Source organism: Mesorhizobium sp. P170090 (assembly GCF_057786115.1).
This window is the reverse complement of record NZ_JBYNWH010000001.1, coordinates 3,840,854-4,065,465: the sequence shown is the minus strand read 5'-3', so window position 1 is coordinate 4,065,465 and position 224,612 is coordinate 3,840,854. Positions and strand designations below refer to the sequence as shown.

The window sequence follows — 224,612 nt, the reverse complement described above, 5'->3', positions numbered from 1 at the left end:
GACGAATGGGCAGCGCGGGTGAAGACCTGGGCGCAAGGCAAGCAGCCGGCCGATCTGCGGCGCGCCGATCCGACTTTCGACGCGCCGGTGAAACCGCGCGATGTGTTCGTCTACTTCATCACCGAGGGCAAGGTGCGCGCGCCGTTCGGCGCCATGGCGCTGATGAAGCGGGTGAGCTGATCGGTTAAAGCGCGTCGCGCTGAAACGGATTCATACGACGCGATTTAAGTCTTTGTCTTGATGCATGCCGTTGTCCCAGAACCGCGGCACACTTCTGGGCGACATGCATTAGGAGCAATTCCAGGAAAAGTGTGGAACGGTTTTCCCGGGAAAGCGGTCAGCGCTTTCCCTTGAAAAGGGTTTCAACCCAGAATTGCTACGATGAACCGAAGCGTGATAGCTTATGCGCATCGTAACCTTATCGATACCTCCATCCTGCATAAATCCGGTGCGGGTCCTTTCTAGAGGCCGGCCGCCGCGCGCAAGGACGAGGGCATGTCGCTCGACTACAGTTCCCTTCTGTTGGCTGTCGGGTTTTCCGCCGCTTGCCTCGGCCTGACGCTGTTCGGCATTTGGCTTACCGCGCGCTCGGAAAAATTCCTGCTGACCTGGGCGGTCAGCGTGCTTCTGATCGTCGCCGACGTCTTCGCCTACCAGGCCTATATCGACGCGCCCGGACGCCTGCTCGGCCTCGCCAGCTTCACGTTCCTGCTGCTCGGCTTCGCGACCATGCTGGGCGCGGCCCATCAGTTCACGACCGGCCGCTCGCCATTGCCGCGCATCGCTGTCGGCGCCGGCGTCTCGCTGGCAGTCGCCTTGCCGCCGATGGCGCTTGGCTATGACGGGCTGGGCTTCATGCTGGAGAATGCCTTCGCCGCGCTGCTTTTGTTTGCGACGGCCTATGAATACTGGAAGGGTCGTACGGAATTCCCGGCCCCGATCCTCGGCATTGCAGGGCTCTACACCGCCACCGCAATTTCCTTCGTGCTGTGCTCCGGTGCACTTGTCTGGGATGGCAGGCTGGTGCTTGGCCATGCGCCGAGCAACTGGGCCGAGGATTTCAGCCTCATCGTCGTCATCGCGTGCATGACCGGCATCGGCGCGCTGTCGCTGGCGCTCAACCAGGGACGCCTGGCGCAGCATCATCGCCGCGAAGCGCTGACCGATCCGCTGACCGGACTGCTCAACCGGCGCGCTTTGTTCGACCTGCACGGCAAAACACCGGTCCGGTCCTTCACCGCCGTGATCGTGTTCGATCTCGACGGCTTCAAGGCCATAAATGACGAGTTCGGCCATGCCACCGGCGACGAGGTCCTGAAACTGTTCGCCAAGGATTTGACCGCCAATCTCCAGCCGGGCGATGTCGCCGCGCGCATGGGCGGAGAGGAATTTGCATTGGTGCTCGATCGCACCTTGCCTGAAAAGGTGGAATTCATAGCCGAGCGGATCCGGGCCAGTTTTGCCATGCGCCGGATCGATACCGAGACCCGCCTGCTGTCCTGCACCGTCAGCGCCGGCTACGCCTTCGGCAGCGAGGGCGGCACCAAATTCGACAAGGTGCTCAGCGCCGCCGACAAGGCGCTTTACGGCGCCAAGCGCGGCGGCCGCAATCGTGTGCTCGCCTTCCGGCGCGCCGGGTAGGCTGGCTGATATTCAGCGGGCCTGAACCTCACCACACGTAAAACAACAACCCAAAGCGCGTCGCATGAGGCCGTTCAGGCGCGAGGCGTTTTTAGGCCGCTATGACGATCTCGTTGTAAGTGTCGAGGTCGACGTAGAAAACCTTGGTGATTTCGCCGATCAGCTCATCCTGCTGGTAGCCTTGCGAGCGCAGAATGTTGATGGCGGTAATGATGTCGACACGCTCTGTCAGCCGTCGTTTCTGGTGGTCCTCGACGAACCGTTCCATAGCCCTATTCTCCTGGCAAGATTATCTGAACGCATTGACCGACAATCAGAACTGCGAGGGAAGCTAGGGCGGCTTGCTTGCGTGGAACTTGCAGGCTGAGCCAGCATATTCCCTCGATCTGCTACAGAACCAGACTGATACGGAAGCGGCCGACTCACCGAGGCCTAGGAAAGACTAGCATGCAGTATTCGGCGTGCCAGAGTGTGGCGGCCTCGGACGAAAGTCCGACGCAACGGGTGCGGACCTTCGCGACTTCATCATCCTTGGGCGTAGCGACGCGAAGCGGAGCGAAGACCCAGGGATCCATGCCGGGATGAAGAAGCGTCATTAACGGTGCAGAATGTGGAATGCCAATGTGCCGCAGAAGCGATCTTGTTCTGCATCGCGGCACTCTTTGGCTGATGTCGCGGCATGGATTCTAGGGTCTGCGCGCGTCGCTCCGCTCCTTGGCTCCGCCCTAGAATGACGAAGTGATTGTGGGCATTTCAGCCAATCTTCGACGTGTACGATCCGTGCAGCCGTCGACCTGCGTTAAACCGTCAGAAACTTCCTGACGTCCGCCCGGTCGAGATCTTCGGCCGGGCCGGTGTGGACGATCTGGCCGCGGTCCATGATGTTGACCTCGTCGGCGAGCTCGCGGCAGAAATCGAGATATTGCTCGACCAGAAGCACCGCAATGCCGGCCTGATCGCGCAAATAGCGGATGGCGCGGCCGATGTCCTTGATGATCGAGGGCTGGATGCCTTCGGTCGGCTCGTCGAGCACCAGCAGTTTCGGCCGCATGACGAGCGCCCGGCCGATGGCGAGCTGCTGCTGCTGGCCGCCTGAGAGATCGCCGCCGCGCCGCCCCAGCATCTGCTTCAGCACCGGAAACAGTTCGAAGACATGCGCCGGCACGTTGCGGTCGGCGCGCTTCAACGGCGCAAAGCCGGACTCCAGGTTTTCGCGCACCGTCAGCAGCGGAAATATCTCCCTGCCCTGCGGTACGAATGCGATGCCCGACCGGGCGCGATCATACGCCGCGCTCCGGTCGAGCGCCTTCCCCTCGAAGGCAACGCTTCCGCTCGTCAGCCGGTGGTGGCCGACGATCGATCTCATCAAACTGGTCTTGCCGACGCCGTTGCGGCCGAGCACGCAGGTGATCTTGCCGGCACCCGCCGTCAGCGACACACCGCGCAACGCCTGAGCAGCGCCGTAATGGAGCGTGGCGTTGGAAACTTCGAGCATGTCAGCGCCTTCTCCAGAAGCGGAGGAACGAAAAGTCGAAGCGATGGAATTGCACCCGCCAGACCATGCTCATCTCCCGAGATAAACTTCGACGACCCGCTCGTCGGCCGAGACGAAATCGAGCGAGCCTTCCGACAGCACCGAGCCCTCATGCAGGCAGGTGACCTTGACGCCGAGTTCGCGCACGAAATGCATGTCGTGCTCGACGACGATGACCGAATGGTCGCGCGCTATGTCCTTGAGCAGCCGCGCGGTTTCCTCGGTCTCGGCATCGGTCATCCCTGCGACCGGCTCGTCAACCAAAAGCAGCTTCGGGTCCTGCGCCAGCAGCATGCCGATCTCCAGCCACTGTTTCTGGCCATGGCTGAGATTGGCTGCCAGATCGTGGCGCTTGTCGCCCAGCCGGATGATGCCGAGGATGTCGTCGATCTGTCTGGCTTCGGCGGCCGAGCGGCGATGGAACAGCGCCGGAAAGATCGAGCGCGGGCCCTTCAGCGCCAGCATCAGATTGTCTTCGACGCTGTGGCTTTCGAAGACGGTCGGCTTCTGGAATTTGCGGCCGATGCCCATCATGGCGATCTCCGCCTCGTCGTGCCGGGTCAGATCGACCTGGCCGTCGAAGAACACTTCGCCCTCGTCGGGCCGGGTCTTGCCGGTGACGATGTCCATCATCGTCGTCTTGCCGGCGCCGTTGGGACCGATGATGGCGCGCATCTCGCCCTTGTCGAGCACCAGCGACAGATTGTTGATGGCGCGGAAACCGTCGAAGGAGACCGAGACGCCGTCGAGATAGAGGATGGTGTTGGACTTCGACATCGCTCTATTCTGCCGGCTGCGGTTCAGGCCCGGACGCGGACCAGGCACCGGGCGTTGTTGCTGCGCTGCGCACGATCTTCAATGGCGGCGCGGCATCAGGGTCTGTGCCCGCTTCCTCTGCAATCGCTGCAGCCCGCATCGCCCGAGCGTTACCGCGCCAGGAATCCCACATGCCGACGATGCCCTTGGGCAGGAACAGGGTTACGGCGACGAACAGGCCGCCGAGCGCAAACAGCCAGAACTCCGGCAGCAGGCCGGTGAACCAGGATTTGCCGGCGTTGACCAGCAGCGCGCCGACGATCGGGCCGACAATGGTGCCGCGCCCACCGACGGCTGCCCAGATCACGACTTCGATGGAATTGGACGGCTCGAATTCGCCGGGATTGATGATACCGACCTGCGGCACATAGAGCGCGCCGGCGATGCCGGCCATGACAGCCGAGACGCTGAAGGCAAACAGCTTCACGTTCTCCGCCCGCCAGCCGAGGAAGCGGGTGCGGCTCTCGGCGTCGCGCACCGCCATCAGCAGCTTGCCGTATTTGGAGCCGACGATCGCCCAGGTGATGAAGACGGCGAGCGCGAGTATGATGGCGCTGGCGGCAAACAGGGCCGAGCGGGTGGCGTCGGCCTGCACGTTGAAGCCCAGAATATCCTTGAAATCGGTCAAGCCGTTGTTGCCGCCGAAACCCATGTCGTTGCGGAAGAAGGCGAGCAGCAGCGCGTAGGTCATCGCCTGGGTGATGATGGAGAGATAGACGCCGGTGACGCGGCTGCGGAAGGCGAACCAGCCGAAGACGAAGGCGAGCAGGCCGGGCACCGCCAGCACCATGATGGCGGCGAACCAGAAGTGGTCGAAACCGGTCCAGAACCAGGGCAATTCCTTGTAGTTCAGGAACACCATGAAATCGGGCAGGATCGGATTGCCGTAAACGCCGCGCGAGCCGATCTGGCGCATGAGGTACATGCCCATCGCATAGCCGCCGAGGGCGAAGAAGGCGCCATGGCCGAGCGAGAGGATGCCGCAATAGCCCCAGACGAGATCGAGCGCCAAGGCAAGCAATGCATAGCAGAGGTACTTGCCCGTCAACGCGACGATGTAGGACGGAATATAGAACGCGCTTTGCGGCGACACTGCGAGGTTGAGCAGCGGCACGATAATGGCGGCCGTCAGCAGGATGAAAATAGTGATGGCGATGCGACGGTCGGCACCCGCGGCGAAGAAGCGTCCCGTGATCATGTTTCCACCGCCCTGCCCTTGAGCGCGAACAGGCCGCGCGGGCGCTTCTGGATGAACAGGATGATCAGCACCAGCACGACGATCTTGCCGAGCACCGCGCCAGCATAGGGTTCGAGAACCTTGTTGACGATGCCGAGCGAGAAGGCGCCGACCAGCGTGCCCCAGAGATTGCCGACGCCGCCGAAGACCACGACCATGAAGCTGTCGATGATGTAGCCGCGGCCGAGATTGGGCGAGACATTGTCGATCTGGCTGAGCGCGACGCCGGCAATGCCGGCAATGCCGGAGCCGAGCGCAAAGGTCAGCGCATCGACCCAAGGCGTCCTGATGCCCATCGAGGCGGCCATGCGGCGGTTGGCGGTGACGGCGCGCATCTGAAGGCCCCAGGGCGTGCGCTTCATAACAAAGAGCAGCACGCCGAAGACGGTGAGCGCGAAGACCAGGATCCAGAGGCGGTTCCAGGTGACGGCGAGTTGGCCGACATCGAACGATCCCGACATCCAGGAGGGGTTGCCGACCTCCTGGTTGGTCGGTCCGAAGATCGAGCGCACCGCCTGCTGCAGGACAAGCGAGACGCCCCAGGTTGCGAGCAGCGTTTCCAGCGGCCGGCCGTAGAGGAAACGGATGACGCCGCGCTCGATGATCAGGCCGACGGAAGCGGCAACCAGGAAGGCGAGCGGCAGCGCGATCACCAGCGACCAGTCGAACAGGCCGGGGAATGAGGTTCGGATCACCTGCTGGACGACGAAGGTGGTGTAGGCGCCGAGCATCACCATCTCGCCATGCGCCATGTTGATGACGCCCATGACGCCGAAGGTGATGGCGAGGCCGATGGCGGCCAGCAGCAGCACCGAGCCAAGCGAGATGCCGTACCATATGTTCTGGCCGGCATCCCACAGCGCCAGGCTCGAATTGATGCTGGCGATTGCCGCCGTCGCGGCATCCTTGACCGCGCCTTGCGCATTGGCCTCGACCGCGGTGAGCAGCGAGACCGCGTCGCGGTCGCCGCGCGCGCCGATCAGGGCAATGGCGGCAAGCTTGTCGGCCTCCGGCTTGTCGGAGACCAGCACCGATGCCGCGCGCGCCTGTTCGAACAATGCCTTGACCTTGGCGTCGGTCTCGGCGGCGATGGCTGCATCGAGCGGCTCGATATTGGCGGCATCGGGGGTCTTGAACATGGTGTCGGCGGCGGCGATGCGGACAGAAGGATCTTTCGCGCGCAACGTCAGCGTTCCCAGTGCATCTCGGATGACACGACGCAGCGTGTTGTTGACCTTGATCTTCGTGATGTCGGCCTTGGGGGCGTCGCCGGCTTTCTCGCCACTCAGCGGGTCGAGCAGCGTGACGCTGTCGGCGGCCTCACTGCCGACGAAGACGGCTGAATCGGCTTTACGGATGTAAAGGTTGCCTTCGGCGAGCGCTGCAAGCGGGCGCTCGACCAGCGGATCGCCGGTGGCGGCAAGTTCGCGCACGACGGCCTCAGTGGCGGCAAAGCCCGTGCCCGTGGCGAATTTGGCGACGATGGCGCGCAGATCGGCTTCGGCTGCGTTCGACGGCAATAGGCTTGCCACCAGGAACACCAGCATGAGGCCGAGAGTGCGCAACAGGATCATCCGTTCAGATACTCTTCTGTGGGGAAATTCCGCGTCCGGGCGGGCTGAAGCGCCCGGACGCTTGGCGGTACCGATCGTGGACGCGTCCACGATCGGTCGGTCCCGGGAGGGATCAGTTCGTGCCCTTGCCGCCGCATTTGCCGGTGGCAACGTTGAAGTTGCCGCAGGACAGAGGCGCGCGCCAATCCGAAATCAGGTCCTTGGAATCGGGCAGATAGTCGGACCATTCGTCGCCCATCACGAGGCCGGGCGTCTGCGACACGGTCTCGAACTGGCCGTCGGCCTGGATCTCGCCGATCAGCACCGGCTTGGTGATGTGATGGTTCGGCATCATGGTCGAATAGCCGCCGGTGAGGTTCGGCACGGACACGCCGACCATGGCGTCGATGACCTTGTCGGGATCGGTGGTGCCGGCCTTTTCGACCGCCTTCACCCACATGTTGAAGCCGATATAGTGAGCTTCCATCGGGTCGTTGGTGGTGCGCTTGTCATTCTTGATGAACTTGTGCCAGTCGGCGATGAACTTCTTGTTTTCGGGTGTGTCGACGCTCTCGAAATAGTTCCAGGCAGCGAGATGGCCGACCAGCGGCGCGGTATCGAGACCGGCCAGTTCTTCCTCACCGACCGAAAAGGCCATGACCGGGATGTCCTCGGCCTTGATGCCCTGGTTGCCGAGTTCCTTGTAGAACGGAACGTTGGCGTCGCCATTGACGGTCGAGACGACGGCGGTCTTCTTGCCGGCCGAGCCGAATTTCTTGATTGCGGAGACTTCGGTCTGCCAGTCGGAGAAGCCGAACGGCGTGTAGTTGACCATGATGTCTTCGGCGGCGACGCCCTTGGCCTTCAGATAGGCCTCGAGGATTTTGTTGGTGGTTCGGGGATAGACGTAGTCGGTGCCTTCCAGCACCCAGCGCTTCACCGAGCCACCGTCCTCGCTCATGAGATAATCGACGGCAGGAATCGCCTGCTGGTTCGGGGCGGCGCCGGTGTAGAACACGTTGCGCTCGCTTTCCTCGCCCTCATACTGGACGGGGTAGAACAGGATGTTGTCGAGTTCCGAGAACACCGGCAACACCGATTTGCGCGACACCGAGGTCCAGCAGCCGAACACGGCGGCGACCTTGTCCTTCGAGATCAGCTCGCGCGCCTTTTCGGCAAAGAGCGGCCAGTTGGAGGCCGGATCGACAACGACCGCCTCGAGCTTCTTGCCGAGCAGACCGCCCTTGGCATTCTGCTCTTCGATGAGCATCAGCATGGCGTCTTTCAGCGTCGTCTCCGAAATCGCCATGGTCCCCGACAGCGAATGCAGAATGCCGACCTTGATCGTGTCTTCGGCGGCCTGGGCCGGAGACGACATCGACAGGCCGGCGGCGACCACGCCGGCCGAAAACATTTTTGTTATTGTGGAGAAATTACCCCTCATACCGAAGACTCCCAAGCTGTTTGATTGCACCGCGATAATGCAATGCAACTGCCGTGCCAAACGCAAAGGCGCCGCTCACGAAGATGGAATAGCCGAGCGTTATCAGCCGGTTGGTATATTAGCCTCGAGAAAACAGTGGTAGCCGGCGAAAATTGATTGAGGCAAATTTGCGCAGCGCACATGGCTTTTGCCTAATTTTTGCCCAATTGAGACAAATGCCTAGTTTTTGATCTCCGGCCGTGTGTTCCGGGCTAACAATGTTGCGGTACCGCGCAAAAATAGGGCAAGCTCGCCCTTCAAAAGAGTGACGTCATGACATCTCGCACCTCATGCATTTCCGGCATCCTGCTGCTGATGGCAACGAGCGGCGCCGCGCGCGCCGATTTCAGCGAGGGCAAGCTTCCGGACGGCACCTATCATTGCGAGGTCTATTTGCTCGGCGCCTTCCTCAACCTCGGCGACATCACTATCAAGGGCAATGTCTATAGTGGTCCGGTGACATTCGGCACCGCGACGCAAGGCTACAACTATCAGATGAATGCCAATGGCGAGATCACCTGGCTCGGGCCGCTGGGCGGCTATACCACCGGTGGCAACTCCGTCTCCATGACACAGGCAACACTGGACGGCGAGACCGCCCCGTCATTCGACATCATTCTGAAGCAGCCCGACGGCGCCTTCACCGCCTCGACCTGCACCAAGGGCTGAGCGATGCGTAGTGCCGCGCCCAGTTGCGGCAAAACCTTCCTCTTATGTCATGTGAATGTTGCCTAGGCAGACTAGGGCAACGGTGCGCCGTAACATCCACCCTGAGAGGCAGACACCATGGCCAATGCACCGTCTTCATCCTCCCCCGTCATCCGCGAAATCATTGCCGAGCGCGTCTCGCGCCGGTCTCTTTTGAAAGGCAGCCTCGCCTCCGGCGCGCTGATTGCCGGCGGCAGCTTTGTCGGCTCCTTGTTTGCCGGCGAAACGCATGCCGCCACAGCGCAGTCGACGCTCGGCTTTCCCGAGCTGAAACGGGTCTACGGCAAGACCCATGCCGCCGCCGAAGGCTATGAGACGACCATCGTCGCGCGCTGGGGCGACCCGCTTGCAGCCGGCCTCGCCGAATTCGACGGCAACAAGGTCGCGGCGGAGGAACAGGAAAAGCGCTTCGGCTACAATTGCGACTACATCGCCTTCATGCCGCTGCCCAAGGGCACGGTGAATTCCGATCATGGCCTGCTCTGCGTCAACAACGAATACATCTCGCCCAATGTGATGTTTCCGGGGATGACCGAGGGCGATGCCGGCAAGACGATGACCAGGGAACAGGTCGATCTCGGCATGGCCGCGATGGGCCATTCGATCGTCGAGGTGCAATTGAAGGACGGCAAGTGGGCAAGCGTGGCGGACAGCCCGCTCAACCGCCGCATCACCGCCAACACCGAAATGACCGTTTCCGGACCGGTTGCCGGCCATGCGCTGATGAAAACTTCGGCCGACCCGACTGGCACGAAAGTGCTCGGCACCAGCTATAATTGCAGCGGCGGTTTCACCCCCTGGGGTACGGTGCTGACCTGCGAGGAAGGCGTGTCCGACATTTTCGGCGGCGACCCGAAAAAGGCGCCGACTGCCGACCTGCTCGACCGTTACGGCTTCGACGGCTCCGACATCTATGGCCGCGGCCGCTTCCATGACCGCTTCAACCTCGACAAGGAACCGAACGAGGCCAACCGCTTCGACTGGGTGGTCGAGATCGACCCTTACGATCCTCAGTCCAGGCCGGTGAAGCGCACGGCACTTGGCCGCATGTCGCATGAGGCCTCGACCGTGGTCCTCAACAAGGACGGCCGCGTTGTCGTCTATATGGGTGACGACGACTATTTCGAATATATGTACCGCTTCGTCTCGGCCAAGGCCTATGACAAGGCCAATCCGGCCTCCGGCGCCGATCTGCTCGACGATGGCGTGCTGTCGGTCGCCCGCTTCGATGCCGATGGCTCGATGACGTGGCTGCCGTTGGTGCACGGCCAGGGCAAGCTTACCGTCGAGAACGGTTTTGCCGACCAGGCCGAGGTGCTGTTGAAGACGCGGTTTGCGGCAGATGCGCTCGGCGCCACGCCGATGGACCGGCCCGAGGACATCGAGACCAATCCGGTGACCGGCCGCGTCTATGCGGTGATGACCAAGAACAAGAAGCGCGACCAGTCAAAGGTCAATCCGGCCAACACGCGGCCGGAAAATCTCTGGGGCCATATTGTCGAACTGATCCCGCCCGGCCGCCGCGGCGCGGACGCCGACCACACGGCCGAAAACTATGCCTGGGACCTGTTCGTGCTCTGCGGCAATCCCAGGGATGCCAAGGTCGGCGCCACCTTCCATCCGGATACGTCGGACAATGGCTGGTTCGTCTGCCCCGACAACATCACCTTCGATCCGGCCGGGCGGCTGTGGGTGGCGACGGACGGCGCCAATGATTTCGACCTGCCGGACGGCGTCTATGGCGTCGACACCGAAGGTGCGGCGCGCGGCCTGCCGAAGCTGCTGTTCACCTGCCCGCACGGCGCCGAAGCGACCGGCCCGTGCTTCACGCCGGACGGCTCGACTTTGTTCCTGTCGGTGCAGCACCCTGCGGAAGATGCAGAGACGCTCGACAAGGCGCAGACGCTGTGGCCCGACTTCAGGGATGGCCAATTGCCGCGGCCGTCCGTCGTCGCCATCCGCCGCAAGGACGGACAGCCGGTCGGCGCATAGTGTCCTAGGGAAAAGGGCGGAACGCGCCATGCGCGTTCCGCGTAGCGATCCGGGAGGACGGCTCAGATCGTCTTGGCCGACATTTGCGAAGCGATGTATTCGGCCTGGCGGATAGCCAGCGACACGATCGTCAGCGTCGGATTTTCAGCCGCACCGGTGGTGAACTGGCTGCCGTCCGACACGAACAGGTTTTTGATGTCGTGCGCCTGGCCGTGCTTGTTGACGACGCCGTCTTCCGCCTTTTCACTCATCCGGTTGGTGCCGAGATTGTGGGTTGAGGGATAGGGCGGCGTCGGGAAGGAGCGCGTCGCGCCGACCGCATCATAAAGCGCTGTGGCCTGCTTGTAGGCATGGTTGCGCATCGCCGTGTCGTTGGGATGATCATCGAAATGCACGTCGGCGATCGGCATGCCGTGCGCGTCCTTCTCGTCCTTGTGCAGCGTGACGCGGTTTTCCGCGCGCGGCATGTCCTCGCCGACGATCCACAGGCCAGCCATGTGATCATAGTGGTCGAGCGCGGTGGTGAAGGAACGGCCCCAGCCGCCGGGATTGAGGAAGGCGGCCATGAAGGGCAAGCCGAGCGACAGCGTCTCGAATTCATAGCCGCCGACAAAGCCGCGTGAGGGATCGTGCCGCGCCTCGTCGCGGATAATGCCGGCCATGGTGGTGCCGCGATACATATGCACCGGTTGGTCGAAGATGGCGTAGACCGAACCGGTGGTGTGGCGCATGTAGTTCTTGCCGACCTGCCCCGACGAATTGGCAAGCCCTTGCGGAAACTTCGCTGACTCGGAGTTTAGCAGCAGGCGCGGGCTTTCGATCGAGTTGCCGGCGACGGCGACAATGCGGGCCTTCTGTTCCTGCAGCTTGCCGTCCTTGTCGGCATAGACGACGCCGGTCACCTTGCCTGAGGCGTCGTGGTTGATCTTGATCGCCATGGCATTCGGCCGGACTTCGAGATGGCCGGAGGCCTCGCCCTTGGGGATCTCGGTATAGAGCGTCGACCATTTGGCGCCCCATTTGCAGCCCTGGAAGCAGAAGCCGGTCTGTTGGCAGGAGTTCCGGTCATCACGCTCGACCGAATTGATTGCCATGTTGCCGGTATGACATTCCTTGTAGCCGAGCTTGTCGGCGCCGGCCTTGAGCACCTTGAAATTGTTGTTGCCGGGCAGCCGCGGCCAGCCATTGGTGCCGGTGACGCCCATCTTGGCTTCCGCCTTGGCGTAGTACGGCTCCATCTCGGCCAATGTGACCGGCCAGTCCAGCAGGTTGGCGCCTTCCAGCTTGCCGTAGGTCGAGAGCGTCTTGAACTCATGCTCCTGGAAGCGCAGCGAGGCGCCGGCCCAGTGCGTGGTCGAGCCGCCGACCGATTTGACTATCCAGGCCGGCAAATTGGGGAAATCCTTCGACACCCGCCAGTCGCCGGACGTCGTGCGCTTGTCCGTCCAGGCGAGTTGGCTGAAGGAACCCCACTCATCATTGATGAAATCCTCGTATTCGTGGCGCGCGCCGGCCTCGAGGATGACGACATCGACGCCTTTCTGGGCGAGTTCGTTGCCGAGCGTGCCGCCGCCGGCGCCGGAGCCGATGATCACGACCACGCCATCGTTGTTGAGATCAAATGAAGCTGCCATGGTTTCCTCCCATGAATTCCTGTTTGCCGGGTTTCAGAACGACGGAAGGGCTCAGAGCCACTCTATGTCGTCGAAACCGCGCGCGATGTAGCCGCCCTTGGAGTAGGATTCGCCCTCGTAGCCGAAGATCGGCCACACCTCCTGCTGGTTGTAGAGGCTGACGACGAGGCCGCCGCGGATGGACTGGAAGAACGGCGTCGCGTCGATCTGCTGCAGCACGGCGACGCGCTGCTCCTCCCAGCCGAGGCCGCGATAGCCGCCCTCGCCCGACTTCTTGTCGAGGTCGGCGATGCCGTCTTCGATCATCGTCTTGTAGGCAGCGTCCTTGCCGGCCTGCTCGTCATGGCCTTTTACGGCGATGGCGTAGTATTTGTCGGGCACCTGATCGTGCGGATAGATGTCGCGCGCCATCTGGATCAGCGTCGCCATGGTTTCGGGCTTGAGCGCTGATGTCTCGAGCCCCCAGGCATTTTCAGGGCTGATGACGGCGCTGCCGGAAATGACGAGCAACGCGCCGATGCCGCCGCGTTTGAGAAGTTCACGACGTGAGAGCCTCGCGTCATAGATCGTGACCATTTGTTCCTCCCTGCTTGCTGTTTGCGCCCTTGAACAGCGCCGTTGCTGGCGCCGCGCGGCTGAATGCGGCTGATAATCCCCTACTGGAAGCGCCCTCCACGCTGCAGAACCTCGATCTTGTAGCCGTCGGGGTCCTCGATGAAGAAAAAGCGGGCGATCAGCGATCCGTCGCGGTTGAATTCGACGATCTTCTTGGGGTTGAGGCCGAGCGCGCCGATCCGGTCGTGTTCGCTGTCGAGATCGGACACCGAGACCGCCAGATGGCCGTAACCGTCGCCAAGCCCATAAGGCTCGGTGCGGCCCTTGTTCACGGTGAGTTCGAGCTCGAACCCCGTTTCGGCGTTGGCAAGGTAAATCAGCGTGAATGTCTCGAAATCCAGCCTGTCGGCGACGTCGAGCCCGAAAGCGTTTCTGTAGAAATCGACGGATCTGGCCTCTTGGAGAACCCGGATCATGGAATGGATTGCCTTCGCCAAATCAGTCTCCGCCGCTGCATGTTGGAGGCGATTATGGGCGGCACGCGCGAAAGGTGGTGGCAGCCGGTTACCACGGCTAAATTTGCAATCGCTGCTATGCCAGCGCCTAAAGACGAAAGTCCGATTGCCGATTCGGCCCACAAGGCCGAACATGCAGGGACAACCACAACTTGAAGGCGCGACACGCTGCGCCCAAAACCAACAATATCGGGAGGTAAGGATGTGCAGGGTTTTTGCCGGGCAGGATCCGGAAGGCTATCGACAGATCAACCGGTCGATCCGCATCGACGGTCACTCTACGAGTATCCAGCTTGAAGGAACGTTCTGGGCGCTGCTTGACGAAATTGCCGACAGCCAGGGCCTGACGACGCCGAAGTTCATCTCAAAACTCTATGACGAGGCGATCGAGATCAACGGCGCCATTCCCAACTTCGCGTCGATGCTGCGTACCACCTGCGCGCTCTATCTGCGCGGTCACCGGCCAGACATGGATGAGCTGACGCCGAAGCGCGAAGCGGCCTGAGGAAGCTAGCCTTCCGCCGCAACGTCGAGCCCGAGCCGCGCCATATCGGTGAACAGCGCCTGACGTTCGGAATAGGCAGTCTGTTCGCCGGTCACGATGTTGTCGACGACGGTCAGCAGCGACAGCGCGCGGGCGCCGAAATGCGCCGCGATTCGGTAGAGTGCGCTGGTTTCCATATCGACAGCGAGAGCGCCAAGCGCCTGCGCTTCGGCAAAGCGGTCGCGCCCTACAGGGTGGTAGAAGACGTCGCTGCAGATGGTCAGCCCGGCCTGGTGGTCGATGCCGAGCTGGGCGGCGCAGGCCAAAGCGTGGGCGAACAGGCCGGGATCGGGCCCGGCGGCAGCATCGTAGAGGCCGAAGACCTGGCCGCTTTGGTCGCTTTCGGCGCGCACCGACTGCGAGATCACCAAGGAGCGCAGCGGCACGCGGGGTGTCAGGCCGCCGCAGGTACCTGTGCGGATCAGCGTTTTGACGCCGTGAACATCCAGGAGTTCATGCACATAGACCAGGAAGGACGGGACACCGATGCCGGTGGCCTGGATGCTGATGGGACGGCCGCGATAGAGACCAGTGAAGCCGAGTGCGCCCCGGCGGCGGTTGACGCAGCGCGGTGCCTCAAGAAATGTCTTTGCCATCCACTCGGCGCGTTGCGGATCGCCCGGCAACAGCACCGTTGCGGCATAGTCGCCCCTGGCAGCCTCGTTGTGCGGCGTCACGACATGCTCCCCAATACCCGCCGCCCGTTTCGCCTGCAATCATGGCAGCGTCACGTCATTGCGCAAGCTTTGAATTAGGGCGCCCTAAGACTCCAACACATCCTTGACCACGGTGGCCAGCTGCTTGAGGGAGAACGGCTTCGGCAGGAAGCCGAATTGCGCGTCCGGCGGCAGGTTTCTGGCGAAAGCGTCTTCGGCATAGCCGGACACGAAGACGAACTTGATGTCGGGCTGGCGCTTGCGCAGTTCGCCGAGCAGCGTCGGTCCGTCCATTTCCGGCATCACCACGTCGGACACGACGATATCGACCTTGCCGCCGAGCGCTTCGAAGACTTCCAGCGCCTCGACGCCCGAGGAGGCCTCATGGACGGTATAGCCGCGCGAGGTCAGCGCCCGCGAGCCGCCCATGCGCACGGCGTCTTCGTCCTCGACGAGGAGCACAGTGGCCGAGCCCGACAGGTCCTTGGCGCTGTCGGCGGCTTTCACCGGCGCAGCCGGCGCCTCGCTGACGTCGCCGGGCTTCTTCGCCTCCACGATATGGCGCGGCAAGAAGATGCGGAAGGTCGAGCCCTTGCCGACTTCGGAATCGCAGAAGATGAAACCGCCGGTCTGCTTGATGATGCCATAGACCATCGACAGGCCAAGGCCGGTGCCTTTGCCGACTTCCTTGGTGGTGAAGAACGGCTCAAAAATCTTCTTCAGCACGTCCGGGGCAATGCCCGAGCCGCTATCCTCGACCTCGACCACGACATAGTCGGCAGGCGTGAGCTCGCGGTAGGAGAAGCTCTTGCATTGTTCGGCGGTGACGTTGCGGGTGCGCACGGTGAGGTCGCCGCCGGCCGGCATGGCGTCGCGCGCGTTGACGGCGAGGTTGACCACCACCTGCTCGAACTGGCCGATATCGACCTTGACCGGCCACAAATCGCGGCCGTGGTCGACCTTCAGCTTGATCTCGTTGCCGACCAGGCGGGCAAGCAGCATCCGGAGATCGGCAAGCACGTCGGTCAGGTTCAGCACTTCCGGCCGCAAAGTCTGCTTGCGCGAGAAGGCGAGCAACTGCCGCACCAGCGAGGCCGCCCGGTTGGCATTCTGCTTGATGTTCATGATGTCGGGGAAGGATGGGTCCGACGGACGGTGATTGGTCAGCAAAAGATCCGACGCCATGATGATGGCGGTCAGCACATTGTTGAAGTCGTGGGCGATGCCGCCGGCAAGCTGTCCGACAGCCTGCATCTTCTGGCTCTGCGCCATCTGGCCCTCGAGCGCCTTCTGCTCGGTGGTCTCGACGGCATAGACGATGGCCGATTCCTCGGCGCCCTCGCCGGTGCCGTCGGCGACGGCGTTGACGTAGAAGCGGATGTGACGCTCCTCATTGCCGGGCAGCAGCGTGTCGATCGGCTCGATGTCGGCCTGCCTCAGCCGCGCCTTTTCGAACGCGGCGGCAAAGGCCGGCCGGTCGCGCTCATGGATCACAGTGTCCAGCCGCACGCGGCGGTCGACCGCGTCGCCGTCGACGACGGAGGAAAACAGCGACAGGAACGGCGCGTTGGTGCGCAGGATGCGGCCGCCATTGTCGACGGCGGCAATGGCCATCGGCGTCGAATTGAAGAAGCGGGTGAAGCGCACCTCGGATGCGCGAAGGTCGGCCGACGCGTCCTCGCCCTGGGTGCGGTTGAGTACGATGGTGCGGGTCGGACCGTTGGTCCCCTCGCGGCTGGCCGAGACCCGATGCATGAAGCGCACCGGCAGCGCCTCGCCAGTCGTCGTCGTCAGATCGAGATCGATTACCGCGTTGCGGGTGGTGCCCGGATCGGCCTTGACCGAGCGCACCAGCGCCATGCCGTCGCCGGCGACGATTTCCGGGAGTGTCACGGCGCCAGGGGTGAAGCTCGCCAGATCGATGCCCAGCCATTCGGCGAGCGTGGCGTTGATGTAGGTGACACGGCCTTCCTGGTCGGCCGAGAAGAAACCGGCCGGCGCATGGTCGAGATGGTCGATGGCCTTCTGCAAGTCGAGGAAGAAACGCTCCTGCTCGGCCCGTTCCTGCGAGATATCGGCAAGCTGCCAGGCAAGCATCGGCAGGCGCTGACCGGGAACGCTGAAGGTCCGGGCCCGCGCCCGGTACCAGCGCGCGCCGGGTTCGGCGCCCGGCCGGATCGACTGTGCTAGCCGGAACTCACCGTCGCCGGCCTGGCCATCGCGCAAGCCCGAGGCCAGCCGGTATATGGTCACCGAAGCTTCGGGGACATCGGAAAGCAGGCCTTCGACCGTCTTCAGATCGGCGGCCGACGCAGCACCGGTCATCTCGGCGTAGGCCCGGTTGGCGTAGACGACGCGGCCCTTGGTGTCGGTGACGATCAGGCCCTGCGACATCGAATCGACGAAGGCCTTCGACAGTTCGTCCCCGGTCGAACGCGGCGCGATCTGCACGAAGCCGATGGCCGTGGCGAACAGGAAGCCGACGCCGATCATGGCAAGCACGCCCAGCATGCCGAGCAGGAACGGATCGCCAAGACGCTCGCGGAAAATGCCGAAAACGATCGCGGCCCCAGTCAGGACGATGATGAACACGATGAGCCGGGTAACCGCGCCTGGCCGCGTGTTCTGATCGACGATCGGTACCGGATAGAAATCGCCGCGCGTTTCCCTGGCCATATGCCCCCTGCTCGTGAGTTGTCCGACACCGCCCCCGGCCGGTTGAATCACATTCTCCTAATCCGGAAAAGGCCTTGGCGGCAAATGTCGGATAAAAATGACGCGTCGGTGTTTTCAAGCTGTTCACGAAGCGTGAAGGCAACTTGCGGTGGCTGGCCGCAACGGTCTAGTGTCCCTCCACTTCAAAAGCCGATTGGGGGCACCGATGCAGTGGCTGGATAATGTGGCGGGTCCCGGATATGCCGCAGCGCTGCTGTGGACGTTTGCTGCCCTTGTCCTGCTGGTCATCGTGCTCATCATCATCAGGCTGATCCGCAACCTGACCTTCGGCACCTTCGTTGCCGGCGGCAGGAACCGCAAGACACGGCTGGCGGTCATGGACGCCACGGCAGTCGACAGCCACCGCCGGCTGGTGCTCATCCGTCGCGACGACATCGAACACCTGCTTTTGATCGGCGGCCCAACCGACGTTGTCGTCGAGCGCGATATCAGACTTGCAGCGCCACGCCGTCCGGCATTGACCGGCGATGGCGGTGTTGGCCAGCAGCAACAGGCGCCGCGGCCGCGCGCAGCACAACCCGCTCCCACCGCGCCCGCAAGGCAGGCGCCACCGCCGCAACCGGTAAGGGCTGCTCCAGCCGCCGTTCCGCCGCGCCAGGCCGCACCGGCGCCGAAACCGGCTCAAATCTACCAGGCGAGCAATGTGACACCGCTGCCGGCCTATGGCTCCGCCGCCAATACTGCCCGGCAGGCCCCGCCACCGAAGCATGAGTCCATCGACGATACCCTGATGCGGGAGCTCGAGGTCTCGCTCGACGATTCGCACCCCAAACCGGCAAGCAAGCCGGCTGCGAAGGCACCGCAGTCTCTCGACGACGAGATGACCAAGCTACTCGGCGAACTCGCCAGCCAGAAACGATAAAGCCCGGCGAACCGTCACATCTTGCCGCTTCCCGATCGGAACGGCGCTTAAAGCGCGTCGCACAAATCCGTTTCAGCGCAACGCGCTTTAACTTCGTGCGACTAAACCCTTCGGCCAAAAACACAAATGGCCGGGAAACCCGGCCATTTCTGATGAAACAGTCCTGCCTGACGGCAGCGGCTCAATCGTCGCGATAGACCTTCTCGCGGCGTTCGTGGCGCTCCTGCGCTTCGATCGACAAGGTCGCGATCGGACGCGCGTCGAGACGCTTCAGCGCGATCGGCTCGCCGGTTTCCTCGCAATAGCCGTAAGTGCCTTCATCGATGCGCTGCAGCGCCGAATCGATCTTTGAAATGAGCTTGCGCTGGCGGTCGCGGGCGCGAAGCTCGATGGCGCGGTCGGTTTCCGAGGAAGCGCGATCGGCGAGATCGGGGTGGTTGGCGTTTTCCTGCTGCAGGATTTCGAGTGTTTCGCGCGCTTCGCGCAGTATGTCGGTCTTCCAGGTGACGAGCTTCAGGCGAAAGTAGGATTTCTGCCGTTCGTTCATGAACGGCTCGTCTTCGGAGGGTACGTAATTGGCTGTAACGATATCGTTCATTCGACTCACCCAACAACCCCAAATTTGGCGCCTATATATTCGCGCAGAGAAGGCTGCACAAGCGTAATCCGCGCGCGTTTCACGCAATTGTTAATGCCGTGCGGGCGATCCGTAGCAAAGCCTTCCACAGCAAGGGCGCGGGCGAATTCGCACATGATTCGCTGCGCTTGGGCGTCGCCGCCCATTGTGCCTCAGGCCTTTCTCGTGGCTAATCCAGTTGTGTCATTGGTGGGCAGCACACCATTGGGGGTCCGGTGAGCAGACTGTATCTGTTGAGGCATGCGAAGGCTGGCTGGGCCCTGCCCGGCGTGCGCGACTTCGATCGCCCGCTCGACGCATCCGGCATTGCCGATGCCGAAATGATGGGGACGGCGATGCGTGCCCGCAACTACATCCCCGATATCACGCTCTGCTCCAACGCCAAGCGGGCGCGCCAGACGCTGGAAGGCATCGCCGGCCACACCGATACCGGCCGGGTGCTGTTCTTCGACACGCTCTACAGCGAGGATGCCGCCGGCTACCTCGCCATCATCCGCAGCAATGGCGGCCCCGGCTCGCTGCTGGTCATCGGCCACAATCCGATGACGGAAGACCTTGCCATGGCGGTCTCGGGCGACGGCGACGAGGCTGCTCGGGCCATCATGAACCATGGTTTCCCGACCTCCGGCCTTGCGGTCGTGCGCTTCGACGGCACCCTCACCGAGGCTGCGCAAGGCGCGGGCTACCTCGAAGCCTTCCTGACGCCCGTCGATCTCTGAGCCGAGCCGGCCGAGGCCGGGCGCCATTTCAAACTTGAACCGCAAAGCCTATATCGGCGCAAGAGAGCACGCCTGAGAGAACAGATTTTGGCATCATCGCTGACCACTTTCACCGACGAAGCGAGAATTGCCCTGGATACGCTGTCGGGGCGTGCGAGCGGGCTTTTTTCGCCGTCGCTTCGGCTGGGCGTTACCGGCCTGTCCCGGGCCGGTAAGACGGTGTTCATCTCGGCTCTCGTCCACAATCTCATCCATGGTGGGCGCCTGCCGCTGTTCGAGGCGCAGAAGTCGGGACGGATCGCTCGCGCCTTCCTCGAGGAACAGCCGGACGATGCCGTGCCGCGTTTTCAGTACGAGGACCATATCTCCGCCCTGGTCAACGACCGTGTCTGGCCGGACTCGACGCGCGCCATTTCGGAACTCAGGCTCACCATCGAATATGAGTCTGCCTCCGGTTGGAACCGGATGTTTTCCAGCGGCCGATTGTCGGTCGACATCGTCGACTACCCCGGCGAATGGCTGCTCGACCTGCCGCTGCTCGGCAAATCCTTCGCCGATTTTTCGCGCGATGCGTTCGAGATGGCGATGCTGCCGGTGCGGGCCGACCTGTCGCAGGACTGGCGGGCGCTGTCGGCGAGGATCGAACCCAATGCCGAAGCCGACGAGATGACGGCGCGGCGCCTCGCCGAGAGTTTTGCCGCCTACCTCAAGGCCTGCAAGCTCGACGAGCGGGCGCTTTCGACCTTGCCGCCCGGCCGTTTCCTGATGCCTGGCGACCTCGAGGGATCGCCGGCGCTGACCTTCGCGCCCTTGCTGCTCAAGGGTGAGAAACGGCCGCGCTCCGGCTCGCTGCAAGCGATGATGGAGCGCCGCTACGAGGCCTACAAGACGCATGTGGTGAAACCGTTCTTCCGCGAACACATCACCCGCCTCGACCGCCAGATCGTGGTGATCGACGCCATGCAGGCGTTGAACGCCGGCCCCGGCGCGATGGCCGACCTGGAACGCGCGGTGACCGAAATCCTCTCCTGTTTCCGTCCTGGCCGAGGCAATTTCCTCACCGACCTGTTTTCACGCCGCATCGACCGCATCCTGGTTGCCGCGACCAAGGCCGACCATTTGCATCACGAAAGCCATGACCGGCTGCAGGCAATCGTGCGGCGGCTTGCCGACCGCGCCGTGGCGCGGGCAAATTTCACCGGCGCCGATGTCGACGTGGTCGCCATGGCGGCGGTGCGCGCGACGCGCGAAGGCACGGTCAAGCAAGGCCGCGAAACCCTGCCGGTGATCATCGGCACGCCGCTGAAGGGCGAGAAGATCAACGGCGAAACCTTTGATGGTAAAGCCGAAACCGCCATATTTCCCGGGGACTTGCCGGAGAAAATTGACGCGGTTTTCGACGTTTCGGAAGCCGACCACCGGCAGAGCAGCGACGATCCGGCGATCCGTTTCGTGCGCTTTCGCCCGCCAAAGCTCGAACGCACCGCTGAAGGCGTCACGCTGTCGCTGCCGCATATCAGGCTAGACCGCGCCTTGCAGTTCCTGATCGGAGACCATCTGGCATGACCGCGCCCCGCAGACCGGCAGCTTTCCGCATCGAGCCGGAGGCCGAACCGAAGCAGGAAACGCGCCGCCCCCATGCCGAGCCGCCGCGCAAGCCGCGCACCGTCGTCGTGCCGGCCGAGATCGATGTCTTCGATGAGCCGGACATTGTCGCCGCCGAACCGCCGCCGGCGACCGCGCCGCGCAGGCGCTCGCTGTTTGCCAGCCTGTTTTTCGGCGCGGTCGGCGTGCTGGTTTCGCTCGCCGTCGGCCTGTGGACCGACCAGCTCATCCGCGACCTGTTCGAGCGCGCAGAGTGGTTGGGGTGGCTGGCAGCGGGAATGGCCGCAATTGCCGTGTTGGCCCTCGCAGTCGTGCTGGTGCGCGAATTCCTGGCTATCGCCCGGCTGGCCCAGGTCGAAAAACTGCAAAAGCGGGCGCTCGATGCCGTGGCGCGCGACGATCCGAAGGCTGCAAGGGCCGTCGTCGAAGAGCTTTCGGCCTTTGTCGCTGCGAAACCCGAAACCGCGGCCGGCAGGCGCTCCCTGGCCGAATTGCGCGGCGAGATCATTGATGGCGGCAATCTGGTGCGACTGGCCGAAGCCGAGATTCTCGGGCCGCTCGATGCGAGAGCCAAGGTGATGATCCTCGAAGCAGCCAAACGCGTGTCGCTAGTCACCGCCGTCAGCCCCCGCGCACTCGTAGACGTTGCCTATGTCGTGTTCGAGGCCGGGCGCCTGATCCGCCGCTTGTCCGAACTCTACGGCGGCAGGCCGGGCACGCTGGGCTTTTTCCGGCTGGCGCGCAGCGTTCTTGCCCATCTGGCGGTGACCGGCTCGATCGCCGTCGGCGACAGCTTCGTCCAGCAGATCGTCGGCCATGGCCTTGCCGCACGGCTTTCGGCGAAACTCGGCGAAGGCGTGGTCAACGGCATGATGACGGCGCGTATCGGCATTGCTGCCATGGAGACGGCGCGGCCCCTGCCCTTCATTGCCGGCAGGCGGCCGGGTATGGGCGATTTCCTGTCGGCGCTGACCTCGTTTGCGGCCAGAAAAGAGAATGAAGCACCCGCCTCGACCAAGTGAACGCCCTCTCGCGGTCACCAAGCATTAACCAATCTTGTTCATGGTCGTCCGACAACAGCCTCCTTGTTGCCGGGTGTCGTCTATGAAAAGCGTAATCTTGTCCTGCGTCCTGCCCCTGGTCGCGCTTGCAGCACCTCTGGGCCCGACCGGGAAAGCCTTTGCAGCCGAGCCCGACAAACAGTTCTTCCGCACCGTCGAAGGCAAATGGGTCGGCCCGGGCGAAATCATCGCCGGCAAATACAAGGGCACGAAGTTCACCTGCAGCTTCGACGGCTCGACGCCGGACAACAAGACCGGCATGACGCTCGATGGCGACTGCCGCGTCGGTGTCTTCACCCAGAAAATGTCGGCGACCGTCGAGCGCAAGGGCCGCGACTACAAGGGAAATTTCATGGGCGGCGCCGCGGGGTCGGGCCTGGACATCATCGGCGGCAACGTGGTCGATGCCCGCAAAGTCGTCTTCACCATCAACCGCAACCAGCTGCGCGGCGTCATGCAGGCCCGCATTCCCGACGACAATTCGATGACGGTGACCATCGCCGTGCGCGTCGACCAGCAGCTGGTGCCGGTCATCGGCATGAGCCTCAAGCGCGTCGATGCCGTCGAAGTTGGCTCCATCGCCAAAAACTGACTCTCAAGCGGTTCCCCCAAAAAGCGCGGAACGGGGTTGCACTGCGCGATAGCTGAGCGATTCCGCTCAGCTCGATGTCGGGAAATGACAGGCCACCTTGCGGCCGGCTCGGCGCTCCTCAAGCACGGGCCGCTCGGTGCGGCACCTTTCTGCCGCGATCGGACATGTGGCGCGCAACCGACGATGTCAGCGTCTCCGACGGCCCAAGCCACAGCAAGGCCAACGTGTCAGGGTCCTGTGCGTGCCGGCCGTCCTTCGTGTCAGCGCGATGCGCTTTAAGAACACCAGCAAAAAAGGCGGCGGCTACTCGAGCCACCGCCTTTCTCAATTTCCGAACGAAGAATCAGCCCTTGATGGCGGCCGTCAGCTCGTCATAGGCCTTGCAGGCGTCGGCCGGCGTGGTGGCGCCCTGATATTTGGTCGTCACAGCCTGCACCTTGGCGGTCAGGTCGGCGGCCTTGGACGGATCCTTCGTGATCGCTTGCTGCAGCGCGGCGGTCATTTCCTGCGCCTTCTTGGCCGCGATTTCCTGCGTGCATTCAGGCGCCTTCGAACAGGCCGATGCGGCGAGCATGGCGACACCCACGCCGACGAGCAAAAACTTCTTCATGTCAGTCATTCTCCTCACGAAGGCAGAACTTGATCGTCGCTGCCTTCCAACGGCCGAAGCCTGGCGTCCCATAGCCGCCGATTGCGGCAAAACGCAACGTGTGCGGCGCATAAACTTGTGCAGCGCTGCTGCAACGGCGCGGACGGCCTGATTGAGGCCGCCCGTGTCAGACGAAGCAAGGTTTCAGCCACGAGGCTGCAGCAGCGCCAGTGCGGCCGTCGCCGCGGCAAGGACGGCGGTTAGGGTCAAAGGTCCCGTAGCGCCATAGGTGTCCACGACATAGCCGCCGACAACCGCACCGACGGTGATGGCAACCTGGAAGGAAGTGACCATCAGGCTGCCTGCTGCTTCCAGCGCATCAGGTGCCGCGCGAGACATATTGGTCGGCAGCACCACCGGCGCCATGCCGAAGGCGAAGCCCCACAGCGTAACAAAGCCGAAGGCAACGCCGGTTTGCGCGCCCCAAAGCACCAAAGCGAGTGCCGCAAACGCCATCAACGCGGCGGTTACTGCGAGGGCCATGTGGATGTTGGTGTCGGCCAGGCGGCCACCGGCAATATTGCCGATCACAGCGGCGATGCCGAACCCGAGCAGCGCCAGGGCAATCGGCCCGGTTGTGAGGAGCGTCACCTGTTCGAGGAACGGGCGCACATAGACCGAGCCGGCAAAATGCCCGGTCATCAGCAGAACAATGGCAAGCATACCGAGTTGGATGCCACGCCGCCGTGTCAGCCGAAAGACGTCTGCAAGGCTGTTGCTTGCCGCCGCAGGCAAGGTCGGCAGGCTGAGAAGCTGCAGCAGCATGGCAAGCGCGGCCAGCCCCGCCGTCATGGCCATGGCGCTGCGCCATCCCAGCCAGTCACTGATCAACGCACCCATCGACGGCGCGGCAATGGTGGCGAGCGAGACGCCGAGGGTCACGATCGCCATGCCGCGACCTGTCGCATTGGCGCCAACCAGCCGCGCCACGACGGCAACGGAAAGTGCCCAGAAAGCGCTAAGAGCGATCCCCAACCCGGCCCGGCCCAGCAACAGCAGCCAGAAATTGGGCGCCAGCGCCGCAAGAATATTGGAACCGACCGCCAGGGCCATGAGGCCAACCAGCACCGCCTTGCGGTTCAATCGGCCGATGAGAACATTGCTCAACATGGCCGTCACGGCGCCAACGGAAGCGGTGGCGGTGACGACCTGTCCGGCCGTTCCCTCGCTGATGCCGAGATCGCGCGCCATCGGCGTCAACAGACCTGCCGGCAAGAACTCGGCTGACACCAGGGCAAAGCTGGTTGCCGCCAATGATAGGACCGCGAACCAGGTGGCCGCGCTCCACGCGGCTGGTGCATCGGCATCAAGGCCGATGGCGGCGTCTTCAAGCTGTAATGTTGTGTCAGTCACGGGAAGATCTCCAAAGTTTGGAGATCTTAGATAGGCGAGTCCGTCCGGATGTTATGTACCTTAAAATCCGAAATTCATATCCATTCGTCCGGGAATTGTGCGACGAACAACGCCTGGCGAGACATTGGTGATGCGCTTGAACGCGCGGGCGAAGGACGCCTCGGAATCATAGCCCAAACGGGTAGCGACTTCGGCAACAGACAAGCCGTTTTGGCCCAGCAATTCGCGGGCAAGCTGCATGCGCAGGCGGGCGAGATAATGTGCGGCACCCTCCCCCAATACCGCGCTGAAGCGCTCGGCGAAAATCGAACGCGATTGGCCTGCCACACCGGCGAGGCTTCCCAGCGTCCAGTTGTGGCCGGGGTCGCGGTGCATGGCCGCCAGAGCGCGCCCTATATGGGGGTCTCGGATGGCTGCGAGCCAACCGGTGGTCGAGGCGCCGTTGCAATTGACCCAGCACCGGATGAGCCTGGCTGTCAGCAAATCCGCCATACGCGACAGGATGGTGGCGCTGCCCATCTGCGGTTGCGCGGCCTCCACCGTCATGGCCGCCAGCAAAGGGCCGACCATCGGGTCATTGCCGGCTACGTCGCAACCCTTGATGAGAGGCGGCATCAACGTGATCAACGGATTGAGCGCACAGGAGCCGAGAGACATGGAGCCGCAGAAAAGGGTGCTTGTCGCGCCCGTTCCCTGCCGTATCACTTCGCAAACGTTGCCGCCCAACTTGATCACCTGGCAGCCCTCGAGCGAATCGCCCACCACGTCCGGCGCACTCGCCAGCCGATGGGCGATGCCTTGCGGCAGCAGCACCAGATCGCCATCGCGCAACTCCTGCCAGCCTTGCGCTTCGGTGTGAATCCAGCATGGACCCTGGCCGACAAAGTGAAAACGAAGCAGTTGTTGTTGCGGAAAGTCTATGCTCCATGGGTGCCGGAGTTCGCAGCGGCCATAGTTGACACCACTCAAGCGAAAGTCTTGCAGAACTTCGCTGAGCGCATCCATCGGGATATGTGGCAGCGGCGACGGCCGGGACGAATAATCAGGCATTTGTCAGATATAGATACCGGCCGTCCGACAGGCAAGCGCAGACTGTTGTTCCACCGGGGAATCGCTGCCGCGGCACCCTACCCATCCTGGCAGGCTTCCCGCCCTTGCCTCCCGCTCCCAGTGCATGCAAGGAGTGCTGTCGGACACAGGGACAAGAGGCATGGCAGCGGAAGCATCGGGCAGCGATCTCATTCAGGTGGTGGCGCTGCTTGCCGCAGGCGTCGTCGCCGTTCCGATCTTCAAACGCATGGGGCTGGGCTCGATCCTCGGCTATCTCGCCGCGGGCGTGGTCATCGGCCCGTTCGGTATTGGCATTTTTTCCGAATCGGAAGCCATCCTGCATGTCGCCGAACTCGGCGTGGTCATGTTCCTGTTCATCATCGGGCTGGAGATGCAGCCGTCGCGGCTATGGGGCCTGCGCCGCGAGATTTTCGGCCTCGGCGCGCTGCAGGTCGGCGTCTGCGCCTTGCTGCTCACCGGTGTTGGTCTCGCCGGCGGCTTTCCGATCGCGCAATCCTTCGTTGCCGGCGCCGGCTTTGTCCTGACCTCGACGGCGATCGTCATGCAGCTTCTGGAAGAGCGTGGCGAGATGGCCAGCCCCAAGGGCCAGCGCATCGTGTCCATCCTGCTGCTCGAGGATCTGGCAATCGTGCCGCTTCTGGCGCTGGTCGCCTTCCTGGCGCCGGGCGGCAGCGAGATGACCCTGCAGCAAAGGCTGACCGAAATCGGCATCGGTCTTGGCGCCATCGTCGGGCTGGTGGTGGCCGGCCGCTATCTGCTCAACCCGTTCTTCCGCATCCTGGCCGACGCCAAGGCGCGCGAGGTGATGACGGCGGCAGCACTTCTGGTCGTGCTGGGGTCGGCGCTGGTCATGCAGCTTTCCGGCCTGTCGATGGCGATGGGCGCGTTCCTGGCCGGCGTGCTGTTGTCGGAATCGACTTTCCGCCACCAGCTGGAGGCCGACGTCGAGCCATTCCGCGGCATCCTGCTTGGCCTGTTCTTCCTCGCCGTCGGCATGTCGCTCGACCTGCATGTGGTGGCCGACAACTGGCGGCTGATCGCCGTCTATGTCGTCGCCTACATGGCGATGAATGCGCTCGGCATCTACCTCGTCGCCCGCATGCTGAAGAGCGGTCATCGTGAAGCGCTGGAACGCGCCGTGATCATGGCGCAAGGCGGCGAATTCGCCTTCGTCCTCTATTCGGCCGCAGCGGCGGTTGGCATCATCGACAGCCGGGCCAACGCAACGCTGACCGCTATCATCATCATCTCCATGGTGCTGACGCCGCTGGCGATCATTGCGCTCAAATATGTGACGCCGCGCGACGAGCAGTCGCTTGAAGGCGTCGACATCGCCGACGGCCTTACCGGCAGTGTGCTGGTCATCGGCTTCGGCCGTTTCGGCCAGATCGCCAGCCAGCCGCTTTTGTTGCGCGGCATCGATGTGTCGATCATCGACAATGATGTCGAAATGATCCAGGCGGCCGCCGATTTCGGCTTCAAGGTCTATTATGGCGACGGCACGCGGCTCGACATTCTGCGCGCCGCAGGTGCAGGCCGCGCCCGCGCCGTGCTGATCTGCGTCGACAAGCCGGACGCCACGGTGCGCATGGCGGAACTGATCAAGGCGGAGTTCCCGTTGCTGACTGTCCTGGCGCGTGCCTTCGATCGCGGCACCGCCCTGTCGCTCATCCGCGCCGGGGTCGACTTCCAGCTGCGCGAGACCTTCGAATCGGCCCTCGTCTTCGGCGGTTCCGCGCTCGAGGTTTTGGGCGTCGAGCCGGAAGATGTCGCCGATGTCATCGAGGATGTGCGACGGCGCGACAATGCCCGACTGGAGACGCAGTTGGCCGAAGGCGTCCGCGCCGGGCAACGTTTCCTCAGGGGCAATACCGGCACGCCGATCCCGACGCCGCTGACGCAACCGCGCCGGCCCGGCCAGGCGCTGAACGAAGAGACGGCCGGCGTGCTGCACAAGCCCGAGCCCGCCGATCAGGGGGAAAGCTGATGGCCGCATTGGATGAGCGCGCGCTCGCCGTCACAAAATTCTGGCGCGAGGCCGGCGAAGACGCGTGGTTCGAGAAGAACGACGCCTTCGACGCGAATTTCCGCAGCAGGTTTCTCGACCTGCACTTTGCCGCCGCGCGGCGCGAGTGCGACGCATGGTCGGAGCATGCCGAGGGTTCGCTGGCGCTGATGATCCTGCTCGACCAGTTTCCACGCAACTGCTTTCGCGGCTCAGGCCATATGTACGCCACCGATCCGCTGGCAAGGCATTTTGCCGCCAAGGCAATCGCCGCCGGCCATGACCTTTCGCTGGAAGAAAACCTGCGCGTCTTCCTGTACCTGCCCTACGAACATTCGGAACTGCCCGCCGACCAGGACAGATCGGTCGAGCTCACCACCGCCAGGGCGCCGGAGTATGTGAAATACGCCATCGAGCACCGCGACATCATCCAGCGCTTCGGCCGCTTTCCGCACAGGAACAAGATGCTTGGCCGCGAGACGACGGCGGACGAACAGGCATTTCTCGATGGCGGCGGCTTCTCCGGTTAACCCAGCCACCAATCGCGGCCGGAAGCCAGCCGCTCTATGCCTGACGTATCGACGGCGCTGAGCCGCTCGGTCACGCTCCTGCCGCCCACCGCCAGATCCGGCGCGATCTCTGCCAAGGGCGCCAGCACGAAGGCGCGCTCCACCATTCGGGGATGCGGCACCTCCAGCCCGGTTTCGTGGATTGTGCGGTCGCCGAACACCAATATGTCGATGTCGATCAGGCGCGGACCCCAGCGCTCCTCGCGCACCCGCTTCAGCTTGCGCTCGGCCTCGAGGCAGAGGTCGAGCAGCGCCCTTGGCGCCAGCGAGGTCGAGATTTCGGCAGCGGCGTTGAGGAAATCCGGCTGGTCGAGCTTGCCCCAGGGCGGCGTGCGATAGAGCGAGGAGACGGCGATGACACGCGTGTTCTCGTCGGCGTCCAGCAGGCGCAGCGCCGTGGCCATCGAGGCCGAGGGATCGCCGAGATTGCCGCCAAGGCTGAGATAGACCGTGTTATTGTTACTCTGGCCAGACAACGGTCACCTCGACATAATCGAGCACGCCGGGCACCGGTGCGTTGGGCTTGCGCACGGTGATCTCGGCCTTCCTGATCTGCGGAAACCGTGAAGTCAGCGCCTTCGCCACTTCGAGCGCCAGCGCCTCGATCAGGAAACGGCGATGTCCAGTGACGATCTTTTCAATCACCGTGAAGGCGATGCCGTAATTGACGGTATCCTCGATGGAATCATCCTCCAGCGGGCGGCTGGGCTCGACCGTCAACTCGGCATCGACATAAAAACGCTGGCCAAGCGCCTCTTCCTCATCCAGCACGCCGTGCCGGGCAAAGAAGGCGCAGTTCTTCATGCGGATGACGTACATTTCTTAGTGTCCTGGGCTCAGCGTCCTGGCTTTTCGCGCGCCAGCATAGCATCGGCGACGGCCAGTGCGTCCATGTTGATTGCGACATCGTGAACGCGAAACAGATCGGCGCCCTTCAGCCTCAGGATGACACTGGTGGCTGCCGTCCCGGCGGCGCGCGCGCCGGCTTCGCGGCCGGTGACGGTGCCGATGAAGCGTTTTCTGGAGGTGCCGGCCATCAAGGGAAAACCGAGCTCCTTAAGCTCGGAAAACCGCGCCATCAGGTCGAGGTTTTCCTCAGCCGTCTCCTTGGCGAAGCCGAAGCCGGCATCGAGTACGATATGATCGTCCGCAACGCCGCTGCGCCTGGCGATTTCCAGCGAAGCCTTGAGGAACAAAAACTGGTCGGCGATGACGTCGGGCAGTTTTTGCCGCTCGCGCCCGGTATGCATGATGACCAGTCCGGCGCCGGTCTCGGCGGCGACGCGGGCGATGCCGGGTTCACGCTGCAAGCCCCAGACATCGTTGACGATATGCGCGCCGGCGGCGACGGCGAGGCGCGCGGTTTCCTCGCGATAGGTGTCGACCGAAATCAGGGCTTCGCCTGAACCGGCGAGTGCTGCGATCACCGGCAGGATGCGGGTCTGCTCTTCTTCAGGCGTCACGGGCGAGGCGCCGGGGCGCGTCGATTCCCCGCCGATATCGACGACGGCGGCGCCTTCTTCCACCATGCGGTGCGCCTGCGCCACCGCCTGGTCAGGCGTGATGAACAGTCCGCCATCCGAAAAACTGTCCGGCGTGACGTTGAGAATGCCGACCACAATGGCTTTCTCGCCAAGGTCGAGATGGCACTTATGCGCCAGTTGCCATCGCCTTGTCGTCATTGTCCTTCAACCATGTGTCTCATTGGCATGTGGCTCATTGGCATGTGGCTCATCGAGCGCTTGCAATCCATCAACGATGCGTGATCGGTGGAAGATCAATTCCGTTGCGCCGGCAACGGCCGTAAAGCAAGGTGAGTGAAGAGGCAACATGATGAAACGACCCCTGCTCTGCGCCCTGATGCTGGCTTTGACCGTCCTGCCGGCGAATGCTGCCAATCTGGTGAAGACTTACAGTTATTTTGCCATCGGCGGCAGCACGCTCGATGACATCGAGACGCAATTGTCGAAGCATGGACCCGAGGTGAAAAGCACCGGGATGCGGCATCCAGGCGCCACCCAGATGGCGTTCACCACCCGCATCAGCTACGCGCAAACCGCAGACACCTGCCGCATCGCCAAGGCCGCCGTTACCGTCAAGGTCAAGGTCATCCTTCCGGAGTGGCGCAGGCCGCGCAAGGCCGATCCCGATGTCAGGCTGTTCTGGGACACCCTGTCGGCCGACATCAAGCGCCATGAGGAGCGTCATGTCGAGATCGCCAAGAACCACGGCCGTCTGCTCGAAGACGCGCTGAACGCGAGCTTTGCGCAAAAGACCTGCGCCGGGGCAAAGGCGAAGGCGGCGCAGATCACCGCGGCCGAACTCGCCAGGCATGACCAGGACCAATTGCGCTTCGACCGCGTGGAAGGCGTGAATTTCGAAAGCCGCATCCTGCGGCTGCTGCGCTACCGCATGCAGCGCGTCGAGAAGGGCCAGCTTCCGCCCGGCTGAAACACGGACTGATACCAAGCCAATTCTGCCGAAACATGAGGCCAGCCCCAGAAAATTTTCGGGCATAGGTCGAAATCGGCCTATACGGGACGACATATGTCAGGCTCGCAAGATATGTCAGGCTGGCAAGGCGCGAGCTTCGAAACACCAGATCAAGACCAATTGAGGCGGCGCGTAGCGGAGCGGCCATTTGGCGCCGCGCAATCGCTCTCAAACTTTATGGATGAAATGATATGGACCAAGCTGTCGACAAGCCGGCTAGGCTGCCTCCCGCCGCACCGCTGACGGAAAGCGAGAAGAACGTCATCATCGCCGGCATCCTTTTGTCGATGCTGTTGGCGGCGCTCGACCAGACAATCGTCGCGCCGGCCATGCCGACCATCGGGCGTTCGCTCGGCCATGCCGACTACCTGCCGTGGATCGTGACCGGCTATCTCCTGACGGCGACGGCCATGGCGCCGCTCTACGGCAAGATTTCCGACGTCTATGGCCGCCGGCCGACCGTCTATGCGGCGATCCTGATCTTCCTTCTGGGATCGCTGGTCAGCGCCATGGCCCCCAACATGTTCGTGTTGGTTGTCGGCCGGGCGATCCAGGGTGCGGGCGGCGGCGGCCTGTTCGCCCTGGCGCAGATCGTCATCGGCGACCTCGTGCCGCCGCGTGAACGCGCGCGTTATGCCGCCTGGATTTCGGGCACCTGGGCTGTCGCCAGCATCGCCGGGCCTTTGCTCGGCGGCGGATTTGCCGAACATCTGCATTGGTCGCTGATCTTCTGGATCAATATCCCGCTCGGCATCTTGGCCATGGCCATCATCAACAAGCCGCTGCGCAAACTGCCGGTCGCCGCAAAGCGGCATCGCATCGACGCGCTGGGCGCGCTGCTTCTGGTGGTGGCGACGGCATTGCTGCTTTTGGCCCTCAATTGGGGCGGCAGCGCCTATCCATGGGTCTCCCGCGAGATCGTCGGCCTGCTCGCCTGTTCGGCGGTCTTCTGGGGTGCGTTCGCGCTCAGGCTGATGCGTGCGGCCGAGCCGCTGATTTCGCTTGAAGTGCTGAGCAATCCGATCGTGCTTGCCGGCACGGCGTCGATGTTTCTGCTGCAGGCGGCCAATATCGGCCTGTCGGTGTACCTGCCGGTCTATCTGCAGTCGATCATCGGCCTGTCGGTCAGCCAGTCGGGCCTTGCCATGCTCGGCCTGCTGCTCGGAACGGTCGCCGGCGCGACGTTCAGCGGCCGCACGATACCGCGCTTCTTCCACTACAAGCGTATCGCCATGGTCGGCGTTCTCTTCGCCATTATCTGTCTTGGCGTGCTCAGCCTGGTCGCCGGCCGCGCCTCGCTGCTGGTGGTCGAGCTCTTGACCATCTGCATCGGCCTTGGAAGCGGCACCACCTTCCCGGTCGCCACCGTATCGGTGCAGAACGCCGTCGACCGCGCGCATCTCGGCGTTGCCACCGGCGCGCTGACCTTCCTGCGTTCGCTGGGCAGCGCGCTCGGCGTCGCCATGCTTGGCGCCGTCGCGCTCGGCTATGGCCTGCCGCTTGCCGGCGAAGGCGCGCCGGCTGCCGGACAGATCGTCTCGGCGACGCCCTTCATGATGATCTTCCTTGCCGCGGCCGTCACGCTCGTGCTGGCGCTGATGACGCTGGCGCTGATGCCGGAGAAGTCACTGCGCGGCCGCGACGAGGCCGAGGCGCCGGTCGTTCTGGTGGAGTGATCCGGAAAGCGCTGTAGGACCTACTCCACGACGCCGAGCTTCTTCTGCAGGCTGGTCGACGACGTCGTGTACTGGAAGACGATGCGCTCACCGGGGCTGATGATGCGCTTGGCGGCCTGCGCCATCAGCGCCACCTCGTGAAAACCCGACAGGATCAGCTTCAGCTTGCCTGGGTACCAGTTGATGTCGCCGACGGCAAAGATGCCTGGCACCGAAGTCTGGAATTTCTCGGTATCGACCGGGATGAGGTTCTCATGAAGGTTGAGCCCCCATTCGGCGATCGGGCCGAGCTTCATGGTCAGGCCGAAGAACGGCAGCATGCGCGTGCACGGCACCTCGATGTCGCCGTCAGGCCCGCCCTTGATGATAGCAGAGGCCAGCTCGCCGTCGGCGCCGGTCAGGCCGCTCACCTGGCCGACCCGGAACTCCAGCTGCTTCATCTCCTGCATGGCATACATCTTGTTGACGCTGTCGGGCGCCGCCCTGAATTCCGCGCGCCGGTGGACCAGTGTCACGCTTTTTGCCACCGGCTGCAGGTTCAGCGTCCAGTCGAGTGCGGAATCGCCGCCGCCGACGATGACGAGGTCGTGGCCGCGGAATTCCTCCATACGGCGCACCGAATAGAAGACGCTCCTGCCCTCATAGGCCTCGATGCCGGGAATGGGCGGCCGTTTGGGCTGGAACGAGCCGCCACCGGCGGCGATCACCACCACCTTGGCTTCGAACACCTCGTTCTCGTCGGTGGTGACCCGAAATGAGCCGTCGTCAAGCTTTTCCAGGCTGGAGACCATGCGGTTGAAGGTAAAATCCGGCTTGAACGGGTGAATCTGCTCGAGCAGTCTGTCGACCAGGCCTTGCGCCGAGATCGATGGCCAGCCTGGAATGTCGTAGATCGGCTTTTCCGGATAGAGTTCGGCGCATTGGCCGCCCGGTCGGTCGAGGATGTCGATCAGATGGCACTTCATGTCGAAGAGGCCAAGTTCGAACACGGCGAACAGGCCGACCGGACCCGCCCCGACGATGAGTGCGTCCGTCTTGATTACATCGGTCATGCCAGGCGAGCCTCATTGTCAGACTGGGGCGAAACTGGCGCGAGACTGCATGAGCATTGGCCCGCTGCCAAGCGGCGGCGGGAAAAATCAGATGGTACGGGAGATCAACCCTGGCGAGCCGGCACGCGCACGACCAGGCCGTCAAGCGCGTCGCGCACCTTGATTTGGCAGGACAGCCGCGAGTTCGGCTGGACGTCATAGGCGAAGTCCAGCATGTCCTCTTCCATCGCCTCCGGCTCGCCGACCTCGGCCGTCCAGGCTTCGTCGACATAGACATGGCAGGTCGCGCAGGCGCAGGCGCCGCCGCATTCTGCCTCGATGCCCGGCACCGCGCTACGGATCGCATTCTCCATGACGGTCGAGCCGTTTTCGGCCTCGACATCGAAAGGAGTGCCGTCATGGGCAATGAAGGTCAGCTTGGTCATTTATCACCTGAAGGGAGTCCCAGCCGAGATAATCACTCCACCGGACAAGTCAACTGCGGCGCGAAAGCGCCGCTTTGTGACGTTTTTTCGGAAAGCTGGCCAAAGCACGCCCTGGCCCCGTCGATTCATCCCGGTGGCCGCTGCCGAGCGGCAGCCATTACCGGCTGATGGCGGCGATGAAATCGCGCACTTCCTCGATCAGGGTGCCGAGGCGCTTGAGGATGCGCGCATCTTCCGGCTGCTGTTCGATCGAGGTGGCGCAGTCGGCGATGGCAAAGGCGCCGACCCCGCGCGCCGAACCTTTCAGCCCATGCGCCAGAAGCAGTCGCTCCCTGACATCGGCATCGACTATTCTGTCGCGGACGGAAAGCGCCTGCTGTACGAACAGCGCCAATACCTCCTGTTCGAGGGCGCGATCGCCCATAGTCTGACGGGCCAGATGGGCCAGATCCACTGGGCGCGAACGGGCCGGTCCCGACGCATCGCCGCCCGGCATTGAGAAGGCAATGCCGCTTTCACCGCGTACCAATTTGAAACTCCTTGTGCCGATCGCCGAAAAAACTAGGCGATTTCCGTCGCCAACGCGTTAATGAATGGGCTGGAAAATTGTTGCCGTTGAGGCGGTTAGATCACGTTGTCGTTAACCTTATATTTAAAGTTTTACGTATCTCGCGGAATGCATGTTTTCTTTACCCCTGTGTGTCATTACGATACGAAGGTCCATTTTCAGCCTCCTGCGTGGGATAAGACGAGCCAGAATCAGGCAAAAATAAGAAGTCCCTCGGCAGCTAGTACAGGGTAGCGAAGGCATGGCGAAGAAACCAACGACGACCAGAACTCTCGACAGCGACGTAGCCAGGGAACTCGAAAAGGCACTAGACCTCGATCTCAGCGGAGACGGCAGCGGCGATCTCGATATCGCGGCGTCGATGGAAGATCTGGAAGCGCAGATATCGCAGGCCGCGGACGAACTGGCGCGCGAAGGCCGCCCCCAGAAGCCCGCCCCCGCTCAAAACGCGCCCGTCCAACAAAACCAGAGTGCGAAGCCGGCAGCCAAGCCCGCCGAGCTGCGCCCGGTCGAATCGCGCAACAGCGCGCAGCCAGCCGGCTTCAAGCCGGCAAACGATGACCGCCAGAAAGATTACAAGACGCTGCTGCACAGCCTCAACCGGCGCGCGTCTAGCACGATCTATTGGGTCGTGGCGTTCGTGTCGCTGGCCTGGATCGCCGGCGCCGGCGGCCTCGCCAATCTGCTGTTTGGCCCCAGCATCTGGAAAATTCGTACGTTCGATCAAATCCTGGCCCGCCCTGAACTGATCGGCCTGGCGATCGCGGCAATCATACCGGTCGTCCTGTTTTGGGCCTTCGCGGCGATGATCCGCCGCGCGCAGGAAATGCGCATTGCCGCGCAATCGATGACGGAGGTGGCTTTCCGCTTGGCGGAGCCGGAAAACCTCGCCCAAGACCGCGTGATGATGATCGGCCAGGCCGTTCGCCGTGAAGTGGCGGCGATGGGCGAAGGCATCGAGCGCACGCTGGCGCGCGCCGTCGAGCTCGAAACTCTGGTCCACAGCGAGGTCAACCAGATCGAACGCTCCTATTCGGAGAATAAATCGCGCATCCGGTCGCTGGTCGACGGGCTGGGCAGCGAGCGCGAAGCCGTCGTCACTCATGCCGAGCGCGTGCGCGCCTCGATCACCGGCGCGCATGAAACGCTGAAGGACGAGATCGGCGCCGCCTCCGACATTATTCGCGACTCTATCCTCAACGCGTCGACCAAGCTGTCGATGACGATCACGAATTCCGGCGACACACTGATCGACCGCATCAATGAAAGCTCGATGTCGATCTTCGATTCCGTCGAAACCCGGCTGGATTCAATCACCGACAGGCTGTCGACGTCGGGCGAAGCCTTTGCTTCGCTGCTCGACACCCGCATCGCCAAGCTGACGGACACCACAGACGGCCTGACCCGGTCGCTGACCGACCTGCTCGACGACCGCACCACCGGTATGGTGTCGCTGCTCGGCGGCGCCGCCCGCACCCTGAGCTCGGAATTCGAGTCCAGCCTGAACGGCATCGAGCGGACGCTGGCCGAGCGCGGCCAGGCGCTGATCAGCGAATTTCAGACCCGCGCCGAAGCACTCGATACCGGCACGCAGAAGCTCAACGCCGCGCTCGAGGCGCGCGCCCGCCAGATCAACGAAACGCTGGTCGAGCGCGCCCGCGAGATCGCCCACACCTTTGCCGAGAGCAAGGATCATTTGTCGGCCATGATCGATCAGGGCAAGACCCAGATCGGCGCCGACATGGCCGACATCGTCTCGTCGACCTCGTCGATGCTCGAAGCCCGCGCCAGCGATTTCGCCGGCCGGATGGAAGCCGCCCGCCATGTCGTGTCGCGCTCATTCGACACCGACATCCAGCGTCTTGCCGATGCCCGTGTCGGCATCGAGGACGCCGTCGAAAACCACAGCCGCAAGCTGTCCGAAAGCCGCGAACGCATGGCGGCTGCCATGCAGGCGGACCTGGCGAAGTTCGCCGAGGGCCGCGCCGGCATCGATGCGGCCGTAACGAACCAGGTGCAGAAGCTGGCCGAAGGCCGCAACCTGATCTCGCGCGCCCTGGAAGAGGATCTGCGCAAGGTCAACGAGTCGCGCGCCGCCATCGACGCGTCGCTGGGCAGCCATCTCGAGCGGCTTGAAGAAGGCCGCAACCGGCTCAACCAGGCTTTGCATGAAGACTCCGGAAAACTTGTGCAAGCCCGTACGATCATTGACGAAATGGTCGCCGGGCATGTCGGTAAGCTGGCCGAAGGCCGCAACATTCTGTCGCGCGCCCTGGAAGCCGATCTCGGCAAGCTCGCCGACAGCCGCGCCTCGATTGACGGGCTGGTCGCCGGCCAGGTTGAAAAGATCGCCGAAGGCCGCGCCATCCTGACCAAGGCGCTCGAAAACGACATTATCGGCATCAAGGGCGTGATCGAGAGCCACTCTGCGAAACTGGCCGAGGATCGCACCGAACTCAGCAAGGCGCTGGAGAACGACCTGTCCGGCATCAGAGGCCTGCTCTCCGACCATTCGAGCCGGCTTGCCGACGATCGTGGCCTGTTGTCACAGACGCTCGAGGCCGACCTCGCCAAGCTCGCCGAGAGCCGGTCGAGCATCGACGGGCTGGTCGCCGGCCAGGTCGAGAAGCTGGCCGAGGGCCGCGATATCCTCAAGCGCGCGCTCGAAGCCGACCTCAACACCATCAAGGGCGCCATCGCGGGTCATTCCGACAAGGTGGCGGAAGAGCGCGGTCAGCTTTCCAGGGCACTGGAGGCCGATCTGCAGAATGTGAACAGCCTGATCGCCGACCACTCGAACCGGCTTGTTCAGGATCGTTCGACGCTATCCCAGGCGCTTAAGGATGACCTTCAGAATGTGAACAGCCTGATCACCGACCACTCGAGCCGGCTTGTCCAGGATCGTTCGACGCTATCCCAGGCGCTTCAGGACGATTTGCACAATGTCAGCGGCATCATGGCCGATCATCAAAACAGGCTCGTCCAGGACCGTTCGGCGCTCTCAAAGGCACTGGAAGACGACATCGCCAAGCTGGCGGAGAGCCGCTCCAACATCGATGGGCTGGTCGCCGGACAGGTCGAGAAGCTCGCCGAGGGCCGAGACATCCTCACACGGGCGCTCGAAGCCGATCTCAATGCGATCAGGAGCGCCATTGCCGACCAGTCGCAGAAGCTGAGCGAAAACCGTGGCGAGTTCGCACGGGTGTTGGAAGCGGATTTGGAAAATGTCAACAGCCTGATCGAGGGTCACAGCGACAAGCTCGTCCGGGATCGCGCGACGCTGTCGAAGGCTCTCGAGGACGACCTCGCCAAGCTGGCCGAGAGCCGGTCGAGCATCGACGGACTGGTCGCAGGCCAGGTCGAGAAGCTGGCCGAGGGCCGAGACATCCTGAAACGTGCGCTGGAAGCCGACCTGCAGAAGCTGTCGGCAAGCCGCGGTGAGGTTGACGACATCATCGCCGGCCATGTCGGCAAGCTGGCCGAAGGCCGCAACATGTTGACCCAGGCGCTGGAAGACGATCTGGCAAAGCTCGCCGACATACGCAAGGACGTCGACCGCTCTCTGTCGGGCCATATCGACCAGATTGCCGGCAGAAGCACCGATATCTCGGCGGCAATCGCTGCCGATGTCGAGAAAATCGAGCAGGCCTTCAGCAAGCAGACCGGCATCATCGAAGAGCGCGCCGGAACCATGGAGCGCGCGTTGTCGGTGGGTGTCGACAATGTCCGCAGCGTGCTTGAAAAGAGCGCCGTCTTCGTTGCCGGCGCGCTCCGTGAGAAGGTGATGGAAGTCACCAGCGCGCTGCACGAACAGGCCGGTGCTGCCTTCAGTGATGCCGACCGCAAGATCGCCGAGCGTGCCGAGCAGACCTCGGCCGCCCTTTTGGCCCGGGCCGAGGACATCGCCCGGACCTTCGAGGACGCGGATCGCCGTCTGCACGCCCGTGCCGAGGACACATCGAGCGCCCTGCTTGCTCGCGCCGAGGATACGACGAATGCCTTGCTTGCTCGCGCCGAAGACACGACGAGCGTGCTGCTTGCCCGGCATGACGAGACGTCGAACTCGCTGCTCGCCCGCGCCGAAGAAACGGCCGGACGGCTGGCTGCCCGCGCCGGCGAGATCGCCGGCACGTTCGACGCCGCCGACCAGAAGCTGGTCGCCCGCGCGGTCGAGACGGCGCAGTCGCTGGCCGACCGCGCCGGCGACATCCTGCGTAACTTCGAGGGTGCCGACCAGCGGCTGAGCATGCGCATCGGCGAATCCGCCGAAGCGCTGGCCGCCCGCGCCTCGGACCTTGGCCGCATCTTCGACGCCGCCGACCAACAGCTGATCTCGCGCATCGCCGAGGGTTCGGACGCGCTGTCAGCCCGCGCCACCGAGATCAGCCGCATCTTCGACGAGGCCGATCACCGCCTGGTGTCGCGCATCGCCGACTCCACTTCGACGATCGGCGAGCATGCCGACAACATCGTCGGCGCCTTCGCCAGCACCGAGCAGCGTGTTGCCGAACGTGCACGCCAGACCGGCCAGGAACTTGCCGTCCACGCCCGCGAGATGGAGCAGGCTCTTGCCGGGGCCGATGAGCGGCTGGCCGCGAGCGTTGCGTCCGCAGCTTCGCGCGTCGAGGAACAGGTCGCCAACGTCGAGAACCGCCTTCTTTATACGACGGAGACGATGGGCCAGAAGCTCAACGAGCAGGTTTCCAGCGCAGAAGCTCAGCTGATCTCGCGCGCCAACACGATTGCGGAGACTTTTACCGCGGTCGGCCAGCACATCGGCCAAAGCACCAACGACGCTGCCAAGACAATCGGCACCAATACCCGCGAGCTCAACACGATGCTGGCGGCGCGTTCGGCCGAGATGGCGAAGATCCTGGACGAAACCGCGCGGCCGCTGGTCGAGCGCTTCGCCCAGGGCGGCTCGGAACTGCAAAAGAGCATGGAAGAGGTCACCGAACGCGCGACCGAGAAGCTGCGCAGCGAAAATGCCGCCCTCGTCAACGCGCTCGCCAGCCGCACCGCCGAAACGCTGTCGGCCGTCGAAGGCGCGCGCTCGTCGCTCGCCGATAGCGTCGCCGACCTCATCGGCCGCATGAGCGTCTCCAGCTCGCAGCTTGGTGAGCTGATCGAACAGGCGGCGATCAACCTCGGCCAGGTTGACGAACGTCTGAGCGGCAGCACGCAAAGCTTCGCGGCAACCACCGAAAAGGCCGCGCAGACCTTCGCCAGCTCGGCACGCCTGGTCAATTCGAACACGACGCGGCTTACCGAACTGTCGTCGTCGACCCTGCGCGAAGTGGCCTCGATCGCCACCAAGTTCGACGAGCACAGCCGCTTGCTGTCCTCGGCTTCGGATCTGTTGAGCTCGGCGCAGAGCAATCTGGAGCACACGCTTGAGCGGCAATCGTCGCTCGAAGATCTCGCCGTCGGCCTGGTCAAGAAGTCGGAAGACCTCGAGAAGGTGATGCGTTCGTTCGAAAACCTTGTCGGCCAGACGATGCAGAATGCCGAAGGCAAGACGCTGGCATCAGCCGACAAGATCCGCATCGCCATAACGGAAGTGGTCAATTCGGCAACCAGCCGGTTCGCCGATGCGACCGAGGAGATGCGGCGCACCGCAAGCTCGATCAAGAGCGAGCTCGACCTCACCCGCGCCGAGCTCAAGAAGGGCGTCATCGAGATGCCGGAAGAGGCCAAGGAATCGACCTCGGCGATCCGCCGTGCCGTTGCCGAGCAGATCAACGCGCTCAAGGAACTTTCGGATATCGTTGCGAAATCGGGACGCGGCGGCGACAATGCCGAACCACGCGCCCTGCGCCCGGCGCCGCAGGCGCCAGTGCAGCGCCCGGCCGAGCCGGTACGCCGCCCGCCGCCGGCGCCACAGCTGGAGCGCCCTGCTCCGCAGGCGCCGCTGGGCGGCCTGCGCGGCACGCTCGATATCGAACGTCCTGCCGAAGCACCGCGCCAGCGCGACGCCAACGCCCGTACGCCGCAAGGCGGCTGGGTGCGCGATCTCCTGACCGGGGCATCCCGCGAGGAGGAAGTCGCCAGGCCGGCAGCGCCCGCGGAAGCACCGCGCGCAACTCCCGCCCAGCGCTCGCCGCTGCATGTCATGGAGTCGCTCAACTCGCTCTCGGTCGATATTGCCCGGGCGATCGACCACGACGCCTCTATCGAGCTGTGGAACCGCTACCGGCGCGGCGAGCGTGACGTGTTCACGCGCCGCCTCTACACGCTCAAGGGCCAGCAGACCTTTGACGAAATCCGCCGCAAATATCAGGCCGAGGCGGAGTTCCGCGCCGCCGTCGACCGCTACTGCGACGATTTCGAGAAGCTGCTCAAGGACGTCTCGCGCAACGACCGCGACAACATCATGGCGCAGACCTACCTGACGTCGGACACCGGCAAGGTCTACACCATGCTGGCCCATGCGAGCGGCCGTTTGCACTGATTGAGGCGACACCACAGACACAGAAAAGGCGGGAAGTTCCCGCCTTTTTCTTTGTGCAAAATCGTCGGTCTGCGCTGCCCCTCATCCGCCTGCCGGCACCTTCTCCCGTATAGCGACGGGGTGAAGGGAGATGGCATCAGCCTCGCCGCCCATACTGCGACGGTGACAATTGGCGAAATCAATGGCGATGGCGTTCTTTCTCACTATACGGGGAGAAATGCCCGGCAGCGCAATGAGGGGCAGCGCGAACCTGCGATATTTGGTCGAGTGCTGGTTTAACGCGACGAACGATCGTTCGAAGCCTCGACCGGCTCAGATCACCGAATCCGTCCAGCCCACGATATCCTTCGCCGCCTCGCCGAAGGCGCTGTCGAGCGCGTTGACATAGGCCGGATTGCCGCCGCCGGAGACGGGAGCGGATGCGGTGAAGCTCTTCGAGGCGCGCACCTCGCCGTTGCGGTCGTTCAGGATGCGCACGAAGAGATTGACCTCGGCATGCTCGCCACCATTGACGCGGACTTCGAAGGAGCGGATCTCGACGATCACCTGGTAGTCGATCGCCAGCCCCTCGCCCGGCTTGCCGACGCCGGCAAAGCTTCCGGAGCGCTGGAAGGTTTCGGCGAGCCTCGCCTGCACGATCAGCGGCAGCCGGTCGGCCCATTGCGCGCCCTTGAGATACTGGATCGAGCGATCTGACGGCTTGATGACGATGTTCTGGCTGTCCAGCGCCTTGAGCGCGGAGGGCTGGGCGATCAGGATCTGGCGGCGGCTGTGGCCATGCGCGTCGATCGACGGGGCGGACAGCTCGAACGTATCGAGCGGCGCCGGCTTGCCTCCCAATGCCGCGCAACCAGCCAGCGTCAAGCCAAGCAAAACGACTGCCGATCTATACCCACCCAACCCGAACGTCACGCGTGATCCCCACTGTCCCCGGATCGTATGATGAATCCGCATCCGCGGTCCATGTAATTGCTGCGGGCGGGCACGGAAGTCAACGCCGTGCCCTGCCATCGAACTGCCGGACCTCGCCGTCGCCGCCCGACAGGATGCGCTGCGGGTTGCGGCTGAGATCGGTCACCGCCTCTTCGATGCGACTGATCGAACGCCGGCTGTCCTGGACCAGCGCCTCGACATTCGACAGGCCCTGGCCCGAGAAGCGCGCGATGTTGTCGGTGATCGTGCCAAGCCGGGCGTTCAGCGTGTCGGCGACCTGCTTGAACGACTTCAGCGTGTCCCTGGCATCGGCCATGACGCCGTCGGCCTGGCCCGAACCGAGCAGCGTATCGACCCTTTTCAGGATGCCGTCGACGCGCACCGAGGCATCGTTGAGGCGCGACGCAAGCTGTTTGGCGTCCTTGATCGTCTCGTCGATGTCGTCGGCCCGGTCGGCGAACTTGTCGGTCACCTTGGCGATGTCGGCGGCGGCCTTGTTGGCATTTTCGCTGGCCTTCTGAATGTTGGCGAGCGCCACGCGCACCTGCGCCGGATCGATGCCGTCGAGCACATTGTCGACCTTTGCCAGCGTGCCTTGCGTGCGCGTGGCGAAATCGTTGACCGAGCCGACCGCGGTATCGACGTTCTTGATCACTCCGTCGAGCTGTCCGCTGGTCTCCTTCAGATTGGCGGTGACGGCGTCCACATTGGCGACGATGCTCTTGATCTTGTCCTTGTCGACGGCATTGAGCAGGCCTTCGGCAGCCTTCAGCGTGCCGTCGAGCTTGCCGGAAACACCCTTCAGCTCATCCGACAGCGCGCTGACGGCGGTCAGGAACTTGTCGATGCCGTCGGCATTCCTGGCCAGCGCATCGGAAAATGTCTGGGCGTTCTTGACGGTCTGGGTCAGCGGCCCGCGCACATCCCTGGTGAAACCTTCTAGGTCGGAAAGCACCTTGTCGGCGCGGGTGAAGATGTTCTGCGCCGTCTGCAGCAGGTTGGTGACCGCTGACGGATTGGCGATGATCTCGGCCGTCCTGCCTTCCTTTGCCGCCTCTTCCAGCAGGTTCGGTTCCTTGGGATCGGCGCCCTTCAATTCGATGTTGACCTGGCCGGCAAGGCTGGCGATGCCGATATCGGCCTGCGTCGATTTGGTGAGCGGCGTTGTCTGGTCGATCTCGGTCGTAGCAATGGCGGCATTGGGGTCATTGCGGTCGAAATAGACGCGCTTGACCACCCCGACCTTGACGCCGTTGAACAGCACCAGACTGCCGGGGCCGAGGCCGGAGGCCGAACCCTGAATGCGCACGCGCAGCTCCGCCGTCTCGCCGCGATCACCGATCTGGGCGGTCCAATAGACGAACCCGAACGCCGCCAGGATCGCAGCCAGGGTGAAAATGCCGACAATTACGTAGTTGGCTCTGGTTTCCATTGCCCCACTTATGTCTATGCGCGCGCGGCAAGATCAAGTTGCCGAGCGCGTTTTCCGCGGAAATAGGATTTGACCCACGGTTCTTCGCTTTTCAGCATGTCGTCGATCGTGCCTTCGACCAGGATTTTCTTGTTGCCGAGCACCGCCACGCGGTCGCAAGCGGTAAACAGCGTGTCGAGATCGTGCGTCACCATATAGACCGTCAGATCCATCGTATCGCGCAACTTCACCACCAATTCGTCGAATTCGGACGCGCTGATCGGGTCGAGGCCGGACGTCGGCTCGTCGAGGAAGACGATGTCGGGGTCGAGCGCCAGCGCCCGCGCCAGGGCGGCGCGCTTGATCATGCCGCCCGAAAGCTCCGAGGGAAATTTTTGCGCGGCGTCCGGCGGCAGGCCGACCAGTTCGATCTTGAGCAAGGCCAGCTCGTCCATCAGTTTCTTCGGCAGATCGAGATATTCGCGCATCGGCACCTGCACGTTTTCCTGCACGGTCAACGCCGAAAACAGGGCGCCGTGCTGGAAAAGCACGCCAAGGCGCATGTCGATGCGCAACCGCTCGATGTCGCTGGCCTTTTCGAGGTCGAGACCAAACAGCTTGATCGTGCCGGACTGCTTGTGCAGCAGGCCGAGAATCGTGCGCAGCAGCACCGATTTGCCGGCGCCCGAGGCGCCGACGAAACCGAGGATTTCGCCGCGCTTGATGTCGAGCGCCAGTTTGTCGAGGATCAGCTTGTCGTCCAGGGCAACGGTGATATCGCGCACCGACAGCACGATATCGTCTTCTTCCATTCCCTGCACAGCCTTGGTCGCCTTTGAGTTTCTGCGCATCATGTCAGAACTCGATCGATGCGTAGAAGATGGCAAAAAGGCCATCGAGGATGATGACGACGAAGATCGATTTCACAACCGAGGCGGTGACGTGCAGACCCAGCGATTCGGCGCTGCCGCCGACCTTCATGCCTTCTACGGAAGCAATGGTGCCGATGATCATGGCCATGAACGGCGCCTTGATCAGCCCGGCGAAGATGGTGCTGATATCGATTGCCCCGCGCAGCCGGTCGATGAAGGCCGTCGGCGCAATACCGGAATAAAGCCAGGCGGCTAGGATGCCGCCGCCAAGAGCGGCAAAATTGGCGACGATGGTGAGACAGGGCAGCGCGATCACCAGCGCCACCAGGCGCGGAAACACCAGCACGCCGATCGGGTTGAGGCCGATGACCTTCAGCGCGTCGACCTCCTCGCGCATCTTCATCGAGCCGATCTCGGCGGTGATGGCGCTGCCGGAGCGGCCGGCGATCATGATGGCGGTCATCAGCACGCCGAGTTCGCGCAGGATCAGCACGCCGACCAGATCGACAACGAAAATGTTGGCGCCGAAATAATTGAGCTGGTAGGCGCCCTGCTGGGCGACGATGGCGCCGACGATCGCCGACATCAGCACCACCACGGGGATGGCGCCGACCCCCATGCGATCGATCTGGTTGAAGATCGCCGCCGGATTGATGGCATGGCCGCGCCCGAGCTTCATCTGGGCGCCGCCGATGGTGGCGCCGAGGATGTTCATCGAGGCGAGGAAGTCGTCGCGCATCTCATAGATGCGGCGGCCGACCGCCTCCAGCCCGCGGAGGATGATGTTGGGGCGCCGGACGCCGCGCGATTCGGGCTCGCGCCGGACAGCTTCGCCAACGGCGCCGAGCAGGATCGAGGCGACATCGCTTTGCCCCTGCATCTTGATCTCGACACCCTTCTTTTCGAAGACACTGACCAGGCGATCGATCAGCCAGGCGCCGGCGGTGTCCATCTTCTCGATGTGGGAAAGATCCAAAGCGAGCGTCTGGAAGCCTTTGCGCTGCTCGATCTTGCGCATCTCGGCGTCGATCAGCGCCACTGTCGTCGTCGTCCAGATGCCGGAGAAAGCGCAGCGGAGGACGCCGCCCTCCTCGCCGACCGCAACGCGGGGCTGGTGGTCGGCCTCCTTGGCGGCGTTGCCGCTTGCGTCGCGTTTGCCGATGGTCAACATGGCGTCCTGTTTAGCCTGACGGGTCGTACCTGTCGATTTGCCGACGACGCGTTGTCGCATAGCCGGAGCAGAAAATTATGGCGCGTGTCATTTCGGTTGAGGCCGAGCGTTTTCCCATTGCCGGCACCTTCACCATCTCGCGCGGGTCGAAGACCGAAGCCGAAGTCATTACCTGCACGATCAGTGATGGGGACAATCGCGGATGGGGCGAATGCGTCCCCTACAAGCGCTATGGCGAGACCATGGAGGGGGTGCGCGACGCCATCGAGGCCATGCGCCGGCAGATAGAAGGCGGCATCAGCCGCAAGGAACTGCTCGATGCGATGCCGGCGGGTGCTGCCCGCAACGCCATCGATTGCGCCTTGTGGGACCTGGAGGCCAAGATCAGCGGCGTTGCGGTCGCGGACGCCATCCACGTTGTGCCCTTGTCGGCGCTGGAGACGGCCTACACGCTGTCGCTGGGCGAGCCGGAGGCAATGGCGGCGCAAGCCCGCGCCAATGCCGGGCGGCCGCTGCTCAAGGTCAAGATTGGCGGCGACAACGACATGGCCCGCATCCGCGCCGTGACCGAAGCGGCGCCCGACAGCCGCATCATCCTCGACGCCAATGAAGGCTGGATCGATGCCAACATCATCGAGAATCTCGCTTTCGCCGCCGAACATGGCATAGCCCTGATCGAACAGCCGCTTCCCGCCGGCCATGATGCCATCCTGCGCCACATCGCGCATCCGGTGCCGATCTGCGCAGACGAAAGCGTCCACGAGGCGAAGGACCTCGAAACGCTTGTCGGCCTCTATGACGCCGTCAACATCAAGCTCGACAAATCCGGCGGCCTGACCGCCGCCCTTACCCTTCGCAACCGCGCCCGGGAGCTGGGATTCGGCGTGATGGTCGGCTGCATGGTCGGCACGTCGCTGGCGATGGCGCCGGCAGTGCTTTTGGCGCAAGGCGCCGACTTCGTCGACCTCGACGGTCCGCTGCTGCTTGCCCGCGACCGCCAGCCCGGCCTCGTGTACCAGGGGTCGCTGGTGTCACCGCCTGACAGGATGCTGTGGGGCTGAACGCGCGGCGAGCCCGATCAGCGCCAGGCCGACGATGGCGATCGGGATCATCGCCAGGAAGCCGTCGACGCCGTAGCGCTCGTAAAGCGGGCCGGACGCCAGCGTCACCGCCGCCATGAAGAAGCCGTTGAAGAAATAGGCAATGCCTTGCGCCGCACCCGTGCGTTCTTCCGAAACCGTTTCGCCGATCATCTTCTGCAGGCCGATCAACACCATCGCCACCGACACCGAATGCAGGGTCTGGACGCCGAAGAAACCGGCAACGCCAAGCCCGAGTGGCCAGATCAACGGAAAGGCGATCCAGCGCACGATGGAGCCGACGCCGGCGATCAGCATCACCTTGACGACTGAGACGGAGGCAAAAATACGGTTGAAAAACACGAACATGCAGACCTCGGCCACCACGCCCCAGGCCCACAGCAGGCCAACGACGGAATCGCTGATGCCGACCGATTTCCAGTAGATTGAGACAAAGCCGTAGAGGAAGGCATGGCTGGCGGTGATGATGCCGACGCCGAGGGTGAAATACAGGAAATACGGATTGAGAAGGCTCGGCGCCTGATGCTGGATGTCGGCGGCCGAAAGCGGCGAAGCCCGGCGCGGGCGGCCAAGCCGCGGCGCCAGCAATCCGGCGACGAGCGCGGCAGACAATGCCGCAAAGATGATTACCGGCACGGCCTGCGGGCTCGTCCAGGCCAGGATAAAGCCGCCTGCGACGTTGGCGCAGAGATAGGAGATCGAGCCCCATTTGCGCATCGCGGTGTAGTTCGAGCCGAAGCGGCGCACGCCCGACAGCGCGAGCGAATCGGCGATCGGCGAATGCGGCGTCCACACCACCGTCAGCGCCAGCGATACGGCAAGCACCGCCGCATAGGTGGGAGTGAGGAAATAGCCGGCGGAAAGCACCATCGTCGCGGCCACCAGCGCAATATAGACATCGGCCCTGTCCTTCGCCCGGTCCGCCAGCGCGGTCAGCAGCGGCGTCGTCACCACGCGCAGGAACATCGGCGCCGCCAGGATGATGGCGATCTGCTCGGCGTGGAAACCCTGGGCATGCAGCCACAGCGGGAAATAAGGCACATGCGTTCCCAGCGACACGAATAATGTCGCGAAGATCAAACTCATGCGCAGTTCGAAATGGCGCGGCTTGACGAGTTGTTCGGGCGAGAGCGGCGGTAGCGACATGAATCGATCCAATTACGCTGCACAAAGGGCTGCAACGCAGATCGATCCCTTAACATGCGCGAAAGCGGTCCGAAACTGCCTGGGCCAGTCGATTAACAGGAGGGTTATGCCGCTTCGACGACCCTGTCTTCGATCAGCAAGGGGATGAGCGGCTCGTCCGGTGCTTCGGGCAGCACCAGCGCCCAGTGGATGATCTCCATCTTGCCGTCGAAATGTTCGACCACCGCCGTGCAGCTCTCCACCCAGTCGCCAGTGTTGATGTACTGCACATCCTCATAAGTCTCGATCGCGGCGTGATGGATGTGGCCGCAGATGACGCCGTCAACATGCGAGCGGCGGGCCTCCTCGGTCAGCACCGTCTGGAACGAGCCGATGAAGTTCACCGCCTTCTTGACCTTGACCTTGGCCCAGGACGAGAACGACCAGTAGGGAAGGCCGAGCATATGGCGGAGCCTCGTCACCACGCGGTTGACCACCATCGCGGCGTCATAGGCGTAGTCGCCGAGATAGGCCAGCCAGCGTGCATTGTGGACGACGGTGTCGAACTGGTCGCCGTGGATGACCAGCAGGCGCCTGCCATCGGCGGTTTCGTGGATGGCGCGGTCGGCAACGACGATGCCGCCGAAATGCACGCCTTGGAACTGGCGCGCGAATTCGTCGTGATTGCCGGCGATATAGGTGATCGAGGTGCCCTTGCGCGCCTTGCGAAGCAGTTTCTGGACGACGTCATTGTGGCTCTGCGGCCAATGCCAGCTGCGCCGCAGCCGCCAGCCGTCGACGATGTCTCCGACGAGATAGATGATATCGGCGTCGTGATACCGCAGGAAATCGATCAGGAACTCGGCCTTGGCCGCCTTCGATCCGAGATGCAGGTCGGATATGAACATGCTGCGGAAAGTGCGGGTTTCTGTACCGGACATCAGATCGTCACCGTTGCTTTCGCGCAGGCTATGCCCCGATTCATGCAACAACCGTATGACGGTTGCGATTGGGCCAGCCAAAGGGCTAGCGTGCCGCGCCATTCACAGGAGAAAATCGTCATGGATCTTGGCATCAAGGGCAAGAAAGCCATCGTCTGCGCATCGAGCAAAGGGCTGGGCCGCGGCTGCGCCATGGCGCTGGCCGAGGCCGGCTGCGATCTCGTCGTCAACGGCCGCAATGCCGAGCTGCTGGCAAAAACCGCAGCCGAACTGCGCGAACGCTACGGCGTGAAGGTGACCGAGATCGTCGGCGACGTCTCGAAACCCGACGTGCAGAACGCGCTCCTTGCCGCCTGCCCCGACCCGGATATCCTGGTCAACAACAATGGCGGCCCGCCCTTGCGCGATTTCCGCGAACTCGACCGCGCAAAGATCCTCGAAGGCGTGACGCAGAACATGGTGACGCCGATCGAACTGGTGCAGGCCGTCATCGACGGCATGGCCAAGCGCGGCTTCGGCCGCATCGTCAACATCACCTCGCTGTCGGTCTACGTCCCGATTCCCGGCCTCGATCTGTCGTCCGGCGCGCGAGCCGGGCTGACCTCGTTCCTGGCCGGCGTGGCGCGCACGGTGATCGACCGCAACGTCACCATCAACAGCCTGCTGCCGGGCAAGCTCGACACCGACCGGCTGCGCGGCCCGCATGAGGCCGGCACGATGGAAGACCCGGCAGCGGCCGCAGCGCGCAAGACCCGCATCAGCGCCGACGTTCCGGCCAAGCGGCTCGGCACGCCGGAAGAGTTCGGCCAGATCTGCGCCTTTCTGTGCTCGGTCCATGCCGGTTATCTCACCGGCCAGAACATCCCGGTCGATGGCGGCCTCTATGTCAGCGCGTTCTGAAGGGCTCAGTGCATCCTCAGCAGGATTTCCGCGCAACCGTTTGAAATAATTCGGTCTTTTCGGCCCCGGTTGTTTTAGCCGCCCTTGCGTTATTTGGCGTCGCGAAAAACCATTTTTGCGTGCTAAAAGGCTGCAAAGCAGGTTTGAGGGAGCGGCCGCATGGAAGGCGAGAACAAGAAAACGGCACGTTCGGACCTCGACGAAGCCGCCCTCTACTTCCACAAGCATCCAAGGCCGGGAAAGCTCGAGATTCAGGCAACCAAGCCGCTCGGCAACCAGCGCGATCTGGCGCTGGCCTATTCGCCTGGTGTTGCCGCCCCCTGCCTCGAAATCCGCGACAATCCGGCGACCGCCGCCGACTACACGGCGCGCGCCAATCTGGTCGGCGTCGTCTCCAACGGCTCGGCCGTTCTCGGCCTCGGCAATATCGGCCCGCTCGCCTCCAAGCCGGTGATGGAAGGCAAGGCGGTGCTGTTCAAGAAATTCGCCGGCATCGACGTCTTCGACATCGAGATCGATGCGCCGGGCATAGAGCGCATGGTCGAGACGATCTCGGCGCTGGAGCCAACTTTCGGCGGCATCAATCTCGAGGACATCAAGGCGCCCGAATGCTTCGAGGTCGAGGCGCAGTTGAAGGCCCGCATGGGCATTCCCGTCTTCCATGACGACCAGCATGGCACCGCCATCATCGTCGCCGCCGCCGTGCTCAACGGGCTGGAATTCGCCGGCAAGACCATTTCCGACATCAAGATCGTCACCTCAGGCGCCGGTGCGGCAGCGCTCGCCTGCCTCAACCTGTTGGTCTCGCTTGGCGCCAAGGTAGAGAATATCTGGGTCACCGACCGCTTCGGCGTCGCCTACAAGGGCCGCACCGACGAGATGGATCGCTGGAAAGACCCCTATGTGAAGGACACCGAGGCGCGCACGCTGGCCGATGTGATCCCTGGCGCCGACGTTTTTCTCGGCCTGTCGGCCGCCGGCGTGCTGAAGCCGGAATTGCTTGATCATATGGCGCCTAAGCCGTTGATCCTGGCGCTGGCCAACCCCAATCCCGAGATCATGCCGGAGGTCGCGCGCGCCGCCCGTCCCGACGCGATGATCTGCACCGGCCGTTCCGATTTTCCCAATCAGGTCAACAACGTGCTTTGTTTTCCTTACATCTTCCGCGGTGCGCTGGACTGCGGCGCCAGCGCCATCAACGAGGAGATGAAGATGGCCGCGGTCAGGGCAATTGCTGCCCTTGCCCGCGAGGAACCATCCGACGTCGCCGCCCGCGCCTATTCCGGCGAGACGCCGATCTTCGGACCCGACTTCCTTATCCCCTCGCCCTTCGATCCCCGCCTGATCCTGCGCATCGCGCCGGCGGTGGCCAAGGCTGCCTGCGACACCGGCGTCGCGACCCGGCCGATCACCGACTTCGCCGCCTATATCGACCAGCTCAACCGCTTCGTCTTCCGCTCCGGCCTGGTGATGAAGCCGGTGTTTTCGTCGGCCAAGGCGTCGACCGCCAAGCGCGTCATCTATGCCGACGGCGAGGACGAGCGCGTGCTGCGCGCAGCCCAGGTGGTGCTGGAGGAAGGCATTGCCGAGCCGATCCTGATCGGCCGCCCGCATGTCATCGAGGTCAGGCTGAAGCGCTACGGCCTGCGTATCAAGCCGGGCGTCGATTTCGGCCTGATCAACCCTGAGGACGATCCGCGCTACCGCCATTATGTCGACCTGTTGATCGAGCTTGCCGGCCGGCGCGGCGTGACGACGGAGGCCGCGCGCACCATGGTGCGCACCGACAATACGGTGATTGCGGCACTGGCGCTGAAGCGCGGCGATGCCGACGCCATGATCTGCGGCCTCGAGGGTCGTTTCGAGCGGCATCTGCGCAATGTGACGCTGGTCATCGGACCACGCGCAGGCGTCAAGGACCGCGACCTGTCGACGCTGTCGATGCTGATCTCGCAACGCGGCATCATCTTCCTCACCGACACCCATGTCTCGGTCGACCCGACGGCCGAGGAGATCGCCGAAATGACCATTCTGGCGGCCGAGGAAATCCAGCGCTTCGGCATCGAGCCGAAGGCAGCGCTGCTGTCGCATTCGGATTTCGGCTCGCGCGATTCACCCAGCGCGCTGAAGATGCGGCAGGCGGCGGCGATCCTGGCGCGCGTTGCGCCCGACCTGCAATGCGATGGCGAGATGCATGCCGATTCAGCCCTGTCGGAGCATCTGCGCCAGCGCGTCTATCCGCATTCGCGGCTGAAGGGCGAAGCCAATCTCCTGGTGTTCCCCAACCTCGACTCCGCCAACATCACGCTGACCGCGCTGCGCACGATGATGGATGCGCTGCATGTGGGCCCGATCCTGCTTGGCACCGACAAGCCGGCGCATATTTTGACGCCGTCGGTGACCTCGCGCGGCGTCGTCAATATGACGGCGCTCGCGGTGGTCGAGGCGGCGCACAAGGCGCAGGCGGTGGTTCATTTCGGCTGAGTTTCTCACGCAGGCGCGAAGCGGTAATGCCCGGTCTGCTTGAAGGCGAACAGCGTGTCCTCCTCGCGGGCGCCCGCCCCGATATTGTGGATGACCAGCGCTCGTTCCGGCACGTCCGCCGAGCGTTCGGCTGAGACGATGACGATGTGCGGCAGGTTGCCGGGCAGCATCTGGGTGACGATATCGCCCGGCTGAAAGTCGGGAGGATACTCGCTGGCGGGCAAGGAAACTCCCTTGCGCCCGAAAAATGCGGCAAGATTGCCGACCCGTCGGTGGTCGATGTTGCGGTCGGTCGCTTTCAGGCCCCAGGTCTTGGGATAGGCGGCGAAATTGGCGGCCATATCCTCATGCACCAGTTTCTGCAGGTCGAGATTGAAGGCGCGGCGATAGGCGCGGACAATGACGTCCGTGCACACGCCTCGATCCGGCGCGACATCGCCGCCGGGATAGTCGAGGCGGACATAGGCCGGGTCGTAGAATGTGGTGACGCCGATCTGCTCACGCGCGGCTTCGACCAATTTGCTGCGCCAGTCCGGAGCGGCTGGATTTTCCTGCGCCCGGGCGGCGGGCGCCGCCAGGCACAACAGACCGAACTGCAGCGCGGTTCGACGGGTAATCGCGATCATGCCAGCTCCCCGGGGCATTGCTGGATCGTGGGATAATTCCGGGGCGATTGCGCCTTTTTCATGCAGCGGTGAGATCGCACAGTTGCCGCTCTATCCAAACGCCTCCTGCAACGCGTCTATGGGCTAAGACCATCTTTGGTTGTAGATTGAGGGAACGGTTAACCGCGAATCCGGTAGACAGGCAGGCAAGCGGGGTTTCGGCCAATGACGGGCGGACGATGGAGGCTGAAGCATCTGGCTGCGCTGCTCGGCGCGCTTGTGCTTTCGGCCGTCGCCACCACTGAACCGCAGGCCGCCTCCCGCGTTTGCCGTCAACTGGAAGCCGAGCTTGCTTCTTCATCGAATGGCGGCGGCAATTCCAGCATGGTGCGGAAGTATGACAAGGCCATCTCCCGCCAGTTCGAACAGCTATCAAAGGTGCGCGGTCGTGCGAGCGATGCGAATTGCGGGTTTTCGCTGTTTTCGCGCAATGTCAGCCAATGTGCCGCGCTGAACAGCAGCATCGATCGCATGAACGCCAATCTCGATGCGTTGCAAGCCAAGCGCGCGCAGCTTGCCGGCGGCGGCTCGCGGCGCGACCGCGGCCGCATCCTGGCCGCGCTCGACGCCAATGGCTGCCGTGACGAGCCCGCGCCGCGCCGGGAGCCGCTGCAGGAAGCCAGCCGCGAACCCGACGACGGCAATCTGTTCGACCAGCTTTTCGGCGGCAACCGGCAGATCGACACGCTCGATCAGCCCGATGATCCCGGCGAGGAGCGCAATGTGCGCCGGGTGCTCAATCAGCCCGGCGTGCCGGATTTCCCGACGGTCGGCGGCGAGTTCCATACGAGCTGCGTGCGCACCTGCGACGGCTATTTCTTCCCGATGTCGAACTCGGCTTCGCTCGGCGATTTCGAGCGCGATCAGAAGAATTGCGAATCGAGCTGCCCCGGCACCGAAATGCAGGTGTTCTATTCGCGCGGCATGGAAGACGATTCGGCCAACATGACGTCGTCGGTGACCGGCAGGCCCTACAGCGAGTTGCCGACCGCCTATCTCTACAAACAGCCCAACATGTCGCGGCCGCTGGCTTGTGGCTGCAATGCGCAGGCCGGAAATTTCGAGATCATCGGCGGCAACCCGCCACCGCCCGAGCAATCGCAGCCTGATACCGAGACAACGCCATTCATTCCGGTGCCGGCGGCCAAACCCGATCCGGGCGCGGATCCGGAGACGCTGGCGAACGTACAAGGCGGGCTCGACCGCGCCGCCATCAAGCGCCTTGCCGTCAAGCCGGTGGTGTCGCCGGTGTCGCTGATCCCGCCGGACCAGCGCAAGGTCAGGGTCGTCGGGCCAGCGTTCCTTCCCGACCCAGCAGCGGCAATAGATCTGCAAGCTCCGGCCCGGAAGCAAGTCCGGTAAGCGCCAGCCTGAGCGGCATGAACAGCGCCTTGCCCTTGCGGCCGCTGGCTTCCCTGATCCTGGCCGTCCAGTCTTTCCAGACCGTACCGGTCCACGGCTCTTCCGGCAACAGGTCGAAGGCCTGCTGCAGGAAGTCGCGATCCTCGTCGGAAAATTCCGGCGCGGGCTGCGGGCCGTCGGCAAGGATGCGCCACCAGCCGACCGCGTCGCTCAGCCGGTCGAGATTGCCGCGCACCGCCAGCCAGAACGGCTCGGCCTTGTCGCCGGAGATGCCGAGCACGATCAGCCGATCCCGCGCCTCGGAAAACGGCATGTGGTGCATGAGCGCACGATTGAGCACGAACAGCTCGTCCGGGTCGAATTTGGCCGCCGATTTCGACGTGGCGGCGGGATCGAAGCGCGCGGCCAGTGCCGGCATGTCATGCACCGCCGCGACATTTTCCGAGGTGCCGACAAGGACGGCCAGCGAAGCCACAGCCATCGGCTCGATGCCCTCCTCGCGCAGGCTTTCGATCGACAGCGCACCGCTGCGCTTCGACAGGCCCTCGCCCGAGGCCGTGGTCAAGAGATTGTGGTGGCCGAAGACAGGCGGCTCGGCGCCCAATGCCTTGAACAGCGCGATCTGCACGCCGGTGTTGGTGACGTGGTCGTCGCCGCGGATGACATGGCTGACGCCCATCTCGATGTCGTCGACGACCGAAGGCAGCGTGTAGAGATAAGTGCCGTCCTCGCGCCGCAGCACCGGATCGGACAGTGAGGCCAGATCGACGGTTTCCTCGCCGCGCACCAGATCGTTCCAGTGCACTTCGGTGCGCTCGGGCTGCAGCGGATCGCTGGTGAAATTCGGCAGCAGAAAGCGCCAGTGCGGCCGGCGGCCATCGGAGCGGTATTCGGCGATCTGCTGCTGCGAAAGCGCCAGCGCCTCGCGGCCATAGACCGGCGGCAGGCCGCGCGTGCGGCGCACCTTGCGGCGCAGGTCGAGTTCTTCGGGGGTCTCGTAGCAGGGATAGACAACGCCGGCTCTCTGCAGCCGCTCCACCGCCGCGTCGTAAGTTTCGAAGCGCCGCGACTGGTATTCGGTGGCGTCGGGAAAAATCCCCAGCCAGTGCAGGTCGTAGAGGATGGCGTCGGAAAATTCCTGCCTCGAGCGGGCAATGTCTGTGTCGTCGAAGCGCTGGATGAAACGGCCCTTGTTGTTCATGGCAAACAGCCAGTTGAACAAGGCGGTGCGGGCATTGCCGATATGAATGCGGCCGGTTGGTGAGGGGGCAAAACGGACGGTAACTGTCATGGGCGGGGCGTAACGGATGCTCTTGGAATTGACAAGACGCGCCCCCGCGCGACGCCAAAGACATAATGCACGCCAGCTAAAATGAAAAGGCTGTGAGCCAGAATCCGGCCGGGCCTGTCTCGGGTGAACCGCTCACCAGCGGTCCACGCCGGCAGAATCGGGCTTTCCTCAGCCGCTTTTTGTCCCCGTTATCCACATATGTGACACACAAGATGTTGCGGTCACAAAAGCTACGCAAACGAATCCTTGACGACGCAAACCGAGTCGCCTTTTATGTGCCATGTGCTCTTGTTGAGGGCGCGACCGGAGAGTTTCGAGCCCGGTCATTTCCCCGGATTTTGTGCGTTTTGGCCATGATTTCCGCCTGTTTACGAGGCTGGCGGAAGCGTTGGATCGTGGGGGCTTCGGGAGCGAAAAGGGAGATTTGTCGGACTGGAATAAATTGTCTGTTAACACTATATTTAGTGTTTGCAGGCAGGTTCGACGCTAGATAGTGTGAATTTCCCTCGGTCGAGGGAATCGAGGAAAAATTCAGTTTTGAGGGACCCGCAGGGTTCGGCGCAGAGTTGGAACAGCGGCTTCGTAAGAAGCTCGACCAGCAAGGCGACGAAGACTGCCACAAGGAGAGCCGGTGTTTTCGAACGCCGGCAGACGGCGGACATGCGCGTTTCGCATTGGGGGCAGAAATCCCCGGGGAAAAGCGCTATATATAGACAAAAGGGACCGGACCAATGCGCATCGAGCGTCGTTTCACCAAGCCAGGCCAATCAGCTTACGCGGAGATCGAATTCCGCAAGGCGCTTTCGGAGATCAAGAATCCGGACGGCTCGGTGGTGTTCCGCTTGGACAATATCGATGTGCCGGCGCAGTTCTCGCAGGTTGCCGCCGACATCCTGGCGCAGAAGTATTTCCGCAAGGCCGGCGTGCCCGCGCGCCTGAAGAAGGTCGAGGAGAACGACGTCCCCTCCTTCCTGTGGCGCTCCGTCGCCGACGAGGCCGAGCTTGCCAAGCTGCCGGAAGCCGAGCGCTACGGTTCCGAAATCGACGCCCGCCAGGTCTTCGACCGGCTGGCCGGCACCTGGACCTATTGGGGCTACAAGGGCGGCTACTTCAAGTCGGAAGAAGACGCGAGCGCCTTCCGCGACGAACTCGCCTATATGCTCGCCACCCAGCGCGTTGCGCCGAACTCGCCGCAATGGTTCAACACCGGCCTGCACTGGGCCTACGGCATCGATGGTCCGAGCCAGGGCCACTATTATGTCGACCCGTTTACCGGCAAGCTGACCAAGTCGAAGTCCTCCTACGAGCATCCGCAGCCGCATGCCTGTTTCATCCAGGGCGTGCAGGACGATCTCGTCAACGAAGGCGGCATCATGGACCTGTGGGTGCGTGAAGCGCGCCTGTTCAAATACGGCTCGGGCACCGGCTCCAATTTCTCCATGCTGCGCGGCGAAGGCGAAAAGCTGTCGGGCGGCGGCCGTTCGTCCGGCCTGATGAGCTTCCTCAAGATCGGCGACCGCGCGGCGGGCGCCATCAAGTCGGGCGGCACCACGCGTCGTGCGGCCAAGATGGTCATTGTCGACGCCGACCATCCCGATATCGAGGAATTCATCGACTGGAAGGTCAATGAAGAGCAGAAGGTGGCGTCGCTGGTCACCGGCTCCAAGATCGTGAAAAAACATCTCGAAGCGATCATGAAGGCCTGCATCAATTGCGAAGGCCATGATGACGATTGCTTCGACCCGTCGATGAACACCGCGCTGAAGCGCGAGATCAAGGCGGCCAAGAAGTCGGCGGTGCCAGAGAACTACATCTACCGCGTCATCCAGTTCGCCAAGCAGGGCTACACCTCGATGTCGTTCAAGACCTACGACACCGACTGGGATTCCGATGCCTACCTCACTGTGTCCGGCCAGAACTCCAACAATTCGGTGTCGCTGAAGGACAATTTCCTGCGCGCCGTCGAGGAGGATGCCGACTGGCACCTGACCGCCCGCAAGGACGGCAAGGTGCTGAAGACGCTGAAGGCACGCGACCTCTGGGAAAAGATCGGCTACGCCGCCTGGGCTTCGGCCGATCCGGGCCTGCATTTCAACACGACGATGAACGACTGGCACACCTGCGCTTCGGCCGGTGCGATCCGGGCCTCCAATCCGTGCTCGGAATACATGTTCCTCGACGACACGGCCTGCAACCTGGCCTCGATCAACCTGCTCCCCTACCGCAACGCCGACGGCACGATCGACATCGCCGCCTATGAGCACACGGTGCGGCTGTGGACAGTCGTCCTCGAAATCTCGGTGATGATGGCGCAGTTCCCGTCGAAGGAGATCGCCAAGCAGTCCTACGAATACCGCACGCTCGGCCTCGGCTATGCCAACATTGGCGGCCTGCTGATGACGTCCGGCATTCCCTATGATTCCGACGAGGGCCGCGCCATCTGCGCAGCACTCACCGCCATCATGACCGGCGTCGCCTATGCAACCTCGGCCGAGATGGCCGGCGAGCTCGGCGCCTTCGCCGACTACGACCGTAACGCGCAGAACATGCTGCGCGTCATGCGCAACCATCGCCGTGCCGCCTATGGCGAGAAACAGGGCTACGAGAAGCTCGCCGTCAATCCGGTGCCGCTGGTCGCGTCCGACCTGAAGCAGCAGGAATTGGCCACGCACGCCAAGGCTGCCTGGGACCGCGCCATCGAACTCGGCGAAGAGCATGGCTACCGCAATGCGCAGGCGACCGTGATTGCGCCGACCGGCACGATCGGCCTGGTCATGGATTGCGATACCACCGGCATCGAGCCCGACTTCGCGCTGGTGAAGTTCAAGAAGCTTGCCGGCGGCGGCTATTTCAAGATCATCAATCGCGCCGTGCCGGAAGCGCTGCGCACGCTGGGTTACTCAGAAAGCCAGATCGCCGAGATCGAGGCCTATGCGGTCGGTCACGGCAACATGAACCAGGCGCCGGCGGTCAACCCCGGCTCGCTCAAGGCGAAGGGCTTTACCGATGACAAGATCGCGGCGCTTAACGCAGCACTGAAGTCGGCCTTCGACATCAAGTTCGTCTTCAACCAGTGGACGCTCGGCGCCGACTGGGTGAAGGAGACGTTCGGCTTCACCGATGAGCAGCTCAACGACTTCTCGTTCGAGATGCTGCCGGCGCTCGGCTTCTCCAGGAAGGACATCGAAGCCGCCAACATCCATGTCTGCGGTGCGATGACGCTGGAAGGCGCGCCCTTCCTCAAGGCCGAGCATCTCGCGGTGTTCGACTGCGCCAGCCCGTGCGGCAAGATCGGCAAGCGCTCGCTGTCCATCAACAGCCACATCCAGATGATGGCGGCGGCACAGCCCTTCATCTCCGGCGCCATCTCCAAGACCATCAACATGCCCAACGATGCGACGGTGGAAGACGCCAAGGGCGCTTACATGCTGTCGTGGAAGCTGGCGCTGAAGGCCAACGCGCTCTATCGCGACGGCTCGAAGCTGTCGCAGCCGCTCAATTCGTCGCTGCTCGCCGACAGCGAGGATGACGAGGACGACGCGGTCGAGCAGTTGATCGCTGCGCCCGCTTCACAGCGCGCCGTGCAAGTGACCGAGAAGATCGTCGAACGCGTCATCGAACGGCTCTACCGCGATCGTGAAAAACTGCCGAACCGCCGCAAGGGATACACCCAGAAGGCAGTCGTCGGCGGCCACAAGGTCTACCTACGCACCGGCGAATTCGATGACGGCCGCATCGGCGAGATCTTCATCGACATGCACAAGGAAGGCGCTGCTTTCCGGGCGATGATGAACAACTTCGCCATCGCCATTTCGCTCGGCTTGCAATACGGCGTGCCGCTCGAGGAATTCGTCGAGGCCTTCACCTTCACCAAATTCGAGCCGGCCGGCATGGTGCAGGGCAACGACGCGATCAAGAATGCGACGTCGATCCTCGACTACGTGTTCCGCGAACTCGCCGTGTCCTACCTCGGCCGCCACGACCTCGCCCATGTCGACCAGTCGGATTTCGACAAGACGGCGCTCGGACGCGGCATCAACGAAGGCAAGGCGACGCCGTTCTCGAAGGGCCTTACCCGCGGCGCCTCGCCGGTCAAGTTGGTGTCTGGCTTAGGTGGCGAACCCAAGGGTTTTGCCGGATCACCTGCCGGAGCCCCTGCCCGGGTCACTCCAACTGCGTTCTCAGGCTCCAACGTGCTGGCGCTTAAACCAGCAAGCGACGAAGCCATCGCCTACAAGCGCGACTATGAGGAGCGAGCCAAGGAATTGGTCGAAGATATTGTTTCCGAGGAGGCAGCCGATCCCACCGGGTTGTTCACCGACGAAGCAGCGAAAGAAGCGGCCGAGGCAAAGGCGCTTGCCTCTACGCGGCGTCAGCAATCCTTGATGCAAGGCTACACCGGCAACGAATGCTCGGAATGCCACAACTTCACCATGGTGCGGAACGGCACCTGCGAGAAGTGCGATACTTGTGGTTCGACGAGCGGGTGCAGTTGACACGAACGAACCTCTCTGCCGCCAACGCGGCAGAGAGGTTTTTTTTGAGGGAGAGTTTCACCTACAGGTGAAAAAGACAGGGAAACATAAAGATGGTCGAAAAAACTCTGACGGCATTTGGGTCCGCATGCCGGGAAATCAGAATGGCACGAAGGTTGCGGATGATTGATCAAGCAAAGGAGTTCAAGTGTTCGCCGTCATTTATCTCCGCTGTCGAGACTGGGGGAAAACAAGTTCCAGAGGGGTACGTAGAAAACTTTGGAAACTGGTTGAAATTGGACATCGTTACGAGAAAGCACCTACAGGCCCTCGCAGATGCCCGCATTAACGTTATTCGCTTTACGCCAATAAACAAAGAACGCGCAGCTCTTGCTAGAAGGTTATTTAGGAAGATCAACAAGATGTCCCCAGACGAGATACGAAAACTGGACGCAGAACTCCCAGGAGATGACAGATGAGTCATGACTATTGCGTATCCGCCAAGAGTCGCGCTGAGATCGAGATATTAGCAGCGGCATGGCGCCAAGCACTTCGCATAGGCACTACTTGCCAAGCACCTGATATGGTTAGTGTCCTTGAAAATGAAATGCCCCGGCTTTTTGGCGATTTCGCACTAGTTGTCAAAGATGACCACCTGATGGACGGAGCGGAAGGGTATACCGAATTTGATCCGCCTTGCGTTGTCTTGTCAGGCACAACGTATCAATCCGCCGCGAACTTTGAAGGCCGCGGCAGGTGGACTGTGGCCCATGAGCTAGGGCATTTGGTTCTTCACAAATCGGCCGTTCCCCTTGATCGAGCCCCTAGGCGATATTCTCAGATGAAAGAGTTACCTGCGTACGCGAGCGCAGAATGGCAAGCTAACGCGTTTGCCGCCGGTTTTCTTATGCCGGAGACTCTAATTCGTGACTTCACCGACGTTCTGGAAATCATGCCGTTCTTTGCTGTGAGTAGGACAGCCGCCGAGAAACGCCTCCAAAATCTTGGCATCTCAGAGCCACATATAATTCCGCATCAGGTCAAGACGGCAATTACAGGAATGCAAAGCAAAGCCGCAGAAATACCAAAGCCGGCTCGTTAGAGCCGGCTTTGGATACCGCGAACAGGCCGGAGCCTACGCGGGGCGACGAGATCGAAATCCCATCTCCTCTAGCAAGGTTATCATATGGGGAGTCGGTTCTCGGAGTCGAGGTAGCTCTGGCAACACAGAGGAAAGATACCCAAATGCCCACCAATGAACGTAAGACTTTCGACATTGGACGAAGCTCAAAGAGCGGCCAATTCATTTCTGTGAAAGAAGCCGAGCGCCGCCCGAACACGACCACAGTCGAGCGTGTCCCCAAGCCCGGCTACGGGGACACCAAGAACGAACCGCCGCGCAAGAAGTAACATTGATAGGCGAAGTTTGCCGGGCGCGTCACCGCGGCCGGCAAGCCGTTTGAGGAAATTGCGCCAGGCGCCTCAAGCAGTCCGGTTTGAAGGAGTGACTATATGCGTTACGCGGTGGTGATTGAAAAAGCAGGCAACAATTTCTCTGCCTATGTGCCGGACCTACCCGGCTGCATCGCAACTGGTGCTACCGTGCCAGAAGTAGAAATCGAAATTCGCGACGCTATACGCTTTCACATCGAGGGCTTGCGTGCCGATGGGCTGGAGGTGCCCAAAGGAATCAGTCTCGCGGAATACGTAGAGGCATAAGCGGTAGCCTTCAGGACAACATCCTATCCCGGCACCCGCAGCGTCTGATCGTCGAACAGCGGCTCGTCCTGCCCCGCCCGAACGAACAGCACCCTCCGCCCCTCACCCGCCGGCGCCTCGAAATACTGAATACCATCCGGCATTTCGCCCCAGTCGCCGCAGGGCGGTTCGGGAACTTCGTCATTGGCTAGCGCCTTTAGCTCTTTCGCATAGGCAGCATCGGGGCTGAATGTGTAGCGTTTGACGCCCGCGGGCACGGTGCCCTCGGTGTAGGGCGTCAGCACGCAGCGGGCGCTGACTGATTTGTCGGTCTTTTCCAGCAACAGGCGCAACACCGCGGCCTCGGCAGTTTCGCCTGATTTGATGTCGAACACCTCGACCAGCGGATCGGGCGCGCCGCCATCGCTGTATTTGATGGCGAGCGCGTTGCCGACGAATTCGAAGTGGATCTGGCGAAAACCGAAATCGCAGCGCTGCACCCAGGCGGCCAAACCGACCGTCTTGTCGGCCAGTTTCTCCCAGACGCATTTGTCGATCGGCGGGCGCGATGGCGCCAGCTCGTCCGCCCGCGCTGCGGCTGATATCGTCGCCGAGGCAAACAGCGTGCAGATCCAGACAATCAGTCTCATGGCGTTATTCATCGCTGCATCCTGTCAATGTGAAGGCGTCCCACGCCGAGCCGTCCGGATTGGCATTGGCGAAATCGGCAAATTCGGTGAAGCCCGCGCCGAAATCGGGCAGCAACAGCCCTTTCGGCGCCGGTGTCGCTTCGCGCGAATTCAGCTGCTCGGCGCCGCCTCCGGTCAAGGCATAGACCTGGCCCATCCATATCCGGCAGAGACCGCTGCCATCCTCCAGCCCCGCTTCGCGGTCGTCGTCGGTGCAGGCATGGCGGATGGTGCCGAGCGGAAACGAATTTTTGCCATTGGTCCAGGTGATGTCGGCCGGCAAGCGCGTATCGGTGTTGGGCACGGTCACCGAAAACACTTCGGCCGTCAGTGCCGCCGGCTCATTGTTCAGCGGCCGGAATTGCATCACCGCGCCCGAACGCGGCTCGCGGTAGGTGGCATGGCTGAGCAGACATTCTTTTGCGCTCGCTGCCTGCACGGCGCCGAGCAGAGCCAGGCAAACGATGGCCAGCCTGCGGACGATCATTGGATGTCTTGTCATGAAAGTGGGCGCCTCAGATAAAACCGACCAGCCGAGCCGCGCCGCCCAGAAACGCGGCCGAACAGACCCACAGCAGCCAAAGCCCGCGCACCCTGCATTCGAGCACTGCCGAGGCGGGGTTGGCTGGGTCGTAATGCACGTCGACCTTGCCGCCCTCGGCATAGCTGCGCCCTTGGCCGCTGACGAGGCCGGGCATTGAAGCGGTGACCGTGGCGCCGAAGGTGACGCGGTCTGAGGTGTAGTGCTGGCCTGCGACGCCGTAGCTGTACACGATGCGGGATTTGAAAACGGTGCTCCAGCGTCGATGGCCGCTGTAGTTTCGTAGCGCCTGCAGACCGGAGGAATTGATGCGGCCGGGCGCGACCGGCCATTTTGCCGCCTGCTCGGCAAGCGACTTCTGGACGAAGGCCATGCGCAGGATCATCAGGCCCATGAACAGCAGCAGCGCTCCGGCGCCGAGGTTCTGCGGCTTGGGCAGGTGCGGCCGGATCGCCTCCAGCACGCCACCGAGCGAAAACACCAGCACCACCGTGCCGATCACCAGCCCGGCCGAGAGCTTGACCATGAACTTGAAGGCGCCGTCCGGCAGGGTGCGTTCGATCACGGCCTTGCCCGGATCGGCCGGATTGTAGAAGACGGTCACTTCAGCGCCGGTGGGAAACTGCGCCAGGGTTTCGGTGACTTCGAAATTCCCCAGATTCTCCTTCACGCTGTAGCGCGAGCTTTGAAATTTCTTTTTACCGACCTTGTATTCGAAGGTGATCGCCGGAAAATTGCGCATCTCGGTGGTGTCGCTGCTGTCCGAGCCGACGCCCGACCTTCTGACTTCACGCGCCTCGACGCGCGACGAGATGATCTTGCCCGGCGCCGGCAGCCAGTGGCTCATCGCCTGCACCTCGCGCCATTTGACGAAAGTGATGAACGACAGACCGCCCGCGATCGCGCAGGCAAATCCGACAATCAGAAATTTGAGCTCTACGTCCACCGCGTCCCCCAGGAGTGTCGGAAGCTGCGAATAGATAGCACGGCGAAGGCAATGTCTTGATTATTCGCGAAGGACGAACCGCCCTTCCTCGGGTATCGAAGCCCCCTCAACTTTGTTAAGAGTCGCCCAAACTGTTAGGAGCCATGAGACCAGGATGACAGCACTGCGCGTTCTCTCGGATGCCTTCATTCCGGAACTCCCGAACCACTACAAAGGCAAGGTCCGCGAGAATTACGATCTGCCGGATGGCCGCCGCATCATCATCGCCACCGACCGGCTGAGCGCCTTCGATGTGATCCTGACCGCAATACCTCTCAAGGGAGAGCTGCTGACGCAGACGGCGCGCTACTGGTTCGAGGAAACGGCGGACATCTGCCAAAACCATGTGCTCGATTATCCCGACCCCAATGTCGTTGTCGGCACCAGGCTCGACATTCTGCCGGTGGAAATCGTTGTTCGCGACTATCTCGCCGGCACCACCAGCACTTCGGTGCTGACGAAATACAAGAACGGCGAACGCGATATGTACGGCATCCGCCTGCCGGACGGGCTGCGCGACAATGAGAAGCTGCCGCAGGCCATCATCACGCCGACCAGCAAGGCGCTCGATGGCGGTCATGACGAGCCCTTGACGCGCGACGAGATCCTGACGCGCGGCCTGTTATCGGAAGAGCAATGGGACACAGTCTCGCGCTATGCGCTGGCGCTGTTTGCGCGCGGCAAAGCGTTGGCCGCGAAGCGCGGCCTGATCCTGGTCGACACCAAATATGAGTTCGGCACGAACAAGGATGGCACCATCATCCTTGCCGATGAAATCCATACGCCCGACTCAAGCCGCTACTGGCTTGCGGCAAGCTATGAAGAGCGTTTCAAGGCAGGCGAGCGGCCGCAAAGTTTCGACAAGGACTTTATTCGCGCCTGGGTGACCGCGCGCTGCGATCCCTACAAGGATCGTATTCCGAAAATCCCCGCCGAGCTCATCGAGCAGACATCGCGGGTTTACACGCAGGCCTTTGAGACCATCACCGGCAAGACCTTCACCGCCGATATCTCGGGAAAGACGGTGCTGGACCGCATTCGCGAGAACCTGCGACCTTATTTCTGACGGCGGCTGGCGGCCGCCGGTCAACTTGCCGAGGTCGCGGACGCGGACGGTTCTGGCGGAGCGCGCCACGTGCCGAGATATGATCCGCACAGGATGAGCGCGAAAGCCGCTACAATGCCGATATCGAGCGGCTCTGAAAGGACGAGCACGCCGGCTGCCACGGAGACGGCGGGCGCCACATAGGTTATGACGACCGCCCGTTCGGGGCCGATCTCCCGCACCAGCAGAAAATAGGTGGCGAAGGCGATCGCCGTGCAAAACACGCCAAGACCGAGGATTGCGCCAACCACCGTTGTCGACGGCATGGCCGCCGGCCAGGCCAACGCCGCCGGCACGGCGTAGATCAGCGCGGCCCCTGCCAGACAGACTGCCGTCAGCGAGGTTGCCGGCACATCGTTCAGCCAGCGCGACGCGATGATCGAACCCGAGGCATAGCAGGCCGCGGCCATGAGAATCTCGACGACCGCGAGAAATCCGCCACCCAAGGTCGGCAGCGCCAGCACGAAGACACCGGCAAAACCGAGGAAAAGACCGGTCCAGCGGCGTATCCCCAGCCGCTCATCCGAGCCCATCAGCTTTGAGAGCGCGACGGTTACCGCCGGCGTCATGGCAATCAGCAGTCCGGCGGTGGAACTGTCGATGCTGACTTCGCCATGGGTGATCAGCCCCCATGGCAGGATCATCTCGACCAGACAGAATGCGGCGACCGCCGGCCAATGTGTCTTCAGCCATCCGAAACTGCGCTGGACAAGGACGAAGGGCAGCAGCGCCAGGGCGCCGACGGCTGTTCGGGCAAAGACCAGGAAGGGCACCGACACCTCGGCAACCGCCAGCTTGATCAACAAATAGGGAATGCCCCACAGGAGGCTGAGCAGCACGAACAAAAACAGTCCGCGGCGCGTCATGACGGCCTCACAGCCAGAAAGGTGGTCCACTCTTCGCGATCGCGGCCGACGTTGAATTCGTCTCCGACAAGAACCAGCCCGGCGTTTTCAAGGCGGGCCGCGAAGTCGTCCCTGCGCCAGTAGACCGTATGATATTCGCCGCTCTTCTCGCCATCGCCAATGCGCATCGAGACGAGGAAGGCGCCGCCCGGCCGCAACGACCCGGCAATCTTGGCAAGCACCTGGTCGGCCTGCTCGCGCGGCACGTGGATCAGGACGCACAATGCGAGCACCGCGTCGTAGGGGCCGCCGAGATCGTCGGTGATGAGATCGAGAAACTCACCATGCTTGCCGCGTGCGGCCTGCAACTCGAGAAACCGCTTCGTTGCGTCTGTGCGCCGAACCTGGACACCGAGCCCTTCGACGAAGTCCGCATCGTATCCGGGCCCCGAACCGACTTCCAGAATCCGGCCACCTTTGCCGGCGATCTTCACCAGGCGCTTCAGCCATTTCTGTTCTCTTTGGTTCGGAACGTGCCGCACCAGAGCGTCGTAGCGTTCGGCATAGTCCTCATAGGCGTTGATCGTTTGGCGGCTCTTCGCCAGATCCTCGGATGGCACAGTCATCTTTCCCTCCCCTGGTCAAAGAGCTTGCTTAGCCAATGGTGCCGGGAGGCACGCGTCCGTCAAGCATACCGATATCCCTGAGGAAATGATCCGACAGCGAGCGGCGGTCGAGCAAGCCGCGCTTGCGAGGCCTGAACGGCGCGGTGAAGAGGTCGAGCACCGGGCGGCGAAGCGTGTTGTAGAGAGCGATGGTGGTGGTCATTGCCGTATCCTCAGGGTTTGATCCGATGAATGCAGCATGCCGTTTTCCGGGCTTGGTTTCCAATCGAACGTCGCGTAGTATGCATCAGCGGGATTGATGCGTCATGAGCTGGGAACTACCACCATTAGGAGCCATCAGGGTCTTTGAAGCCGCGGCCCGGCTGGGCAGTTTCACCAAGGCAGCCGAAGAACTCGGCATGACCCAATCAGCTGCCAGCTATCAGATAAAGGTGCTGGAAGAACGTGCCGGAACGCCGCTTTTCATAAGAAAAACAAGGCAGATCGCGCTGACCGAGGCCGGACAGCAGCTGGCGCCGCACGCAACAGGCGCGTTCTCGACCCTGGCCGACGCATGGGTCGCCACCAAGGGTGGAGCGACCGGCGTGCTGTCGGTGACGACCATGGAAACCTTCGCATCGAACTGGCTGGCCGTATGGCTTGGAACATTCCAGCTGATGCATCCCGATCTTGCCGTGAAGGTGAATACATCGCACGGGCTGGTCGATTTCACGCGCGGCGACATGGATGTCGGCATTCGCACCGGCAGTGGAAAATGGCCGGGCCTGACGGCTCACTATCTGTTCAAGGCGGACTATACGCCGATGCTCAGCCCGAGACTCGCCGAAAGCGTCGGCGGCATCCACCGCCCCGAGGATCTCTACCAAGTGCCGCTATGCTGTGCCGACGATCCCTGGTGGGAAATCTGGTTCAAGGCTGCCGGCGTGCCGTTCGAGCCCGATCGCGTCATCGCTGGCCCGAAGCTGGGTACGCAGGCCTATGATGCGATGGCGGCGCTGACCGACAAGGGCGCCGCGATCCTCACCAGAAACCTTTACAGCGCCCTGTTGGAAAAGGGCCAGTTGATACAGCCATTCGGCGTGCTTGGATCGGACGGCGACGGCTATTGGCTGGTGCATCTGGAGAGCCGCCGCAACGCGCCCAAAATCAAGGTGTTTCGCGACTGGGTGCTGGCGCAGACGGCAGAGATACGCGAACGCGAAAAGCGCGACAGCCCTCTAGGCACCGCGATAAAACTCGCCCCCGCCTCAACCCTCAGTCCTTGAAGGTCAACCCGTATCTTGCAACCTGTTCCTTCGGCATATCCGCAAGCGCCTGGCGCGTGGTGTAGCCGCCATAGATCACCTTGCCGTTCTTGATCATCCAGTCCTCGACGTCGGCCTCGGTCACCGTCATCCTGTCGCCCATCTTGTACTTGTTGCCATTGACCGGGACGTCGGCGAGCAGGCCGATATAGGAGCCGTCGCTGTAGCCGACCAGCTGCAGCCAGATATGCTCGGTGGCGCCGTTCTGGGTCAGCGGGAATTTTACCGTGTAGGTGCCGGGTGTGCCGGCGTCCATCAATTCGTGGAAGCGCTTGAGGGTCGAGCGGCCGCTGTCCTTGGCGGCCTGCATCGCCTTGTCCTCGGTGGAATAGGACACGACGTTCTGCTTCGACTCGGCCAGCGAAGTGCCACTTCCGCCCGGCATGTGGCCGAGCGAGCTGAAAAACCCGTAGCCGACAGCGGCGGCAAGAGCGACAGCCACAACTGGATTGCGCATGGACCCCTCCGAAACCCGATCACGGGCACGTTACCGGAAGGCTGTTGCGATACCGCTAAAGGACACAGTGAGCGGATCGTTAGCGAGACGCTGAAATTCAACCCAAGGCGCAGCGGCAGGCAGCGCAGGCGCACCGGCACCGGCCTGACGTTCAGTCGGCGTCGGCGACGGTCGTCTGCCCGCCTGCCCATGCCCGCCAGGCGCGCTCGTCGCCATGGAAGACGTTGAGGTCGATGCGGCCGGTCACGCCGTGCGACAGGCCGGAGCCGGAGTACTGCCAGAACAGCCATTTGCGGCCGGGATAGACTTTTGAGGGATGCCGCGCCACGGCGCGCAGCCAGAACGGATAATCGAGAAACGCACCCTTGAGATTGTCGCGATAGAAATCCGGTGCGGTGTAGATGATGGGCCGCTGGCCGTAATGGCGCTCCAGCTTGTCCATGAACACCTTCATCTTTTCCAGCACGGTGGCCCGCGACGGCCGCCGCTTGCAGGAAGATTCGCCGTTCCACTCGACATCGATTACCGGTGGCAGCGCGCCTTCGACCCTCGGCACATTGCGGATGAACCAGTCGGCCTGCTCGCCCGCGGTGCGGCACCAGTAGAAGAAATGATAGGCGCCGCGCTTCAGCCCGGCGGCGTCGGCATTGCGCCAGTTCTTCATGAACAGCGGATCGAGATGGTCGCCGCCATCGGTCGCCTTGATGTAGGCGAAGTTGGCGCCCTGGGCGCGCAGCTTGCCCCAGTTGACATTGCCCTGCCAGCGCGAGACGTCGACGCCGTGGACGGCAAGGTAGCGTGGCGAAGCCTTGCCGAAATTGATCGGCTTGGCGTCGCGAAAACCGTAGCGGGTGACTGGCGAGGCCAGCATGGCCGGCGCAGCGCGCGTCAACCGCTTCGGCGCAGACATCAGAGCGGCGGGCTCGAGCTGTGGTCTGGTGCTCCCCTGCGGCGTGCCCGCGACGATGGCCTCTTCTTCCTCGACCATGGAAAAGGGCGGCGCATTGTCGGCCACAGCGTTGTCGGCCACCATTTCGGACCGCATCGGCGCGAGGTCGGCGGTCTCCGCCGGAGCCGCTGTGACCGGCGCGCTCGGACGCACAACCGAACTGGTCGTCTCGTTCGACGGCTGCAAGCCATCGACGCCCGCTGTGGACGAACAGCCGGCAAGCCACAGCGATGCCAACATGAAACTGACGACGCCTGAAATCCGCATCTGGACCTGTACGCAAAACACAACAGACCGAAGGCAAACAGACGCCGCCGGACAAACCGGCCTCGATTACTAACGAGAAATTACCAACAAAGTTTGAATCAAGTTGTTAGGAATTGGCCCTCTTGTCTTCTCCCCCTGTGGGAGAAGGGGAAGCCCTTACCTTCCCAGCCATTGCTGCATGCAGCTTTTGGCCACCACATGCGCCGGTGGCACGGCGTCGGCGGCCGGGCGGCGGGCACGTTCGAGCAGCAGGCGAACCTGTTCGGGGCGCACGCGGTCACGCTCCATCACGAGGAGGACCATCGGATCGCTCAAAAGCTCGTCCAGGGTGCTGATTCTGTCGCTCATCGGTCGTCTCCTCGATACCGGCCCGCAGACGATAGATAGGCAGGCAATCATGGCCCGCCAATGACGCTTTGCCGGCTATGTCGTGGTTTCGGGATTAATTTCCGGTAAGGCCGGCGTCAGTTCGGAGGCGGCGCGCCTTCATGGTGCGGCAGGCCGTCATCGAGTTGCAGCCAGGGCTGCTTCGAGGCGGTCCACATATGCATTTCCGGCTTGAACAGCGAGGGATCGTCGAGCGAGCCGGTGGTGATGCCGACGATGCCGGCGGAGTCGCGTCGGGAAAACAGCGTGGTGCCGCAAGCGGCGCAAAAGCCGCGCTTGAGGTCCGGAGAGGTGTTGACCGTCGCCACCTCTCCCTCGACGGTGACATCGTCGATGCGAAACAAAAGGCGGGCATTGAAAGCCGCGCCGATCACCTTCTGGCAGCGCCGGCAATGGCAGACGCGCTGGTTGAGCGGCGCCGCCTCGGTGCCGTAGCGCACTGCCCCGCAATGGCATCCGCCCTGGTATTTCGTCATCATTCGAACCCATCGCACTGAAGGTCTCTTGATGATATCGACAGGTACCTTCCGGTCAATTGAAAAGTCCTGATGGCGCCATCGATTGCGCCGATAGGACCAATGGCTGCGCCAAGGCTCCGTAGCCTCGCAGGCACAAAAAAGCCGACCGCCTCTTCGAGACGGCCGGCATGTATTTTCAGGCAAGCTATTTCGTTTCGCTGAGGACTTCGTCCCAGGTCTTCACCTTGGTTTCGCCATTGAGGAAGGGCAGTGCCGCGGCCGTCAGCTCCGGTGCGAAGAAGACGTCGTAGTGGGTGCGATTGGGAATGATGGCCAGCCGGTTCTGCGACAGGTTCTCACGCATCCAGCCGGCATCCTTCAGCCCGCCGCCGAGCATCTGGTAGAACTTGATCTCGTGCTCGGGCTTGTACATGTCGCTGTCGCCATAGGCCAGCATGACTGGCATCTTCAGCTTCGCCACATCGGCGGAATAGTCGTAATCCTTGCGCATGAAATTGCCCAGCGCATCGAGCAGTTTAGGGAAATCGTCGGGACGTGGGGCGACGGCGACGTAGGATTTGTACATCGGCGTGTCCTTCATGAAATCGGCGGCGGCCGCGCTCACCTGCGCCTGCTGGCCGCGCATCTCGTCATAGAAGCCATTGGCGGCGAAGCCGGTCGAGACCAGGACCAGACGTCTCACCGTCTCGGGATGCTGGACGGCCATACGGAAGGCGACGCCGCCGCCCAGCGAATAGCCAAGCACGTCGACCTTGTCATAGCCGAGCGCCTTGACGATACCAGCCATGTCGTCGCCCATCCCCTCCAGGCTGAAGGGTCGCTCGCCGAGCGCGGTGCGGCCATGGCCCTGCAGGTCGACGGCAATGATGGTGCGGTTTTCCGCCAGCTTCGGCAGCAGCGGCGCGAACATGTCCGACGTGCCAAGGCCGCCATGCAGCAGAAGCAGCGGTTCGCCCTTGCCGTAGACGGCATAGTAGTAATTCAGGCCGTCGATCGGCAGCAGGCCGGACTTTTCCGGCTTCGGCATGGCTGTTGCTTCGGTGGTCATGGCGGGCTTGGTCTCCACTGCATTGGCTGGGCCGGGCGCTGCAAACAAGGCAGCGACCGAGGCAAGAATGGCGAAATAGATTGGTCTGGACATGTCGGTCTCCTCGGGTTCCGCCCCAAGGACGAGCGAGCACGCCGCGTGCCGACATGCCCTGCGAAAAAATCCGCGGAAGAATGATCGGTTTGGCTGTTGTCGATCGGTCGCGCGCCTCAGTGGCGCTTGGCTTGCACCAGATAGGCGTCGATCTCGGTCTCGCCGAGCCATTTGGCGGCTTCCAGCCGGTGCAGGCCCTCGACCAGGATGTGGCGCTTGCCGTCATGGCGAACCTGGATCGGCGTCTTCATGCCGTTTTCCAGTATGTCTTCGGCCAGATGCCGGACCGTTTCGGGATGCAGCGTCTTCTTGCGCGCCGTCGGCACGTAGATTTCGTCGACCTTGACCTTCTGCACTCTCAGCATACCGGCTCCCGAGGCGGAAAATGCCGCCTCGCCTGAGATAGTCGGTTTGCCGGGTGCGGCCAAGAGCGGCCAAGCAATTGTGTCGTATGCAATTGCTGGCCCGATCGTTTCCATTTGACGCTTGGCCGGCAGATGGCCGAAATGGCGGCCTGTCACTTTTCCGGTGTTCATGACCCAACTGCCGACCGAATTTCCCGATTTCGGACTGACGCCCGAGCAGCGCCGCGAGGCAGTGCGCGGCCATTACTATGAATGGCCGGGAATGGACGGCGAGCGCGGCGAGATCTGGTGTTATTCCAACCGCTTTTCCTACCGCGCCGGCGAGACCGTGACGCTGCATGTCAGTTCGAGAGTGCCGCGCTTCAGCATTGTCATTGTCCGCGACGGCGGCAGCGAGACAAAAGTCTTCGAGCAAACGGGGCTTTCGGCGCGCTGGCAGGATACGCCCGACCAGTGCTCGGTCGAAGGCTGCGGCTGGGAGGCGTCGTTTCAATTCAGCATCGGCAAGGATTGGCCGTCCGGCGCCTACCGGCTGACGCTGACGGCGGACGGCGGCGACGGCAAGCCGATCCACTGCCACCACCTCATCATCGTCGCGCCCCTGCCCGGCAAAAAGCCCGGTCGCGTGCTGCAGGTGGCGGCGACGGGCACCTGGCTGTCCTACAACACCTGGGGCGGCTCCAACGCCTATCAGGGCATCACCGGCCCGGGCCGCGACCAATATGCGCGCATGGTGTCGACGCAGCGGCCCTGGTGCCGCGGCTTCGTGGTGCTGCCCAAGGATGCGCCGCGCGTGCCGCTGGAGGTTGCGGTGCCGCCGAAAACAGTGCCGCGCTATCCGCACATGGAATGGGCGTACGCCACCGGACATTCGAAGAAATACACCTCCTCCGGCTGGGCGAGCTATGACAGCCACTTCTTCCGCTTTGCCGAGCGGGCCGGCTATGGCGTCGATCTCGCCAGCCAGCACGATTTGCACTTCTCGCCCGAGATTCTCGACGGCTACGACTGTGTGGTCTTCGTCGGCCATGACGAGTACTGGACCTGGGAAATGCGAGACGCCGTCGACAGCTACGTCGAGCGCGGCGGTCATGCGGCGCGCTTTGCCGGCAATTTCATGTGGCAGACCAGGCTCGAGGACGAAGGCCGGCGGCAGGTCTGCTACAAATACCGGGCGCGCGCCGAAGACCCGGCCTATGGCGGCGACGTCACCCGCGCCACCAACTCCTGGGAAGCGCCTGAGATCGGTCGTCCCGGCGCAATGACGTTCGGCCTCAACGCGACGCGCGGCGTCTATGCCGGCTGGGGCGGATGCGCACCGCGCGGCATGCGCGGCTTTCCGGTCTATCGGCCCGAGCACTGGGCCTTTGCCGGCACCGGCATGTACTATGGCGACCTGCTTGGCGCCGACAGTCATGTCTATGGCTATGAGGTCGACGGGCTCGATTTCGAGATCCGCGGCGGCCTGCCCTATCCGACACCGGACAGCGGTGCGCCTGACGGGCTGCAGGTGCTGGCCGTCGGCATGGCGAGCCAGGTCGAGGAAAGCGCCGACATCCCGATCGAGGACCAGTTTCTCACCGACGAGGATGGCCGCTTTACGGCCGAAACGCTATTTGGCGAGGCGACCGACGCCAATCTGGAAAAAGTCAAACGCGGCAACGGCATGATCGTCAATTTCCCGCGCGGCAAGGGCGAGGTTTTCCACGCCGGAAGCTGCGAATGGGTGGCCGGCCTGCTCAGGCAGGATCCGATGGTCGAGCGCGTGACCAGGAATGTAATCGATCGCTACCTCGGAAAGTCCTGACATGCAGAAGCCCTCATCAACTGGTTCAGAAACGCGCGCGCCCTCGCACCTGTTCTACCTCTCCAGCCTGCGCCGGCCGCTGATCGACCGCGCCGAAGGCATTTATATGTGGACGCAGGACGGCCGCCGCTTCATCGACGGATCGAGCGGGCCGATGGTCGCCAATATCGGCCATTCCAACCGCAACGTGCTCGACGCCATGAAGCGGCAGATGGACCGCGCCACCTTCGCCTACCGGCTGCATTTCGAGAACGAACCGGCGGAAGAACTGGCGCGGGAACTCGCCGGCAAACTGCCGGAGGGCATGGACCGAATCTTCTTCGTCTCCGGCGGTTCGGAGGCGACGGAATCCTGCATCAAGCTGGCGCGGCAATGGGCGGTCGCGACCGGCCAGCCGAAGCGCTGGAAGGTTATCACGCGTTTTCCCTCCTATCATGGCGGCACGCTGGGTTCGCTTTCGATAACCGGCGACGATGCGCTGGCCGAAACGTTCACACCGATGATGCGGGTGATGCCGACCGTGCCGGCGCCGACGGCATGGCGCGACCGCGACAATCTTTCGATGGAGCAGCGCGGCGTCCGCTATGCCGACATGCTGGAGGAGAAGATCCAGGCCGAGGGCCCGGACAGCGTGCTCGCCTTCATCATGGAGCCGATCGGCGGTGCGGCGACTTCGGCCCTCGTCGCACCGGACAGCTATTATCCGCGTATACGCGAGATCTGCGACCGCTACGGCATCCTGCTCATCCATGATGAAGTGATGAGCGGCGCCGGCCGCACCGGAAAATTCCTTGGCGGCGACCATTGGAACTGCAAGCCCGACATCGTCGCGCTGTCGAAGGGGCTTGGCTCCGGCTATGCGCCGCTCGGCGCGCTGGCCGCCCCGATGCGGCTGGTCGAGCCGCTGCTGGCGTCGGGCGGCTTCCAGCATGGCCACACCTATGCTGGCAATCCGCTCGCCTGCGCGGCCGGGCTCGCCGTGCTCGGCGAGATGGACCGCCTCGACCTGATCGCCAATGCCGCCGCGATGGGCGACGTGCTGATGGACGGGCTGAAAGGGCTGGCGAAGCGTTTTCCGTTCATCGCCGATGTCCGAGGCAAAGGCCTGCTCACCGGCGCCGAGATGGTTGCCGATCCCGAAACTCTACGGCCGATCGAACAGGGCAAGAAAGCCACGCAGCGCCTGCTCGACCTCGCCTACGAGCGCGGGCTGATCATCTACGGCCGCAGGGTCAAGGGCGGTGTAGACGGCGACAATTTCATGGTGGCGCCGCCGATGATCGTCACGGCTGAAGAGGTCGGCGAGATCATTTCCATCATCGGCGATTCGCTGGAAGTTCTGGCCGCCGAACTCGACCTGCCGGTCGAAGGCTGAGGGCTAAAGAATGGCGCCGAGGAAAGTCATCATCACCTGCGCGGTCACTGGCTCGGTGCACACCCCGTCCATGTCGCCCTATCTGCCGGTGACGCCGGACCAGATCGCGACCGACGCCATCGCGGCGGCCGAGGCTGGCGCCTCAATCCTGCATCTCCACGCCCGCGATCCCAAAGACGGCCGGCCGACCGCCGATCCTGAGGTGTTCATGCAGTTCCTGCCGCGCATCAAGCAAGCGACCGATGCGGTGATCAACATCACCACCGGCGGTTCGTCGCTGATGACGCTTGACCAGCGGCTGGCGGCACCACTGCGGGCCGAGCCGGAAATGTGCTCGCTCAACATGGGCTCGATGAATTTCGCGCTGTTCCCGATGCTCGACAAGCCAAGGGAGTGGCAGCACGAGTGGGAACCAAAGCTGCTCGAAGCCACGCGCGACACCATCTTCAAGAACACCTTTGCCGATATGGAAGGCGTGCTCGAAAAGCTCGGCAAGGGCTGCGGCACGCGCTTTGAGTTCGAATGCTACGATGTCGGCCATCTCTATTCGCTGGCGCATTTTCGCGACCGCGGGCTGGTGTCGGGGCCGCTGTTCATCCAGTTCGTGCTCGGCATTCTCGGCGGCATCGGCGCCGATCCCGACAATCTCATCCATATGAAGCGCATCGCCGACAAGCTGTTCGGCGACAGCTACCAGTTCTCGGTGCTCGCCGCCGGCCGCCATCAGATGCCCCTGATCTCGATCGCGGCGGCGATGGGCGGCAATGTCCGCGTCGGGCTGGAGGACAGTCTCTACGATGGACGGCAATTGGCGAAATCCAATGCCGATCAGGTGCGCAGGATACGTGGCATTCTCGATGGCCTGTCGCTGGAGGTGGCCACACCGGCGGAGGCGCGGGAGATGCTGGCGCTGAAGGGTGGGGACCGGGTGGCGTTTTGAGATGATTGAGATGGCGGCGCCCAGTCGCACCCCCCTCTGTCCTGCCGGACATCTCCCCCTCAAGGGGGGAGATTGGATGTCGCCACGGCCTTCGCAAACTTCCAAAGTTGCAGGACGGACGGCAGCGCAGAAACTGCTGATCTCCCCCCTTGAGGGGGAGATGGCCGGCAGGCCGGAGGGGGGTGCCTTGGCATCATACCTCCAGTGACTGCCTCGCCTAAAGTCACCCTCCGCCCCGGCACCATCGACGACGTCGACACCATCCATGCCGCGCTGCTCAAGCTCGGCACCCATATCGGCGCGCATCATGAGATCACGTCCACTGCCGACGATCTCCGCCGCTACGGCTTTGGCGACAAACCCGCCTTCTCCACCCTGATCGCCGAGATCGGCGGCGATTTTGCGGGGCTCTGCCTGCATTTCCCGATCTTCTCGACATGGATGGGGCGGCCCGGCGTCTATATCCAGGACCTCTATGTCGAGGACCGGTTTCGCGGCCGCAAGATCGGCGAAAGACTGCTGCGCCGGGTCGCGCGCGACTGCCGCCGGGATGGCGGCGCCTATCTCAGGCTGTCCGTCGACACCGACAATGACGGCGCCAAGGCTTTTTATGAGAGACTGGGCATCGCCTGGTCGAGCTACGAGCAGACGCAGAAGATTGTTGGCGATGCCTTTTTGGCCTTTGCCGATGCAGCGCAGGATGGGGACGCGGAATGAAAGCCTTCTTTGCCGAGGAGCAGAAACGCCACGACCCGAAGGCCTTTCTGTCCAGCGGTGCGCCGCAGCCCAATCCCGAACAGCCGGAGCGGGTAGAGCGATTGTTAGCCGGCGCAAAATCCGCCGGATTGATGATCGAGCGGCCCAGGGAACATGGCCTAGGCCCGGTGGCGGCCGTGCATACGCCGGAGTATCTCGCCTTCCTCGAACACATTTTTGCGCGCTGGCAGCGCATCGAGGGCGCATCCGCGGAAGTCATCCCCAACATCCATCCACTGGCCCGCACAGGGTCCTATCCGGCCTCGGCGGTCGGCCAGGCCGGCTACCACATGGCCGACACCGCTTGCCCGATCTCGGCCGAAACCTGGCACAGCGCGCTGTGGAGCGCCTGGAGTGCAGTCGAGGCAGCCGAAGCGGTGATATCGGGCGCGCCTGCCGCTTATGCGCTCTGCCGGCCGCCCGGCCATCATGCCTTTGCCGATGTCGCCGGCGGCTTCTGCTTCATCAACAATTCAGCGGTCGCAGCCCAGGTGTTGCGCAAGCAGGCAGCGCGGGTGGTGATCCTAGATGTCGACCTGCATCACGGCAACGGCACGCAAGGCATCTTTTATACGCGTTCCGACGTCCTGACGGTGTCGCTGCACGCCGATCCGGTGCGCTTCTATCCGTTCTTCTGGGGCCATGCCGATGAGCGCGGCGAAGGTCCGGGCCTCGGCTATAATTTCAACCTGCCATTGCCGCGCAAATCAGCCGACGCGGCGTTTCTGGAGGCCCTCGAAGTGGCGTTCCAGCGTATCCGCGCCTTTTCGCCGGACGCGCTGGTCGTGGCGCTCGGTCTCGATCCGTTCGAGGGCGATCCGTTCGGCGGGCTTTCGGTGACCACGCCCGGTTTCTCGCGGATCGGCGAGGCAATTGCCAAGCTTGGCCTGCCGACGGTTATCGTCCAGGAAGGCGGCTATCTCTGCGACGCGCTCGGCGACAATCTCACGGCGTTCCTCACCGGTTTCGGCGGCAAACAGCGATAGCTGACTAGCGCTGCTGCCTCAGCATGGCGATCACCCGGTGCACGCTTTCCAACGTCTCGTCGATCTCTGCCGCCGTGTTGTAGTGCGCAATACCGATGCGCACGACTCCCTGCTCGGCCGGAATGCCGAGATGGTGGACGATCTCCCAGGCGTAGTTGTGGCCCGACCATAGAAAAATGTTCTCGGCATTCATCTGCCGCACGATCGTCTCTGGCACGATGCCGTCGACGGTGAAGGACACGGTCGGCACGCGCTCAATGACACGCTTCTGATCGGTGATGCCGCGGATGGTCAGGCCCTCAATGGCGGACAGCCCATCGATCAGCCTCAGCGCCAGCGGGTTTTCGTAGGCGATCGACACTTCGTATGCCTTTGCGATCTTTTGCCTTCGCGAACCGCCCTCGCCGGCCGCAGCACCGAGTTCGGCGAAGTAATCGACCGCTGCGGTAAGCCCGGCCATCAGTTCGATCTGCGGCGTGCCGAGTTCGAAGCGCTCCGGCAGGCCATTGGAAGAGCAACGGCATTTGTAGGGTTGCAGCGCATCGATGATGTCGCGGCGTCCCCACAATATGCCCATATGCGGGCCGAAGAATTTGTAGGCCGAGCAGATCAGGAAGTCGCAGCCGAGATCCTGCACGTCCACCAGCCCGTGCGGCGCGAACTGGACGGCATCGACATAGACCAGCGCCCCGGCCTGTTTGGCAATTCGCGTCAGCGCCTTGACCCGGTTGATCGAGCCGGTGAGGTTCGAGGCATAGTTCAGCGCCACGAGCCGAGTCTTGTCGGTGAGCAGAGCGCTGAGCGCCGCCTCCTCGACCTGCCAGCTCTTTTCGTCGAAGGGCAGGAAGCGCACGACGAGGCCAAGATCTTCGGCCAGCTGCAGCCAGGGCGAGACGTTGCCCTCATGATCCATGCGGGTGACGATGATCTCGTCGCCCGGCTTGAAGCCGCGGCCGAGCGTGCGCGACATGTGATAGGTCAGCGTCGTCATGTTGGCGCCGATGATTATTTCCTCAGCGCTCGCTGCACCCAGGAAATCGGCCATCGCCGCATGGGCGCCGTCGACCACCTGTTGCGCGGCAAGCGTGGTTTCGAAATAACCGCCGAGATTGGCGTTGGTGGTGAGGAGGCAGCGCGCCACCGCATCGGCAACCGCCTGTGGCACCTGCGTGCCGGCCGGATTGTCGAGATAGATGCGCCGGCGGCCTTTGTCGGTCAGGTCCAGCGCCGGAAATTTTCCCCTGACGGTCTTGATCGGAAAATCCATTGCTGTCCCCTTCCCCTTGTGTTTTCTACGGAATTCCGCCCGGAGTGCCCGCTTACGGACAAGGATTGCCCACGCGCTGGTGGATCGCGTCGACGACCTTCTGCATCTCGTCGGTCCAGGTCACGTCGACTGAGGACAGCGCCATCTCGAGCTGGGCAATCGTCGTCGCGCCGATGATGCTGGAGGTAACAAAGGGTCGGCTGGCGACATAGGCGTTGGCGAACAGCGCCGGTTCGAGGCCGAAGGAGCGCGCCAGTTCGTTGTATTCGAGCTGCGCCTCCGCTGCATTCGGCGTCTCATAGCGCTGGCCGCGGTTGAACAGCTGCGAGCGCGAACCTTGCGGCCGCGCGCCATGATCGTATTTGCCGGTGAGATAGCCTTGCGCCAGCGGCGAATAGGCGAGAAAGCCAACCTCTTCGCGGTCGCAGACTTCGGCGAGGTTCACCTCAAATGTGCGGTTGACGAGGCTGTATGCGTTTTGCAGCGAAACGATGCGCGGGCCGACGCCCTTGTCGGCCTCGGCGATGAAGCGCATGACGCCCCAGGAGCTTTCGTTCGACAGGCCGAGATGGCGGATCTTTCCCGCCTTCACCAGCTCCTCGAAGACTGCGAGTGTCTCGGCGATCGGCGTCTCGCCGGCCGGCGCCCCAACGGCATCGGCACGGCGCGGCACAGCACCCACGCGGGTCGGGTTGGCGCCCCAGGGGATGTCGCGCTCCGGCCAGTGGATCTGGTAGAGGTCGAGATAGTCGGTGCCGAGCTTGGCCAGCGATTTGTCGATGGCGTCAAAGATGTCGGCGCGCACCAGTTTTGACGGCCGGTCGCCACGAAACCAGCGGTTGGCGGTGCGGCCGACCACTTTCGAGGCCAGGATGACCTTGTCGCGATTGCCCTTGGCCTTCATCCAGCTGCCGATGAACTTCTCCGTCCGCCCCTGCGTCTCCTCCTTGGGCGGTATCGGGTAGAGCTCGGCCGTGTCGATGAAATTGACCCCACGCGCAAAGGCCAGATCCATCTGCGCATGGCCATCGGCCTCGGTGTTCTGCTGGCCCCAGGTCATCGACCCCAGGCAGATCTGGGTAACAAGAAGATCGGTCCGACCGAGACGGCGTTTGTGCATCGAATTTTCTCCGGCGGGAATTGCGCGGCTACGCGGGAAGGAAGCCGCATCTATAGGGAAAGCGGCGCCGCTCTCCAACCCTTAGCGGACCGACTTTTGCGTGAACCCTGGAAGTCAGCGCCGGACGCCAGCCAAAGCGCGCCGCTTGGCCTCGTCGATCAGCATGTTGGCCACCTGCATGCGGATCATTGCGCGCTGGCGCAGATGCGGCGCGACGCGGTCGGGGTGGTTGGCGAAGGCAAAGCTGCGGCGCATGCGGCCAAGGTCAGCGCTCTTGACGGGATGATCGAGGCCGAGCTCGACGGCGATCGCGTCAGGGTCGATCGGCGGCAGCTTTTCCTCGGGCTTTGCCTCCTCGCCGGCCAGCGCCAGCTTGGCATGATCGAGAAGGGCGGCAAATTCTGCGGCCAGATCGGCTCCCGCCTCGCGGTATTCGGCGGCGAATGTTTCGCCCGAGACCTTGATGCGGCCGGAATGAAGCTCGTCGGCCACGGAGAGATAGTCGAACGGGATCGACGGCCGGGCGCTCGTCTCTTCCGCCGCCTCATCCTTGTCGGAGGCAACGAACAGATCGTCGAGCAAGGAAGCGAAATCCCGCTTGGCGCCGATGTCAGCCTCCCCCTCGTTTTGCGCATGCGAACAGAGCCGGTCGCACCATACAACCGGCTCGTTAAAAATGAATGCCGCTGATCTTAAGGAGTTTAGGCGTTCGCCAAGCTTGCGCGGATCGGTTGTTGGTGGGGGAAGCTCAACAAAAAGCCGGACTGCATTTGCATGCAGTCCGGAAATTCGCCAGGAGTGGCGAGGAAAAGCCGGCCATGTGCCAGCGTCTATGCATACGGTGGGGACGCGCCACAAGTTTCAGCGCATGCGCCAATTGTGCCGAAAAAAATTCGCCGGGCATGGCTGCCATGCAAATGCTGCACTGCACAACCTTCACAATTTTCCTATACTCGGCTCCGTGGAGGATCAACAAGGGGCCGAATCATGGGGTTCTTCACTGAAATGTTTGCCCGTCCGCGTCCGCAGGAGCATCAGCGTTACCGCTCGGCACTGGCCTTGCTTCACTCGATGAGCAATGCCGACCGCGCCGACATCGGCGTCAAGCCGGCCGATTTCCCGCGCATCGCGCGCGAAATGTCACTGCGTTGATCAAGACCTTGGCGCTAAACCAGCGCCAGACGAAGTTTCCCGGCAGCGGCCGGGAAACCTCGCAACGGCGAATGCTTCAACGATTACCGAGATAGGCGCCCTTGGTCAGCGGCACGCCGTTGTGGCGCAGGATGTCGTAGGCGGTGGTCACGTGGAAATAGAAGTTGGGCATGGCGACATGCAGCAAATACTGCAGCCCGGGCATCGAAGCCTCGCGCTGGCCAAATTTCAGTTCGACTATCCTGTCATCCGAGCCATCGAACTCGGCGGCCGAGAACGACGCCAGAAGCTCGAGGGTCTTGGTCAGGCGCGCCTGAAGCTCGGCGAAGGTCGCTTCATTGTCCTCATATTTCGGCACTTCGCGGCGGGCCAGCCGTGACGGCGCGCCCTTGGCATGGTCGGTGCAGATCTGCACCTGCCTCACCAGCGCGTACATGTCGGGCGCCAGCCTCGCGGTCAAAAACACCTGCGGGTCGATCTTGCGCTCGGTTGCATTCTGTTCGGCCGCCGACAGCACGCCGGACAGCGCCTTCAGCCTGGCCGAAAACACCGGCACCGAGGCTTCATACATCGATAGTGTCACGTTCAAATCTCCATTGCGGCTGAAGCGCCGACGGCGGGACGTAGCGCCTTCCCGGAGGATTTTTCAAGCGTCACCACGTCGCCGCAATCTCTATGATAGACTCCTTCGTGGTGGAGATTCTCCGATGAGACGCGTCTTTCTGGCAGCGGCCGCCTTTTGCTCCCTTGCCGCATCCGGCCAGGCTGTGTTCGCCGACGATGAACCGGCAGCCGATGACCAAGCCCCTTACGTCGATGACAGGTCAGACGCCGCAGCCGTCATCCGCTCGCTCTACAGCGCCATCAACCGGCACGAATTCGCCCGCGCCTGGGCTTACTACGGCGATACCAAGCCGGCAAAGGATTTTGATACCTTCGTCAAGGGCTATGACGGCACCGACAAGGTCGACGTCGAAACCGGCGCCATTTCCGATGAAGGTGCCGCCGGCAGCATCTATTACAGCGTCCCGGTGGCCATCCGCGCCACCGACAAGGACGGCAAGGAAGCAGTCTTCGCCGGCTGCTACACGCTGCGCCAGGTCAGCGCTCAGATCCAGGCCCCGCCGTTCCGACCGATCTTTATCGACAAGGGCGCGCTGAAGCCGTCCAAGGCCGATTTCGAGGAGGCGCTGCCGCCAAGCTGTGGTGACGGGCCGCCGCCGCCGAAGAAGGACACCGCACTCGAGCAGGTGAAGAAACTGTTCGCCGCCGATTATGGCGATCAGTGTGACAAGCAATTTCTCGGCGAGGAGCCGAACATCTTTTCGATCAAATACAAGGCAAAGGACGCGGCTGCCAGCGATCCCGACAAGGAAACGCGGCTTTTCGAGTTCTACTGCCAAGCGGCAGCCTATAACGCAAGTTCGGTCTACTACATGACCGACGAAGTATCGGGCGTGCGGCAGTTGCAGTTCACCGAGCCCGAATTGGATATCCGTTACGAGAACAATGACAGCGACGGCAAACTGCTGGGCATGGATATCATCGGCTTCCGCACAACCGGCTGGGCGGCCAATTCCGAATATGACGAAGACGCCAAGACGCTGACCACGTTCAACAAATGGCGCGGCATCGGCGACGCCTCGGACAAGGGGATATACCTGTTCCGTAACGGCGATTTCTCCCTCGTCCAATATGATGTGGACGCGTCTTACGATGGCGAGGAGAACCCGCAGACGGTGGTCGACTACAACACCGCGCCGTAGGGGTCTTAGCAGGAACCGCCGCGCTTAAGCAGTCCTTCACATTCGCCTTCTCGTTTCAGGCCGCGAACGCATCGGCCGGAAGAAGGCGCGAATGTCCTCGACCAGAAGACTCGGTTCCTCCAGCGCAGCGAAATGGCCGCCTCGCGGCATCGATGTCCATCGCTGAACGTCAAAGACCCGCGCCACCCAGGATCGAGGCGGCATCGGCAACTCGCGAGGGAAAAGCGCTACCCCAAATGGCGGCAAAACGCGTTCCAGCGTCTCGAACGCAAGAGGGAACAGTCGATTCTCCTTGTAGAGCCGCAAGGACGAGGTGAGCGCGTTGCTGAACCAATAGAGAGAAACATCCGTAAGGAGCGTGTCCATGCCGAAGGTGCGCTCCACGTCACCGTCGCAATCGCTCCAGCTACGGAACTTCTCGATCATCCAGGCTGCGAGACCGATCGGCGAGTCTGTCAGAGCATAAGCAAGCGTCTGAGGCTTCGTGCCCTGCAGATGGGCATAGGCGCCCTCCGTTGCCGTCCAGGCCGCGGCCTTGTCCAGGAAGGCCTGCTCCTCAACGGTGACAGGTGGCAGACCTGCACCCAAGGGTGGCCGATAGCTCCCGGGAATGTAATTGACGTGGACGCCAAGCACGCTTTCGGAATGGAGCCGTGCCATCCAGGCGGAAACGCCCGCGCCGATGTCGCCTCCTTGGGAAGCGAAGCGGTCGTAGCCGAGCCCGCGCATCAACTGTACCCATAACTCCGCGATGCGGCCGGAATGGAAGCCTGGTTCCGTCGGCGCCTGGGAAAAGCCGTATCCGGGCAAGGAGGGAACTACCACGTGGAAAGCGTCGGCCGGGTCACCACCATGGGCAGCTGGGTCTGCCAGCAATGGAATGACGTGTTCCATTTCGATGAACGAGCCGGGCCAGCCATGCGTTATGATCAGCGGCAGCGGCGCCGGTCCGTTGCCTGGCTGGTGGACAAAGTGGACATCTAGGTTGTTCAGCCTCGTCAGATATTGCGGCAGCCGGTTCAGCCGCGCCTCTTGCACTCTCCAGTCGAAGCGGTCTCGCCAGCAATCCGCAAGGCGCTTGATGAACGGCAGGTCGGCCCCATCGTTCCAGCCCGCTTCGCTTAGCGGAATTGGCCATCGTGTTGCGCTAAGCCGGCGCTGGAGATCTTCAAGTTGTTCGTTCGGAATTTGGATCTTGAAGGGGTGGGCGTCCATCGCTGTGCTTCCGATCTGTTGGATCATATCAGCCTACACCTAAGAGGATATCGGCCGAACCATGATTGCCAAAACCAAGGGGCACCCCTGGGCGATATGCCTCAGGGCGCCTTCGACAGCATCCAGTTCAGCGTTTGGCGCCAGTCGACCATGCGGATCGGCGTGCCATGGGTGCCGGTCTCGAACCGGACGAACCGGGTCGGATAGGCTTTCGAGTTCGCAGTGATGGAGCGGAAGAAGGCTTCCTGCTTCTCCACGGGAAAGACCGGATCCTTGCTGCCTTGGCCGAAGAACACCGGCACATGGCGCCTGTAGGCCGGGCTCGACAGGAAACCGTCATCCCACAGCGAGCCGAGCAGCAGCAGCCCGTTTATGCGCCGTCCCGTATCGTTGCGGCCGGCCAGCTTCCAGCACAGCGCACCACCCATAGAGCCGCAGGCGACGAAAATCTTGGCGTCCGGCGAGGCCTCGGCATAGTGGCCGATCAGCGCCGCGACCTGGGCCGCGCCCTTGTCGCCGAAATCGGTGAAATCGGGTGAGAGATAGAGGCCGCCATTGCCGGCCATCAGGTTCTTGATGCGGTTGAAATTGCCGCCGAAGGTGAAGTCGTCGACGCCCTGCTTGCGGCTGCCGCCCTGCCCGTGCAGGTAAAGCACGATGATACCGGCGCCTTCGGTCTTGCCTACGGCGACATGCCTGACATCGCCGGCATCGGTTTTCAGCATCAAATCCCGCTGCACCTTGCGCACGCCGGTGTCGGTATACTTAGCCTGCACGCGCTTTTCCGGCACCTCGTCGCGGTCGTTGATGTCGCGCATCTCGCGATAGTCGATGACGGTGTAGGCGCCTTTGTCCGTGGACGAGAGCGTCGCCGGATAGGCGAAGAGGTCATCCTTGTAGGGTTTTAGTTCGAGCGCGTCCGCGTGGGCGGCGGAGAACAAGAAAAGAAGTGAAACCAGAAGGGTATGGAACGCGGCTACCCCCCTCTGGCCTGCCGGCCTGGCCGGCAGGCCAGAGGGGGGTAGAAGCGCTGAGGCAAGTAAAGAGAGAGCCATGCTAAAGGCATGCGTTTTTCGGCTTCGCTTTGTCAATCCTGCAGCACGCCGCCGGCGTCTTCGAGCGCCTCGCGGGTGTCGACGTCGACCGACGCGCCGTCGCCGATCTCGACGTCGATGACATCCAGTCCCTCGGCCTCGACCAGATGGCGGGCGCCGGTGTCGCCCTCGAGATGGGCGATGCCTCCAAACAGCGAACGCGGCAAAAGCACCGGATTGCCGCGGCGGCCGTCATGGGCGGCGCGCACCACCGAACGGCCGCCGTCCCTGCGGAAGGCCTCGATCAACCGATCGAGATCGGCCGATGAGATACCCGGCATGTCGCCGAGGACGATCATGGCGCCGGCCGCATCGGCTCCAACGCGGGCAATGCCGGCTTTTAGAGACGAGGACAGGCCGTCGGCAAAATCCGGGTTGTCGGCAAAGATCACGTCGAGGCCCGAGAGCGCGGCGTGCACCCGCTCGCGCTGATGGCCGGTGACGACAACGGTGGCAGAAGCCTTGGAATCGAGCGCCCGTTCAGCGGTGCGGCGCACCAGCGGCTTGCCGTCGAACAGCGCCAGAAGCTTGTTCGGCCCGCCCATGCGGCTGGAGCGACCGGCGGCCAGAAGCACGATCTCGACCTTCAGCCCGGCTCTCGCCGGCAGCGGCTCGCGCGGCTGCGGCCTGGTCGGGATTTCCATCAAGAGGCCGCCAACGCCCATGCCGGCGATGTCCTTGGCGGTGACGTCGAGACCGGCGATCAGCCTGTCGAGCACCCAATCGAAACCGTTCTCCTTGGGGCTGCGGGCGCAACCGGGCGCGCCGATGACGCGCTTGCCATCGAGCGTGCCCAGCACCAGCAGATTGCCGGGATCGACGGGCATGCCCGCGCGGATCACCGTGCCACCTGCTGCCTCGATCGCCGCCGGAACGACATCGTTGAAATCGCTCATCGCCGAGGCGCCGAAGATCACCACCATGTCGTTGTCGCGCGCCAGCGCGGCCGCTGCCTCGGCTACAGGCGCGATCTCGTGCGGCGTGCGGCGCTCCGTCGTCAGCCGGCCGCCGGAGCGTGCCAGCCGGGCCTCGGTGACGCGCAGCGTCTTGTCGAGCACGCTGGCCTTGATGCCGGGCAGCATCGTCTGAATGACGCCGATGCGCACCGGCTGATAAGCGTTGACGGCGAAGATCTCGCCACCGGCGCAGATTTTCACCACCTTGTCGACCAAAGCTGAGGCGACGGCGAAGGGGATGATCTTGACCGTCGCCACCATTTGCCCCGTCTCGACCGGCGCGTGCTGCGCCAGCGTGGCGATGGTGATGGTCGGGTCGACCGCATTGATGGCGTCGATCATGGCGGCATCGACGGTGAAGAGACCGGCGACCTTGGCATGGAGGTTGACGCGGCCGGTCGCGGCAGGTTTTGCCTCGATGTTGCGGTGGGCCATGCTGGCAGCAATCTTTTCGGCCGCCGCATCCTCGCTTAGGTCATCGGCGGCAAGCACCGCCACGACGATCTCGGTAATGCCGGCCGCCTTCAGCACCGCCACGTCCGGCGTGCTCAGCCTGTGCGCCTTGCGGAAACGCCGCTCGCCCGCCGTCGTGGCATGCGCCAGCACCGCGCCTTGCGCCTGATCGATCGGGATCGGCCCGAACTTCACGCCGCCGCGCCTTTGGCTTCGAGACCGCGCGAGCGAAAGGCGTGGATCGTCTGCGCCAGGATGGCGACGGCGATCTCGGCCGGGCTCGCCGCGCCAATGTCGATACCGATCGGTGCGTGGATGCGGGCGATCTGGTCGGCGCTGGCGCCGAGCGCCAGCAGGCGCTCGACGCGCCTGGCGTGTGTTTTGCGGCTGCCGAGTGCGCCGACATAGAAACAGTTGGCGTCGAGCGCGGCCTTCAGTGCGAAATCGTCGATCTTCGGATCATGGGTGACGGCGGCCAGCGCCGTATAGCTGTCGAGCGGCTGGCGTTTCAGCACATCCTCCGGCCATTCGGCATGGAGTGCTACATCGGGAAAACGGTCCGGGGTGGCGAAGGCGGTGCGCGGATCGACGATCTCCAGGGGATAGCCGGCGATCCTGGCCATCGGCGCCAGCGCCTGACTGATATGGACGGCGCCGACTACCACCAGGCGCGGCTGCGGCAAATGCGCGTTGAGGAAGAAGGTGCGCCCTTCAGCCTCGACCGAACCCGAATTGCCGGTGCGGAAAGCCTTGGCGATCGCTTGACCGAGATCGCCGGCAACCTGGTCGCCTTCTCGCACGATGCGGTCGCGGCCGTCGCCGAGATCGGTCACCAGGATCGCCGCACGGCGGGCACGGCGTTCGGCATTGAGGGCTTTGAGAGCGTAGGGATCCATGCCTAACCGAGCCGCTCCACATAGACCTTGATGCGGCCGCCGCAGGATAGGCCGACCTGCCAGGCGGTTTCGTCGGCAACGCCGAACTCCAGCATCTTCGCTTTCCCCGAGTCGATGACGTCCATCGCCTCGCTCACCACGGTACCCTCAACGCAGCCGCCCGAGACCGAGCCGTGAAAATTGCCTTCGGCGTCAATGACCAGATGACTGCCGGCCGGCCTCGGCGCCGAACCCCAGGTCTCGACCACAGTGGCGATGGCGACATCCTTGCCGTCCTTCATCCAGCCTTCCGCGATGATCAAGGGGTCGCGGGCCTCATCGAGATAGATGCTGTTGTCCATGATCGCTTGCCTCAAAGTCTGTTTTCTCTGGGAGCCTGTTTTTCGGAATCCAATATGGCTATGCGGCGCGCCTGACACCAGCGTCCAGCCAGCGACGCGGATCGACCGAAGCGGCCGATTTCTTGTCCAGCGAGGCGCAGAGGTCGGCCAGCGCATCGAGATTGTGTACCGAGCGGAACTCGTCGACATGAGGCAGCATCGCTCTGACGCCGCGGGCCCGCGCCTCGAAGCCGCCAAAGCGCAGAAGCGGGTTGAGCCAGATCAGCCGCCGGCAGGATTTGTGCAGGCGATCCATCTCCTCCGACAGGCCGGAAACATCGTCGCGCTCCAGCCCGTCGGTGATCAGCAGCACCACCGCGCCCTGCCCGAGCACGCGGCGTGACCAGTGCTTGTTGAACTCCGCCAGCGTATCGCCGATGCGGGTGCCGCCCGACCAGTCCTTCACCGCCGCCGAGCAGTCGGCAAGGGCGGCATCGGGGTCGCGATGGCGCATCTGCCGCGTGAGATTGGTCAGTCGCGTGCCGAAGACGAAGGTGTGCACGCGCCGCCGTTTTTCGGTCAGCGCATGCAGAAAGTGCAGGAAGATGCGCGTGTACTGGCTCATCGAACCGGAGATATCGGCGAGAACCACCAGCGGCGGATGCACTTCGCGGGCTGAGCGGAATTTCGGCAGGATCAGTTCGCCGCCGGTGCGCGCGGCCGAGCGCATCATGGCGCGTGGATCGATACGGCGGCCATGCAGGTCTGCCTTGAAGCGTCGGGTACGGACCATGTCGAACGGCAGCCGCAGCCGGGCAATCGCCTTCTTGGCGTCTGCCATCTCGTCGGCATTCATCTGGGCAAAGTCCTTGCCGCGCAGCACTTCATTCCCGGAGAAGGTTAGCCGGGCGTCGACTTCGATCTCCGGGATTTCCCTGACCGGCCGATTCTTCTCGTGGCCTTCGAACATGGCCTGGCTGACGCGGTTTTCTGCCGCGCGCGGCTTTTGCTTCCCCTTGGTGTCGGGCGCCACAGGCGAGAACATCGCCAGAAGTTTCTCGATCAGCTCGCGCGATTTCCAGAACAGCCGGAAGGCTTCGTCGAAAACAGGGTGATCCTCGTGCCGCGACACCAGCACGGCATGCAGCGTCCAGTAGAAATCGTCGCGCGAACCGATGCCGGCTGCCAGCACCGCCTCGATCGCATCCTTGACCGAAGCCGGCCCGACCCGCATGCCGGATTTGCGCAAGGTGCGGGCGAAATAGACGATGTTGTCGGCGATGCGCCCGTCTTCCGTCGCCTCTCTGGGTTCGGGCGCCTTCACTTGCCCTACTCCGCCGCCGCCAGTTCGGCCTTGACCTCGTCGAGGATACGCCGGCCCTCGCCCGCGCCGATGCGGGCAATGTCGTCCTGGTATTTCAGCAAAACGCCGATCGTGTCGGAGACGGTTTCGGGATCGAGCGCCACCTTGTCGAGTTCGGTCAGCGCGCCGGCCCAGTCGATGGTTTCGGCGACGCCCGGCGCCTTGAACAGCTCGACCCGGCGCAGCTTCTGAATGAACGACACCACTTCCGCGGAAAGCCGGCTGTTGGCCTGCGGCACCTTGCGGCGCACGATCTCCAGCTCGCGCTCGGCATTGGGATAGTCGACCCAGTGATAGAGGCAGCGCCGCTTCAGCGCGTCGTGGATTTCCCGCGTGCGGTTGGTGGTGATGATGACGATCGGCGGCTCCTCCGCCTTGATCGTGCCAAGCTCGGGCACCGTCACCTGGAAGTCGGACAGGATTTCGAGCAGGAACGCCTCGAAGGCTTCGTCGGTGCGATCGAGTTCGTCGATCAGGAACACCGGGGCAGCACCCGCCTTGCCCGTCAGCGCATCGAGCACCGGGCGGCGGATCAGGTATTTTTCGGAAAAGACATTGCTCTCCATGGCGGAGCGGTCGACCGAGCCTGCCGCCTCCTCCATGCGGATCTCGATCATCTGCGCGGCGTAGTTCCACTCATAGACGGCGGAGGAGACGTCGAGCCCTTCATAGCATTGCAGGCGGATCAGCCGCCGGCCGAGTGCCTGCGCCAGCACCTTGGCGATCTCGGTCTTGCCGACGCCGGCCTCGCCCTCGAGGAAGAGCGGCCGCTGCATGCGCAGCGACAGGAACAGCACCGTTGCGAGCGAGCGGTCCGCGACATAGTCCGCGCCGGTCAGGAGATCGAGCGTTTCGTCGATCGTCCGCGGCGCGGGGCGCGGTTTCAGCTCGGTCATTCTTTCTCCGTTGCCGCCTCTGCTCCGCTCTGCAGCACGTGGTAGTCGCGGGCGTGGTAGATCAGCGGCCGCAAATTATCGCCCATGCGCAGGCCTGTCACCTTGCCAAAAAGCACACGATGGGTGGCGAGATCCTTGGTGTCCATCAATTCGCAGTCGAAAACCGCAAGAGCGCCCTTCAGGGTAGGCGCGCCCGTCGATATAACATCCCACTCGCCAAGCGCGAAACGCTCATCGGCCGACAGCCCGGTCAGGCCTGAAAACGCCACCGATAGCGGCTGCTGGTGCGAAGCCAGCGTGTTCAGCGCAAACCGGCCGTTTTGCACGAACAGCTCGTTCTTGGCATTCTCGCGGTTGAGACAGACTAGAACCGTCGGCGGCGTGTCCGACACCGAACAGGCGGCAATCACCGTCGTGCCGCGTTTGCCGGCGGGCCCGTCGGTGGTCACCACATGGACGTGGCCGGCAAAATGCGCCATCGCGTCGCGATAGGCCTGAGGCCCTATGTCGTTCAACTTCAACACCGATGATTTTCCATAAGCGGGAATCCAAGCGTTATATATGGCGGCACACAATAGGCCACAAGCGAAGTGGTTGACGCCAATCCGCAAATTCCCGTGTTGCGCCTGGGGCGGGCAGCCTTTAGGTCTTGGCGGAAGAGACGCTGGAAGTATGCGACCGGCACGGAGGAATTCGTCGTCAGAATGCGACCCCTAACAGCTGTAATAGCGGCACTGCTCTGGCTGCTGCCGGCAAGCGCCGGCGCGCAGACTTTGCTTGTCGGCGTCGCCGCACCCCTGTCCGGTCCGTCGGCGATCCTGGGCAAGCAGATCGAGGCGGGTGCTGCCCTGGCAGCAGAAGCCAGCGGCGCCGAGATCAGGACGGTCGACGATGCCTGCACCGCCGATGGCGGGGCTACCGCCGCCAGGGAATTCGCCGCTGCGAAGGTCGATATCGTCGTCGGCTTCCTCTGCACCGAGGCGATCCAGGCGGCGCTGCCGATCCTGAAGGATGCCAACATACCGGTCATCACCGTCGGCGTGCGCACCGAAAGCCTGACCGACCGCCGCGCCAAGACCGGCTGGCCGGTCTATCGGCTGGGGCCGCGCGGCGACGACGAGCGCAATGCCGTGGCCGCCATCCTCACCCGGCTGTGGCAAAGCGAATTGTTCGCCATCGTCGACGACGGCACCATCTATGGCCGCGAAATCGCCGAGACGCTGCGCGCCGCGGCCGAACAGGCGGCGCTGAAGCCGGTCTTCACAGACACGTTCCGGCCCCAGCTCGACAACCAGATCGGGCTGATCGGCCGGCTGAAGAAATCAGGCGCGACGCATGTCTTTGCCGGTGGCGACGGCGACGACATCGCCATTATGGGCCGCGACGCCGGCCAGCTCGAGGCCGGCATCGTCTTTGCCGGCGGCGAGAATTTGCGCACGCCACCCGGCGATGTGCCTTACGCCATCGGCACGCTGATGATCGCGCCGCCGGAATGGGCCGATGTCGCCGATCCCAAGGTGCTGGCGGCGTTTACGGCCAAAAACATCGCGCCGGATGGCTATGCCTTGCCGGCCTATGCGGCGGTGGAGATTGCCAAGACGGCCTCGGCCGCGCCCGAGACCTCGGGCAAGGGGCTGGCCGACGCGCTAACCGGGCATGATTTCACCACCGCGATCGGCCCGCTACGGTTCGACGACAAAGGCGATCTGAGCCAAAACCTCTATCGCGCCTTCCGCTTCGACGGGACGCGTTTCGTGCCGGCGGAGACGAATTGATGTTTCGCACCGGGCCGCGCAATCTGATCACCGATGTCGCCGGCTTGCGCGTCGGCAACGCGTCGGATGCCAGGCTGAAATCGGGCGTCACCACCGTATTGTGCGACGAACCGGCGGTCGGTGGCGTGCAGATCCTCGGCGGCGCGCCGGGCACGCGCGAGACCGACCTGCTCGAACCGCATAATTCCATCGAGGCGGTTCATGCCGTCGTGCTGTCGGGCGGCTCGGCCTTCGGCCTCGACGCCGCCTCCGGCGTTCAGGCAGCGTTGCGTGAAAACGGCATAGGCATCGATGTCGGCGGCTTTCGCGTGCCGATCGTGCCGGCGGCGATCCTGTTTGACCTGCGCAATGGCGGCGACAAGGCTTGGGGGCGTTATCCGCCCTACCGCGACCTCGGCTACGAAGCAGCTCAGGCGGCAACAGTCGACTTTCCGCTCGGCACAATCGGCGCTGGAACCGGCGCGCTAAGCTCCGGGCTGAAGGGCGGCCTCGGCTCGGCCTCGACCGCGCTCGACAGCGGCATCACCATCGGCGCGCTCGCCGCCGCCAACCCGACCGGCTCGGTGACGATTGCGCGTACACGCTATTTCTGGGCGGCACCCTTCGAGATCGGCGATGAGTTCGGAGGCCTCGGCTATCCCTCGCCGATGCCGGACGACGCCAGGCGGATCCTGTTGAAATACCGCGACAAGCGTGTCGGTGGACAAGTCGAGGCCGGTGGTAACACCACCATCGCCGTCATCGCCACCGATGCCGTGCTGACCAAGGCGGCAGCCAAGCGGCTGGCCATTTCAGCGCATGACGGCTTCGTGCGCGCCATCTGGCCGGTGCACACGCCGGCCGACGGCGATCTGGTGTTCGCGCTGGCGACGGGGAAGAGCGGCATAGAACTCAGCGCCGACGATGCCGTCGATTTCTTTGCCACTGCCGGCGCCACCATGGCGCGCGCAATCAGCCGCGGCATCCATGCCGCGACGCCGGCCGAAGGCGACCTGTTTGCGGTGTGGTCGTCGCGCTGATTTTCAGTCAGGTCGGGTCGGACTCTTCTTCCTCGAAGCTGACCGCGACATCCGAATTTGCCGACAGCCAGACTTTCTGGCCCTCGACCTCGGCAAGCAGGCTCAAGGGAATGTAGTGGTGATGCCCCTGATGGGCGCCCTCGCCGCTGTCGGCCTTGGTCAACTTGATCCGCTCGCCATCGACCCTGTCGACGGTGCCGATGTGAACGCCGTCGGCGCCGACCACTTCCATATGCTCGCGAATCTTGCTGGCCTCAGTCATGGGGTGTTCTCCTTTTGAAAGCGATCGACGATAACAAACAGAGGCGAAATTGGATGCATCGCCTTTCGAATAGCACGATGTTTTGACTGTCTCGTGATAGGGAACGATCGAACCACGGCAGGCGGAGCGGAACCCCGATGCGAAATCTCGTCCTGATTGGCGTTTGCCTGCTGGTCCATCTGGCATCCGCCATGGCCGCCCGAGCGGGCGATGTCGCCGAGCTTGAAATCCTCGGCTTCAGCAAGGATGGCGGCGTCTTCGCCTTCGAGGAATACGGTGTGGCAGACGGTTCGGGCTTTCCCTATGCCCAATCGCTACTACATCAACACCGCCGACGACACGTTCCTGAAGGGCACGCCAATCCGGGTCCGGCTGGAGGATGAGACCGCCTCGCTCGATACGGCCCGTCAGCAGGCCAGGCAGAAGGGCGAAGCAATCATTGCCCAGGCCGAGCTTACCGCCAACCGCGGCATCACCGCCGGCTTCAACCCGGTGACCGAATTGTCGGCCGACCCGTTCCGCATGGTGGTCAACCCACGGCCGATCTTTTCGCCGGTCGACCCGCCGCTGGAATTCCGGCTGGACGAGATCGGCATGAACGACACCGAAAGCTGCCAGAGCCAGGGCGAGGTCAACGGTTTTCGCCTGCTGCGGATCGAGGCCAGGGATGGCGGCCAGACCCATCTGCTGCATGAGTATAAATCGATCCCGAAAAGCCGTGGCTGCCCGAACGGCTACAGGATCGGCGCGGTGCAGACGTTCTCGATGGACAGCATCAGCGCCTATGCGGTGCTGATCGCAGTGCGCCAATACGGCTTCGAAGGACCGGATTTTCGCTGGATCGCCGTGACCGGACGCCTGTGACATCGCTCGATCAATCCAGTTGGCGCAAGCGCGCCGGAAATCGCGTCAGCCGCGCCATACCATCGACGGGCGCGGCGCTTGTCGGCGCCTTGCTGTGGGCGATGGCCATGGGCGCCAGCGCGCTGACCGGTCTTTGGCTCGACAATTGGGAGACCCCGGAAAAGATCCGCTTCGTCGTCCTGCTGTTTGCGACCGGCGCGGCATTGGCCTTTCCCGTCGGGTTGTTCGCGGCGCGGCTGGTCTCGCTCGACCGGCATTGGGAGGTGGCGTTCGCCGCCGCCTTCGTCTGCCTGCTTGCCACGACGCTCGCCTTCACCGGCGGGTTGTTTGCGCTGCAATACCGCTCCTATTATGCCGAATGGCACGCGGAGGCCTTCACCGCCCGGTGGGCGTTCGAACTGGTCTTCACCTCGCTGACGGCGCTCTACCAGTTCGTGGTGCTGGGTATCAGGCTCTATTTTCCGCTCGGATTCATCGCGCTTGCCGCCGCCAGCGTGTGGTTTGCACGCCAGCAGCGTTGAGCATTCGGTCCGCCTCTGATAGGAGGCGCACTTAACCACCGACATATCAGGACTGACGGATGATCCCTCGCTATTCCCGGCCGGAAATGGTCGCCATCTGGTCGCCGGAAACCCGCTTCCGCATCTGGTTCGAGATCGAGGCCCATGCCTGCGATGCGCTAGCCGAGCTCGGCGTCATCCCCAGAGAAGCCGCCAAAACCATCTGGGAAAAAGGCGGCGCCGCCCAATTCGACGTCGGCAAGATCGACGAGATCGAGGCCGTCACCAAGCACGACGTCATCGCCTTCCTCACCCATCTCACCGAATTCGTCGGGCCGGATGCGCGTTTCATCCACCAGGGCATGACCTCATCGGATGTTCTCGACACCTGCCTTGCGGTGCAGCTCGGCCGCGCCAGCGATATCCTGCTGGCCGACCTCGACGGCCTGCTCGCCGCGCTGAAGCGCCGGGCCTTCGAGCACAAGGACACCGTCACCATCGGCCGCAGCCACGGCATTCATGCCGAGCCGACCACGTTCGGCGTCAAGCTGGCGCAGGCCTATGCCGAGTTCTCACGCTGCCGCGAGCGGCTGGTGCACGCACGGGAGGATATTGCCACCTGCGCCATATCGGGCGCGATCGGCACCTTCGCCAACATCGATCCCTATGTCGAAGAGCATGTGGCGAAAAAGCTTGGGCTGAAGCCGGAGCCGGTGTCGACGCAGGTCATCCCTCGCGACCGCCATGCCATGTTCTTTGCCACGCTCGGCGTCATCGCCTCGTCGGTCGAGCGGCTGGCGACCGAGATCCGCCATCTGCAGCGCACCGAGGTGCTGGAAGCGGAAGAGTATTTTTCGCCGGGCCAGAAGGGCTCGTCGGCAATGCCGCACAAGCGCAACCCGGTGCTGACCGAAAACCTCACCGGCCTTGCCCGCATGGTGCGCTCCATGGCGCTGCCGGCGATGGAGAATGTGGCGCTCTGGCACGAGCGCGACATCTCGCATTCCTCGGTCGAGCGCATGATAGGGCCGGACGCCACGGTAACGCTGGATTTCGCGCTGTCGCGGCTCACCGGCGTCGTCGACAAATTGCTGGTCTATCCCGACAACATGCTGAAGAACATGAACAAGTTCCGTGGCCTTGTGCATTCGCAGCGCGTGCTTTTGGCGCTGACGCAAGCCGGCGTCAGCCGCGAGGATGCCTACCGCCTGGTGCAGCGCAACGCCATGAAGGTATGGGAACATGGCGCTGATTTCCTTGAGGAATTGTTGGCCGACAAGGAAGTCACCGCAGCGCTGCCCGAAGCCGAGATCCGCGAGAAATTCGACCTGGGCTATCACACCAAGCATGTCGACACGATCTTCAAGCGGGTTTTCGGATAGGATCTTCCATGCGGCTGGCTGTCCTTTCCGACATCCATGGGAATCTGCGCGCGCTTGAGGCGGTTCATGCGCAGATCAAAGACGCTTCTCCCGACATCATCGTCAATCTGGGCGATTGTCTCTCCGGGCCGCTATGGCCTGAAGAAACCGCGCAATATCTGATGGCACAGAATTGGCCGACCGTGCGCGGCAATCACGACCGTGTGCTGGTCGAGCCGCCTGCTTCCGGGTTGGAAGACGTCGATGCTTTCACCCACCAATGCCTGTCCCAGGCGTCATTGACCTGGCTCTCCGCATTGCCGGTCACCCTGTCGCCTGCCCAGGACATCCTGCTTTGCCATGGCAGCCCCAGTGACGACGACGTGTTCCTGCTCGAGGAAGACGGAGGCAGCCACTTCCACCCGTCCAATGAAAAGCAGATCAGGCACAAGCTGGGCAGCGCCGGCGCCGGGCTGACCTTGTGCGGCCATACACATACGCCGCGCGTTGTGCGCTTGTCGGACAACCGGACAATCCTCAATCCCGGCAGTGTCGGCGTCCAGGCATTCCCAGGTTTGACTGTGACCGGCAGTCCGGATGCCCGCTATGCCCTTGCCACGCGCAAGGACAGACAATGGTCGTTCAGCCATCATACGGTCAGCTATGACTGGACCGAGGCGTCCACCCGCGCGACAGCCACCGGCTTCGACAGCTGGGCGCATGGGCTGCTGACGGGCTACGCCGCCACTTCCTTGTAAGAACCGAGCGGGCGCTCAGCCGGCGGCGCCCGGCACGGTGCGGATAACCGTGCCCCACGGATCTTCCCGCGTGGTTTCAGCGGTTGTCTTGTCCGACCGCATCTCGACCCAGGCCAGACCCGAGCGGGACGGATCGCGGCGGCCGGCGCCGGCGCTGTGCCACGAATTGCCACCGATATGATGGTGGTAGCCTCCCGACGACAGGAACACCGCCTGCCCTCCATACTTAGCGACCGTGTCGAAGCCAAATTCGTCGTGCCACCAGGCCTCGGCATCTTCCGGCCGGCCGACGCGCAGATGGACATGGCCGATAATGCTGTTTTGCGGCGCGCCCTGCCAGCCGGCGTCACCGGCCGGCACGCTGCCAACCACGGCGGCCAGATTCAGCCGCTCGGTCGCCATGGCGATCTTGTCGCCGTTCCACTTCCACTCCTGCGGCAGACGGTCCCTATAGACTTCAATGCCGTTGCCTTCGGGGTCGGTCAGGTACAAAGCCTCGCTGACCAGATGGTCGGAGGCGCCCTCGATGCGGATCTTGTTGGCGGCGGCATGGTTTATCCAACGGCCGAGATCGGCGCGGCTGGGCAGAAGGAAAGCGGTGTGGAAAAGGCCGGCGCTGCGCGGATCGTCGGGCTTGGCCGCTGCGTCAGGCTCGATGACCAGCAGCGGGCGCTCGGCAGCGCCCAGCGTGATGGCGCCATCGGCGCGGCTCAATTCCTGCAGGCCGACAACAGCCCGGTAGTAATCGGCAAGTCCTTCGGCGTCGCGCGCCTTCAGGCCCACGCGTGACACGCTGACGGGGGTCGTCGCGGCAAAAGGCAGTTCGCTCATAAAACTCTCCGTTCAGCGCGTTATCCCAGGCCGCGCCACCAGTCTATTCTGTTGTCCATCTCTTCCTGCCTCAAATCGTCGATCCTGATCGTTCACACAAGATGGAAAGAATCGAACAGGTTGTTCACGATTGTGATGCACCGCATGCGTCAGCGCGGGTTGCACGAGACACGGCCGCTCGCTATCTCAGCGCCATGAAAGTCAAAGACGCAGATATTCTGATCGTGCCGGGCTACACCAATTCCGGCCCCCAACACTGGCAGACACGCTGGCAGTCGAAACTGTCGACGGCGCGCCGGGTCGAGCAGGCGGAGTGGTCGAAGCCGGTGCGCGAGGACTGGACGGCGAGCGTGGCGAACGCTGTCAACGAGGCCGAGCGGCCGGTGGTGATCGTTGCCCATTCCCTGGGCGTGGCGGCCGCGGTGCAGGCCATTCCGCAGTTCAGGAAGCCGGTCGCCGGTGCGTTCTTTGTCGCGCCGCCCGACGTCGCCAACCCGGAGATAAGGCCGCGTCACCTGATGACCTTTGGCCCCTATGCACGCGAACCGCTGCCCTTCCCGTCCATCGTCATCGCCAGCCGCAACGATCCGTTCTGCGCCTTCGAGGTTGCCGAGGACATTGCCGGCGCCTGGGGTTCGCTGTTCATCGATGCCGGCGAAACCGGTCACCTCAATGAGGATGCCGGCTTCGGCCCGTGGCCGGAAGGGTCGATGACCTTCGCCAAGTTCCTGACCGACCTCAAGGCCTGACCGGGCAAGGCACCACGCCTCAGCCCTTGATCGAATCGTTCATGCTTTTGATGAGTATCTTTGCGCCGAGCGAAATCAGCGCATGGTCCGAGCCCATCGCCAGCAGCCGGTAGCCCATCGCCACGACGCGGCCGGCAATCGCCGGCTCAACGACGTAGATTGCCGCATGCTTGCCCGCCTTGCGCGTCCGCTCGGCGATGGAGGCGACGGTTTCCATCATGCTTTCCAGCGTCGAATTGACGGTGGCGCCATTCGACCAGGCGATGGAGAAATCCGATGGGCCGAGGAAGATGCCGTCAATGCCCGGCGTGTCGAGGATGCCGTCCAGCGCATCGAGTGCGGCGCGCGTTTCGACCATGGCAAAGGCCATGGTGCGTTGATTGGTGTCGCGCAGCCATTCGGCGTGGTCGCCTTTGCCATGGCGCGGAAAAGCATAGGTCGGGCCCCAGGAGCGCTCGCCCATCGGCGGATATTTCATCGCCGCGGCAAAGAGTTTTGCATCGGCCACCGAATTCACCATCGGTGCAATCACCGCCTCGGCACCGAAATCGAGGGCGCGGCTGGCCATGTCGAAGCGGCCGACCGGAATGCGCACCAGCGCCGGCTTGTTGGCGGCCAGCACCGGCACCAGGCCGCGCAAGACCGAGTCTTCGTGGTGTCCGCCATGCTGCATATCGAGGGTGACGGCGTCAAAACCCTGCTTGGCGATGATTTCGACCGTCAAAGCGTCCGGAACGCCGGACCAGGCGGTGAACAGCGTTTCATCCGCCGCCAGGCGTGACTTCAGGGACATGGGTGCTTTCCTCGTTGGGTAGAGCCTTGTAACAGGCCTACGCACAGTTTCAGCCGGAAAAGGCTGAAAAGGCAAAGAAAAACCGCCCGGCTGGACCGGGCGGTCGATTGGTCCAGCGCTACTCGCTCTAGGTGTTCTTGATCTGCTCGATCGCCTGCGCCATCAGTTCGTCCATGGTGCGGCGGATCTGGTGATCCGACTGGTCGACGCCGGCGGCGTCGAAATCCTTGCGGATCTTGCGGAATACGTCGTGATCGCCGGCTTCCTCGATATCGGAAACCACAACTTCCTTGGCATAGGCGTCGGCGTCAGTGCCGGATTTGCCCAGCTTTTCGGCGGCCCACAGACCGAGCGCCTTGTTGCGGCGTGCGGAAGCCTTGAAGCGAAGTTCTTCGTCGAAGGCGAATTTGCGCTCAAAACCCTCTTCGCGGTCTTTCATGCTGCTCATGGCTTCCCTCCGATGAAATCGATTCGCGTTGGCGATGGATATGTGTGTTGCCGCAGCACAAACCAAAAGGGCGCGGGCCGGTCAATATGCTACATCACTTGCTGCGCTGCGGCATTTCATTCCTGAAAGCGGTCGATGGAAAGGATTTGCCGATTGAGCAAACGCTGTGATTGGGATAGACCCGGCATTGAACCCCACCCGTCGCCGCACCAATTTAGGCAGACGGACAGGAACTGGTCGCTTGCCGCCTGCCCGCAAATCCAGAGAAAAATCAGATGAAAAATCGCCGCCGCATTTATGAAGGCAAGGCCAAGATCCTCTATGAGGGACCGGAACCGGGCACGCTTATCCAGTTCTTCAAAGATGATGCGACCGCATTCAACAAGAAGAAACATGAGGTCATCGACGGCAAGGGTGTGCTCAACAACCGCATTTCCGAGTACATCTTCAACCATCTGAACCGCATGGGCATTCCGACCCACTTCATCCGCCGGCTCAACATGCGCGAGCAGCTGATCAAGGAAGTCGAGATCATTCCGCTCGAAGTGGTGGTGCGCAATGTCGCCGCCGGCTCGCTGTCCAAGCGCCTCGGCATCGAGGAAGGCACCGTTCTGCCGCGTTCGATCATCGAATTCTATTACAAGGCCGATGCGCTCGACGATCCGATGGTGTCGGAAGAGCACATCACCGCTTTCGGCTGGGCAAGCCCGCAGGAGATCGACGACGTCATGGCGCTGGCCATCCGCGTCAACGACTTCCTCTCCGGCCTGTTCATGGGTGTCGGCATCCAGCTCGTGGATTTCAAGATCGAATGCGGCCGCCTGTTCGAGGGCGACATGATGCGCATCGTCGTTGCCGACGAGATCTCGCCGGATTCGTGCCGGCTGTGGGACGTGGCAACGCAGGACAAGCTCGACAAGGACCGTTTCCGCCGCGATATGGGCGGCCTCGTCGAAGCCTATCAGGAAGTTGCCCGCCGCCTTGGCATCATGAACGAGAACGAGCCGCCGCGCCCGACCGGCCCGGTGCTCGTCGCCTCGACCGATGGCCTCAAAGGCAAGCCGCATTAAGTCTTCATTTCTTGACGCAATTCCGGACGGAAAACCGCTTCACACTTTTCCTGGAATTGCTAAGTCTTCGAACAGGAACCTGTCCAGCATGATCAAGGCCCGCATCACCGTCACCCTCAAGAACGGCGTGCTCGACCCGCAGGGAAAAGCCATAGAGCACGCTCTGTCCGGACTGGGGTTCGGCGGCGTCGGCCAGGTGCGGCAGGGCAAGGTCTTCGACCTCGAGCTCTCGGAGACCGACAAGGCCAAGGCTGAAGCCGATCTGAAAGCCATGTGCGACAAGCTGCTGGCGAATACGGTGATCGAGAATTACGCGGTGGAGATCGCTTGATATGAAATCAGCTGTCGTTCTTCTCCCCGGCCTCAACCGCGACCGCGACATGATTGCGGCGCTGACCAAGATTTCCGGGCAGGCGCCGGCGACCGTCTGGCAGACCGACACTGAAATCCCCGATGTCGACCTGATCGCCATTCCCGGCGGCTTCTCCTTCGGCGATTATCTGCGCTGCGGCGCCATTGCCGCGCGGATGCCGGTGATGCGGGCAGTCGCTGAAAAGGCCGCCAAGGGCGTCATGGTCATTGGCGTCTGCAACGGGTTCCAGATTCTGGTCGAGGCCGGCCTGCTGCCCGGCGCGCTGATGCGCAATGCTTCGCTGAAATTCGTTTGCCGTGAGGTGAAGCTGCAGATCGCCAACGCCAACACCATGTTCACCCGCCGCTATCAGCCGGGCCAAATCATCCGCACGCCGGTTGCGCATCATGACGGCAATTATTTCGCCGATGCCGACACGCTTGCGCGCCTCGAGGGCGAAGGACAGGTTGTGTTCCGCTATGCCGAAGGCACCAATCCCAATGGCTCGATCAACGACATTGCCGGCATCATCAGCGAGAAGGGCAATGTGCTCGGCCTGATGCCGCATCCGGAAAACCTGATCGAGGCCGCGCATGGCGGCAGTGACGGCCGGGCGCTGTTCGAAGGCGCACTCGGCATCGCCGCCTGATATCTCTTCGAATTCCTTTCAAAACGCGGGGGCGGTTGACCATGAGACTGACGATTGTTCGCCTAGGTCCCCTGGCTGCTGCCGGCTTGGCGTTGGCGTCCTGCCAGTCCAGCCCGAAGAGCGCGCCGGTCCCCACGGGCAAGAGCGCTTCGCTGCTGGCCATGGAACAGGTAGCGATATCGGCCCACAAATGCTGGATCGCCAGCAAGGATCCCGCCTTCAAATCCTATCAGATGGCCAATGAGCTGAATTCGTTCAGCGGCACGCCCCGCTTCCTGCTGGTGCCGGCCAAGCATTATGGCGGCAAGCCGCTGCTGGTCGTCCAGGCGCAAGGCAATTCCAGCCGCGTCGACGTGTTCGGTCCGCTGATGGACGATCCGCTCGGCGCGCGCATCGGATCCGACATTGCGCGCTGGCAAACGGGCAACCCCTCCTGCAACGCGGCCGCCTGACGCCATGGGCCGCTTCCTGCAGTTTGCGGGATTGATCATCGGTCTGGCCGGGCTTGTCCTGCAAGCGTGCATCACCATCCCGGCATCGATGGAAGCCGGCCGCAGTTTTCTCGGCTCCATCGTCTTTCTGTTCAGCTTCTTCACCATCCTGACCAACATCGGTGCAGTGCTGGTCCATGTCTCGCTGCTGTCGCCTTCGGGCTACGCCTGGCTGCCGGCCTTTGCCGGGCGGCGGATGCGGGCGGGCGTGGCGGCTTCCATCGCCCTGGTCTTCATCGTCTACGCGACAGTTCTGGCGCAGCTCTGGCAGCCGCAGGGGCTGTTCCTGCTCTGTGACGTGCTGCTGCACTATGTGACGCCGGTGCTGTTCGTGCTGTGGTGGCTTGTTGCAGGCGCTGACGGCAGGACACGCTGGAGCGACATTTCGTGGTGGATGGCCTATCCGATCGCCTATCTCGCCTATGCGCTGGCGCGCGCACCGATCGCAGGCGAAGTGCCCTATCCGTTCCTCGACGCCGCCAAGAACGGCGTGGCCAGCGTCGCGCTTGCGGCGCTGGCCGTCACCGGGGTTTTCCTGGTGCTTTGCATCCTCGCCGTGCTTGCCGACAAGGGCGTCTCACGCCTCAGGGCTCCGCGCACCCGTCGTTGACGAACCGGCTCCGGGTCAGTCCCAGAGCCGTCGGATCCCTTCACGGTAGGCGTCGCCACGCGAAACACCGATATCCCTGAGTTGCTCGTCGGTCATTTCGAGCAAAGCCAGGCGGCCGCGACGGCGCTCGATCAGCACGTCGATCCATCGCGCCAGCGATCTGACCACATGCACGATCCGGCCGACAAAGCCTCGCCGGCTGGACGGGCGCTGCCCGACCAATTCAATGTCCGCGCAGCGGATTGTCTCGATTGTATCCATTGTCTTTCTGCCAACCTTGCAAATTGTACCCATCTTGGTACGGTTCTGATATGCATTGACACCCGATCTGGTGCAATATACAGAATTGTCACCATGACAAATTGGCTCCCTGACCTCACCATCGGTTCCGGCCCGCTTTACCAGCGCCTTGCCGACAGCATCGAGTCGGACATCGACAAGGGCGTCATCGATGCCGGGGCAAAATTGCCGCCGCAGCGCGATCTCGCCTATGATATCGGCACGACGGTCGGCACGATCGGCCGAGCCTATCAGCTGCTGCGCGAGCGCGGCCTGGTGAGCGGCGAAGTCGGTCGCGGGACCTATGTGCTGGCGCAGCAATCGGAAGCGTCACCCGAATTCGCCGAGCCTGCCGTGCAAGGCACGCGCTATGTCGATGCGCCGCCCGGCAAGCTGCGTTTCGACAGCACTGCCGCGCCCGACATCGGCCAGGGCGCCATTGTCGCTGACATGCTCTCGCGCACGGTGCAGGATCACCCGCACGAGATTTCGAGCTACACCAGGGATTTTCCGGAGCGCTGGTTCGAGGCCGGCGCCCGCTGGCTGTCGCGCAATTCGTTCCGTCCGGCAGCCGACACCATCGTTCCCACGCTTGGCACACATGCCGCGGTGATGGCGGCGATTGCGGCACTGACCACACCGGGCGACTATGTCGCCTTCGAGCACCTCACCTATTCGCAGATCGCCCGCAGCGCCGGGCTGATCGGGCGGCGCATTGCACTTGTCGCATCGGACGTGGAAGGCATCGATCCCGAGGATTTCGAACGCGTCTGCGCGCAAAAGCACCCGAAGATGATCTTCCTGATGCCGACGGTGCAGAACCCGACCCTGGCGATCCTGTCGGTTTCGCGCCGCGAGGCGATCGCCCGGGTCGCGCGCGCGTACAATGTCATCGTCATCGAGGACGATCTCTATGGCGGCCTGACCGAAGATCCGACGCCGCTCATCGCCGAATATGCACCCGAGCGCACCATTGTCGCCGGCGGTCTGTCGAAATCGGTCGCGGCAGGTGTTCGCGGCGGCTGGCTCTCCTGCCCGCCCGCCTATCGCCATCGCATCCGCGTCGCCCACAAGATGATGACCGGCGGGATGCCGTTCCTGCTGGCGGAGGTGAATGCGCGGCTGGTGCTGTCAGGGCAGGCTGGCGATATCCGCAAACGCAGCATTGCCGAAATTGCCGCCCGCATCGCCATCGTGCGCGAGACACTGGCGGGTTTCGCCTTCAAGTCACACGGCAGCGTGCCCTTCGTCTGGCTGACGCTGCCCGATCCCTGGCTGTCCGGCACGTTCAGGAGCGCATGCCTCGAAAATGGCGTGCTCCTCGACGACGAGGACGAGTTCAAGGCGGGGCGTTCCGAGCAGGTTTTTCACGGCGTGCGTTTCGGCGTCTCGCAGCCAAGGCGGCGCGAGGACATCACCGGCGGCGTCGCGGTGATCCGGCGGCTGCTGGAGGAAGGCCGCGCCGGCTACGACAGTTCGTCCTGACTCGGTCCTCCTGTATCCCGATCTCAGGTTCAGCCCTCTGCCTTGAAGTTTTTGGCTTCCTTTGCGCCCTTGTCCTTGCCGTGCTTCTCGGCCAGGTCCTTGGCCTGCTTGGGCGAAACGTCGGTGGTCTCGGCAATATGCATGGCCTCCTTGTCGGAGAGGCGATTGTCTTTCTTGCCTTGCTTGGTGGCCATGTCGAAATCTCCTGATTGGTTTGAGGCCTAACGGCCGGGATGCCATAGCGTTCCCCAGCGGCTCCCCGCTACCATCGTCGCCCTGTGGTTTTCCGGCGTTTTTCGTCATCCAATGGGGTGTATCACGCCAAAGCTTGCGATATGAGGGGGACTCAAATTCCCCTCTCCCATGGACATCAATCGCCGCCCATGACCATTTCCAATTCCGTGCCGATCACCCCGGAACTCATCGCCGCGCATGGGCTGAAGCCCGACGAATACCAGCGCATCCTCGACCTGGTCGGGCGCGAACCGAGCTTTACCGAACTCGGCATCTTCTCGGCGATGTGGAATGAGCACTGCTCCTACAAATCCTCGAAGAAATGGCTGCGCACGCTGCCGACCACCGGGCCGCAGGTCATCCAGGGTCCGGGCGAGAACGCCGGCGTGGTCGATATCGGCGACGGCGACTGCGTCGTCTTCAAGATGGAGAGCCACAACCATCCCTCCTACATCGAGCCCTACCAGGGTGCGGCGACCGGCGTCGGCGGCATATTGCGCGACGTCTTCACCATGGGCGCGCGGCCGATTGCGGCGATGAACGCTCTGCGCTTCGGCGCACCCGACCATCCCAAGACCAGGCACCTTGTCAGCGGCGTGGTTTCCGGCGTCGGCGGCTACGGCAATGCGTTCGGCGTGCCGACGGTCGGCGGCGAGGTCAATTTCGACGCCCGCTACAATGGCAACATCCTGGTCAACGCCTTTGCCGCGGGCCTTGCCAAGACCGATGCGATCTTCCTGTCGGAAGCCAAGGGCGTCGGCCTGCCGGTCGTCTATCTCGGCGCCAAGACCGGCCGCGACGGTGTCGGCGGCGCCACGATGGCCTCGGCCGAGTTCGACGACAAGATCGACGAGAAGCGCCCGACCGTGCAGGTCGGCGATCCCTTCACCGAAAAATGCCTGCTCGAAGCCTGTCTTGAGCTGATGGCGTCCGGCGCCGTCATCGCCATCCAGGACATGGGTGCGGCCGGCCTCACCTGTTCGGCGGTCGAGATGGGCGCCAAGGGCGACCTCGGCATCGAGCTTCACCTCGACCAGGTGCCGGTGCGCGAAGAGCGCATGAGCGCCTATGAGATGATGCTGTCGGAGAGCCAGGAGCGCATGCTGATGGTGCTGCGCCCCGAGAAGGAAAAGGAAGCCGAGGCGATCTTCCACAAATGGGGCCTCGACTTCGCCATTGTCGGCAAGACCACCGACGATCTGCGCTTCCGCGTCATTCACCAGGGCGACGAGGTCGCCAACCTGCCGATCAAGGACCTTGGCGACAAGGCGCCGGAATATGACCGCCCCTGGGTCGAGCCGAAGAAACCTGCGGCGCTTGCCGCCGGCGATGCGCCGAAGGCCGATGTCGCCGACGCGCTGCTGAAACTGCTCGGCGGGCCGGACCTGTCGTCGCGGCGATGGGTATGGGAGCAATACGACACGCTGATCCAAGGCAATTCGCTGCAGCTTCCGGGCGGCGACGCCGGCGTGGTGCGCGTCGAAGGCCATCCGACCAAGGCGCTCGCCTTCTCCTCCGACGTGACGCCGCGCTATTGCGAGGCCGACCCGTATGAAGGCGGCAAGCAGGCGGTGGCCGAATGCTGGCGCAACCTTACCGCCACCGGCGCGCTGCCGCTGGCGGCGACGGACAACCTCAATTTCGGCAATCCGGAACGGCCCGAGATCATGGGCCAACTGGTCGGCGCGGTGAAAGGCATTGGCGATGCCTGCCGCGCGCTCGGCTTCCCGATCGTGTCGGGCAATGTCTCGCTCTACAATGAAACCAACGGCCAGGGCATCCTGCCGACGCCGACCATCGGCGGCGTCGGGCTGATTGCCGACTGGTCGAAGATGACCCGTATCGGCTTTGCCGCCGAGGGCCAGATGATCCTGCTGGTCGGCGCACCCGCAAGCTGGGGCAGCCATCTCGGCCAGTCCGCCTATTTCAGGGACATCCATGGCCGTACCGACGGGCCGCCGCCATCCGTCGACCTCGCCCATGAAAAGCGCGTCGGCGACCACGTGCGCGCGCTGATCGCGTCGGGCGTCGTGACCGCGGCGCATGACCTTTCCGATGGCGGCTTGGCGATAGCCCTGGCCGAAATGGCGACGGCGTCCGGCATCGGCGCCACCATTCCGGGGCTCGCCGGCACCGACCCGATCCCGGTCTGGTTCGGCGAAGACCAGGGCCGTTACGTCCTGACGCTGTCCGTCGATCCGCAGAGCAAGGAATGGGACGCCATCCGCGAGGAACAGAGCAAGCTCGGCATCTTTGCGCCATGGATCGGCTCGACCGGTGGAAACGAACTGAAGCTCGGCGATGCCAGGGCGATCCCGGTCAGCGAATTGACCGCCGCCCACGAAGGCTGGTTCCCGAACTTCATGGACAAGTCCAGTTGACCAGCCTGGCAGCCCGGACGCTGATCGCAGTCGTCTTCTGGCCGTCGCTGTTCTTCTTCTGGTTCCTCGGGCCGTTCGTCTTTTTCCTGCTGTCGACGACCTCGAGCGAGGTCTGTCCGCTGCTGGAAAAGCGTGACCAGTTCCTTGAGGCGGCCAATGGCACACTGCAGATGCTGGCCTTGCAAAGTCTGATCTATGCGATCCCCATCGTCTGCCTGGTGCTGTGGAGCCGCCTTTTGCCGAACCCGGCGCGCGCAAGGCATGTCGCCATCTGCATCAAGCTATTTGCCATTGCGGTCATTACCGGCGCGCTGTGGGAATACGGGTCATCGCTGATCTGCGACGGCTATGGCCAACCATTCTTTTCGCCCTTGTGGCAGATGACCAGCTATCTCCCGATTATCACCCTGGCGCTCAACATCCCGCTCTATGTCCTGGTGTTCAGCCTTGGCCGGGGGTTCTCGACCCGCGACGACATTACTGAAGATGGTGTGGTTCACCCGCGGCAGGATGGCCCTTAGACACTGCGTCGCCGACAGAACGGCTTCAACCCGGACCAGAAAGGCTTTAGGCTGCCGTCCGAGTCACTCGTGCCTAGCCGCCCAGAACAGGATTTTGCCATGGCAATGGATGCCCACGACATCGAAAAACTGATCAAGGACGGCATTCCGGACGCCAAGGTGACGATCCGCGACCTCGCCGGTGACGGCGATCACTATGCAGCCGAAGTGGTGGCCGAAAGCTTCCGCGGAAAGAGCCGCGTCCAGCAGCACCAGATGGTCTATGATGCGCTGAAGGGCAATATGGGCGGCGTGCTGCACGCGCTGGCGTTGCAGACCAGTGTGCCGGACTGACGCCAGGCTGGCCTAGCGCGTCGGCGGCTGGCTTGCCAACACGGCAATGATCGGCCCTGCCGGATATCTTCCGCCGACAATCATCCTGTCGCCATCCGACAGCGCGGAGACCGCGCCGTCGAGGAACAGCGCGTTGCGGCATTGTAGCGCGTCGCGGAACAGCCGCGCAAAGCTGCCGAAACTGACCTCCGACCGCGAGATCGCCAGCACGACGGTGTTTTCGTCACGCACCCCGACGCCGTTCCTGATGTAGCGCGAGGTGCCATTCGCCTCGAAGCGCGGATGTAGCACGCCATCGATCACCAGCATCGGGCCAGACTGCGTGGCGAAGGCAACATCGGGTTTGGCGACGGCATAGGCGTTGCTTTCCATGACAGCCGCCTTGCCGTCATTGCCCACCAGAAAGACGCCGTTCGGTTTCAGGAAGAAATTGCCTTCGCCGTCGGCAAGATTGAGCCGTGACTTTTCGCTGCCGTTCTCGACCAGCAGGCCGACCGGCGACAAATCCTCGTGATACATGCCGCCATTCATGGCGAGCAGCACCGGCCTCCCCTCGCCCGCAACCGCCTTGTCGAAGGCTTCGAGCGAACCAAAAGGCTTGCCATCGGCGCCGGCGTGGAAAACACCGATGCTGTCGGCGCGAAGATCGATCTCGCAGACGACATAGGTCACCGCCTCGAAGGCGACATTCCGGCAAGGCGCGGGCAGGTCACCGCCAATGACCAGCGGCGGCGGCTCCGGGCGTCTCGGCCACCAGACAACGGCAATCGCCGCCAGCAGGATGGCGATCGGAAGGGCGGCGCCATATCGTCTTTTCATCATGTTCCGAAGGCTGCAATCGGCTCGGATGCTTGGCCCAAGACAGGCGATCCTTTGCGCCATTTCCGCGACGGCGGCGCAAACATCTTGTTTCGGCCCATCTATGGGTTTATTTGATGGCTATGCTTCGAGCCTGACTCCCACAGGCGTGAAAGGATATCTCATGAGCGGCATCAACGACTACATCGACAGCGAAGTGAAGGGCAACGACGTCGTCCTTTTCATGAAGGGCACGCCCGGTTTTCCGCAGTGCGGCTTTTCCGGCCAGGTCGTCCAGATTCTCGATTACATCGGAGCCGACTACAAGGGCGTCGACGTGCTGACCTCGGCCGAACTGCGCCAAGGCATCAAGGAATATTCGAACTGGCCGACGATCCCGCAGCTTTACGTCAAGGGCGAATTCGTCGGCGGCTGCGACATCATCCGCGAAATGTTCCAGGCGGGCGAGCTGCAGACGTTGCTCGTCGACAAGGGCGTCAGCGTCAAAGCGACAGCCTGATTCTGAGTTGAGACCGGGCAGCCCCGCCCCGGCAAAATGTTACCTCCCCCTATCGGAGTGAGGACGAACTTATGCGCCGGCATGCCGGCGCATATTCGTTTTGAAGATCGGACCCGCCGTGGACCAGCCAGCAAAAGCGCCGCAACAGGCACGCAAATTGCCTATTCCGCGCTGGGAATTCATCGCGCTGTGCGCGGCACTGATGGCGTTGAACTCGCTGGCCATCGACATCATGCTGCCGGCACTGCAGCAAATCGGCGCCACGCTTGGCGTTGAGAATGAAAACCACCGCCAGTATGTGATCACCGCCTATATATTGGGCTTCGGTGGCGGACAGCTTTTCTTCGGACCGATCTCGGACCGGTTCGGGCGCCGCGCGCCGCTCGTTGCCGGGCTGGCGATCTATGTCGTGGCGGCGGCAGCTGCCGCCATCGCCCCGTCATTCGCCGTCCTGCTGCTGTGCCGGCTGGTGCAAGGCATCGGTGCGGCGGCGACCCGCGTCATCGCCGTCTCGATCGTGCGCGACACGTTCGACGGTCGGCGCATGGCCGAGGTGATGTCTCTGATCTTCATGGTGTTCATGGCCATCCCGGTGATCGCGCCTGGGATCGGCCAGGTCATCATGCTGTTCGCAACATGGCACTGGATCTTCGTCACCATGGCCGTCGGGGCGCTGATCGTGTCGGCGTGGTCGCTGCTGCGGCTGCCGGAGACGCTGCATCCGGAGTACCGCCGGCCGCTGACAGTCTCATCCGTCGTCGGTGGTTTCCGCATCGTGCTCACCAACCGCATGGCGCTTTGCTACGCCTTTGCCAGCACCTTCATTTTCGCCGCCATGTTCGGCTTCATCGCCTCCGCACAGCAGATCTATGTCGACATTTTTCATGTCGGCGAATTGTTTCCTGTCATCTTCGCGGGTGTCGCCGGCGTTCTCGCTTTTTCGAACTACCTCAACTCGCGCCTGGTCGGCCGCATCGGCATGCGCCGCCTGTCGCAGAGCGCACTGCTGTTGTTCCTGGTGATCAGCCTTGCCTGGCTCACCGTTTCGCTTCAAATGAAGATGCCACTCTGGCTGTTCATCACCTTCTTCGCCAGCGCGATGCTCCCGTTCGGCGCGCTCGGCGCCAATTTCAACGCGCTCGCGATGGAGCCGCTCGGCCAACTGGCGGGCACCGCGTCGTCCATCCTGGGCTTCATGCAGACTTTTCTCGGCGGCATCCTCGGCACGCTGATCGGCCAGGCCTTCAACGGCACGGTGACGCCGCTTGCCGCCGGCTTCTGCAGCGTCTCGGTCGCGGCCCTGCTGATGATCCTGATCGCCGAGCGCGGCAAGATGTTCCAGCCGCACAACCCACCCATTTCAGGGCACGTCACCGACCTGCATTGAGCAACTGTTCTGCGCTACGAGTTTTATTTGTCTCAGACCGCAGCCACCTTCAAGCGACGCGTTTCAGGATGCGCCGCCAATCACTGCCGTGAAACGAGGGAACAGCGGGCGCCCTGCGATGGCGCCACCCATGCTGTCCGAAAGAGGCATCGGCAGAGCCTTGTCGAGAGCTTCGAGCACGGATGACACAAAGACCCGGTTGAGCGAGGCATCATCTCCCATATGGGAGAAAGTGGCGCGCGGTTTGCCCATCAGCGTGCCGTTTTTGCGAATTGAGAAACTCAGCGTCAGGGTCATGCCAGCACTTCCAGGCGGCGGCTGCCAACAGGCAAAGATCGCGGAAAACATCTCGTCTATGGTATCGACGGGATCGCGACTGCCGCACGCGCGTTCCTGCGATCTTGCCTCAGTGGCGCCAGCGGCGGCCAAGGCAAGTGCAAGCGCCGTTGCAACAATTGCGGACCGATGTTTCATTTCGCAGCTTCCGACTTCGCGAGAGATTGGACACTATAACAGAGCCAATATACTTGACGAAAGCCTCTACCAGCAGTTGGACCGATTATTGCGCCCAGAGTTCCCTGCGCAACTCCTGCCAGCTTTCCTTGTCCGGGGCGACAAGAATGCCGCCGTCGATATGCGAGGGCAGATAGGCGCTGCCGTCGATCCGCGCGGTGTAGCCGCCGGCCTCGGCGTGGATCAGCACACCGACCAGATGGTCCCACGGCATCAGTTTGTTGTAGACGACGAAATGGGCATGGCCGCTGGCCAGAAGACGGTATTCATGTGCCGCGCAGCGATAGCCGAACTGCGATAGGGTCTTGGTCTGGTTGCGCGCCAAGAGCGAGCGTTGCGGTTCCGCCAGATATTGCCAGGAGACGGAGCCGGTCATCTGCGAGATCGGCACGGCATCGGCGACATGCACCGTCTCCAGCGCGCCATGCGCATGGCGGATATGGCTGCCGGCGCCCTTGGCGCCGATCAGCCAGTCCCGGCCTACGGGGTCATGGATGATACCGGCGACGGTTTCGCCCTTGACGACGACGCTCAGCATGACGCCGAAGAGCGGCACGCCGGAGGCGAAGTTGAAGGTGCCGTCGACCGGGTCGACGACGAAGGCGAGGTCGGCATCACCGAGCCCCTGAAGCAGCGCCGGATTGTCGGAACAGGCTTCCTCGCCGACGATCATCGCCGTAGGATAGCGCTCGCGCAGCCTGGCCGTGATCAGCCGCTCGGCGTTGATGTCGGCCTCGGTCACCAGGTCGGCAGCCGAGGTCTTCTGTCTGATGTCGCCCTCGCCCAGCCGGCGAAAGCGTGGCATGATTTCGGCCCTGGCTGCATCGGCGAGAAGCTCGGCCAGCCAGTCGATCGCTTGGTCATCAAATATCATCGGAAATGTCTTGTCCTGTGCTGAGGCTGCCATTGAGGGCGGCAAAGTCGAACAGCTTTCTGTCGAGCAGATGCGACGGCCTGGTGTTGGACAGCGCGCGCAGCATCGTGTCCTTGCGGCCCGGCATGCGCTTTTCCATATCGTCCAGCATCGCCTTCATGGCGTTGCGCTGCAGGCCTTCCTGGCTGCCGCAGAGATCGCAGGGAATGATCGGGAATTTCATCGCGGCGGCGAATTTCTCCAGATCGACCTCGGCGCAGTAGCTCAGCGGCCGCAGCACCATGACGTCACCGTCGTCATTGAGCAGCTTTGGCGGCATGGCGGCAAGGCGGCCGCCATGGAATAGATTCATGAAGAAGGTTTCGAGAATGTCCTCACGGTGGTGGCCGAGCACCAGCGCCGAACAGCCCTCCTCGCGCGCGATGCGATAGAGATGGCCGCGCCGCAGCCGCGAGCACAGCGAGCAATAGGTGCTGCCCTGAGGCAGCTTGTCGGTGACCACCGAATAGGTGTCCTGATACTCGATGCGATGGGGAATGCGATGCGCATCGAGGTAATCGGGCAAAATGTGCTTCGGGAAATTCGGCTGGCCCTGGTCGAGATTGCAGGCCAGCAGCTCGACCGGCAGCAGCCCGCGCCATTTGAGATCGAGCAGCACGGCCAGCAGGCCGTAGGAATCCTTGCCGCCGGACAAGGCCACCAGCCAGCGGTCGCCGGGCCTCGCCATGGCGAAATCCTCGACCGCCTGGCGGGTCAACCGCAACAGCCGCTTACGCAGTTTGTTGAACTCGACCGATGACGGCACGTCGGCAAACAGGGGATGGAAGCCGCCTTCAGCAATCGGTTCAACTGTTTCGATGTCTGCCAGCATGTTCATGGCTTGTCGCTTTCCATAGCCGAGAGTGCCGGATTAGCGGACATGGCCGACAAAGAAAAGGCCGCCTCGACGGGCGGCCCTTTCCGGTATCGCAGAAAAGGGATCGATCAGCGCGAATAGAATTCGACGACCAGGTTCGGCTCCATCTGCACGGCGAACGGAACGTCGGCCAGGCCGGGGATGCGCGAGAAGGTCGCGACCATCTTGTTGTGATCGACTTCGATATAGTCCGGCACGTCGCGCTCGGCGAGGCCGACCGCTTCCAGCACGATGACCAGCTGCTTCGACTTTTCGCGCACTTCGACGACGTCGCCCGGCTTGCAACGGTACGAGCCGATGTTGACGCGCTTGCCGTTGACGTTGACGTGGCCGTGGTTGACGAACTGGCGAGCCGCGAAAATGGTCGGCACGAACTTGGAGCGGTAGACGACCGCGTCGAGACGCGACTCGAGCAGGCCGATCAGGTTCTCGGAGGTGTCGCCCTTGCGGCGATCAGCCTCTTCATAGACTTTGCGGAACTGCTTTTCGGAGACATCACCATAGTGACCCTTCAGCTTCTGCTTGGCGCGCAGCTGCAGGCCGAAATCGGAAAGCTTGCCCTTGCGGCGCTGGCCGTGCTGGCCGGGGCCGTATTCACGCTTGTTGACCGGGGACTTCGGGCGGCCCCAGATGTTTTCGCCGAGACGGCGGTCGATCTTGTACTTCGCGGATTCGCGCTTGCTCATCGCATTCCCTTTCAAAACAAACCACCCGGAGCCTCATGGTCCGGGTGAAGGAAACGCGCCCTCCTCTGGCCTCCGTTTTCGAGGCCTGACAGGGTTTTCCCACGCAACGCGGCGGAAAACCCACGGGACACGTCAGTCTAGACAAAACCCAGGAAACGATAAACCTGCTTTCCCAGGCTGCCATGCAAAAGAAACAACCGGGCATTGCGGCCCGGTGTTGGTGCGCTCGTTAAACGGAGATTTGAGCAGAGTCAAGCGCGTCGCTGGCGCTGGGCCCGGCAACCATATCACGTCTTTGGCGTTGAGTGCCGTGCCGGATGCGGCGGGAGGTTGTTGCGCCGACGGCATTTAGGAAGGGACTGGAGCCAAAGGAGCCCGAAGTCGCATGAAGAAGTTTTTCCTCTCGTTGGTCGGTGCAGCCGTCCTGGCCGGGACGATGTCGATCGCCGTGCCCGAGCCAGCGATGGCCAAGCATTGGCAGGGCCACAAGCATCGTCAGACCTGCCATGTCGTGGTGAAGAAGAAGGTCATCTGGCGGCATGGCCACAAGAAGGTCATCCGCTACAAGGTGAAGCGCTGCTGGTGACGTCAGGAGTTTCGGGCTTGGCTTGAAACCACGGGCTTGGCCTGAATTCGAAGAAGCCCGTGGTTTCGGCCACGGGCTTTGTTTATCGACGCGGTTCAAGGTTTCAGTCTGCCGGTTTCTTCTCCGGCAGGCCTTTGCGCTTGGTCTCTGCGAATTCCTCGAGCTGTTTTTCGCTCATCGAATTGTACATCGACTTCGACGCGCCTTGAAGCTCGCTCTTCCTGATCTCGCCGCGCTTGGCCGACAGGGCTGCGCCAGCGGCCTTTTGCTGTGCTTTTGAGGTTGCAGGCATATCGGCTCCTCCTTTGCTGCCAGAGGAAGAAACGTTGCGCTCCGGCGACGGTTCCAGCGCTGGCGGTCAACTTCCGTTCCGCGCTCATGCCAGCCCATGGTCGGCCGGCACTGCCGGCAAAACCACCTTCCCGTGCCCGCAACGCCGGTGTAGGACGGCGCCATGAAATCGTTGAACGATCCCTCGCAGGCACTCGCTACCGGCCTCGCGAAAATCCGCACCGAGTTCCATGTGCCGGAGGGATTTCCCCCTGATGTAATGGCCATGGCACAGACGGCGGCCAGGCGCGTGCCCGACCAGCATGCCGACCGCACGGCGATGCCTTTCGTGACGCTCGATCCCGCGGCTTCCACCGATCTTGACCAAGCGTTTTCGATCGAAGCGAGCGGTAGCGACCTTCTGTTGCACTATGCGATTGCCGACGTAGCCTGGTTCGTCGCGGACGGCGACGCGGTGGATCGCGAAGCCTGGGCGCGGGGCGAAACCCTGTATTTGCCGGACGGCAAGGCCGGGCTCTATCCCCGGGTCATTGCCGAGGGCGCCGCGAGCTTGCTGCCCGGCGCTCCGCGTCCGGCTGTCATCTTCACGGTCCGGATTGCCGAGGACGGAGCGGTAAGGCTGGATGGCGCGGAGCGGGCAATCATTCAAAGCCGCGCCAAGCTCGCCTATGACAGCGTGCAGGCCGCCGACGTCCCAGTCGGCTTCGCCGAAATCGCGCGGCGCATGGCGGCGGCCGAAGACCGTCGCGGCGCTTCGCGCGTCGACCCGCCCGAGCAGGAGGTGGAACAGCTTGCCGATGGCACGTTCCAGCTTGCGTTCAGACCGCTGCTGCAATCCGAGCAAGACAACGCAGCACTTTCGCTGGCCGCCAACATGGCGATTGCCGACGCCATGCTGGCACACCGGACCGGCTTGTTCCGCGTGATGGCGCCGCCCGATGCTTCCAAAGTACAAAGACTGCGCAGCGCGGCACGGGCCTTAGGCCTGTCCTGGCCTCCTTCGATCAGCCTGTCCGACTATCAGCGAACCCTCGATCCGACCAACATGCAACAGGCAGCGCTGATGCTGGAAATCCGCCGCGCCGGCTCCGGCGCGTCCTACCAACCCTATGAGGAAGGCGTTGTCCCCTGGCACGAGGCGATGGCCGCGACCTATGCCCACGCCACTGCGCCCCTGAGGCGGCTGGCCGATCGCTACGTCGTGCGCTGCGTGCTGGCCATCGCCAACGGCCAGCCGGTGCCGCAAGCCGTTACCGAGGCGTTTTCCAGACTGCCGAAGGTGATGGGCCGCGCAGGCGCCCGCGCCTCGCAGATCAACCACGCGGCCATCGACCTTGCCGAGGCGGTGATGCTGAGGGGGCGCGTGGGTGAAACATTCAAGGCCGTCGTCACCGACGTCGGTGATCAGCGTGTGCGCGTTCAGCTCTCGGACATGCCTGTCGTTGCGAATGTGAAGGCCTCGGGGTTCAGGCAGGGCGATGGCCTGACGCTAAGGCTTGTTTCGGCCGATCCGGATCGGCGCGTCATTGTCTTCGAGCCTGCCTAAAGCGCGTCGGCGACGCGCTTTAGTTTTTTCGTTTTATGCATGTCGTTGTCCCAAGACCGCTGCGCACTTTTGGGCGACATGAATTAGCGCGCGCTCAATCCAAAACCCTGCATCAGCCGGCTGATGGCGAAGTCCGTCTTTCCCGAGGTAAAGACGGCGATGTCGGGCTCGCTTTGCGGCAATGGCCCGTCGACAGCCGGAAGCAGAGACAGAGCGCGCCGCGCAATCGCCTCGGCCGGGTCGATCCAGTCGACCGGCCAGGGCGCGGTCTTGCGCATGCGATTGGCCAGGAACGGATAGTGCGTGCAGGCGAGCACGACGATGTCCGTGCGCAAATCGTCATGCTGGACGAAACACGGTGCGATCTCGGCACGCACGGCCTCCTCGTCGACAAAGCCCTCGCGCATGTAGGCCTCGGCCAGTCCGGCGAGATTGTTGCTGCCGACCAGCCGGACATGGCATTTCTGCGCCCATTTGCCGATCAGGTCGCGCGTGTACTGGCGCTTCACCGTGCCCGGCGTCGCCAGCACCGAGACCAGCCCGGACCGGGTGCGCTCGGCAGCCGGCTTGATTGCCGGCACCGTGCCGACAAAGGGATGGCCAGGGAATTTTTCCCGCAACGCATCGATCACCAGCGTCGAAGCGGTATTGCAGGCGACGACCGAAATTTCCGGATCAAAACGGTCGAGCAGCTTGGCGAAGAGCTCGACTATATGGGCCTGCAGCGCCGGCTCTTCCCAGGCGCCGTAGGGAAAGGCCTTGTCATCGGCGACGTAGACGAAGCGCCGGTCGGGCATCAGCACGCGCGCTTCGCGCAGCACGGTCAATCCGCCAACGCCGGAATCGAACATCAGTATCGGACGGTGGCTCATTGATATCGGACCATGAAAGAGGCTGGATCAGAAGGCTTGGCGGTCATTGGCGAATGCCGTTCTATCTGCAACCATCATGGCCTTGAAGTGGCGAATGTTAGCAACTTCCACGCAAAGCCGGCGAAGACGACCTTGCCTCGGTTGCTCTAGAGCCCGCGCTTGCCGAAGCCGGCGGGCCGCGGACGGCCCAGAGGCTGGGCGGACGGCACCGAGCGCGTGGCCGGTGTGGCGTTGCGCATAGAAGACTGTGCCGCGCTGCTGGCCATCCGGCTGGATGCCGCAGGCATGGGCGTATCGCCATCGAAATCGAAAACCGATGTCAGTTCGTCGATATTGATGCCGGCCACCGGCTTAGCCACCAGAATCGTGCACCAAAGGCCAAAGATCGACAGCGCAAGCAGGTTCAAACCGCTGGACGTGCTTTCCGGATTGTTGAAATCGATGACCAGCAGCGTGCCTGCCTGCAGAAAGGCGTAGATGGCGCAGAACACGATGTAGGACCACAGGATCCAGGCTTTGCCGTTGGCGTCGCGGCTGCGTCGCCAGGCGATGTTGGCACGCATGACCACAGCCAGGAGGGAAACGATCAGAACCGCGCCTGCCATCCCTTGCCGCGATGGACCGGGCGCCGAGTTGACCAGCCCCTCAAAGCCGATCGTGCCAACGATGCACAGCACGGCAAGAACGGCCTCGAGCAGGGCTACGCCGAGGGAATAGAAGAAGAAGCGCATACGGCCGATTTTGGACGTGAACATCTGCCACCCCACCGTTTTGACAACAATGGATGATAAGCAAATAAAATTCGGTTACTTCAGCCGTTCGAAGCTTAGCGATTTCTAATCTTCTTTATCTGCCTGGGGTTTTCGCGCAGCGGCCGGCAAACGCCTTGGATCGTCTCCCGGCGAGCCGTCACCGCGCGGCATGGCCGGCGAAAACCGGTCGAGCGACGAGATGATGCCACGCAGCACTTTCAGTTCCGGCTCGGCGAAACCGGCGCGCGTCAAGACGGCGCGCAGATTGTCGACCATCTTGGGTTTCTTGGGCGCCGGGCGGAAATAGCCGCGCGCTTCGAGCGCGCCTTCGAGATAGGCAAACAGCCCGTGCAACTCTTCCTTGCTTGCCGGCTTCATTTCAGGGCTGGAGAAATTGGTCGCCGTCTCGTCTTCCAGGCCCGACTTCATCCATTCATAAGACATCAACAGCACGGCCTGGGCGATGTTGAGCGACGAAAAGCCGGGATCGACCGGGAAGGTGACGATCTCGTCGGCCAGCCCGACCTCGTCATTGTAGAGCCCAAAACGCTCGCGGCCGAACAAGATGCCGGTGCGCAGGCCGGCCATCTGACGCGCCCTCAGCGCCCTGCCCGCTTCGACCGGACCACGCACGGGTTTGAAGCCGTCGCGCTCCCGCGCCGTGGTGGCGAAGACGAAGTTGAGGTCGGCGACGGCGGACGCCAGGTCGCCGAACACTGTTACGGCATCGATGACATGGTCGGCGCGGCTGGCGGCGGCGCGCGCCTTCTCGCTCGGCCAGCCGTCACGCGGATTGACGAGACGCAACTCGGCAAGACCGAAATTGGCCATGGCGCGCGCAACCATACCGATATTCTCGCCGAGCTGCGGCTCGACCAGGATGATCGCCGGGCCAGCGGCGCGCTGAAAGTCCGTTCCTGACATGTGGTCCAGATGGCTGCATTGTGAAGTCTCAGTGCGTCCTGCCATATCGATACGACTTTTTGAAGGGTTGTGGCGCGCGATCGACAAATACCCATGGGTCCACCCGCGGGTCTCGCTTGTTAAAAACCTGCGAGGCGTTTCCGATGACCTGACTGACCACACTCCCAAGGTGCGGGGGCTTTTTACGTCTCCAGCAGCGAAATGCTTAGATCCCGATTTACGGAGGGGAATATGGAAAGGAAGGTCATCGGATCGCCGCTACCGAGATCGCCGCGCTGATATTGTTTCAGGCCGCGACAGGCGCGATCAGGCCGAACGTGGAACCGACAGCGAGCCAAACCGGTACCGGCACGAAGTTTGTCGCAAATACAGGTTTAGCCTGGGTACGCCGGATATAGGCGACGCAACATTTACGTCATTGACATCCGCACCGACGGCGGCGACGACCAACGGGTTCCAAATTTTCCACAGACCTGACGTAATCGGGTCCCGGTTATGACTATCCAAGCATCTACGCCCAATACCGCCACAGTGGCGGCCGCGGGGGAATGTTGGAGTCAGACGGTACTGACTGGAAGCGCCTAACCCACGGCGGGCAGGAAACGCTTGCCACCGATGCTGACTTCACCTGACCACGTTGACTAACGGCGAGCATCGCAAGCACACCGGAACGCTGACTGCCAACCGCATCGTTACGCTGTCAAACACCAATGCTTACCAAGCCCTCGCTTCCGCCTCACTCGTACTGGCGGTGGCGCTTTCACGCTGACGATTGCAGACAAAGCTTTGTCGGCAATCAGTGGGCCGAGGTAGAGTACGATGGCGCGGAATGGTATCTGGCCGCATTTGGATCGCCATAGGGAGAATAAACAATGCAATTGCCAAGACCGTAAGCATTGAGCGTCCGACAGGTCCGAAGCCGAGATGTGAAAATGTAAAGGGAAGCAGGTCGGAGTGATCTACGCTCCGGACCCTGACGAGGAATCTGGCATGGAACGGACTGCAAATCACGGGCGAAGGGGGCCCGAGAAACAGCTGATCCCTATCGTGACACCTATGTGCCACAAATTGGAGTGATCGGAATTAAATAACGAATCAAAACACGTGCAGGTGCGGGTGCATCCGGCCCCCATTCAAATCGGTGCCCAATATCGCCAGCAACGGTGTTTATGCGCCGATATTACCTGTGATTGACGCTTTTATTTGCAACCGTGCGTCGCATCGCTGGAAAACCAATTTAGAAAGGTATAATATCCAAAAAGCTTGGGTTCAAAGTTGTATAGCAAATGGTAATTTGGCGGTGGGATTGCGTCCTGCATCCGACCACTATCTGTATGCGCCCCCAAGCGTGTTTAACAGGTTCACCAGCCGGCAAGGGCTGCCGGCTAATCTTTTTAGGAGGGGCAAATGAAGATGTTACGGTTCTTCTTTTCATTCGCAATATTGATTCTGGCGTCGGGCTTCCTGATTGCGCCAGCTTCCGCGCAAGCGACCAGGACTTGGGTTTCCGGTGTTGGCGACGACGCCAATCCCTGCAGCCGCACTGCGCCTTGCAAGACGTTTGCCGGCGCGATTTCCAAGACGGCGACAGGCGGCATCATAAATTGTATCGATCCCGGTGGATTCGGCGCGGTGACGATAACCAAGTCGATGACGATTTCATGCAAGCATGTCGAAGGTTCCATCCTAGCTTCAGGCGTAACTGGCGTAATCATTAATGGTGCCGGTGTTGATGTTGTGCTTCGCGGGCTCGATGTTGACGGCAGCAATGGCGGTGTAAACGGGATTCGCTTCTTGCAAGGTGCATCTCTCATCGTTGAAGATTGCATAATACGTGATTTCACCGCCGCCGCGCCCGCCGGCAGCGGTAATGGCATTCTCGTCAACAACACCGCGCTTGTAACCGAGATTCATGTCAGCAACTCGTATATTACGGGCAATAGCAGGAATGGCATCTCGATCGAACCCGGCGGGAGCGGGGGGGCTACTCTGATGGTCAAGAACAGCGTCCTGTCGAACAATCTCGTCGGATTGCTTGGCTCCACCGGCACAACGACGGGTTCCGTCGATATTAGTGTTACGGACACAGTCGTAGCTGGAGGCGGCGCCCATGGCTTCTCGGCATCTGCCGGATCCGGGGCACTACGGGTGATGTTGAACCGGGTCACGTCGGCAAACAACGGCGACAGCGGCATCCGTTCGGCAAATGCCAACTCTGTCGTCCGCGTTGGAAGCTCAGTCATAAGCGGCAACGGTACTGGTCTCAACACATTGGTCAGCGGCCAAATCCAATCTTACGGCAACAACCAAATTGACGGCAATGTGTCGCCAGGCGTCGCGCCGACACCAGTCGCGTTGAAATAGCCGACAGGCAGTGTCGCGTGGAAAGTCCACGCGACACAGCACCGTTGGGTGACGATTGCGGCCCATCTCATCCGATTATAAATTGGCATATGATGTCTCTACGCAAACGCGTCGGTTTGCGCGGCCAAATAGGCTTTGATATACGCTCCGCATACCCGGCCGAAGCCATGCGGGCGAGGCCGTTTTGTTCCCCAAAAGCGAGGCATTCTTTTCATGGCGAAGATCAAGGTGGCGAACCCGGTCGTCGAGCTCGACGGCGACGAGATGACCCGCATCATCTGGCAGTTCATCAAGGACAAGCTGATCCACCCTTATCTCGACCTGAAGCTCGAATATTACGACCTCGGCGTCGAGCACCGCGACGCCACCAACGACCAGGTGACCATCGATTCGGCCAATGCCATCAAGAAATGGGGCGTCGGCGTGAAATGCGCGACGATCACGCCCGACGAGCAGCGCGTCGAGGAATTCAAGCTGAAGAAGATGTGGAAGTCGCCCAACGGCACCATCCGCAACATTCTCGGCGGCACCATTTTTCGCGAACCGATCATCATGAAGAACGTGCCGCGCTTGGTGCCGGGATGGACCAAGCCGATCATCGTCGGCCGTCATGCTTTCGGCGACCAGTATCGCGCCACCGATTTCCGCTTCCCCGGCAAGGGCAAGCTGACCATCAAGTTCGTCGGCGAGGACGGCAAGGTGATCGAGCATGACGTGTACGACGCACCCGGCGCCGGCGTTGCCATGGCGATGTACAATCTCGACGACTCCATCCGGGAATTCGCCCGCGCCTCGCTGAATTACGGCCTGCTGCGCAATTATCCGGTTTATCTCTCGACCAAGAACACCATCCTCAAAGCCTATGACGGCCGCTTCAAGGACATTTTCCAGGAGGTCTACGAGGCTGAATTCGAGGCCGAGTTCAAGGCGAAGAAGCTGTGGTACGAGCACCGGCTGATCGACGACATGGTGGCCTCCGCCCTGAAATGGTCTGGCGGCTATGTCTGGGCCTGCAAGAATTATGACGGCGACGTCCAGTCCGACACGGTGGCGCAAGGTTTTGGCTCGCTCGGCCTGATGACCTCCGTGCTGATGACGCCGGACGGCAAGACGGTGGAAGCGGAGGCCGCGCACGGCACCGTGACGCGCCACTATCGCCAGCACCAGAAGGGCGAGGAAACCTCGACCAATTCGATCGCCTCGATCTTCGCCTGGACGCGCGGCCTCGCCCACCGCGCCAAGCTCGACGATAATGCCGAGTTGAAGCGATTTGCCGACACGCTGGAGAAGGTCTGCATCCAGACGGTTGAGAGCGGCTTCATGACCAAGGACCTGTCGCTCTTGATCGGTCCCGACCAACCATGGCTGTCGACCACCGGCTTCCTCGACAAGATCGACGAGAATTTGCAGAAGGCGATGGCGTAAGCCGGCAGCCATGGCCAAGCCGGTCGTCTACGGGGCGGACTACAGCGTCTATGTGCGCGTCGTCCGCCTCGTGCTGGCGGAAAAAGGCATCGACTACGACCTTGTGCCGATCGATGTCTTTGCCGCCGAGGGCGCTCCCGCCTGGTACTTCGAGCATCACCCTTTCGGCCGCATTCCGGCCTTCGAGCATGACGGGTTTCGCCTGTTCGAAACCAGCGCAATCGCCCGCTATGTCGACGAGGCGTTCGACGGCCCGGCACTGCAGCCAAAAGACGCCCGCACCCGCGCAACGATGAACCAGATCATCGGCATGCTCGACGCCTATGCCTACAGATCGATGGTCTGGGACGTCGCCGTCGAGCGGCTTGAGAAGGAAGCGCCAGACGAGGCACTGGTCGCCAACGGGCTGCGCCAGGCGGAAACGGTGCTGCGGGTGCTCACCGCACTCAAGCCTCCCGGGCCGTGGCTGCTCGGCGACCAGCTGACGCTGGTCGACCTGCATGCGGCATCCATCATCGCCTATTTCGTCAAGGTCGCCGACGGGCAAAAGCTGCTTGCGGCGTTCGCCGACATCCAGGCCTGGTGGGACGGCATCGCAAAACGTCCGAGCCTGGCGGCGGGCTGATATGGGTTCGGGCCATGGCTGACCCATCTCGCCAGGACGCGCTCACCGTCGCCAGAATTGTCAGGGTCAACCACGCCGGTGAGTTCGGTGCGATCAGGATCTATTCGGCGCAGATTCTTGTCGCCAGGCGCTTCTGGCCGGATTGCGTGCCATCCTTGTCGGAGATGCTCGGGCACGAGCGCACGCATTGCGCCGCCTTCCGTGCCGCCATGCCGGCGCGGAAGGCGCGACCGTGCCGGGTGATGCAATTCTGGAGCTGGGGTGGCTGGCTGCTGGGTTTTGTCACCGCCCTGCTCGGTCCGCAAGGCATCTGGGCCTGCACGGCGGCGGTTGAAGCGGCGGTGCATCGCCATCTGGACGATCAGCTGTTTTTCCTCGCCAATCGCGACCACGACTTGCACGGCATCATCCTGGCGATCCGCGAGGAAGAGCTCGCCCATCTCCATCACGCCGAAGAGCAGCTGAAATCGCCCGGCCCGGCGCTGAACTTTTTACGGTCGCTGATTTCGATCGCCACGGACGTGCTGATCTGGCTGTCCACCTGGGGCGATTCCAGCAGAATGACGCGCGCCCTGAAGGCGGCGAAAAGAACTAGACTAGCTAGACGGACCGTCTAAGAGCTGATTGCCGGCTTGCCACTATCAGCCACAGAATGGCAAGCACGGCGGCGAAGGCCGGAAAGCCGCACACAAAACCAGATAAGGCATAGGGTGGGTTTCAGGCTGCCTCCAGCGCCGCCCTCACCGCGGCGATCGCATCATTGGCCTTCGAGGCGTCCGGGCCGCCGGCTTGCGCCATGTCGGGCCGTCCGCCACCGCCCTGCCCGCCCAATGCGGCCGAGGCAACGCGCACAAGATCGACAGCGCTGAAGCGGCCGACGAGATCGTCCGTCACTGCGACCACGACGCTTGCCTTGTTGTCTTCGCCCGCACCGACGAAGACGACGACGCCTGAGCCGAGCGAAGTCTTGCCGGCATCGGCCAGCGGCTTCAAATCCTTCGGCGACACGCCGGAAACCGCTTTGCCGAGGAAGCCGATACCGGCGACGGTTTCGGTGGTGGCCGGAGCATCGGCCGCGGCACCACCGCCCAGCGCGAGTTTCTTGCGCGCTTCGCTCAGCTCCTTCTCGAGCTTCTTGCGCTCCTCGAGCAGCGTCTCGACACGCGCCGGCACGTCGGCCGGCGAGATCTTCAGCACAGCCGCCGTCGCCTTCAGGCGCCTGTCCTGCTCGTCGAGATATTTTCGTGCGGCTTCGCCGGTCAGCGCCTCGATGCGGCGCACGCCGGCGGCGACTGCGCTGTCGGAGACGACACGGACCAGGCCGATATCGCCGGTCGCCCGGACATGGGTGCCGCCACAAAGTTCGACGGAATAGGGTCTATTGGCCTTGGCGCCATGCACGCCGGTGCCCATCGAGACGACACGCACCTCGTCGCCGTATTTTTCGCCGAACAGCGCCATGGCGCCTTCGGCGATGGCGTCGTCGACCGACATCAGCCGCGTCGTCACCGGGCTGTTCTGGACGACGATTTCGTTGGCCATGCGCTCGACCTCTTCGAGGTCTTCGGCCGAGATCGGCTTGTTGTGCGAGATGTCGAAGCGCAGGCGCTCGGGCGCGACCAGCGAACCTTTCTGCGCGACATGGGTGCCCAGCACCTCGCGCAGCGCCTCGTGGATCAGATGCGTTGCCGAATGATTGGCACGCAGCCGGGTGCGGCGTGCATGGTCAACCTTCAGCTCGACGGCTGCACCTGGCTTGACCGTGCCGTTCGTCACCTTGCCCAGATGCACGAACAGGCCGTCGGCCTTTTTCTGCGTGTCGGAAACCTCGATCGAGAAACCTTCGCCGGAGATGATACCGGTGTCGCCCATCTGGCCGCCGGACTCGCCATAGAACGGCGTCTGGTTGACGACCACCGCCACCGCGTCGCCCTTGATCGCGCTGTCGACGGTCTTGCCGTCCTTGACCAGCGCCTGAATGAGGCCTTCCGCCTGTTCGGTCTCGTAGCCGAGGAATTCGGTGGCGCCGGCCTTCTCGCGTACAGAAAACCAGATGGTCTCGGTGGCCGCGTCGCCGGAGCCAGCCCAATGCTTGCGCGCTTCGGCCTTCTGCTGCTCCATCGCATGGGTGAAGCCGGCAAGGTCGACCGAGATGCTGCGCTGGCGCAGTGCGTCCTGCGTCAGATCGAGCGGGAAGCCGTACGTGTCATAGAGCTTGAAGGCAGTCTCGCCGTCCAGCATGTCACCGGCATGAAGCGTCTCCGTCGCCTCCGAGAGCAGGCCGAGGCCGCGCACCAGCGTCTTGCGGAACCTGGTCTCCTCGAGCTTCAGCGTCTCGGTAATCAGCTGTTCGCCGCGCAGCAGTTCGGGATAGGCCTGGCCCATCTCACGCACTAGCGCCGGCACCAGCTTCCACATCAACGGCTCCTTGGCGCCGAGCAACTGCGCATGGCGCATGGCGCGGCGCATGATGCGGCGCAGCACATAGCCGCGGCCTTCGTTCGACGGCAGCACGCCGTCGGCAACCAGGAAAGAGGACGAGCGCAGATGATCGGCAATGACGCGGAAGGAGGCGACCGTCTCCTTGTCGGGTCCCTGCCCGAGCGCTGACGAGGCCGCATCGATCAGATGACGGAACAGGTCGGTCTCGAAGACGCTCTCCACCCCTTGCAGGATGGAGGCCATGCGCTCCAGGCCCATGCCGGTGTCGATCGACGGCCGCGGCAGGTCGATGCGCTCATCCTTGGTGACCTGCTCATATTGCATGAACACCAGGTTCCAGAATTCAAGGAAGCGGTCGCCGTCCTCCTCCGGGCTGCCGGGAGGGCCGCCCCAGATGTGCTCGCCACGGTCGATGAAGATTTCCGAGCACGGCCCGCACGGTCCGGTGTCGCCCATAGCCCAGAAATTGTCGGAGGTCGGGATGCGGATGATGCGGTCATCGGAGAAACCGGCGATCTTCTTCCAGAAGCCGGCCGCCTCGTCATCGGTGTGATAGACGGTGACCAGCAGCTTGTCCTTGTTCAGCCCGAACTCCTTGGTGATCAGGTTCCAGGCCAGTTCGATGGCGCGCTCCTTGAAATAGTCGCCGAAGGAGAAATTGCCGAGCATTTCGAAGAAGGTCAGATGGCGCGCGGTGTAGCCGACATTGTCGAGGTCGTTGTGCTTGCCGCCGGCGCGCACGCTTTTCTGCGCAGTGGTGGCGCGCGAATAGGACCGCTTCTCCAGGCCGGTGAAGACGTTCTTGAACTGCACCATGCCGGCATTGGTGAACATCAGCGTCGGGTCGTTGCGCGGCACCAGCGGGCTCGAGGCCACGACCTCGTGGCCCTCCTTGCGGAAATAGTCGAGGAATGTCGACCGGATCTCGTTCACGCCACTCATGAGTGCTGCCTTTTCGCGAAAACCGCCGGCACGGCCGGCGGACACTGGTCTCTGCTTTTTAGAAGATTGACTTGGCCTTTTAGCGGGCACGCCCCACCCTGTCCAGAAACACGGAATTGGGCCAATCCGGCAACTGCCAAGCCGGCTTCACGCTGCCCAAAAACGAAAACCGCCGGCGCGAAGGCCGGCGGTTTGAAACGCAATACTAAAGAACTCGGTTACTTAAGCATCGGATAATAGACTGGATTTATGGCCGAACTCTGGCCGTGCCCTACATGGCGCCGGATTCTTCCTCGAAGCCGTCGTCGCTTTCGCCGCGCTCGGGGCCACCATTTTCAAGAAATTTCTCGGCGATCAGCCCGGCATTCTGCCGCAGCGCAAGTTCGATCTCACGCGCCGTGTCGGGATTGTCGCGCAGGAACAGTTTGGCGTTTTCGCGACCTTGGCCGAGACGCTGCGAATTGTAGGAGAACCAGGCGCCGGACTTCTCGACCACGCCGGCCTTGACGCCGAGGTCGACCAGTTCGCCGGTCTTGGAGACGCCCTCGCCATACATGATGTCGAACTCGACCACCTTGAAGGGCGGCGCCAGCTTGTTCTTGACCACCTTGACCCGGGTCTGGTTGCCGACGACCTCGTCGCGGTCCTTGACCGAGCCGATGCGGCGGATGTCGAGGCGCACCGAAGCGTAGAATTTCAGCGCGTTGCCGCCGGTCGTGGTTTCGGGCGAACCGAACATGACGCCGATCTTCATGCGGATCTGGTTGATGAAGATGACCATGGTGTTGGAGCGCGAGATCGAGGCGGTCAGCTTGCGCAGCGCCTGGCTCATCAGACGCGCCTGGAGACCGGGCAGAGAATCGCCCATCTCGCCTTCGATTTCGGCGCGCGGCGTCAGCGCCGCCACCGAATCGACGACCAGCACGTCGATGGCGCCTGAACGCACCAGCGTGTCGCATATTTCCAGCGCCTGCTCGCCGGTGTCCGGCTGCGAGATCAAGAGGTTTTCCAGATCGACGCCGAGCTTGCGGGCATAGACCGGATCGAGTGCGTGCTCGGCATCGACGAAGGCGCAGATACCGCCTTTCTTCTGGGCTTCGGCAACTGTGTGCAGCGCCAATGTCGTCTTGCCCGAGCTTTCCGGCCCGTAGATCTCGACGATGCGGCCGCGCGGCAGGCCGCCGACGCCAAGCGCGATGTCGAGGCCCAGCGATCCGGTCGGCACGGTTTCGATCTCGACGACCTGCTCGTTGGCGCCAAGCCGCATGATCGAGCCCTTGCCGAAGGCGCGCTCGATTTGCGACAGCGCCGCGTCCAGAGCCTTTGATTTGTCCACCGCTTTGTCCTCTACAAGCCGCAAAGAATTCTGAGCCATGATACATCACCCCTTGGTCGTCAATGAAGGCCGGACAATCCGTAATCCCTGCCCATTTTGTACTACTTTTGTTCTCGTTTGGCAAGAGGGGTCAAATATCTGAAAAGCAATCTTTATCCGGATTTGTTCTTTTTTTGTCTCATGGTTTCGTTTCCGGATGTATCCACCATTGGGCCAGACGCGCCGGCTGTTTCGATCGGCCGAATTGCCGGCTTGCCTGCGAAGCTCCGCCGCACAGCGTAGCGCTTGTGCGGCTCGAATAACAAAGGTCATATCGCCGGCATGGTGAAATCAGCAAAGATACTGGCGGTGGGCGGCGCCCATATCGATCGCCGCGGCCAGGTGTCGGGCACGTACGTGCCCGCGGCGTCCAACCCCGGCACGATGCGCGAGGATGTCGGCGGCGGCGTCTTCAACGCGCTGCGCAGCCTGGTGCGGCGCGGCGTCTCGGCCTCGCTTTTGTCGGTGCGCGGCGGCGATGCCTCGGCCGAGACGGTTGCGCGCGCCATCGCCGACTCCGGCATTGCCGACCTGTCGGCGGTTTTCCTCGACCGCACGACGCCGAGCTACACGGCGCTGATCGATCGCGACGGCGAGCTGATCACCGGCTTTGCCGACATGGCGCTCTACGATTTGGCGTTCCCCAAGCAGATCCGCCGCTCCAAGGTGCGCGAGGTGGTCGCCGAGGCCGATGCGGTGCTCTGCGACGCCAATCTGCCATCAACGGCGCTGGAGCGGCTGGTGGGGCTCGCCGCCGGCAAGCCGGTGTTCGCCATTGCCATTTCGCCGGCCAAGGTGGTGCGGATGATACCGGTGCTGAAGGAGCTCGCGCAGGTCTTCATGAACCGGCGCGAGGCCATGGTGCTGGCCGGCGTCGATGCCAATGCCACCGAGCGCGAGACCATCGACGGACTGCGCTGCAGCGGCCTCACCAGTGGCGTGGTGACGGCGGGCGATGGCCCGGTGCTGGGATTCGACGAAGCCGGCGCCTTCTCTATCCTGCCGCCGGCGCCGAGAAAAGTCGCCGACGTCACCGGCGCCGGCGACGCGCTGGCCGGCGCCACCATCGCTGCCCTGCTGCGCGGCCTGCCCCTGCGCCAGGCATTGCGCGAGGGCGTTGCCGCCGCCACGCTGGCCATTGAAAGCGCCGACGCGGTTCCGGCCTTCACGATTGCGACCTTCACTGAGGCACTGGCTCTTGTGCCCGACGCGCAGGAAATGGCATGAGGGCGGCCAATTGCCATTGCCGGAGCGCGACGTCCAAGCGGACGCGCGGATCTCCGGATCGGAGACCATCATGACACCGCAAAGCGCCCGCCCCTTGATCGACATCCACGCGCCCGTGGCTGAGGCGCTCGCCGCTGGCCGCCCGGTCGTGGCGCTGGAGAGCACCATCATCACCCATGGCATGCCTTACCCCGACAATGGCGCCATGGCCGCCAATGTCGAAAAGATCATCCTGGACAATGGCGCGGTGCCGGCGACGATCGCCGTGGTTGCCGGCCGCATCAAGATCGGGCTGTCCGACGGCGAGCGCGAGTCGCTGGCGATGACCGGCGACGCCATGAAGCTGTCGCGCGCCGATCTCGGCTTTGCGGTGGCGCAAGGCCGCACCGGCGGGACCACGGTCGCCGCCACCATGATCGCGGCCGACATGGTCGGGATCAAGGTGTTCGCCACCGGCGGCATTGGCGGCGTCCACAAGGGCGCGGAAAAGAGCTTCGACATCTCGGCCGATCTCGACGAGTTGGCGCGCACGCCGGTCATCGTCGTCTCGGCCGGCGCCAAGGCGATCCTCGACATCGAAAAGACGCTGGAAGTGCTGGAGACGCGCGGCGTGCCGGTGATTGGCCATGGCTGCGAGACGATGCCGGCCTTCTGGTCGCGGCATTCGCCGTTCCGCGCGCCGCTGACCCTGCACAGACCGGAAGAGATCGCGCATTTCTACAAGACCAGGGCGGCACTTGGCCTGGTCGGCGGCATGCTGATCGCCAACCCGGTGCCGCAGGACGATGAAATCCCGGCCGACGAGATGGCCGGCTATATCGAGGCCGCGCAGAAGGCGGCGGAAGTGCAGAATGTGACCGGAAAGGCGGTGACGCCGTTCCTGTTGGGCAAAATCCTCGAACTGACCGGCGGCCGGAGCTTGAAGACCAACATCGCGCTGGTCGAGAACAATGCGCGGCTGGCGGCGAGGATTGCCAAGGCGCTGTAGGATCGCCTACGTCGGCGGGACAGCACCCCCCTCTGGCCTGCCGGCCATCTCCCCCGCAAGGAGGGAGATTAACAGCTTAGCCGCAGGCTCCCATTTTCAACGATGGTGATTGGCGAAGGCCAATGTGACAACTGATCTCCCCCCTTGCGGGGGAGATGTCCGGCAGGACAGAGGGGGGTGGGAAGAAACGCGACGGTCCCGGTTCACTTCCCCGCCCGCCGCCCCGCCTCATACGCCCGGCGCGCCCACACCCTCATCTCGTCAGGATCATCAAACGCGTCGTCGGGAATGCTCCAGTACGGCATCGCGACCAGCTTGCCGTGGCGGGTGCCGGTATAGGTCCATTGCTTGCAGCCGGCGGCTTCGAAATCGGGCGCGCTTTGCTCGTCAGCCTTGAGCAGCAATTCGCCGCGCAGCACGATGGCGACGATGACGCCGTCGAAATAGATACCCTTGCCGCCGAACAGTTTTCGGATACTGACCGGGCCGAGGCCTTCGAACAGCTCTTCGATGCGTTCATTGTCCATGCCGCAATCATGTCACCGGGCTTGCCATGGCTGCAACCAAAAACCATGCTGGCAAGTTGAGAGCCATCCGTCGGAGTTTTGTCATGCCGCTGCTGCTCAAGGGATCCTGCCGCTGCGATGCCGTCCATTTCGAGGTGGAGAGCAACACGCCGGTGCCGTTCATGCTGTGCTACTGCTCGATCTGCCGCAAGCAGCAGGGCGGCGGCGGCTTCGCCATCAATCTCGGCGCCGATTACAAGACGCTGAAAATCAAGGGCAAGCGCAATCTCGGCGTCTACCAGGCCGAGATCGCGGACGACGAGCATCCAAAGTGTGAGATTTCGACGGGCGAGCGCAATTTCTGCAAGAAGTGCGGTTCGGCGCTCTGGCTCTACGATCCGACATGGCCGGACCTGGTCCACCCCTTCGCCTCGGCAATCGACAGCGAGTTGCCGAAGCCGCCGGAGAAGGTGCATCTGATGTTGAAATACAAGGCGAGTTGGGTCGAGCCGGTGATCGGCAAGAAGGACAATGCGTTCGACGTCTATCCCGAGGAATCGATCGCCGACTGGCACAAGCGGACGAAGATGTGGGTGAAGTGAGGACTCGGAGCGCGACTTCCGATGGTTAGCGCTGCCCCTCATCCGGCCCTTCGGGCCGTTCGTCATTCGAAAAGCCAAGCAATTGGCTTTTCGCCCGCTGCGCGGACCATTCCTCACCTCCCCGTGAACGGGGCGAAGGAAAGATCAGGCGGAAGCGCGCGCTTCAGCCAGCGCCTTCAGGTCGGCGGGCTTCAGTTCGACGGATTCGCCGCAGCCGCAGGCCGAACTCTGGTTCGGGTTGTGGAAGGTGAAGCCGGTGCGCAGCGTGGTCTGCTCGAAATCCATCTCGGTGCCGAACAGGAAAAGGGCAGCCTCGGGCGCGACATAGACATGCGCGCCGTCGCGTTCGATATGGTCGTCCTTGGTATTGGGCTCGGTCACCAGGTCGACCGTGTATTCCATGCCGGCGCAGCCGCCCTTCTTGATGCCGAGGCGAATGCCATGCGCATTGTCGCGCGTGGCGACGATCTCGCGCACCCGGTCGGCGGCCTTTTCGGTCATCGTGATGACGGCGAAGCGTCCCATTCTTTTTCCTCTTCCATTCCATGCAGGTTCAAGGCCTGCCGAATGATTCCTCACCTAAAATGGTGAAGTTTTACCACTGGTGCAAGTGCACCAACCTCAGTCAACCTAGTACCAGCCCACCGCCACCTGCGCCTCTTCCGACATGCGGTCGGGCGACCAGGGCGGGTCGAAGGTCATGTTGACCTCGACGCCGGAGACGCCTTCGACGGCGCCGACGGCGTTTTCCACCCAGCCGGGCATTTCGCCGGCCACCGGACAGCCGGGCGCGGTCAGCGTCATGTCGATCTTGACCGCGCGGTTGTCCTCGATGTCGATCTTGTAGATGAGGCCGAGCTCATAGATGTCGGCCGGTATTTCCGGGTCATAGACCGTCTTCAGCGCCGAGACGATGTCGTCGGTCAGCCGCGCCAGCTCGTCGGCGGGAATCGCCGAGGCGGAAACCACCGGATTGACGGCCGCTTCCGGCGCGGTGGTGTGGCTCGCATCATCCATGGTCGTCATCCAAAGAACCTGTCACCCGAAGAACTTGCGCGCTTTTTCCAGCGCATCGGCCAAAGCGTCGACTTCGGCCCTGGTATTATACATGCCGAACGATGCCCTGCATGTGGAGGTTACGCCAAAGCGTTTCAACAGCGGCTGGGCGCAATGGGTGCCCGCGCGGACGGCAACACCTTGCCTGTCTATCACCATCGACACGTCATGGGCATGAATGCCCTGCAATTCGAAGGAAATGATGGCGCCCTTGTCCGGCGCGTCGCCGAAGATGCGCAGCGAGTTGATGGCGCGCAGCCGCTCGTGCGCGTAGGTCTTGAGGTCGGCCTCGTGCGCGGCGATGCGCTCGCGGCCGATCTTTTCCATGTATTCCAATGCTGTACCCAGCCCGATCGCCTGGACGATCGGCGGCGTGCCGGCCTCGAAGCGGTGCGGCGGCTCGTTGTAGGTGACGACGTCTTCCGTCACTTCCTCGATCATCTCGCCGCCGCCCATGAAAGGGCGCATGGCCGAGAGAATATCCTTCTTGCCGTAAAGCACGCCGATGCCGGACGGCCCGTAAACCTTGTGACCGGTGAAGACGAAGAAATCGCAGTCGAGGTCCTGGACGTCGATCGGCATGTGCACGGCGCTCTGGCTGCCATCGACAAGTACGGGAATGCCACGCGAATGCGCGATGCGCACGATTTCCTTGATCGGCGTCACCGTGCCCAGCGCGTTCGACATATGCGTGATGGCGACGAGCCTGGTCTTGTCGGTCAGGCGCTTTTCGAATTCCTCGATGTGGAAGATGCCGAGATCGTCGACCGGCACCCAGACCAGCTTGGCGCCCTGCCGTTCCCGGATGAAATGCCACGGCACGATGTTGGAGTGGTGCTCCATGATCGACAGCACGATCTCGTCGCCCGCGCCGATATTGGGCATGCCATAGCCGTAAGCCACGGTGTTGATGGCGGCTGTCGTGTTGGAGGTGAAGACGATGTTGTCGGTGCTTGGCGCATTGAGGAAACGGCGCACCGTCTCGCGCGCCTTCTCATAGGCGTCGGTTGCGGCATTGGACAGGAAATGCAGGCCGCGATGGACGTTGGCGTATTCCTGGGAATAGGCGTGCTGGATCGTATCCAGCACCACCTGCGGCTTCTGCGCCGAGGCGCCATTGTCGAGATAGACCAGCGGTTTGCCGTAGACTTCGCGCGACAGGATCGGGAAGTCGCGGCGGATCGCCTCGACGTCGTATGGGGTTGTTTCGATCTTCTGGTCCATTACAAGCTCTCTTGAGGCACCGCCTCACTTCGTCACGCACCCCTCATCCGACCGAGCTTCGCTCGGCCACCGCCCGGGGCGAGTCACTTGCCTCGCCCGTCCTTCGGACCCCACAAGGGGAGAAGGGAAAGAGGCGCTTACCCGTGCGCCACGAACCAGTCGTCCAGCCTTGTTTCCAGGGCCTCGACGATGGTTTCGTCGTCCAGTTCCTCGATTACTTCGGCCACGAACGCCTTCACCAGCAAGCCGCGGGCGCTCTTCTCGTCGATGCCGCGCGCCATCAGGTAGAACAGATGGTTGTGGTCGATCTCGGTAACGGTCGCGCCATGGCCGCAGATGACGTCGTCGGCGAAGATCTCCAGCTCAGGCTTGGTCGAGAACTCGCCATCGTCCGACAAAAGCAGCGTGTTGCAGGCCATCTTGGCGTTGGTTTTTTGCGCGTATTGGTGGACGTTGATGCGGCCCTGGAAGACGCCGCGCGCCTTGCCGGTCACGACATTGCGGATCACTTCCGTCGACGTCGTATGCGGCACGGCATGGTCGAGCACCATGGTCACGTCGGTGTGGGTGTCGCCGGCGAGCAGGTTGATGCCGCGCAGTTTGAAGTCGGAGCCTTCGCCCGTGGTCTTCACCACGATCTCCTGGCGCACAAGCTTGCCGCCGGCATTCATGAAAAACAGCGTCAGCTTCGAATTCTTGCCGAGATGCGCCTTGAACTGGGCAAGATGCGTGGCCGTTTCCGGCTGCTCCTGCACGATCAGCCAGGTAACGTCCGCACCCTCGCCCAGAACGAGCTGGCTGACCGAGCTGCCCAGTGCCGCGCCCTCGCCGGCCTGACGCTCGACGAGAGCAGCTTTGGCGCCGGCGCCGACACGCACGGGAAAGCGCACATGCACCTGGCCACCGGCCTGCAAATTCTGCAATTCGATCGGCTTTTCCAGTGCTGTGCCATCCGCAATGTCGACGAAATAGCCGTCAGCGACAAAGGCGGTGTTCAGCGCACCGATGGCGTCATCGCTGCCATAGGGATCGAGGCCCGGTGCGATCGAGCCGTCAGTCAGCTTTTCCGACAGGCGCTGGATGGCCACGCCTTCGATCGCGGGGAATTTCGCGCCGGAGACGCCGTTCAGAACCGCCAGCACGGCGGAGCCTTCGACGATGGGCGCCAGCCCCTTGGCGGCGGCCGTCGGATCGAACGCCGGCACCGCAGTCAACAGCCGGCGCAGGTCAGTGTAATGCCAGGATTCGATGCGCCGCGTCGGCAGCCCGTGCTTGATTGCCTCAATGGCGTCGTCGCGCTTCAGCATCACCGCGCCGTCACCCGGCAGCAACGACAGACGCTCGCCAAAGGCGTCGATCAGCGCCGTTTCGGCCTGCGTGCGCTGGGGTTGTGTATGCATATTCATCAGTTTTGCCCCGCCTTTCAGCATAAAATGGCCTTCTGGCGTCTCACGCGGCTTCGCCGATCACGCCGGCATAGCCATTGGCTTCGAGATCGAGCGCCAGCGACTTGTCGCCGGACTTGATCACCTGGCCCTTGTATAGGACGTGCACGCTATCGGGCACGATGTGCTCGAGCAGGCGCTGGTAGTGGGTGATGACGATGATGGCACGGTCGGCCGAACGCAGCGCGTTGACGCCGTCCGAGACGATCTTCAGCGCATCGATGTCGAGGCCGGAATCGGTCTCGTCGAGCACGCAGAGCTTTGGCTCCAGCAGCTTCATCTGCAGGATCTCGGCCCGCTTCTTCTCGCCGCCGGAAAAGCCGACATTGAGCGGCCGCTTGAGCATCGCCATCTCCATCGAGAGCGAGGCTGCCGCCTCTTTCACCCGCTTCAAAAATTCCGGGATCTTCAGCGGCTCCTCGCCGCGCGCCTTGCGCTGCTCGTTCATCGCCACTTTCAGGAATTCCATGGTCGCGACGCCAGGTATCTCCATCGGATACTGGAAGGCGAGGAAGATGCCCGCGGTGGCGCGCTCGGCCGGATCCATTTCGAGGATCGACTGGCCGTTATAGAGGATGTCGCCTTCGGTGACCTCATAGTCCTCACGGCCGGCGAGGATGTAGGACAGCGTCGATTTGCCCGAGCCGTTCGGACCCATGATGGCAGCGACCTCGCCGTTTTTCACCGTCAGGTTCAGGCCGCGGATGATCTCGGTGCCGTCATCGACGATGCGGGCATGCAGGTTCTTGATCTCAAGCATTTTTTCTTTCCTGGATATATTGTCCGGTCAGCCGACCGAGCCCTCGAGGCTGATGCCGATAAGCTTCTGCGCTTCGACCGCGAACTCCATCGGCAGCTGCTGGATGACATCCTTGACGAAGCCGTTGACGATCAGCGCGATCGCCTCCTCTTCCGGGATGCCGCGCTGCATGACGTAGAACTTCTGGTCCTCGGAAATCTTTGACGTCGTCGCCTCATGCTCGAACTGCGCCGTCGAGTTCTTGGCTTCCATGTAGGGCACGGTGTGCGCGCCGCACTGGTCGCCGATCAGGAGACTATCGCAATTGGTGAAGTTGCGGGCGTTGGTCGCCTTGCGGTGCGCCGAGACCTGGCCGCGATAGGTGTTCTGCGAGAAGCCGGCGGCAATGCCCTTGGAGATGATGCGGCTCGACGTGTTCTTGCCGAGATGGATCATCTTGGTGCCGCTATCGACCTGCTGGTAGCCGTTCGACACAGCGATCGAATAGAACTCGCCGGAGGAATTGTCGCCGCGCAGGATGCAGCTGGGATATTTCCAGGTGATCGCCGAACCGGTCTCGACCTGCGTCCACGAGATCTTCGAACGGTGGCCGCGGCAGTCGCCGCGCTTGGTGACGAAATTGTAGATGCCGCCCTTGCCCTCGGCATCGCCGGGGTACCAGTTCTGCACCGTCGAATATTTGATCTCGGCATCGTCGAGCGCCACCAGTTCGACGACGGCGGCATGCAGCTGGTTCTCGTCGCGCTGCGGCGCCGTGCAGCCTTCGAGATAGGAGACGTAAGCCCCCTCCTCGGCGATGATCAGCGTGCGCTCGAACTGGCCGGTGTTCTTCTCGTTCATGCGGAAATAGGTCGACAGCTCCATCGGGCAGCGCACGCCCTTGGGCACGAAGACGAACGAGCCGTCGGTGAAGACAGCCGAATTCAGCGTGGCGTAGAAATTGTCGGATGTCGGCACGACCGAGCCGAGATATTTCTGCACCAGCTCCGGATGCTCGCGGATGGCTTCCGAGATCGAGCAGAAGATGACGCCGGCCTGCGCCAGTTCCTTCTTGAACGTGGTGACGACGGAAACGGAATCAAACACCGCGTCGACGGCGACACGGCCCGATTTGTAGACGTTGTCGCTGGGCTCCTCGAGATCGGAGACGTCGGTTTTCTGCACGCCGGCGAGGATTTCTTGTTCCCGCAGCGGAATGCCGAGCTTCTCGTAGACCTTCAACAGCTCGGGATCGACGTCGCTCAGCGAGGTCGGGCCGGGCGTGCTCTTGGGCGCCGCGTAGTAATAGAGGTCCTGAAAGTCGATCTTCGGATAATGGACGCGCGCCCAGGTCGGCTCTTCCAGGGTCAACCAGCGTCGATAGGCTTCCAGACGCCATTCCAGCATCCAGGACGGTTCATCCTTCTTGGCCGAGATGAAGCGAATAATGTCTTCGCTCAAGCCCTTGGGGGCCTTGTCCATCGCGATCTCTGTCTGGAATCCGTATTTGTACTGGTCGACGTCGATCTTTCGGACCCGATCGATCGTGTCCTGCACAGCAGGCATAAGCGTTCTCCATCCACGCCGGGGTCAAGGCCCGACAGTTTTCAAACTATGGCATCGCCGAGGGCTGCCCATGAGGCGCCGAAGGCGGCGTAAGTTTCATATAGTGCGTCTCGGCCGGGAATTCACCCGGCCACTTGCAAACGCACGGCTCTACCAGGCCGCGAGGCCTGAATTCTTTGTCGCCGCCTCAGGCGGCTTGTTCCCTGCCCGCCCGGCGCTGGGCAATACCGGCCAGCGCAGCACGGAACAGTTCGATATCCCCGGCACTCGTTGCGTGGCCGATGGACACGCGCAAAGCGCCCAGGCTGTCGCCATGACCCATGGCTTTCAGCACATGGCTCGGCCCGACCTTGCCCGACGAACAGGCCGATCCCGCCGACAGCGCAACGCCAGCCAGATCGAACGCGATCTGCGCCGTCTCGGCCTTGATGCCGGGAATAGCGAAGAATGTCGTATTGGCAAGCCTTGGCGCGCCGGTTCCGAAGATTTCTGCGTCCGGCACCAGCGTTTTGAGTGTTTTCTCGACCTCGCCGCGGCGTTGCGCGATCGCTTCGACGTCTTTCAGTCCAGCCAAAGCCTGCCGCGCCGCGGCGCCAAAGCCGGCGATGGCCGCCAGGTTTTCGGTGCCGCCGCGATGGCCCTTTTCCTGGCCGCCGCCATTGATCAGCGGCTTCGGCATCATCAGATCGGCTGCCGCAACGACGGCGCCGACACCCTTGGGGCCGCCGATCTTGTGCGAAGACAGAATCAAATAGTCGGCGTAAGCCGCTGACATATCGATGGGAACACGGCCCGCAGCCTGCACCGCGTCGACCACCAGAATGCCGCCCGCCGCATTGACGATCGCGGCGATGCGATCAATCGGCTGGATGACGCCGGTCTCGTTGTTGGCCGCATGGATCGCGACCAACGGCAGGCCTTCGGCCTTGTCATGCGCGGCCAGAGCGGCTGTCAGCTGAGCGAGGTCAGCGATGCCATCGGCGTCGACGCCGATCCGCGAAACCTGTGTTGCCGGGAAGCGGCCGCCGTTCAACAGGCAAGGGTGGTCGGCCTCGCAGACATAGAGCCGGCTCATGCGCACCGTGCCACGGCCCATCCGCCAATCCGGTGTCAGCAGCGTCGATGCGGCTTCCGTCGCGCCGGAGGTGAAGACGACATGCTCGGCCTTGGCGCCGACAAGTGCTGCCACATCGCGCCGGGCAGTGTCGATCAGGCGCCGCGCCGCGCGCCCCTCGGCATGCACCGACGACGGATTGGCGACGAGATCGAGCGCGGCAATCATCGCCTCGCGCGCCTCGGCAATGAGCGGCGCGCTGGCATTGTAGTCGAGATAGGCGCGTGCTGCGGCCATTTTCACCCAATCGATCCCGTCAAGACCCTTTCCGCAAGGATAGCGCGTTATTTCCTTGAAATTGCAAGGCAAGACGTCCTATTTACGCGGCTTGCGGCGAGGATGGCCGGGCCGTCACGGCTGGCTATCCAGTTTTGAACAATTCTAAACTAGCTTCTAAGAAGACGCTTGCCCTGCGTCAAGGCCCGGAAGGGCTGGGGCTAGAGTAAAGAGTTGTTCCGGGCGCCGCGCATTCGTATGCCATTTGGAGTAGTTCATGCCTGAGGTCATTTTCACCGGTCCGGCCGGCCGCCTGGAGGGCCGCTACCAGCCTTCCAAGGAGAAGAGCGCGCCGATTGCCATCGTGTTGCATCCGCATCCGCAATTCGGCGGCACGATGAACAACAAGATCGTCTATGACCTCTTCTACATGTTCCAGAAGCGCGATTTCACCACGCTTCGCTTCAACTTCCGCGGCATCGGCCGCAGCCAGGGCGAATTCGACCACGGCACCGGCGAATTGTCGGATGCCGCCGCAGCGCTCGACTGGGTGCAGTCGCTGCATCCGGATTCCAAGAGCTGCTGGGTGGCCGGTTATTCCTTCGGCTCCTGGATCGGCATGCAGCTTCTGATGCGCCGGCCCGAGATCGAGGGCTTCATCTCGATCGCGCCGCAGCCCAACACCTATGATTTCTCGTTCCTGGCGCCCTGCCCGTCATCGGGTCTGATCATCCATGGCGATGCCGACAAGGTGGCGCCGCCCAAGGATGTGCAGGGCCTGGTCGACAAGCTGCACACGCAAAAGGGCATCACCATCACGCAGAAGACCTTGCCAGGCGCCAACCACTTCTTCGCCAACGACGCCGATCTGCTGCTCGAGGAATGCGCCGACTATCTCGACCGACGGCTGGCCGGCGAATTGTCCGATCCGCGGCCGAAGCGGCTGCGCTAAGAGCAATTCCAGGAAAAGTGTAAACGGGTTTTCCGTCCGGAATTGCGTCAAAACAAAAACTCCCGGTCCGATGCCGTCACAGTCGTGCCCATCATGGGCGCGACAATGCCATTTCGGCTGATCCAAACGGTGAAGCCAGCCTGACATGTGGCGCGGCTCGGCTGAACGGTGCACAATGCCGGTTCAGCCAGCGCAAGAAGGCATGACCGATCATGTACCAGCCTCCCCATTTCCAGGAAACGCGGCCGGACGTCCTGCACGGGCTGATCCGGACGCATCCGCTGGGGTTGCTGATCTCCAACGGCGCCGATGGCCCGGTCGCCAATGCCATTCCCTTCCTGCTTGATGCCGAGGTTGGGCCGAATGGCCGGCTGCGCGCCCATCTGGCCAGGGCCAACCCGCAATGGCGTCAGCTGGCCGACAATCCGACATCGCCGGTGCTGGTCGTCTTCCAGGGCGCCGACGCCTACGTGACGCCGTCCTGGTACGAGACCAAGCGCGAGACCGGCAAGGTCGTGCCGACCTGGAACTACGCCATTGTCCAGGTGCGAGGAACCGTCAGAGTGATCGAGGATTCCGCCTGGATCGCACAGCAGATCACCGAGCTGACGCTGTCGCAGGAAGGCGCCCGCGAGGCACCCTGGGCGGTGACCGATGCGCCGCCGACCTTCATCCAGTCGCAAATCAAGGGCATTGTCGGGCTTGAGATCGAGATCGCCGAAATCAGCGGCAAGTGGAAAGTCAGCCAGAACCGGCCTGTCGCCGACCGCGTCGGTGTCGCCGAAGGGCTGGAGAAGGACGCCGCCGGCGCGCCTGACATGGCTCGGCTGGTGCGGAGCTGGGGTGGCATCGACAGCTAGCTGGGGTGGTCTTAGATGGTTCCAAAGGCGTCAGCAATTCAGTTGCTTGCCGGCGCTGCTCCAATGCGGAAATTCGTCTTGTCTCGGCGCATCGTTTTGGTTTGGTTTGCGAGCCCGACGGAATAGGCGGAACGTAGTTTTTGCCACCGGCAACCCCGACGCCGTGTAGCGGAAGATACATCCCAGCCGGCCAAGCACCATCGCGCAGACGATGGCAACAGCACAGCCAAGGCCGAATCCGGCGACAGTGTCGCTCGGGTAGTGCGCGCCGATAAAGATCCGGGTCGATGCGACCGACAAGGTTGCTGCCAGCAGCACCCATCTGCGCTGGGGCAACAACAGCAGTGCAATGCCGAAAATGACGCCCATGGTCGTGGCATGGCCGGACGGGAAGCTGGCAAAGCGCGCCTCCAAGGAAAAAGGATGCAGCGACAGATCGCCGAGCTTGTCGAAATTCATCGGCCTGGCTCTGCCCACGCCTTATTTCAGCACGTTGACGACCATGGCCGAGAGTGCGATCGAACCCAGCACCATGAAAGCAAAGCAGGTCCAGTTGTAGAAGGTCATCCGCGCGCGCCGGGAAAGGCTGCGCCAATCCGTCAGATTCGCGGCAATCAGCACCAATACCGACGGGACAAGATACCAGCCGCCTAGGCCGAAGAAGGTAAAAAACTCGGCGATGCGGAAGACATTGGTCGAGCCTGAAGCCCACTCCCTCGCCATGGTCCCTGCAAGATGGTCGAAACGGAGCGACACCGCGATCGTCAGCAAAAGCCAGGCCACAACCCAGACCGACCACAGGATTTTCGGGTAGCGCGCCGGGCGCGTCGCCAGGCGATGCCGTACAATCCCGAAAGTATCGCGGAAATTAGCGACAGACTGCCGGAGCATGGCAGGCAAAGCGGCACGCGCCGGCGATGGCGACTTCATCAACATGCGGAGCTCGGCGCGATCATTGAAGAGCTATCAGTTCGCCACACGGTACAGGCCGAGCGACAATTTATCACCTGACGAATAGTTGATGCCGTCGATCTCGGCGACGCGGCTGGCCTTCTTGCCTTGCCCTGCCAGCAGGTCATCCAGCCGTTTTTCATCGCCGACCGGCGCCAGGCCCAGCGCGCAGGCCGGATCGCCAAGCAGATGTTGCGCAACCCCGTCGACATCGGTCAGTACCGTCTTTGTGCCCACCAGAAATACCAGGCTCGGTTCGTGATATTGCGCGGAGGCGAGCACGCTCATCTCACAGGGACGATCGGCGCGAACCGCAGCCTCGATTTCCCGGCTCATCCAAATCGGTTTCAGTGACGGCACGATGACACCGAACAGCAGGGCGTAGGTTATACCGGCGCAAACCGCAGCCCCGCCGATGCGGACCAGCGGCACCAGCGTCTGGCGCGAAACAGCGAGGTAGCCGGCGCCCAATGCTGCCGCGGCGGCCGGAACGCTCCACCATAAAAATGTCTTCATGAGATAGATCGGCGCACCGACGCAAAGCACGGCGAGACCGACTGTCACCAGAACGGTGCCGAATGCGGTCGCCCACCACAGCCATGTCTGCCAGCGCCTGAGCGGCGCATTTGCCTCTTGCGGCGTCAGCGTCAAAAGCCAGCCGATGAGCAGGGCCATGCCGGGATAGGCCGGCAGCACATAATGCGGCAGTTTCGTCGGGATCAATTCGAAGACGAGCCAGAACGGAACGTACCAGGCGAGGCAGAAACGCAGGCGCGGATCGTCGCGCAATCGGTTGAGCGCCTGCAGTCCGGCGCCGAGCGCCACAAGGCCGAACGGCCACATGAACAGGCAATAGGTCAGCACGTAGAAGCCCGGCGGAACGCCGTGCGACTCCTCGCCTTGCGCGACCTTGCCGAGCATATCCTTGCCGACGGCCTGCTGCAGGAAGGCGCCGTTGCTCTTCCAGGTGATGAGGGCGAGCCAAGGCAGCACGATCAACAGCACCAGAATCAGCCCACGCCCGGCTTTCAGCCTCGCCAGCCAGCGCCAGTCGCGCTCGAAAGCAACCAGCGTGAGCACCGTCAGCGCCGACAGCAGCGGTGCAATCGGCCCCTTGATGAGGATAGCCGCGCCCTGCGCAGCCCAGAAAATCCACGGCAGATGGCCGGCGACAGGCTCGTTGCGGCGCGATGCCAGATAAATCTGCGCCAGCGCGCCTTGCGCCAGAACGCAGCAGGCAAGCAGCATCGCGTCGGTCTTGGCGTCACGGCCTTCGAAGGCGGTGGCGAAAATCGCCGCCATGACCAGGCCGGCGGCAAGACCGGCATTGGCGCCGAACAGATTGGCCCCGGTCCAGGCGATTGCGACGACGGCGATGGCGATGCCCAGCGCCGAGATCAGCCGGTAGATCCAGATCGGCGCCTGTGCCCCCTCGCCGCTCAGCGTCACCGCCGCCGATTGCAGCCAGTAGATGCCGATCGGCTTTTGGTAGCGCGACGCGTCCTGGAAGCGGATGTCGACATAGTCGCCGGTCTCCCTCATCTGCTTGGTCGCCTGGACGAAGCGCGGCTCGTCGCGGTCGAGCGGCGGCAAAGAGGCCAGTCCCGACGCCGTCATCATCAGGCTGAACAGGAAGAGAAAGATGTAGTTCCTGCTCATTTCGACACCGGACAGACTGGATTTGGCGGGACTGGTGGCTCAGTCGACCTTGGTCATCGCCGCCTTGCGCTCATTGGCGATGAGCCATAAATTTCTGACATAGATCACCATGCCCATGGCCTGGCCGGCGATGAACACCGGATCCTCACGCTGGATGGCGTAGACCAGCAGCAGCCCGCCGCCGAACAGCGAGAAGAACCAGAAAGCGATCGGCACGACGCTGCGCTTGGCCTTTTCCGAAGCGATCCACTGCACCAGGAAGCGCATGGTGAAGAAGAACTGGGCAACGAAGCCGAGCAGAACCCAGGCGTCGAACTGCTTGACGAAAACCTGGTGCAGCCAGGTCGCCAATTCCTGAAACACGTTAGCCATGCGTGATTTCCTCTACCTTTGGCATTCTGCGGCGCCGGCGCCGAAGCCACCAGACGCCGGCGAGATCGAGCGCGCCCTGCAGGCCGCGATCGAAGATGCCGTAATTCGACTTGCCGTGGCGGCGGGAGCGGTCGACGACGTCGCAATGGACGACGCGGTAGCCTTCCTGGATGACAAGCGCCGGAACGAAACGATGCGTACCGTCGAAAAACGGCAGTTTGCGCAAGATATCGGTGTGGATCGCCTTTAAGCCGCAGCCAGTGTCGCGGGTGTCGTCATGCAGGATCGCGCCGCGCAGCCAGTTGGCGAAACGCGATGCCAATTGCTTGATCTTGCTGTCGCGGCGCTTCAACCGCTGCCCCTGCGCGGCGCCGAAATCGGGCCCTGCCCGACGCAGCGCATCGACCAGCACGGGGATATATTGCGGGTCGTTCTGGCCGTCGCCGTCGATGGTGGCGATTATCGAGCCGCGCGCCGCCCAGGCGCCCGAGCGCACCGAAAGCGACTGGCCGGCGGATTTTTCGTGCCGAAGCTGCCGAAGCGGAAACGGACGTGTGGCGGCTTCAGCGGCAAGCACCGAAGCGGTGTCGTCAGTCGAACCGTCATTGACGACGATGATTTCGAAGTCGCGCCCGGTCATCGCCGCCTCGATCTCGTCGATCAGCAGCGGCAGGTTCGCCGCCTCGTTGCGGCAGGGAATGACGATGGATATCAATGCGTCCGGCATATCGCGTCGGGCTCTGTCACAAGATATGGCATTCGGTGGATGCCGTGCGGTGCCGTTCCAGCGGATCGAACCCGTTGGCGCGGCGCCTCATTACGCCAGCCGACAGGATGAAGCAAGCATGCGCGGCAGTGCAGAATAGGCTGTCCATGCCGGCGCAAAATCGGAAACCACTTTTGCTTGACGCGCTTGGATGCTAAACGCCCGCGTTCAGGCCATGCCGGGCCGTTCGGACCCGGCGCTTTCAGGAAGAAACAATGCCCGCCTTCAAGTCCGATTTCCTGCGCGTCATGAGCGAGCGCGGCTTCATCCACCAGATTTCGGATGAGACCGGGCTGGATCAACTTTTCGCGAAGGAAACCGTGACCGCCTATGTCGGCTACGACGCCACGGCGACCAGCCTGCACATCGGCAATCTGATATCGGCGACCATGCTCTACTGGATGCAGGAGACCGGCCACCGGCCGATCGCACTGATGGGCGGCGGCACCTCGATGATCGGCGACCCGTCCTTCCGTGACGACCAGCGCAGCCTTTTGACGCCCGAGGCGATCGCCACCAACATCGAGGGCATCAAGCGAATTTTTGGCCGCATCCTGCGCTTCGGCGACACTGGCAACGACGCCATCATGGTCAACAATGCCGACTGGCTGATGAAGCTCAACTATGTCGAGTTCCTGCGCGATGTCGGCCGCCACTTTTCGGTCAACCGGATGCTGACCTTCGACAGCGTCAGGCTGCGGCTCGAGCGCGAACAGTCGCTGTCCTTCCTCGAATTCAACTACATGATCCTGCAAGGCTATGATTTCGTCGAGCTCAGCCGCCGCCACGACTGCCGGCTGCAGATGGGCGGTTCGGACCAGTGGGGCAACATCATCAACGGCGTCGATCTCGGCCACCGCATGGGCACGCCGCAGCTTTATGCGCTGACCACGCCGCTGCTGACGACATCGTCGGGCGCCAAGATGGGCAAATCGGCCAAGGGCGCGGTGTGGCTGAACGGCGACCTCTTCTCGCCCTATGATTTCTGGCAATACTGGCGCAACACCGAGGATGCCGACGTCGAGCGCTTCCTGAAGATCTTCACCCGGCTGCCGCTTTCGGAGATCGCGCGGTTGGCCGCCCTTGGCGGCTCGGAGATCAACGAGGCCAAGAAGGTGCTGGCCACAGAAACCACGGCCATCGTGCACGGCCGCGAGGCGGCGCTCGCGGCCGAGGAAACCGCGCGCAAGACGTTCGAGGAAGGCGTGACGGCCGAAACCCTGCCGAGCGTCGAGGTGGATGGCGCAGCGCTGGAAGCTGGCATCGGCATCCTGTCGCTGCTGGTCACCGCGGGCCTTGCCGGGTCGAACGGCGAGGCGCGCCGGCATATCCAGGGCGGCGCCGTGCGCCTCAACGACCAGCCGGTGGCGGACGACCGGCGGATGGTGACGCCTCAGGATTTGAGTCCGGAAAACGTCGCAAAGCTTTCAGTGGGCAAGAAAAAGCACGTGCTTGTGCGGCCTGCCTGAGCCGTCTTCTGGGATCCTCAGCGATACTCGAAGATCGACCGGAAAATGCCCGGCGCGATTACCGATAGCGGGTTGATGTCCAGCACCGGCTTGTTGGCGTTGCCCTTAAGCCGGTAGGTGACGCCGATCAGGCCTCGGTCGCGGCCGTTGCCGAGCAGAACGCCGACCAACGGCAACTCGCCAAAGATGCGGTTGAGGCCATAGGCCGGCATGAAGGTTCCGGTCATGTCCATATTGTTGTTCTGGTCGTAGAGCGTGCCTTGGAAGGTGGTGCCGATGCGCGGGCCGCGCAGCACGCCATTCGCCAATTTCAAATAGCCTGACCCCTTGTCGATCTCGGTAAAGCCGCGCTCGAATTTTACCCGCGAGGTGTCGATCTTGCCCTTGACCGCTTCGTTCAGGCTGCGGCTGTCGCCGGTTGGCGTGGTCGATACGATCGACGCAAGCTTCGGTTCATTGACGATGAAGAAGTTGCTCGAATCGACCTGGCCCCGCATCGGGCCGTCGGCTGCGCCGCTGAGCGCCAGCGTGATCGATCCGCCTTCCATATGCTCGTAGATGTTGAGGAAGCGCAATATGGCGCCTGCGTCGGCCGACTGCATGGTGAGCGCGCGAGCACCATTGCCTGCCGTATTGCTGATGGTGATGGCGGCGCCGGAACTTGCCGCGGCGCTGACCTTGAGCCTGTTCACCCTGGAGCCGGCGGCACTGTAGTCGAGCTTCAAATTGGACAGGACCTCGTCATGGAACCCGCTTAGCGAATTGACGTCGGCGCTGACCGAAACCGCGTCCGTGCCGGTGGTTTTGGTGGCGGTATCGACATCGGAGGTGAACTGCTTGATCAGCGAGCGGGCATCGAGCGCGTTGCCGCTGACATCGACTGCGAAGCCCTTGCCCGACCGCTTCACCGTCACGGCGACATCGTCGCCCCGGTTCAAGGCGACTTTGCTGAAGCGGGCCGAAGACAGCGCGCCCTTGACCAGGACGACATCGCCTTCGACCGAAAAGCTCTTTCCGTCGAGGTCGAAGTCGGACAGCGTCGTGGTATCGCCGGACTTGCTCATGGTAAAAGTGGCATTGGCGGGAATGCCCGGCCCCTTGCTCCAGCCTGCCCAGGGAATGTCCAGCCTGGCGCTCGTCAGGTCAACGTCGACGTTCTGGCTGCCGCCTTCGCCGCTCTTGTCGATTGTCACCTTGATGGTGCCGGAAATCAGCGGCGACAGGCCAGGCATGGCGATGGCGCGCGTCTTGTCGTCGAGCACAAGCGCCACCTTGCGGCTGCGCGGCGGCCCGCCATCCCTGAGCGGCTCAACCAGATCGAGCTCGGCTGGAATGCCGTTCAGCCGCGCCTTGGCAGAGATCACCGCCTTGCCGGGCCCGACTTCGATCGAGCCGTCGGCATCGGTCACCATCTGGCCTTCGAACGGCTTGGCGAGCGACAGGTCCTTGTAGTCGAGCGATACCAGCCAATCGAGCTTCGACGTGTCGACGCCGGATTGCAACGGAATGTCGGCCTTGACGTGGCCGGTCACCGTGCCCGACAGGTCGTCCGGCAAGATGCCGACATGGCGCATGGCGTTGATCGGTTCGTAGGAGGCAAGTTCGGCGATGGCCGGCGCCTCGCCGGCGACGTCGATGTCGAGCGCGCCGATCACCGGCGGGTGGTTTGCCGCCTTTACCGACAGTGTGCCATTGCTTGCCGCCACGGTGCGGCCGCTCGGCATATAGACGCTGCCCGACGACAGCGCGACGTCGACATCGTTGCCGTGGAAGGAAACGACGCCGACGGCATCGCGTATCGGCGGGATGCGGCCGGCGGTGTCGAAACGCGAGCCCTCGACCTGGAAGCGGCCGAACACCTCGTCGGCCGAAAGCGGCACGCCGTTGCCGAGACGCCCCGGCACGACCTGGAACTGCAGGCTGGCATCGACGACGCGGCCGCCAAACAGGTTCTGCAGCACCCACAGCCGCGCGTTCTTGGCCGAGAACCAGGGCCACAATTGCTTGACGTGCGAGACCGCCATGTCGTGGACGTTGAGCGACACCGAGATACCCGGCGGTCCGTTGTCGATGAAGGAAACCGCAGCGGTTCCCAGCACTTCGCTCCCCGATCCCGACCTGATGCCGATCTGGTCGGCGACAAGCTTGCGGCTCTTGATCTGATAGACGCCGGCGATGCGGGCGAAGAAATTCAGCGCCGGCTCGGGCGATTCCGAAGGCGCCAGCGTCGAGCCGTCGCTGGTCAGGTCGTAACGATAGGAAGGCTCCTCGCCGGCCGCGCCGGTCGACGGCTTTGGCCCGATCGAGCCGGCGAAATTGAACGCCGAGCGCCCGGTCTTTAGAACCAGCCTGCCGACATCGATCTTGTTGGAGCCGGAGACAAGGGCGGCGTCGACATCGACATCGGCCGGCAACAGCCCGCGTGTGCCGAGGTCGAGCACCGAGCCGGTTAGCGACAGCGAGCCCGTCAGCCGCGAATCGGTCTCGCCCGAGCCTTCGGATCCCGTGAGCTTCAAAGCCATCGCGCCGGTTCGCCCGCCGGCCGCCGGCGTTGTCTCCGCGACATCCGCCATGTCGATGGCGGCGTTCAAGGCGGTAACGCGCATCGAGCTCGTATCGCGGGTGGCGGTGGCCGTGACGGTGAGCGCGCGGCCATCGACATCCGCCTCGGACGAGAACTCCATGCTGCCGGGGCCTGACTGCAGCACCGTGGCGTTGGCGATCGTGACCAGCTTGACCGATCCGGCCTCGGGCAGCTCGAACGCGACATTTTTGAGATCGATGCGGCGCATCGAATCCTCGCGCACGGCATCGAGTGCACGATTGACGTCACTGAAGACGACGGCGGCCAGTTTTTCCGGATCGATGAGACCGTCTTGATTGCGCAGGCGCGCTATCCAGTCACCACCCGACGGCATTGCCGCGGTGACGATATGGGCGTCGGAAATCCTGGCGCTGGTCAGCCGAACCTCGCCCGAAAGCAGCGGGACCAGCCGGATGCCGAAGCGGACGCGCCCGGCATCGGCCATCGGCTTGCCGTCGGCCGTCTCGACGCTGACATCCTTGACCTGCAGCGCAATGAAGCTCGATCCGTCAAGTGTCAGGCTGGCAGGACCGACGGCGACTTTGACGTCGAAACCGGCCAGTTTCTCGATCGCCGTTTCGGCTTCCAACCGCAGCCGTTCGCTGCCGATGCCGGTGGCGCCGATGACGTAGACGGCGGCCGCCGCCAGCAGCACAAGGGCTCCAATGCCGGCAAACAGCCGGGCAAGGATGCGAAAGCCGCGGCCGATCCGTGCCTTGCCGAGCGGCGGCACGCGGCAAGCGGACGGGAAAGCCCCCAGGTCGGTGATCTCGTCACGCCTGAACCGGATTTTCTCGTGCTGCGGTTCTTCCTGATCCACGCAATTTTCCGTTGTGCGAATTCGATCGTGGACGAATCCCCGCCCGACACTATAACGACGCAGGCTAGAGCATGATGCCGAAAAGTGTGAGGCGGTTTTCTCGGACAAACGGTTTCCGTTTGTCCAGACATCATGCTCTATCTCTTTGATTTAGGGCCGCGTAACCTCAAACAAGGGCATCGATATGGCTGATCTCGACGTTGGCGACGTTGCGCCGCAATTCGATCTTCCGCGCGACGGCGGCGGCTCGATCAGCCTTGCCTCGATGCGGGGGAAGCCCGTTGTACTTTATTTCTATCCGCAGGACGACACCACAAGTTGTACCAATGAGGCGATCAGCTTTTCGCAGCTGAAGCCGGAGTTCGAAAAGGCCGGCGCCGTGGTGATCGGCCTGTCGCCGGACAGCGTGAAGAAGCACGACAAGTTCAAAACCAAATACGATCTCACCGTCGACCTGGTTGCCGACGAGGAGCGCAAGGTGATCGAGGCTTACAATCTGTGGGTCGAAAAGACGATGTATGGCCGCAACTATATGGGCGTCGAGCGGGCGACGTTCCTGATCGGCAAGGACGGGCGGATCGCCGGGATCTGGCGCAAGGTCCGGGTGAAAGGCCATGCCGAAGCAGTGCTGGAGGCGGTCCGCGCGCTCTGAGGCGCCACCGATCTGGCCAACGCCGCGCAGTGCATTAGGGGCATAAGACATATATGCGGTTGGCTGACACCGTTGGTCACTAGCGCGCCCGCGAACGGCAAAACTTTGTTAACCCTAATAATGTGTAATCGGGCTTCGTTGGTGTCGTAACGAAAGCTTGGTCCCGTGAACCTAACCGGTCAGTCAGCGGTCTTCGGCAGGCGCAAGGAGCCGCATACGGTCATCATTGCGCGGGGCAATGAAATACGACATTTCACCATCCGGCCGTGGCTCGTCGCCTTTCTCGGCTCGGCACTGGCGGCGATCGCCATCGGCTATCTCTTGGCGACCTCCTATCTCGTGCTGCGCGACGATCTGATCGGCGCCACCACGGCCCGGCAGGCGCGCATGCAGCAGGCCTATGAGGATCGCATCTCGGCGCTTCGCGCGCAGGTCGACCGCATCACCAGCCGCCAGCTTCTCGACCAGAAACTGATGGAGACCAAGGTCAGCGAATTGATCGAGCGGCAGAGCCAGCTCAGCCAGCGCCATGGCCGCCTCGGCCCGATTCTCGAGCGGGCCGAAAACGAGGTCGGGACGCCGCCAACCGCTGATGCCGCAGCGACAACAAAACCCGACGAACATGCCGAACTGACTGGCGGCGAGCCACTCGCCTATTCGGTCGCCAGCCTTGGTTCGGGCGACACCAGGCCATTCTCGCTGTGGTCGACACGTTCCGATCCGCTGCCCAGCGAAACGGCTGCGGACCGTGCCGACAAATTGTTCGTCTCGATCAATGATTCACTGAAGGCTATCGAAAGCCAGCAACTCACCCGCATCGAAACCCTGGCCGACAACGCCTACAAGAACGCCGATGCCATCACCCAGGCGCTGGAAGCGGCCGGTCTGCCGGTCGACAGTGATTTCGGCAAAAACGAAAGCGATGTCGGCGGACCGCTGATCCCGCTTGACAGCTCGATGATGTTCGACAGCAAGGTCAAGGAACTGGACGAGGCGCTGGATACGCTCGACCAGTTGAAGAAAGAGGCGCGGCGGCTGCCGCTCGCCAACCCGGCGCCGGGCCACTCCGTCACCAGCCCGTTCGGCGTGCGCACTGACCCCATCCTCGGCACCGCTGCCCTGCACTCGGGCATGGATTTCCGCGCGCCGGTCGGCATGGCAGCCAAGGTCACGGCGGCCGGAATCGTTACCAAGGCCGGCTGGAACGGCGGCTATGGCCGCATGGTCGAGGTCGATCACGGCAACGGCTTTGCCACGCGCTACGGCCATCTGAGCGAGATCGACGTTGCCGTCGGCCAAAAACTCGCAGCCGGCGACATCATTGGCAAAACCGGCAGCAGCGGCCGTTCGACCGGCCCGCACCTGCACTACGAAGTCCGCCACAATGGCGAGGCCATCGACCCGCTGCGCTTCCTGACCGTCGGCAAGAAGGTCGAGCAGTATCTGTAGGGTCAAGCCAGGCGGCTGGTTGCACGCCCCCGCCTCCTTCACCCGTTGTACCATCCTGTTGTTTGGCAATCCGACATCGCGTGCTCCGGCGTCACGTTCTGGAGCCTGCGGCTGCCGCGCGCTTTGCCGATGCTGTTCTCATCGCTGAGGATTGCCTCGGCCACCGCCGTGATCGGCGCCATTGTCGGCGAATGGATCGGCTCCGACCAAGGACTTGGCGCGCTGATCGTCCAGGCGTCCTTCAACTACCAGTCGGACCGCCTCTACGCGGCGATCGTGCTGTCATCGGGCCTGTCGATCGTCCTGTTTTGTCTTGTGGTGCTGATCGAGCGCCGGACGATCCAATATTGAGCAGATGCGTCAGGCGGGTCGCGGTGGCGTCCGTCGTGGCTGACCGGTCAGGATTTGACATGGATGTCTCGCGGGAATTTGGTCAGCGTCTCATGGCCGGTCTCGGTCACCAGAATGGTCTCGCTGATCTCGATGCCCCAGCCATCCATCCACATGCCAAGAATGGAGTGCAGGACGTTGCCGGGTTGCAGCGCGGTCTTGTCGCCGGGCCGCAGGCTGATCGTGTGCTCGCCCCAATCCGGGGGATAAGCGACGCCGATGGAGTAGCCGATGCGCGATTCCTTCTTCAGCCCGTAGCGCTGGATAACCTTGCGCCATGCGGCCTCGACCGCTTCGGCTGTGGTCCCGGGCCTGACCGCGTCGAGCACCGCATCCATGCCTTCGATCACCGCCTTTGCGGTGTCGGCGACACGGGCCGGCGTCTTGCCGAGCTGCATCGTTCGGGCGAGGCCTGCGGCATAGCGGCGGCAGACGCCGGCAAGTTCGAGCGCAATCGTCTCGTCCTTTCCGAACCGCCGGTCACTCCACATGATGTGCGGAGCCGATGCATTCTCGCCGCCGAGGATGGTCGGCGGCAGTGCCGTGATGTCGCCGGCGAAGTCCGGGCTGCCGGCGATCTGCGCCGCCTGGATCGCGGCAATCGCATCGCATTCGCGCACACCTGGCGCGATGACTTCGAAGGCCCGCGCAACAGCTGCTTCAGCCAAGGTCGACGCCTTGCGCAGGTAGGCAATTTCCGGAGCGGATTTCACGGCGCGGATCCAGTTCACCAGGAGATCGGCGTCGTGCCATTTCGCATTGGGCAGGCCAGCGACCAGCCGGGCATGCGCCTTCGGCGAGAAATAATAAGCTTCGAGCTCGATGCCGATATGTCTCGCGCCCCAGCCCTTGGCGACGATGCAGGCCGCTATCCAGTCCATCGGATGGCGATCGGCGCGCTGCACGTGGTCCTCGGGGAAGCCGACCACATTCTCCGGCTTCATCCAGGCCGTCAGCAAGCCGCCTGCCGCATCCATGGCGCGGCCGATCCAGACCGGCTCGGCCTCGTTTTCGATCGGGACAAGCACGACCTGCGGCGTGTAGAACGACCAGCCGTCATAGCCGGTGATGTAATGCTGGTTGGCGACATCGTTGACGACCAGCAGTTCCAGCCCACGCGCCGCCATCTCGGCGCGGATCTTCTTGAGCCGCCGCTGGTACTCATCGCGCGCAAAAGGCAATTCGATCATCGGTTTTCCTGCTGGATCACTGGTCGGGCGAGCCCCGCGCCCGCCTGACGTCATTCACCATTGCGGTGGTTTCAGCCCGGCTGCAATCGGCCAGCGCGGCGCATGGGACAGGTCCTGCACCGCGTCTGGGAACCATTCCGAATTATTTTTGAATTCCATTTGACTGAATAAATTGCCTGTGCAAGTCTTAGCCTTCCTAAAGGGCGCGGGACATGGCACTGCGGGGAACCAATCAGGAGTTCGGGCGGCCTTACAACCGGCGCATCGTGCTGGAGTCCATCCGCCTTCACGGTCCCATAGCTCGCGGCGACATTGCCGGCCGCGTTGGCCTCACCGTCCAGACCGTATCGACCATCGTTCGCGAACTCGAAGAGCATGGCTATGTGCTGTCGCTGCGCGAAGAGCCGCGCGGACGCGGGTTGCCGCCGGCGACGCTCAGGATCAACCCCGAGGGCGGCTATGCCGTCGGCGTCCACCTCACCCCGCTGGGGATCGACGCGGCGCTCATCAATCTCAGCGGCGATGTCATCGAGAGCATGCATCGCGAGGCGCCGCATGCGACGCCCGACCATGCCTTCGAGCTGATCGGCGCGATGGTGCCCGAGCTGACCGCGCTGCGGCCCGGCGGACGCGTGCTCGGCATCGGCATGGCGCTGCCTGGACCGTTCGGCGTGGAGTCGATGAGCTTCGTCGGCCCGACGACCATGGCCGGCTGGAAGGATGTCGCGCTGCCGGAACGGCTGGCGGCGTCGACCGGGCTGCCGGCCTTCTTCGAAACCGACATGGCGGCGGCGGCCATGGGCGAACGGCTTTACGGTCTCGGCTCCGGTTATTCCGAATACTACTACCTCTATTTCGGCGTCGGCCTCGGCGGCGTCATCGTGCATGACGGCGCGGTGATGCGCGGCGCCTGGGGCAATGCCGGCGAAATCGGACACATCCCTGCCGTTCCCGGTGGCGAGCCTTGCCCATGCGGTAACAGCGGCTGCCTCGAACGGTATCTCTCGCTGGAAGCACGTCGCCGCCGCAACATCAGCGACGCCGCCTGGGTGGCCGAGATCGCACCGATCTTCCGCAACGCCATCGTCACCATCGAGAATATATTCGACCCGGAAACCGTCATCCTCGGCGGGCTTGCGCCCACAGACCTGCTGGAAAAGCTGGTCGGCGCGGCCGGACAGTTCCCCAATTCGGTCTCGGCGCGGCGCGACCGCAAGACACCGCGCGTGACGGTGGCGACCGGCGGCAAGCATTCGGTGCTGCGGGGCGCTGCCGCATTGGCCGTGTCCGGTGTGCTTTCGCCGCGCTTCGGCCAGATGTTCATTGCCGAGCGCGAGCGCCGGCCAGACCTCATGCACAGCAAGGGAGTGGCGGCATGACCGAACCGCTGCTGGTACTCGAAAACGTCACCAAGAATTACGGCGCCATTCATGCGCTGAGGGGCATCAGCTTCTCGATCGGCAAGGGTGAAGTCGTGGCGCTGCTCGGTGACAACGGCGCAGGCAAGTCGACGCTGGTCAAGATCATTGCCGGCGGCCTCGAGCCGAGCTCCGGCCGCATGCTGTTCGAGGGCAAGGAGTTTCTGGCGAAGACGCCGGCCGAGGCCAAGGCTGCCGGCATCGAGACCGTCTACCAGGACCTGTCGCTCTGCACCAATGTCGACGTCGTCGCCAATTTCTTCATGGGCCGCGAAATCACTCGCAAGGTTCTCGGTGTCCCCATCCTCGACGAGCGCGCCATGGAGGCCGTCGTCGGCAAGGCGCTGGCAAGTGCCGGCACCCGCATCCCGTCGCTGCGCACCAATGTCGAGCATCTCTCGGGCGGCCAACGCCAGGCCATCGAGCTCAACCGCTTCGTGCACTGGGGCGGCAAGCTTGTGCTGCTTGACGAGCCGTTCGCGGCCCTCGGCGTCGAGCAGACGCGGCGCGGTCTCGAGATGATCCGCCAAGTGGCCAACCAGGGCATCGGCGTCGTCATCATCACCCACATCATGCAACAGGCCTTCCAGGTCGCCGACCGGATCGTGGTGATCCGGCAAGGCGTCGTGGCCGGCGATGTCGCACGCAACAAAACAAGTCCCGATGCGGTGATCAACATGATCACCGGTGAGACGCTTGCCGGTGCCGGACCGGCAGGTTGAGGGACAAAAGAGGCGTCCGGTATAAAAGAGGAGCGAACGACATGAAGCGAATACTGGTTCTTGTCTTCGGTATCCTGGCACTGGCTCTTGCCTCGCTCACGCCGGCAATGTCCCAGACCAAGGGCACCGTCTATTACATGGTCCCGACCCTGCTCGATGAATTCCAGACCGGCTCGGTGAGCGCGCTGGAGCTGTTCCTCAAGCAGGTCGGCTATGAGGTGAAAACACTCAACGCCGACAACAAGACCGACGCGCAGCAATCGCAGATGAACGACGTCATTGCGCTGAAGCCGGCGGCGATCATCCTGGCCGCCGTCGATTTCAACGCGCTGAAGCCGTCCATCGAAGCGGCGCGTGCGGCCGGCATCCCGGTGGTCGAGTTCGACCGCCAGATCACCTCGACCCCGTCCGATTTCACCTCGGTGGCGGGCACGGTCGAGATCGGCTACGTCGCCGCCGAGCAGGCGCAAAAGCTTCTGACCGCCAAGAACGGTTCTGTGAAGGGCAAGATCCTGCAGGTGCTCGGCGATCCCGGCGATCCCTACACGCTCGACATCCAGAAGGGTTTCGAGGAGAAGTTGAAGGCGTTTCCTGACGTCAAGATCATCTCGCTGCCGGCCATGCAATGGGAAGCCAGCAACGCCGGCACGATCGTTGCCGACCAGATGCTCGCCAACCCCGATATCGACCTGATCTTCAGCCATGCCGCGCACCTGTCGGTCGCAGCCGTCGCCTCGCTCGAGGCCGCCGGCAAGAAGCCGGGCGACGTCATGCTGATGAGCTCGAACGGCGCTCCGGTCGGTCTCGACCTGATCCGCAAGGGCTGGCTCAATGTCGAAGTCGAGCAGCCGCTCTACGCGCAGGCCGCGGCCGTGGCGATGTTCATGGACAAGATCGCCGGCAAGCAGGAAATCAAGCCTGGCGAGTATGACGTGCTCGGCTTGAAGTCGACCGTGACCAAGGAGAGCTGGGGCCCCAACATCAAGATCCCGGGCGCCGCCATCACCAAGGAAAACGTCGACAATCCGGCCTTCTGGGGCAACCAGAAGCCGCCGACGGACACGATCAAGTCTGTCGAATAGTCGCCTAGCGAAGCGCTCCGGGCCATTGCGGCCCGGAGCCTGCCCATTCACGACGCCGCGTCCCAGGACACCGTGGCGAACCTAAACCCGCGCCTGAACCCGACGAAATCGAGTTGATTGCTCAGCCTGATTTTCTCGGGGGCGCCAACCGGATCAGCCCATGAACCCGCGCAGCCGCAAAGCCCTGGAGTTCGTCCTCGACAACCTCGTCTGGTTCATGCTGATCTTTGTGCTGGTTGTCTTTTCCGTCTTCGTCCCCAACTACTTCCAGCTCGGCATCTTCGCCAACATCATCGAGGCCTCGAGCGTTCTCGGCGTGATGTCGATCGGCCTGTCGCTGGTCATCATTGCCGGCCATATGGACCTGTCGGTGGAATCGGTGGCCGCACTCAGCGCCATGGCGGTCGGCATCCTGTTCTGCTCATCGGGCATCGGCATGGGCATACAGCTCAATCCGCAATGGCTGATGGTTCCGGTTTCGCTGCTGGTTGCGCTGGCCGTCGGCGGCCTCATCGGCGCCTTGAACGGCTATCTCGTGGTCAAGGTGAAGATGAGCGCCTTTATCATTACGCTGGCGTCCTACATCTGGGTGCGCGGCCTGGTGCTGGTGATTTCCGGCGGCCGCTCGGCACAGGATCTGGCGCCGGCCATCCGCTGGTTCGGCATCCAGCGAATGGCCGGCCTGCCGCTGACCGCCTGGATCGCCGTCGCCTGTTTCGTCCTGTTCTCGCTGATCATGGCCAAGACGCCGTTCGGCCGCCACCTCGTGATGATCGGCGGCAACGAGACCGCGACCTTCCGCGCCGGCATCCGCGTCAACCGCAATCTGATCATCGCCTTCGTACTTGCCGGCGCCATTGCCGGCCTCGCCGGCTGGCTGCTCGCCATCCGCACCTCGGGCGCCACCGCCAATCTCGGCACCGGGCTGTTGTTCAACGCCTTTGCCGCGGTCGTCATCGGCGGCGTCAGCCTGAAAGGCGGTGTCGGCACCTTGCCCGGCGTCTATGCCGGCGTGCTGCTGCTCTCCTCCATCAACACGGCAATCAACCTGATGGGCCTGCCGGCCAATTTCACCCAGGTGATCCATGGCCTGCTGGTGCTCGCCGCCGTGCTGCTCGACGCCTTCAAGCAAACCATTCGCCAAAGACTCGCATGACAGGACAGCTCACATGACCGGACGGCTGCAAGACAAGGTCGCGCTTATCGTCGGCAGCGCGCGCGGCATCGGCAAGGGCATTGCGCTGCGCTTTGCCGAGGAAGGCGCAAGGCTGGTCCTGGCCGACAGCGAGGCCGAAGCCGGCCAGGCGACCGCGGACGAGCTCGGCGCGGATTTCATTCGCACCGACATCTCGCAAATGGCCGATGCAGAAGCTGCGGTGGCGCTGGCGCTGAGCCGCCATGGCCGCCTCGACATCGTCGTGCAGAATGCCGGCATCTATCCCTGGCAGCTGATCGAAAACACCAGCCCGGACGACTGGGACCGGGTGATGGCGGTCAATCTGCGCGGCACGTTCAACGCCACGCTGGCGGCGCTGGCGCCGATGAAGGCGCAAGGTTACGGGCGCATGCTCTACACCTCGTCGATCACCGGTCCGCACGTCACCAGCCCCGGCCACGGCCACTATGCCGCCAGCAAGGCCGGCATCAACGGCTTCATCCGCTCGGCGGCGCTGGAATTTTCGGGCTACGGCATCACCGTCAACGGCGTCGAGCCCGGCAACATCCTGACCGAAGCGATCGAGCTGCATCGCGGCGCCGCCTACATCAAGAACATGGAGGATTCGATCCCGCTCGGACGCCTCGGCAGTCCGCGCGACGTCGCCAACGCCTTCCTGTTCCTCGCCTCCGACGATGCCAGCTACATCACCGGCACCACCATCGTCGTCGACGGCGGCCAGTTGCTCCCCGAAGGCAAGGATTTCCGGCTGCTGCCGCCGTGATCAGCCGGATTTCTTGTACAGCAGCAACTCAGGCCGGTACTCGAAGTGCATGGTGTCGTAGTGATACCAGCGCCCGCCCCAGATGAAGCCGTTTTTCTCGAACAATTCCACGATTTCCAGCGGAATCCGGTTCTTGAAGGGAATGTGGGCCTTCGGGTTGGTTTTGTTCCTGTTGTTGTACCAATAGTCGGAGAAGCCGACATTGATATCGAAGGCCGCTCCGAACGAGTGAACGCTCAACCGGTCGGTGCCGGCGATCGGCCGCCAGACAAAGCCGCCGCCGGGCTTGAGCCCGTAACGGCTCAGCTCCGCGGGCATCGCCTCAAGCGCAGCGGAGACCTTGCCCAGCCGGTCGTTGATGCCGAAAATCCTGGTGACCTGCACGGTCTTCTTGCCGAGCTTCGGCAACCATTTGACGTTGGCGATGTGCTTGCCCACCTCGGCGGCACTTGCCCCGTAGAGCTTCTCGAAGAAAGGTTCATTGCGGATACGGCCGGGATCGAAATCCTCCGCCGGGACCAGCGCGCCCTCGGCTGCTCTGGGATAGACGTAGCGAAACATGTCTTCGATGTCGGGGCTCTCAAGCAGCGCGTCGGCGTCGCGCGCCTTGCCGTCGTTCCACACCATGGTGGTGCCGTCGGTCCAGGTCAGGACATTGCCCGAAATGGTGAAAAGGCCGGGATAGGCCTTGAGCAAGGCTGCCTTGGCGGCGGGCTGGTCGACGCCGTCGCCCACATTCCCCGCATAGGCGAAGCGCCCAATACCAGAGATTGCCAATGCCAATAGCAGCTGTAACATCAGCCGCCGTGGATGGTCGATCATTGTGCTGCCTCCGCGAGGGCTTTCATTCATCGTGCATTTAACAAGGCAGCTGTACCATGCTGGTCGAATCGAACGGGAGACAAAATCATGTCAAAAACCTTCACTGCTTTGATCCGGATGACGTTTACATTCATTTGCCTGGTCGGCCTGGCCTCGTCAGTTTCTATCCTTTTCCCCGCCACCGCGTCGGCCCAGCGCATGCAGAAATGCGCCGATGAAGGCGGCACGTGCCGCCTGCCCTACCCCTCGGAAGTGGTCTACGGCGCGCGCGGCCAGACCACCTCCCGCTTCTTCGATCGTCGTTCCGTGCCTTGCTCGAATCGCGTCTTCGGCGACCCGGCGCCTGGCCGCGACAAGGCCTGCTATATTGCGAGGCGCGATAGCGGTAATGATTATGGTGACAACGACGACGACAATTACGGCAATGATGACAATTACGGCGATAATGATTACGGCCAGGGCCGCGGCAGATGGGTGGCCTGCGCCTCGGAGGGGCGGTTCTGCGAGTTCCGTGGCCGCAAAGTGGTGAGATACGGGGCGCGTGGCCAGTACGTCCAGGGCGTATTCAGGAACGGCGTCACATGCAGCGTCGACGCCTTTGGCGAGGATCCCATCCGCCGCGTGAAGAAGAACTGCTACGTCAAGCGATAGACTAGCGCGCCAGGAAAGAACGGCGGCTGCGGCTCATTGCGGCCGCGCCCGGCATTCGGGATATGCGGGCCGGATATGGTGGGCGATGGCGGGCTCGAACCGCCGACATCTTCGCTGAGAACGCTATCGTCAACTCGACCGCTGTGAACCCTTATCGCGGCACGGTGACACGGCACCTACGCCGATATCGAAGCCGTATGCGAACAACGTCGACAAGTACACGCTTGCCCGCATCTGCGAGCCGAAACAGGAAGAAGTGGCGGAGCCGATCGTCGCGGGCGTGGGTCGAACTTGCTCTGCAGCTGCCATCCAGACGGAAGACATTTGTGTATATTCCGCTTTGGCGACGCGCCGTAATGGCCTCTTGTACTTAGTCCACCGTGCGACGCGAAGGGCCGGTGCATGTGTCCTCTGGCGAGACATGAAACGGACTGCACCCGCAGTAATGGCCAGTCTATCGCCAGACTAGCTGCGAGGTCACCGCTCATGCTATTTTGGGGCCGTCTCGTTGATGTGGGAAGAGGCAGGCCTTGCTTGGCGACGTATTCATCAACTACCGACGGCAGACCGATTCCGGCGTGGCGGGCCGCGTCTACGATAATCTGAACCGCGCGCTTCCTGATGCATCCATCTTCATGGACGTCGACAAGCTCAACCCCGGCGATGACTTTGAGGTGGCGCTTGCTCGCAGTTTGGCCAGCTGCAAAATCATGCTGGCGATCGTGGGGCCGCAGTGGGCCGCGCTTGCCGATGAGCAGGGCCAGGTTCGGCTGGAGTCCCCCGACGACTTCGTGCGCAAGGAGATCCGTACGGCACTCCAGGCTGGGGTGCGCGTCATCCCCGTGCTCGTCAACGGCGCCAGCATGCCAAAGAAAAGCGCCTTGCCACCCGATCTGCAGGACCTGGCCAAGCGTCAAGCCATGGAGGTCCGCCACGAGCGCTTCAACGACGATATGGCGGCGATTGCGTCGGCGATAGCGAAGCCAGCGGCGCGGCGGCCGAGGCTCTGGCTGCTGCACGGGCTGGTCGCGATGATCGCGCTCGGCATCGGCGGGACAACGGTGGCGTTGTGGCCGAGGCCCTCCCCTTTGCCGTCGCCTATCGAGCCCGCAGCGATCGAGGCCAAAGGGTGCAAGGAAGGATTCGTCTGGCGATCGGCGATCTTCGGCGACAGCGTGTGCGTGAGTCCTGCCGACTACGGCGAGGTGCAGGCGCAGAATGCCAATGCCCGCAACAATCGTTCGCCGACCGGCGGACCTTACGGCGACAGCACCTGCCGCGACGGCTACGTCTGGCGTGAAGCGTTCGAGAGCGACTTGGTCTGCGTCACCCCTTTCGAACGCGACAAGGCCAGGAAGCAGAATGCCGACAACGCATACAACCGGATATGAGACCGTAACTCCGGGCAAGCACCGATTTATCAAGAAATTGAGTGGTGGGCGATGACGGGCTCGAACCGCCGACATCTTCGGTGTAAACGAAGCGCTCTACCAACTGAGCTAATCGCCCGCTCCGGCCGGACCTTTAAGCGGTCGCAACCGGCTTCGCAAGGCCAAATGAGCAGCTGCTAGCTTAGCCGCACAGTGGTTTTCGCGGGCAAAGTGCCGCCCGTCAAAAAACCTTCTCCTGTTTGCGTTTATGCTGTCCAGCTGCGCTTGACACCCGGTGGCGAACCCCTTATCCACCGCCCCAACGACGAACACGGCTGACACGTGCTCGTCCAATGCGCGGGTGTAGCTCAGTTGGTTAGAGTGCCGGCCTGTCACGCCGGAGGTCGCGGGTTCGAGCCCCGTCACTCGCGCCATTCATTTCAAGGGGTTAGCTACCGCCCCTTGAAAAGTTTCAACTCTCATTCTCCGGAGAGTTTCAACTTTCTGTATTCGTTCCGTTCCAGGCCAAGCAGCTTTCTGCCCTTGCGGCGGCTGGCATCGGCTGAGCGGACGGCGGCCAGATTGACCGGCATATAGGTCTTCTGCAGCGCCTTGTTCCCGTCGATCGAATTGCCCATCTTGGCCGAGATTGCCTCGACCGACGCGCCTCCGGCATTCGCCTCGACCGCGCCGGAACGCCGCATGTCCATCAGCCGCCGCTTCTCCGATGTCCCGAATACCAGCGTGCGCAGATCGGCAAAGTCGTCGACCAGAGAATCCTTCGTGTAAGGCACGCCGGCGCGCGGCCGGCCGCCCTTCAGGCCCGGCGCGAAACCGCGCGAGCGAAAGATCGGCGCATCGTCAAGCAGGGTGACGCCTAGTGATTCGACATAGGCCAGCACCAGGCGCTGCGTGCGTGACGACAGCGTGCCGAAAGCCGCCTCGCCACTCTTGCTGCGTGCAATCAGAAAACCCCATTCCTGTGCTGTCTGCATTGCCTGCGCCGGTTTGAGCGTGCGCACGTCGACGGGTGAGAAGCTCGTGTCCCACGCAACGGCGATGATGCAGGCCAGTCCGCGGTAGCCGGCGCGCCAGGCGCCCTTGACCATGCGCACCGCCTCGCCTGCCGTCCAGGTCTGGTGGCGCGGTGGTGGCGTCTGGCGGCGGATCGCCTGCGATGGGTCGGAGCCGGGCGGGCATAGCTTCATGCCGGCCATGACATTATAGAGCGAACGCCACGTCTTTACGGCACGGTAGGCGATGTCGACACCTTTGACCCGCAGCAGACGGCCATACCAGTCGTCGAGCAGCTCGAGGGTGATGTCGGCTGGCGGCAGGTCGGCGAAGTACGGCTCGATGAAGGTCCAACCGCGCTCCCAATCCTCGCGGGTGCGCGGTGGCTTGCGCTTCCATGCATCCATGCGGCGATAGCGTGCAAAGGCGTCTCCGATGGAATCCTTTGGCCATACATGCAGGCGCGACGGCTCCCTGCCCTTGCGGAGTTCCTGCCAGCGGTCTTCCCACTCCCGGGCTATCGTCCAAGCCTCAGGCCCGTCGATTCCACAGGAAATGCATCTGAAGCCAGCTTCGACCATCTTCGGCGTCGGCAGCCAGTAGCCGTATTTGCCCTTACGGATGACGTAGTGCTTCAACTTGATCTTACCCAAGGGTCGCCAGCCTCGCTCTTGCAATGTCAATGCTAGACTGCGCGCCGGATCCTGATCCTGCAAGACCCGAGCGTTGATCGAGCCAGGCGTCGATCGCAACCATGTCGTAGTTGCCGGTGATTGGGCAGGCCTTGGGAAAGCCTTGATCCTGCAACTCGGGCAGCAATTCCATGAATTCCCGCAGCGTCAGGTGGAGATAACGCGCCGCCTTGATCGCCGGCACCAGCCGTGGTTGTACCGGGAAGCGGATAGATGACGGTTGTAATGTGTGGGTTTGGCTCATGGCACCAAAACTCTATCCACCGTCCATCGGGCAGCGGATGGGCGCCTTGTGGTTGGGCGGGTGTGAATCTCGCCCGTGTAAGAACCTCCGCCGTATAGCATGAGATTTTCCTACTCCATGATCTCGTTATTCCTGCATCGAGGGGGAATGAGGCTTAGAATAGCGGCCTTTCTCCCCGATGCCTATTCATCCAATCCTTAATCGCAGAATCGGCAGCCACAGAGCGAGAATACTAGTAATCGGCGGCTTCGAAGCCGCTACGCCCGGCCAACCCAGCATCGCCATGACAGCGTCTGGCTTGTGGGTAGTCAGAATCGCACCCTGTGCTCTGGCGAAATCACCAGCCTTGAAACGGCACCCTCGTTTGGGGCGGCGGCCCGGCGTCTCGCCTGCGGCGTCGCCATGCTGACGCTCCTTCGGCGCCGGTTAGCTGATTTCACGGTCACGAACTTGCTTCGGCAACGAAATCGATTTCTTCCCGACTACGACGACTGACATGGAGATGCGCAGTTAGCGAGCATGAATGGTCTCTGCGAATTCCTCGGTCTCGATGAGCCAACGGCATGCGCGTCAGCATCGGCCCGGCATGGTCAGGATCGATCCAAGGTTCCCTTGCCATATCCGTCCAGTGGCCATCTCACGTCGTAACGGTCAGATCCTTGGCATGCCTTTTGGTCGCAGTGTTCGCCTCTGCCGGCAATGCGGAAGAGAGCGTTGGGAGCCCGGTAACCGCGACAGCCGCGGCGCTCGACGATCTCAAAGACGAAACCTTCGCTGTAAGTTGTAGAGCTGGAGCACGCTCTACACCGTGGATGGGGCAGCCGCGCTCGCTCCGAGACCATTAGGTCGAAATAGTCGTCGGCCTGTGGCTGAGACCCGATCGCGCTGTTTTACCGTTCGGGATCGGGACAATTGAGAGGCGAAAGCTGTGACAATGGAAAGCCCGCCACCGTGAGCCAGACCAGAAAACTCGTATTTTAGCACCGACGAAACAAAGCTCGCTATTCTGCGTTGAGGCTCGTCGAACAACGGAGCTTCACGAATGGATCCGGCAACTGCAGCTGTGATGATTTTGCTTTCTTGCAGTCCCGCCCAGGGAGTCTGCAAGCCACTCGATACATCACCGTCCATGTTCGGATCCCTTGACACATGCCAGTTGGCGTTATCCGTGAGGCTCGAGGGCGCTCCCAACGGGGAGATCGTGGGGCGATGCAGTTCGATCGATCCCTCCGCTACAGGTTCCGTTCCAGCCGGGTATAGCACGATTGTCGTCACGCGGGGCACAGGGGCGGGTGCGGTGAGCAGTCGCTACATCGTGCCACACAAAAACTGAAGCCAGCCACCGTCAGGCAGCCGGCTATTCATTCTCGACCGGACAATTAGAGGCCTTGCCCTCCCTCTATGAAGCCATACTCGGCATCGGCGGCTTCGCGCTCGTCGTCCGCTTCGCCATGGTCGTCGCCTTCCCTGTCATCGGTCCCGGTGACTTCGATGTCACCGGCCAGACAGGGTTCGAGATCCGGGTCGGGCTCTACGAAGTCGAGCAGCTACATCAGGCGTTCTTCATCTTCGATCGAGCGACGGACCGCCATGTCCGAAAGGCAGAGGTTCGTGGCTGGATAGCGAAGAATCGCACACGGCTTTCCTTCATTTGCATGGTCCGCAGAGATTAGCATTATCGCCTACTCTCATCTCGTCCGGCGTCGCTCCCTCAAAGCAGCGCCGGTAAGGCTCGGCGCCCTTCTTGGTTTCTCCCCGTATGTCAAAAGGAGGTCGCCGGGCCTTACCAGGCCCCGCTGCTCATCGCTTGCGGGGTGTCCTGACGGCTGAGCTTGGCCCCGTGGCCTAACGGCCAGAACCAAACGTTCCGAAAAGCCTTCCTAGGCTGGGCGGCAGCCGAAGGGCTGCACAAGAGGGATCGTCAGACCGCTCCTGGCGCACCACAGCGACACCACCAAGCTGTAAGTCAGGTCCATCGGCCCTGCTGATGAGTGCCCTTGGACAGATGGATTGCGTTTGCCACGAAAAAGGAATCGTACCGGCCCGTTCTCAGCACGTCAGCCGGAACGGGCCATGGGCAGAAGCAGCCGACTAGCTAAAATCGCAAGACGATCGAAGGACCACGTCGGCGATAGCACCGGACCCGACGGCGCCCGTGTCGCCAGTAACTACGGCAAACTCTTCTCCAGCCCCGCCGGCGGCGGCGGCGCCGGTGGTAGTAATCTGGGTCGTAGTCTGGGTCGTAATCTTGGTCGTAGTAGCGCCGATGGTTGACCGGCTCCACTTCCGCGTGAGTACCTTCGTTGTCGAAGGCGTCTGGCGCGTCGAGTTCTTCGAGAATGCCGCTTTTGGCCGCTGGAACACCGGCCAATGCGTTGATAGGCCGGACCGCGCTTGCAAAGGCTGCTGCCCCTGCAACGCCAAATATCGCTGTCAAAAAGGATCGCCGATCCATAGTAAACCTCCCAAGTTACATGAGCTGAACGAAGCGCCCCGCCTGCTGAAGGAGCAGGCCCAGCGCACGGTAAAATAGAGGATTCGCCAGCCGCTCAAGCAACTCGCGAATCCTATCAGCGCAGGAAGGGACCTGGCTGCGCCGATCCAAGACATGTCAGCTAAGGACGACCGCCATTACCAGAAAGGTAACGGCTGTTGCAAAAATCGGTGCGAGCAACCATCGCGCCTGGCCAACACTTTGATCCATTTGTTCTCTCCCGTTGTGGAGAACCAACAACCTGAAGCCCTAATCCGTTCCGCCTAGTCCAAAGGTAAGACCATTGCGTTGTACGGTCGGACTTTAGACCAATCGGATTAGACAAAGGTGCGTAGGCGGGAACGTTTACCCCGGTTCAAAGTTGGTTGCCGGGCAGTGCGGGACGATGATCGTCGTGTGCCGGTCCTTGCAGGAGAGAAGATATGAAGATGCACTTCGTGAACACCGCCGCAGCCATGTTGCTCTTGGCGGGGATCGGCTCCGCCGCCGCTGACGACATTATCATCCAGCCGGAACAGGACACGGTCATCCGTGAGTATGTCAAGAAGCAGCCCTTGGCTTCGGTGAACCTTCCCGGCGTGGAATTGAACGTCGGGACAGCTCTGCCGGAAACTGTTGAGATCCACGAGGTCCCGAACGTCAAATACCGTTACGTGGTGGTCGACAACCGCACGGTCCTGGTCGATCCGGGCACCCGCAAGATCGTGAAAGTTTACGACTGAGATTTCGAACGAACCCACGCTCGCCACCCTTGGGTGGCGAGTGTGTGCATTCAAACGATACTCAGCCGGACAAATTCAAATTGCCACTCAGCCGGACAATGAACATGACGAACCCTGAACTCGAGAGGACGCAAGCCCTGGCTGCCCGCTTGGCTGATCTCCAAGCAAGAATGCAGGCAGCACGTCTTGTTGGAGCCGAGGTAACAACCGTCCGAAAGGTTGCAGCCACAATCGATGACGGCTTGCGACAGGCCGGCCTCACACCGTTAGAAATCGCAGAAGGTCAAGAGGAACAGTTTAGCGTTACTAAATGTTCGACTGGCTATGGACAGCCGAACCTTCCTCTCAGCAGATCAAGTCAGAGCAGCACGAGCCCTACTGAACTGGCCGCGTGTGCGACTTGCCGCCAAGGCCAATCTTAGCGAAATGGTGATCAGCGATCTTGAGAACGGATTCAGGAAGCCGCGTCCCCACAACATCGCCGCCATCCGCAAAGCGTTTGAGGATGCCGGAATCGTTTTCACCGTCCAAGGCACTCCATCGCTAGCCCGCTCAGAAGGTGATAGCGGCCTAGCCGCCGATAATAGACGGTGGCGGGGCCGGGAGAAAAAAGGATAGCGGGGAAAAGCCCGTGTACCCACTGCACCCGATCTCTAAAGCGGCCGCTAACAAGGGCGGTTGTTCACTGACTTTGTGCTGGCGCTCACCTTTCTAAGGTGCCGCTCGAATATGGCCAGCTTCTCTTGGTAGCCGATCCGCACTCTGGACCTGCAACTATCGCATTTGAAACCGGCAATCGTTTCAGCCAGGATCCCCTTCTCACCATAGCGCGTGAACAGGAGGGGCATTGGAATTCTAAAGGTACGTCGCGAAGTTCATTTGATAGAGGCGCTGTGCATGTTCTCCTCAGCGGCACGGCCACTGCAACAAAGTAGAAGGAGAAATGTTTCCGGCTTCGGCCATTTACGCGGAGCAATCAGACCTAAGTCCAAATGCTGAAGGGGGCAGGCAAGCTGTTCCTTGCCCTTCGATCCGGATCGTCTCCGTGGCCTCACCATACTCGGCCGTAGCTCAAAGGCTCGTATCACCGGCCAGAACGCGCAGTTCATCCAGTGGAATGGGCCAGGACCGGCAAAGCCTCGCGACCGAACTTCTCGAGATTAGACGGATCCGTTGGCCTTCCGCAGAGGCCATGGCATAAGATTCGAGCTCGATCAGCTGTCTTCCTTGCCCTTCTCTATAACGCGGACCAGCCATTCTCAGCAGGCTTCGGCCACTCCACACTGTCTGAGTGTGTGTTCTGAACTGTGCCGCCCATCGCAGTTCCCTCCACCTCCAATAGGCTAATTACGGATTATAAGACCTGGGGAATCGATCTCTCAAGGTGGAATCCGCATTAGCGCTGGATGTTGCATCGCGGCGCGGAGGGGTTTTATTAGCTCCCCCTCATCTTGACGCTGGCGCCGGCTGCTCCAAAGTCTTGGGCATGGCTCGGGGAAGTATCAAAGTTGGCGACGAGGTCGCAGTCACGGCGATTGTGCGCGGCCGGGTGACGCCCGATCGCATAAGCGTGACGATCCCCTCCTACGACTTCCCGCATTCTGTTGTCGATTCGACTTCGAAGGCTGTAATTGGCCAGCATATGGAATTGATCGGCCCTGTCACACGCATCGACGGGGACAAGGTAACCGTCAGCCTCCGGCCATTGGTGACTGTCGACGCCGAGCACGTGCGCCTTGTCGAAAGACATGTGGCGCTTCCACGCGGGCGAAAAAAGTCGCTGGTTGACAAGGCTTAAACTTCGTTGCCGACCCCAGGAACAGCCCACTGAAACTTTCTCCTTCACATCGGCTCTGGTCGCCTCCCGCTAGCTGCCGGCGCGTTGCGATATCGGCACAGTAGACGGGTTGGCATTTCCGAACTTTCCGCCATGTCGTCGCGATGACGTTGGCGAAGGCGCTTCAGCAGATCGCGTGAGGCTTGGATCGCCCTGCGCGATTGATCCATGTTCTGGCGAAACGTGGCGCGTTCCTCCATGGACTTCTGCCACTTCAGCAAGGTGGCCGTAGTCGCAGTAGCGGCTTGGGCGATTTCTATGGGCGTTGCAACCATCGCATTCTCCCTAAAAAGGCAATGGTAAACGCAATCTTTATAGGCCCAACGAAACCCTTCTCCAATTAAAAACGACCATACGGCATACGGCAAAATGGCTATTCGTCGGGGCGCTCGACGGCAGCTTCGTCGACCTCGGCTTCCATGTCTCGTCGTTGACGGTCTTGGTCTTGCCAAAACCGTCCATCGCCACACCGTCAAAGCCCTGCAGCCACGCGTCGGCATGTTCCTGCCAGTAAGCTGGCACCTCACGCTCCTTGCCATCCTTGCGCGCTTAGGCGCCGTACATCCAGGCGTAGGTGGCGCGTTCCTGATCTTTCTTAGGCATGGCCATTTGCATCATCCTCCCGGAATCCAGCAGCCTTGCGTGCCGCAGCTTCTCTTCGCCTTTTCCTAAGAAAGGAGAGGGTCTGTGGACAGCTGTGGCTCTATCCGGCTGTAAGTTGCCAGACCGCTACGCTGGCGAGGGCAAGGCCCGCTGCGCCTTCGATTGCTCGCGATATGGTATCGAACAGCCGTGGCCTGCTGTCGAAAAAATGCACCAGGCGCTCCCGAAACAAGATCGACAGTACCGCCACGCTGGACAGCGTTAGGGCCACGCCCACCATCATGGTGATTGCGAACAGAATTCCAGCTCCCGGCACCCCTCTGGAAATCGCGAAGGTCATGACAAAAAGGGTCAGCGGGCACGGAATCAAACCGGCCATGACTCCAACGGCCTCGCCCTCATGCTTGTGATGGTGCCGTGGCTCACCGAACGCCAAAGCATCCAGACGCCGATCAGCCCGAGCAGACCGCGACTCACACCCTCAAGCAGTGGTGCGCGTCCAACGCTGCCCAATGCAATCGAGACGAGCGGCAGGGAGAATACGGCGATCAGCACCGCTGTCGCCACGTGAGTGAAGGACAGCGTAATCGACACCAGGAGGCCGCGCGAAACCTTCGCATCCGAACCTGCAAGGTAAGTCGCCAAGACAGCCTTACTGTGGCCGGGCGTCAGAGCATGTGCCGCACCGAACAGGAGGCCCATCGGCAGAAAGGCAAGGAACGCAAGCCAATCACCGCCAACTGACAGCAGCTTTATCTGATCTGCGAGCGCCAGGTATATGGAGCGCTGAAATTCGACAAGCGCCTGGAACATCAGCCGAGACCGGCAAAAGCGAGTGGTTTCCGGCAGTTGTCAGTGCTGGTGGCCGTGATGTTCGCCCTGATCATGAGAGTGCGGATGCTCGTGCTCACCTTGGTCGGTCGAAAACCGGATGTTGGCAGCTGCGAGCGCCGGCATGTGTTCGAACAGTTCGTTCTCCAGCGCCGCCGTGATCTTGTTTGCCTCTGAGAGAGGCAAGGTTCCGTCGGCTGCAATAGCGATGTCGGCATGCAACTTGTGGCCAATCCAGCGGGCCTTGGCGTCGACAACGCGAGCACCCTGCACATGCGCAGCGGCATGCTGAATTTCGGCCATCACGCCCGGCTCGACGCCGTCGAGCATGCGGGTGAGCACTGAGCGCGCCGATTGCCAGACGATACCGAATATAGCGACCGTGATGAGAAGCCCGATGATCGGGTCGGCCAGTGGAAATCCGAGCCAGACGCCCATGGCGCCGATGACCACTGCAAGGCTGGTAAGCCCGTCGGTGCGGGCATGGTAGCCGTCGGCGACGAGCGCCGCACTGTTGATTTCCCTGCCGATACGGATGCGAAACACCGCGACGGCCTCATTCCCGAGGAAGCCGACAATGCCCGCCGCGGTCAGCCAACCGAGATGAGTCACTGCCTGCGGACTGACCAGGCGCTCGATAGCCTGGTACCCGGCGACGATGGCGCTGAACAGAATGATCAGCACGATAATGATACCGGCCAGATCCTCTACCCTGCCAAGGCCGTAGCTGAAGGTCCGTGACGGCTTGCGTCGTGCCAGCATGAATGCGATCCAGAGCGGAATGGCGGTTGTGGTGTCGCCTATGTTGTGGATCGTATCGGCCAACAGCGCCACGCTGCGTGACACCAACACCACGGCCATCTGCAATGCCGCCGTCATGGCCAAGATGACGAACGACCATTTGACGGCCCAGATGCCGCGGTCAGTGGTTGCAATCGTTGCGTCGATGACCCCGTGCGTATGGCCGTGCGAGCCATCGTCATGAGCATGCGCGTCATGATCATGTGACCCGAAGCCGAACCAATCCAAGACGCGTGCGCCGATACTGGTCATAGGTATTTCGCCAGTTGCTTGAGCTCTGCCAGCGAGTTGCCTCCCGCTTCCGTGTCGATCAGACAATGTTCGATATGATCGTGGATCAGTTCTCGCTTTGCGCTGCTGATGGCGCTCTCCACTGCATGGAGTTGCTGCGCCAGGTCCAGGCAGGATCGCTGCGCCTCGAACATGCCAAGCACGGATGCAAGATGCCCCTGTGCGCGCTTTAAGCGCTTCACGATAGCCGGATGAGAACTATGGATGCCTTCGGACATGCCCACCGGTATCCCCCCAGGGAGGATGCGTCAAGTATGATGTGAGGGCAGATCGGCTCTTGATCAGCCACCCCGCAGAGCGTGTATCCATGGCGCTGAATGGTTCCGGAAATTGGAATCTGGGCTTGAAAGGGCTTGCCCCTGTGCAATACAGGAACCAGCCATTAAACCTACCAACTCAATGAACCGTCCAACTTCGATGGGGTCAGTTCACGACCGGGCCTTTCTTTGCGTGGTGAAACTGAAGAAGCCCGTCGGTCGGATCAGCGGGCTTTGTGATGGATGGCCCGCGCCGGCTTCCGAGGCTGCGCGGGCCGACCATGACGAGTGAGGGACGCATCTTGGTCACCGGCCGGACCGCTGAAGACCGAGCCGGGTGTGACCGAACTGCCTTGGAGCGGGAATGTTCCCGGCTGACGCAAAAAGCCCGCCAGCATGAGCCGGCGGGCAATCGATCTGGAGTAGCTGGACTCATCCAGCATAGTTCAACGACGGCGGAAGGTTCGGTAGCAACCCGCGCTCGTCGCTCCCCAAGGATCCAGGGAGCAGCGAGTTGGTGCCCTGCGAGCGCGACACAGAAACTTCGCCGCGCCATGAAAGGACGGCGTGGAGCGCGCAAGCTCTGCAACAAGCTGCCGGCGCTCTGGGAGGTCTGTCCGCTTTTCGGATTGCCAGTGCCAGTCCAGACCAGCACCCTGCCTGGTGAGCGTAATCCCGCAATTGCCTGCGCTTAAGGCGGCGTAGGGCCGCCCATTTGGCGAGACTGGACTTCTAGACTGGAAGCCACCAATTCCTGCACCGCTTCGGGAACGGCCAACGGCACCATCTGCGCCGGATAGGGGCCGTCGATCCAGCCGTTCGCGGAGCGCTCGCTATCAGTTTGGCCGTTCAGGCTAGCCATTCGCGCCACTTCGCAGAAAGCCTCCCGGTTGGGCCTTATGCGGCACGTCCCAACCGAAATAAACCATGGCCGGCTAGGACGACGTCTGGAGAAACTGTTGCTCTCTCGTCGGCGTCTTCGAAAACGCTGTGATTATCGCCTCGAGCGATACATTCAAGGCGTTGGAAAAGGTCCTTCCCCTCTGCCAAATCGCCACGTAGTGATAGAGCGCGGACGGTTCCACTGGCCTTACTCCCAGCTGAAACGCCGCGTACTCACGTGCGATGATCTCGTTTGTGATCGAAATGCCCAGGCCAGCCGAAACGTATCCGGCTTCGTGACCGTTGCAATCGAATTCCACCAGTATGTCCGGCTCAACGCCGGCGAAGCGCAAGGCATTGAAGTTCATCTGGTGGGCGGCAAACTGGGGATCGATATCGACGATCGTTTCGCCTGCCAGGTCTTGCGCCTCGATACAGGTCTGTTTTGAAAAGCGGTGGTCGGGATGAAAAATGCATACGTTTCGTGCCGACCCAAGCGGCGCCCATTCAAACAAGCCTGGATCCAGAGGCAGTCTCGAAATTCCAAGATCGGCGCGGCCGGCCAGGATGTGTTCGCCGATCTGCTCGTAGCTTCCAGAAATCGACCGGACATTCGAAGCGGTCTTTGAGCGGATAATCGCCACGACCTTGGGCAAGGTCACGAAACCGAAAACAGAGGGCGCGGCAATCGCAATCCGCTGCTTTTCCTCGTTCTTCATAGCGAAGATCGACGCGTCCAGGCGATCCAGCGACGTCAGGGCCAGTTCTACGTTTCGCAGGAGTTCCCAGGCTTCCTGCAAGGGGACGATGCGGTTGGCTGATCTCTTGAAGAGTGTGATGCCGAGCGTGGTCTCAAGCTGCTTCACATGTTGACTGACGGCCGGCTGGCTTATCCCGAGCGCAGCCGCCGCCCGCCTAGTCGAACCGGCCCGCAACACTTCCCGGAAGACCTTCAGCTGACGGAGCTTGAGGTCGCTCTGCAACAACTCCATTCCCTGCGCGCCTTTCCCTGATAACCACCCGGCGGCAGACAACGCCAACCTGGGGAGCAACGAACTGCCTCAGTATATAACGACGCGTTATAGATAAAATAATAAAAGTTATAGATTGAGTGTGTAATATTAAGCGTTAGAATTGGCCAGTATCTCAAATTAACTGCACATTAGAAATATAACAACTCGCAACCTTGGGTTATATGGCTTGGTCTCGGCAATAAAGACCGGCGTATCCTGCGGCAATTGCGAGCCGAGGAAAGCGCCCCATGGGTGGTTTTACTACTCAGTTTGTTGTCGCACTTACCGTGACCATAAGCCTGGCTCTTGTCAGCGGCTGCCTGGGTACGGCATTCGGGCTGTTTTTGGCGATTTCGAAGGGCACGGCAAAGCCGCGCCTCAACGCGGTCGTGGCCGCCTACACCACAGTCGTCCGTGGTGTACCAGAACTTCTCGTTATCCTGCTCATCTACTTCGGCGGAACCACGCTCGCCAGCAAGATCGCCGGCCGGTATGTCGAGGTGAACGCATTCACCGCAGGGGTTATCGCGCTCTCGGTCATTTTCAGCGGTTATGCGACCGAAGTGTTTCGCGGCGCGATTGCGGCAGTGCCAGCGGGCCAAACCGAAGCGGCAAAGTCGCTTGGGCTGAACGCCTGGCAGCGCTGGATGTTCGTCATCGGTCCGCAGATGCTGCGGCTGGCGCTGCCTGCCTATGGCAATCTCTGGATTTCGCTCTTCAAGGATACCGCACTGGTTTCGATCGTCGGCCTGACCGACATCATGCGCGTTGCGTATGTGGGGGCCGGATCCTTGCGCGCACCATTGACCTTCTACCTTGCGGCCTCCGCTCTCTATCTGTCGCTGACCACCGTCACGTTGCTGTCGATCCGGCTGACTGAGCGGCGCTATCCGGCTCTCGGCCGGTAGGAGGGAAGGCCCATGAACCTCGGCTTGATATTTGACGCACTGGTTGTCTTGCCCTCGGGCATCGGTCTTACATTGATCCTGACGGTGTTGTCGCTGACGGCCGGATTTCTTCTGTCCGTGCCGCTGGCCTTCATGCGCGCTTTCGGACGCCCCGGCCTCTCGCTCGCAGTGCTCTCATACACCTATGTGATCCGCGGAACGCCGATGCTTGTTCAGCTCTTCCTGCTCTATTACGGCCTCGCTCAGATCGAGGCGGTGCGGGCCAGCATCTTCTGGGTGATCCTGCGCGACCCCTTTTGGTGCGCCCTTCTGACATTTTCGCTGAACAGCGCGGCACACACCACCGAAATCCTGTGCCGTGGTCTCCAGTCCGTGCCTAAGGGTGTCACCGAGGCGGCCACGTCTCTGGGCTTGAAACGCTTCCAGATCGCTCGCCTGGTCACCTTCCCGATCGCTTTCAGGATATCGCTCCCGGCCTACGGCAACGAGATCGTCGGGATGATCAAGGGCTCGTCCCTGGCCAGCACCGTGACGCTTCTCGAGATCACCGGGATGGCGAGACAGATGGTGTCGACCACGTTCGCGCCGTACGAGATCTTCGTCGTCGCCGGAGCGATCTACCTATCGCTCACCTCGATCGCGGTGAAAGCGATCCAGTTGCTGGAGCGATGGCTCTCGGGCGACGGCCATCCGGTGCGTCGACGAAAGGCGCGATTGCGCCCCGCCCTACCTGATCCAGAGATCACGACGCCCCTGCCCTGACGCCGCAGGTTCTGGGCTCCCTCCATCACAAACCAAAGAAGAGGTGCATCATGCGCATACCCCTGGCTATTGCTGTTTCTGTCGCATCCCTGATGTCGGCATTCCCCGCTGGCGCCGAAAGCGCGCGCGTCATATCGATCGCCTCCGAAGGCGCCTCGCCTCCCTGGGACAGCACCGACGCGAACGGTCAACTCTATGGCTACGATATCGATGTCGGACTGGAACTGTGCCGTCGCATCGAGATCAAATGTACCTTCGTCCCGCAGGATTGGGACGGGATCATCCCGGCACTGCTTGTCGGCAAGTTCGACGTCATCATGTCCGGCATGGCGATCACGGAAAAACGCAAGCAGTCGATCGCGTTCTCGATCCCCTACGCCACCGGCTTCAACCAGTTCGTTGTGCGCAAGGACCTGGGCCTCGACGCCGGCGACATCAAGCAGAAGGTCAACCTTTCGACCATCGGCGACAAGGAAAAGGCGACCATCGAGCGCCTCAGATCGACACTCGCCGGCAGGGCGATCGGGGCCCTGCGCTCGTCGAATTCGGAAGCAGTGGTGAAGGAAATGCTGGGCGATGTCGTGACCATCCGCAGTTATGACAGCCAGGACAACATGAAGCTCGATCTTGCTGCAGGTCGCATCGACGGCGGTCTGGCCGACTATTTCACGTGGCGAGATTTTCTGGAGACGCCTTCCGGCTCGGATGTGGTGTTTTTCGGCCCTGAACTGAATGGCGGGCTCTGGGGGCCGGGCGTCGGCGCAGGTCTGCGCAAAGACGATACGGAGTTGCTCGCCAGGTTCAACGCGGCCATCGACGCGGCCACCAAGGATGGGACGATCAAGGCGCTGAGCCTGAAATGGTTCAAAAGCGATATCTCGCCTGCAGTCGCGCAATAGGCAGCAACCGACTTCGACATTGACGTGGCGCCGGCCGGAATGCCAGCGCCCTCCCCTCCTTCAAGGCGAGCCCCATGAAAGACCAGTTCTGCGCGGTCGTTACCGGCCAATCCCTGATCAAGCACGATATCCGTGACATCAAAGACGAACGCTTCATCGCGGTTACGGACTTCCTGCGACAAGGCGACGTCGTCTTCACCAACTTCGAGTCGACGATCCTGGGCAAGCACGGCGGGTGGCCGACCAAGGGCAAATACTTCGGATATTCCAGGGCTGAAGTGCTCGACGCATTGCAGGCGAACGGTTTCAACGCGCTTGCGCTCGCAAACAACCACGCCTTCGATCTCGGCGTTGGCGGCATCCTGTCGACGCTGGAGGAGGTGGAAGCGCGGGGCTTCCTCCATGCCGGCATCGGGGCCGACGAGACGGATGCGAGGAAACCGGGCCGCCGCCAGCTGGGCGCGCGCGAGGTCGCACTTCTTGCGATGGATGCAGGCCCTGGCCCGACCAACATGTATGCCGAAGACCGTACGGCCTTCCGGCCGGCTCGGCCGGGCGTCAATCGCCTGAGCACCGTTCGCAAGATGGGGGTGCCGGACGGACATTTCAGCAGACTGGCAAGGCTGGGCGCCCATTTGCAAAGCTCCCCGTTTGAACTGGCCAACTATGCGCAACCGGAGGACCCGGTAGAGGTGGCAGCCGGCAAGGAGATCAATTTCTACGGCACCGTGTTCACGCAAGCCGCCGATTTCGGCCGCCTCATCGAAGTCGACCAGCAGAGCGCAGCCATCCATCTGTCCGCCATCCGGCACGCCGCGGCACAAGGCGATTTCGTCATTGCCTATCTGCACCACCATCATTGGGAACCAGGTTGGCAGAACGTGCCGCGCTGGGTGCAGGCCTTTGCCAGGATGTGCATCGACGCCGGCGCCAACCTGTTCGTCAGCCACGGTGCTCCGGTGCTGCAGGCAGTGGAAATCTACAATGGCTCGCCGATCTTCTACGGCCTCGGAAATTTCTTTTTCCACGTCCACCCGAAGGAAACCGAATGGGATCCACCGGAAGTCTGGCAAAGCATCGTCGCGGCCTGCCGCTATGATGGGAGCGGAAACCTCGCAGGAATAGACCTCCTGCCCGTCGTGATCGGCGCGAAAGCTCAGTCTCTCGGATCAGCAACGGGCAGATTGGTACCCGTCGCCGTCGCTGGAAGCGCGGCGCGAGACATCCTCGAGGGATTCGCGACCCGATCGCGGGCGTTCGGCGTCGAAATCGAAGTGTCCCCGACTTGCGGCCGCATCGCCCTGCCCGCTGCACGAAAATTCGGCTGACGGCCCGACCGACCGCTCACACCGTCTTGCATTCCGCCGGCGGGGACTCGCCGCCCGTCTCGCTATCTGCCTTTGTGTCTAGCTGGGCCAGTTCTTCTCCTAACGCCGCGATCAGGGACGAGACGCGACCGCGCACACGCGGCGGAAGTTTCACTAGCCCTTCAATCAGTCGCCGACCCTCCGCGCTGGCAATGAAATCCAGGCGCTCATCGACCGGCAGGGGCCGCGCCTCGACGCGGGTTTCATCGTTTCCCGGCAGGCCTTCAAAGAAGCGGCCGACAGGAACGCCGAGCGAACTGGCGATCTCGTAGAGCATCGACGCGCTCACGCGATTGCGCGCGTTCTCGTATTTCTGCAGCTGCTGGAAACTGATGCCGATGGATCGGGCAAGCTGGGCTTGCGATACGTCCGATTGGACGCGAACCGTCGCAATCTGCCTGCCGACATGCTGATCGGCGGGATGCGGGTCGCTTTCGATCTTCGGCTTCGGCCCCGTCCGAAGGAGGACTGAGCGTTGCGGTTTCAACAAGGCCTTTCGATCCTCCATTAGTCAGCCGGACAGAGAGTCTGTCGCCACGCGCCGGGCTCTCCGCACCGATGTGATCTGCAGGTCGACTCGCCATTTTATATACCTTATGGGGTGCAAAATGACCCTATTGGTGGCAAAGAAAATCTGCCTGCCGATTGTGGCCTCATGGTCAGTCCACGACAAATTCGAGCCGCACGAGCTTTGCTTGGTTGGTCGCAGCAGGAGCTTGCGGACAAGGCAATCGTGTCGCTGAACGCTCTGACCCGGTTGGAAAACGGCAAGGTAGATTCCCGGATCAGCACTTTGCAGGCCATTGAGGCGGCCCTGATAAAGGCGGGTGTCGAATTCTTATCCGCTGGTCAAAAGGGTGAAGGTGTTCGGCTCTTAGATCCTCAGGCTTGAATGTCCCGTTGGCGGAAGGACAGGTTCTCGCAGCTGCAACCGCCACAACTACCCTCCGGCGGGTGACGAGAGGCAAAGTCGTGGTATTGTCGGAATCAGCCATGATCCGAGTTTCCTGAAGCTTGGTTGTGGTCAGGCTGGGATGACTCCCCGACGCACGTCCTCAGCCGAGTCCAAATGTGAGCCCCTGCTCCTATGAAACTTTGGAAGCAGAAAAACTATGTGAGCTATTTCATATCACATGAGCCATAAGTGATCAACTTGAAATTAGATGATATGAAAGAAATTATGGGCGCCCAGATCAGAGGAGCGCGAGGATTAATACGTTGGAGTGCCGAAGATTTGGCCGATGCGGCGAGCGTGGGAGTAGCCACAGTTAGGCGCGCAGAAGCTGCGGATGGCGTCCCTCCAATCACAATAGCAAATCGGAATGCGATCCGTGGTGCCCTGGAAAGGGCGGGCATCGAGTTCATTTCGGAAAACGGCGGTGGCGCTGGCGTGCGCTTGGCCAAACGGCAATAGCGAACAACGCGCAGCTTCGAGCGATCGTCTAAATCTCATCGCCGACGTCCCGCTTGCTTTTTGCACTAGGTGCGGCCATCCGCACAGGTGACATTGAACGACTGAAAAGGGGCCGAAAGGGGACTGTCAGCTTCTAAGCACGAATTTTCACAAGCGGACTTTCATGCCGCAATGGAATCGACCTGACAGGGCGCAATCCAAGCCCTAGCCAGGGAACAGGAATGCCGAGGCAGGATCGAAGAAAATGCGTTGACCCGGTGCGATGGCGCTGTCCGCTTCCTCTGCATCGGAGGTTGGCCTGACGTCGATATCTTCTCCGGCCGCCGTGCGCGCCACGATGCGCCGGCGGTCGCCGAAGAAGGCGGTATCGACGATCTCGACGCCGAGTGCTGCGCTCGCTGGCCCGGGCGTCAGGCGGAAGGCTTCGGGGCGTACCATCAGGCGCACCTTTTGACCTTGACCAAAGGATGTTGTCGTCTTTACGCCGGTCACGATCGAGCCGTCGGCCAGGCGGACCGTCGACGCGCCACCTGCGGTTAGCAGATGCTCGGCCGGCAGGAAATTCGAGTTGCCGATGAAGCCGGCGACAAACTCGCTCGCCGGCCGGAGGTAAAGATCCTCACCGGTGCCGATCTGTTCGATACGGCCTTCCCTGAACAGAGCGATGCGATCCGAAAGATGCAGCGCCTCCTCCTGGTCATGCGTGACATAGAGGATCGTGACGCCTGTCTCGCGGTGGATGCGGCGGATCTCGGCCTGGATCTCCTGGCGCAACTTCTTGTCGAGTGCCGACAGCGGTTCGTCCATCAAGAGGATCGGTGGGTCGTAGGCCAGCGCGCGTGCAAGCGCCACGCGCTGCTGCTGGCCGCCAGACAGCGCGCCCGGATGGCGGTCGGCGAAGTTTTCGAGGCGCACCAGCGCCAGCATGTCGGCAACCTTGCGCTTGACCTCACCGTCGGGCCGGCGGCGCACGCGCAGCGGAAAGGCGACGTTCTCGGCGACGCTCAGATGCGGAAAAAGGGTGTAGCGCTGGAACACCATGCCGATGTTGCGCTTGTGCGACGGCACCGAAAGCAGCGATCTGTCCTCCAGGAGCACATCGCCCGAGCTCGGATCCTGGAAACCGGCGATGGCGTACAGCGTGGTCGACTTGCCGGAGCCCGACGGGCCGAGGAACGTCAGGAACTCGCCCTTGGGCACATCGACGGTGACGTCGTGGACGGCGACGAAGGCACCGAACGTCTTTCTTACTGCGCGTATGGACAGGAAGGGAGGGATCATCTGGTCAATTTTCTGCGAAGGAGTGCGGTCACGATCATCAGGCACAAGGTCAAGCCGACAAGCAGGCTGGAGGCGGCGGCGACGACCGGGCTGAGGTCGGCGCGCAGGCTGCCCCAGATTTTCACCGGCAAGGTTTGCAAGCTCGGGCTCGCCATGAAGATCGCCACCACGACCTCGTCCCATGAGGCCAGGAAAGAGAAGATCGCCGCCGAGAAGATGCCGATCCTGATCGACGGCAAGGTGATCCTAAGCCTCGCCTGCAGCGGGCTGGCGCCGCAGACGATGGCCGCGTCCTCGATGGATTTGTCAAAACCCTCGAGCGCGGCCGTGATCGGAATGATGGCGAAAGGCAGCGCCAAGATGGTGTGGGCGATGACGAAGCCGACCGTGGTGCCGGCAAGGCCGATGCGCAGGAAGAAGGCGTAGATGGCGATGGCGAAAACGACCACCGGCAGCACCATCGGCGTCAACAGCAAGCCGCGCAGGACCTGGCGTCCGCGAAACTCACCCATGACCAGGCTGAAGGAGGCGAACAGGCCGATGATGACGGCGAGGATAGCGGCCATGGCGGCAATTCGGGCACTGGTCAGAGCGGCATCGATCCAGGTCGGGTCGCCCAGTAATTGCTGATACCATTTCAGCGTCCAGCCGGGTGGCGGAAAGGCCAGCCAGCGCGACGAGCCGAATGACAGGAGCACGATGAAGACCACCGGCAGCAGCAGGAAAGCCGTGACGGCCGCCGTGAAGCCGCCAAGCACCATCCGCAGCCATCCGAGCCGTTCATAGTCGAGCAGCATGTCAGGTCCCTCCCCCGGCGCGCCTGGCCCCAACCAGGCGAAACTGGATCGCGTAGAGCGCCATGGTGACGGCAAGCAGGACAAAGGCGGCCGCACTGCCGAGCCCCCAGTTGAGCAGCGACTGCACCGTCTGGGCGATCATCTCGGCCAGCATCATGTTCGATGTGCCACCGAGCAGGGCCGGGGTGACGAAGTAGCCAAGCGACATGACGAAGACCATCAGGCCGCCAGCAGCGACGCCGGGAAGCGACAGCGGCAAGAGGATGCGGCGGAAGGCCTCGAACGCGCTTGCGCCGCAAAGGGCTGCCGCGCGCAGCGTCATCGGGTCTATCGACCTCAGTGTGCCGACCAGCGGCAGTATCATGAAGGGCAGCATGATGTAGACCATGCCGATGGTGACGCCGGCCAGATTGTTGATGAGCGGCAGCGGTTCGTGAATGATGCCCAGGCCCATCAGTGCCCGGTTAATGACACCGGTGCGCTGCAGCAGCACCATCCACGCATAGGTGCGGGTAAGAAGGTTCGTCCACATAGACAGGATGATGATGCCGAAGACGATCGAGCCCAGGGCGGGCGGCATGATCGCCAGCATCCAGGCGACGGGGAACGCCACCAGGATGGTGACGGCGGTTACGACCGATGCAACCAGAAAGGTGTTGAGGAACACCCGCACATAGGTGCCGCTGCCGAACAGCGCCGCGTAGTTCTGTAAGCCCGGTTCGGGATCGGTGACGCTGCGCAGCAGCAGGGCGACCACCGGCACGATAAAGAACAGCCCGACCAGGAACAGGGCCGGCAAGGCGCTGCCACTGCCGGTCGGCAGGCCGACGATCGAGCCGCGTCTAGGAGAATTTCCTTGCATCGAGCGGTCCTGTCTCGAAACGGGGCGCGCAAGCCGCGCCCCGTCGGTCTGCAACGGTGTTACTTGGTCTGCCAGGCATACCAGCGCGTCGCGATCTCGTCGCGATGCTCGGCCCAGTAGTTCATGTCCAGGTTGATCTGGCCCTCGACATGGGCATCTGGCAGGGCCTTGACGGAATCGGCCGGCATCTCCGCCTTGGCCTTGGTGTTGATGGGCGCATAGCCGCTTGCTTCGGCGAATTTCGCTTGGCCGGTCGGGCTGGTGGCGGCGGCAAGGAACTTCATCGCGCTGGCCTTGTTCTTGGTACCCTTCGGCACGACGAGCACGTCGGCGGCGGTGAGGTTCTGGTTCCAGGAGACGCCGACATCGGTGCCGTCCTGCTGAAGGGCGAAGACGCGCCCGTTCCACAATTGCCCGAAGGCGGCCTCGCCGGAGGCGATCAACTGCTGCGACTCGGCGCCGCCGCCCCACCAGACGATGTCGGACTTGATGGTGTCGAGCTTCTTGAAGGCACGGGCGAGGTCGAGCGGATAGAGCTTGTCCGCCGGCACGCCGTCGGCCAGCAGAGCGATCTCGATCACGCCCGGCGCCGACCATTTGTAGAAGGTCCGCTTGCCGGGAAACTTCTTGGTGTCGAACATGTCGGCCCAGCCGGCCGGTTCGCTCGCGACCGCGCCCTTGTTCCAGGCGAGCACGAAGGAATAGTAGAAGCTGCCGACGGCATGCTCATTGCTGAAGCGCGGGTCGAGATCGGTCTTGGGCACGACCGCATAGTCGATCGGCTCGAGCAGTCCGTCCTTGGCGGCCTTGATGGCGAAATCCATCTCCACGTCGACGACATCCCAGGTGACGTTGCCGGCGTCGACCATGGCCTTGAGCTTGCCGTAGTCGGTCGGTCCATCCTGCAAAACCTTGATGCTGGAGCTGGCCTCGAAGGGGGCGGCCCAGGACTTGGTCTGCGCCTCCTGCGTGGTGCCGCCCCAGCTGGTGAACGCCATCTCATCGGCCTTGGCGGCTGTCGCCGCGAGCAGTCCGGCCAGCAGGCCGGTCAAAATCAATTTCATTGTCATTCTCCTCTGTTGGTCTGTTCTTGTTTTTCTCAGTGCACCTGCGTCCTGCGCAACTCAGCGCATGACGAAGGGATCGGGGATCGGCTCGTCCGAGGTGTTGATCCATACGGATTTCGAGCGCGTGTAGTCTCTGATGGCGTCGAGACCGCCTTCGCGGCCGAGGCCCGACAGACCGTAGCCGCCGAACGGAACGAGCGGCGATACGGCGCGATAGGTGTTGACCCAGACAACGCCGGCATGGATGTCGCGCGCCATGCGATGCGCCTTGCCGAGATTGCTGGTGAACACGCCGGAAGCCAGGCCGAACGGAGTGTCATTGGCGAGTGCCAGCGCCTGCGCTTCGCTGTCGAAGGCAAGCACGCTGAGCACCGGTCCGAACAATTCCTCCCGCACGCAGGGCAGGTCGCTGCCGCCGGCATCGATGATGGTCGGTGCGTAGTAGAAGCCGCTGCCGACTGGCCGTGTTCCACCGGTGACCAGCATGCCGCCCGCGGTGAGGCTTTCCGCGACAACCTTCTCGATCCAGTCGCGCTGCCGCAGCGTGGCGAGCGGACCCATTTCGGTCGCCGGATCCTGCGGATCGCCGATGCGAATCGCCTCGGCCTTGCGCTTCAGGCGAGCGAGGAATTCATCCTTCACCGAACGTTCAACCAGCAGCCGCGAGCCGGCGACGCAGCTCTGGCCGGTCGCCGCGAAAATGCCGGCGACCACCGCATTGGCGGCACTGTCGAGGTCGGCGTCGGCAAAGACGACGACCGGGCTTTTGCCACCGAGTTCGAGCGTGGTGTAGGCAAGGTTTTCCGCCGTGTTCCTGACGACGGCGCGCGCCGTCGACGGACCGCCGGTGAAGGCGACGCGCGAAACCAGCGGATGGCTGGTCAGGCGCCGGCCGCAATCATGGCCAAAGCCGGTGAGGATGTTGACGACACCGGCTGGAAAGCCGGCCTCATGAACCAATTCGGCAAAGGCAAGCAGCGGCGCCGGCCCATCTTCGGAGGCCTTGAGCACGATGGTGCAGCCGGCGGCGAGCGCCGGGCCGAGCTTGACGGCCGAGAGGAAGAGCTGCGAATTCCACGGCACCACCGCGGCAACGACGCCGATCGGTTCGCTGCGTATGGTGACGTCGAGATCCGCCTTGTCAACAGGCACATGCGTGCCTTCATGCTTGTCGGCAAGCCCGCCATAATAGCGGTAGTAGTCGCCGACATAGGCGATCTGGGCGCGGGTTTCGCGGATGATCTTGCCGGTGTCGCGCGTCTCGAGTTCTGCAAGGCGCCCGACATTGGCGGCGACGAGGTCGCCGAGCTTGACCAGCAGTTTTCCACGCGCTGTCGCAGTCATCCTTCGCCATAGGTCTGAGCGCAGTGCGCGGTGCGCCGCCCCGACGGCACGGTCGACATCGGCTTCGCTCGCCGCCGGCATCCTGGCCCAGGCCGTCCCGGCCGATGGGTCGACGCTGTCGAACGTGGCGGACGGCTCGTCGAAGCGGCCGTCGATGAAGTTCCTGAAAACAGCGTCGGTCATGGGCTCGCGATCAGAGGAAGGCCGGCATCACCCGGTCGATGAACAATTGCAGCGATTTCATCTTGCGCTGGTGCGAAAGGCCGCTGTCGATCCAGATCGAATACTGGTCGTAGCCGAGCGCCTCATAAGCCTTCAGCCGGGCGATGACCTCATCAGCCTCGCCAATTACCAGGTTCTGCCTGATCTTGTCCGGCGCGTATTGCGGCATGGCGGCGATCTCATCCGCCGTCAGCGGCTCCAATATGCCTTGATGCACCGGCTTCTTGTTCTGGAACCAGGCGCCGAACTGGCAGTAGAAAGTCGACAGGTCCTGGGTGAGGCGATCGGCATCGGTCGCGTCTTCGGCGACGAAGGTGTGCATCAAAAGCATGATTTCCGGTCTTTCGATCTCGGGATGCGCGGTGCAGGCGCCGTTAAAGCGCTGCATCAGGCTGGTCACCTCGTGATCGCCGGAAGCCAGCGGCGTCACCTGGACCTTGCAGCCATTGGCGACGGCGAAATCATGCGAATTCGGGTCGCGGGCCGCCACCCAGATCGGCGGGTAGGGTTTCTGCAGCGGCTTGGGCGAGGAGGTGGTGGCCGGGAATTGCCAGAACTCGCCGGAGAGTTCGAAGTCGCCGTCCCAGAGGCCGCGGATCGCCGGTATGATCTCGCGCATGCGCTGGCCGGCCCCCCAGGCGTCGAGGCCTGGAAAGATGCGCTGATATTCATAGCTGTAGGCGCCGCGCGCGATGCCGATGTCGAGCCGGCCGCCGCTGATTACGTCGGCCATCGCGGCTTCGCCGGCAAGCTTGATCGGGTGCCAGAAGGGCGCGATCACGGTTCCGGTACCGAGGCGGATGCGGCTGGTCTTGGCGGCGAGATAGGCGATGTTGATGAAGGGGTTCGGCGAGATGGTGAATTCCATGCCGTGATGCTCGCCGATCCAGGCGGTCTCGAACCCTGCCTGCTCGGCCAGCAGGACCAGTTCTTCTAGCTCGGTCACAAGCTCGGAATGCGGCTTGGCCAGGTCCGATCGTTCCATGTGCACGAAGAGCGAGAATTTCATCGCTGGTCACCTGTATTGACGGCGGAAGCGCCGGCGCTGGCGAGCGGCCGGACCTCGCCTTCGACATTGTTGCCGACATAGACACCGAATGCATCCACCGAGCATTCCCTGACATAGCGCGCGAGCATCGAGCGGATGGCCGGATCGGCGATCTTCAATCCTTCGATCGCGTCGATCTCGATCAGCCGGATGCCGCGATCGCTGGAAGCGGGCACGTCGAACGTGCCGCGATAGTAGACATGCGTGCGTGAAACAGTTCCGGCATCGTCCCAGACGGCGAAAAGGAAGCCGAGCTGAGCCTCAATGGCCTTTGCCACAAGCAACCCTCGGAGGCTATTGCCATCGCCCGCCGAGCCCAATCCCCGGCCACGCGGCAGTTCAAAACCGTCCGCGGTTTCCACGAACAGGATCCGGCCGCCATTTTCGAGGATGGCGCCAACATCGGTGCCGGGTTGGGTTGCGGCGAGCGCGTCCTGGCTGAGGCCGGGTGCGACATAGGCGCCGCGGCAATAGCCGAGCGGCTGCGAGGAATTGTGCTGGAAATCGCGGACGCGCCCAATGAGGATCGAATGATCGCCGGCCTCGACCAGTCGCTCCATGTCACAGTCGAAGGACGCGACGGAGCCGTCCAGCACAGGGCTGCCGGTCCGTCCCGGCCGCCAGGCAACGGCGGCGAACTTGTCGGCCACTTTCGAGGCGAAGATGCCGGACGCTGCCTTTTGACCCTCGTTGAGAACGTTGATGGCGAAGCTCTTCGATGTCGCGAAGACGGGATGGCCAAGCGCCTTGTGTGCGATGCAGACCAGCACCAGCGGCGGATCGAGCGAGACCGAGGTGAAGGAGTTGGCGGTGAAGCCGCGCGGCTCGCCTTCGGGGCCGATCGTGGTGACGATGGTGACGCCGGTGAGGAAGGAGCCAAGCGCACGGCGGAATTCGCCGCTGTCGAACCCGGTATTCGCTTGCGCAGGGCCGTCTTGTTCGGTCGCTTCGTCCTCGGTGAGGAAGTCAACGATGCAGCGCGTGGTGAGGTCCGGTGCCGCGACCGCCATCATGTGCTTCTCACCCGGCAGTACCGTGCAGCGGCCATGCGGCGCCAGGCGTGCCATCGCGGCTGACATTGCCGGTGAAGAGTTCCTGTCCTCGGAGCCGGTCATGAACAGGGCCGGCACGGCCAGCGTCGGCAGGCGATCAGCATGATCGCCGTCGGCACGAGTGAACAGGCGATAGGTGCGGGCATAGCCTTCCGGGTCGACCGCGCTCAGTGCGGATGCCGTCTTCTGCGCTGCCGCTTCCAACTCGACCGGCACCGGATCGCCGAACCAGCGGGCGATGGTCCGTGCCGTGCCGGCCGTATCGCTGCGGCCGTTGAGCGCCACCGCGCGCTGGCGAACGGCTTCGGCCAGTTCAGGTGTACGCCGGAACACGGCATTCAGTGAAACGATGCGGCGGACGCGCTCCGGTGCGCGCAGCGCGAGTTCCTGAGCAACGAGTGCACCCATCGAGTGGCCGACGACGGATACCTTGTCGAGGCCGAGATGGTCGAGGAGGCGAATGGCTTGGTCGGCATAATCGGCCAGTTCCGGATCTTGCGGTGGCAGCGGCGACTGACCATGGCCGAGCATGTCGATGGCGATCGCGTCGAAGCGGCCAGCCATGCGCTCGAGCTGCGGCTGCCAGATCGCAGCGTTCATGCCGACACCATGGATGAACAGCACTGGGGCACCGACACCGGCCCGGATGAAGCCGGTGCCGTCGGGCGCCGTGCCCTGTCGAGCCCATGCGGAAGCATCAGCCATGCACGTCCCCAAGCTCCTTGAGGTCCTGATAGCGGTCGCCGATGCGGTGATGCGGGCGACCGCCGATCGAAGCGCCAAGCGCGACCACCAGTTCGTCCGGCGCCGGCGCATCGCCGATCTGGAAATGCACGGTCAGGTAATGCGAGCGCCGTCCCTCGTCATTCTTATCCATTAGCGGGATCATGATCGGCGTGTTTGGCCCGCCGCGCAGATTGGTGAAGGCAAGATAGGTCTTGGCGCCGACGGCACGCCGATAATGATTGCCGAAATGGAGTGTGTGGATCAGCGCCGACGCATGCTCGATCTCGCCCGACGTACCGCAGATGGCGGCCTTGCCATAGCCCTCGATAGCCTCGCCGGAACCGGCGACGGCAACGATCTCGCGGGTCAGGATCTCCCCCAGCACCGGCGCACAGGCTCGGATTTGGGGCGACAGATCGTCGGTGAAGCCGCGACCGGCCCAGGGATTGGTCAGCACCGCGGCGACGCCGATAAGGCGCAGCGGCCGGGGGGTGGCCTTGCCGCCTTCGATCAGCGTGTTCTCGGTATAGGTCACGATCTTACGGATGGCGGTCTGCATTGGATTTCCTCGGGTAGGTGATGCCTCGGAACGTCCAATCCCGCTGTCATCTTATGGTATACCATGATATGGAGCGCCAAGTACCTTGTCAACCGGGCGTCGAATCTGTTTTGGTAGGGCGCAGGAGGCATACATGCCAGACGACAACCTTCGCATCGACCGCAGCGCCAAGACCTTGAGGACGCTGGCGCTGGAGCGCATGCGCGAAGCGATCATGGATTTCCATTTCCAGCCTGGCGAAAGGCTCGTCGAACGGCCGCTTTGCGACCAGCTCGGCGTCAGCCGTTCCGTCGTGCGTGAGGTTCTGCGGCAGCTGGAGGCAGAGGGGCTCGTGCAGATGATCCCTGGGCATGGGCCGGCCGTCGCCAGGCCGGACCTCGGCCGTACCGACGAGATCTACGAGCTTCGGGCTCTGCTTGAAGGCATCGCGGCCCGAGCCTGTGCCCTGTCGGCCACCGGCGAGCAGTTGGCAAGGCTCGAAGGGGCGCTGGCGGATTTGTTCGATGCGTGGGCGTCGGCGACGCCGCCTGCGGTGATGCGGGCGACGACCAAATTCTACGAGGCGCTGTTCGAGGCCGCCGACAAGCGTGTCGCCTGGGAAATCGTCTCCGGGCTGAATGTCCGCATCAACCAGCTTCGTTCGATGACCATCGTCTCGACCAACCGGCGCGAAGCGGCGATCACCGAGATGAATGAGATCATGGATGCGATAAGGGCGCGCAAGCCCGATGAAGCGGAAGCGGCGGCACGGCGACATGTCGAATCGGCGTGGCAGATCGCTCGAGATAAACTTCGCCTGGTCTAGGTCCGCGTGAGCCTAGCCTATCCAACCCTTCGAAGCGCCTTGCAGAAAATGTCTGCTTCCCGGCAACGAAAATGCAACTTTACGACTGAGATGACCCGCAAAGCGGTCCGGCAGCTTCGGAGCCGTATCCGGACGGTCTGCTTCTAGGAAGCGCTCGTCGGTAAGCTGCCGTTCGAGTTCACGGTCATCGAGCGAAGTTTGCCTTGTCAACTGACGAATACGCTGCTTTGACGACCAAGTTTAGCGGGCGCTCTTACCGGCCGGCACCTTGACGGCTGGAACAGGGCCGGTAGCGGATCGGCAGCTTGTGGAGCCACGCAGCCGAAGAGCGGTCATTCCATGACGTTGTTTACAGCTCCAGGAGGAGTGTCACTCCTCCTCGAATAACAACCTGCCATTCGTCAACGCCTCCTTCCAACCTAGGGAGAACCGCCGGAAATCAGGCTGTCAGATTGCACACCGTCGCGTGGAGTCATTCATCGCGCCAGTATGGGTGGGAACAGCTGAATTGGCGCGAGCCAACCAGACGGCGTTTGGTCTCAGATATCGGTCCTCGGACGGGCAGATCATTCGCGGTCATGTTGGGTACGAAACTGTAACCCTGATCGACAAGCTGCAGTTTCAGCTCCGCCAGGTGGCGCCTGAATCCATTTTCGATGTAGCTGCGCGGATACCGCCATCCGTTCCTGCATGCTCGCACGAGAATGTCGGAATACAGTTCAGAGCTGGCAGCTTTCACCGCTTCTTCGGAAGTCAGTTTGCTGTTGGTTTGGGTACCTTCGGACAAGCATCGCCCCACCGACACCAAAAGCACCAGTATTACGGTCAAGACAGACAACTTTGTCATGGAGCCCTCCGTGTTCTGAATCGACCAGGCCTGCCAAGCAACCTGCCCTGCCGATCTGCAGAGACTAGGATGCTGACCCGTCGCATGGAATCGTGCAAATGCAGTGTTTTCGATATCGCATCTGTAGTATTTTCATCCTGATGTAAGGCCATCGGGTTCTGGCCACAGGTCGGCAGCAAGGAAAATGGAACGATGCTTCGCGCCGTAGGCAATCCTCTCGCCGGCTTATCGGATCGGGAGTTGATGGTCGCGGCAAAGTTTGCGGAGGGCATGACTTATCGCGAAATCGGCGAAACACTTTTCATAGCGCCTACCACCGTTCGGACCCATCTTTCGGCCATTTATCGGAAGCTCGATGTTCGTAGTAAAGTGGCGCTTGCTGGGTTACTTGCCGATCACCGCCAGCAGGACCGCAGCCATGCACCACCCGGAAGTCTTTCGACCGATGAGCCGGGTCCGCCGGTCCTCGCAGTTCTCCCGTTCGACAATTTAAGCGGAGAAGAACGCTGGACTCGTATTGCTGATGGTTTGTCGGCGGACCTCATAGTTGATCTCTCTCGCTACCGGGACCTTGCGGTGATCGCCCGCCAAACAATGCTTTCCTACAAGGGACGGCATGTTGACGTGCGAGCTCTCGGACGAGAGTTGAATGCCGACTATGTGATCGAGGGAAGTTTTCAAGTGGACGGGCAGCGGGTGCGCATCCGCGTCCAACTCGTCGACGCCCACACAGGGGTCGATGTCTGGACGATGCGTTACGATCGTTCCGCGAACAACCTGTTTGCGATGCTGGACAGCGTGACCGAAAACGTCATCAATGTCCTTGCAACTTGCCACGGTCAGCTCGCCAATCTGCGACGCGATGCGGCTCGTCGGAAGGCTCCAGCAAGTTTGCAGGCCTATGACTGCTATCTGCTTGGGCTTGAGCAGAAGCACCTTTTCACCCGTGAGTCGAACAAGGAGGCGATACGGCTACTGGCGCGTGCGATCGAACTCGACCCGGGTCTAGCAAGAGCTTGGACCGCGCTGGCACTTGCGCATGCTGTGGAAGCTATCAACGGGTTTACCGACAACCTTTCCGGCTCGATCGAGAGCTGGAGCCAATGTGTCAAGCAAGCGCTGGCGCTCGATCCGTCCGACATTTACGCCCGCATAATGCTTGCCGATCTTCGGGCATTGCAGGGCGATGTCGAAGCTGCTGTCGAAGAACATGACCGAGTGTTGGTGGCTGCTCCAAATGACGCGGACTCACTTGCCTTTCTTGCGGGTAGCCTTGCTCTTGTTGGCAGCGACCCGAAGCGTGGCTACGAACTGGCCAAGCGAGCGGTCCGGCTAAATCCTTATGTTCCCTGGTATCATGGAATGCTCGCTCGATGCAGCTACGTTCTTGGCTTTTACCGTGAATCACTGGTCGCGCTACGTCAATCTGCGCCAGATTCGCCCGCCACCCTTCTGTTTCTGGCAATGGTTCATGCGATGCTCAATGAAACTCCTCAGGTCGCCAGGATCAATTCGCGACTGAAGGACGAGTTCCCGAATTTCACGGCTGAGGTGTTCATCAGAACCTATCCGGTTACCAATCCTGTCGCCATTGCTGCAATCAGAGAAGGCGCCCGTCGTGCGGGTTTGGCCTAGCTTCTTCACTCTGGTCACCTCAGAGGCGCATTGCTCCTCGGGCAGCATTGGGGCCGAATGCGGACTGGCGGCTTTAACTGAGCAGCAATCAACAACGGACGATTGCACCATAGCTTTTGAGGCCAGCCAAATGGCTTTGTCGTCCTGGGCGGGTTGCATAAGGCTGCACTCCAAACATGGCTTTCAAGGAAGCTGGACGATTCCCTCAAGCGCCGCGTAGACCGAGATTCGAAGCCAACGGTCCATGCTTCGCGCGAGGCCGGGGTCGCCGATGAGGAAAAGGCCGCCCCTCTCTTTCTCACGCTCGATGCTGGAGCGGCCCTCCAGGATGGCTCCCAGCGAAACAACGCCGGTCTCGACGTAAAGATCGACGTCCCGGCCGGGGTCGAGCGTGCATAGCTCGGGCAAGTCTGAGCCTGGCTCGACCACAAACCAGTAATGGGGACACCTCGGTGGGGGATCGTCGCAGAAATGGAAGCGGATGACGGCGCGCCGCCGCGGCAGTTCAGCGAGGTCAATCTTTCGCCGCACGGCCCACATGAGGGTCGAAACATCCACGTCGGCGAGCGCGATCTCCGCCTCGATGTTGCATTGCGCCCATTCCGCCAGCGCGTTCATCGCCGGCTCGAGCCTTATCGACTTTTCGGTACGGAAATAGCTGATGGTGCCCGTCGCCTCGTCCTCGACGCGCTCGACCAGGCCCAACGCTTCCATTTCCTTGAGCCGCCTCGACAAGAGGGCGGACGAGACGTTGCCCACCCCCTTGCGAATGTCATTAAAGCGGGTCGAGCCGTTCCAGAGCTCGGTCAGGATTTGAATTGTCCAGCGTGGCTCCAGGAACTCGCAGGCGTGCGAGATCGGGCAGACCAGTCCGTAAGGCCGTCGCGTCATGGCTGACCGCTCCTTTGCCGCAGGTTAGGCCTTTCGGAGGTCTGAGGCCAGTTCACAATCTGAAGCGGAACGCTTCCGAAGCTGCCCTGGCGCCTTCTCGCCTTCTGCCGTCACGTGATCGCCATTCGCATTCCCGATCAACGGAGGTTCACCATGACTTGGCGTAACATGACGCAAACGACAATAGGCCAGACCGCACGGCGCTTGCCGGGCACTTTTCTTGACCCTCCGCTCGAACGCCTGCTGGCCCTTGTCCGTGAGTGGAGGACCCGCCGCAACATAGAGCGCGGGCTCGGTCACCTGTCCAACTTCCTTCTGCGGGACGTTGGCTTGACCGAAGCGGACGTCGAAGCGGCCTGCGCCGACAGCTTCGATAGGTCCGCCTCTCGCGCGCTCCAGAGTGCAGCGCAGAACCGCACGGGAAATTGGTGAGAAGGGAGAGCCCCGGGATCGGAAGCCGTTTTGACGGCGGCAATTGATCAGCCGAACTCAGGGCCATCCCCAGTAGCGCCTTGGTTTCAGAGATCTAGCGCGCCGAAGCGATTCGAATGCATACTTCCAAGTGGTCGGCCGGCTCTTCGGATTCATCGTGAGGAACGTCTGCTGTTGGAAGAAACCCACCGAAGCTTTGACAACCGAGTTGAGGCGCTGAGCGCACGCTCGTGCGGTATAGTAGGTCCGATAGCGAGCTACGAGCACGGCACGATCCGCAACTATCGAAGCCCGGCAATGCGCAGCCCCTCTACATAGAGAGCCCGGTGCTTGTCGTGAACGATCGGATGAAACTTGTCTACCCATTGAAGGGATAGGGACGGTTGAAGGCGCTTGGCCTGCGAAAGCGCATGAACCGCGATGTCCATTTCACCGGCCATCCCAGCGGCCGCCGCGTACGTCCGCCATGCAGACCCAAAATGGGGCCGGAGTTCAACCGCGCGACATTCGCATTCGACCGCGTCTGCATATCGTCCAGCCATGAAATGACATAAGCCAAGGATGGAGAAATTCGCAGCATATGTGTGATCGCGAGGACTTAGCCTACCCGCGATTTCAAGATGGTCGAGCCCCTCGGCGGGCATGCCCCCATATCCGTAAGTTGAGCCCAGGATCGAATGCGCAAAGGCGAAGCTCGGGTTTAGCTCGATCGCTTCATTTAGTTCTCTCACAGCAGAGTCGAAGCCGCGCGAAATCATGTGGACAAACCCTGCCGCTAAATGCGTCCACGGGTCCTCGGGGTCGCCTTGGATTGCCCGCTGCGCGAGGGCGCGAGAGGTGGGCAGAATGTCTGCTGCGTTGGCCCATCCTGACAAAACGCGGGCCGCGTGAGCCCACGCCAACAGGCTGTTGGCGCGGGGATAGTCAGGATCGAGGTCCGTAGCCTGCTTCAGAAATCCCTGTGCAATCTCGATTTCCGTAGCCGAACTCCAGGTCCAGACATATGGCATCGCCTTCATGACGAATCCCCAAGCGTCAAGATTGGTGGGGGACCTGCTCTGAAAGCGTTGCTGTTCCGCCGTGTAGAGCCGCGGCTCGATCGTAGCGATGACACTTTCGGCAATCTGATCCTGAAGCGCGAAGAATTCCGACAATTCCACATCGTATCGTTCAGCCCACACTTGTACCCCGGTCGATGTGTCACTGACTTGCGCGCTTATCCTGAGTCGATGACCTGAGCGCCTTACACTTCCGTCCAGCACATACCGCACACCAAGCTCTCGACCGACTTGTTTTAAGTCGACCGCTTTTCCCTTGTAGGTGAACAAAGAGTTCCGGGCGGACACGAAGAGCCAACGAAGACGCGACAGCCGAGTAATAATGTCTTCGGCAAGGCCGTCGGCGAAGTATTCCTGTTCGGGGTCGCCGCCCATGTTCTGGAATGGCAAGACAGCAATCGAAGGGTTGTCGGGCAGCGCCAGCTGTTCGGAGGACCCGGCAGTCGCAGCCAGATCGGTTTTTGGGACCGTGTCGCGCATACATAGGCGATAGGTGCGCACCGGGCGTGCGATATTTTTGAGCTCTTTCTCGCCCAGATCGACAAATTCTTCCTTCAGTTTGTCGCGCACCTGTTCGTAAGCGGCGGCCGATAAACAGATGCCGTTCGGCTCAGCGATGCTTTCTAGACGGGAGGCAATATTGACACCATCTCCCATCAGATCGCCGTCGCTCTCCTCGACAACATCGCAGAGATGAATGCCGACGCGAAATTCAATGCGTCGCCCGGGCGGTAAGCCAGCGTTGCGCTCAATCATGCCGTTCTGCATTTCGATTGCACAGCGTACGGCGTCAACAACGCTCCGGAACTCTACGAGGGTGCCGTCACCCATAAGCTTCACAACGCGCCCATTGTGGACAGCGATGGTCGGATTGATGAGATCGCTCCGGAGCGCCCGTAGCCGCGCCAGCGTTTGATCTTCGTCCGACCCCGCCAACCGGCTGTATCCGACCACGTCGGCGACCAGGATCGCCGCAAGTTTCCGCGTCTGGCTCACTTTGCCCACTCCTGTCGACTAAGTGGCATAGCACAGATTACAAAATCCCGTTTTCGAAGGCGACGTTCGATAGGTGAATTCCGAGATAGCCTCAAACAAAGCAGCGCGGGATCTGATTGGAAGTGAATTACGGCAACCACGATCTGTTGGCGAGGCGGACCTTAGGTGCCGTTGAAAATTTTCAGTCAACGAAGCGCGTCCTGTCAGACTTGATGATGACCTCGGCGAAATCGGGCGAGACCTTGCCGCACCAGGCCATCAAGAGTTTTCTCACCGCCCTGATACGGTGAGCCGCGCCAGCACCGTTTCAGCCTCGAGGCGAGGCACCACGGCGATACCATCGCGGTCGCCGACCAGTATGTCTCCCCGCGAGATGGTCATTCCTCCCAGTACCACCGGGAACCCGGCCGTGCCTGGACCATTGCGCGCCGGCGAGTTCGCGACGATCCCGGCACAGTAAACCGGCACCCGCCCGCCTCGATCCCGACAACATCGCGCACGAGGCAGGCGCACCCCTTGTTTCGCACCATGCCAAGGACCAGATCCTCAGTGACCGCCGCACCAGCAAAGCTGTCGGTGGCCGCAACGATGATATCGGCCAGTATCGCAGTACCTGGCGAGAGTGCCTTAATCCCTGGTGCAACGCCCCTCGCCCGCCCATGGCGTCTAGGACTAGGCTCACGGGCAAGCCGGAAAAGGCACTGATGATCTCTGCCGCAGGCCGTTCGAAACGGCTTTTGATGGTGAGCAGCGGTGGGTCTTCAATCATGTGGCGGCCTCACACCCTGAACGAACGAAAGACGAGCTGCAGCGGGATATTTGCGGTTCCTCAAAGGCGCTGCCGCAACTTCCATGCCCTTGAGAGATATCGAAGGCGAGGATCTTCGCTCTGGGGGCGCGGTGAAGTTCAAGCACCTGGCAGCTGAATTCCTCGCCATCGTAAAGAGCTGCGCGTCGTCGATCGCATCGAGGCAGCGACCCAAGGCGCCTCGCCGAGAGTGGAAGACGAGGAATAGTTCGCCCGATTCGCGTGATCGCATTTCGCGATAGCCGCCGGCGAGCCAGTCATTGGCTTCTCGGCGCCGGCCGATCTGTACTCCAGCGACCAGGTTTCAGAAAAGTTTCAGAATTTCGCCGGTACGCACCGCTCCACATGCGCCATGATCCCTACAATCTAGGGAGTGGCCATCATGGAAAACGACGTCGAAAGGCTCCGCATACGGCAAGAGCTTTACGAGTTGTACTTCAGTGGGGTCAACAGCTTGGCCTGCGCGCCAATGCCCGGCACCTTCTTCGAACTTCTAGAGTTGGGCGCCCTGGCTCGCCATGAACCCGTGCCTGAGGGGGCAGAACCTGCGGCTGCGGCAAAGGTCTTGACCGTAAGCGCGGATGGCCCCTGTATGTCGACGAGCCCGGCTCGGTTTGGCAGAGCGCTTCTGAATGTCGCATACAGAATCAGGGAGCATAGCAATCGGCGAGTGCGTGTTTGACACTTCGCGCGGCTTGCTGTTGCGCCAGGGTCATCCCGTCAAACTTCGTCCCAAGACATTTGCACTCCTGAGCCATCTCGTTGGAAAAACAGGGCACGTCGTCAGCAAGTCGGAGCTGATGGAGTCCGTCTGGCCTGGGCTGTTTGTAACCGAAGACTCGCTCACCCAAGGCGTGCGCGAGTTGCGCAAGGCGCTGCGCGATGACTCACAAAGTATAATTCGCACCGTCTCAGGCCGCGGCTACCTCCTTTCACCGCTTGGCGCGCCGGCGAGGCCGCCGTCCGACCTGCCTTCTGTAGCGGTGCTGCGCTTCACTAATGAAGGCGATGCGACCGACACGCCTCTGGTCGATGGTTTTGCCGAGGACATTGTCAACGCTCTGGCGCGATTTCGCACTGCTGTTGTCCTGGCGCGCAACTCAAGCTTTTCCTTTGCGTCGGAGGACCCCGGCAACTGGACCGAGGTCGGCAGGAGACTCGGGGCAACCTTCCTGGTTCGGGGACGCATGGGCCTTCGCGACGGCACCGTACGGGTGGCGATCAACCTCATCGAAGCGGCAAACGGCGCGGTCTTGTGGGGCGAGAAGTTCACAGCATCGGGCTCAGCTGTTTTCGACATGCAGGAAGAGATCGCGCTGCGTGTGACGAACCGTCTTGTCGCACGGCTCGACGATGCGGGCTTGACGCGCGCCCGTCCAAAGCCTCCAGCAAGCCTGGCGGCTTATGAGCTTCTTCTCAAGGGGCTGGTGCATTTGCGTGGCTACGGCGCCGACGATAATCAGGCAGCACGGAACTACTTTGCTGCGGCCGTCACCAAGGATACGCATTATGCGCTCGCGCGCTCATACCTTGCATTTGCCGACCTGATTATCGGCGATTATGGAATGGCTCCTCCGGAGGTGCTGGCCGACATAGTAGAGCAAGCCCGCTTCGCGGTAGGACTCGCACCAGAGGAGCCTCGCTGCCATCGGATTCTTGCCCAAGCACTGCTGTGCACGCGCACATACGATGCCGCCGAGCGGCACTTTCGAAGATCCTATGACCTCAATCCCTTCGATGCGGACACGATCGCGCAGATCGGCTATCTGCTTGCCATCAGGGGCAAGCCTTTCGAAGCCCTGACCTGGATCGACAAGGCGGTTCAGATCAATCCGATACATCCAGACTGGTATCATTCCGACCGTGCATTCGCCCAATACGCGGCGGGAGACTACAAGGGAGCCGTTGTCAGTTGGTCGATGTTGCCCATGACTTCGGCCGTAAGGCTCACATGGCTGGCGGCGGCACAGGCGAAGTTGGGCAACCAGGACGCGGTATCGCGGCTCGTTTCGGAACTCAAGCGTATCGCGCCATCCTACACTCCACTGGAGTCGATCCGGGCCAGCATGCTTTACGAGCATGAATTTGACGCTGACCATCTTCTCGACGGAGTCGCGAAAGCGCTGATGATGTGGAGCGCCGCCTGAACTGTTTGGTTACCGGCCGGACTGGCGGAGCTTTGGGCAACGTTGAAACATTACGACACCGATGTGTCGGATGGTTTGCATTCAAAGGTTTTTGCGACGCTATCTGAGAGCTCTCGTCGGTGATCGCGGGAGGAACTATGGAATTGCCCGAGCATGCTTTCGAAATCATCCGCTACAAGAAATTGGACCGTCCGCGTGCCGGCCTATAGCAACACGCTGACCTTCGCTTTCGAGGCAGAAAGCTACGCACGCTCCTATGCGGATGGCCAGGCTTTCCGCCTTAGCGTCGAGGTGGCTGAGCGCAAGAAGTGTGCGTGAAGGGGGCCTACAATCCTGGTCGTTTCGCCCCAGACGGCTGAACCCGACGATGTCCGCCACCAGGATTGCCGCAATCTTACGGCGCTTCGGTCATTTCTGCTGCCAAAACCGCCACAAGCTTTCGTTCTGGGCGCGCCACGATCCCCTCCGGCCCTACACCTGGGTTTGCTCTAACGTGGCACCCCTGCCTACGCGCAACCAGCTACCAGAGTCCGCTTCAATCGGCGGCAGAGCTCGGCCCAATGGCCGAATTGCGGCGCATAGCGGAATATGGCATCGCGCCTAGACGGTTGAGATTTAACCGCGGCTCAGAACTCGCCGGAGAGCACTGAAACGAATGCGATATTGCGCCGGCGTCAGCCCGACCTTGCGGCGGAAGAGACGCCCGAAAAAACTCGCATCCTCGTAGCCGACTTCATTGGCCACACCCTCGACCGCCAGGTCGCCGGTCTCCAGCAGTTCCTTGGCCGCTTCGAGCCGGAGCGCGTGGATGTAGTCGATTGTCTTCATGTCCGTGGCCCTTGCGAAGCGGCGCACGAAGGAGCGCTCGGACAGGCCTGACAGCTTGGTCATGGCGGTGACGGGCGAAGGGGTCCGGTAGTTGCGTTCGGCCCATTTCTGGCAGCGGTTGATCACCGCGTCGTCGGTCTGGCGAAAGCGCATCAGCGCTGCGAAGGGCTGCTGGCCCATGTCGTGCCACTGCAGCATGTAGACCTTGGCGACCTCCATCGCCTCCCTGAGGCTGACGAAGCGCGCGATCAGATAGAGGGCGAGATCCTGCCAGCTTGAGCCGCCCCCGGCCATGACGATGCGCTGGGCCTCGCCGCTCAGCACGAGCGACTGGCCCGGCTTCACCTTCACGCCGGGATAGTTGTTCGTGAGCGTCTCGACATAGCCCCAGTGAATGGTGGCCTCGCGATTGTCGAGCAGCCCGGCCTCACCGAGCAGCACCGCGCCCGAACATGCGCTGGCCAGCATGGCGCCGTCGTCATGCGCTCGCTTCAGCCACGCGGCTTCGGCGTCATACTGCCCGGCAACGCTTTCGCCCGGATTGACGAAGAAATCTGGAATACAGACGATGTCGGGTGGCGGGCAATCGGCAAGGCTGTGATCTGGGCGCACCCAGATGCCGTTTGCCGCGCGAAACGGGCTGCCGTCCCCGGCGACCACATAGGGCCGCATGCGTGGCGTGCCCGCGGCTCCGCTGGTGATGAACAGGAAATCCCTGCCGGGCGAGGAAAACAAGTCGAACATGCCGTAGATCGTGGAGGCGGTAGCCTCCGGAGCGGCAAGGATCGCCACATTCAATGGTCTCGCCTGTTCAACCATGGCAGAAATGACCGCCTTCCAGCATTTTCGACTTTAGCGGCCGTGCCCGCGCCGCGCTAGCGTGTGTCAAACGAGGAGACCGCTACATGGCCGCCACCGCTACCCTTGCACAATCGAGCATCGATAGCTTCCGTTCCATCTTGTGCGGCGAGGTGCTGGAGCCGTCGAACCTGTCCTATGACGCGACGCGGGTCGTTTGGAACGGCATGATCGACCGCCGTCCCGCCCTCATCGCGCGCTGCCGGAGTGCTGCCGATGTCGTGGCGTCGGTGAATTTCGGGCGCGAGCATCGGTTAGCGATCGCGATCCGCTCGGGTGGCCACAATGTTGCAGGCTACGCCGTCTGCGAAGGCGGCCTGATGATCGACATGTCGCTGATGAAGGGCGTGCGGGTCGCGTCCGGCCTCGACCGTGCCCTCGTCGAGGGCGGCGCGACCTGGGCCGATGTCGATGCGGCCACCACCCCGCTTGGCCGCGCCACGCCGGGCGGTCTCATCTCGGCGACGGGCGTTGCCGGCCTGACGCTTTCCGGTGGCATCGGCTGGCTGCGCGGCAGCCACGGCCTCAGCGTCGATAATCTGCTGGCCGCCGATCTGGTGACCGCCGATGGCCGGCTCATCCATGCCGACGCGACGCAGAACCCGGATCTCTTCTGGGCGCTACGCGGCGGCGGCGGCAATTTCGGCGTGGTGACGAGCTTCGAGTTCAAGCTGCACCCGATCGAACCGGAGCTGATGTTATGCGGTCCGGCCTATCCCGAGGAGCGCGCCAACGAGATCATTCCGCTCTGGCGCGACTTCATGCAGACCGCACCCGACCGCCTGAGCGGCCTGGCCGAGTTCTCCACCCTGCCCGACGACCCCTCGATTGCCGAGCATGCAAGGGGCCGGCGCGTCCTGGCGCTCGCGCATGTCTATGACGGACCGGCCGACGAGGGCGAACGGGTCGTGGCGCCGTTGCGCAGTTTTGGGGAACCGCTCGTCGATTTCAGCGGCCGCATGCCATATCGCACCATCCAGTCGCTCTATGACGGGCTGTTCCCGAAAGGCCGCGACCGCTGCTACTGGAAATCCACTTACCTTTCGCGCCTCGACGACGAGGTCGTCGGGGAGACCACTGCTTGGATGGCGAAGCGCCCCTCCGAAATGACCTTCGCCTCGATCTGGAAGTTCGGCGGTTTCGTCCAGCGCGTTGCAGCCGATGAGACTGCCTTCGGCGACCGCTCCATGCCCTTCATGCTCAGCCTCGACGCCATCTGGCCAGGCGCTAACGAGGACGATGCGAACATCGGCTGGGTTCGCAGCTTCTGGCAGGACATGCAGCGCTACTCGACCGGCCGCCTCTATCTGAACTTCCCCGGCCATGGCGAAGGATCGGATCTCGTCCGCGACGCCTTCGGCGCTGAGGCTTACGCGCGGCTCGCCAAGATCAAGCACAGATACGATCCGGACAATCTGTTCCGCCTCAACCAGAACATCCTGCCAATGCGCTGACGCACAATCAAAATCGGGTGTACGGTGCGACCCTCGTCTCGCCGTGGGAGCTTTGATCGCGCTGAGTTGCGAGCGACGACCAGCGTGGTCGCCGCGATGCCCGCTTTCAATCAGTGGCAAATCTGTCCGCAACGGCTGAGATGAAGCGCAAAGCTGTCGGGCAACCTTGGGGACCGCAAGCCAACTGGCAGCTTTAAGGCTTCAATCCGTCAGAAGTGGACGTTCAGCGTGCGCGAGTTCCGGTGGCCAGGATCACGTCTGCTTTATGACTTCATCTCGACACGGATACCATGCAGGGTCTTGCTCGAAGCGTTGAGCACGCGACCCGCTGGTTGGGGGGCCATATGCACCACGAGACAGCCTTGACCGTCCCATGCCTGAACCGCCTGGATGACATCTCGATTGGGCGGCATCATGGTTCCATCCGGCGCGAAGTCGTGGATAGGGCCTTCCACCTCATCGAACACGAATACTGAAGGCCAGCGGTGGTGATGTGTCGGCTCTTCCTCGTCGGGCTTGAGGATTACCTCAAGCACACGTAGCCGGTCATTCTCAAACAACACCTTATGGTTTCCGGGAGCCGCGATAACGGCGTCAAGCTTTGGATCCCACTGCGTAGGATCGGTCTGGTCGATCACCTTGGTAGTCATGGCGTAATTCTCCTCTCAGATAGACAGGCGGCCCTCACGCCGTCGTCACTGGTTGAATTGTGCCTTGGGCGCAGAACTGCTGCCCGTCCGCCAGTCGCGCATAGTTATGAACGATCTGGTTCTCGTGATCTTGAACCTGCACGACGAAGTTGCCGCCTTGCTCGGTCCAACTCATGATGAAAAGTCCGGGTCGAACGCCGGTCAGATTGCTCTGAACCACCTCGTCGATCTCGGTAGCGCCGATCGTCGCCTGCACCCGCAATTCGGTCGGCGACAGGACCGTCAACCTCGGTACGAACTGTCCGAATGAGCAATCAAAAGTCTTTCCGACGAGCGAGGTCGGAGCACCATTGGTGGTAGCCATCCTAATCCTCCTTGATGATTTTCGAAATCAGCTCGGCCGATGCTCGGGACAGATGCCGAACTGCCACTTTCAATTTTTGGAGCGCTCAAAGTGCAAGTTCCAACATTTTGGACCTAGCGTCAAGAAAAAACTTGGAGCGCTCCAAGAAATTGTCTAATTGAGGGAAATGAACGCTTCTAAAATGCCTACGCTCGCCGATGTCGGCCGGCTCGCTGGAGTCTCCCGCGGCACCGTCTCCAACGTATTCAACCATCCGGATCTGGTGCGATCCGATCTGCGCCAGCGCGTCGAGGCCGCGGCGCGTCAGCTTGGTTATGATGGCCCCGACCCGAGGGGACGCGTGCTGCGCGACGGCAAGTTCAACGCCATAGGCCTGATCCCCCCGGGCGCATACGCCATTGCCGATATGATCAGGAGCCCATATCTGCGCGAGCTGGTGCTTGGCGTTTCGCTTGCTTGTGACGAGGCTGGAGCGACATTGAGTTTGGTCAATGGTACGGACGAGACACGCACTTCCACCATTCGAGAGGCCTTGGTTGACGGCTTCATTCTGGGCCACAGCGCGGACATCGAGTTGATTGCGTCTTTACGGCGCCGGCGGCTGCCCTTCGTCATCCTCGAGAGCGATGCCGGTCCGGACGTCAATTCTATCCGGATAGACGGCAGGAGCGGGGCGCTGGCGGCCATCAGGCATCTGGCTGCTCTTGGACATCGGCGTTTTGCAATCCTTTCCATTCGGCGCACATCGGGGTCACCCATCGTCCATTTGCCTGGCAATTCCCCGCGCGCTATCTCTGCCGGTTTTCAACTCGATCAGGAGAGACTTTTCGGCTTCGCCCAGGGTTTGGCTGAGCTCGGTCTGTCAATCGACAATGTCCCGATCATCGAGACGACCCCAGGTGAGCCTTCGGCCGGAGCGGTCGTATTCGACCGGGCTCCGCAAGCAACGGCGATCTTGACTATGTCGGACTGGCAGGCAATCACCGTCCTGGACGAAGCGCGTCGGCGCAATATCAAGATACCCGAACACATGTCTGTCGTCGGCTTCGATGGCACTGCGGAGTCTTCGCGCACCACGCCCCCGCTCACGACAGTGGCTCAAGACATTGTCGGGAAGGGGAGACTTGCCGCCACGACGGTGTTTGCAAACGGCGCCCCGAGCCAGGTGATCATACCGGTCGAACTCTTGGTCCGCGGCTCGACCGCCCGACCACGCGGTTAGGCCGGTCACCTCATACTCGTCGTAACGCACAGTGCGCACTGCGAACTCCAGCGTGGTCGCCGTCAACGTCTGCTTTCAGAAGGTATCAAAGGTGGCTGCAACGGCCGAGATCAGGCGCATTGCGGTCCGGCAGCCTTGGGGCCGGGACCAGTAAGTCCGCTTGTGGTCAGTTAAGAACGACAGAGGCCGATCTCGACCCACATCAGCCATGCGGCAACATCCGGTTTCGCACAAGGCTAAGCCATGAGGGCAATGTCTTCAAAACGACGTGGTTGCATTATCGCTGTCCAGTAGGCCAAGCATGCTCGCATTCGAAACGCCAGTCGAATACGCTCAGCGAAGCTTTGAGCTAGGGAGGCAGGACAACCGCACATGGAGCGAAGGCTTACCGCGATCCTTGCTGCCGACGTGGTCGGCTACAGCACGCTCATGGGCGAGGATGAGGTCGGCACGCTCGAACGACTGAAGGGTTGCCGTCGAGAACTGGTCGACCCCGCGATCAAGGAATTCCACGGTCGGATTATCAAGCTCATGGGAGACGGGGCGCTGGTCGAATTCGCCAGCGTCGTTGATGCCGTCCAATGCGCTGCCGCGATTCAGCGCCGGATGGCTGTCCGAGACCCGGGCACCTCCGACCCCCGCCACATCCGGTTTCGCATCGGCGTCAATCTCGGTGATGTCATCGTAGAGGAAAATGACATCTACGGCGATGGCGTCAACATCGCCGCGCGCCTCGAGGCTATGGCCGAGCCGGGGGGTGTATGTATCTCCGGAACCGCATTTGATCATGCCGTTCACAAGGTTGATGTCGGCTTTGCCAGTCTTGGCGAGCAGCGCCTCAAGAACATCGCCGATCCGGTTCGCGCCTATCGATTGCTGCTGGATCCCGCAGCATCGGGAAAGGTCACGGCCGCGCCACACCGGCCGAGCTCGCGCGTCATCATCCTGGCAGGCGCCGCCGCCTTGGCGATCGCCGCGATTGCCGGCATTTTCGCATGGCAGAAGTTCTCAGTGCCATCGCGGCCATCGGTTGCCGTGCTGCCGTTTGCAAACCTCGGCGGCGATCCAGGCCAGGACTATTTCGCTGACGGCATCACCGAGGATCTGATCACCGACCTCACCAAGCTGTCCGGTCTGGACGTCATCGCGCGCAACTCGGTGTTCGCCTACAAGAACAAGCCTGCAGCGCTGGCGGACGTCGCGCGCGACCTTGGCGTCCGCTTCGTTGTCGAGGGGAGTGTCCGCCGCACCGGCGAGCAGATCCGCCTCAATGCCCAGCTCATCGATACGGCAACGGGCGACAATCTGTGGGCCAACCGGTTCGACCGTGGCATGGCCGGCGTGTTTGCCGTCCAGCACGAGATGAGCGGCGAGATCGCCAAGGCGCTTGGCATGCAACCTTCGGCAGCGGAAAGCGAACGCATGGCGCGGCCGCCGACCGAAAACCTCGAAGCCTACGACTTCTATCTTCGTGCCGAGCAGACAGCACGGACCGGTCGGCGCGACGGCCTGCGGGAGGCGCTCACGCTCTACGACAAGGCCGAGCAGCTCGACCCCGCTTTTGCGGAAGCCTTCGCGGCGGATGCAAGCACGACGGTGTATATCTGGCGTGAATCGTTCAATGACATCATGCAGAGCGCGCCAGCACGAAAGAGAGCATATGAGAAGGCGAGCCGAGCTTTGCAACTCGACCCTGACCTTTCGTCGCCCTATGCTATTCTTGGGATCATGCAGGTCGTGGATCGCCGCTACGAGGAAGCCATCGCTTCGGTCGAGCGAGCCGTCGCACTCGGCCCCGGCGATGCTGAGACGCAAATAGCCCTGGGATACGTGCAACTGTTCGCCGGCAGTCATGCTGAGGCTGCCGAAGCGGTCGAGACGGCGCTCAGGCTCGATCCCAACCTTTCACCTGTAAACCGGCAAATTGCCGGTCTGGTCTTTCTAATTCAAGGGAGCAACGACAGGGCGATCGAGGCCCTCGAACGCACCCGCGACGATGCGCCGTCAGTCGGAGATTTCACGATCACGCTTGGTGCCGCCTACGCCCGCGCCGGCCGCCTGCAGGATGCCAGGGCGGCAGTGGCCGAGGGGCTAGGTGCCATGTCCACACCAGGTTTCGATTCATTGTCCGCATACCGACTCAACGGTGCCCAATATCGTAACCCGCAGGATTTGGCTCTCATCGTCGACGCGTTGCAGCAGGCGGGCTTGCCCGAATGGCCGTTCGGTTTCACCGGCGATGAGCACAACCGCTTGAAGGGCAAGGAGATCGCCTCGCTGGTGCTGGGCCATACTCTGCAGGGTCAGCTTGAGCCCGGACTCCAACCAGCCTTCCTCCAGATCGGGAGCGACGGCAAGGCAGCCTTCCGCTCCACGACGCGGCTGGTCACCGAGACCGTCCGTGTCGATGGCGACTTATTGTGCGAGCTGAGCGAGAATATGTTCGGGCGCCCCGACTGTGGACCCGTCTATAAACGCCGCGACGATGGAGGCGGCGGCTATTCCTTCGTCAACTCAAGCAAGGTGTTTCACTTTACGGTTGTTCAGTAGAAGCACACGCGCGTCATAACGGACGCACACACTCGCGTCCGATGCGGGACTAGAATAGGCTGCGCGAAGCCGCTTGATCGACCAAGGAGGGCGCAGGCAGGTATGGAGCGAAGGCTTACCGCGATCCTTGCTGCCGACGTGGTCGGCTACAGCACGCTCATGGGCGAGGATGAGGTCGGCACGCTCGAACGACTGAAGGGTTGCCGTCGAGAACTGGTCGACCCCGCGATCAAGGAATTCCACGGTCGGATTATCAAGCTCATGGGAGACGGGGCGCTGGTCGAATTCGCCAGCGTCGTTGATGCCGTCCAATGCGCTGCCGCGATTCAGCGCCGGATGGCTGTCCGAGACCCGGGCACCTCCGACCCCCGCCACATCCGGTTTCGCATCGGCGTCAATCTCGGTGATGTCATCGTAGAGGAAAATGACATCTACGGCGATGGCGTCAACATCGCCGCGCGCCTCGAGGCTATGGCCGAGCCGGGGGGTGTATGTATCTCCGGAACCGCATTTGATCATGCCGTTCACAAGGTTGATGTCGGCTTTGCCAGTCTTGGCGAGCAGCGCCTCAAGAACATCGCCGATCCGGTTCGCGCCTATCGATTGCTGCTGGATCCCGCAGCATCGGGAAAGGTCACGGCCGCGCCACACCGGCCGAGCTCGCGCGTCATCATCCTGGCAGGCGCCGCCGCCTTGGCGATCGCCGCGATTGCCGGCATTTTCGCATGGCAGAAGTTCTCAGTGCCATCGCGGCCATCGGTTGCCGTGCTGCCGTTTGCAAACCTCGGCGGCGATCCAGGCCAGGACTATTTCGCTGACGGCATCACCGAGGATCTGATCACCGACCTCACCAAGCTGTCCGGTCTGGACGTCATCGCGCGCAACTCGGTGTTCGCCTACAAGAACAAGCCTGCAGCGCTGGCGGACGTCGCGCGCGACCTTGGCGTCCGCTTCGTTGTCGAGGGGAGCGTCCGCCGCACCGGCGAGCAGATCCGCCTCAATGCCCAGCTCATCGATACGGCAACGGGCGACAATCTGTGGGCCAACCGGTTCGACCGTGGCATGGCCGGCGTGTTTGCCGTCCAGCACGAGATGAGCGGCGAGATCGCCAAGGCGCTTGGCATGCAACCTTCGGCAGCGGAAAGCGAGCGCATGGCGCGGCCGCCGACGAGCAATCTCGAGGCCTATGATTACTATCTACAAGCCGAGACGGCGTCACGCAGCGTCCTGCAGGCCGGCCTGCGGGAGGCGCTCACGCTCTACGACAAGGCGGAGGAGCTTGACCCCGCCTTTGCCGAAGCCTTCGCGGCCGACGCGCGCACCACAATCTATATCTGGCGGGAGGCCTTCAACGACGTCATCCAGAGCGCGCCAGCACGAAAGAGAGCATATGAGAAGGCGAGCCGAGCTTTGGAACTCGACCCTGACCTTTCGTCGCCCTATGCAATTCTTGGGATCATGCAGGTCGTGAATCGCCGCTACGAAGATGCGATTGCCTCTGCCAAGAAGGCTGTTTCAATCGGTCCGGGCGATGCAGAGGCGCAAGCAGCCCTTGGATATGTTCAGTTATACGCCGGCAATCATGCCGAGGCAGCCACTGCGGTCGAGACGGCGCTCAGGCTCGACCCCGACCTCTCAGCGATCAACCGGGAAACTGCTGGGCTGGTTTTTCTGCTCCAGGGCAATGTCGAGAAAGCGATCGAGACTCTCGAGCACACACGCGACGATGCGTCCACGGTTGGCAACTTTCGGTTTACGCTCGCTGCGGCGTATGTCCGCGGCGGCCGCCTACCGAATGCGAAAGCCGCAATCGCCGAGGGGCTCCGCCTCGTAGCAGGGTCCAGCTACGTGGACTCTTTGGCTGGGTGGGAGATGACTCATGCACATTTTCGGAATCCGCAGGATCTGGCGATACTCGTCGCCGCACTGCGCCAGGCGGGCCTCCCCCAATGGCGCTTCGGCTTTACCCCGGCCGAACAGGACCAGTTACAGGGTGCCGAGATCGCGTCCCTCGTCATTGGCCATACACTGCAAGGCCAGATCGAACCCGGTCTCCAACCAGCCTTCCTTCAGATCGGAAGCGACGGCAAGGCGGCCTTCCGCTCTACGACGCGGCTAGTCACCGAGACCGTCTACGTCGATGGCGATCTGTTGTGCGAGCAGAGCGAGAACCTGTTCGGTCGCCCCGACTGTGGTCCCGTCTACAGACGCAACGACGCAGCCGGCAAAAGCTACTCCTATGCCAATACAAGCAAGGTGTTTCACTTCACCGTGGTTCGGTAGACGCACACGCGCGTCTCAATGATAGTGATCGAGTTCCAAATTGGCCGCGACCTTCGGCCAGTTGGCATCGGCTTTCGGGATATTTTCAGCTGCATGCGCGGCGAAATCATCCGCATTGTCGACGTCGTAGATCAGGTAGAGCTTGCCGTCGATAATCTTGAATGCCTCAGGATCGACATTGACCGTGACCCCCCCGCCCACGACTTCGCCGGCGCAGTACCCGCCATATTGAGGAGCGTACTTGACCGGTTCGCTCATGAACATTTCCTGGTGTTTCTTGCTGGCGAAATGCCAAGGTGTCCCCAGCCATTCATAAGTGAACTCTTCGGAGCCCTTCACGGCCTTGCCGTCAGTGAAGTAAGCGACCGTGTCGTAGCCCATGATCGCCACACCACCAAAATAGCCGGTGTTTACCGAATCGTCGGCACATGCCGATCCCGCGCCGGCGACCACAGCTACCGCGACCAGGGCAGCCGTCCCCAAACTCCGAACCAGTCGTAGCTTGATCATCGTGCTCATCTGTATCCTCCGTTAATCGTGGATCTCGGCGCACTTCGCCGCGTTCGCCTCGCCAAGAATTTTGGCTTGGCAGGTAGCACCATGGCGTTTGAAAAGTCGTATGATATCCGTGTTGCCCTTCCAGAATGCGCGCGTTATCGGCATGTAGCCATGCCCCTCGGCATGGTTCACATTGGCACCTTTCGCAATGAGGAACTCGGCCAGTTCAATGTGGTTTTCCTCGCCGGCCACCAGCAACGGCGTAGCACCCGCCTTGTTGGCGGCATCGTCGAGCACCGCGCCTTTTTCCAGCAGCAGCTTGGCGATCGGCAGGCTGCCCGAGAAGGCCGCCGCATGAAGCGGGGTAAAGCCGCCCGAGTTACGCGCCATGATGTCGGCACCCTTGGCCAGCAAGAAGTCGGCGATTTCCGGCTGGTTATCGAGCGCTGCAGCGATGAGCAGCGTTGCCTGGTCGCGCGCCCGGCTGTCGACGTCGGCACCGCCTGCCAGGGCTTGCTCCACGGCACCCTTGTCGCCGGCGGCGATGGAGTCGAACAACTGCTCACCTGCGGCTGCTGTTGTAGCCGCCAAAACCAGCATTCCAAGTGCCAGCAATCCGCGCATTGTGCAAGGTAGCATATTAGCTTGTGGTCATACAAGCTGTCCTGGGCACATCAGGTGGATCCAAGGCGGACGGCGCGGCCAGACATAGCGAACGCGGCCCAGGGCGGGAAGGCGTTAGTGCTACTGGCTTCGTCAGTACGGCACCGGTCCAGGCTGAATTTTGAAGAGCGTCGATTACCGAGGCGCCGAGCGGCGTCGAACGTAACCGCCTGTTGCTCCGTTGGGATAGCCGGTAAGCGCAAAGGTGGCCGTTGGCGGAAGTGTCCGCTTTCGGATGCAACTATGGCTTGCTCAATGACCGACATGGGGCGCAAAGCTGCCATTCGTAACCGGCGTACACATAGGAAGTGCATAGGACATTTCAGGAAAAGGCCCATTCCGCATCGGACGGCGTGACCAACCCCTGCCGCAGTCGGCTGTGAAGTTCATTCCACGACGGGTCTGTCACGAAGCCTTTCATGCTTCCACAAGCCTCGGCGAAGGAAATGTCGCCCAAACGGCCGATGAGATCACTCATCGCGCCGTTCCTGCCCTTCAGGAATAGCTCGAGCGGATCATCATCACACTCAATTACCCGATGTCCCCAAGCACCCGGTACGTCGTCGCTTGCGAGAGCCTGCTGAAGATCTTCATCCACGCCTGTGGCCTCAAGCGCCCGGGAGACGACATAGCGCATCAGGGGGTAATAGATCGGCTGATAGCTGCCTCCAAGCGCGCGCACGCCGGGCAGGATCGACAAAACCAGAAACATCAGCAGGAGATTCGGGACAAGGCTGCGATTTGCCAGCCGCTCAAGGATATCGGGGGCTGTGAAGCACGCCACCTTCATACCGGTCGCGGGATCGATGAGCTCTCCGGCAACCAGACGCAGCGGAAGGCGTTTGCCATTTTCGTAGAGCCAGAAGAAGTCGGTACCGCGCGCGAGCCAGCCACTCCAGGGGCCGGACGCGAGCCCATCGATGCCGGCAAGGATATTGGAGGCGAACTTCGGGTCTTCCAGCAGTCTCATGCGTAGCCAGGAATTTTCGTCCGACAGATGGTCGGCCACCAAGTCGGCGATATCCTCGTCGTCGATCTGCAGGAAGGCAAAGCGGTGTCCGAACATTCTTGGCCAAAGGATGAGATTGGCTGCCTTGATGGCATGCGCCGGCCGGTCGAATTGCGTTTTCGGCAGAAGGCTACGAAGCAGCGTGAGCGCGTCTCCCCCAGTATTTGGCTCCCTCGGTAACAACTCGAACCTGTAAGGTCCCGGCCCGGCTAGCAGGCTGTATCCGATCATCCGGCTTCGGCTCAGGCCAAAGACGTTGACCGGCTTGCCGTCAACGGTGATCCAGCCTGGTCCCTTGCGTGGCTTTTCGACGAGATTCACCGTCGAAACGGCGTAGGAAACGTAGGTCGAACAGCCATGCGCCGAGAGACCAAGGAGGCTGAAGATATGCGTATAATAGGCTTCCGGCTCCAGGAGGAGAAACAAATGAGGGCCTGTCTGCAACACGCGGCGCCTTTGGAAATCCCTGCAGATTTCCAAGGCGGTATCGGCAGACAACCCGTTTCGTGTCGCTGCCTTCCTGATGATGTCGAGTAGTTTGGTGAAGGCTCGGAGCCGGATTTCTGGCATGGGAACCGAAGCCGGCGCCGTAAACAGGCGAAACGCATAATCACGGATCGGCCGGGAATGGTATGGGCTCATCCAGGGGTAGAGTGCCGTCAGCGACCCCAGGACTGCCTGTTTCGCATCTACGCCTGCTGTTAGCTCTTCCACCTCACGTTTCACCTTTTTCTCGTGTCTGAATTACACCCACGCTCAAACACAAAATACTGACGAGGAGCGCCACGCCAAAGCTCAAGAAAATCGTCGAAGGAAATGCTCGATCTCCGACAGCGGCGGCGATGCCGAAGATGAGTAACCCGAGCACCACGGCCACACTATGCATAATGCCTTTGGCCCGGCCCAAAAGATAAATGGATACATGCGACTGCAATGTGACTTCAACGCTGACGCGTCCAAGATTGTATAGAAATCCGAGCGCGACAAAAAGGATCACTGTCCAGGGCGTGGGCAGAGATGCCAGCGCCATGAGTACCAGCGCCGTTAAGCCCAAAAGCATGAGATGCCGCACGTGGGTACTCATCGCTCTTTCAATCCGGAACAGAGAGACCGCACCGATCAGTGAGCCCGCCGACCATGCAGCCTCAAGGTAGCCGAAATCCGCGGCAGTACCCTTCTGCTCCTGGAAGACGAAGCTAGATCCCATGACGCTGACAAGCACCGCGCTTGTGTAGAGAAGCGCGTAGACGCCGATGAGACGACGCAGGCTTGGATCTAATTGTGCTGCCGAGATTTTGGCGAAGCGGACATCACGCGAAACCGGTTGCAGCCGCATCAAGGCTAGGCAGCCCGATGAAAACAAAAAGAAGGCAGCAATAACGGTGAATGGCAGGACTGGGGAGCGATCATGCAGCAAAGGCCCTGCAAGCAAAGCTGCGCCGAGATTGCCGACCTGCATGACGAAGAAGACGGCGGAATTCGAGGCTACAAGATCGCGGCCGTCAGCTATCACGGGGATCATTGATTGAGAGCTTGTAAGCGCGACACGGTCGCAAAACGAAAAGAGGGCCGCTGACAGACAGATAATCACAAACACGTCCATGTCGAGAAGCGCGCAAGCGGTAGCCAGCATAACGACGAAGCGGCTGAGGTCTGCCGCAACGTTCAAGCATCGCCTGTCAAATCGATCCGCCGCTACACCGGCCAGAGGGCTCGCGATGAATTCGACAACGCTGACGATCGCAAGGAACGTCGCCACGCCGGCGGTTCCGTACCCTCGCTCGACGAGAATCCAGGCGGATGCGATGTAGTAGCCGTTTCGGGCAACGGCCGCCGATAGCGTGCTGGCCAGGAATCCGAGGCAGGGACTGGACCGGCCGGCCCGTCCTTTGCCATGATGAACTCGAACCAGGTTTGACATGAGCGGCGTATCCGGCTGACCGCCGATGGATACCGTCTTCCGCCAAGCCTGCTTTACTGTGATGTTGGGGTTTTCCGATACTTGCTGAGAACCGACAAGCGGGGGGCTAGATTTTGCAGTTACGACGAAACTCCGTCGGGACCGCGCCGAATGCCCGCTTAAAGGCGGTCGTGAAATGGCTCGAGCTGCCGAAACCACATTCCATCGCGATTTCCGTCGCCGACAGACTGGTCGATCGCAGCATGTCCGCGGCCTGCTCCAGCCGTCGCTGCGCAATGAATGCGTGCGGCGTCATGCCTGTCGACTGCTTGAAGGCCCTCCAGAAATGGAACCGGCTAACCCCAATTTCTTTCGCCAGATCGGCGAGCGTAGGTCTGCCGTCCGACAACGTCTCGATCATGTCCACCGCCCGCTTGAGATCGAACGATGACAAACCGCCTTTTGCCGGCTCCTGATGGAAGCCGTTCAACCTCAACATTTGGCCGAGCAATTGCGTGGCGTGGCACTCCACCATCGTTGCGCTGATGGGGTCAGGCTGCTTGAGCTCCAAGGCAATCCTCTGCAACGCCAACTCTACAGTGCCGTCCCGAAACCCGATCGACGGCGGCAGCACTGCCGGGCGATGGCGAGCCGTTCCCGCAAACACATCGTCGGCGAACTCTTTTGCAATCGAGACTAGGAGGTAGGAAGCGGTCGCGTCCCCCTCGTCCCACCCATTCCAATCACTGCCGGCGGGCATGAAGATTATCGAACCGGCCCGGCGCGGCAAAAAGGCAATCCGGCGCCCATCCACGATGTCTTCTCCGCGGCACGCCGTGCCCTTCAGGTTCATCAGGAACAAATGGTTTGGCTGCAGGATTCTTGTTTCCTGGCGCTCAAGCCCGGTTCTTTTGACCACGTCCGCCCGCACGCTCCCCCAATTCTCATATTTGTGTGTAAGCGACTGGTGCCGGGAACGGCGATTCTGGGTCGGGTCGAGCGCAAGAGTATTCACGTATCCGCAGCCTCCTTACTGGCGAGCGGCCAGTCGGCGCATGATGTGGCGAACCATGGGTTGCTGAACAACACGCAAATAACTCTGGATTGGTAGAAGATGTGACTTTAGCGAAAAAATGGCAAACGAGTGAAAGCCGCCTGTATCCGGCAGGCCTACCAGTTGGCTCAGCCAATACTTGAGCCCGGTGAAATATTAGACCCCACTTATCTTGGTGGAATTTCCCCCATCGACGTATCGGCATCTCACCAATGGAACGGTGCTGGAGGCATACTGCGATGCGTGGACTCGACGACTTTCTGGCTGAGTGCGACCACGGCCCACGGATCAACGGACTGGCAGGCTTTTTCGCGGCGACCGCCGCTGGCAAGAGCGGGATGCCAATCCGCAAGCCCGTCGCCGACGCCCGGCTTCTGCCGAGCGATGAACTGCTGCGCGGCCTGGTCAGCCTGCATGCGGCACGACAAGGCTTTTTTGACCAGCATTATCACGGCAGCATTCCCTACAGATTGGAGGAGGAGTGCCGGACGGCCTACGCAATGCTGAAATACGCACGGGATCGTGGTGGTCCGCATTCGCTATACAGCCTTGGAACAGCGGAAGGCACGATGGCGAGGACACTGTCCGAACTGTCGGAGGGACAGATACGCACACTGTCGTGCAGCCCGAACGCGGAGAATTACAATTGCTTCATGGCTTATGGCGAACCGCCGCACGCTGACTTCTTCGTCGGCCCCTTTCATCATTTGACAAAGGACGTCCTGCGTTCAGATCCGCGACTGGCAAATTTTGCCCACGGGTTCGACATCATTCTCGAAGATACGACCTTTCAGATGTACTCGCCCAACAGAGCAAGCCAGATCGAATTCGTGACCCAGCACCTCAAGCAGGACGGAATCTTCGTCTTCGTCGAAAAGTTCCGGGCAACCGAGGAGCCGGACTACAGGCGTCGCGAATACCAGAAGGATTTTGGGTTCAAGGCGCGCTATTTTCCCCCAGATGAAATCGAGAAGAAGCAAACCCTCGTTCTGGATACGATGTTCGGCAATGAGGTGACTTTGGCACAGATGGCCGACGCCATACGCCAGCATTTCAGCTACTGCTCACTGACGTGGAACAGCGGAAATTTCTGTAGCCTGGCGGCGAGCAATAGCGAGGAAAACCTAAACCGGTACCTCTCCCAGATGGCCACTCCGGCCATTCCGCACGAGTACGTCTACGAAACGAGCTTGTGTCCGCCCCTGCCCGTTAGCGTCCCTGCCGCGCAGGAATAGGCTCCTGCGCCTTGGGACAGGTCGACAACACGCTCCGCCGTTTGGACCATGTCTTCGCAGCTGTCGACCATGGCAGCCTCAGGCAGGCTGCAAGAGTTCTCAGAGTGAGGGAATCCTGTGTCAGCCGCAACATCGTAGCTCTCGAGCAGTTGCTCGACATGCAGTTGTTTGACCGCGACGTCCATGGCGTTCGGCTGACCGAGGCAGGCCGGGCCTGGGTCGATCTTGTCCGGGCCCATTATGAAGGCTTGCAGGATGCACTGGCTGGAGGTAGTCGCGGTCACCAGGATGTCAAAACGCTCAGGATAGGATTATGCGCCCAGATGGGGCGCACGTTCGTGACACGTCTCATCGATCGTTTTGGCCGTTTACATCCAGACGTGTGCGTCGAGATCGAAGACGTTCCACTCGAACAGTGCCTGGCGGCTATACGCCGCCGGCGCCTCGACATCGTCTTCACGCACGGGCTTGAGAACGCCGCCCTGTGCCGTAGCGAGATATTTGCGCACGAGCGTTTGTTCGTTCTCCTGCCCTGCTACCATCCGCTTGCAGAAAAGCCTGCGGTCAGATGGGCAGATCTTGCAGATACGTGTCTGCTGGTTTCAGGCGAATCCTCCCGGGATCCGCAATTGCTGGAGCATATCGCTGCGAATGGTGGCCCCGCTATCCAGATATGTCGCGCCAGCGAAGCAACGGTCATCCTCAAGGTGCAACTCGGTCAAGGCGTCACTCTGGCGGGCGAGGGTTTTGCCAGGACAGTCGCCATCGACGCCACAGTGTGGAAACCGATCCGTGGGCAGAGCAGCATCAGTTGGATCAAGGCAGTGTGGCTTGAATCGAACCCAAAGCGCGCGCTCTTGCGGCTGGTTGGGACCGCAAGAAACATGGCGACAGCAGCACGACCCGGGACCTGTCAATGGAGGAGCTCGCCGCGGCGCGATTTCTGAAGTCACGCCATGAATGGGAGGCGCGACTGACCGGTTCGACTTCGGTCCGCAGGCCCTTAGCCAGCACTTTCCGAACGCTTTGCCCTGGCAAAGCCCCGATCCGTCGCAATGAACCGCTCCAACATCGCAACGATGAGGCGCGGCGCATCGGCGGGCCGGTGCCCCGCTTCGCGGCCGAGGATCTCGGCATAAGCGGTCAGGTCACGGTGCAATGCCGCGGGAAGCTCCACCATGACCTTGACAGGTTTGTCGTCAGCGATTGGCCCCAGTTTCAGCTTGGCCATTTCAGCCTCCATAAGGTTCAAGCACGAGATCGCGCGTGACGATGACGCGCACCGGGTATCCCGGTCGGATGGTGAGTGTCGGCGCTATATTGAGCTGCCGCTGCACGATCTGCTGGCCTGTCTGGCTGATGCTGTCGGAAGCACCCTGACGAAGAGCGCGCATGATGTCGCTCTCCTGGCCCGATGAGCCTGCCTGCGCGCCGATGCTCAGAACCGTGGAGAGCGCTGCAGCCTTGAAGAGCTCGCCCCAGTGATAGTCAACGCCGTCCTCGAGCCCAGCATAGCCTTCCGCGTCCGCGCCAGGCTGACGTTCCAGAATGATGGAGCGGCCGTTCGGAAAAATCAGTCTGGTCCAGACCAGCAACACGCGACGCTGGCCGAAGCCGACACCATTGTCATACTGGCCGATGAGGCGCGTCCCCTGCGGAATGAGACGGACTTGTCCGGTGGGGCTGTCATAGACATTCTCCGTCACCTGCGCGGTAATCTGACCCGGCAGGTCGGAGCGAATGCCGGTGATGAGGGCGGCCGCGATGACAGCGCCCGCCTGCAGGACGTTTTTCGACGCCGGCGCCGCGACGCGATCAGGCGAGACGGTTCGCTTGTCCGCCGGCTGATCAAGGAACGCGCGCTGCCGGTCCTGCGCCGAGGGCGTGGCCGGCTGCGGCGCGAACCCAAGGCTGGAGAGATCAGGCCGTGGCACGGTTTCTGTCGTGACTTGAGCGACGGTCGTGTCACTTGCAGGCCGCGTTTGCGTGGACGCGAATAAGCGCGCCGTCCTCGCCGCTTCCAGTTCCTGCTCCCGGCGCTGCTCCTCCTGGTCCAGTCCAACGGGACCTGTTGATAGCGCGGGGCCGCCATTCTGCGCGGCGAGGATCGGGCGGCCGAGATCGCCGGGAAGCGGTGGGCCAAGCTTTGGGACGCCTGCATAGTCCTTTGGCAGGCCGGCGAGCCCATCGGGCGTCGAGCGATTGTCGGTTGAGTACAGCTCCTGACCCTGGCCTTGTTGACGGTTCTGCAGCGCGTAGATCAGCGCACCGCCGACAGCGAGGCTTGCGGTGAGCCCCAACGCGGCCAGCGCCTTGAGGGACAGACGCGTCACCCGCGGTTGCTCGGCGCGCAGCCGCATGGCTGCGGCCGGCTCGCCTGTCAGGGGCCGGGCGTCATCCTCGACCGACGCCTCCGGCCGGGCGTCATCCGCCGGCCCCCGGCCCTCTTCCTTCCCTGGATCCAATCTGTTGCTCATGATGACGACCCTCCCCTGTTTGTTCGGAGGGACGTGGCTTGCGGGGTCTCACCAGGGCCACGCATCCATGAAAATCGACTGCTCTTCACCCCATCGGTGCGGGAGATGCGGATGCGCTGCTGGTTCTTGCCGGCGCCGAAGCGCAACTCGGCGGCGGCAAACAGCCGGTCGACGATCATGTAGTTGCCGCGCACGCGATAGTTGACCAGCTCGGACGTGTCACCGTCCGGCCCGACGACGAAGAGTGGCGGCATCTCGCCCTGGCCGATGCCCCGCGGGAATTCGATGAACACCTGCTTACCATCGTCGAAGGCGCGCAACGGCCGCCAGGGTGCGCGATCGCCAGTCACGTCGTAGCGGAAATTGACGCGAGAAAGATCGATGCCCGTCGAGACCGGCTGCACAGCTTCAGCCTCTTGGTTCTGACGCCGCAAAGCGATGAGTTGGTCCTGCGGATATTGCCAGGAAACCGATGCCATATAGGTCGACGGCGTCGAGCGCAGTTCCATGTGATAGGTCCGCCGATCGGTGTTGATGACGAGATTGGTGAGAAGGTCGGCGCGCGTCGGCTTGACGAGGATGTGGACCTGCTTGGCGCCGCCCGTACCGCTCTCGGTATCGCCGATGATCCAGCGCACGGTGTCGCCGGCGGCGACGGGACCGGAGCCGACGAGCTGCTCGCCGGGCTGCAGCGCGATGTCGGTGATCTGCCCCGGCGAGGCATAAACCTGATAGAGCGCGCCATCGACGAACGGATAGACCTGCATCGAGTTGATGAAGCCGTTGCGGACAGGCTGGACGCGCGCGGCCGCATTGGCCAGGTTCACGCGCGCGGCCGGATCGGTCGGTTCCGGGTCGGGCTTTGCGGCCTTGCCGACCGGCTTCAACTGGCCTGGAAGCGGCAGCGGCTTGGACAGCTCCACCACCTTGACGGGCGGGGGCGGATCGACCGCCTGCACGGCCGGGACCGGATCGTCATAGGAAATCTCCGGCGGCTTCTGCCTGGTGGCACAGCCCGCAAGCGCCGAGGTCAAAAGCAGAAGTGCTGGAAAGGCCATTTTGCGTAAGGCCGGCATTGCGCGAACGAGGAAAGCCGGACACCCCCGGGGGGCGGTGTTGCAGAGTGCGGGCATCATTGTCCAAGCTCCTTCGACCAGTTGATGGCGTTGATGTAGATGCCGAGCGGATTCTTCCTCAGCGTGTCGGCGTCGCGCGGGGGCTGCATGACAATGGTGAGAATGGCCGACCAGCGCTCCGTGGAAGCGAGTGATCCATCCTGATAGCGGCGTTCGACCCAGGCGATTCGGAAGCTCACCGGCGATGCGCGGATGACCGACGACACATCGACGGCGACCTGCTGCTTGCCGACCTTGGTGAACGGGTCATTGGCGCGCGCATAGTCGTTGAGAGCCAGCGCCCCGCCCTGCGTCGCGAAGTCGTAGGCGCGCAGCCAGTTCTGCCGCACGATGACCGGATCGGCGGGGATCGACCTCACCTGTTCGATGAAGTGCGCCAGGTAGAAGGCAATCTGCGGATCGTTCGGCTGATAGTCGCCGATCGCGGGTCCCACGGCCTGCGCCTGGCCGAGACGATCGACCTGCACCACCCAAGGCACGATCGAGCCTTTCGCGGATTGCCAGATGAGCGCTGCGGAGAAGCCCGCGGCGAGCGCCAGGCAACCGAAAGCCATATACCGCCAGTTGCGCGCCTGCACGCGAGCGGAACCGATGCGCTCGTCCCAGACCTGCGCAGCACGCTGGTAGGGCGTCTCGGGTTGTGGGGATCTGCCGTAGTGCGTGGACGGTCGTTTGAACATGCTTAGTCTCTTTCAGAGAGGTTGATCGAGGAGCCGCCGCCATGGCTGTCGCCACTGCGGACAGCGTGGGCGGCGGCCTGGACGCCATGGGTCATCTGTTGCGAGCGCTTCATGCGCTTCGCCCAGGCTGGCTGACTTTCGGTTGCGGAGGACGCGACGGGTGCGGAGCCGGCTTCGGGCGCGTTCGCGCCGATTGTGCCAGCCGTGGATGACCCGCCCGTCGTCTCGAAGGCAGCGCGAGCGCCCGACTGGTAGCTGTGCTTCATGCTGCCTGCCGCATTATTGGCCGCACGCTTGAGCGGTGAGATGGCACCTTGGGCGCCGGCTCTGATGACACCGCCGAGCCCGGATGCGACGCCAGAAAAGCCAAACTCTCCGGCCGCGCTGAGGCCGTAGGCTGTGGACGCCCTGCCCGCCATGGCGGCACCGCCACGGGCCGCCGCTGCAGCACCGCCACTGACAGCCGCGCCTCCAGACACGACTGCGCCGCCGGCCGCAGTGCCGACTGCTGCCATGCCTCCGACGGCGAGCCCAGCGCCGACCGCAGCACCCGCGCCGAGTTGCGGGCCGCCGGAGACGAGGCCGTTGGCAATGCCAGGTCCAAATATGCCAAGGCCGAGCAGCGACAACGCGGCCAGCACGATCGCCATGGCATCGTCGATCGACGGCGTGTTGCCGCTGAACCCCGCGGTGAACTCGGAAAAGAGCGTTGAGCCGATGCCGATGATGACGGCGAGCACCAGCACCTTGATGCCGGACGAGATGACGTTGCCAAGCACCCGCTCGGCCATGAAGGCGGATTTGCCGAACAGACCGAAGGGAATGAGCACGAAACCGGCGAGCGTGGTCAGCTTGAATTCGATCAGCGTGACGAAAAGCTGGATTGCCAGGATGAAGAAGGCCAGCAGCACCAGCGCCCAGGCGAAGAACATGCAGGCGATCTGGATGAAGTTCTCGAAGAAGGACCAATAGCCCATCAGGTTCGAGATCGAGTCCAGCAACGGCCGGCCGGCATCGAGCCCGGTCTGCGCCACCTTGCCCGGGCGCATGAGATCGTTGACGGTAAAACCCGTACCCGAGGCCTTCAGGCCAAGCCCGGCGAAGCTTTCAAAGACGATGCGGGCGAGATTGTTCCAGTTGGAGATGAGATAGGCGAAGACGCCGACGAATAGGGTCTTCTTGACGAGGCGCGCCATGATGTCGTCGTCCGCACCCCAGGACCAGAAGAGCGCAGCCAACGTCACGTCGATGACGATCAGGGTTGTGGCGATAAAGCCGACCTCCCCGCCGAGCAGGCCGAAGCCGCTGTCGATGTAGCGCGTGAAGACTTCGAGGAAATGGTCGATGACGCCCATGCCACCCATGTCAGCGCGGCTCCGGCCGAGGCGGCTCGACCTGCATCGCGGGAGCGGTCACATCCGTCCCCTCCCCTTCTTGCCGGTCGCCTGACGCGGGCACATTCGGAAACAGCGTTGTCGGCGCTACCGGCGCAGGCGCGGTTGCCGAGTCACGTTGACGGAGAAACCGGCGCCGGCTCTCTGCCCAGGCTTTCAGACAACCGGGATCGCGAGGACCGGCCTCGCCGATCCCGGAACAGCGGCGCAATTCGAACGCGAGCAGGTCTTGTGACGCGGTGGAACGGTCCCGTGTCCCAAGGGCGTCAGGCTCATCGTCCTTGCTGCTCATCTCGATCGCGGTCACTGTCAAAGCGACCGCGATGAAGACGACCGCACTGACACGAGCGAGGATCTTGCCATCCATCGCTCCGGCCTCAGTTCTTGCCATAGAACATCTGCGCACTGCCGGGTTGGTAGCCCGAGCCCTGCGTCAGGAAGCGGCGGCGCTGCTCCCGGCCCTGGTCGGCGGCGGTGGCCTGCTCGGCCGATTGCAACGCTTGCGCCCGACCATTCGCGGCGACGACAGCGGTGAGATCGGCAAGCTGCTGCGCCTGAAGCCCGAGGAGCTGGTTGCCGGCCTGTGTTGCCTGAAGCGCGCCCGTCGCACCCTGGCTTTGGCCGACCAGTGCCGACATCTCACTGCGATTGGTGTCAATGTTGCCGACGACGCCCGCCTGCACACGCATGGCATCCTGAAGGCCACCAACCGTGTTGCCCCAGCGCGAGCGCGCGTCGGCGACGAGTTGCTGATCCGAAGCCGATAGCGAGACGTTGCCGTATTTCTGCTGGAAGGCCTGATCGATCTGCCGCACGTCATAGGCAACGTTCTGCGCCTGACTGAGCAGTTGCTGCGTACGCTGCACGGACTGCTGAAGCTGTTCCAGCGAGGAGAACGGCAGGCTTGCGAGATTGCGCGCCTGGTTGATGAGCATCTGCGCCTGGTTCTGGAGCGAGGTGATCTGGTTGGTGATCTGTTCGAGCGAGCGCGCTGCCGTCAGGACGTTTTGCGAATAGTTCGAGGGATCGAAAACGATCAAGGCCTGTGCCGGTGTCGTCAGGAAAGGCGAGAGCGCGGCAGGAGCGACAAGCAGTGCGGCGGCGAACCGCATGCCAAGGGAACGGCGTTGTTTCATGGGGACTTCTCCTTGTTGGTGAGGGCGGGGCTGGTTAGGGCGGGGCTGGTTATGGCGGGAACGAGTTCAGCGGCCCAGCCGACGCCACGGTGGCTAAGCCAGGCTGCGAGGAATCCGTCGCGGCCGTGCTCGGCGAAGATGCGGGCGATCGCGGCCTGGTCGGTCTTCGAGGACACAGCGCAGAGCGCGAGCGCCACATCGGACAGACCGAGCTCGAACAGCCGGTTGCCGCGTCGGGACTGGCAGTAATAGTCGCGCTTTGGCATCGCCCGCGCGATGATCTCGATCTGCCGATCGTTGAGGCCGAATCGACGATAGATCGCCGTGATCTGCGGCTCGATTGCGCGCTCGTTTGGCAGCAGAAGCCGGGTCTGGCAGCTCTCGATGATCGCGGGCGCGATTGCCGAGCCGTCAATGTCGCTGAGCGACTGCGTGGCGAAGATGACGCTGGCGTTCTTCTTGCGCAGCGTCTTTAGCCATTCGCGGAGCTGGCCGGCAAAGCCCTCGTCGTCCAGCACAAGCCAGCCTTCGTCGATGATGAGAAGGGTTGGCGAGCCATCGAGCCGGTCCTCGATGCGATGGAAGAGATAGGACAGGACGGCGGGCGCGGCACCTGTTCCGATCAGCCCCTCGGTTTCGAATGCCTGGACCGACGCCGATCCGATATGCTCGTGCTCGGCATCGAGCAGGCGGCCATAGGGACCTCCGACGCAATAGGGGCGCAATGCCTGCTTGAGATCGTTTGATTGCAGCAGCACGACCAGGCCGGTGATGGTGCGCTCCTCGACAGGCGCGGACGCCAGAGAACTCAACGCCGTCCAGATATGCTCCTTGATCTCAGGCGTGATCGTTACATTCTCACGCGTCAGGATCGCCACGATCCAGTCGGCGGCCCAGGCGCGCTCGGGGACATCGTGAATGCGCGCGAACGGCTGAAGACTGACGCTATCGGACGCTCCATCGCTGAGATCGCCGCCGAGATCATGCCAGTCGCCGCCCATGGCGAGTGCCGCCGCGCGGATCGAACCGCCGAAATCGAAGGCGAAAACCTGCGAGCCTTCATACCGGCGGAATTGCAGCGCCATCAGTGCCAAGAGCACGGACTTGCCCGCGCCGGTCGGGCCGACGATCAGCGTATGGCCGACGTCACCGACGTGAAGCGAAAGCCGGAACGGGGTCGAGCCTTCGGTCTTGCCGAAGAGCAGAGGGGGCGCCGCAAAATGCTCGTCCCGCACAGCGCCCGCCCACACCGCTGAAAGCGGTATGATGTGGGCGAGATTGAGCGTGGAGATGGGAGGCTGGCGGACGTTGGCGTAGACATGACCCGGCAGGCTGCCGAGCAAGGCGTCGACGGCATTGATGGTTTCGATGATCGCCGTGAAATCGCGGCCCTGGATGACCTTTTCGACCAGGCGCAGTTTTTCGTCGGCGATGCCAGGATCATCGTCCCAAACAGTCACCGTCGCGGTGACATAAGCCATGCCCGCATAGTCGGCGCCGAGCTCCTGCAGCGCCATGTCGGCATCAGCGGCCTTGTTTGCGGCGTCGGTGTCCACGAGGACGGACGCTTCGTTGGTCATCACTTCCTTGAGGATCGCGGCGACCGACTTGCGCTTGGCGAACCATTGACGCCGGATCTTTGTCAGCAGCCTGGTGGCATCGGTCTTGTCGAGCAGGATCGCGCGTGTCGACCAGCGATACGGGAAGGCCAGCCGGTTCAGTTCGTCGAGCAGACCCGGCGTGGTCGCGGTCGGGAAACCCGTGAGCGTGAGAATGCGAAGATTCGACGCGCCAAGCCGCGGCTCAAGCCCGCCTGTCAGCGGCTGGTCGGCCAGCATGGCATCGAGATACATCGGCGTTTCGGGAACGCGGACACGGTGGCGATTGGTCGAGACGCAGCCATGCAGATAGGTCAGCGTCTCGGCGTCATCGAGCCACTGGCACTCCGGCATGAAGGCTTCGACAAGGCGCAGGACGCGGTCGCTGCGGTCAGCGAAGCCGGTCAGCACCGCATTAGGGTCCAGGCCCTTCCGCTCGCGCCCTTCGTAAAGCCAGCTTTCCGCGCGGGCGGTGTCTTCGGCGGGCGCAAGATAGGTGAGAGTCAGGAAGTAGCTGGACTCGAAATGCGCGCCGGCCTCCTCGAAGCCCGCCTTTCGCTCCGCATCGACCAGCGTGGAGGCCGCATCTGGAAAGCGGCTGTCGGGATAGCCGGTCGAGGCATGGCGCTGCGCCTCCACGAAGATCGCCCAGCCGGAGCCGAGGCGGCGAAGGGCATTGTTGAGCCGGCCGGCGACAGCGACAAGTTCGGCGGGGACGGCGCTGTCGAGATCGGGACCGCGAAAGCGCGCGGTCCGCTGGAAGCTGCCGTCCTTGTTGAGGATGATTCCGGCGCCGACCAATGCCACCCAGGGCAGGAAGTCAGCGAGCCGGCTGCTACGATTGCGATATTCGGCAAGATTCATCATCCGATGGCCCCCCTCAGACCGTGAGATGCGCCGGGATGCGCAGATGCCGGCGAACTACGTCGACGAAAAGCGGATCGCGCTTGGCGGCCCAGAGGGCGGCAACATGGCCGATCGCCCAGATGGCGATACCGACGAGCCACAGACGCAGCCCCAGCCCCACGGCGCCCGCGAGCGTCCCGTTCATGATGGCGATGGCGCGCGGGGCGCCGCCGAGCAGGATCGGCTCGGTCAGCGCGCGGTGCACGAGGACCGTATAACCCGGTACTGTATAATCCGGCATTGGGCCGCCCTGTTCGACAGCGCCCACCATCAGACCAGCGCTCCGCCGCCGAACGAGAAGAACGACAGGAAGAAGCTCGACGCCGCGAAAGCGATGGACAGGCCGAACACGATCTGGATGAGCCGGCGGAAGCCGCCCGACGTGTCGCCGAAGGCGAGCGTCAGGCCGGTGACGATGATGATGATCACCGCCATGATCTTGGCGACCGGGCCTTCGATCGACTGGAGGATCTGTTGCAGCGGCTGTTCCCACGGCATCGACGAGCCGGAGGCATAAGCGGGCGCGGCCATCACCAGGAAGAGCGTGCCAACGGAAACAGTCATGGCAAGACGATGGCGCCCGAGGCGCAGGCGTTGGATCACGGATTTTCTCCTTCAGGGCTTTGGATGACCAAGGTTGTGCTGTCGTCGCCCTCAAGGACAGCTGGCGCGACCCGGTAATCACCGTCCGGGCGCAGCCCATCGACACAAGCGAGTTCGGACAGCCGGCGCGCGGAGCCGCGGCCGGAAAGGACGGCCACCAGATCGATTGTTTCGGCGATCAGCGCCCGCGGGACCGTGACGACGGCTTCCTGGATGAGCTGTTCCATGCGGTGGAGCGCGCCAATGGCGCTGCCGGCGTGGATCGTCCCGAGGCCGCCGGGGTGGCCGGTCCCCCAGGCTTTGAGCAGCTCGAGAGCCTCGGCCCCGCGCACCTCGCCGACCGGAATGCGGTCGGGCCGCAGGCGCAGCGATGAGCGAACAAGATCAGATAGAGACGCGGCACCGTCTTTCGTGCGCATCGCCACGAGATTTGGCGCGGCGCATTGCAGTTCCCGCGTATCCTCAATGATGATGACGCGATCGGCGGTCTTTGCCACTTCAGCGAGCAGCGCGTTGATCAGCGTGGTCTTGCCCGTGGATGTGCCGCCTGCAACGAGGATGTTCGCGCGGTTGGCAACGCCCAACCGAAGTGTGTCCGCCTGGCACGGCGACATGATCCCGGCCGCGACATAGTCTTCGAGGGTGAAGATGGCGACGGCGGGCTTGCGGATCGCGAAGGCGGGCGCCGCGACGACGGGAGGAAGAAGCCCCTCGAACCTCTCCCCCGTCTCCGGCAGCTCGGCCGAGACACGTGGGGAGCCGGCATGGACTTCGGCACCGACATGATGAGCAACGAGGCGAACGATGCGTTCGCCGTCCGCCGCCGACAAACGCTCTCCGGTGTCGGATAAGCCCTCGGACAGGCGATCGATCCACAAACGCCCATCGGGGTTGAGCATCACTTCAACGACGCCCGCGTCGTCGAGATAGCTCGCGATCGCGGGTCCGAGCGCTGTGCGCAACATACGTGCGCCGCGCGCCAGACCTTCTGAATTGTGATGCGAAGCCGCCATCCTGTCCCCGTTTCGATCCGGGGGACATGGGCGCCCCCTGGACGGGGATGATTAAGAGAGCCACATCTCGAGTGGTTTCAACACCTATGTCGAGGCGTAGTGGCGTAGCGTGCAAATACAGGAGATTGGCGGTGCCGACCGGCAATCAAAGGCTGACGATCTTCAGGCAAGGGCGGCGCTCGCCGTCAATTGTGCGCTCGTCGGCAAAGCCGTCTGGTCAAGCGGCCTCAGCACGAGTTGACCGTCGAGGCTTATGGCGCACCACAACATCCACCTTGTAATCGAGCCGATCGAGGCAACGCACGAGGCGATCTATCGAGAACTTGCCCGTTCGCCCGGTGACGATGGCGGAGACATCCGGCTGTTTCATCCCGAGCAGTTCAGCCGACTTCGCCTGGGTCAGGCGCCGGCGCTTGATAATGGCGCGGATCTCGCGGGCCAGCTTGGCCTTGAGCAATTCCTCTTCGGGATTGTCAAAGCCAAGGTCCGCAAACACGTTGCCGCTGCTCACTTCGGCGGTGATGTCTTCTGTCATGACTTTGTTCCTTTCCCATAGTTTTCGCGGTAGTGCGCCTCGGCCGCCTTCAATCGCACTGTCACGAGATCGATTTCGTGCTTGGGTGTCTCCCTGCCCTTCTTCGACTTCTTCTGGAAGCAATGAAGCACGTAGATCACCCCGGCAAAGCGCACCGCATAGACGGCCCGGTAGGTATCTCCGTCGAAGTCGTCGATCACCTCGAGGATGCTGCGGCCCCCAAACCCTTTC

Annotated in this window: 219 protein-coding genes, 2 tRNA genes and 3 pseudogenes (2 of these 224 running past the window's edge); 95 read left to right on the top strand and 129 right to left on the bottom strand. The window is 62.4% G+C overall.

Annotated elements, in window-relative coordinates:
- On the top strand, positions 1–180 hold the 3' end of the coding sequence (locus AC3EML_RS19640; protein ID WP_023693383.1) for a DUF72 domain-containing protein. The gene continues 624 nt to the left of window position 1, outside the view; 180 of the gene's 804 nt are visible here — the last part of the coding sequence; the start codon falls outside the window, past its left edge; the stop codon is at positions 178–180.
- A 315-nt stretch (positions 181–495) separates the two neighbouring features.
- Positions 496–1,641, top strand: a complete 1,146-nt coding sequence (locus AC3EML_RS19635) for a GGDEF domain-containing protein (RefSeq protein WP_023670937.1) — start codon at positions 496–498, stop codon at positions 1,639–1,641.
- A gap of 91 nt (positions 1,642–1,732) precedes the next feature.
- On the opposite strand, the gene AC3EML_RS19630 is transcribed toward AC3EML_RS19635, so the two are convergent.
- From AC3EML_RS19630 to urtA, 6 genes are all read right to left on the bottom strand, one after another.
- Positions 1,733–1,909 carry a hypothetical protein gene (locus tag AC3EML_RS19630; RefSeq protein ID WP_023670936.1) on the bottom strand — a complete coding sequence of 59 codons (177 nt, stop codon included), beginning with the start codon at positions 1,907–1,909 and terminating at the stop codon, positions 1,733–1,735.
- A 531-nt stretch (positions 1,910–2,440) separates the two neighbouring features.
- Positions 2,441–3,136: an urea ABC transporter ATP-binding subunit UrtE gene (gene urtE, locus AC3EML_RS19625; RefSeq protein ID WP_023688639.1), complete on the bottom strand. Its 696-nt coding sequence runs from the start codon at positions 3,134–3,136 to the stop codon at positions 2,441–2,443.
- A gap of 69 nt (positions 3,137–3,205) precedes the next feature.
- Entirely contained in the window at positions 3,206–3,952 is a 747-nt protein-coding gene (urtD, locus tag AC3EML_RS19620) for an urea ABC transporter ATP-binding protein UrtD (RefSeq protein ID WP_023696501.1), read from the bottom strand.
- 4 nt (positions 3,953–3,956) lie between these two features.
- On the bottom strand, positions 3,957–5,189 hold the full coding sequence (gene urtC, locus AC3EML_RS19615; protein ID WP_352520285.1) for an urea ABC transporter permease subunit UrtC: 1,233 nt from the start codon (positions 5,187–5,189) through the stop codon (positions 3,957–3,959).
- A complete protein-coding gene (gene urtB / locus AC3EML_RS19610; protein WP_023684622.1) occupies positions 5,186–6,802 on the bottom strand; it encodes an urea ABC transporter permease subunit UrtB in 1,617 nt (538 codons plus the stop codon). The genes urtC and urtB overlap by 4 nt, the downstream gene beginning before the upstream one ends.
- A gap of 112 nt (positions 6,803–6,914) precedes the next feature.
- Entirely contained in the window at positions 6,915–8,225 is a 1,311-nt protein-coding gene (urtA, locus tag AC3EML_RS19605) for an urea ABC transporter substrate-binding protein (protein WP_023688643.1), read from the bottom strand.
- 312 nt (positions 8,226–8,537) lie between these two features.
- Here urtA and AC3EML_RS19600 point away from each other — a divergent pair, with 312 nt between their 5' ends.
- Positions 8,538–8,933, top strand: coding sequence for a hypothetical protein (locus tag AC3EML_RS19600; RefSeq protein WP_023688644.1), 396 nt, complete (start codon positions 8,538–8,540; stop codon positions 8,931–8,933).
- Between the two features lie 117 nt (positions 8,934–9,050).
- Positions 9,051–10,964: a PhoX family protein gene (locus AC3EML_RS19595; protein WP_023688645.1), complete on the top strand. Its 1,914-nt coding sequence runs from the start codon at positions 9,051–9,053 to the stop codon at positions 10,962–10,964.
- A gap of 62 nt (positions 10,965–11,026) precedes the next feature.
- Here AC3EML_RS19595 and AC3EML_RS19590 read toward each other — a convergent pair whose 3' ends face one another.
- The 3 genes from AC3EML_RS19590 to AC3EML_RS19580 form a co-directional block, all read right to left on the bottom strand.
- The gene (locus AC3EML_RS19590; protein ID WP_023688646.1) at positions 11,027–12,598 is read right to left on the bottom strand and encodes a GMC family oxidoreductase; all 1,572 of its coding nucleotides are present in this window, start codon (positions 12,596–12,598) and stop codon (positions 11,027–11,029) included.
- A 51-nt stretch (positions 12,599–12,649) separates the two neighbouring features.
- The gene (locus AC3EML_RS19585) at positions 12,650–13,174 is read right to left on the bottom strand and encodes a twin-arginine translocation pathway signal (protein ID WP_023688647.1); all 525 of its coding nucleotides are present in this window, start codon (positions 13,172–13,174) and stop codon (positions 12,650–12,652) included.
- 80 nt (positions 13,175–13,254) lie between these two features.
- Positions 13,255–13,650, bottom strand: a complete 396-nt coding sequence (locus AC3EML_RS19580; protein ID WP_023684616.1) for a VOC family protein — start codon at positions 13,648–13,650, stop codon at positions 13,255–13,257.
- A 220-nt stretch (positions 13,651–13,870) separates the two neighbouring features.
- Here AC3EML_RS19580 and AC3EML_RS19575 point away from each other — a divergent pair, with 220 nt between their 5' ends.
- Complete coding sequence (locus AC3EML_RS19575; RefSeq protein ID WP_023670924.1) at positions 13,871–14,173, top strand: ribbon-helix-helix domain-containing protein; 303 nt, start codon at positions 13,871–13,873, stop codon at positions 14,171–14,173.
- Positions 14,174–14,178: 5 nt separating this feature from the next.
- Here the strand turns inward: AC3EML_RS19575 and AC3EML_RS19570 are convergent, their stop codons facing one another.
- Positions 14,179–14,889, bottom strand: coding sequence for a purine-nucleoside phosphorylase (locus AC3EML_RS19570; RefSeq protein WP_023712397.1), 711 nt, complete (start codon positions 14,887–14,889; stop codon positions 14,179–14,181).
- Positions 14,890–14,973: 84 nt separating this feature from the next.
- Entirely contained in the window at positions 14,974–17,544 is a 2,571-nt protein-coding gene (gene cckA / locus AC3EML_RS19565; protein WP_023670922.1) for a cell cycle histidine kinase CckA, read from the bottom strand.
- 205 nt (positions 17,545–17,749) lie between these two features.
- On the opposite strand from cckA, the gene AC3EML_RS19560 reads away from it, so the two are divergent.
- Positions 17,750–18,466, top strand: coding sequence for a flagellar biosynthetic protein FliO (locus tag AC3EML_RS19560; protein WP_023834140.1), 717 nt, complete (start codon positions 17,750–17,752; stop codon positions 18,464–18,466).
- Positions 18,467–18,647: 181 nt separating this feature from the next.
- Here AC3EML_RS19560 and dksA read toward each other — a convergent pair whose 3' ends face one another.
- Complete coding sequence (dksA, locus tag AC3EML_RS19555; RefSeq protein WP_023673491.1) at positions 18,648–19,064, bottom strand: RNA polymerase-binding protein DksA; 417 nt, start codon at positions 19,062–19,064, stop codon at positions 18,648–18,650.
- Positions 19,065–19,318: 254 nt separating this feature from the next.
- Here dksA and AC3EML_RS19550 point away from each other — a divergent pair, with 254 nt between their 5' ends.
- From AC3EML_RS19550 to AC3EML_RS19535, 4 genes are all read left to right on the top strand, one after another.
- Positions 19,319–19,822: a SixA phosphatase family protein gene (locus AC3EML_RS19550; protein ID WP_023693370.1), complete on the top strand. Its 504-nt coding sequence runs from the start codon at positions 19,319–19,321 to the stop codon at positions 19,820–19,822.
- An 87-nt stretch (positions 19,823–19,909) separates the two neighbouring features.
- Entirely contained in the window at positions 19,910–21,388 is a 1,479-nt protein-coding gene (locus AC3EML_RS19545; protein ID WP_352520284.1) for a YcjX family GTP-binding protein, read from the top strand.
- Complete coding sequence (locus tag AC3EML_RS19540) at positions 21,385–22,449, top strand: YcjF family protein (protein ID WP_352520283.1); 1,065 nt, start codon at positions 21,385–21,387, stop codon at positions 22,447–22,449. The genes AC3EML_RS19545 and AC3EML_RS19540 overlap by 4 nt, the downstream gene beginning before the upstream one ends.
- An 82-nt stretch (positions 22,450–22,531) precedes the next feature.
- Positions 22,532–23,080, top strand: a complete 549-nt coding sequence (locus AC3EML_RS19535; RefSeq protein WP_023673495.1) for a hypothetical protein — start codon at positions 22,532–22,534, stop codon at positions 23,078–23,080.
- Between the two features lie 343 nt (positions 23,081–23,423).
- Here the strand turns inward: AC3EML_RS19535 and AC3EML_RS19530 are convergent, their stop codons facing one another.
- From AC3EML_RS19530 to AC3EML_RS19520, 3 genes are all read right to left on the bottom strand, one after another.
- Complete coding sequence (locus AC3EML_RS19530) at positions 23,424–23,690, bottom strand: hypothetical protein (protein ID WP_352498215.1); 267 nt, start codon at positions 23,688–23,690, stop codon at positions 23,424–23,426.
- Positions 23,691–23,873: 183 nt separating this feature from the next.
- A complete protein-coding gene (locus AC3EML_RS19525; RefSeq protein WP_023688655.1) occupies positions 23,874–25,082 on the bottom strand; it encodes an MFS transporter in 1,209 nt (402 codons plus the stop codon).
- A 60-nt stretch (positions 25,083–25,142) separates the two neighbouring features.
- Positions 25,143–26,132, bottom strand: a complete 990-nt coding sequence (locus AC3EML_RS19520; RefSeq protein WP_352498214.1) for an AraC family transcriptional regulator — start codon at positions 26,130–26,132, stop codon at positions 25,143–25,145.
- A gap of 160 nt (positions 26,133–26,292) precedes the next feature.
- Between AC3EML_RS19520 and AC3EML_RS19515 the strand changes: the two genes are divergently transcribed.
- Positions 26,293–28,140, top strand: a complete 1,848-nt coding sequence (locus AC3EML_RS19515) for a monovalent cation:proton antiporter-2 (CPA2) family protein (protein WP_352498213.1) — start codon at positions 26,293–26,295, stop codon at positions 28,138–28,140.
- Positions 28,140–28,688: a DUF924 family protein gene (locus AC3EML_RS19510; RefSeq protein WP_031201589.1), complete on the top strand. Its 549-nt coding sequence runs from the start codon at positions 28,140–28,142 to the stop codon at positions 28,686–28,688. The genes AC3EML_RS19515 and AC3EML_RS19510 overlap by 1 nt, the downstream gene beginning before the upstream one ends.
- Here AC3EML_RS19510 and folK read toward each other — a convergent pair.
- The 3 genes from folK to folP are packed head-to-tail and all read right to left on the bottom strand — an operon-like array spanning position 28,685 to position 30,409.
- Positions 28,685–29,203 (bottom strand): 2-amino-4-hydroxy-6-hydroxymethyldihydropteridine diphosphokinase, encoded by a 519-nt coding sequence (gene folK / locus AC3EML_RS19505; RefSeq protein WP_023688659.1) that lies wholly within the window; start codon positions 29,201–29,203, stop codon positions 28,685–28,687. The two genes, AC3EML_RS19510 and folK, sit on opposite strands and share 4 nt — an antisense overlap.
- Positions 29,187–29,546 carry a dihydroneopterin aldolase gene (gene folB, locus AC3EML_RS19500; protein ID WP_023673502.1) on the bottom strand — a complete coding sequence of 120 codons (360 nt, stop codon included), beginning with the start codon at positions 29,544–29,546 and terminating at the stop codon, positions 29,187–29,189. The genes folK and folB overlap by 17 nt, the downstream gene beginning before the upstream one ends.
- 17 nt (positions 29,547–29,563) lie before the next feature.
- Positions 29,564–30,409, bottom strand: coding sequence for a dihydropteroate synthase (gene folP, locus AC3EML_RS19495; protein WP_023728090.1), 846 nt, complete (start codon positions 30,407–30,409; stop codon positions 29,564–29,566).
- Between the two features lie 148 nt (positions 30,410–30,557).
- On the opposite strand from folP, the gene AC3EML_RS19490 reads away from it, so the two are divergent.
- Positions 30,558–31,178, top strand: a complete 621-nt coding sequence (locus AC3EML_RS19490) for a DUF922 domain-containing Zn-dependent protease (RefSeq protein ID WP_031208961.1) — start codon at positions 30,558–30,560, stop codon at positions 31,176–31,178.
- Between the two features lie 233 nt (positions 31,179–31,411).
- Positions 31,412–32,896, top strand: a complete 1,485-nt coding sequence (locus tag AC3EML_RS19485) for an MDR family MFS transporter (RefSeq protein ID WP_352520282.1) — start codon at positions 31,412–31,414, stop codon at positions 32,894–32,896.
- A gap of 20 nt (positions 32,897–32,916) precedes the next feature.
- Here AC3EML_RS19485 and AC3EML_RS19480 read toward each other — a convergent pair whose 3' ends face one another.
- The 3 genes from AC3EML_RS19480 to AC3EML_RS19470 all read right to left on the bottom strand — a co-directional run bounded on the left by AC3EML_RS19480 (position 32,917) and on the right by AC3EML_RS19470 (position 34,869).
- Positions 32,917–33,948: an NAD(P)/FAD-dependent oxidoreductase gene (locus AC3EML_RS19480; protein ID WP_023734295.1), complete on the bottom strand. Its 1,032-nt coding sequence runs from the start codon at positions 33,946–33,948 to the stop codon at positions 32,917–32,919.
- Between the two features lie 104 nt (positions 33,949–34,052).
- Entirely contained in the window at positions 34,053–34,373 is a 321-nt protein-coding gene (locus tag AC3EML_RS19475; RefSeq protein ID WP_023673507.1) for a 2Fe-2S iron-sulfur cluster-binding protein, read from the bottom strand.
- 157 nt (positions 34,374–34,530) lie between these two features.
- Positions 34,531–34,869, bottom strand: a complete 339-nt coding sequence (locus AC3EML_RS19470) for an Hpt domain-containing protein (protein WP_023688665.1) — start codon at positions 34,867–34,869, stop codon at positions 34,531–34,533.
- Between the two features lie 313 nt (positions 34,870–35,182).
- Between AC3EML_RS19470 and AC3EML_RS19465 the strand changes: the two genes are divergently transcribed.
- Positions 35,183–41,392, top strand: a complete 6,210-nt coding sequence (locus AC3EML_RS19465; protein WP_488505295.1) for a kinesin — start codon at positions 35,183–35,185, stop codon at positions 41,390–41,392.
- Between the two features lie 312 nt (positions 41,393–41,704).
- On the opposite strand, the gene AC3EML_RS19460 is transcribed toward AC3EML_RS19465, so the two are convergent.
- From AC3EML_RS19460 to AC3EML_RS19445, 4 genes are read right to left on the bottom strand one after another with little or no spacing between them, the layout of a single operon-like run.
- Positions 41,705–42,346 (bottom strand): ABC-type transport auxiliary lipoprotein family protein, encoded by a 642-nt coding sequence (locus AC3EML_RS19460; protein ID WP_460221573.1) that lies wholly within the window; start codon positions 42,344–42,346, stop codon positions 41,705–41,707.
- A gap of 37 nt (positions 42,347–42,383) precedes the next feature.
- The gene (locus AC3EML_RS19455) at positions 42,384–43,757 is read right to left on the bottom strand and encodes an MlaD family protein (protein ID WP_023690141.1); all 1,374 of its coding nucleotides are present in this window, start codon (positions 43,755–43,757) and stop codon (positions 42,384–42,386) included.
- 14 nt (positions 43,758–43,771) lie between these two features.
- Positions 43,772–44,590, bottom strand: a complete 819-nt coding sequence (locus AC3EML_RS19450; protein WP_023684944.1) for an ABC transporter ATP-binding protein — start codon at positions 44,588–44,590, stop codon at positions 43,772–43,774.
- Between the two features lies 1 nt (position 44,591).
- Positions 44,592–45,779 carry an MlaE family ABC transporter permease gene (locus AC3EML_RS19445; protein WP_352520279.1) on the bottom strand — a complete coding sequence of 396 codons (1,188 nt, stop codon included), beginning with the start codon at positions 45,777–45,779 and terminating at the stop codon, positions 44,592–44,594.
- 77 nt (positions 45,780–45,856) lie between these two features.
- Between AC3EML_RS19445 and dgcA the strand changes: the two genes are divergently transcribed.
- Positions 45,857–46,840 (top strand): N-acetyl-D-Glu racemase DgcA, encoded by a 984-nt coding sequence (gene dgcA, locus AC3EML_RS19440; RefSeq protein WP_023690143.1) that lies wholly within the window; start codon positions 45,857–45,859, stop codon positions 46,838–46,840.
- Here dgcA and AC3EML_RS19435 read toward each other — a convergent pair.
- Together AC3EML_RS19435 and AC3EML_RS19430 are read right to left on the bottom strand one after the other, a co-directional pair.
- Positions 46,811–48,025: an MFS transporter gene (locus tag AC3EML_RS19435; protein ID WP_023726894.1), complete on the bottom strand. Its 1,215-nt coding sequence runs from the start codon at positions 48,023–48,025 to the stop codon at positions 46,811–46,813. The genes dgcA and AC3EML_RS19435 overlap by 30 nt on opposite strands.
- Positions 48,026–48,129: 104 nt before the next feature.
- Complete coding sequence (locus tag AC3EML_RS19430; protein ID WP_023739351.1) at positions 48,130–48,945, bottom strand: UDP-2,3-diacylglucosamine diphosphatase; 816 nt, start codon at positions 48,943–48,945, stop codon at positions 48,130–48,132.
- Positions 48,946–49,065: 120 nt separating this feature from the next.
- On the opposite strand from AC3EML_RS19430, the gene AC3EML_RS19425 reads away from it, so the two are divergent.
- Complete coding sequence (locus tag AC3EML_RS19425; protein ID WP_023699356.1) at positions 49,066–49,845, top strand: SDR family oxidoreductase; 780 nt, start codon at positions 49,066–49,068, stop codon at positions 49,843–49,845.
- Positions 49,846–50,004: 159 nt separating this feature from the next.
- The gene (locus tag AC3EML_RS19420; RefSeq protein ID WP_023684938.1) at positions 50,005–52,329 is read left to right on the top strand and encodes an NADP-dependent malic enzyme; all 2,325 of its coding nucleotides are present in this window, start codon (positions 50,005–50,007) and stop codon (positions 52,327–52,329) included.
- A gap of 5 nt (positions 52,330–52,334) precedes the next feature.
- On the opposite strand, the gene AC3EML_RS19415 is transcribed toward AC3EML_RS19420, so the two are convergent.
- Positions 52,335–52,955 carry a DUF1287 domain-containing protein gene (locus tag AC3EML_RS19415; RefSeq protein WP_352520278.1) on the bottom strand — a complete coding sequence of 207 codons (621 nt, stop codon included), beginning with the start codon at positions 52,953–52,955 and terminating at the stop codon, positions 52,335–52,337.
- 204 nt (positions 52,956–53,159) lie between these two features.
- Between AC3EML_RS19415 and AC3EML_RS19410 the strand changes: the two genes are divergently transcribed.
- The gene (locus tag AC3EML_RS19410) at positions 53,160–54,356 is read left to right on the top strand and encodes a DUF2865 domain-containing protein (protein WP_023694166.1); all 1,197 of its coding nucleotides are present in this window, start codon (positions 53,160–53,162) and stop codon (positions 54,354–54,356) included.
- Here AC3EML_RS19410 and gltX read toward each other — a convergent pair.
- Positions 54,274–55,647: a glutamate--tRNA ligase gene (gene gltX / locus AC3EML_RS19405; RefSeq protein WP_023684934.1), complete on the bottom strand. Its 1,374-nt coding sequence runs from the start codon at positions 55,645–55,647 to the stop codon at positions 54,274–54,276. The two genes, AC3EML_RS19410 and gltX, sit on opposite strands and share 83 nt — an antisense overlap.
- Positions 55,648–56,378: 731 nt before the next feature.
- On the opposite strand from gltX, the gene AC3EML_RS19400 reads away from it, so the two are divergent.
- From AC3EML_RS19400 to AC3EML_RS19385, 4 genes are all read left to right on the top strand, one after another.
- Positions 56,379–60,143 (top strand): vitamin B12-dependent ribonucleotide reductase, encoded by a 3,765-nt coding sequence (locus AC3EML_RS19400; RefSeq protein WP_352520277.1) that lies wholly within the window; start codon positions 56,379–56,381, stop codon positions 60,141–60,143.
- Positions 60,144–60,235: 92 nt separating this feature from the next.
- Positions 60,236–60,601, top strand: a complete 366-nt coding sequence (locus tag AC3EML_RS19395) for a hypothetical protein (RefSeq protein WP_156951450.1) — start codon at positions 60,236–60,238, stop codon at positions 60,599–60,601.
- A complete protein-coding gene (locus AC3EML_RS19390) occupies positions 60,598–61,224 on the top strand; it encodes an ImmA/IrrE family metallo-endopeptidase (RefSeq protein WP_352459409.1) in 627 nt (208 codons plus the stop codon). The genes AC3EML_RS19395 and AC3EML_RS19390 overlap by 4 nt, the downstream gene beginning before the upstream one ends.
- Positions 61,225–61,634: 410 nt before the next feature.
- On the top strand, positions 61,635–61,841 hold the full coding sequence (locus AC3EML_RS19385) for a type II toxin-antitoxin system HicB family antitoxin (protein ID WP_023669048.1): 207 nt from the start codon (positions 61,635–61,637) through the stop codon (positions 61,839–61,841).
- A gap of 23 nt (positions 61,842–61,864) precedes the next feature.
- On the opposite strand, the gene AC3EML_RS19380 is transcribed toward AC3EML_RS19385, so the two are convergent.
- Genes AC3EML_RS19380 through AC3EML_RS19370 form a run of 3 tightly spaced genes read right to left on the bottom strand, consistent with a single transcriptional unit; the run spans position 61,865 to position 63,996 of the window.
- Positions 61,865–62,470 carry a hypothetical protein gene (locus tag AC3EML_RS19380; RefSeq protein WP_245260295.1) on the bottom strand — a complete coding sequence of 202 codons (606 nt, stop codon included), beginning with the start codon at positions 62,468–62,470 and terminating at the stop codon, positions 61,865–61,867.
- A gap of 4 nt (positions 62,471–62,474) precedes the next feature.
- The gene (locus AC3EML_RS19375; protein WP_352520275.1) at positions 62,475–63,011 is read right to left on the bottom strand and encodes a hypothetical protein; all 537 of its coding nucleotides are present in this window, start codon (positions 63,009–63,011) and stop codon (positions 62,475–62,477) included.
- A 13-nt stretch (positions 63,012–63,024) separates the two neighbouring features.
- Entirely contained in the window at positions 63,025–63,996 is a 972-nt protein-coding gene (locus tag AC3EML_RS19370; protein ID WP_488505294.1) for a DUF3592 domain-containing protein, read from the bottom strand.
- 163 nt (positions 63,997–64,159) lie between these two features.
- Between AC3EML_RS19370 and AC3EML_RS19365 the strand changes: the two genes are divergently transcribed.
- On the top strand, positions 64,160–65,101 hold the full coding sequence (locus AC3EML_RS19365) for a phosphoribosylaminoimidazolesuccinocarboxamide synthase (protein ID WP_352520555.1): 942 nt from the start codon (positions 64,160–64,162) through the stop codon (positions 65,099–65,101).
- Between the two features lie 20 nt (positions 65,102–65,121).
- Here the strand turns inward: AC3EML_RS19365 and AC3EML_RS19360 are convergent, their stop codons facing one another.
- Genes AC3EML_RS19360 through AC3EML_RS19350 form a run of 3 tightly spaced genes read right to left on the bottom strand, consistent with a single transcriptional unit; the run spans position 65,122 to position 66,813 of the window.
- On the bottom strand, positions 65,122–66,006 hold the full coding sequence (locus tag AC3EML_RS19360; RefSeq protein ID WP_352520273.1) for a DMT family transporter: 885 nt from the start codon (positions 66,004–66,006) through the stop codon (positions 65,122–65,124).
- Positions 66,003–66,611: a class I SAM-dependent DNA methyltransferase gene (locus AC3EML_RS19355; RefSeq protein WP_023669053.1), complete on the bottom strand. Its 609-nt coding sequence runs from the start codon at positions 66,609–66,611 to the stop codon at positions 66,003–66,005. Before AC3EML_RS19355 ends, AC3EML_RS19360 begins: the two co-directional genes overlap by 4 nt.
- A gap of 28 nt (positions 66,612–66,639) precedes the next feature.
- Positions 66,640–66,813, bottom strand: a complete 174-nt coding sequence (locus AC3EML_RS19350; protein WP_023669054.1) for a hypothetical protein — start codon at positions 66,811–66,813, stop codon at positions 66,640–66,642.
- Positions 66,814–66,916: 103 nt separating this feature from the next.
- Between AC3EML_RS19350 and AC3EML_RS19345 the strand changes: the two genes are divergently transcribed.
- On the top strand, positions 66,917–67,876 hold the full coding sequence (locus AC3EML_RS19345) for a LysR family transcriptional regulator (protein WP_023669055.1): 960 nt from the start codon (positions 66,917–66,919) through the stop codon (positions 67,874–67,876).
- On the opposite strand, the gene AC3EML_RS19340 is transcribed toward AC3EML_RS19345, so the two are convergent.
- From AC3EML_RS19340 to AC3EML_RS19315, 6 genes are all read right to left on the bottom strand, one after another.
- Positions 67,866–68,372, bottom strand: coding sequence for a DUF2314 domain-containing protein (locus AC3EML_RS19340; protein WP_023669056.1), 507 nt, complete (start codon positions 68,370–68,372; stop codon positions 67,866–67,868). The genes AC3EML_RS19345 and AC3EML_RS19340 overlap by 11 nt on opposite strands.
- Positions 68,373–68,523: 151 nt before the next feature.
- On the bottom strand, positions 68,524–69,588 hold the full coding sequence (locus AC3EML_RS19335) for a glycoside hydrolase family 25 protein (RefSeq protein ID WP_352520272.1): 1,065 nt from the start codon (positions 69,586–69,588) through the stop codon (positions 68,524–68,526).
- Between the two features lie 156 nt (positions 69,589–69,744).
- Positions 69,745–69,936, bottom strand: coding sequence for a hypothetical protein (locus tag AC3EML_RS19330; protein ID WP_023669058.1), 192 nt, complete (start codon positions 69,934–69,936; stop codon positions 69,745–69,747).
- Between the two features lie 116 nt (positions 69,937–70,052).
- Positions 70,053–70,451: a GFA family protein gene (locus tag AC3EML_RS19325; RefSeq protein ID WP_023684918.1), complete on the bottom strand. Its 399-nt coding sequence runs from the start codon at positions 70,449–70,451 to the stop codon at positions 70,053–70,055.
- A 187-nt stretch (positions 70,452–70,638) separates the two neighbouring features.
- Positions 70,639–71,595 (bottom strand): alpha/beta fold hydrolase, encoded by a 957-nt coding sequence (locus tag AC3EML_RS19320; RefSeq protein ID WP_023690161.1) that lies wholly within the window; start codon positions 71,593–71,595, stop codon positions 70,639–70,641.
- A 116-nt stretch (positions 71,596–71,711) separates the two neighbouring features.
- On the bottom strand, positions 71,712–71,960 hold the full coding sequence (locus AC3EML_RS19315; protein WP_023669061.1) for a ParB N-terminal domain-containing protein: 249 nt from the start codon (positions 71,958–71,960) through the stop codon (positions 71,712–71,714).
- A gap of 169 nt (positions 71,961–72,129) precedes the next feature.
- Between AC3EML_RS19315 and AC3EML_RS19310 the strand changes: the two genes are divergently transcribed.
- From AC3EML_RS19310 to AC3EML_RS19290, 5 genes are all read left to right on the top strand, one after another.
- Positions 72,130–73,767, top strand: coding sequence for a N,N-dimethylformamidase beta subunit family domain-containing protein (locus tag AC3EML_RS19310; RefSeq protein WP_023690162.1), 1,638 nt, complete (start codon positions 72,130–72,132; stop codon positions 73,765–73,767).
- Position 73,768: 1 nt separating this feature from the next.
- Positions 73,769–75,142, top strand: a complete 1,374-nt coding sequence (locus tag AC3EML_RS19305) for an aminotransferase family protein (protein ID WP_023690163.1) — start codon at positions 73,769–73,771, stop codon at positions 75,140–75,142.
- Positions 75,143–75,152: 10 nt separating this feature from the next.
- Entirely contained in the window at positions 75,153–76,082 is a 930-nt protein-coding gene (gene kce / locus AC3EML_RS19300; RefSeq protein ID WP_023816557.1) for a 3,5-dioxohexanoate:acetyl-CoA acetone transferase, read from the top strand.
- 204 nt (positions 76,083–76,286) lie between these two features.
- Entirely contained in the window at positions 76,287–76,799 is a 513-nt protein-coding gene (locus AC3EML_RS19295; protein ID WP_352520271.1) for a GNAT family N-acetyltransferase, read from the top strand.
- Positions 76,796–77,824: a histone deacetylase family protein gene (locus AC3EML_RS19290; protein WP_352520270.1), complete on the top strand. Its 1,029-nt coding sequence runs from the start codon at positions 76,796–76,798 to the stop codon at positions 77,822–77,824. The genes AC3EML_RS19295 and AC3EML_RS19290 overlap by 4 nt, the downstream gene beginning before the upstream one ends.
- Before the next feature lie 4 nt (positions 77,825–77,828).
- Here AC3EML_RS19290 and AC3EML_RS19285 read toward each other — a convergent pair whose 3' ends face one another.
- The 3 genes from AC3EML_RS19285 to AC3EML_RS19275 all read right to left on the bottom strand — a co-directional run bounded on the left by AC3EML_RS19285 (position 77,829) and on the right by AC3EML_RS19275 (position 80,793).
- Positions 77,829–79,091: a cysteine desulfurase-like protein gene (locus AC3EML_RS19285; RefSeq protein ID WP_352520269.1), complete on the bottom strand. Its 1,263-nt coding sequence runs from the start codon at positions 79,089–79,091 to the stop codon at positions 77,829–77,831.
- Between the two features lie 52 nt (positions 79,092–79,143).
- Positions 79,144–80,211 carry an aldo/keto reductase gene (locus tag AC3EML_RS19280; protein WP_352520268.1) on the bottom strand — a complete coding sequence of 356 codons (1,068 nt, stop codon included), beginning with the start codon at positions 80,209–80,211 and terminating at the stop codon, positions 79,144–79,146.
- Positions 80,212–80,325: 114 nt separating this feature from the next.
- Positions 80,326–80,793, bottom strand: a complete 468-nt coding sequence (locus AC3EML_RS19275; RefSeq protein WP_352520267.1) for a hypothetical protein — start codon at positions 80,791–80,793, stop codon at positions 80,326–80,328.
- Positions 80,794–81,198: 405 nt separating this feature from the next.
- Between AC3EML_RS19275 and AC3EML_RS19270 the strand changes: the two genes are divergently transcribed.
- Positions 81,199–81,363 (top strand): hypothetical protein, encoded by a 165-nt coding sequence (locus AC3EML_RS19270; protein WP_023690170.1) that lies wholly within the window; start codon positions 81,199–81,201, stop codon positions 81,361–81,363.
- Between the two features lie 76 nt (positions 81,364–81,439).
- Here AC3EML_RS19270 and AC3EML_RS19265 read toward each other — a convergent pair whose 3' ends face one another.
- Positions 81,440–81,946: a DUF1993 domain-containing protein gene (locus AC3EML_RS19265; protein WP_352520266.1), complete on the bottom strand. Its 507-nt coding sequence runs from the start codon at positions 81,944–81,946 to the stop codon at positions 81,440–81,442.
- Between the two features lie 124 nt (positions 81,947–82,070).
- On the opposite strand from AC3EML_RS19265, the gene AC3EML_RS19260 reads away from it, so the two are divergent.
- Positions 82,071–83,129, top strand: a complete 1,059-nt coding sequence (locus tag AC3EML_RS19260; protein WP_352520265.1) for a DUF1176 domain-containing protein — start codon at positions 82,071–82,073, stop codon at positions 83,127–83,129.
- Between the two features lie 36 nt (positions 83,130–83,165).
- On the opposite strand, the gene AC3EML_RS19255 is transcribed toward AC3EML_RS19260, so the two are convergent.
- From AC3EML_RS19255 to AC3EML_RS19220, 8 genes are all read right to left on the bottom strand, one after another.
- A complete protein-coding gene (locus AC3EML_RS19255) occupies positions 83,166–84,344 on the bottom strand; it encodes an epoxide hydrolase family protein (protein WP_488505293.1) in 1,179 nt (392 codons plus the stop codon).
- Between the two features lie 101 nt (positions 84,345–84,445).
- Positions 84,446–85,285, bottom strand: coding sequence for an alpha/beta hydrolase (locus AC3EML_RS19250; RefSeq protein ID WP_352557205.1), 840 nt, complete (start codon positions 85,283–85,285; stop codon positions 84,446–84,448).
- Between the two features lie 146 nt (positions 85,286–85,431).
- Positions 85,432–87,042: an NTP transferase domain-containing protein gene (locus AC3EML_RS19245; RefSeq protein ID WP_352520262.1), complete on the bottom strand. Its 1,611-nt coding sequence runs from the start codon at positions 87,040–87,042 to the stop codon at positions 85,432–85,434.
- Positions 87,039–87,743 carry an XdhC family protein gene (locus AC3EML_RS19240; protein ID WP_023669076.1) on the bottom strand — a complete coding sequence of 235 codons (705 nt, stop codon included), beginning with the start codon at positions 87,741–87,743 and terminating at the stop codon, positions 87,039–87,041. The genes AC3EML_RS19245 and AC3EML_RS19240 overlap by 4 nt, the downstream gene beginning before the upstream one ends.
- A 2-nt stretch (positions 87,744–87,745) precedes the next feature.
- Positions 87,746–88,084, bottom strand: a complete 339-nt coding sequence (locus tag AC3EML_RS19235) for an XdhC family protein (protein ID WP_023669077.1) — start codon at positions 88,082–88,084, stop codon at positions 87,746–87,748.
- 58 nt (positions 88,085–88,142) lie between these two features.
- Positions 88,143–89,387, bottom strand: coding sequence for a vWA domain-containing protein (locus tag AC3EML_RS19230; RefSeq protein ID WP_352520261.1), 1,245 nt, complete (start codon positions 89,385–89,387; stop codon positions 88,143–88,145).
- A 5-nt stretch (positions 89,388–89,392) separates the two neighbouring features.
- A complete protein-coding gene (locus AC3EML_RS19225; protein ID WP_023739379.1) occupies positions 89,393–90,322 on the bottom strand; it encodes an AAA family ATPase in 930 nt (309 codons plus the stop codon).
- The gene (locus tag AC3EML_RS19220; RefSeq protein ID WP_023700848.1) at positions 90,319–90,846 is read right to left on the bottom strand and encodes a flavin reductase; all 528 of its coding nucleotides are present in this window, start codon (positions 90,844–90,846) and stop codon (positions 90,319–90,321) included. The genes AC3EML_RS19225 and AC3EML_RS19220 overlap by 4 nt, the downstream gene beginning before the upstream one ends.
- A gap of 180 nt (positions 90,847–91,026) precedes the next feature.
- On the opposite strand from AC3EML_RS19220, the gene AC3EML_RS19215 reads away from it, so the two are divergent.
- The gene (locus tag AC3EML_RS19215; RefSeq protein WP_352498186.1) at positions 91,027–92,097 is read left to right on the top strand and encodes a branched-chain amino acid ABC transporter substrate-binding protein; all 1,071 of its coding nucleotides are present in this window, start codon (positions 91,027–91,029) and stop codon (positions 92,095–92,097) included.
- Positions 92,097–93,116: a P1 family peptidase gene (locus tag AC3EML_RS19210; RefSeq protein WP_352498185.1), complete on the top strand. Its 1,020-nt coding sequence runs from the start codon at positions 92,097–92,099 to the stop codon at positions 93,114–93,116. Before AC3EML_RS19215 ends, AC3EML_RS19210 begins: the two co-directional genes overlap by 1 nt.
- Before the next feature lie 7 nt (positions 93,117–93,123).
- Here AC3EML_RS19210 and AC3EML_RS19205 read toward each other — a convergent pair whose 3' ends face one another.
- Positions 93,124–93,378: a DUF2171 domain-containing protein gene (locus AC3EML_RS19205; RefSeq protein ID WP_023669083.1), complete on the bottom strand. Its 255-nt coding sequence runs from the start codon at positions 93,376–93,378 to the stop codon at positions 93,124–93,126.
- A 191-nt stretch (positions 93,379–93,569) separates the two neighbouring features.
- Between AC3EML_RS19205 and AC3EML_RS19200 the strand changes: the two are divergent.
- The 4 genes and pseudogenes from AC3EML_RS19200 (at position 93,570) to AC3EML_RS19185 (ending at position 96,861) form a co-directional block, all read left to right on the top strand.
- Positions 93,570–94,242, top strand: a pseudogene (locus tag AC3EML_RS19200) (DUF2259 domain-containing protein).
- 56 nt (positions 94,243–94,298) lie between these two features.
- Complete coding sequence (locus tag AC3EML_RS19195) at positions 94,299–94,763, top strand: hypothetical protein (protein WP_023819439.1); 465 nt, start codon at positions 94,299–94,301, stop codon at positions 94,761–94,763.
- Positions 94,764–94,822: 59 nt separating this feature from the next.
- Positions 94,823–96,124 carry an adenylosuccinate lyase gene (purB, locus tag AC3EML_RS19190; RefSeq protein ID WP_352498183.1) on the top strand — a complete coding sequence of 434 codons (1,302 nt, stop codon included), beginning with the start codon at positions 94,823–94,825 and terminating at the stop codon, positions 96,122–96,124.
- An 8-nt stretch (positions 96,125–96,132) separates the two neighbouring features.
- Entirely contained in the window at positions 96,133–96,861 is a 729-nt protein-coding gene (locus tag AC3EML_RS19185) for a metallophosphoesterase family protein (RefSeq protein WP_023694134.1), read from the top strand.
- Between the two features lie 15 nt (positions 96,862–96,876).
- On the opposite strand, the gene AC3EML_RS19180 is transcribed toward AC3EML_RS19185, so the two are convergent.
- Complete coding sequence (locus AC3EML_RS19180) at positions 96,877–97,692, bottom strand: VOC family protein (protein ID WP_023694133.1); 816 nt, start codon at positions 97,690–97,692, stop codon at positions 96,877–96,879.
- Positions 97,693–97,886: 194 nt separating this feature from the next.
- Here AC3EML_RS19180 and AC3EML_RS19175 point away from each other — a divergent pair, with 194 nt between their 5' ends.
- On the top strand, positions 97,887–98,441 hold the full coding sequence (locus tag AC3EML_RS19175) for an RBBP9/YdeN family alpha/beta hydrolase (protein WP_023694132.1): 555 nt from the start codon (positions 97,887–97,889) through the stop codon (positions 98,439–98,441).
- Positions 98,442–98,460: 19 nt separating this feature from the next.
- Here AC3EML_RS19175 and AC3EML_RS19170 read toward each other — a convergent pair whose 3' ends face one another.
- Positions 98,461–99,234 (bottom strand): HpcH/HpaI aldolase family protein, encoded by a 774-nt coding sequence (locus tag AC3EML_RS19170; protein WP_023669090.1) that lies wholly within the window; start codon positions 99,232–99,234, stop codon positions 98,461–98,463.
- 127 nt (positions 99,235–99,361) lie between these two features.
- Positions 99,362–99,682 carry a DUF1476 domain-containing protein gene (locus AC3EML_RS19165; RefSeq protein ID WP_023669091.1) on the bottom strand — a complete coding sequence of 107 codons (321 nt, stop codon included), beginning with the start codon at positions 99,680–99,682 and terminating at the stop codon, positions 99,362–99,364.
- 47 nt (positions 99,683–99,729) lie between these two features.
- Here AC3EML_RS19165 and AC3EML_RS19160 point away from each other — a divergent pair, with 47 nt between their 5' ends.
- From AC3EML_RS19160 to AC3EML_RS19135, 6 genes are all read left to right on the top strand, one after another.
- The gene (locus AC3EML_RS19160) at positions 99,730–99,852 is read left to right on the top strand and encodes a hypothetical protein (protein ID WP_280790911.1); all 123 of its coding nucleotides are present in this window, start codon (positions 99,730–99,732) and stop codon (positions 99,850–99,852) included.
- 105 nt (positions 99,853–99,957) lie between these two features.
- Positions 99,958–100,752 (top strand): phosphoribosylaminoimidazolesuccinocarboxamide synthase, encoded by a 795-nt coding sequence (gene purC / locus AC3EML_RS19155; RefSeq protein WP_013532127.1) that lies wholly within the window; start codon positions 99,958–99,960, stop codon positions 100,750–100,752.
- A gap of 88 nt (positions 100,753–100,840) precedes the next feature.
- Entirely contained in the window at positions 100,841–101,083 is a 243-nt protein-coding gene (gene purS, locus AC3EML_RS19150) for a phosphoribosylformylglycinamidine synthase subunit PurS (protein ID WP_023669092.1), read from the top strand.
- A gap of 1 nt (position 101,084) precedes the next feature.
- Entirely contained in the window at positions 101,085–101,753 is a 669-nt protein-coding gene (gene purQ, locus AC3EML_RS19145; RefSeq protein WP_023684888.1) for a phosphoribosylformylglycinamidine synthase subunit PurQ, read from the top strand.
- 41 nt (positions 101,754–101,794) lie between these two features.
- Positions 101,795–102,205, top strand: a complete 411-nt coding sequence (locus tag AC3EML_RS19140; RefSeq protein WP_023669094.1) for a hypothetical protein — start codon at positions 101,795–101,797, stop codon at positions 102,203–102,205.
- A gap of 4 nt (positions 102,206–102,209) precedes the next feature.
- Positions 102,210–102,854 carry a Pr6Pr family membrane protein gene (locus tag AC3EML_RS19135; protein ID WP_352520554.1) on the top strand — a complete coding sequence of 215 codons (645 nt, stop codon included), beginning with the start codon at positions 102,210–102,212 and terminating at the stop codon, positions 102,852–102,854.
- Positions 102,855–102,869: 15 nt separating this feature from the next.
- On the opposite strand, the gene AC3EML_RS19130 is transcribed toward AC3EML_RS19135, so the two are convergent.
- Positions 102,870–103,115 carry a DUF1127 domain-containing protein gene (locus AC3EML_RS19130; protein WP_352520260.1) on the bottom strand — a complete coding sequence of 82 codons (246 nt, stop codon included), beginning with the start codon at positions 103,113–103,115 and terminating at the stop codon, positions 102,870–102,872.
- Positions 103,116–103,208: 93 nt separating this feature from the next.
- Here AC3EML_RS19130 and AC3EML_RS19125 point away from each other — a divergent pair, with 93 nt between their 5' ends.
- Positions 103,209–104,618: an aminotransferase-like domain-containing protein gene (locus AC3EML_RS19125; RefSeq protein WP_352444707.1), complete on the top strand. Its 1,410-nt coding sequence runs from the start codon at positions 103,209–103,211 to the stop codon at positions 104,616–104,618.
- A gap of 29 nt (positions 104,619–104,647) precedes the next feature.
- On the opposite strand, the gene AC3EML_RS19120 is transcribed toward AC3EML_RS19125, so the two are convergent.
- Positions 104,648–104,812 carry a hypothetical protein gene (locus tag AC3EML_RS19120; protein WP_023669098.1) on the bottom strand — a complete coding sequence of 55 codons (165 nt, stop codon included), beginning with the start codon at positions 104,810–104,812 and terminating at the stop codon, positions 104,648–104,650.
- 189 nt (positions 104,813–105,001) lie between these two features.
- Here AC3EML_RS19120 and purL point away from each other — a divergent pair, with 189 nt between their 5' ends.
- The 3 genes from purL to AC3EML_RS19105 all read left to right on the top strand — a co-directional run bounded on the left by purL (position 105,002) and on the right by AC3EML_RS19105 (position 108,087).
- Entirely contained in the window at positions 105,002–107,233 is a 2,232-nt protein-coding gene (gene purL, locus AC3EML_RS19115; RefSeq protein ID WP_352520259.1) for a phosphoribosylformylglycinamidine synthase subunit PurL, read from the top strand.
- Positions 107,230–107,754: a hypothetical protein gene (locus tag AC3EML_RS19110; RefSeq protein ID WP_352520257.1), complete on the top strand. Its 525-nt coding sequence runs from the start codon at positions 107,230–107,232 to the stop codon at positions 107,752–107,754. Before purL ends, AC3EML_RS19110 begins: the two co-directional genes overlap by 4 nt.
- A gap of 99 nt (positions 107,755–107,853) precedes the next feature.
- Positions 107,854–108,087, top strand: a complete 234-nt coding sequence (locus tag AC3EML_RS19105; RefSeq protein WP_010909092.1) for a BolA/IbaG family iron-sulfur metabolism protein — start codon at positions 107,854–107,856, stop codon at positions 108,085–108,087.
- Between the two features lie 12 nt (positions 108,088–108,099).
- Here AC3EML_RS19105 and AC3EML_RS19100 read toward each other — a convergent pair whose 3' ends face one another.
- On the bottom strand, positions 108,100–108,906 hold the full coding sequence (locus AC3EML_RS19100; protein WP_488505292.1) for a phosphodiester glycosidase family protein: 807 nt from the start codon (positions 108,904–108,906) through the stop codon (positions 108,100–108,102).
- 163 nt (positions 108,907–109,069) lie between these two features.
- On the opposite strand from AC3EML_RS19100, the gene grxD reads away from it, so the two are divergent.
- Both grxD and AC3EML_RS19090 read left to right on the top strand, forming a co-directional pair.
- A complete protein-coding gene (gene grxD, locus AC3EML_RS19095) occupies positions 109,070–109,405 on the top strand; it encodes a Grx4 family monothiol glutaredoxin (protein ID WP_023669102.1) in 336 nt (111 codons plus the stop codon).
- A 118-nt stretch (positions 109,406–109,523) separates the two neighbouring features.
- On the top strand, positions 109,524–110,792 hold the full coding sequence (locus AC3EML_RS19090; RefSeq protein ID WP_023697568.1) for a multidrug effflux MFS transporter: 1,269 nt from the start codon (positions 109,524–109,526) through the stop codon (positions 110,790–110,792).
- Between the two features lie 63 nt (positions 110,793–110,855).
- Here the strand turns inward: AC3EML_RS19090 and AC3EML_RS19085 are convergent, their stop codons facing one another.
- The 4 genes from AC3EML_RS19085 to rpsD all read right to left on the bottom strand — a co-directional run bounded on the left by AC3EML_RS19085 (position 110,856) and on the right by rpsD (position 113,781).
- A complete protein-coding gene (locus tag AC3EML_RS19085) occupies positions 110,856–111,266 on the bottom strand; it encodes a hypothetical protein (protein WP_023669104.1) in 411 nt (136 codons plus the stop codon).
- A gap of 85 nt (positions 111,267–111,351) precedes the next feature.
- Entirely contained in the window at positions 111,352–112,179 is an 828-nt protein-coding gene (locus tag AC3EML_RS19080) for an inositol monophosphatase family protein (RefSeq protein WP_023684879.1), read from the bottom strand.
- Entirely contained in the window at positions 112,169–113,056 is an 888-nt protein-coding gene (gene ttcA, locus AC3EML_RS19075; RefSeq protein WP_023750764.1) for a tRNA 2-thiocytidine(32) synthetase TtcA, read from the bottom strand. The genes AC3EML_RS19080 and ttcA overlap by 11 nt, the downstream gene beginning before the upstream one ends.
- A gap of 107 nt (positions 113,057–113,163) precedes the next feature.
- On the bottom strand, positions 113,164–113,781 hold the full coding sequence (rpsD, locus tag AC3EML_RS19070) for a 30S ribosomal protein S4 (RefSeq protein WP_023669107.1): 618 nt from the start codon (positions 113,779–113,781) through the stop codon (positions 113,164–113,166).
- A gap of 385 nt (positions 113,782–114,166) precedes the next feature.
- On the opposite strand from rpsD, the gene AC3EML_RS19065 reads away from it, so the two are divergent.
- A complete protein-coding gene (locus AC3EML_RS19065; RefSeq protein ID WP_023690200.1) occupies positions 114,167–114,367 on the top strand; it encodes a hypothetical protein in 201 nt (66 codons plus the stop codon).
- Between the two features lie 103 nt (positions 114,368–114,470).
- On the opposite strand, the gene AC3EML_RS19060 is transcribed toward AC3EML_RS19065, so the two are convergent.
- Positions 114,471–114,659 carry a DUF3008 family protein gene (locus tag AC3EML_RS19060; RefSeq protein WP_352520255.1) on the bottom strand — a complete coding sequence of 63 codons (189 nt, stop codon included), beginning with the start codon at positions 114,657–114,659 and terminating at the stop codon, positions 114,471–114,473.
- Between the two features lie 162 nt (positions 114,660–114,821).
- On the opposite strand from AC3EML_RS19060, the gene AC3EML_RS19055 reads away from it, so the two are divergent.
- Complete coding sequence (locus tag AC3EML_RS19055; protein WP_352520254.1) at positions 114,822–116,204, top strand: RNB domain-containing ribonuclease; 1,383 nt, start codon at positions 114,822–114,824, stop codon at positions 116,202–116,204.
- Positions 116,205–116,287: 83 nt separating this feature from the next.
- Here AC3EML_RS19055 and murI read toward each other — a convergent pair whose 3' ends face one another.
- From murI to AC3EML_RS19040, 3 genes are all read right to left on the bottom strand, one after another.
- Positions 116,288–117,076 carry a glutamate racemase gene (murI, locus tag AC3EML_RS19050; RefSeq protein WP_352520253.1) on the bottom strand — a complete coding sequence of 263 codons (789 nt, stop codon included), beginning with the start codon at positions 117,074–117,076 and terminating at the stop codon, positions 116,288–116,290.
- A 146-nt stretch (positions 117,077–117,222) separates the two neighbouring features.
- The gene (locus AC3EML_RS19045) at positions 117,223–117,831 is read right to left on the bottom strand and encodes a DUF805 domain-containing protein (RefSeq protein WP_023731156.1); all 609 of its coding nucleotides are present in this window, start codon (positions 117,829–117,831) and stop codon (positions 117,223–117,225) included.
- Positions 117,832–117,912: 81 nt separating this feature from the next.
- A complete protein-coding gene (locus AC3EML_RS19040) occupies positions 117,913–118,752 on the bottom strand; it encodes an RNA methyltransferase (protein WP_352520252.1) in 840 nt (279 codons plus the stop codon).
- A gap of 1,407 nt (positions 118,753–120,159) precedes the next feature.
- Between AC3EML_RS19040 and AC3EML_RS19035 the strand changes: the two genes are divergently transcribed.
- From AC3EML_RS19035 to AC3EML_RS19020, 4 genes are all read left to right on the top strand, one after another.
- Complete coding sequence (locus AC3EML_RS19035; protein ID WP_352520251.1) at positions 120,160–121,116, top strand: right-handed parallel beta-helix repeat-containing protein; 957 nt, start codon at positions 120,160–120,162, stop codon at positions 121,114–121,116.
- Positions 121,117–121,329: 213 nt separating this feature from the next.
- Positions 121,330–122,541: an NADP-dependent isocitrate dehydrogenase gene (locus AC3EML_RS19030; protein WP_023669114.1), complete on the top strand. Its 1,212-nt coding sequence runs from the start codon at positions 121,330–121,332 to the stop codon at positions 122,539–122,541.
- Positions 122,542–122,551: 10 nt separating this feature from the next.
- The gene (locus AC3EML_RS19025) at positions 122,552–123,166 is read left to right on the top strand and encodes a glutathione S-transferase family protein (RefSeq protein ID WP_352520250.1); all 615 of its coding nucleotides are present in this window, start codon (positions 122,552–122,554) and stop codon (positions 123,164–123,166) included.
- A 14-nt stretch (positions 123,167–123,180) separates the two neighbouring features.
- The gene (locus AC3EML_RS19020; RefSeq protein ID WP_352520249.1) at positions 123,181–123,783 is read left to right on the top strand and encodes a demethoxyubiquinone hydroxylase family protein; all 603 of its coding nucleotides are present in this window, start codon (positions 123,181–123,183) and stop codon (positions 123,781–123,783) included.
- 100 nt (positions 123,784–123,883) lie between these two features.
- Here AC3EML_RS19020 and alaS read toward each other — a convergent pair whose 3' ends face one another.
- Both alaS and recA read right to left on the bottom strand, forming a co-directional pair.
- Positions 123,884–126,550 carry an alanine--tRNA ligase gene (gene alaS / locus AC3EML_RS19015; protein WP_352520553.1) on the bottom strand — a complete coding sequence of 889 codons (2,667 nt, stop codon included), beginning with the start codon at positions 126,548–126,550 and terminating at the stop codon, positions 123,884–123,886.
- Positions 126,551–126,821: 271 nt separating this feature from the next.
- The gene (recA, locus tag AC3EML_RS19010; RefSeq protein ID WP_023669117.1) at positions 126,822–127,925 is read right to left on the bottom strand and encodes a recombinase RecA; all 1,104 of its coding nucleotides are present in this window, start codon (positions 127,923–127,925) and stop codon (positions 126,822–126,824) included.
- Positions 127,926–128,207: 282 nt separating this feature from the next.
- Between recA and AC3EML_RS19005 the strand changes: the two genes are divergently transcribed.
- Together AC3EML_RS19005 and AC3EML_RS19000 are read left to right on the top strand one after the other, a co-directional pair.
- Positions 128,208–129,152 (top strand): carbohydrate kinase family protein, encoded by a 945-nt coding sequence (locus AC3EML_RS19005; protein WP_023734523.1) that lies wholly within the window; start codon positions 128,208–128,210, stop codon positions 129,150–129,152.
- Positions 129,153–129,222: 70 nt separating this feature from the next.
- A complete protein-coding gene (locus tag AC3EML_RS19000; protein WP_023734522.1) occupies positions 129,223–130,140 on the top strand; it encodes a pseudouridine-5'-phosphate glycosidase in 918 nt (305 codons plus the stop codon).
- A gap of 203 nt (positions 130,141–130,343) precedes the next feature.
- On the opposite strand, the gene AC3EML_RS18995 is transcribed toward AC3EML_RS19000, so the two are convergent.
- Positions 130,344–130,667 carry a TfoX/Sxy family protein gene (locus AC3EML_RS18995; protein ID WP_023669120.1) on the bottom strand — a complete coding sequence of 108 codons (324 nt, stop codon included), beginning with the start codon at positions 130,665–130,667 and terminating at the stop codon, positions 130,344–130,346.
- 83 nt (positions 130,668–130,750) lie between these two features.
- On the opposite strand from AC3EML_RS18995, the gene AC3EML_RS18990 reads away from it, so the two are divergent.
- Entirely contained in the window at positions 130,751–131,248 is a 498-nt protein-coding gene (locus AC3EML_RS18990; RefSeq protein WP_023669121.1) for a GFA family protein, read from the top strand.
- A gap of 144 nt (positions 131,249–131,392) precedes the next feature.
- Here the strand turns inward: AC3EML_RS18990 and sufA are convergent, their stop codons facing one another.
- The 7 genes from sufA to AC3EML_RS18955 form a co-directional block, all read right to left on the bottom strand.
- Complete coding sequence (gene sufA, locus AC3EML_RS18985) at positions 131,393–131,773, bottom strand: Fe-S cluster assembly scaffold SufA (RefSeq protein ID WP_013532156.1); 381 nt, start codon at positions 131,771–131,773, stop codon at positions 131,393–131,395.
- A gap of 105 nt (positions 131,774–131,878) precedes the next feature.
- Positions 131,879–132,265, bottom strand: a complete 387-nt coding sequence (locus tag AC3EML_RS18980; protein ID WP_023684865.1) for an SUF system Fe-S cluster assembly protein — start codon at positions 132,263–132,265, stop codon at positions 131,879–131,881.
- Between the two features lie 21 nt (positions 132,266–132,286).
- Entirely contained in the window at positions 132,287–133,528 is a 1,242-nt protein-coding gene (locus AC3EML_RS18975; protein ID WP_023697558.1) for a cysteine desulfurase, read from the bottom strand.
- Between the two features lie 137 nt (positions 133,529–133,665).
- Complete coding sequence (gene sufD, locus AC3EML_RS18970; protein WP_352520248.1) at positions 133,666–134,934, bottom strand: Fe-S cluster assembly protein SufD; 1,269 nt, start codon at positions 134,932–134,934, stop codon at positions 133,666–133,668.
- A 43-nt stretch (positions 134,935–134,977) separates the two neighbouring features.
- Positions 134,978–135,733, bottom strand: a complete 756-nt coding sequence (gene sufC, locus AC3EML_RS18965; protein WP_023711504.1) for a Fe-S cluster assembly ATPase SufC — start codon at positions 135,731–135,733, stop codon at positions 134,978–134,980.
- 27 nt (positions 135,734–135,760) lie between these two features.
- The gene (gene sufB / locus AC3EML_RS18960) at positions 135,761–137,278 is read right to left on the bottom strand and encodes a Fe-S cluster assembly protein SufB (protein WP_488494658.1); all 1,518 of its coding nucleotides are present in this window, start codon (positions 137,276–137,278) and stop codon (positions 135,761–135,763) included.
- A 187-nt stretch (positions 137,279–137,465) separates the two neighbouring features.
- Entirely contained in the window at positions 137,466–138,629 is a 1,164-nt protein-coding gene (locus AC3EML_RS18955; protein WP_023711505.1) for a cysteine desulfurase family protein, read from the bottom strand.
- Between the two features lie 256 nt (positions 138,630–138,885).
- Here AC3EML_RS18955 and AC3EML_RS18950 point away from each other — a divergent pair, with 256 nt between their 5' ends.
- Positions 138,886–139,560 carry an alpha/beta hydrolase gene (locus AC3EML_RS18950; protein WP_023669128.1) on the top strand — a complete coding sequence of 225 codons (675 nt, stop codon included), beginning with the start codon at positions 138,886–138,888 and terminating at the stop codon, positions 139,558–139,560.
- 212 nt (positions 139,561–139,772) lie between these two features.
- The gene (locus AC3EML_RS18945) at positions 139,773–140,420 is read left to right on the top strand and encodes an FMN-binding negative transcriptional regulator (RefSeq protein WP_352520247.1); all 648 of its coding nucleotides are present in this window, start codon (positions 139,773–139,775) and stop codon (positions 140,418–140,420) included.
- Positions 140,421–140,450: 30 nt separating this feature from the next.
- Here AC3EML_RS18945 and AC3EML_RS18940 read toward each other — a convergent pair whose 3' ends face one another.
- The 5 genes from AC3EML_RS18940 to AC3EML_RS18920 are packed head-to-tail and all read right to left on the bottom strand — an operon-like array spanning position 140,451 to position 144,129.
- Positions 140,451–140,897, bottom strand: coding sequence for a phosphatase PAP2 family protein (locus tag AC3EML_RS18940; RefSeq protein ID WP_352520246.1), 447 nt, complete (start codon positions 140,895–140,897; stop codon positions 140,451–140,453).
- 3 nt (positions 140,898–140,900) lie between these two features.
- Positions 140,901–141,356: a phosphatase PAP2 family protein gene (locus tag AC3EML_RS18935; protein WP_352520245.1), complete on the bottom strand. Its 456-nt coding sequence runs from the start codon at positions 141,354–141,356 to the stop codon at positions 140,901–140,903.
- Positions 141,357–141,386: 30 nt separating this feature from the next.
- Positions 141,387–143,030, bottom strand: coding sequence for an ArnT family glycosyltransferase (locus AC3EML_RS18930; protein ID WP_352520244.1), 1,644 nt, complete (start codon positions 143,028–143,030; stop codon positions 141,387–141,389).
- A 39-nt stretch (positions 143,031–143,069) separates the two neighbouring features.
- Complete coding sequence (locus AC3EML_RS18925) at positions 143,070–143,402, bottom strand: lipid-A-disaccharide synthase N-terminal domain-containing protein (protein ID WP_023669132.1); 333 nt, start codon at positions 143,400–143,402, stop codon at positions 143,070–143,072.
- Positions 143,395–144,129, bottom strand: coding sequence for a glycosyltransferase family 2 protein (locus tag AC3EML_RS18920; RefSeq protein ID WP_023694104.1), 735 nt, complete (start codon positions 144,127–144,129; stop codon positions 143,395–143,397). The genes AC3EML_RS18925 and AC3EML_RS18920 overlap by 8 nt, the downstream gene beginning before the upstream one ends.
- A gap of 254 nt (positions 144,130–144,383) precedes the next feature.
- Here AC3EML_RS18920 and tyrS point away from each other — a divergent pair, with 254 nt between their 5' ends.
- Positions 144,384–145,637, top strand: coding sequence for a tyrosine--tRNA ligase (gene tyrS, locus AC3EML_RS18915; protein WP_023669134.1), 1,254 nt, complete (start codon positions 144,384–144,386; stop codon positions 145,635–145,637).
- Between the two features lie 17 nt (positions 145,638–145,654).
- Here the strand turns inward: tyrS and AC3EML_RS18910 are convergent, their stop codons facing one another.
- Positions 145,655–149,041: a YhdP family protein gene (locus AC3EML_RS18910; RefSeq protein WP_352520243.1), complete on the bottom strand. Its 3,387-nt coding sequence runs from the start codon at positions 149,039–149,041 to the stop codon at positions 145,655–145,657.
- A gap of 184 nt (positions 149,042–149,225) precedes the next feature.
- Between AC3EML_RS18910 and AC3EML_RS18905 the strand changes: the two genes are divergently transcribed.
- The 3 genes and pseudogenes from AC3EML_RS18905 to AC3EML_RS18895 form a co-directional block, all read left to right on the top strand.
- The gene (locus AC3EML_RS18905) at positions 149,226–149,693 is read left to right on the top strand and encodes a peroxiredoxin (RefSeq protein WP_023706427.1); all 468 of its coding nucleotides are present in this window, start codon (positions 149,226–149,228) and stop codon (positions 149,691–149,693) included.
- 165 nt (positions 149,694–149,858) lie between these two features.
- Positions 149,859–151,142, top strand: a complete 1,284-nt coding sequence (locus tag AC3EML_RS18900; protein ID WP_023690221.1) for a M23 family metallopeptidase — start codon at positions 149,859–149,861, stop codon at positions 151,140–151,142.
- 93 nt (positions 151,143–151,235) lie between these two features.
- A pseudogene (locus tag AC3EML_RS18895) lies at positions 151,236–151,493 on the top strand (ABC transporter permease); the annotation flags it as partial.
- A 47-nt stretch (positions 151,494–151,540) separates the two neighbouring features.
- On the opposite strand, the gene AC3EML_RS18890 reads toward AC3EML_RS18895, so the two are convergent.
- A complete protein-coding gene (locus AC3EML_RS18890; protein ID WP_023748552.1) occupies positions 151,541–152,722 on the bottom strand; it encodes a M24 family metallopeptidase in 1,182 nt (393 codons plus the stop codon).
- Positions 152,723–152,934: 212 nt separating this feature from the next.
- Here AC3EML_RS18890 and AC3EML_RS18885 point away from each other — a divergent pair, with 212 nt between their 5' ends.
- The 5 genes from AC3EML_RS18885 to AC3EML_RS18865 all read left to right on the top strand — a co-directional run bounded on the left by AC3EML_RS18885 (position 152,935) and on the right by AC3EML_RS18865 (position 157,884).
- A complete protein-coding gene (locus AC3EML_RS18885) occupies positions 152,935–154,101 on the top strand; it encodes an ROK family transcriptional regulator (RefSeq protein WP_352520242.1) in 1,167 nt (388 codons plus the stop codon).
- A complete protein-coding gene (locus AC3EML_RS18880; RefSeq protein ID WP_023669142.1) occupies positions 154,098–154,862 on the top strand; it encodes an ATP-binding cassette domain-containing protein in 765 nt (254 codons plus the stop codon). The genes AC3EML_RS18885 and AC3EML_RS18880 overlap by 4 nt, the downstream gene beginning before the upstream one ends.
- A 41-nt stretch (positions 154,863–154,903) precedes the next feature.
- The gene (locus AC3EML_RS18875; protein ID WP_023684845.1) at positions 154,904–155,944 is read left to right on the top strand and encodes a sugar ABC transporter substrate-binding protein; all 1,041 of its coding nucleotides are present in this window, start codon (positions 154,904–154,906) and stop codon (positions 155,942–155,944) included.
- 160 nt (positions 155,945–156,104) lie between these two features.
- Entirely contained in the window at positions 156,105–157,100 is a 996-nt protein-coding gene (locus AC3EML_RS18870; RefSeq protein WP_023700872.1) for an ABC transporter permease, read from the top strand.
- A 13-nt stretch (positions 157,101–157,113) separates the two neighbouring features.
- Positions 157,114–157,884 carry an SDR family oxidoreductase gene (locus AC3EML_RS18865; RefSeq protein WP_023697542.1) on the top strand — a complete coding sequence of 257 codons (771 nt, stop codon included), beginning with the start codon at positions 157,114–157,116 and terminating at the stop codon, positions 157,882–157,884.
- Here the strand turns inward: AC3EML_RS18865 and AC3EML_RS18860 are convergent, their stop codons facing one another.
- Positions 157,885–158,706: a M15 family metallopeptidase gene (locus AC3EML_RS18860; protein ID WP_023825134.1), complete on the bottom strand. Its 822-nt coding sequence runs from the start codon at positions 158,704–158,706 to the stop codon at positions 157,885–157,887.
- Between the two features lie 87 nt (positions 158,707–158,793).
- On the opposite strand from AC3EML_RS18860, the gene AC3EML_RS18855 reads away from it, so the two are divergent.
- Positions 158,794–159,357: a hypothetical protein gene (locus AC3EML_RS18855; RefSeq protein WP_031203220.1), complete on the top strand. Its 564-nt coding sequence runs from the start codon at positions 158,794–158,796 to the stop codon at positions 159,355–159,357.
- A gap of 530 nt (positions 159,358–159,887) precedes the next feature.
- Positions 159,888–160,748, top strand: coding sequence for a toll/interleukin-1 receptor domain-containing protein (locus tag AC3EML_RS18850; RefSeq protein ID WP_352520240.1), 861 nt, complete (start codon positions 159,888–159,890; stop codon positions 160,746–160,748).
- 42 nt (positions 160,749–160,790) lie between these two features.
- On the opposite strand, the gene AC3EML_RS18845 is transcribed toward AC3EML_RS18850, so the two are convergent.
- A tRNA-Val gene (locus AC3EML_RS18845) sits at positions 160,791–160,866 on the bottom strand.
- A 218-nt stretch (positions 160,867–161,084) separates the two neighbouring features.
- Between AC3EML_RS18845 and AC3EML_RS18840 the strand changes: the two genes are divergently transcribed.
- Positions 161,085–161,161, top strand: a tRNA-Asp gene (locus AC3EML_RS18840).
- 45 nt (positions 161,162–161,206) lie between these two features.
- On the opposite strand, the gene AC3EML_RS18835 is transcribed toward AC3EML_RS18840, so the two are convergent.
- Together AC3EML_RS18835 and AC3EML_RS18830 are read right to left on the bottom strand one after the other, a co-directional pair.
- Positions 161,207–162,394 carry a protein kinase family protein gene (locus AC3EML_RS18835; protein WP_050589311.1) on the bottom strand — a complete coding sequence of 396 codons (1,188 nt, stop codon included), beginning with the start codon at positions 162,392–162,394 and terminating at the stop codon, positions 161,207–161,209.
- On the bottom strand, positions 162,387–162,677 hold the full coding sequence (locus AC3EML_RS18830) for a hypothetical protein (protein ID WP_023731498.1): 291 nt from the start codon (positions 162,675–162,677) through the stop codon (positions 162,387–162,389). The genes AC3EML_RS18835 and AC3EML_RS18830 overlap by 8 nt, the downstream gene beginning before the upstream one ends.
- A 1,388-nt stretch (positions 162,678–164,065) precedes the next feature.
- Here AC3EML_RS18830 and AC3EML_RS18825 point away from each other — a divergent pair.
- The 4 genes from AC3EML_RS18825 (at position 164,066) to AC3EML_RS18810 (ending at position 166,511) form a co-directional block, all read left to right on the top strand.
- On the top strand, positions 164,066–164,350 hold the full coding sequence (locus tag AC3EML_RS18825; protein ID WP_352520239.1) for a hypothetical protein: 285 nt from the start codon (positions 164,066–164,068) through the stop codon (positions 164,348–164,350).
- A 593-nt stretch (positions 164,351–164,943) separates the two neighbouring features.
- Entirely contained in the window at positions 164,944–165,210 is a 267-nt protein-coding gene (locus tag AC3EML_RS18820; protein ID WP_155923348.1) for a hypothetical protein, read from the top strand.
- A gap of 383 nt (positions 165,211–165,593) precedes the next feature.
- On the top strand, positions 165,594–165,893 hold the full coding sequence (locus AC3EML_RS18815; protein WP_023669226.1) for a DUF1236 domain-containing protein: 300 nt from the start codon (positions 165,594–165,596) through the stop codon (positions 165,891–165,893).
- 324 nt (positions 165,894–166,217) lie between these two features.
- Positions 166,218–166,511, top strand: coding sequence for a helix-turn-helix domain-containing protein (locus AC3EML_RS18810; protein WP_081726963.1), 294 nt, complete (start codon positions 166,218–166,220; stop codon positions 166,509–166,511).
- An 817-nt stretch (positions 166,512–167,328) separates the two neighbouring features.
- Here the strand turns inward: AC3EML_RS18810 and AC3EML_RS18805 are convergent.
- The 6 genes and pseudogenes from AC3EML_RS18805 to AC3EML_RS18780 all read right to left on the bottom strand — a co-directional run bounded on the left by AC3EML_RS18805 (position 167,329) and on the right by AC3EML_RS18780 (position 172,387).
- Positions 167,329–167,643, bottom strand: coding sequence for a hypothetical protein (locus tag AC3EML_RS18805; protein ID WP_352557313.1), 315 nt, complete (start codon positions 167,641–167,643; stop codon positions 167,329–167,331).
- Positions 167,644–167,735: 92 nt separating this feature from the next.
- Positions 167,736–168,005, bottom strand: coding sequence for a hypothetical protein (locus AC3EML_RS18800; RefSeq protein ID WP_023824750.1), 270 nt, complete (start codon positions 168,003–168,005; stop codon positions 167,736–167,738).
- 428 nt (positions 168,006–168,433) lie between these two features.
- Positions 168,434–169,146: pseudogene (locus tag AC3EML_RS18795) on the bottom strand (HoxN/HupN/NixA family nickel/cobalt transporter).
- A gap of 39 nt (positions 169,147–169,185) precedes the next feature.
- A complete protein-coding gene (locus tag AC3EML_RS18790; RefSeq protein WP_023684829.1) occupies positions 169,186–170,217 on the bottom strand; it encodes a cation diffusion facilitator family transporter in 1,032 nt (343 codons plus the stop codon).
- On the bottom strand, positions 170,214–170,474 hold the full coding sequence (locus AC3EML_RS18785; protein ID WP_023684828.1) for a metal-sensing transcriptional repressor: 261 nt from the start codon (positions 170,472–170,474) through the stop codon (positions 170,214–170,216). The genes AC3EML_RS18790 and AC3EML_RS18785 overlap by 4 nt, the downstream gene beginning before the upstream one ends.
- Positions 170,475–171,448: 974 nt before the next feature.
- Positions 171,449–172,387: a LysR family transcriptional regulator gene (locus AC3EML_RS18780; RefSeq protein ID WP_352462401.1), complete on the bottom strand. Its 939-nt coding sequence runs from the start codon at positions 172,385–172,387 to the stop codon at positions 171,449–171,451.
- Positions 172,388–172,656: 269 nt separating this feature from the next.
- Between AC3EML_RS18780 and AC3EML_RS18775 the strand changes: the two genes are divergently transcribed.
- The 4 genes from AC3EML_RS18775 to AC3EML_RS18760 all read left to right on the top strand — a co-directional run bounded on the left by AC3EML_RS18775 (position 172,657) and on the right by AC3EML_RS18760 (position 176,305).
- On the top strand, positions 172,657–173,316 hold the full coding sequence (locus AC3EML_RS18775) for an ABC transporter permease (protein ID WP_023683618.1): 660 nt from the start codon (positions 172,657–172,659) through the stop codon (positions 173,314–173,316).
- Between the two features lie 12 nt (positions 173,317–173,328).
- Entirely contained in the window at positions 173,329–174,078 is a 750-nt protein-coding gene (locus tag AC3EML_RS18770; protein WP_023731781.1) for an ABC transporter permease, read from the top strand.
- A gap of 50 nt (positions 174,079–174,128) precedes the next feature.
- Positions 174,129–174,977: a transporter substrate-binding domain-containing protein gene (locus AC3EML_RS18765; protein WP_023829978.1), complete on the top strand. Its 849-nt coding sequence runs from the start codon at positions 174,129–174,131 to the stop codon at positions 174,975–174,977.
- 74 nt (positions 174,978–175,051) lie between these two features.
- Complete coding sequence (locus AC3EML_RS18760) at positions 175,052–176,305, top strand: CapA family protein (protein ID WP_352522218.1); 1,254 nt, start codon at positions 175,052–175,054, stop codon at positions 176,303–176,305.
- A 16-nt stretch (positions 176,306–176,321) separates the two neighbouring features.
- On the opposite strand, the gene AC3EML_RS18755 is transcribed toward AC3EML_RS18760, so the two are convergent.
- On the bottom strand, positions 176,322–176,834 hold the full coding sequence (locus tag AC3EML_RS18755) for a helix-turn-helix domain-containing protein (protein ID WP_245260152.1): 513 nt from the start codon (positions 176,832–176,834) through the stop codon (positions 176,322–176,324).
- A 165-nt stretch (positions 176,835–176,999) separates the two neighbouring features.
- Between AC3EML_RS18755 and AC3EML_RS18750 the strand changes: the two genes are divergently transcribed.
- Positions 177,000–177,236: a helix-turn-helix domain-containing protein gene (locus tag AC3EML_RS18750; RefSeq protein ID WP_023716174.1), complete on the top strand. Its 237-nt coding sequence runs from the start codon at positions 177,000–177,002 to the stop codon at positions 177,234–177,236.
- Positions 177,237–177,512: 276 nt separating this feature from the next.
- A complete protein-coding gene (locus AC3EML_RS18745; protein ID WP_023804518.1) occupies positions 177,513–177,758 on the top strand; it encodes a hypothetical protein in 246 nt (81 codons plus the stop codon).
- 204 nt (positions 177,759–177,962) lie between these two features.
- On the opposite strand, the gene AC3EML_RS18740 is transcribed toward AC3EML_RS18745, so the two are convergent.
- Genes AC3EML_RS18740 through AC3EML_RS18705 form a run of 8 tightly spaced genes read right to left on the bottom strand, consistent with a single transcriptional unit; the run spans position 177,963 to position 186,716 of the window.
- A complete protein-coding gene (locus tag AC3EML_RS18740) occupies positions 177,963–179,039 on the bottom strand; it encodes an ABC transporter ATP-binding protein (protein WP_023716175.1) in 1,077 nt (358 codons plus the stop codon).
- On the bottom strand, positions 179,036–179,836 hold the full coding sequence (locus AC3EML_RS18735; RefSeq protein WP_352522217.1) for an ABC transporter permease: 801 nt from the start codon (positions 179,834–179,836) through the stop codon (positions 179,036–179,038). Before AC3EML_RS18735 ends, AC3EML_RS18740 begins: the two co-directional genes overlap by 4 nt.
- 1 nt (position 179,837) lies before the next feature.
- Positions 179,838–180,698: an ABC transporter permease gene (locus AC3EML_RS18730; RefSeq protein WP_023829979.1), complete on the bottom strand. Its 861-nt coding sequence runs from the start codon at positions 180,696–180,698 to the stop codon at positions 179,838–179,840.
- 59 nt (positions 180,699–180,757) lie between these two features.
- Positions 180,758–181,762 carry an ABC transporter substrate-binding protein gene (locus tag AC3EML_RS18725; protein WP_023716178.1) on the bottom strand — a complete coding sequence of 335 codons (1,005 nt, stop codon included), beginning with the start codon at positions 181,760–181,762 and terminating at the stop codon, positions 180,758–180,760.
- Between the two features lie 60 nt (positions 181,763–181,822).
- A complete protein-coding gene (locus tag AC3EML_RS18720) occupies positions 181,823–183,292 on the bottom strand; it encodes an aldehyde dehydrogenase (RefSeq protein ID WP_023825145.1) in 1,470 nt (489 codons plus the stop codon).
- A 10-nt stretch (positions 183,293–183,302) separates the two neighbouring features.
- Complete coding sequence (locus AC3EML_RS18715) at positions 183,303–184,340, bottom strand: LLM class flavin-dependent oxidoreductase (protein ID WP_023697483.1); 1,038 nt, start codon at positions 184,338–184,340, stop codon at positions 183,303–183,305.
- Entirely contained in the window at positions 184,337–186,136 is a 1,800-nt protein-coding gene (locus tag AC3EML_RS18710) for an alpha/beta fold hydrolase (RefSeq protein ID WP_023716180.1), read from the bottom strand. Before AC3EML_RS18710 ends, AC3EML_RS18715 begins: the two co-directional genes overlap by 4 nt.
- Entirely contained in the window at positions 186,129–186,716 is a 588-nt protein-coding gene (locus tag AC3EML_RS18705) for an amino acid synthesis family protein (protein ID WP_023716181.1), read from the bottom strand. The genes AC3EML_RS18710 and AC3EML_RS18705 overlap by 8 nt, the downstream gene beginning before the upstream one ends.
- 133 nt (positions 186,717–186,849) lie before the next feature.
- Here AC3EML_RS18705 and AC3EML_RS18700 point away from each other — a divergent pair, with 133 nt between their 5' ends.
- Positions 186,850–187,521, top strand: coding sequence for a GntR family transcriptional regulator (locus AC3EML_RS18700; RefSeq protein ID WP_023716182.1), 672 nt, complete (start codon positions 186,850–186,852; stop codon positions 187,519–187,521).
- A 472-nt stretch (positions 187,522–187,993) separates the two neighbouring features.
- Here AC3EML_RS18700 and AC3EML_RS18695 read toward each other — a convergent pair whose 3' ends face one another.
- Entirely contained in the window at positions 187,994–188,368 is a 375-nt protein-coding gene (locus AC3EML_RS18695; protein WP_023716183.1) for a hypothetical protein, read from the bottom strand.
- Between the two features lie 192 nt (positions 188,369–188,560).
- Between AC3EML_RS18695 and AC3EML_RS18690 the strand changes: the two genes are divergently transcribed.
- The gene (locus tag AC3EML_RS18690) at positions 188,561–190,003 is read left to right on the top strand and encodes a LuxR C-terminal-related transcriptional regulator (protein ID WP_352522216.1); all 1,443 of its coding nucleotides are present in this window, start codon (positions 188,561–188,563) and stop codon (positions 190,001–190,003) included.
- A 183-nt stretch (positions 190,004–190,186) separates the two neighbouring features.
- Here AC3EML_RS18690 and AC3EML_RS18685 read toward each other — a convergent pair whose 3' ends face one another.
- Positions 190,187–190,894: a winged helix-turn-helix transcriptional regulator gene (locus AC3EML_RS18685; RefSeq protein WP_352522215.1), complete on the bottom strand. Its 708-nt coding sequence runs from the start codon at positions 190,892–190,894 to the stop codon at positions 190,187–190,189.
- A 153-nt stretch (positions 190,895–191,047) separates the two neighbouring features.
- On the opposite strand from AC3EML_RS18685, the gene AC3EML_RS18680 reads away from it, so the two are divergent.
- Entirely contained in the window at positions 191,048–191,326 is a 279-nt protein-coding gene (locus tag AC3EML_RS18680) for a YjiS-like domain-containing protein (protein ID WP_023716186.1), read from the top strand.
- A 281-nt stretch (positions 191,327–191,607) separates the two neighbouring features.
- On the opposite strand, the gene AC3EML_RS18675 is transcribed toward AC3EML_RS18680, so the two are convergent.
- Positions 191,608–193,380 carry an adenylate/guanylate cyclase domain-containing protein gene (locus AC3EML_RS18675; RefSeq protein ID WP_023716187.1) on the bottom strand — a complete coding sequence of 591 codons (1,773 nt, stop codon included), beginning with the start codon at positions 193,378–193,380 and terminating at the stop codon, positions 191,608–191,610.
- 270 nt (positions 193,381–193,650) lie between these two features.
- The gene (locus AC3EML_RS18670) at positions 193,651–193,848 is read right to left on the bottom strand and encodes an RraA family protein (RefSeq protein ID WP_196813640.1); all 198 of its coding nucleotides are present in this window, start codon (positions 193,846–193,848) and stop codon (positions 193,651–193,653) included.
- A gap of 1,014 nt (positions 193,849–194,862) precedes the next feature.
- Between AC3EML_RS18670 and AC3EML_RS18665 the strand changes: the two genes are divergently transcribed.
- Both AC3EML_RS18665 and AC3EML_RS18660 read left to right on the top strand, forming a co-directional pair.
- The gene (locus tag AC3EML_RS18665; protein ID WP_488505291.1) at positions 194,863–196,335 is read left to right on the top strand and encodes a winged helix-turn-helix domain-containing protein; all 1,473 of its coding nucleotides are present in this window, start codon (positions 194,863–194,865) and stop codon (positions 196,333–196,335) included.
- 195 nt (positions 196,336–196,530) lie between these two features.
- Positions 196,531–196,653 carry a hypothetical protein gene (locus AC3EML_RS18660; protein WP_023825152.1) on the top strand — a complete coding sequence of 41 codons (123 nt, stop codon included), beginning with the start codon at positions 196,531–196,533 and terminating at the stop codon, positions 196,651–196,653.
- A 297-nt stretch (positions 196,654–196,950) separates the two neighbouring features.
- Here AC3EML_RS18660 and AC3EML_RS18655 read toward each other — a convergent pair whose 3' ends face one another.
- Positions 196,951–197,955 (bottom strand): GlxA family transcriptional regulator, encoded by a 1,005-nt coding sequence (locus tag AC3EML_RS18655; protein WP_245260153.1) that lies wholly within the window; start codon positions 197,953–197,955, stop codon positions 196,951–196,953.
- Between the two features lie 113 nt (positions 197,956–198,068).
- On the opposite strand from AC3EML_RS18655, the gene AC3EML_RS18650 reads away from it, so the two are divergent.
- On the top strand, positions 198,069–199,475 hold the full coding sequence (locus tag AC3EML_RS18650) for an FAD-binding oxidoreductase (RefSeq protein WP_023716192.1): 1,407 nt from the start codon (positions 198,069–198,071) through the stop codon (positions 199,473–199,475).
- A gap of 263 nt (positions 199,476–199,738) precedes the next feature.
- Here the strand turns inward: AC3EML_RS18650 and AC3EML_RS18645 are convergent, their stop codons facing one another.
- Positions 199,739–200,125, bottom strand: a complete 387-nt coding sequence (locus tag AC3EML_RS18645) for a hypothetical protein (protein WP_023699225.1) — start codon at positions 200,123–200,125, stop codon at positions 199,739–199,741.
- 34 nt (positions 200,126–200,159) lie between these two features.
- Positions 200,160–200,489, bottom strand: coding sequence for a MoaF-related domain-containing protein (locus AC3EML_RS18640; protein WP_023699226.1), 330 nt, complete (start codon positions 200,487–200,489; stop codon positions 200,160–200,162).
- Between the two features lie 166 nt (positions 200,490–200,655).
- Here AC3EML_RS18640 and AC3EML_RS18635 point away from each other — a divergent pair, with 166 nt between their 5' ends.
- The 3 genes from AC3EML_RS18635 to AC3EML_RS18625 all read left to right on the top strand — a co-directional run bounded on the left by AC3EML_RS18635 (position 200,656) and on the right by AC3EML_RS18625 (position 206,544).
- Complete coding sequence (locus AC3EML_RS18635; protein WP_023825156.1) at positions 200,656–201,711, top strand: LacI family DNA-binding transcriptional regulator; 1,056 nt, start codon at positions 200,656–200,658, stop codon at positions 201,709–201,711.
- A gap of 372 nt (positions 201,712–202,083) precedes the next feature.
- Positions 202,084–204,261, top strand: coding sequence for an adenylate/guanylate cyclase domain-containing protein (locus AC3EML_RS18630; protein WP_286461259.1), 2,178 nt, complete (start codon positions 202,084–202,086; stop codon positions 204,259–204,261).
- A 102-nt stretch (positions 204,262–204,363) separates the two neighbouring features.
- On the top strand, positions 204,364–206,544 hold the full coding sequence (locus tag AC3EML_RS18625; protein ID WP_023716195.1) for an adenylate/guanylate cyclase domain-containing protein: 2,181 nt from the start codon (positions 204,364–204,366) through the stop codon (positions 206,542–206,544).
- A gap of 15 nt (positions 206,545–206,559) precedes the next feature.
- Here the strand turns inward: AC3EML_RS18625 and AC3EML_RS18620 are convergent, their stop codons facing one another.
- The 5 genes from AC3EML_RS18620 to AC3EML_RS18600 all read right to left on the bottom strand — a co-directional run bounded on the left by AC3EML_RS18620 (position 206,560) and on the right by AC3EML_RS18600 (position 211,629).
- Positions 206,560–207,063 carry a YHS domain-containing (seleno)protein gene (locus tag AC3EML_RS18620; RefSeq protein WP_023716196.1) on the bottom strand — a complete coding sequence of 168 codons (504 nt, stop codon included), beginning with the start codon at positions 207,061–207,063 and terminating at the stop codon, positions 206,560–206,562.
- Between the two features lie 12 nt (positions 207,064–207,075).
- Positions 207,076–207,666 (bottom strand): ankyrin repeat domain-containing protein, encoded by a 591-nt coding sequence (locus tag AC3EML_RS18615; protein ID WP_023695862.1) that lies wholly within the window; start codon positions 207,664–207,666, stop codon positions 207,076–207,078.
- A 361-nt stretch (positions 207,667–208,027) separates the two neighbouring features.
- Positions 208,028–209,440 (bottom strand): hypothetical protein, encoded by a 1,413-nt coding sequence (locus AC3EML_RS18610; protein WP_155923635.1) that lies wholly within the window; start codon positions 209,438–209,440, stop codon positions 208,028–208,030.
- The gene (locus tag AC3EML_RS18605) at positions 209,430–210,635 is read right to left on the bottom strand and encodes an MFS transporter (RefSeq protein WP_023673783.1); all 1,206 of its coding nucleotides are present in this window, start codon (positions 210,633–210,635) and stop codon (positions 209,430–209,432) included. Before AC3EML_RS18605 ends, AC3EML_RS18610 begins: the two co-directional genes overlap by 11 nt.
- A 106-nt stretch (positions 210,636–210,741) precedes the next feature.
- On the bottom strand, positions 210,742–211,629 hold the full coding sequence (locus AC3EML_RS18600) for a helix-turn-helix transcriptional regulator (protein ID WP_488505289.1): 888 nt from the start codon (positions 211,627–211,629) through the stop codon (positions 210,742–210,744).
- Positions 211,630–211,907: 278 nt separating this feature from the next.
- Here AC3EML_RS18600 and AC3EML_RS18595 point away from each other — a divergent pair, with 278 nt between their 5' ends.
- Complete coding sequence (locus tag AC3EML_RS18595) at positions 211,908–212,903, top strand: class I SAM-dependent methyltransferase (RefSeq protein ID WP_023694972.1); 996 nt, start codon at positions 211,908–211,910, stop codon at positions 212,901–212,903.
- A gap of 11 nt (positions 212,904–212,914) precedes the next feature.
- Complete coding sequence (locus AC3EML_RS18590) at positions 212,915–213,850, top strand: LysR family transcriptional regulator (protein WP_023716199.1); 936 nt, start codon at positions 212,915–212,917, stop codon at positions 213,848–213,850.
- Positions 213,851–213,906: 56 nt separating this feature from the next.
- On the opposite strand, the gene AC3EML_RS18585 is transcribed toward AC3EML_RS18590, so the two are convergent.
- From AC3EML_RS18585 to AC3EML_RS18525, 13 genes are all read right to left on the bottom strand, one after another.
- Positions 213,907–214,134 (bottom strand): DUF2274 domain-containing protein, encoded by a 228-nt coding sequence (locus AC3EML_RS18585; protein WP_023716200.1) that lies wholly within the window; start codon positions 214,132–214,134, stop codon positions 213,907–213,909.
- 1 nt (position 214,135) lies between these two features.
- On the bottom strand, positions 214,136–215,380 hold the full coding sequence (locus AC3EML_RS18580; protein ID WP_352522213.1) for a TraB/TrbI/VirB10 family type IV secretion system protein: 1,245 nt from the start codon (positions 215,378–215,380) through the stop codon (positions 214,136–214,138).
- Positions 215,377–216,516 carry a P-type conjugative transfer protein TrbG gene (gene trbG / locus AC3EML_RS18575; protein WP_023829991.1) on the bottom strand — a complete coding sequence of 380 codons (1,140 nt, stop codon included), beginning with the start codon at positions 216,514–216,516 and terminating at the stop codon, positions 215,377–215,379. The genes AC3EML_RS18580 and trbG overlap by 4 nt, the downstream gene beginning before the upstream one ends.
- A complete protein-coding gene (trbF, locus tag AC3EML_RS18570; RefSeq protein ID WP_352522212.1) occupies positions 216,513–217,196 on the bottom strand; it encodes a conjugal transfer protein TrbF in 684 nt (227 codons plus the stop codon). The genes trbG and trbF overlap by 4 nt, the downstream gene beginning before the upstream one ends.
- Before the next feature lie 2 nt (positions 217,197–217,198).
- A complete protein-coding gene (gene trbL / locus AC3EML_RS18565; protein WP_488505288.1) occupies positions 217,199–218,560 on the bottom strand; it encodes a P-type conjugative transfer protein TrbL in 1,362 nt (453 codons plus the stop codon).
- Between the two features lies 1 nt (position 218,561).
- The gene (gene trbK-alt / locus AC3EML_RS18560) at positions 218,562–218,957 is read right to left on the bottom strand and encodes a putative entry exclusion protein TrbK-alt (protein WP_023731538.1); all 396 of its coding nucleotides are present in this window, start codon (positions 218,955–218,957) and stop codon (positions 218,562–218,564) included.
- A gap of 10 nt (positions 218,958–218,967) precedes the next feature.
- A complete protein-coding gene (gene trbJ / locus AC3EML_RS18555; protein ID WP_023731539.1) occupies positions 218,968–219,726 on the bottom strand; it encodes a P-type conjugative transfer protein TrbJ in 759 nt (252 codons plus the stop codon).
- Entirely contained in the window at positions 219,723–222,191 is a 2,469-nt protein-coding gene (gene trbE, locus AC3EML_RS18550; protein WP_286487421.1) for a conjugal transfer protein TrbE, read from the bottom strand. Before trbE ends, trbJ begins: the two co-directional genes overlap by 4 nt.
- 13 nt (positions 222,192–222,204) lie before the next feature.
- On the bottom strand, positions 222,205–222,471 hold the full coding sequence (locus AC3EML_RS18545; RefSeq protein ID WP_245264589.1) for a VirB3 family type IV secretion system protein: 267 nt from the start codon (positions 222,469–222,471) through the stop codon (positions 222,205–222,207).
- Positions 222,472–222,500: 29 nt separating this feature from the next.
- Positions 222,501–222,794: a TrbC/VirB2 family type IV secretion system protein gene (locus tag AC3EML_RS18540; RefSeq protein ID WP_081731038.1), complete on the bottom strand. Its 294-nt coding sequence runs from the start codon at positions 222,792–222,794 to the stop codon at positions 222,501–222,503.
- Between the two features lie 35 nt (positions 222,795–222,829).
- A complete protein-coding gene (gene trbB / locus AC3EML_RS18535; protein WP_023731544.1) occupies positions 222,830–223,846 on the bottom strand; it encodes a P-type conjugative transfer ATPase TrbB in 1,017 nt (338 codons plus the stop codon).
- A gap of 217 nt (positions 223,847–224,063) precedes the next feature.
- Entirely contained in the window at positions 224,064–224,381 is a 318-nt protein-coding gene (locus AC3EML_RS18530) for a helix-turn-helix domain-containing protein (RefSeq protein ID WP_023707464.1), read from the bottom strand.
- On the bottom strand, positions 224,378–224,612 hold the 3' portion of the coding sequence (locus tag AC3EML_RS18525) for a type II toxin-antitoxin system RelE/ParE family toxin (protein ID WP_031199999.1). Its footprint extends 113 nt past the window's final position; 235 of the gene's 348 nt are visible here — the last part of the coding sequence; its start codon lies beyond the right edge, outside the window; it ends in the stop codon at positions 224,378–224,380. Before AC3EML_RS18525 ends, AC3EML_RS18530 begins: the two co-directional genes overlap by 4 nt.

Bases quoted from the DNA above. Each gene is read 5' to 3' on its own strand.
- AC3EML_RS19375 (WP_352520275.1), bottom strand. From the start codon at position 63,011: ATGACAAGACATCCAATGATCGTCCGCAGGCTGGCCATCGTTTGCCTG.
- AC3EML_RS18640 (WP_023699226.1), bottom strand. From the start codon at position 200,489: ATGGCTACCACCAATGGTGCTCCGACCTCGCTCGTCGGAAAGACTTTT.
- AC3EML_RS18905 (WP_023706427.1), top strand. From the start codon at position 149,226: ATGGCTGATCTCGACGTTGGCGACGTTGCGCCGCAATTCGATCTTCCG.
- AC3EML_RS19540 (WP_352520283.1), top strand. From the start codon at position 21,385: ATGACCGCGCCCCGCAGACCGGCAGCTTTCCGCATCGAGCCGGAGGCC.
- AC3EML_RS19435 (WP_023726894.1), bottom strand. From the start codon at position 48,025: ATGTCGCTACCGCCGCTCTCGCCCGAACAACTCGTCAAGCCGCGCCAT.
- AC3EML_RS18995 (WP_023669120.1), bottom strand. From the start codon at position 130,667: ATGGACAATGAACGCATCGAAGAGCTGTTCGAAGGCCTCGGCCCGGTC.
- AC3EML_RS18740 (WP_023716175.1), bottom strand. From the start codon at position 179,039: ATGATCCCTCCCTTCCTGTCCATACGCGCAGTAAGAAAGACGTTCGGT.
- AC3EML_RS18890 (WP_023748552.1), bottom strand. From the start codon at position 152,722: ATGATCGAATTGCCTTTTGCGCGCGATGAGTACCAGCGGCGGCTCAAG.
- purB (WP_352498183.1), top strand. From the start codon at position 94,823: ATGATCCCTCGCTATTCCCGGCCGGAAATGGTCGCCATCTGGTCGCCG.
- AC3EML_RS19005 (WP_023734523.1), top strand. From the start codon at position 128,208: ATGGTGAAATCAGCAAAGATACTGGCGGTGGGCGGCGCCCATATCGAT.
- trbB (WP_023731544.1), bottom strand. From the start codon at position 223,846: ATGGCGGCTTCGCATCACAATTCAGAAGGTCTGGCGCGCGGCGCACGT.
- AC3EML_RS18735 (WP_352522217.1), bottom strand. From the start codon at position 179,836: ATGCTGCTCGACTATGAACGGCTCGGATGGCTGCGGATGGTGCTTGGC.
- purC (WP_013532127.1), top strand. From the start codon at position 99,958: ATGAAAAATCGCCGCCGCATTTATGAAGGCAAGGCCAAGATCCTCTAT.
- AC3EML_RS19140 (WP_023669094.1), top strand. From the start codon at position 101,795: ATGAGACTGACGATTGTTCGCCTAGGTCCCCTGGCTGCTGCCGGCTTG.
- AC3EML_RS19360 (WP_352520273.1), bottom strand. From the start codon at position 66,006: ATGACGCGCCGCGGACTGTTTTTGTTCGTGCTGCTCAGCCTCCTGTGG.
- AC3EML_RS19285 (WP_352520269.1), bottom strand. From the start codon at position 79,091: ATGGATTTTCCGATCAAGACCGTCAGGGGAAAATTTCCGGCGCTGGAC.
- AC3EML_RS18730 (WP_023829979.1), bottom strand. From the start codon at position 180,698: ATGCAAGGAAATTCTCCTAGACGCGGCTCGATCGTCGGCCTGCCGACC.
- dksA (WP_023673491.1), bottom strand. From the start codon at position 19,064: ATGAACGATATCGTTACAGCCAATTACGTACCCTCCGAAGACGAGCCG.
- dgcA (WP_023690143.1), top strand. From the start codon at position 45,857: ATGGCGCGTGTCATTTCGGTTGAGGCCGAGCGTTTTCCCATTGCCGGC.
- AC3EML_RS18540 (WP_081731038.1), bottom strand. From the start codon at position 222,794: ATGACTGTTTCCGTTGGCACGCTCTTCCTGGTGATGGCCGCGCCCGCT.
- AC3EML_RS19235 (WP_023669077.1), bottom strand. From the start codon at position 88,084: ATGGACAACAGCATCTATCTCGATGAGGCCCGCGACCCCTTGATCATC.
- AC3EML_RS18630 (WP_286461259.1), top strand. From the start codon at position 202,084: ATGGAGCGAAGGCTTACCGCGATCCTTGCTGCCGACGTGGTCGGCTAC.
- AC3EML_RS18595 (WP_023694972.1), top strand. From the start codon at position 211,908: ATGCGTGGACTCGACGACTTTCTGGCTGAGTGCGACCACGGCCCACGG.
- AC3EML_RS18765 (WP_023829978.1), top strand. From the start codon at position 174,129: ATGCGCATACCCCTGGCTATTGCTGTTTCTGTCGCATCCCTGATGTCG.
- AC3EML_RS19560 (WP_023834140.1), top strand. From the start codon at position 17,750: ATGCAGTGGCTGGATAATGTGGCGGGTCCCGGATATGCCGCAGCGCTG.
- AC3EML_RS19510 (WP_031201589.1), top strand. From the start codon at position 28,140: ATGGCCGCATTGGATGAGCGCGCGCTCGCCGTCACAAAATTCTGGCGC.
- AC3EML_RS18880 (WP_023669142.1), top strand. From the start codon at position 154,098: ATGACCGAACCGCTGCTGGTACTCGAAAACGTCACCAAGAATTACGGC.
- AC3EML_RS19260 (WP_352520265.1), top strand. From the start codon at position 82,071: ATGAGACGCGTCTTTCTGGCAGCGGCCGCCTTTTGCTCCCTTGCCGCA.
- AC3EML_RS19165 (WP_023669091.1), bottom strand. From the start codon at position 99,682: ATGAGCAGCATGAAAGACCGCGAAGAGGGTTTTGAGCGCAAATTCGCC.
- AC3EML_RS19030 (WP_023669114.1), top strand. From the start codon at position 121,330: ATGGCGAAGATCAAGGTGGCGAACCCGGTCGTCGAGCTCGACGGCGAC.
- AC3EML_RS19635 (WP_023670937.1), top strand. From the start codon at position 496: ATGTCGCTCGACTACAGTTCCCTTCTGTTGGCTGTCGGGTTTTCCGCC.
- AC3EML_RS19490 (WP_031208961.1), top strand. From the start codon at position 30,558: ATGATGAAACGACCCCTGCTCTGCGCCCTGATGCTGGCTTTGACCGTC.
- AC3EML_RS19175 (WP_023694132.1), top strand. From the start codon at position 97,887: ATGAAAGTCAAAGACGCAGATATTCTGATCGTGCCGGGCTACACCAAT.
- trbK-alt (WP_023731538.1), bottom strand. From the start codon at position 218,957: ATGGATGGCAAGATCCTCGCTCGTGTCAGTGCGGTCGTCTTCATCGCG.
- AC3EML_RS18920 (WP_023694104.1), bottom strand. From the start codon at position 144,129: ATGCCGGACGCATTGATATCCATCGTCATTCCCTGCCGCAACGAGGCG.
- urtD (WP_023696501.1), bottom strand. From the start codon at position 3,952: ATGTCGAAGTCCAACACCATCCTCTATCTCGACGGCGTCTCGGTCTCC.
- AC3EML_RS19350 (WP_023669054.1), bottom strand. From the start codon at position 66,813: ATGACCACCACCATCGCTCTCTACAACACGCTTCGCCGCCCGGTGCTC.
- AC3EML_RS19330 (WP_023669058.1), bottom strand. From the start codon at position 69,936: ATGAGCGACAGAATCAGCACCCTGGACGAGCTTTTGAGCGATCCGATG.
- trbJ (WP_023731539.1), bottom strand. From the start codon at position 219,726: ATGAAACAACGCCGTTCCCTTGGCATGCGGTTCGCCGCCGCACTGCTT.
- AC3EML_RS18870 (WP_023700872.1), top strand. From the start codon at position 156,105: ATGAACCCGCGCAGCCGCAAAGCCCTGGAGTTCGTCCTCGACAACCTC.
- AC3EML_RS18950 (WP_023669128.1), top strand. From the start codon at position 138,886: ATGCCTGAGGTCATTTTCACCGGTCCGGCCGGCCGCCTGGAGGGCCGC.
- AC3EML_RS19310 (WP_023690162.1), top strand. From the start codon at position 72,130: ATGACCCAACTGCCGACCGAATTTCCCGATTTCGGACTGACGCCCGAG.
- AC3EML_RS19280 (WP_352520268.1), bottom strand. From the start codon at position 80,211: ATGCACAAACGCCGTCTCGGTCGGACCGATCTTCTTGTTACCCAGATC.
- AC3EML_RS19575 (WP_023670924.1), top strand. From the start codon at position 13,871: ATGTGCAGGGTTTTTGCCGGGCAGGATCCGGAAGGCTATCGACAGATC.
- AC3EML_RS18530 (WP_023707464.1), bottom strand. From the start codon at position 224,381: ATGACAGAAGACATCACCGCCGAAGTGAGCAGCGGCAACGTGTTTGCG.
- AC3EML_RS18645 (WP_023699225.1), bottom strand. From the start codon at position 200,125: ATGACTACCAAGGTGATCGACCAGACCGATCCTACGCAGTGGGATCCA.
- folB (WP_023673502.1), bottom strand. From the start codon at position 29,546: ATGTACGTCATCCGCATGAAGAACTGCGCCTTCTTTGCCCGGCACGGC.
- AC3EML_RS18885 (WP_352520242.1), top strand. From the start codon at position 152,935: ATGGCACTGCGGGGAACCAATCAGGAGTTCGGGCGGCCTTACAACCGG.
- gltX (WP_023684934.1), bottom strand. From the start codon at position 55,647: ATGACAGTTACCGTCCGTTTTGCCCCCTCACCAACCGGCCGCATTCAT.
- AC3EML_RS19240 (WP_023669076.1), bottom strand. From the start codon at position 87,743: ATGGATCCCTACGCTCTCAAAGCCCTCAATGCCGAACGCCGTGCCCGC.
- AC3EML_RS19520 (WP_352498214.1), bottom strand. From the start codon at position 26,132: ATGCCTGATTATTCGTCCCGGCCGTCGCCGCTGCCACATATCCCGATG.
- AC3EML_RS19125 (WP_352444707.1), top strand. From the start codon at position 103,209: ATGACAAATTGGCTCCCTGACCTCACCATCGGTTCCGGCCCGCTTTAC.
- AC3EML_RS18955 (WP_023711505.1), bottom strand. From the start codon at position 138,629: ATGGCCGCAGCACGCGCCTATCTCGACTACAATGCCAGCGCGCCGCTC.
- AC3EML_RS18925 (WP_023669132.1), bottom strand. From the start codon at position 143,402: ATGGCTAACGTGTTTCAGGAATTGGCGACCTGGCTGCACCAGGTTTTC.
- AC3EML_RS19420 (WP_023684938.1), top strand. From the start codon at position 50,005: ATGGAAGGCGAGAACAAGAAAACGGCACGTTCGGACCTCGACGAAGCC.
- AC3EML_RS19410 (WP_023694166.1), top strand. From the start codon at position 53,160: ATGACGGGCGGACGATGGAGGCTGAAGCATCTGGCTGCGCTGCTCGGC.
- AC3EML_RS19445 (WP_352520279.1), bottom strand. From the start codon at position 45,779: ATGTTGACCATCGGCAAACGCGACGCAAGCGGCAACGCCGCCAAGGAG.
- AC3EML_RS19000 (WP_023734522.1), top strand. From the start codon at position 129,223: ATGACACCGCAAAGCGCCCGCCCCTTGATCGACATCCACGCGCCCGTG.
- AC3EML_RS19210 (WP_352498185.1), top strand. From the start codon at position 92,097: ATGTTTCGCACCGGGCCGCGCAATCTGATCACCGATGTCGCCGGCTTG.
- AC3EML_RS19345 (WP_023669055.1), top strand. From the start codon at position 66,917: ATGAGCTGGGAACTACCACCATTAGGAGCCATCAGGGTCTTTGAAGCC.
- tyrS (WP_023669134.1), top strand. From the start codon at position 144,384: ATGCCCGCCTTCAAGTCCGATTTCCTGCGCGTCATGAGCGAGCGCGGC.
- AC3EML_RS19170 (WP_023669090.1), bottom strand. From the start codon at position 99,234: ATGTCCCTGAAGTCACGCCTGGCGGCGGATGAAACGCTGTTCACCGCC.
- AC3EML_RS19065 (WP_023690200.1), top strand. From the start codon at position 114,167: ATGAAGAAGTTTTTCCTCTCGTTGGTCGGTGCAGCCGTCCTGGCCGGG.
- folP (WP_023728090.1), bottom strand. From the start codon at position 30,409: ATGACGACAAGGCGATGGCAACTGGCGCATAAGTGCCATCTCGACCTT.
- AC3EML_RS18830 (WP_023731498.1), bottom strand. From the start codon at position 162,677: ATGAGCCAAACCCACACATTACAACCGTCATCTATCCGCTTCCCGGTA.
- AC3EML_RS19035 (WP_352520251.1), top strand. From the start codon at position 120,160: ATGAAGATGTTACGGTTCTTCTTTTCATTCGCAATATTGATTCTGGCG.
- AC3EML_RS18715 (WP_023697483.1), bottom strand. From the start codon at position 184,340: ATGAAATTCTCGCTCTTCGTGCACATGGAACGATCGGACCTGGCCAAG.
- AC3EML_RS19585 (WP_023688647.1), bottom strand. From the start codon at position 13,174: ATGGTCACGATCTATGACGCGAGGCTCTCACGTCGTGAACTTCTCAAA.
- AC3EML_RS18760 (WP_352522218.1), top strand. From the start codon at position 175,052: ATGAAAGACCAGTTCTGCGCGGTCGTTACCGGCCAATCCCTGATCAAG.
- AC3EML_RS18725 (WP_023716178.1), bottom strand. From the start codon at position 181,762: ATGAAATTGATTTTGACCGGCCTGCTGGCCGGACTGCTCGCGGCGACA.
- AC3EML_RS19460 (WP_460221573.1), bottom strand. From the start codon at position 42,346: ATGCGGATTCATCATACGATCCGGGGACAGTGGGGATCACGCGTGACG.
- AC3EML_RS18865 (WP_023697542.1), top strand. From the start codon at position 157,114: ATGACCGGACGGCTGCAAGACAAGGTCGCGCTTATCGTCGGCAGCGCG.
- AC3EML_RS19395 (WP_156951450.1), top strand. From the start codon at position 60,236: ATGGTCGAAAAAACTCTGACGGCATTTGGGTCCGCATGCCGGGAAATC.
- AC3EML_RS19100 (WP_488505292.1), bottom strand. From the start codon at position 108,906: ATGAAAAGACGATATGGCGCCGCCCTTCCGATCGCCATCCTGCTGGCG.
- AC3EML_RS19080 (WP_023684879.1), bottom strand. From the start codon at position 112,179: ATGATATTTGATGACCAAGCGATCGACTGGCTGGCCGAGCTTCTCGCC.
- AC3EML_RS18635 (WP_023825156.1), top strand. From the start codon at position 200,656: ATGAACGCTTCTAAAATGCCTACGCTCGCCGATGTCGGCCGGCTCGCT.
- kce (WP_023816557.1), top strand. From the start codon at position 75,153: ATGGCGCCGAGGAAAGTCATCATCACCTGCGCGGTCACTGGCTCGGTG.
- AC3EML_RS18815 (WP_023669226.1), top strand. From the start codon at position 165,594: ATGAAGATGCACTTCGTGAACACCGCCGCAGCCATGTTGCTCTTGGCG.
- AC3EML_RS19470 (WP_023688665.1), bottom strand. From the start codon at position 34,869: ATGCCGGGCGGCGATGCGTCGGGACCGGCCCGTTCGCGCCCAGTGGAT.
- AC3EML_RS18860 (WP_023825134.1), bottom strand. From the start codon at position 158,706: ATGATCGACCATCCACGGCGGCTGATGTTACAGCTGCTATTGGCATTG.
- trbE (WP_286487421.1), bottom strand. From the start codon at position 222,191: ATGATGAATCTTGCCGAATATCGCAATCGTAGCAGCCGGCTCGCTGAC.
- AC3EML_RS19290 (WP_352520270.1), top strand. From the start codon at position 76,796: ATGAAAGCCTTCTTTGCCGAGGAGCAGAAACGCCACGACCCGAAGGCC.
- AC3EML_RS18750 (WP_023716174.1), top strand. From the start codon at position 177,000: ATGGTCAGTCCACGACAAATTCGAGCCGCACGAGCTTTGCTTGGTTGG.
- AC3EML_RS19205 (WP_023669083.1), bottom strand. From the start codon at position 93,378: ATGACTGAGGCCAGCAAGATTCGCGAGCATATGGAAGTGGTCGGCGCC.
- AC3EML_RS19480 (WP_023734295.1), bottom strand. From the start codon at position 33,948: ATGACCGATGTAATCAAGACGGACGCACTCATCGTCGGGGCGGGTCCG.
- AC3EML_RS18585 (WP_023716200.1), bottom strand. From the start codon at position 214,134: ATGGCCAAGCTGAAACTGGGGCCAATCGCTGACGACAAACCTGTCAAG.
- AC3EML_RS19340 (WP_023669056.1), bottom strand. From the start codon at position 68,372: ATGCGCAATCCAGTTGTGGCTGTCGCTCTTGCCGCCGCTGTCGGCTAC.
- AC3EML_RS19060 (WP_352520255.1), bottom strand. From the start codon at position 114,659: ATGCCTGCAACCTCAAAAGCACAGCAAAAGGCCGCTGGCGCAGCCCTG.
- AC3EML_RS19450 (WP_023684944.1), bottom strand. From the start codon at position 44,590: ATGATGCGCAGAAACTCAAAGGCGACCAAGGCTGTGCAGGGAATGGAA.
- AC3EML_RS19040 (WP_352520252.1), bottom strand. From the start codon at position 118,752: ATGTCAGGAACGGACTTTCAGCGCGCCGCTGGCCCGGCGATCATCCTG.
- AC3EML_RS19455 (WP_023690141.1), bottom strand. From the start codon at position 43,757: ATGGAAACCAGAGCCAACTACGTAATTGTCGGCATTTTCACCCTGGCT.
- AC3EML_RS19055 (WP_352520254.1), top strand. From the start codon at position 114,822: ATGAAATCGTTGAACGATCCCTCGCAGGCACTCGCTACCGGCCTCGCG.
- sufB (WP_488494658.1), bottom strand. From the start codon at position 137,278: ATGCCTGCTGTGCAGGACACGATCGATCGGGTCCGAAAGATCGACGTC.
- AC3EML_RS18695 (WP_023716183.1), bottom strand. From the start codon at position 188,368: ATGACAAAGTTGTCTGTCTTGACCGTAATACTGGTGCTTTTGGTGTCG.
- AC3EML_RS19130 (WP_352520260.1), bottom strand. From the start codon at position 103,115: ATGGATACAATCGAGACAATCCGCTGCGCGGACATTGAATTGGTCGGG.
- AC3EML_RS18710 (WP_023716180.1), bottom strand. From the start codon at position 186,136: ATGGCTGATGCTTCCGCATGGGCTCGACAGGGCACGGCGCCCGACGGC.
- sufC (WP_023711504.1), bottom strand. From the start codon at position 135,733: ATGCTTGAGATCAAGAACCTGCATGCCCGCATCGTCGATGACGGCACC.
- AC3EML_RS18945 (WP_352520247.1), top strand. From the start codon at position 139,773: ATGTACCAGCCTCCCCATTTCCAGGAAACGCGGCCGGACGTCCTGCAC.
- AC3EML_RS19120 (WP_023669098.1), bottom strand. From the start codon at position 104,812: ATGGCCACCAAGCAAGGCAAGAAAGACAATCGCCTCTCCGACAAGGAG.
- AC3EML_RS18625 (WP_023716195.1), top strand. From the start codon at position 204,364: ATGGAGCGAAGGCTTACCGCGATCCTTGCTGCCGACGTGGTCGGCTAC.
- AC3EML_RS19135 (WP_352520554.1), top strand. From the start codon at position 102,210: ATGGGCCGCTTCCTGCAGTTTGCGGGATTGATCATCGGTCTGGCCGGG.
- AC3EML_RS19085 (WP_023669104.1), bottom strand. From the start codon at position 111,266: ATGAAACATCGGTCCGCAATTGTTGCAACGGCGCTTGCACTTGCCTTG.
- AC3EML_RS18615 (WP_023695862.1), bottom strand. From the start codon at position 207,666: ATGCGCGGATTGCTGGCACTTGGAATGCTGGTTTTGGCGGCTACAACA.
- AC3EML_RS18705 (WP_023716181.1), bottom strand. From the start codon at position 186,716: ATGCAGACCGCCATCCGTAAGATCGTGACCTATACCGAGAACACGCTG.
- AC3EML_RS18800 (WP_023824750.1), bottom strand. From the start codon at position 168,005: ATGGTTGCAACGCCCATAGAAATCGCCCAAGCCGCTACTGCGACTACG.
- trbG (WP_023829991.1), bottom strand. From the start codon at position 216,516: ATGATGCCCGCACTCTGCAACACCGCCCCCCGGGGGTGTCCGGCTTTC.
- AC3EML_RS19390 (WP_352459409.1), top strand. From the start codon at position 60,598: ATGAGTCATGACTATTGCGTATCCGCCAAGAGTCGCGCTGAGATCGAG.
- AC3EML_RS19270 (WP_023690170.1), top strand. From the start codon at position 81,199: ATGGGGTTCTTCACTGAAATGTTTGCCCGTCCGCGTCCGCAGGAGCAT.
- AC3EML_RS19315 (WP_023669061.1), bottom strand. From the start codon at position 71,960: ATGCTGAGAGTGCAGAAGGTCAAGGTCGACGAAATCTACGTGCCGACG.
- AC3EML_RS19485 (WP_352520282.1), top strand. From the start codon at position 31,412: ATGGACCAAGCTGTCGACAAGCCGGCTAGGCTGCCTCCCGCCGCACCG.
- recA (WP_023669117.1), bottom strand. From the start codon at position 127,925: ATGGCTCAGAATTCTTTGCGGCTTGTAGAGGACAAAGCGGTGGACAAA.
- urtE (WP_023688639.1), bottom strand. From the start codon at position 3,136: ATGCTCGAAGTTTCCAACGCCACGCTCCATTACGGCGCTGCTCAGGCG.
- AC3EML_RS19530 (WP_352498215.1), bottom strand. From the start codon at position 23,690: ATGAAGAAGTTTTTGCTCGTCGGCGTGGGTGTCGCCATGCTCGCCGCA.
- AC3EML_RS18935 (WP_352520245.1), bottom strand. From the start codon at position 141,356: ATGTTGATGAAGTCGCCATCGCCGGCGCGTGCCGCTTTGCCTGCCATG.
- AC3EML_RS19400 (WP_352520277.1), top strand. From the start codon at position 56,379: ATGCGCATCGAGCGTCGTTTCACCAAGCCAGGCCAATCAGCTTACGCG.
- AC3EML_RS18700 (WP_023716182.1), top strand. From the start codon at position 186,850: ATGCCAGACGACAACCTTCGCATCGACCGCAGCGCCAAGACCTTGAGG.
- AC3EML_RS19600 (WP_023688644.1), top strand. From the start codon at position 8,538: ATGACATCTCGCACCTCATGCATTTCCGGCATCCTGCTGCTGATGGCA.
- purL (WP_352520259.1), top strand. From the start codon at position 105,002: ATGACCATTTCCAATTCCGTGCCGATCACCCCGGAACTCATCGCCGCG.
- AC3EML_RS19020 (WP_352520249.1), top strand. From the start codon at position 123,181: ATGGCTGACCCATCTCGCCAGGACGCGCTCACCGTCGCCAGAATTGTC.
- AC3EML_RS19380 (WP_245260295.1), bottom strand. From the start codon at position 62,470: ATGAGACTGATTGTCTGGATCTGCACGCTGTTTGCCTCGGCGACGATA.
- AC3EML_RS18780 (WP_352462401.1), bottom strand. From the start codon at position 172,387: ATGGAGTTGTTGCAGAGCGACCTCAAGCTCCGTCAGCTGAAGGTCTTC.
- sufD (WP_352520248.1), bottom strand. From the start codon at position 134,934: ATGAATATGCATACACAACCCCAGCGCACGCAGGCCGAAACGGCGCTG.
- AC3EML_RS18790 (WP_023684829.1), bottom strand. From the start codon at position 170,217: ATGACCAGTATCGGCGCACGCGTCTTGGATTGGTTCGGCTTCGGGTCA.
- AC3EML_RS18855 (WP_031203220.1), top strand. From the start codon at position 158,794: ATGTCAAAAACCTTCACTGCTTTGATCCGGATGACGTTTACATTCATT.
- AC3EML_RS19475 (WP_023673507.1), bottom strand. From the start codon at position 34,373: ATGACCAAGCTGACCTTCATTGCCCATGACGGCACTCCTTTCGATGTC.
- AC3EML_RS18980 (WP_023684865.1), bottom strand. From the start codon at position 132,265: ATGGATGATGCGAGCCACACCACCGCGCCGGAAGCGGCCGTCAATCCG.
- AC3EML_RS19180 (WP_023694133.1), bottom strand. From the start codon at position 97,692: ATGAGCGAACTGCCTTTTGCCGCGACGACCCCCGTCAGCGTGTCACGC.
- AC3EML_RS19590 (WP_023688646.1), bottom strand. From the start codon at position 12,598: ATGGCAGCTTCATTTGATCTCAACAACGATGGCGTGGTCGTGATCATC.
- AC3EML_RS18820 (WP_155923348.1), top strand. From the start codon at position 164,944: ATGGTTGACCGGCTCCACTTCCGCGTGAGTACCTTCGTTGTCGAAGGC.
- AC3EML_RS18770 (WP_023731781.1), top strand. From the start codon at position 173,329: ATGAACCTCGGCTTGATATTTGACGCACTGGTTGTCTTGCCCTCGGGC.
- AC3EML_RS19215 (WP_352498186.1), top strand. From the start codon at position 91,027: ATGCGACCCCTAACAGCTGTAATAGCGGCACTGCTCTGGCTGCTGCCG.
- AC3EML_RS18720 (WP_023825145.1), bottom strand. From the start codon at position 183,292: ATGACCGACGCTGTTTTCAGGAACTTCATCGACGGCCGCTTCGACGAG.
- urtB (WP_023684622.1), bottom strand. From the start codon at position 6,802: ATGATCCTGTTGCGCACTCTCGGCCTCATGCTGGTGTTCCTGGTGGCA.
- AC3EML_RS18930 (WP_352520244.1), bottom strand. From the start codon at position 143,030: ATGAGCAGGAACTACATCTTTCTCTTCCTGTTCAGCCTGATGATGACG.
- sufA (WP_013532156.1), bottom strand. From the start codon at position 131,773: ATGGGACGCTTCGCCGTCATCACGATGACCGAAAAGGCCGCCGACCGG.
- AC3EML_RS18990 (WP_023669121.1), top strand. From the start codon at position 130,751: ATGCCGCTGCTGCTCAAGGGATCCTGCCGCTGCGATGCCGTCCATTTC.
- AC3EML_RS18745 (WP_023804518.1), top strand. From the start codon at position 177,513: ATGAAAGAAATTATGGGCGCCCAGATCAGAGGAGCGCGAGGATTAATA.
- AC3EML_RS18680 (WP_023716186.1), top strand. From the start codon at position 191,048: ATGACTTGGCGTAACATGACGCAAACGACAATAGGCCAGACCGCACGG.
- AC3EML_RS19425 (WP_023699356.1), top strand. From the start codon at position 49,066: ATGGATCTTGGCATCAAGGGCAAGAAAGCCATCGTCTGCGCATCGAGC.
- AC3EML_RS19385 (WP_023669048.1), top strand. From the start codon at position 61,635: ATGCGTTACGCGGTGGTGATTGAAAAAGCAGGCAACAATTTCTCTGCC.
- AC3EML_RS19185 (WP_023694134.1), top strand. From the start codon at position 96,133: ATGCGGCTGGCTGTCCTTTCCGACATCCATGGGAATCTGCGCGCGCTT.
- AC3EML_RS19045 (WP_023731156.1), bottom strand. From the start codon at position 117,831: ATGTTCACGTCCAAAATCGGCCGTATGCGCTTCTTCTTCTATTCCCTC.
- AC3EML_RS18580 (WP_352522213.1), bottom strand. From the start codon at position 215,380: ATGAGCAACAGATTGGATCCAGGGAAGGAAGAGGGCCGGGGGCCGGCG.
- AC3EML_RS18975 (WP_023697558.1), bottom strand. From the start codon at position 133,528: ATGGACCAGAAGATCGAAACAACCCCATACGACGTCGAGGCGATCCGC.
- AC3EML_RS19535 (WP_023673495.1), top strand. From the start codon at position 22,532: ATGAAAAGCGTAATCTTGTCCTGCGTCCTGCCCCTGGTCGCGCTTGCA.
- purQ (WP_023684888.1), top strand. From the start codon at position 101,085: ATGAAATCAGCTGTCGTTCTTCTCCCCGGCCTCAACCGCGACCGCGAC.
- AC3EML_RS19255 (WP_488505293.1), bottom strand. From the start codon at position 84,344: ATGGACGCCCACCCCTTCAAGATCCAAATTCCGAACGAACAACTTGAA.
- AC3EML_RS19415 (WP_352520278.1), bottom strand. From the start codon at position 52,955: ATGATCGCGATTACCCGTCGAACCGCGCTGCAGTTCGGTCTGTTGTGC.
- urtC (WP_352520285.1), bottom strand. From the start codon at position 5,189: ATGATCACGGGACGCTTCTTCGCCGCGGGTGCCGACCGTCGCATCGCC.
- AC3EML_RS18685 (WP_352522215.1), bottom strand. From the start codon at position 190,894: ATGACGCGACGGCCTTACGGACTGGTCTGCCCGATCTCGCACGCCTGC.
- AC3EML_RS19355 (WP_023669053.1), bottom strand. From the start codon at position 66,611: ATGACTGTGCCATCCGAGGATCTGGCGAAGAGCCGCCAAACGATCAAC.
- AC3EML_RS19430 (WP_023739351.1), bottom strand. From the start codon at position 48,945: ATGTCCGGTACAGAAACCCGCACTTTCCGCAGCATGTTCATATCCGAC.
- AC3EML_RS18775 (WP_023683618.1), top strand. From the start codon at position 172,657: ATGGGTGGTTTTACTACTCAGTTTGTTGTCGCACTTACCGTGACCATA.
- AC3EML_RS19325 (WP_023684918.1), bottom strand. From the start codon at position 70,451: ATGACGAAATACCAGGGCGGATGCCATTGCGGGGCAGTGCGCTACGGC.
- trbL (WP_488505288.1), bottom strand. From the start codon at position 218,560: ATGGGTGGCATGGGCGTCATCGACCATTTCCTCGAAGTCTTCACGCGC.
- AC3EML_RS18875 (WP_023684845.1), top strand. From the start codon at position 154,904: ATGAAGCGAATACTGGTTCTTGTCTTCGGTATCCTGGCACTGGCTCTT.
- AC3EML_RS19320 (WP_023690161.1), bottom strand. From the start codon at position 71,595: ATGTCCAGACCAATCTATTTCGCCATTCTTGCCTCGGTCGCTGCCTTG.
- AC3EML_RS19515 (WP_352498213.1), top strand. From the start codon at position 26,293: ATGGCAGCGGAAGCATCGGGCAGCGATCTCATTCAGGTGGTGGCGCTG.
- AC3EML_RS19025 (WP_352520250.1), top strand. From the start codon at position 122,552: ATGGCCAAGCCGGTCGTCTACGGGGCGGACTACAGCGTCTATGTGCGC.
- AC3EML_RS19225 (WP_023739379.1), bottom strand. From the start codon at position 90,322: ATGACCGAGCTGAAACCGCGCCCCGCGCCGCGGACGATCGACGAAACG.
- cckA (WP_023670922.1), bottom strand. From the start codon at position 17,544: ATGGCCAGGGAAACGCGCGGCGATTTCTATCCGGTACCGATCGTCGAT.
- AC3EML_RS18810 (WP_081726963.1), top strand. From the start codon at position 166,218: ATGGACAGCCGAACCTTCCTCTCAGCAGATCAAGTCAGAGCAGCACGA.
- AC3EML_RS18545 (WP_245264589.1), bottom strand. From the start codon at position 222,471: ATGCCGGATTATACAGTACCGGGTTATACGGTCCTCGTGCACCGCGCG.
- rpsD (WP_023669107.1), bottom strand. From the start codon at position 113,781: ATGAGCAAGCGCGAATCCGCGAAGTACAAGATCGACCGCCGTCTCGGC.
- AC3EML_RS19305 (WP_023690163.1), top strand. From the start codon at position 73,769: ATGCAGAAGCCCTCATCAACTGGTTCAGAAACGCGCGCGCCCTCGCAC.
- AC3EML_RS18605 (WP_023673783.1), bottom strand. From the start codon at position 210,635: ATGTCAAACCTGGTTCGAGTTCATCATGGCAAAGGACGGGCCGGCCGG.
- AC3EML_RS18620 (WP_023716196.1), bottom strand. From the start codon at position 207,063: ATGAGCACGATGATCAAGCTACGACTGGTTCGGAGTTTGGGGACGGCT.
- ttcA (WP_023750764.1), bottom strand. From the start codon at position 113,056: ATGAACATGCTGGCAGACATCGAAACAGTTGAACCGATTGCTGAAGGC.
- AC3EML_RS19595 (WP_023688645.1), top strand. From the start codon at position 9,051: ATGGCCAATGCACCGTCTTCATCCTCCCCCGTCATCCGCGAAATCATT.
- AC3EML_RS19105 (WP_010909092.1), top strand. From the start codon at position 107,854: ATGGCAATGGATGCCCACGACATCGAAAAACTGATCAAGGACGGCATT.
- murI (WP_352520253.1), bottom strand. From the start codon at position 117,076: ATGAGCCACCGTCCGATACTGATGTTCGATTCCGGCGTTGGCGGATTG.
- AC3EML_RS19335 (WP_352520272.1), bottom strand. From the start codon at position 69,588: ATGCGGATTTCAGGCGTCGTCAGTTTCATGTTGGCATCGCTGTGGCTT.
- grxD (WP_023669102.1), top strand. From the start codon at position 109,070: ATGAGCGGCATCAACGACTACATCGACAGCGAAGTGAAGGGCAACGAC.
- trbF (WP_352522212.1), bottom strand. From the start codon at position 217,196: ATGTTCAAACGACCGTCCACGCACTACGGCAGATCCCCACAACCCGAG.
- purS (WP_023669092.1), top strand. From the start codon at position 100,841: ATGATCAAGGCCCGCATCACCGTCACCCTCAAGAACGGCGTGCTCGAC.
- AC3EML_RS18785 (WP_023684828.1), bottom strand. From the start codon at position 170,474: ATGTCCGAAGGCATCCATAGTTCTCATCCGGCTATCGTGAAGCGCTTA.
- AC3EML_RS18805 (WP_352557313.1), bottom strand. From the start codon at position 167,643: ATGTCTTTCGACAAGGCGCACGTGCTCGGCGTCGACAGTCACCAATGG.
- AC3EML_RS19630 (WP_023670936.1), bottom strand. From the start codon at position 1,909: ATGGAACGGTTCGTCGAGGACCACCAGAAACGACGGCTGACAGAGCGT.
- AC3EML_RS18690 (WP_352522216.1), top strand. From the start codon at position 188,561: ATGCTTCGCGCCGTAGGCAATCCTCTCGCCGGCTTATCGGATCGGGAG.
- urtA (WP_023688643.1), bottom strand. From the start codon at position 8,225: ATGAGGGGTAATTTCTCCACAATAACAAAAATGTTTTCGGCCGGCGTG.
- AC3EML_RS19465 (WP_488505295.1), top strand. From the start codon at position 35,183: ATGGCGAAGAAACCAACGACGACCAGAACTCTCGACAGCGACGTAGCC.
- alaS (WP_352520553.1), bottom strand. From the start codon at position 126,550: ATGAGTGGCGTGAACGAGATCCGGTCGACATTCCTCGACTATTTCCGC.
- AC3EML_RS18650 (WP_023716192.1), top strand. From the start codon at position 198,069: ATGGCCGCCACCGCTACCCTTGCACAATCGAGCATCGATAGCTTCCGT.